This is a genomic window from Rhizobium oryzihabitans, from assembly GCF_010669145.1.
GTDB lineage: Bacteria > Pseudomonadota > Alphaproteobacteria > Rhizobiales > Rhizobiaceae > Agrobacterium > Agrobacterium oryzihabitans.
In genome coordinates this window covers 798,681-1,029,366 of record NZ_CP048635.1, presented here as the reverse complement: position 1 = coordinate 1,029,366, position 230,686 = coordinate 798,681, and the positions used below count along the sequence as shown (strand labels likewise).

General features: G+C 59.4%; 201 protein-coding genes, 3 tRNA genes, 1 other RNA gene and 13 pseudogenes (1 of these 218 running past the window's edge). 148 read left to right on the top strand and 70 right to left on the bottom strand.

The window, feature by feature from the left end; translation table 11 throughout:
- The 11 genes and pseudogenes from G3A56_RS21510 to glpK form a co-directional block, all read left to right on the top strand.
- Positions 1-2,359 (top strand): annotated as a pseudogene (locus G3A56_RS21510) (nitrate reductase) (it extends 289 nt beyond the left edge of the window).
- Entirely contained in the window at positions 2,331-3,824 is a 1,494-nt protein-coding gene (cysG, locus tag G3A56_RS21505; protein WP_164056824.1) for a siroheme synthase CysG, read from the top strand. The pseudogene G3A56_RS21510 and the gene cysG overlap by 29 nt, the downstream one beginning before the upstream one ends.
- Positions 3,825-3,951: 127 nt before the next feature.
- Positions 3,952-4,725 (top strand): DeoR/GlpR family DNA-binding transcription regulator, encoded by a 774-nt coding sequence (locus G3A56_RS21500; RefSeq protein WP_082185235.1) that lies wholly within the window; start codon positions 3,952-3,954, stop codon positions 4,723-4,725.
- Positions 4,726-4,832: 107 nt separating this feature from the next.
- Complete coding sequence (locus G3A56_RS21495) at positions 4,833-6,344, top strand: glycerol-3-phosphate dehydrogenase (protein ID WP_164056823.1); 1,512 nt, start codon at positions 4,833-4,835, stop codon at positions 6,342-6,344.
- A gap of 48 nt (positions 6,345-6,392) precedes the next feature.
- Positions 6,393-7,463 (top strand): ABC transporter ATP-binding protein, encoded by a 1,071-nt coding sequence (locus G3A56_RS21490; protein ID WP_082185237.1) that lies wholly within the window; start codon positions 6,393-6,395, stop codon positions 7,461-7,463.
- Between the two features lie 12 nt (positions 7,464-7,475).
- Positions 7,476-8,546: an ABC transporter ATP-binding protein gene (locus tag G3A56_RS21485; protein ID WP_003497952.1), complete on the top strand. Its 1,071-nt coding sequence runs from the start codon at positions 7,476-7,478 to the stop codon at positions 8,544-8,546.
- Between the two features lie 2 nt (positions 8,547-8,548).
- Entirely contained in the window at positions 8,549-9,415 is an 867-nt protein-coding gene (locus G3A56_RS21480; RefSeq protein ID WP_003497951.1) for a carbohydrate ABC transporter permease, read from the top strand.
- 3 nt (positions 9,416-9,418) lie between these two features.
- Entirely contained in the window at positions 9,419-10,342 is a 924-nt protein-coding gene (locus G3A56_RS21475; RefSeq protein ID WP_082185238.1) for a carbohydrate ABC transporter permease, read from the top strand.
- Positions 10,343-10,344: 2 nt separating this feature from the next.
- Complete coding sequence (locus tag G3A56_RS21470; protein WP_082185239.1) at positions 10,345-10,638, top strand: DUF2160 domain-containing protein; 294 nt, start codon at positions 10,345-10,347, stop codon at positions 10,636-10,638.
- A 74-nt stretch (positions 10,639-10,712) separates the two neighbouring features.
- Positions 10,713-12,434, top strand: a complete 1,722-nt coding sequence (locus G3A56_RS21465) for an ABC transporter substrate-binding protein (RefSeq protein WP_020009199.1) — start codon at positions 10,713-10,715, stop codon at positions 12,432-12,434.
- A 69-nt stretch (positions 12,435-12,503) separates the two neighbouring features.
- The gene (glpK, locus tag G3A56_RS21460) at positions 12,504-14,003 is read left to right on the top strand and encodes a glycerol kinase GlpK (RefSeq protein WP_082185240.1); all 1,500 of its coding nucleotides are present in this window, start codon (positions 12,504-12,506) and stop codon (positions 14,001-14,003) included.
- A 6-nt stretch (positions 14,004-14,009) separates the two neighbouring features.
- Here glpK and G3A56_RS21455 read toward each other — a convergent pair whose 3' ends face one another.
- Positions 14,010-14,870 carry a LysR substrate-binding domain-containing protein gene (locus tag G3A56_RS21455; RefSeq protein WP_003497931.1) on the bottom strand — a complete coding sequence of 287 codons (861 nt, stop codon included), beginning with the start codon at positions 14,868-14,870 and terminating at the stop codon, positions 14,010-14,012.
- 101 nt (positions 14,871-14,971) lie between these two features.
- On the opposite strand from G3A56_RS21455, the gene G3A56_RS21450 reads away from it, so the two are divergent.
- Positions 14,972-15,991 (top strand): bile acid:sodium symporter family protein, encoded by a 1,020-nt coding sequence (locus G3A56_RS21450; protein WP_082186020.1) that lies wholly within the window; start codon positions 14,972-14,974, stop codon positions 15,989-15,991.
- 66 nt (positions 15,992-16,057) lie between these two features.
- Here G3A56_RS21450 and hspL read toward each other — a convergent pair.
- Positions 16,058-16,539, bottom strand: a pseudogene (gene hspL / locus G3A56_RS21445) (heat shock protein HspL).
- Between the two features lie 389 nt (positions 16,540-16,928).
- Between hspL and G3A56_RS21440 the strand changes: the two are divergent.
- On the top strand, positions 16,929-17,870 hold the full coding sequence (locus tag G3A56_RS21440; protein WP_082185243.1) for an alpha/beta fold hydrolase: 942 nt from the start codon (positions 16,929-16,931) through the stop codon (positions 17,868-17,870).
- A 5-nt stretch (positions 17,871-17,875) separates the two neighbouring features.
- Here G3A56_RS21440 and hisN read toward each other — a convergent pair.
- Positions 17,876-18,651: pseudogene (gene hisN / locus G3A56_RS21435) on the bottom strand (histidinol-phosphatase).
- A 318-nt stretch (positions 18,652-18,969) separates the two neighbouring features.
- Positions 18,970-19,854 (bottom strand): N-formylglutamate amidohydrolase, encoded by an 885-nt coding sequence (locus G3A56_RS21430; RefSeq protein WP_082185245.1) that lies wholly within the window; start codon positions 19,852-19,854, stop codon positions 18,970-18,972.
- A 181-nt stretch (positions 19,855-20,035) separates the two neighbouring features.
- Here G3A56_RS21430 and cpdR point away from each other — a divergent pair, with 181 nt between their 5' ends.
- The 11 genes from cpdR (at position 20,036) to G3A56_RS21375 (ending at position 31,727) form a co-directional block, all read left to right on the top strand.
- Complete coding sequence (gene cpdR / locus G3A56_RS21425) at positions 20,036-20,398, top strand: cell cycle two-component system response regulator CpdR (RefSeq protein WP_003497910.1); 363 nt, start codon at positions 20,036-20,038, stop codon at positions 20,396-20,398.
- 81 nt (positions 20,399-20,479) lie between these two features.
- A tRNA-Val gene (locus G3A56_RS21420) sits at positions 20,480-20,554 on the top strand.
- A 315-nt stretch (positions 20,555-20,869) separates the two neighbouring features.
- Positions 20,870-21,883, top strand: a complete 1,014-nt coding sequence (locus G3A56_RS21415; protein ID WP_082185246.1) for a substrate-binding domain-containing protein — start codon at positions 20,870-20,872, stop codon at positions 21,881-21,883.
- Between the two features lie 70 nt (positions 21,884-21,953).
- Positions 21,954-23,474, top strand: a complete 1,521-nt coding sequence (locus G3A56_RS21410; RefSeq protein ID WP_082185247.1) for a sugar ABC transporter ATP-binding protein — start codon at positions 21,954-21,956, stop codon at positions 23,472-23,474.
- Positions 23,475-23,486: 12 nt separating this feature from the next.
- Positions 23,487-24,488, top strand: a complete 1,002-nt coding sequence (locus G3A56_RS21405) for an ABC transporter permease (RefSeq protein ID WP_082185248.1) — start codon at positions 23,487-23,489, stop codon at positions 24,486-24,488.
- 41 nt (positions 24,489-24,529) lie between these two features.
- Entirely contained in the window at positions 24,530-25,504 is a 975-nt protein-coding gene (locus G3A56_RS21400; protein ID WP_019564982.1) for a sugar-binding transcriptional regulator, read from the top strand.
- Positions 25,501-26,499, top strand: a complete 999-nt coding sequence (locus tag G3A56_RS21395; protein ID WP_082185249.1) for an aldo/keto reductase — start codon at positions 25,501-25,503, stop codon at positions 26,497-26,499. Before G3A56_RS21400 ends, G3A56_RS21395 begins: the two co-directional genes overlap by 4 nt.
- A 122-nt stretch (positions 26,500-26,621) precedes the next feature.
- Positions 26,622-28,346, top strand: a complete 1,725-nt coding sequence (locus tag G3A56_RS21390; RefSeq protein WP_082185250.1) for a glycerol-3-phosphate dehydrogenase/oxidase — start codon at positions 26,622-26,624, stop codon at positions 28,344-28,346.
- A 2-nt stretch (positions 28,347-28,348) separates the two neighbouring features.
- On the top strand, positions 28,349-29,191 hold the full coding sequence (locus G3A56_RS21385; RefSeq protein ID WP_082186021.1) for a class I fructose-bisphosphate aldolase: 843 nt from the start codon (positions 28,349-28,351) through the stop codon (positions 29,189-29,191).
- Positions 29,184-30,686: an FGGY-family carbohydrate kinase gene (locus tag G3A56_RS21380; protein ID WP_164056822.1), complete on the top strand. Its 1,503-nt coding sequence runs from the start codon at positions 29,184-29,186 to the stop codon at positions 30,684-30,686. The genes G3A56_RS21385 and G3A56_RS21380 overlap by 8 nt, the downstream gene beginning before the upstream one ends.
- 135 nt (positions 30,687-30,821) lie before the next feature.
- Positions 30,822-31,727: a LysR substrate-binding domain-containing protein gene (locus G3A56_RS21375; RefSeq protein ID WP_003497883.1), complete on the top strand. Its 906-nt coding sequence runs from the start codon at positions 30,822-30,824 to the stop codon at positions 31,725-31,727.
- 67 nt (positions 31,728-31,794) lie between these two features.
- Here the strand turns inward: G3A56_RS21375 and G3A56_RS21370 are convergent, their stop codons facing one another.
- Both G3A56_RS21370 and G3A56_RS21365 read right to left on the bottom strand, forming a co-directional pair.
- Complete coding sequence (locus G3A56_RS21370) at positions 31,795-32,487, bottom strand: SDR family NAD(P)-dependent oxidoreductase (protein WP_082185251.1); 693 nt, start codon at positions 32,485-32,487, stop codon at positions 31,795-31,797.
- 10 nt (positions 32,488-32,497) lie between these two features.
- Positions 32,498-33,699, bottom strand: a pseudogene (locus G3A56_RS21365) (pyridoxal phosphate-dependent aminotransferase).
- A 432-nt stretch (positions 33,700-34,131) separates the two neighbouring features.
- Between G3A56_RS21365 and G3A56_RS21360 the strand changes: the two are divergent.
- The 4 genes from G3A56_RS21360 to G3A56_RS21345 are packed head-to-tail and all read left to right on the top strand — an operon-like array spanning position 34,132 to position 38,080.
- Entirely contained in the window at positions 34,132-35,064 is a 933-nt protein-coding gene (locus G3A56_RS21360) for an ABC transporter permease (RefSeq protein ID WP_082185253.1), read from the top strand.
- A complete protein-coding gene (locus G3A56_RS21355; RefSeq protein WP_082185254.1) occupies positions 35,061-35,864 on the top strand; it encodes an ABC transporter permease in 804 nt (267 codons plus the stop codon). Before G3A56_RS21360 ends, G3A56_RS21355 begins: the two co-directional genes overlap by 4 nt.
- A 25-nt stretch (positions 35,865-35,889) precedes the next feature.
- Positions 35,890-36,966 (top strand): ABC transporter substrate-binding protein, encoded by a 1,077-nt coding sequence (locus G3A56_RS21350; RefSeq protein WP_082185255.1) that lies wholly within the window; start codon positions 35,890-35,892, stop codon positions 36,964-36,966.
- A gap of 10 nt (positions 36,967-36,976) precedes the next feature.
- Complete coding sequence (locus G3A56_RS21345; RefSeq protein ID WP_082185256.1) at positions 36,977-38,080, top strand: ABC transporter ATP-binding protein; 1,104 nt, start codon at positions 36,977-36,979, stop codon at positions 38,078-38,080.
- A gap of 152 nt (positions 38,081-38,232) precedes the next feature.
- Here G3A56_RS21345 and G3A56_RS21340 read toward each other — a convergent pair whose 3' ends face one another.
- Genes G3A56_RS21340 through accB form a run of 6 tightly spaced genes read right to left on the bottom strand, consistent with a single transcriptional unit; the run spans position 38,233 to position 43,017 of the window.
- A complete protein-coding gene (locus G3A56_RS21340; RefSeq protein WP_082185257.1) occupies positions 38,233-39,000 on the bottom strand; it encodes a 5-oxoprolinase subunit PxpA in 768 nt (255 codons plus the stop codon).
- A 25-nt stretch (positions 39,001-39,025) separates the two neighbouring features.
- Positions 39,026-40,024, bottom strand: a complete 999-nt coding sequence (locus G3A56_RS21335) for a 5-oxoprolinase subunit C family protein (protein ID WP_082185258.1) — start codon at positions 40,022-40,024, stop codon at positions 39,026-39,028.
- Positions 40,021-40,734, bottom strand: a complete 714-nt coding sequence (gene pxpB / locus G3A56_RS21330; RefSeq protein WP_082185259.1) for a 5-oxoprolinase subunit PxpB — start codon at positions 40,732-40,734, stop codon at positions 40,021-40,023. Before pxpB ends, G3A56_RS21335 begins: the two co-directional genes overlap by 4 nt.
- Positions 40,731-41,171: an acetyl-CoA carboxylase biotin carboxyl carrier protein gene (locus tag G3A56_RS21325; RefSeq protein WP_082185260.1), complete on the bottom strand. Its 441-nt coding sequence runs from the start codon at positions 41,169-41,171 to the stop codon at positions 40,731-40,733. The genes pxpB and G3A56_RS21325 overlap by 4 nt, the downstream gene beginning before the upstream one ends.
- Entirely contained in the window at positions 41,168-42,562 is a 1,395-nt protein-coding gene (gene accC / locus G3A56_RS21320; RefSeq protein ID WP_082185261.1) for an acetyl-CoA carboxylase biotin carboxylase subunit, read from the bottom strand. The genes G3A56_RS21325 and accC overlap by 4 nt, the downstream gene beginning before the upstream one ends.
- Positions 42,559-43,017 carry an acetyl-CoA carboxylase biotin carboxyl carrier protein gene (gene accB, locus G3A56_RS21315; RefSeq protein ID WP_082185262.1) on the bottom strand — a complete coding sequence of 153 codons (459 nt, stop codon included), beginning with the start codon at positions 43,015-43,017 and terminating at the stop codon, positions 42,559-42,561. The genes accC and accB overlap by 4 nt, the downstream gene beginning before the upstream one ends.
- Before the next feature lie 195 nt (positions 43,018-43,212).
- Here accB and G3A56_RS21310 point away from each other — a divergent pair, with 195 nt between their 5' ends.
- On the top strand, positions 43,213-44,139 hold the full coding sequence (locus G3A56_RS21310; protein WP_003497859.1) for a DMT family transporter: 927 nt from the start codon (positions 43,213-43,215) through the stop codon (positions 44,137-44,139).
- Here the strand turns inward: G3A56_RS21310 and G3A56_RS21305 are convergent.
- On the bottom strand, positions 44,108-45,037 hold the full coding sequence (locus G3A56_RS21305) for a DMT family transporter (RefSeq protein ID WP_082186023.1): 930 nt from the start codon (positions 45,035-45,037) through the stop codon (positions 44,108-44,110). The two genes, G3A56_RS21310 and G3A56_RS21305, sit on opposite strands and share 32 nt — an antisense overlap.
- Positions 45,038-45,255: 218 nt before the next feature.
- On the opposite strand from G3A56_RS21305, the gene G3A56_RS21300 reads away from it, so the two are divergent.
- From G3A56_RS21300 to G3A56_RS21230, 15 genes and pseudogenes are all read left to right on the top strand, one after another.
- The gene (locus G3A56_RS21300) at positions 45,256-46,143 is read left to right on the top strand and encodes a LysR family transcriptional regulator (RefSeq protein ID WP_082185263.1); all 888 of its coding nucleotides are present in this window, start codon (positions 45,256-45,258) and stop codon (positions 46,141-46,143) included.
- 94 nt (positions 46,144-46,237) lie between these two features.
- Positions 46,238-47,191 (top strand): tripartite tricarboxylate transporter substrate binding protein, encoded by a 954-nt coding sequence (locus G3A56_RS21295; RefSeq protein ID WP_082185264.1) that lies wholly within the window; start codon positions 46,238-46,240, stop codon positions 47,189-47,191.
- A 96-nt stretch (positions 47,192-47,287) separates the two neighbouring features.
- A complete protein-coding gene (locus G3A56_RS21290; protein WP_003497850.1) occupies positions 47,288-47,956 on the top strand; it encodes a 4-carboxy-4-hydroxy-2-oxoadipate aldolase/oxaloacetate decarboxylase in 669 nt (222 codons plus the stop codon).
- Positions 47,957-48,029: 73 nt separating this feature from the next.
- Positions 48,030-48,488 (top strand): tripartite tricarboxylate transporter TctB family protein, encoded by a 459-nt coding sequence (locus G3A56_RS21285; protein WP_082185265.1) that lies wholly within the window; start codon positions 48,030-48,032, stop codon positions 48,486-48,488.
- A pseudogene (locus G3A56_RS21280) lies at positions 48,485-49,995 on the top strand (tripartite tricarboxylate transporter permease). Before G3A56_RS21285 ends, G3A56_RS21280 begins: the two are co-directional and overlap by 4 nt.
- Positions 49,996-50,039: 44 nt before the next feature.
- Positions 50,040-51,025: pseudogene (gene denD, locus G3A56_RS21275) on the top strand (D-erythronate dehydrogenase).
- Complete coding sequence (locus G3A56_RS21270) at positions 51,022-51,777, top strand: SDR family oxidoreductase (protein WP_082185268.1); 756 nt, start codon at positions 51,022-51,024, stop codon at positions 51,775-51,777. The pseudogene denD and the gene G3A56_RS21270 overlap by 4 nt, the downstream one beginning before the upstream one ends.
- Positions 51,778-51,786: 9 nt before the next feature.
- A complete protein-coding gene (locus G3A56_RS21265; RefSeq protein WP_082185269.1) occupies positions 51,787-52,722 on the top strand; it encodes a 2-hydroxyacid dehydrogenase in 936 nt (311 codons plus the stop codon).
- Between the two features lie 182 nt (positions 52,723-52,904).
- Positions 52,905-53,693 carry an SDR family oxidoreductase gene (locus tag G3A56_RS21260; protein WP_082185270.1) on the top strand — a complete coding sequence of 263 codons (789 nt, stop codon included), beginning with the start codon at positions 52,905-52,907 and terminating at the stop codon, positions 53,691-53,693.
- Positions 53,690-54,397: an amino acid ABC transporter permease gene (locus tag G3A56_RS21255; RefSeq protein ID WP_003497839.1), complete on the top strand. Its 708-nt coding sequence runs from the start codon at positions 53,690-53,692 to the stop codon at positions 54,395-54,397. The genes G3A56_RS21260 and G3A56_RS21255 overlap by 4 nt, the downstream gene beginning before the upstream one ends.
- Positions 54,394-55,154, top strand: a pseudogene (locus G3A56_RS21250) (amino acid ABC transporter permease). Before G3A56_RS21255 ends, G3A56_RS21250 begins: the two are co-directional and overlap by 4 nt.
- Positions 55,151-55,918 carry an amino acid ABC transporter ATP-binding protein gene (locus G3A56_RS21245; protein WP_003497836.1) on the top strand — a complete coding sequence of 256 codons (768 nt, stop codon included), beginning with the start codon at positions 55,151-55,153 and terminating at the stop codon, positions 55,916-55,918. Before G3A56_RS21250 ends, G3A56_RS21245 begins: the two are co-directional and overlap by 4 nt.
- A gap of 33 nt (positions 55,919-55,951) precedes the next feature.
- On the top strand, positions 55,952-56,788 hold the full coding sequence (locus G3A56_RS21240; RefSeq protein ID WP_082185272.1) for an ABC transporter substrate-binding protein: 837 nt from the start codon (positions 55,952-55,954) through the stop codon (positions 56,786-56,788).
- Between the two features lie 93 nt (positions 56,789-56,881).
- A complete protein-coding gene (locus G3A56_RS21235; protein ID WP_003497832.1) occupies positions 56,882-57,556 on the top strand; it encodes a 4-carboxy-4-hydroxy-2-oxoadipate aldolase/oxaloacetate decarboxylase in 675 nt (224 codons plus the stop codon).
- Positions 57,557-57,624: 68 nt separating this feature from the next.
- On the top strand, positions 57,625-58,656 hold the full coding sequence (locus G3A56_RS21230; RefSeq protein ID WP_082185273.1) for an L-idonate 5-dehydrogenase: 1,032 nt from the start codon (positions 57,625-57,627) through the stop codon (positions 58,654-58,656).
- A 68-nt stretch (positions 58,657-58,724) separates the two neighbouring features.
- On the opposite strand, the gene ctlX is transcribed toward G3A56_RS21230, so the two are convergent.
- Both ctlX and G3A56_RS21220 read right to left on the bottom strand, forming a co-directional pair.
- The gene (gene ctlX, locus G3A56_RS21225) at positions 58,725-59,648 is read right to left on the bottom strand and encodes a citrulline utilization hydrolase CtlX (RefSeq protein WP_082186024.1); all 924 of its coding nucleotides are present in this window, start codon (positions 59,646-59,648) and stop codon (positions 58,725-58,727) included.
- An 11-nt stretch (positions 59,649-59,659) separates the two neighbouring features.
- Positions 59,660-60,709 carry an ornithine cyclodeaminase gene (locus G3A56_RS21220; protein ID WP_082185274.1) on the bottom strand — a complete coding sequence of 350 codons (1,050 nt, stop codon included), beginning with the start codon at positions 60,707-60,709 and terminating at the stop codon, positions 59,660-59,662.
- Positions 60,710-60,842: 133 nt separating this feature from the next.
- On the opposite strand from G3A56_RS21220, the gene G3A56_RS21215 reads away from it, so the two are divergent.
- Positions 60,843-61,280: an Lrp/AsnC family transcriptional regulator gene (locus tag G3A56_RS21215; RefSeq protein WP_003497825.1), complete on the top strand. Its 438-nt coding sequence runs from the start codon at positions 60,843-60,845 to the stop codon at positions 61,278-61,280.
- A 2-nt stretch (positions 61,281-61,282) separates the two neighbouring features.
- Here G3A56_RS21215 and G3A56_RS21210 read toward each other — a convergent pair whose 3' ends face one another.
- Positions 61,283-62,170: a GNAT family N-acetyltransferase gene (locus tag G3A56_RS21210; RefSeq protein ID WP_425503386.1), complete on the bottom strand. Its 888-nt coding sequence runs from the start codon at positions 62,168-62,170 to the stop codon at positions 61,283-61,285.
- Between the two features lie 289 nt (positions 62,171-62,459).
- Between G3A56_RS21210 and G3A56_RS21205 the strand changes: the two genes are divergently transcribed.
- A complete protein-coding gene (locus G3A56_RS21205; RefSeq protein WP_082185275.1) occupies positions 62,460-62,804 on the top strand; it encodes a hypothetical protein in 345 nt (114 codons plus the stop codon).
- Positions 62,805-62,873: 69 nt separating this feature from the next.
- On the opposite strand, the gene G3A56_RS21200 is transcribed toward G3A56_RS21205, so the two are convergent.
- From G3A56_RS21200 to G3A56_RS21170, 7 genes are all read right to left on the bottom strand, one after another.
- Positions 62,874-64,022: an alpha-hydroxy acid oxidase gene (locus G3A56_RS21200; RefSeq protein ID WP_082185276.1), complete on the bottom strand. Its 1,149-nt coding sequence runs from the start codon at positions 64,020-64,022 to the stop codon at positions 62,874-62,876.
- 136 nt (positions 64,023-64,158) lie between these two features.
- Positions 64,159-65,169 (bottom strand): 2-hydroxyacid dehydrogenase, encoded by a 1,011-nt coding sequence (locus tag G3A56_RS21195; protein ID WP_082185277.1) that lies wholly within the window; start codon positions 65,167-65,169, stop codon positions 64,159-64,161.
- Between the two features lie 60 nt (positions 65,170-65,229).
- Positions 65,230-66,852, bottom strand: a complete 1,623-nt coding sequence (abc-f, locus tag G3A56_RS21190; RefSeq protein WP_082185278.1) for a ribosomal protection-like ABC-F family protein — start codon at positions 66,850-66,852, stop codon at positions 65,230-65,232.
- Positions 66,853-67,012: 160 nt separating this feature from the next.
- Positions 67,013-68,248, bottom strand: coding sequence for a vWA domain-containing protein (locus G3A56_RS21185; RefSeq protein ID WP_082185279.1), 1,236 nt, complete (start codon positions 68,246-68,248; stop codon positions 67,013-67,015).
- A gap of 169 nt (positions 68,249-68,417) precedes the next feature.
- A complete protein-coding gene (locus G3A56_RS21180) occupies positions 68,418-69,296 on the bottom strand; it encodes a transglutaminase family protein (RefSeq protein ID WP_082185280.1) in 879 nt (292 codons plus the stop codon).
- Between the two features lie 4 nt (positions 69,297-69,300).
- A complete protein-coding gene (locus tag G3A56_RS21175; protein ID WP_082185281.1) occupies positions 69,301-71,706 on the bottom strand; it encodes a circularly permuted type 2 ATP-grasp protein in 2,406 nt (801 codons plus the stop codon).
- A gap of 1 nt (position 71,707) precedes the next feature.
- Positions 71,708-75,034, bottom strand: a complete 3,327-nt coding sequence (locus G3A56_RS21170) for a transglutaminase family protein (protein WP_082185282.1) — start codon at positions 75,032-75,034, stop codon at positions 71,708-71,710.
- A 72-nt stretch (positions 75,035-75,106) separates the two neighbouring features.
- Between G3A56_RS21170 and G3A56_RS21165 the strand changes: the two genes are divergently transcribed.
- Positions 75,107-75,343 (top strand): hypothetical protein, encoded by a 237-nt coding sequence (locus G3A56_RS21165; RefSeq protein WP_137067609.1) that lies wholly within the window; start codon positions 75,107-75,109, stop codon positions 75,341-75,343.
- On the top strand, positions 75,328-77,136 hold the full coding sequence (locus tag G3A56_RS21160; protein ID WP_137067608.1) for an ABC transporter ATP-binding protein/permease: 1,809 nt from the start codon (positions 75,328-75,330) through the stop codon (positions 77,134-77,136). Before G3A56_RS21165 ends, G3A56_RS21160 begins: the two co-directional genes overlap by 16 nt.
- 4 nt (positions 77,137-77,140) lie before the next feature.
- Here the strand turns inward: G3A56_RS21160 and G3A56_RS21155 are convergent, their stop codons facing one another.
- A complete protein-coding gene (locus G3A56_RS21155) occupies positions 77,141-77,335 on the bottom strand; it encodes a hypothetical protein (protein ID WP_164056821.1) in 195 nt (64 codons plus the stop codon).
- Positions 77,336-77,508: 173 nt separating this feature from the next.
- Between G3A56_RS21155 and G3A56_RS21150 the strand changes: the two genes are divergently transcribed.
- The 13 genes from G3A56_RS21150 (at position 77,509) to G3A56_RS21090 (ending at position 88,662) form a co-directional block, all read left to right on the top strand.
- Positions 77,509-77,898, top strand: coding sequence for an acyl-CoA thioesterase (locus G3A56_RS21150; RefSeq protein WP_035242922.1), 390 nt, complete (start codon positions 77,509-77,511; stop codon positions 77,896-77,898).
- Between the two features lie 174 nt (positions 77,899-78,072).
- Positions 78,073-80,316 carry a polysaccharide deacetylase family protein gene (locus tag G3A56_RS21145; RefSeq protein WP_082185284.1) on the top strand — a complete coding sequence of 748 codons (2,244 nt, stop codon included), beginning with the start codon at positions 78,073-78,075 and terminating at the stop codon, positions 80,314-80,316.
- Between the two features lie 489 nt (positions 80,317-80,805).
- A tRNA-Ser gene (locus G3A56_RS21140) sits at positions 80,806-80,895 on the top strand.
- An 86-nt stretch (positions 80,896-80,981) separates the two neighbouring features.
- Positions 80,982-82,562: a DUF6538 domain-containing protein gene (locus G3A56_RS21135; RefSeq protein WP_082185285.1), complete on the top strand. Its 1,581-nt coding sequence runs from the start codon at positions 80,982-80,984 to the stop codon at positions 82,560-82,562.
- Positions 82,563-82,970: 408 nt separating this feature from the next.
- Positions 82,971-84,677, top strand: coding sequence for a hypothetical protein (locus G3A56_RS21130; RefSeq protein WP_082185286.1), 1,707 nt, complete (start codon positions 82,971-82,973; stop codon positions 84,675-84,677).
- A 448-nt stretch (positions 84,678-85,125) separates the two neighbouring features.
- Positions 85,126-85,365 (top strand): hypothetical protein, encoded by a 240-nt coding sequence (locus G3A56_RS21125; RefSeq protein ID WP_082185287.1) that lies wholly within the window; start codon positions 85,126-85,128, stop codon positions 85,363-85,365.
- Between the two features lie 30 nt (positions 85,366-85,395).
- A complete protein-coding gene (locus tag G3A56_RS21120) occupies positions 85,396-85,560 on the top strand; it encodes a hypothetical protein (RefSeq protein WP_164056820.1) in 165 nt (54 codons plus the stop codon).
- Positions 85,557-85,862 (top strand): hypothetical protein, encoded by a 306-nt coding sequence (locus tag G3A56_RS21115; RefSeq protein ID WP_082185289.1) that lies wholly within the window; start codon positions 85,557-85,559, stop codon positions 85,860-85,862. The genes G3A56_RS21120 and G3A56_RS21115 overlap by 4 nt, the downstream gene beginning before the upstream one ends.
- A gap of 111 nt (positions 85,863-85,973) precedes the next feature.
- Positions 85,974-86,363, top strand: a complete 390-nt coding sequence (locus G3A56_RS21110; RefSeq protein WP_137067607.1) for a hypothetical protein — start codon at positions 85,974-85,976, stop codon at positions 86,361-86,363.
- Between the two features lies 1 nt (position 86,364).
- Positions 86,365-86,553, top strand: coding sequence for a hypothetical protein (locus tag G3A56_RS21105; protein WP_082185291.1), 189 nt, complete (start codon positions 86,365-86,367; stop codon positions 86,551-86,553).
- A complete protein-coding gene (locus G3A56_RS21100; RefSeq protein WP_082185292.1) occupies positions 86,550-86,888 on the top strand; it encodes a hypothetical protein in 339 nt (112 codons plus the stop codon). Before G3A56_RS21105 ends, G3A56_RS21100 begins: the two co-directional genes overlap by 4 nt.
- 13 nt (positions 86,889-86,901) lie before the next feature.
- Positions 86,902-87,123: a hypothetical protein gene (locus tag G3A56_RS21095; RefSeq protein WP_082185293.1), complete on the top strand. Its 222-nt coding sequence runs from the start codon at positions 86,902-86,904 to the stop codon at positions 87,121-87,123.
- 168 nt (positions 87,124-87,291) lie between these two features.
- Positions 87,292-88,662, top strand: coding sequence for a DNA cytosine methyltransferase (locus G3A56_RS21090; protein WP_082185294.1), 1,371 nt, complete (start codon positions 87,292-87,294; stop codon positions 88,660-88,662).
- A gap of 70 nt (positions 88,663-88,732) precedes the next feature.
- On the opposite strand, the gene G3A56_RS21085 is transcribed toward G3A56_RS21090, so the two are convergent.
- From G3A56_RS21085 to G3A56_RS21060, 6 genes are read right to left on the bottom strand one after another with little or no spacing between them, the layout of a single operon-like run.
- Positions 88,733-89,092: a cadherin repeat domain-containing protein gene (locus G3A56_RS21085; RefSeq protein WP_082185295.1), complete on the bottom strand. Its 360-nt coding sequence runs from the start codon at positions 89,090-89,092 to the stop codon at positions 88,733-88,735.
- A gap of 9 nt (positions 89,093-89,101) precedes the next feature.
- The gene (locus G3A56_RS21080; RefSeq protein WP_082185296.1) at positions 89,102-89,443 is read right to left on the bottom strand and encodes a hypothetical protein; all 342 of its coding nucleotides are present in this window, start codon (positions 89,441-89,443) and stop codon (positions 89,102-89,104) included.
- Complete coding sequence (locus tag G3A56_RS21075; RefSeq protein WP_164056819.1) at positions 89,440-89,613, bottom strand: hypothetical protein; 174 nt, start codon at positions 89,611-89,613, stop codon at positions 89,440-89,442. The genes G3A56_RS21080 and G3A56_RS21075 overlap by 4 nt, the downstream gene beginning before the upstream one ends.
- Positions 89,610-91,577 carry a DotA/TraY family protein gene (locus G3A56_RS21070; protein ID WP_164056818.1) on the bottom strand — a complete coding sequence of 656 codons (1,968 nt, stop codon included), beginning with the start codon at positions 91,575-91,577 and terminating at the stop codon, positions 89,610-89,612. Before G3A56_RS21070 ends, G3A56_RS21075 begins: the two co-directional genes overlap by 4 nt.
- On the bottom strand, positions 91,574-92,260 hold the full coding sequence (locus G3A56_RS21065; RefSeq protein ID WP_082185298.1) for a hypothetical protein: 687 nt from the start codon (positions 92,258-92,260) through the stop codon (positions 91,574-91,576). The genes G3A56_RS21070 and G3A56_RS21065 overlap by 4 nt, the downstream gene beginning before the upstream one ends.
- Positions 92,257-93,408, bottom strand: coding sequence for a plasmid recombination protein (locus tag G3A56_RS21060; RefSeq protein WP_082185299.1), 1,152 nt, complete (start codon positions 93,406-93,408; stop codon positions 92,257-92,259). The genes G3A56_RS21065 and G3A56_RS21060 overlap by 4 nt, the downstream gene beginning before the upstream one ends.
- 428 nt (positions 93,409-93,836) lie before the next feature.
- Between G3A56_RS21060 and G3A56_RS21055 the strand changes: the two genes are divergently transcribed.
- The gene (locus G3A56_RS21055) at positions 93,837-95,018 is read left to right on the top strand and encodes a DNA cytosine methyltransferase (RefSeq protein ID WP_210255081.1); all 1,182 of its coding nucleotides are present in this window, start codon (positions 93,837-93,839) and stop codon (positions 95,016-95,018) included.
- Here G3A56_RS21055 and G3A56_RS21050 read toward each other — a convergent pair.
- A complete protein-coding gene (locus G3A56_RS21050) occupies positions 95,015-95,965 on the bottom strand; it encodes a response regulator (RefSeq protein ID WP_210255080.1) in 951 nt (316 codons plus the stop codon). The genes G3A56_RS21055 and G3A56_RS21050 overlap by 4 nt on opposite strands.
- Positions 95,955-98,291: a sensor histidine kinase gene (locus G3A56_RS21045; protein ID WP_082185301.1), complete on the bottom strand. Its 2,337-nt coding sequence runs from the start codon at positions 98,289-98,291 to the stop codon at positions 95,955-95,957. The genes G3A56_RS21050 and G3A56_RS21045 overlap by 11 nt, the downstream gene beginning before the upstream one ends.
- 201 nt (positions 98,292-98,492) lie before the next feature.
- Between G3A56_RS21045 and G3A56_RS21040 the strand changes: the two genes are divergently transcribed.
- Positions 98,493-98,954 (top strand): very short patch repair endonuclease, encoded by a 462-nt coding sequence (locus G3A56_RS21040; protein WP_082185302.1) that lies wholly within the window; start codon positions 98,493-98,495, stop codon positions 98,952-98,954.
- Between the two features lie 400 nt (positions 98,955-99,354).
- Here the strand turns inward: G3A56_RS21040 and G3A56_RS21035 are convergent, their stop codons facing one another.
- Positions 99,355-100,266 (bottom strand): LysR family transcriptional regulator, encoded by a 912-nt coding sequence (locus tag G3A56_RS21035; protein ID WP_082185303.1) that lies wholly within the window; start codon positions 100,264-100,266, stop codon positions 99,355-99,357.
- Positions 100,267-100,467: 201 nt separating this feature from the next.
- Here G3A56_RS21035 and G3A56_RS21030 point away from each other — a divergent pair, with 201 nt between their 5' ends.
- The 13 genes from G3A56_RS21030 to G3A56_RS20970 all read left to right on the top strand — a co-directional run bounded on the left by G3A56_RS21030 (position 100,468) and on the right by G3A56_RS20970 (position 110,971).
- On the top strand, positions 100,468-101,655 hold the full coding sequence (locus tag G3A56_RS21030) for a CaiB/BaiF CoA transferase family protein (RefSeq protein WP_082185304.1): 1,188 nt from the start codon (positions 100,468-100,470) through the stop codon (positions 101,653-101,655).
- Positions 101,655-102,863 (top strand): CaiB/BaiF CoA transferase family protein, encoded by a 1,209-nt coding sequence (locus tag G3A56_RS21025; RefSeq protein WP_137067606.1) that lies wholly within the window; start codon positions 101,655-101,657, stop codon positions 102,861-102,863. The genes G3A56_RS21030 and G3A56_RS21025 overlap by 1 nt, the downstream gene beginning before the upstream one ends.
- A gap of 37 nt (positions 102,864-102,900) precedes the next feature.
- Positions 102,901-104,064: an acyl-CoA dehydrogenase family protein gene (locus G3A56_RS21020; protein ID WP_082185306.1), complete on the top strand. Its 1,164-nt coding sequence runs from the start codon at positions 102,901-102,903 to the stop codon at positions 104,062-104,064.
- A 12-nt stretch (positions 104,065-104,076) separates the two neighbouring features.
- Positions 104,077-104,490, top strand: a complete 414-nt coding sequence (locus G3A56_RS21015; RefSeq protein WP_003497787.1) for a MaoC/PaaZ C-terminal domain-containing protein — start codon at positions 104,077-104,079, stop codon at positions 104,488-104,490.
- A 4-nt stretch (positions 104,491-104,494) separates the two neighbouring features.
- Complete coding sequence (locus G3A56_RS21010) at positions 104,495-104,932, top strand: MaoC family dehydratase (protein WP_003497786.1); 438 nt, start codon at positions 104,495-104,497, stop codon at positions 104,930-104,932.
- Between the two features lie 8 nt (positions 104,933-104,940).
- The gene (locus tag G3A56_RS21005; protein ID WP_082185307.1) at positions 104,941-105,882 is read left to right on the top strand and encodes a dihydrodipicolinate synthase family protein; all 942 of its coding nucleotides are present in this window, start codon (positions 104,941-104,943) and stop codon (positions 105,880-105,882) included.
- Positions 105,866-106,186: a DUF4286 family protein gene (locus tag G3A56_RS21000; RefSeq protein ID WP_246231441.1), complete on the top strand. Its 321-nt coding sequence runs from the start codon at positions 105,866-105,868 to the stop codon at positions 106,184-106,186. The genes G3A56_RS21005 and G3A56_RS21000 overlap by 17 nt, the downstream gene beginning before the upstream one ends.
- A gap of 122 nt (positions 106,187-106,308) precedes the next feature.
- On the top strand, positions 106,309-107,145 hold the full coding sequence (locus tag G3A56_RS20995) for an ABC transporter substrate-binding protein (protein ID WP_082185309.1): 837 nt from the start codon (positions 106,309-106,311) through the stop codon (positions 107,143-107,145).
- A 31-nt stretch (positions 107,146-107,176) separates the two neighbouring features.
- On the top strand, positions 107,177-107,875 hold the full coding sequence (locus G3A56_RS20990) for an amino acid ABC transporter permease (RefSeq protein WP_003497781.1): 699 nt from the start codon (positions 107,177-107,179) through the stop codon (positions 107,873-107,875).
- Between the two features lie 20 nt (positions 107,876-107,895).
- Positions 107,896-108,660 carry an amino acid ABC transporter ATP-binding protein gene (locus G3A56_RS20985; RefSeq protein WP_082185310.1) on the top strand — a complete coding sequence of 255 codons (765 nt, stop codon included), beginning with the start codon at positions 107,896-107,898 and terminating at the stop codon, positions 108,658-108,660.
- A 37-nt stretch (positions 108,661-108,697) separates the two neighbouring features.
- Positions 108,698-109,444, top strand: coding sequence for an electron transfer flavoprotein subunit beta/FixA family protein (locus G3A56_RS20980; RefSeq protein ID WP_082185311.1), 747 nt, complete (start codon positions 108,698-108,700; stop codon positions 109,442-109,444).
- A 25-nt stretch (positions 109,445-109,469) separates the two neighbouring features.
- On the top strand, positions 109,470-110,399 hold the full coding sequence (locus tag G3A56_RS20975) for an electron transfer flavoprotein subunit alpha/FixB family protein (protein WP_082185312.1): 930 nt from the start codon (positions 109,470-109,472) through the stop codon (positions 110,397-110,399).
- 293 nt (positions 110,400-110,692) lie between these two features.
- Positions 110,693-110,971, top strand: coding sequence for a hypothetical protein (locus G3A56_RS20970; protein WP_164056875.1), 279 nt, complete (start codon positions 110,693-110,695; stop codon positions 110,969-110,971).
- A 198-nt stretch (positions 110,972-111,169) separates the two neighbouring features.
- Here G3A56_RS20970 and G3A56_RS20965 read toward each other — a convergent pair whose 3' ends face one another.
- Positions 111,170-111,784: a TetR/AcrR family transcriptional regulator gene (locus tag G3A56_RS20965; RefSeq protein WP_164056817.1), complete on the bottom strand. Its 615-nt coding sequence runs from the start codon at positions 111,782-111,784 to the stop codon at positions 111,170-111,172.
- Between the two features lie 311 nt (positions 111,785-112,095).
- Between G3A56_RS20965 and G3A56_RS20960 the strand changes: the two genes are divergently transcribed.
- The 4 genes from G3A56_RS20960 to G3A56_RS20945 all read left to right on the top strand — a co-directional run bounded on the left by G3A56_RS20960 (position 112,096) and on the right by G3A56_RS20945 (position 118,257).
- Positions 112,096-113,172, top strand: a complete 1,077-nt coding sequence (locus G3A56_RS20960; protein ID WP_003497765.1) for an efflux RND transporter periplasmic adaptor subunit — start codon at positions 112,096-112,098, stop codon at positions 113,170-113,172.
- Complete coding sequence (locus G3A56_RS20955; protein ID WP_082185314.1) at positions 113,172-114,257, top strand: efflux RND transporter periplasmic adaptor subunit; 1,086 nt, start codon at positions 113,172-113,174, stop codon at positions 114,255-114,257. The genes G3A56_RS20960 and G3A56_RS20955 overlap by 1 nt, the downstream gene beginning before the upstream one ends.
- The gene (locus G3A56_RS20950) at positions 114,254-117,325 is read left to right on the top strand and encodes an efflux RND transporter permease subunit (protein ID WP_082185315.1); all 3,072 of its coding nucleotides are present in this window, start codon (positions 114,254-114,256) and stop codon (positions 117,323-117,325) included. The genes G3A56_RS20955 and G3A56_RS20950 overlap by 4 nt, the downstream gene beginning before the upstream one ends.
- Positions 117,326-117,540: 215 nt before the next feature.
- Entirely contained in the window at positions 117,541-118,257 is a 717-nt protein-coding gene (locus tag G3A56_RS20945; protein ID WP_003497759.1) for a FadR/GntR family transcriptional regulator, read from the top strand.
- Here the strand turns inward: G3A56_RS20945 and G3A56_RS20940 are convergent.
- Positions 118,226-119,653, bottom strand: coding sequence for an aspartate ammonia-lyase (locus G3A56_RS20940; RefSeq protein ID WP_246231403.1), 1,428 nt, complete (start codon positions 119,651-119,653; stop codon positions 118,226-118,228). The two genes, G3A56_RS20945 and G3A56_RS20940, sit on opposite strands and share 32 nt — an antisense overlap.
- Positions 119,654-119,926: 273 nt before the next feature.
- On the opposite strand from G3A56_RS20940, the gene G3A56_RS20935 reads away from it, so the two are divergent.
- The 9 genes and pseudogenes from G3A56_RS20935 to G3A56_RS20900 all read left to right on the top strand — a co-directional run bounded on the left by G3A56_RS20935 (position 119,927) and on the right by G3A56_RS20900 (position 130,969).
- On the top strand, positions 119,927-121,390 hold the full coding sequence (locus tag G3A56_RS20935; RefSeq protein WP_082185317.1) for an amino acid permease: 1,464 nt from the start codon (positions 119,927-119,929) through the stop codon (positions 121,388-121,390).
- Positions 121,387-122,340: an asparaginase gene (locus G3A56_RS20930; RefSeq protein ID WP_082185318.1), complete on the top strand. Its 954-nt coding sequence runs from the start codon at positions 121,387-121,389 to the stop codon at positions 122,338-122,340. Before G3A56_RS20935 ends, G3A56_RS20930 begins: the two co-directional genes overlap by 4 nt.
- A 318-nt stretch (positions 122,341-122,658) precedes the next feature.
- The gene (gene kdpF, locus G3A56_RS20925; protein WP_006313429.1) at positions 122,659-122,748 is read left to right on the top strand and encodes a K(+)-transporting ATPase subunit F; all 90 of its coding nucleotides are present in this window, start codon (positions 122,659-122,661) and stop codon (positions 122,746-122,748) included.
- Positions 122,749-122,882: 134 nt separating this feature from the next.
- Positions 122,883-124,586 (top strand): potassium-transporting ATPase subunit KdpA, encoded by a 1,704-nt coding sequence (kdpA, locus tag G3A56_RS20920; RefSeq protein WP_003497744.1) that lies wholly within the window; start codon positions 122,883-122,885, stop codon positions 124,584-124,586.
- Between the two features lie 9 nt (positions 124,587-124,595).
- A complete protein-coding gene (locus tag G3A56_RS28480) occupies positions 124,596-124,760 on the top strand; it encodes a hypothetical protein (RefSeq protein WP_167373927.1) in 165 nt (54 codons plus the stop codon).
- A gap of 44 nt (positions 124,761-124,804) precedes the next feature.
- Positions 124,805-126,889 carry a potassium-transporting ATPase subunit KdpB gene (gene kdpB / locus G3A56_RS20915; RefSeq protein ID WP_082185319.1) on the top strand — a complete coding sequence of 695 codons (2,085 nt, stop codon included), beginning with the start codon at positions 124,805-124,807 and terminating at the stop codon, positions 126,887-126,889.
- 11 nt (positions 126,890-126,900) lie between these two features.
- Positions 126,901-127,467: a potassium-transporting ATPase subunit KdpC gene (gene kdpC, locus G3A56_RS20910; RefSeq protein WP_003497740.1), complete on the top strand. Its 567-nt coding sequence runs from the start codon at positions 126,901-126,903 to the stop codon at positions 127,465-127,467.
- 54 nt (positions 127,468-127,521) lie between these two features.
- On the top strand, positions 127,522-130,224 hold the full coding sequence (locus tag G3A56_RS20905) for a sensor histidine kinase (protein WP_082185320.1): 2,703 nt from the start codon (positions 127,522-127,524) through the stop codon (positions 130,222-130,224).
- 56 nt (positions 130,225-130,280) lie between these two features.
- A pseudogene (locus tag G3A56_RS20900) lies at positions 130,281-130,969 on the top strand (response regulator transcription factor).
- A 137-nt stretch (positions 130,970-131,106) separates the two neighbouring features.
- Here the strand turns inward: G3A56_RS20900 and G3A56_RS20895 are convergent.
- Positions 131,107-132,159: a threonine aldolase family protein gene (locus tag G3A56_RS20895; RefSeq protein WP_082185322.1), complete on the bottom strand. Its 1,053-nt coding sequence runs from the start codon at positions 132,157-132,159 to the stop codon at positions 131,107-131,109.
- A gap of 470 nt (positions 132,160-132,629) precedes the next feature.
- Between G3A56_RS20895 and gltB the strand changes: the two are divergent.
- The 3 genes and pseudogenes from gltB to G3A56_RS20880 form a co-directional block, all read left to right on the top strand.
- Positions 132,630-137,276, top strand: a pseudogene (gene gltB / locus G3A56_RS20890) (glutamate synthase large subunit); the annotation flags it as partial.
- 8 nt (positions 137,277-137,284) lie between these two features.
- Positions 137,285-137,443 carry a hypothetical protein gene (locus G3A56_RS20885; protein ID WP_164056741.1) on the top strand — a complete coding sequence of 53 codons (159 nt, stop codon included), beginning with the start codon at positions 137,285-137,287 and terminating at the stop codon, positions 137,441-137,443.
- 15 nt (positions 137,444-137,458) lie between these two features.
- A complete protein-coding gene (locus G3A56_RS20880) occupies positions 137,459-138,913 on the top strand; it encodes a glutamate synthase subunit beta (RefSeq protein ID WP_082185324.1) in 1,455 nt (484 codons plus the stop codon).
- 180 nt (positions 138,914-139,093) lie between these two features.
- On the opposite strand, the gene G3A56_RS20875 is transcribed toward G3A56_RS20880, so the two are convergent.
- The 4 genes from G3A56_RS20875 to G3A56_RS20860 form a co-directional block, all read right to left on the bottom strand.
- Positions 139,094-140,446 carry a sensor histidine kinase gene (locus G3A56_RS20875; protein WP_082185325.1) on the bottom strand — a complete coding sequence of 451 codons (1,353 nt, stop codon included), beginning with the start codon at positions 140,444-140,446 and terminating at the stop codon, positions 139,094-139,096.
- A complete protein-coding gene (locus G3A56_RS20870) occupies positions 140,443-141,117 on the bottom strand; it encodes a response regulator transcription factor (RefSeq protein ID WP_035242915.1) in 675 nt (224 codons plus the stop codon). Before G3A56_RS20870 ends, G3A56_RS20875 begins: the two co-directional genes overlap by 4 nt.
- Before the next feature lie 206 nt (positions 141,118-141,323).
- Complete coding sequence (locus tag G3A56_RS20865) at positions 141,324-142,559, bottom strand: SGNH/GDSL hydrolase family protein (protein WP_082186026.1); 1,236 nt, start codon at positions 142,557-142,559, stop codon at positions 141,324-141,326.
- A 64-nt stretch (positions 142,560-142,623) separates the two neighbouring features.
- Positions 142,624-143,847, bottom strand: coding sequence for a lytic murein transglycosylase (locus tag G3A56_RS20860; protein WP_082185326.1), 1,224 nt, complete (start codon positions 143,845-143,847; stop codon positions 142,624-142,626).
- Between the two features lie 195 nt (positions 143,848-144,042).
- On the opposite strand from G3A56_RS20860, the gene galU reads away from it, so the two are divergent.
- Positions 144,043-144,930 carry a UTP--glucose-1-phosphate uridylyltransferase GalU gene (gene galU / locus G3A56_RS20855; RefSeq protein ID WP_082185327.1) on the top strand — a complete coding sequence of 296 codons (888 nt, stop codon included), beginning with the start codon at positions 144,043-144,045 and terminating at the stop codon, positions 144,928-144,930.
- 74 nt (positions 144,931-145,004) lie between these two features.
- Here galU and uppP read toward each other — a convergent pair whose 3' ends face one another.
- Positions 145,005-146,489 carry a polysaccharide biosynthesis protein UppP gene (uppP, locus tag G3A56_RS20850; protein ID WP_082185328.1) on the bottom strand — a complete coding sequence of 495 codons (1,485 nt, stop codon included), beginning with the start codon at positions 146,487-146,489 and terminating at the stop codon, positions 145,005-145,007.
- A 414-nt stretch (positions 146,490-146,903) separates the two neighbouring features.
- Between uppP and G3A56_RS20845 the strand changes: the two genes are divergently transcribed.
- Both G3A56_RS20845 and G3A56_RS20840 read left to right on the top strand, forming a co-directional pair.
- Positions 146,904-147,269: a PAS domain-containing protein gene (locus tag G3A56_RS20845; RefSeq protein WP_082185329.1), complete on the top strand. Its 366-nt coding sequence runs from the start codon at positions 146,904-146,906 to the stop codon at positions 147,267-147,269.
- A gap of 73 nt (positions 147,270-147,342) precedes the next feature.
- Entirely contained in the window at positions 147,343-148,338 is a 996-nt protein-coding gene (locus G3A56_RS20840; protein WP_003497712.1) for a KpsF/GutQ family sugar-phosphate isomerase, read from the top strand.
- 3 nt (positions 148,339-148,341) lie between these two features.
- On the opposite strand, the gene G3A56_RS20835 is transcribed toward G3A56_RS20840, so the two are convergent.
- From G3A56_RS20835 to G3A56_RS20810, 6 genes are all read right to left on the bottom strand, one after another.
- Positions 148,342-148,809, bottom strand: coding sequence for an NfeD family protein (locus tag G3A56_RS20835; RefSeq protein WP_035242913.1), 468 nt, complete (start codon positions 148,807-148,809; stop codon positions 148,342-148,344).
- Between the two features lie 2 nt (positions 148,810-148,811).
- A complete protein-coding gene (locus G3A56_RS20830) occupies positions 148,812-149,861 on the bottom strand; it encodes an SPFH domain-containing protein (RefSeq protein ID WP_082185330.1) in 1,050 nt (349 codons plus the stop codon).
- A 59-nt stretch (positions 149,862-149,920) separates the two neighbouring features.
- Positions 149,921-150,955 carry a ferrochelatase gene (hemH, locus tag G3A56_RS20825; RefSeq protein WP_082185331.1) on the bottom strand — a complete coding sequence of 345 codons (1,035 nt, stop codon included), beginning with the start codon at positions 150,953-150,955 and terminating at the stop codon, positions 149,921-149,923.
- A 347-nt stretch (positions 150,956-151,302) separates the two neighbouring features.
- On the bottom strand, positions 151,303-153,240 hold the full coding sequence (locus tag G3A56_RS20820; RefSeq protein ID WP_082185332.1) for a 5'-nucleotidase C-terminal domain-containing protein: 1,938 nt from the start codon (positions 153,238-153,240) through the stop codon (positions 151,303-151,305).
- 216 nt (positions 153,241-153,456) lie between these two features.
- Entirely contained in the window at positions 153,457-153,831 is a 375-nt protein-coding gene (gene omp10, locus G3A56_RS20815; protein WP_003497694.1) for an outer membrane lipoprotein Omp10, read from the bottom strand.
- 147 nt (positions 153,832-153,978) lie between these two features.
- Entirely contained in the window at positions 153,979-155,424 is a 1,446-nt protein-coding gene (locus tag G3A56_RS20810; protein ID WP_164056816.1) for a homospermidine synthase, read from the bottom strand.
- Between the two features lie 258 nt (positions 155,425-155,682).
- Between G3A56_RS20810 and G3A56_RS20805 the strand changes: the two genes are divergently transcribed.
- Positions 155,683-156,591, top strand: coding sequence for a GGDEF domain-containing protein (locus G3A56_RS20805; RefSeq protein ID WP_082185334.1), 909 nt, complete (start codon positions 155,683-155,685; stop codon positions 156,589-156,591).
- On the opposite strand, the gene G3A56_RS20800 is transcribed toward G3A56_RS20805, so the two are convergent.
- Complete coding sequence (locus G3A56_RS20800; RefSeq protein ID WP_082185335.1) at positions 156,588-157,223, bottom strand: aminotransferase class IV family protein; 636 nt, start codon at positions 157,221-157,223, stop codon at positions 156,588-156,590. The two genes, G3A56_RS20805 and G3A56_RS20800, sit on opposite strands and share 4 nt — an antisense overlap.
- A gap of 99 nt (positions 157,224-157,322) precedes the next feature.
- The gene (locus G3A56_RS20795; protein WP_082185336.1) at positions 157,323-159,173 is read right to left on the bottom strand and encodes a M3 family oligoendopeptidase; all 1,851 of its coding nucleotides are present in this window, start codon (positions 159,171-159,173) and stop codon (positions 157,323-157,325) included.
- Between the two features lie 170 nt (positions 159,174-159,343).
- On the opposite strand from G3A56_RS20795, the gene G3A56_RS20790 reads away from it, so the two are divergent.
- Positions 159,344-160,888, top strand: a complete 1,545-nt coding sequence (locus G3A56_RS20790) for a sigma-54-dependent transcriptional regulator (protein ID WP_082185337.1) — start codon at positions 159,344-159,346, stop codon at positions 160,886-160,888.
- 176 nt (positions 160,889-161,064) lie between these two features.
- Positions 161,065-162,969 (top strand): peptidoglycan L,D-endopeptidase MepK, encoded by a 1,905-nt coding sequence (locus G3A56_RS20785; RefSeq protein WP_035226751.1) that lies wholly within the window; start codon positions 161,065-161,067, stop codon positions 162,967-162,969.
- 84 nt (positions 162,970-163,053) lie between these two features.
- On the opposite strand, the gene pyk is transcribed toward G3A56_RS20785, so the two are convergent.
- Positions 163,054-164,493, bottom strand: a complete 1,440-nt coding sequence (gene pyk, locus G3A56_RS20780; RefSeq protein WP_035222169.1) for a pyruvate kinase — start codon at positions 164,491-164,493, stop codon at positions 163,054-163,056.
- Positions 164,493-164,924, bottom strand: a complete 432-nt coding sequence (locus G3A56_RS20775; protein WP_374701181.1) for a DUF1036 domain-containing protein — start codon at positions 164,922-164,924, stop codon at positions 164,493-164,495. Before G3A56_RS20775 ends, pyk begins: the two co-directional genes overlap by 1 nt.
- Positions 164,925-165,170: 246 nt before the next feature.
- Here G3A56_RS20775 and G3A56_RS20770 point away from each other — a divergent pair, with 246 nt between their 5' ends.
- From G3A56_RS20770 to G3A56_RS20760, 3 genes are all read left to right on the top strand, one after another.
- The gene (locus G3A56_RS20770) at positions 165,171-165,959 is read left to right on the top strand and encodes an N-formylglutamate amidohydrolase (RefSeq protein ID WP_082185338.1); all 789 of its coding nucleotides are present in this window, start codon (positions 165,171-165,173) and stop codon (positions 165,957-165,959) included.
- Between the two features lie 16 nt (positions 165,960-165,975).
- Positions 165,976-166,281, top strand: a complete 306-nt coding sequence (locus G3A56_RS20765) for a DUF1244 domain-containing protein (protein WP_082185339.1) — start codon at positions 165,976-165,978, stop codon at positions 166,279-166,281.
- A gap of 148 nt (positions 166,282-166,429) precedes the next feature.
- The gene (locus G3A56_RS20760; protein WP_006314683.1) at positions 166,430-166,687 is read left to right on the top strand and encodes a DUF2312 domain-containing protein; all 258 of its coding nucleotides are present in this window, start codon (positions 166,430-166,432) and stop codon (positions 166,685-166,687) included.
- Between the two features lie 68 nt (positions 166,688-166,755).
- On the opposite strand, the gene G3A56_RS20755 is transcribed toward G3A56_RS20760, so the two are convergent.
- The 5 genes from G3A56_RS20755 to G3A56_RS20735 form a co-directional block, all read right to left on the bottom strand.
- Positions 166,756-167,370 (bottom strand): tetratricopeptide repeat protein, encoded by a 615-nt coding sequence (locus tag G3A56_RS20755; protein WP_082185340.1) that lies wholly within the window; start codon positions 167,368-167,370, stop codon positions 166,756-166,758.
- A 100-nt stretch (positions 167,371-167,470) separates the two neighbouring features.
- Complete coding sequence (ykgO, locus tag G3A56_RS20750; protein WP_003497670.1) at positions 167,471-167,596, bottom strand: type B 50S ribosomal protein L36; 126 nt, start codon at positions 167,594-167,596, stop codon at positions 167,471-167,473.
- A 139-nt stretch (positions 167,597-167,735) separates the two neighbouring features.
- Positions 167,736-168,833, bottom strand: a complete 1,098-nt coding sequence (locus G3A56_RS20745; protein ID WP_137067639.1) for a 5-(carboxyamino)imidazole ribonucleotide synthase — start codon at positions 168,831-168,833, stop codon at positions 167,736-167,738.
- A 26-nt stretch (positions 168,834-168,859) separates the two neighbouring features.
- Positions 168,860-169,327 carry a 5-(carboxyamino)imidazole ribonucleotide mutase gene (gene purE, locus G3A56_RS20740; RefSeq protein WP_035243258.1) on the bottom strand — a complete coding sequence of 156 codons (468 nt, stop codon included), beginning with the start codon at positions 169,325-169,327 and terminating at the stop codon, positions 168,860-168,862.
- A 47-nt stretch (positions 169,328-169,374) separates the two neighbouring features.
- Positions 169,375-169,578, bottom strand: coding sequence for a YdcH family protein (locus G3A56_RS20735; protein WP_003497661.1), 204 nt, complete (start codon positions 169,576-169,578; stop codon positions 169,375-169,377).
- A gap of 235 nt (positions 169,579-169,813) precedes the next feature.
- Between G3A56_RS20735 and G3A56_RS20730 the strand changes: the two genes are divergently transcribed.
- Entirely contained in the window at positions 169,814-169,990 is a 177-nt protein-coding gene (locus G3A56_RS20730; protein ID WP_035222179.1) for a YdcH family protein, read from the top strand.
- Between the two features lie 98 nt (positions 169,991-170,088).
- Here the strand turns inward: G3A56_RS20730 and G3A56_RS20725 are convergent, their stop codons facing one another.
- Positions 170,089-170,853, bottom strand: coding sequence for a sulfite exporter TauE/SafE family protein (locus tag G3A56_RS20725; protein WP_003497657.1), 765 nt, complete (start codon positions 170,851-170,853; stop codon positions 170,089-170,091).
- 104 nt (positions 170,854-170,957) lie between these two features.
- On the opposite strand from G3A56_RS20725, the gene G3A56_RS20720 reads away from it, so the two are divergent.
- The 6 genes from G3A56_RS20720 (at position 170,958) to G3A56_RS20695 (ending at position 177,676) form a co-directional block, all read left to right on the top strand.
- The gene (locus G3A56_RS20720) at positions 170,958-171,611 is read left to right on the top strand and encodes a thiamine phosphate synthase (RefSeq protein WP_035222740.1); all 654 of its coding nucleotides are present in this window, start codon (positions 170,958-170,960) and stop codon (positions 171,609-171,611) included.
- Positions 171,612-171,619: 8 nt separating this feature from the next.
- Positions 171,620-172,720 carry a tetratricopeptide repeat protein gene (locus G3A56_RS20715; RefSeq protein ID WP_164056815.1) on the top strand — a complete coding sequence of 367 codons (1,101 nt, stop codon included), beginning with the start codon at positions 171,620-171,622 and terminating at the stop codon, positions 172,718-172,720.
- A gap of 164 nt (positions 172,721-172,884) precedes the next feature.
- Positions 172,885-173,685 (top strand): inositol monophosphatase family protein, encoded by an 801-nt coding sequence (locus G3A56_RS20710; RefSeq protein ID WP_082186028.1) that lies wholly within the window; start codon positions 172,885-172,887, stop codon positions 173,683-173,685.
- A 201-nt stretch (positions 173,686-173,886) separates the two neighbouring features.
- A complete protein-coding gene (locus tag G3A56_RS20705) occupies positions 173,887-174,906 on the top strand; it encodes a flagellar motor protein MotA (protein WP_082186029.1) in 1,020 nt (339 codons plus the stop codon).
- Between the two features lie 2 nt (positions 174,907-174,908).
- Positions 174,909-175,940 carry a peptidoglycan -binding protein gene (locus G3A56_RS20700; protein WP_082185342.1) on the top strand — a complete coding sequence of 344 codons (1,032 nt, stop codon included), beginning with the start codon at positions 174,909-174,911 and terminating at the stop codon, positions 175,938-175,940.
- An 89-nt stretch (positions 175,941-176,029) separates the two neighbouring features.
- Positions 176,030-177,676, top strand: coding sequence for an FAD-binding dehydrogenase (locus tag G3A56_RS20695; RefSeq protein WP_082185343.1), 1,647 nt, complete (start codon positions 176,030-176,032; stop codon positions 177,674-177,676).
- On the opposite strand, the gene G3A56_RS20690 is transcribed toward G3A56_RS20695, so the two are convergent.
- Positions 177,677-179,476 (bottom strand): ABC transporter transmembrane domain-containing protein, encoded by a 1,800-nt coding sequence (locus tag G3A56_RS20690; protein WP_082185344.1) that lies wholly within the window; start codon positions 179,474-179,476, stop codon positions 177,677-177,679.
- A 261-nt stretch (positions 179,477-179,737) separates the two neighbouring features.
- On the opposite strand from G3A56_RS20690, the gene rpmE reads away from it, so the two are divergent.
- Positions 179,738-179,959, top strand: a complete 222-nt coding sequence (rpmE, locus tag G3A56_RS20685; protein ID WP_003497640.1) for a 50S ribosomal protein L31 — start codon at positions 179,738-179,740, stop codon at positions 179,957-179,959.
- A 153-nt stretch (positions 179,960-180,112) separates the two neighbouring features.
- Here rpmE and rcdA read toward each other — a convergent pair whose 3' ends face one another.
- The 3 genes from rcdA to G3A56_RS20670 form a co-directional block, all read right to left on the bottom strand.
- Positions 180,113-180,628 (bottom strand): protease adaptor protein RcdA, encoded by a 516-nt coding sequence (gene rcdA, locus G3A56_RS20680; RefSeq protein ID WP_035242899.1) that lies wholly within the window; start codon positions 180,626-180,628, stop codon positions 180,113-180,115.
- Positions 180,629-181,031: 403 nt separating this feature from the next.
- A complete protein-coding gene (locus tag G3A56_RS20675; RefSeq protein ID WP_082185345.1) occupies positions 181,032-181,223 on the bottom strand; it encodes a DUF1192 domain-containing protein in 192 nt (63 codons plus the stop codon).
- The gene (locus G3A56_RS20670; protein ID WP_035242897.1) at positions 181,220-182,509 is read right to left on the bottom strand and encodes an MFS transporter; all 1,290 of its coding nucleotides are present in this window, start codon (positions 182,507-182,509) and stop codon (positions 181,220-181,222) included. Before G3A56_RS20670 ends, G3A56_RS20675 begins: the two co-directional genes overlap by 4 nt.
- Positions 182,510-182,645: 136 nt before the next feature.
- On the opposite strand from G3A56_RS20670, the gene G3A56_RS28475 reads away from it, so the two are divergent.
- Positions 182,646-182,801: a hypothetical protein gene (locus G3A56_RS28475; RefSeq protein ID WP_003497629.1), complete on the top strand. Its 156-nt coding sequence runs from the start codon at positions 182,646-182,648 to the stop codon at positions 182,799-182,801.
- A 57-nt stretch (positions 182,802-182,858) separates the two neighbouring features.
- Here the strand turns inward: G3A56_RS28475 and G3A56_RS20665 are convergent, their stop codons facing one another.
- From G3A56_RS20665 to G3A56_RS20655, 3 genes are all read right to left on the bottom strand, one after another.
- Positions 182,859-183,884 carry a class I fructose-bisphosphate aldolase gene (locus G3A56_RS20665; RefSeq protein ID WP_003497628.1) on the bottom strand — a complete coding sequence of 342 codons (1,026 nt, stop codon included), beginning with the start codon at positions 183,882-183,884 and terminating at the stop codon, positions 182,859-182,861.
- Between the two features lie 191 nt (positions 183,885-184,075).
- On the bottom strand, positions 184,076-185,278 hold the full coding sequence (locus tag G3A56_RS20660) for a phosphoglycerate kinase (protein WP_082185346.1): 1,203 nt from the start codon (positions 185,276-185,278) through the stop codon (positions 184,076-184,078).
- A 67-nt stretch (positions 185,279-185,345) separates the two neighbouring features.
- Complete coding sequence (locus tag G3A56_RS20655) at positions 185,346-187,211, bottom strand: potassium/proton antiporter (RefSeq protein WP_082186030.1); 1,866 nt, start codon at positions 187,209-187,211, stop codon at positions 185,346-185,348.
- 388 nt (positions 187,212-187,599) lie between these two features.
- Here G3A56_RS20655 and G3A56_RS20650 point away from each other — a divergent pair, with 388 nt between their 5' ends.
- Positions 187,600-187,869, top strand: coding sequence for a hypothetical protein (locus G3A56_RS20650; RefSeq protein WP_035242896.1), 270 nt, complete (start codon positions 187,600-187,602; stop codon positions 187,867-187,869).
- Between the two features lie 172 nt (positions 187,870-188,041).
- On the opposite strand, the gene gap is transcribed toward G3A56_RS20650, so the two are convergent.
- Complete coding sequence (gene gap / locus G3A56_RS20645; protein WP_003511409.1) at positions 188,042-189,052, bottom strand: type I glyceraldehyde-3-phosphate dehydrogenase; 1,011 nt, start codon at positions 189,050-189,052, stop codon at positions 188,042-188,044.
- Between the two features lie 63 nt (positions 189,053-189,115).
- On the bottom strand, positions 189,116-191,098 hold the full coding sequence (gene tkt, locus G3A56_RS20640; protein WP_035242894.1) for a transketolase: 1,983 nt from the start codon (positions 191,096-191,098) through the stop codon (positions 189,116-189,118).
- Between the two features lie 324 nt (positions 191,099-191,422).
- Between tkt and G3A56_RS20635 the strand changes: the two genes are divergently transcribed.
- From G3A56_RS20635 to G3A56_RS20605, 7 genes are all read left to right on the top strand, one after another.
- Positions 191,423-191,695 carry a DUF4164 domain-containing protein gene (locus G3A56_RS20635; RefSeq protein WP_035222205.1) on the top strand — a complete coding sequence of 91 codons (273 nt, stop codon included), beginning with the start codon at positions 191,423-191,425 and terminating at the stop codon, positions 191,693-191,695.
- Between the two features lie 10 nt (positions 191,696-191,705).
- Entirely contained in the window at positions 191,706-192,083 is a 378-nt protein-coding gene (locus G3A56_RS20630; protein ID WP_035222208.1) for a cell division protein ZapA, read from the top strand.
- 79 nt (positions 192,084-192,162) lie between these two features.
- Positions 192,163-192,321, top strand: a non-coding RNA gene (gene ssrS, locus G3A56_RS20625) — 6S RNA.
- 228 nt (positions 192,322-192,549) lie between these two features.
- Positions 192,550-193,812: a hemolysin family protein gene (locus tag G3A56_RS20620; RefSeq protein ID WP_164056874.1), complete on the top strand. Its 1,263-nt coding sequence runs from the start codon at positions 192,550-192,552 to the stop codon at positions 193,810-193,812.
- The gene (locus tag G3A56_RS20615) at positions 193,812-194,426 is read left to right on the top strand and encodes a 5-formyltetrahydrofolate cyclo-ligase (protein ID WP_082185348.1); all 615 of its coding nucleotides are present in this window, start codon (positions 193,812-193,814) and stop codon (positions 194,424-194,426) included. The genes G3A56_RS20620 and G3A56_RS20615 overlap by 1 nt, the downstream gene beginning before the upstream one ends.
- Before the next feature lie 72 nt (positions 194,427-194,498).
- Positions 194,499-195,323, top strand: a complete 825-nt coding sequence (locus G3A56_RS20610) for a TIGR00282 family metallophosphoesterase (RefSeq protein WP_082185349.1) — start codon at positions 194,499-194,501, stop codon at positions 195,321-195,323.
- Positions 195,324-195,446: 123 nt separating this feature from the next.
- Positions 195,447-196,304 carry an MBL fold metallo-hydrolase gene (locus G3A56_RS20605; RefSeq protein WP_137067605.1) on the top strand — a complete coding sequence of 286 codons (858 nt, stop codon included), beginning with the start codon at positions 195,447-195,449 and terminating at the stop codon, positions 196,302-196,304.
- A 32-nt stretch (positions 196,305-196,336) separates the two neighbouring features.
- On the opposite strand, the gene G3A56_RS20600 is transcribed toward G3A56_RS20605, so the two are convergent.
- Complete coding sequence (locus G3A56_RS20600) at positions 196,337-196,840, bottom strand: pyridoxamine 5'-phosphate oxidase family protein (RefSeq protein ID WP_082185350.1); 504 nt, start codon at positions 196,838-196,840, stop codon at positions 196,337-196,339.
- A 198-nt stretch (positions 196,841-197,038) separates the two neighbouring features.
- Between G3A56_RS20600 and G3A56_RS20595 the strand changes: the two genes are divergently transcribed.
- Positions 197,039-197,785 carry a YebC/PmpR family DNA-binding transcriptional regulator gene (locus G3A56_RS20595; protein ID WP_003497595.1) on the top strand — a complete coding sequence of 249 codons (747 nt, stop codon included), beginning with the start codon at positions 197,039-197,041 and terminating at the stop codon, positions 197,783-197,785.
- Between the two features lie 57 nt (positions 197,786-197,842).
- Here G3A56_RS20595 and G3A56_RS20590 read toward each other — a convergent pair.
- Both G3A56_RS20590 and G3A56_RS20585 read right to left on the bottom strand, forming a co-directional pair.
- Positions 197,843-198,843, bottom strand: a pseudogene (locus G3A56_RS20590) (LLM class flavin-dependent oxidoreductase).
- 131 nt (positions 198,844-198,974) lie between these two features.
- Positions 198,975-201,284 carry a methyl-accepting chemotaxis protein gene (locus tag G3A56_RS20585; protein WP_082185352.1) on the bottom strand — a complete coding sequence of 770 codons (2,310 nt, stop codon included), beginning with the start codon at positions 201,282-201,284 and terminating at the stop codon, positions 198,975-198,977.
- A 248-nt stretch (positions 201,285-201,532) separates the two neighbouring features.
- Here G3A56_RS20585 and ruvC point away from each other — a divergent pair, with 248 nt between their 5' ends.
- From ruvC to G3A56_RS20455, 26 genes and pseudogenes are all read left to right on the top strand, one after another.
- The gene (ruvC, locus tag G3A56_RS20580) at positions 201,533-202,045 is read left to right on the top strand and encodes a crossover junction endodeoxyribonuclease RuvC (RefSeq protein WP_082185353.1); all 513 of its coding nucleotides are present in this window, start codon (positions 201,533-201,535) and stop codon (positions 202,043-202,045) included.
- 31 nt (positions 202,046-202,076) lie between these two features.
- Positions 202,077-202,694 (top strand): Holliday junction branch migration protein RuvA, encoded by a 618-nt coding sequence (gene ruvA / locus G3A56_RS20575; protein WP_003506224.1) that lies wholly within the window; start codon positions 202,077-202,079, stop codon positions 202,692-202,694.
- Between the two features lie 54 nt (positions 202,695-202,748).
- The gene (locus G3A56_RS20570) at positions 202,749-203,027 is read left to right on the top strand and encodes an AbrB/MazE/SpoVT family DNA-binding domain-containing protein (RefSeq protein ID WP_003497583.1); all 279 of its coding nucleotides are present in this window, start codon (positions 202,749-202,751) and stop codon (positions 203,025-203,027) included.
- Entirely contained in the window at positions 203,024-203,431 is a 408-nt protein-coding gene (locus G3A56_RS20565) for a type II toxin-antitoxin system VapC family toxin (RefSeq protein ID WP_003497581.1), read from the top strand. Before G3A56_RS20570 ends, G3A56_RS20565 begins: the two co-directional genes overlap by 4 nt.
- A complete protein-coding gene (ruvB, locus tag G3A56_RS20560) occupies positions 203,428-204,468 on the top strand; it encodes a Holliday junction branch migration DNA helicase RuvB (protein ID WP_082185354.1) in 1,041 nt (346 codons plus the stop codon). Before G3A56_RS20565 ends, ruvB begins: the two co-directional genes overlap by 4 nt.
- A pseudogene (locus G3A56_RS20555) lies at positions 204,469-205,379 on the top strand (metallophosphoesterase).
- Positions 205,380-205,443: 64 nt separating this feature from the next.
- The gene (locus G3A56_RS20550) at positions 205,444-206,025 is read left to right on the top strand and encodes a DinB family protein (RefSeq protein WP_082185356.1); all 582 of its coding nucleotides are present in this window, start codon (positions 205,444-205,446) and stop codon (positions 206,023-206,025) included.
- Entirely contained in the window at positions 206,022-206,549 is a 528-nt protein-coding gene (locus G3A56_RS20545; protein ID WP_035242886.1) for an NUDIX hydrolase, read from the top strand. The genes G3A56_RS20550 and G3A56_RS20545 overlap by 4 nt, the downstream gene beginning before the upstream one ends.
- On the top strand, positions 206,546-207,082 hold the full coding sequence (locus tag G3A56_RS20540; RefSeq protein WP_082185357.1) for an NUDIX hydrolase: 537 nt from the start codon (positions 206,546-206,548) through the stop codon (positions 207,080-207,082). Before G3A56_RS20545 ends, G3A56_RS20540 begins: the two co-directional genes overlap by 4 nt.
- Positions 207,079-207,519 carry a tol-pal system-associated acyl-CoA thioesterase gene (gene ybgC, locus G3A56_RS20535; RefSeq protein WP_082185358.1) on the top strand — a complete coding sequence of 147 codons (441 nt, stop codon included), beginning with the start codon at positions 207,079-207,081 and terminating at the stop codon, positions 207,517-207,519. Before G3A56_RS20540 ends, ybgC begins: the two co-directional genes overlap by 4 nt.
- Before the next feature lie 261 nt (positions 207,520-207,780).
- Positions 207,781-208,500 carry a protein TolQ gene (gene tolQ / locus G3A56_RS20530; RefSeq protein ID WP_003497570.1) on the top strand — a complete coding sequence of 240 codons (720 nt, stop codon included), beginning with the start codon at positions 207,781-207,783 and terminating at the stop codon, positions 208,498-208,500.
- Positions 208,501-208,559: 59 nt separating this feature from the next.
- A complete protein-coding gene (gene tolR / locus G3A56_RS20525; protein ID WP_003506238.1) occupies positions 208,560-209,021 on the top strand; it encodes a protein TolR in 462 nt (153 codons plus the stop codon).
- A 9-nt stretch (positions 209,022-209,030) separates the two neighbouring features.
- Positions 209,031-210,199, top strand: a pseudogene (locus G3A56_RS20520) (hypothetical protein).
- 20 nt (positions 210,200-210,219) lie between these two features.
- The gene (gene tolB / locus G3A56_RS20515) at positions 210,220-211,527 is read left to right on the top strand and encodes a Tol-Pal system beta propeller repeat protein TolB (protein WP_035222753.1); all 1,308 of its coding nucleotides are present in this window, start codon (positions 210,220-210,222) and stop codon (positions 211,525-211,527) included.
- A 208-nt stretch (positions 211,528-211,735) separates the two neighbouring features.
- Positions 211,736-212,269 carry a peptidoglycan-associated lipoprotein Pal gene (pal, locus tag G3A56_RS20510; RefSeq protein WP_003506243.1) on the top strand — a complete coding sequence of 178 codons (534 nt, stop codon included), beginning with the start codon at positions 211,736-211,738 and terminating at the stop codon, positions 212,267-212,269.
- Between the two features lie 158 nt (positions 212,270-212,427).
- Positions 212,428-213,440, top strand: a pseudogene (gene ybgF, locus G3A56_RS20505) (tol-pal system protein YbgF).
- Positions 213,441-213,470: 30 nt separating this feature from the next.
- Positions 213,471-214,802, top strand: coding sequence for a tRNA lysidine(34) synthetase TilS (gene tilS / locus G3A56_RS20500; RefSeq protein ID WP_082185360.1), 1,332 nt, complete (start codon positions 213,471-213,473; stop codon positions 214,800-214,802).
- Between the two features lie 154 nt (positions 214,803-214,956).
- On the top strand, positions 214,957-216,921 hold the full coding sequence (gene ftsH, locus G3A56_RS20495; RefSeq protein ID WP_082185361.1) for an ATP-dependent zinc metalloprotease FtsH: 1,965 nt from the start codon (positions 214,957-214,959) through the stop codon (positions 216,919-216,921).
- Between the two features lie 192 nt (positions 216,922-217,113).
- Positions 217,114-218,466 (top strand): phosphoglucosamine mutase, encoded by a 1,353-nt coding sequence (gene glmM, locus G3A56_RS20490; RefSeq protein ID WP_082185362.1) that lies wholly within the window; start codon positions 217,114-217,116, stop codon positions 218,464-218,466.
- 180 nt (positions 218,467-218,646) lie between these two features.
- On the top strand, positions 218,647-219,495 hold the full coding sequence (locus G3A56_RS20485) for an outer membrane protein (RefSeq protein ID WP_082185363.1): 849 nt from the start codon (positions 218,647-218,649) through the stop codon (positions 219,493-219,495).
- Positions 219,496-219,703: 208 nt separating this feature from the next.
- Positions 219,704-220,882 carry a phosphoserine transaminase gene (locus G3A56_RS20480; protein ID WP_082185364.1) on the top strand — a complete coding sequence of 393 codons (1,179 nt, stop codon included), beginning with the start codon at positions 219,704-219,706 and terminating at the stop codon, positions 220,880-220,882.
- An 83-nt stretch (positions 220,883-220,965) separates the two neighbouring features.
- A complete protein-coding gene (serA, locus tag G3A56_RS20475; protein ID WP_035222256.1) occupies positions 220,966-222,561 on the top strand; it encodes a phosphoglycerate dehydrogenase in 1,596 nt (531 codons plus the stop codon).
- 224 nt (positions 222,562-222,785) lie between these two features.
- Positions 222,786-223,862, top strand: coding sequence for a Tim44 domain-containing protein (locus G3A56_RS20470; RefSeq protein ID WP_137067604.1), 1,077 nt, complete (start codon positions 222,786-222,788; stop codon positions 223,860-223,862).
- 512 nt (positions 223,863-224,374) lie between these two features.
- On the top strand, positions 224,375-225,565 hold the full coding sequence (locus G3A56_RS20465; RefSeq protein WP_003497552.1) for an OpgC family protein: 1,191 nt from the start codon (positions 224,375-224,377) through the stop codon (positions 225,563-225,565).
- 207 nt (positions 225,566-225,772) lie between these two features.
- On the top strand, positions 225,773-226,969 hold the full coding sequence (gene mnmA, locus G3A56_RS20460) for a tRNA 2-thiouridine(34) synthase MnmA (protein WP_082185365.1): 1,197 nt from the start codon (positions 225,773-225,775) through the stop codon (positions 226,967-226,969).
- Positions 226,970-227,104: 135 nt separating this feature from the next.
- Positions 227,105-227,181: transfer RNA gene (locus G3A56_RS20455), tRNA-Met, on the top strand.
- 215 nt (positions 227,182-227,396) lie between these two features.
- Here G3A56_RS20455 and G3A56_RS20450 read toward each other — a convergent pair.
- The gene (locus G3A56_RS20450) at positions 227,397-227,696 is read right to left on the bottom strand and encodes a hypothetical protein (RefSeq protein WP_082185417.1); all 300 of its coding nucleotides are present in this window, start codon (positions 227,694-227,696) and stop codon (positions 227,397-227,399) included.
- Positions 227,697-228,255: 559 nt separating this feature from the next.
- Between G3A56_RS20450 and G3A56_RS20445 the strand changes: the two genes are divergently transcribed.
- The 3 genes from G3A56_RS20445 to G3A56_RS20435 all read left to right on the top strand — a co-directional run bounded on the left by G3A56_RS20445 (position 228,256) and on the right by G3A56_RS20435 (position 230,670).
- A complete protein-coding gene (locus tag G3A56_RS20445) occupies positions 228,256-229,530 on the top strand; it encodes an integrase family protein (RefSeq protein ID WP_097143145.1) in 1,275 nt (424 codons plus the stop codon).
- A gap of 128 nt (positions 229,531-229,658) precedes the next feature.
- Positions 229,659-230,105 (top strand): MerR family transcriptional regulator, encoded by a 447-nt coding sequence (locus G3A56_RS20440; RefSeq protein WP_097143146.1) that lies wholly within the window; start codon positions 229,659-229,661, stop codon positions 230,103-230,105.
- Complete coding sequence (locus tag G3A56_RS20435; protein ID WP_097143147.1) at positions 230,095-230,670, top strand: PIN domain-containing protein; 576 nt, start codon at positions 230,095-230,097, stop codon at positions 230,668-230,670. Before G3A56_RS20440 ends, G3A56_RS20435 begins: the two co-directional genes overlap by 11 nt.
- Positions 230,671-230,686: the final 16 nt, after the last annotated feature.

Here is a 230,686-nt window from a genome sequence, read left to right as displayed (position 1 = left end):
TTTACGTCTCCGGCCAATTGCTGACGGAGGATTATTATCTCGCCAACAAGCTGATGAAGGGTTTCATCGGTTCGGCCAATATCGATACCAATTCAAGGCTCTGCATGTCGTCTTCCGTCGCCGGCCATCGCCGTGCCTTCGGGGCCGATACGGTGCCGGGCACCTATGAGGACATGGAGCTTGCCGATCTGGTGATCCTCACCGGTTCCAATCTCGCCTGGTGCCATCCGGTGCTTTACCAAAGGCTTGCGGCGGCAAAGGTCGCGCGGCCGGAAATGAAAGTCGTCGTTATCGATCCGCGCCGGACGATGAGCGCCGATATTGCCGACATGCACCTCGCCATTCGCCCGGATGGGGATGTGGCGCTGTTTACCGGCCTGCTGGCGCATCTTTCCGATAGTCCCGCAATCGATCGCGGTTATGTGGGAAACCATACGGTCGGTTTTGATGCTGCGATGAGGGCAGCAACCGGGCACAGCCTGCCGGAGATCGCCGAGGCGACCGGCCTGACAGTCGCCGAACTGATTTCATTCTACGAATTGTTCGAACGCACTGAAAAGACCGTCACCTGTTACAGTCAGGGCGTCAACCAGTCGCAGAGCGGCACGGACAAGGTCAACGCCATCATCAATTGCCACCTTGCCACCGGCCGCATCGGCAGGCCGGGCATGGGGCCGTTTTCGCTGACCGGCCAGCCGAATGCCATGGGTGGACGCGAAGTCGGTGGACTGGCCAACATGCTGGCCGCCCATATGGCCATTGAAAGCGCCGAAGACCGTGATCGTGTGCAGCGTTTCTGGGCTTCACCCGCCATTGCGCAAAAGCCCGGCCTGAAAGCGGTTGATATGTTCAGGGCCGTGGCCGAAGGCCGCATCAAGGCGCTGTGGATCATGGCTACCAACCCGGTCGTTTCCATGCCGGATGCCGGTGCAGTCGAGGCGGCCATCAAGGCCTGTGCCTTTGTCGTGGTATCCGATGTCATGGCCGGTACAGACACGGCCCGTCATGCCCATGTGCTGTTGCCATCGCTCGGCTGGGGGAGAAAGACGGTACGGTTACCAACTCCGAACGGCGCATTTCCCGCCAGCGCGGCTTTCTCGATGCACCCGGCGAAGCAAAGGCCGACTGGTGGCAATTGGCGGAAGTGGGGAGGCGCATGGGTTTCGACGCCGCTTTCACTTACCGGCAACCATCCGAGATTTTTGTCGAACATGCGACTCTCTCCGGCTTCGAGAATGCCGGAAGCCGCGATTTCGATATCAGCGGGATCGACCGGCTCTCCTACGAAACGATGCCGCCCTTTCAATGGCCGAAAGCCCGGCCCGGCGAGATTGCCGTTACCCGCTTTTTCGCGGATGGCCGTTTTTATCATGCCGATGGCAAGGCGCGGTTCATCGCCACCGCTTTGCCGCAGACCGGCAGAACATCGCCGGACTATCCGCTGACGCTGAATACCGGCCGCATTCGCGATCAATGGCACACCATGACCCGCACGGGCAAAAGCGCCCGGCTTACCGCCCATATCGCCGAACCCTTCGCCGAACTTCACCCCCACGATGCGAAGGCATTGGGAATTGAAAGCGCCGATCTGGTGGAGCTGGAAAGCCCGCATGGCAAGGTTCTGCTGCGTGCGCTGGTCAGCGAAAGGCAGGCGCGCGGCTCGGTCTTTGCGCCGATGCACTGGAACGATCAGTTCGCCTCGCGGGCGCGGATCGATATGGTTGTGGCTCCGGTAACGGACCCGCATTCCGGCCAGCCCGCCTCGAAAAACATGGGCGTGAAGGCGACACGGTTCGAGGCCAAGGCCTATGGTTTCGCCATCTCCCGCACGCGGCCCGTTGCGCCGGATTGTGCGTACTGGGCCATCGCCAAGGCGGATGGCGGCTATCGCATGGAGCTTGCTTTCGAAGAAGAACCGCAGGACTGGACGCGCTGGGCGCGGCAGGTCTTCGGCATAGATGTCCGGATCGAGCCGCTGGGTTACAGCGACCGGCAGACCGGCGATTTGCGCCTTGCCTTCTTCGACGGCGAAACGCTGCTGGTGGCGCTGTTCGTCGCCAGAGAGCCGGTGGCCGTTGCCCGCAACTGGGCGATTTCACAACTGAACGAACGCCATGAGGATTTGCACATGCGTTTTGCGCTGGTCGCCGGTCGTCCGGGAGCCGGTCGGGCCGATCCGGGCGCGACTGTCTGCTCCTGCTTCAATGTCGGGGTGAACCAGATCACGGCCGCCATCCGCGATGGCTGCCACAGCGTCGAAGCCATCGGCAAGGCGCTGAATGCCGGGACCAATTGTGGCTCCTGCCGCGCTGAAATCAGGGGGATCATCGATGGATGCCTTAAAACCGCAGCGGAATGAACCGGCCCGCATGGAGAAGCTCGCCAAGTTGCCAGTCTTCTGGGGGCTCGAGGGCAAGCGCGTGGTGTTAGCGGGTGGATCGGACGGTGCCGTGTGGAAGGCGGAACTGCTGCTGGCCTGCGGGGCGGAACTTCATCTCTATTGCGAGGAAAGCGAGCTTGCGGAAAGCTTTGCGGCGCTCTTCGCAAAAAGCACGATGCTGACATGGCATGACCGTTTGTGGGGTGCGGATATTTTCAAAGGTGCGGAACTGGCGCTGGCGGATTGCGAAACCGATGCGGAAGCCGGAAGATTTTACGATGCCGCGCGTGCGGCCGGCGTTCCGGTCAACGTCATCGACAAGCCGGAATTCTGCCAGTTCCAGTTCGGCTCCATCGTCAATCGCTCGCCGGTGGTGGTGTCGATTTCCACGGATGGTGCCGCACCCATTCTGGCGCAGGCCATCCGCCGGCGCATCGAAACCCTGTTGCCGCTTTCGCTGAAGGATTGGAGTGCACTTGCCCAGACGATCCGCGAGCGCGTCAACCTGCGGCTCGTTCCCGGTTCGGCGCGGCGGTCTTTCTGGGAAAAATTCGTTGATCGGGCGTTTACCGAAAGGCTGGATGAGGGAAGTGAAGAACGGCTGCTCACGGATATCGGAACACAGGCCGGGCGAGGGGGATCGGGTCGCGGCCTTGTGACGCTTGTTGGTGCTGGACCGGGCGATGCAGAACTGTTGACACTGAAAGCGGTGCGCGCCCTGCAGGCGGCTGATGTCATCCTGTTCGATGATCTCGTCTCGGCTGAGGTGCTGGAGCTGGCGCGGCGTGAGGCCAAGCGCATGCTTGTCGGCAAGCGCGGCGGCCGGGAAAGCTGCAGGCAGGAGGATATCAACGAGATGATGATCCGTCTCGCCAAGGCTGGAAAACGGGTAGTGCGGCTGAAATCCGGCGATCCGATGATTTTCGGGCGCGCCGGCGAGGAGATCGCCGCGCTGGAAGCCGAAAATATCCCGGTCGAAGTCGTGCCAGGCATCACGGCTGCAAGCGCCATGGCTTCGCGCCTCGGTGTCTCACTGACGCATCGTGACCACGCGCAGTCGGTCCGATTCGTCACCGGACATTCCCGACAGGGAAAGCTGCCGGACAATATCGACTGGAAATCGCTTTCAGATCCCTCGATAACCACTGTCTTTTATATGGGCGGGCGAACCGCGGCCGAGATCCAGTCTTCCTTGCTTGCGCACGGCATGCCTGCCTCAACGCCCGTTGCCGTCATGATTTCTGTTAGCCGTTCAAACGAACAGCGCTGGTGTGGTTCGCTTGCGCAACTGGCTGCGGCAATTACGAGGCTGGGCGTGAACGAACCGGTGCTGATCGGCATCGGCGATGCGTTTGGTGCCGTGTCCTCAATGTTTTCCGGTGCCGGCACGCAGGAGCCGGTATCTGCGCCAATTCAAAAGCCGGCTAACAAGCTTGCCGGGTAATGCGGGTGCGCCGTTTGCGTATGTCCACAAGTCGGTCGCTATCGCCCCCTATAAAACCGTCCCTTGACATTGGTTTTTCGTTCGCTCTTCAATGAAACGAAAAAATTGAAAGAGGAGGGAGGGTGAAATGCTGCTTACACCGCGTCAGGATGAAATCGTTGCACTGGCAAAAGCGAACGGGCGGGTGCTGGTCGATGAATTGGCCGCGCGGTTTTCGGTGACCCCCCAGACAATCCGCAAGGACCTCAACGATCTGTGCGACACGCGCGTGCTGACGCGCATCCATGGCGGCGCACTTTTCCCAAGCGGCAACGAAAACGTCAAATACGAGGCGCGCCGCGCTATCGCCTCTTCTGAAAAGCAGGCGATCGGGGCCGCTGCCGCTGCCCTCATCCCCAACAACTCTTCCCTTTTCATCAATATCGGCACCACGACAGAGGCGGTGGGTGAAGCGCTGGCGGACCATCACGAGCTGATGGTCATTACCAATAACATTAATGTTGCCAACAGGTTGCGGGTTTTCCCGGGCATTGAAGTGGTGATCGCCGGCGGCGTCGTGCGGGGTTCCGATGGTGGTATCGTCGGCGAGGCGGCGGTGGATTTCATCCGCCAGTTCAAGGTCGATTTCGCCGTTATCGGCGTGTCGGCCATTGATGAGGACGGCGCCCTGCTGGATTTCGACTTTCGCGAGGTCAAGGTCGCGCAGGCGATCATCTCCAACGCCCGCCACGTCATTCTGGTGTCGGATTCGCTGAAATTCGAGCGCACGGCACCGGTGCGCATCGGCCATCTGTCGCAGGTGCACACCTTCATCACCGATCATTGTCCGGTCGATTCGATCCGATCCATCTGTGCCGATCACGATGTTCGGCTGATCGAAACAGAGGCGCGTGAGCCCTGATCTGCCACCACCGGAATTTCGTTTGACATTCGTTTTATCTTCGAATTAGATGGCCATGCTTTCAATATATCGATGGGGAGAGCGTCGATGAAAGCGCGGGAGGGTCCATGTTTGACGAGGCAATCCACGATATTTTCGTGATCGGCGGCGGCATCAATGGCTGCGGCATTGCGCGTGACGCCGTCGGCAGGGGCTATTCCGTCGCACTTGCGGAAATGAACGATTTTGCCTCCGGCACCTCGTCCGCCGCCACCAAGCTCATCCATGGCGGTTTGCGTTATCTCGAACATTACGAGTTTCGTCTGGTTCGCGAAGCGCTGATGGAACGGGAAGTGCTCTGGGCCATGGCGCCGCACATCATCTGGCCGATGCGTTTCGTGCTGCCGTTCCAGAAGGGCGGCGTGCGCCCGGCTTGGCTCGTGCGTCTCGGGCTTTTTCTTTACGACAATCTCGGCGGCCGCAAGCTTCTGCCTGCCACCCGCTCACTCGATCTGCGCCGTGATCCAGCCGGAAAACCGCTAAAACCGGTTTTTGCCAAGGCTTTCGAATATTCCGACGGCTGGGTGGACGATGCCCGGCTGGTGGTGCTGAACGCCCGGGACGCGGCCGATCGCGGCGCCCTGATCCTCAACCGCACGCAGGTCGTTTCGGCGCGGCGCGAAGGCGCCTTCTGGCGGGTCGAAACAAAAAGTGCGGCCGGAGAAACCGCGACCTATCGGGCGCGCATGCTGGTGAATGCCGCCGGCCCTTGGGTGGACAAGGTTCTGGCGTCGACGTTCGGCAAGAACAATGTCCACAATGTTCGCCTCGTGCAGGGCAGCCATATCATCGTGCGCAGGAAGTTTTCCGATCCGCGCGCCTATTTTTTCCAGAATCCGGACGGCCGCATCATCTTCGCCATCCCTTATGAACAGGACTTTACGCTGATCGGTACGACGGATCGCGACTATACCGCCGACCCCCGTGCTGTTAAGATCAGCGATGAGGAGATCAGCTATCTTTGCAGCGCGGCGAGCGAATATTTCGCTGAGCCGGTCACGCCGGCCGATATCGTCTGGACCTATTCCGGCGTGCGGCCGCTGTTTGATGACGGCGCATCGAAAGCGCAGGAAGCGACCCGCGATTATGTGCTGAAAACCGAAGGGGCTGAAGGCGAAGCGCCGCTCCTCAATATCTTCGGCGGCAAGCTCACCACCTATCGGCGGCTTGCCGAACATGCTCTTGAAAAAATCGGCGAGGCGCTGGGTGAAAAGGGCTCGCCATGGACGGCAGGTTCGCATTTGCCAGGCGGGAACTTCGGTGCCGAGGCCTATGCCAAAGAGGTTACGGCACTGCGGTCGCGTTATCCTTTCCTTGATGAGCGTCACGCCCAGCGGCTTGTCCGCTGCTACGGGACGGACGCGGCAGCGATGATCGGCAATGCAAGCGAGAAGGCGGCACTGGGCCGGCATTTCGGCGGTACGCTTTATGAGACCGAGGTGCGCTGGCTGATGGCGCGGGAGTGGGCGCTGACGGCGGAGGACATTCTGTGGCGTCGCACCAAGCAGGGGCTCTTTTTAACCCCGAAGACGTGCGCGGGCTGGAGGATTATATCGAAGACATTGCAGGTGAACGCTTGAAGGCAATCTGACGATCCGGACGAAAAGCGGAGGAGGCTTTGGATCACCATGCTTGAATTGCGAAACGTCTCGAAGATGGCCGGCGGTGAATATCACATTCACCCGACCGATCTGACGTTGCAGCGCGGAAGCCTGAACGTCCTGCTTGGACCGACACTTTCGGGCAAGACGACGCTCATGCGGCTGATGGCCGGGCTGGACAAGCCAAGCGGCGGTGCGATCTTTTTCAACGGCGAGGATGTGACGGGCTGGCCGGTGCAGAAACGTAACGTCGCCATGGTCTATCAGCAGTTCATCAATTATCCGGCGCTCAGCGTTTACGAAAACATCGCCTCGCCGATGCGTGTCGCCGGCAAGGATCAGGCGACAATCGACAGGGAGGTCAGAAAAGCCGCCGAGCTTTTAAAGCTGACGCCTTATCTTGATCGCACACCGCTCAATCTTTCGGGTGGCCAGCAACAGCGCACGGCGCTTGCCCGCGCCATCGTCAAGAATGCCAATCTGGTGCTGCTCGACGAGCCGCTGGCCAATCTTGACTACAAGCTGCGCGAGGAATTGCGTGAGGAATTGCCGCGCATCTTTGCGGAATCCGGCGCGATCTTCGTTTATGCCACCACCGAACCCTCCGAGGCGCTGCTGCTTGGTGGCAATACGGCGACGCTCAACGAAGGGCGGGTGACGCAATTCAACCGCACGATCGAGGTTTACCGGCAGCCGGTTGATATCGTGACTGCCAAAATCTTCGCCGATCCGCCGCTCAACACCATCGAGGTCATCAAGACCGGTGATGCCTTCACCCGGGTGGACCGGGCCGTCGTCATGGTTCCGCAGCATCTTGCCACCTTGCCGGACGGGCCGTTGACCATCGCCTTCCAGCCGCATCATCTCTTCCCGCATCGCAAAGGGCAGGCAGCGCAGTCCCTCCGGGCGCGGACACTGATTTCGGAGATTGCCGGGTCGGAAAGTTTCGTCCACGTCGAATTTTCAGGCCAGCGCTGGGTCATGCTGGCGCAGGGCATTCACGACATCGAGCCGGATACGGAGATCGAGCTTTTTCTCGATACGCGGCACCTGATGGCTTTCGATGAAAACGGCCACGCCATCGGCGAAGCGGCTTGAGGGAGATCGATCATGGCACGCATCACGCTCGATCATATTCGCCATGCTTACAATGCCAAGGCGCAGGCGGCAGGCGACTACGCCCTGAAGGAAGTGCATCACGAATGGGAGGATGGCGGCGCCTATGCGCTGCTCGGTCCCTCCGGCTGCGGCAAGACCACCTTGCTCAACATCATTTCCGGGCTGCTGCGCCCCTCAGAGGGCCGCATCGCCTTTGACGGAACTGACGTCACCGATCTTGCGACCGAAGACCGCAACATTGCCCAGGTTTTCCAGTTCCCGGTCGTTTACGACACGATGACGGTTTACGACAATCTGGCCTTTCCGCTGCGCAACCGGCAGGTGCCGGAAGCCGAGGTCGACCGCCGCGTGCAGGAAATCCTGGAGATGACCGATCTTTCCGGCATGGCCAAACGCCGCGCGCGGGGACTGACGGCGGACCAGAAGCAGAAGATTTCGCTGGCGCGGGGACTGGTGCGATCCGACGTCAACGCCATTCTTTTCGATGAGCCGCTGACGGTGATCGATCCGCACATGAAATGGGTGCTGCGCTCACAGCTGAAACGCCTGCACCGCCAGTCCGGTTTCACCATGGTCTATGTCACCCACGATCAGACCGAAGCGCTGACCTTCGCCGACAAGGTGGTGGTCATGTATGACGGGCAGATCGTTCAGATCGGCACGCCTGCGGAACTCTTCGAGCGGCCGGGACACACTTTCGTTGGTTATTTCATCGGCTCTCCGGGCATGAACGTGCTGCCCGCCAGCATCGATGGCGCAACGGCAATGGTCGGTGGCCTTGGCGTGCCGCTTGCCGGTGTGCCGAAGCTTGACGGGAAGCAGCGGATCGAGATCGGTATCCGCCCGGAATTTGTGCGGCTGGAGCGGGGCGGCATGCCCATCACCGTCGACAAGGTGGAGGACATCGGCCGGCAAAAGATCGTTCGCGCCCGGTTTGCGGGCCAGAAGCTTGCGATCGTCGTGCCGGAAGAGGACGAAATTCCGGCGGAGGCGGGTGTTCGCTTCGATCCGGCCGCCATCGGTGTCTTTGCCGATTCCTGGCGCGTGAAGATGGGAGCCTGACCATGGAAAAGAGCTGGAACAACAGGGCATGGTTCTTGGTGCTGCCGGTGCTGGTGCTGGTTGCCTTTTCCGCCGTCATTCCCCTGATGACCGTCGTGAACTATTCGGTACAGGACACCTTTGGCAACAACCAGTTCTTCTGGGCGGGAACGCAATGGTTCGAGGAAATCCTAAGTTCTGATCGCTTCTGGAACGCTCTGGGGCGCAATCTGGTGTTTTCCGGCATCATATTGGCGATCGAAATTCCGCTCGGCATATTCATCGCACTCAAGATGCCGAAATCCGGCATCGGCGTTCCGGTCTGCCTCGTCACGATGGCGCTGCCGCTGCTGGTGCCTTGGAATGTTGTCGGCACGATCTGGCAGGTGTTCGGCCGCAGCGATATCGGACTGCTCGGTTATTACGCCAATCAGCTTGGGCTTGACTATAACTACGTCAACGATCCGGTCGACGCGTGGATTACGGTCATCATCATGGATGTGTGGCACTGGACAAGCCTTGTCGTGCTGTTGTGCTACGCCAGCCTCGTCTCCATTCCGGACGCCTATTATCAGGCGGCAAGGATCGATGGCGCGTCACGGTTTGCGGTGTTCCGGTACATCCAGCTGCCGAAGATGAAGCGGGTGCTGCTGATCGCCTTCCTGCTGCGCTTCATGGACAGCTTCATGATCTATACCGAGCCTTTCGTGGTTACCGGCGGCGGCCCCGGTAATTCCACAACCTTCCTGTCCATAGATCTCGTGAAGGTCGCGCTCGGCCAGTTTGACCTCGGGCCTGCGGCAGCCATGTCGCTGATCTACTTCCTCATCATCCTGCTGCTGTCCTGGGTGTTCTACACCGTAATGACCAGCCACGACGCGGAGACTTGAGACATGAGCGCCTCTGATGTCACCACAAGCGTGGAACGCAACGGCATCGGCAATCCGTCGGCGAGAGCGTCAGCGGCGGCCCTAGCCAGCCTTGCCGCGAATTCGCGCTCGCGCCGCCGCCATGGGCCATCGCGCTTTTCCTGGCTGGTGCCGACGATCTACATTATCCTTCTACTCGTTCCGATCTACTGGCTCATCAATATGAGCTTCAAGACGAATTCGGAAATCGTCTCATCCATGACGCTTTATCCGCACCAGCCAACGTTGCAGAACTACAGGACGATCTTCACGGATTCATCCTGGTATTCGGGTTACATCAATTCGATTACCTACGTCGTGATGAACATGGTGATTTCGGTCGCGGCAGCGCTTCCAGCGGCTTACGCCTTCTCCCGTTACCGTTTTCTGGGCGACAAGCACCTGTTCTTCTGGCTGCTGACCAACCGTATGGCACCGCCCGCCGTCTTCGCGCTTCCCTTCTTCCAGCTCTATTCGGCTTTCGGCCTGATCGACACGCATATTGCCGTGGCGCTGGCGCATTGCCTGTTCAACGTGCCGCTGGCGGTGTGGATTCTCGAAGGCTTCATGTCGGGCGTGCCCAAGGAGATCGACGAGACAGCCTATATTGACGGTTACTCCTTCCCGAAATTCTTCGTGAAGATCTTCATGCCGCTTATCGCCTCCGGTATCGGTGTCGCCTGCTTCTTCAGTTTCATGTTCTCATGGGTCGAGCTTCTGATCGCCCGCACGCTGACGACGACCGACGCCAAGCCGATTGCCGCGACCATGACGCGCACCGTTTCCGCCGCCGGCATGGACTGGGGGCTGCTTGCCGCCGCCGGGGTGCTGACGCTCATTCCGGGCGCGTTGGTGATCTGGTTCGTGCGCAATTACATCGCCAAGGGCTTTGCGCTGGGGAGGGTTTGACCATGACGAAGATGCCCGATTTTACCTGGATGGCCTGGACCTGGCAGACGGCGGCGTTTTTCGGCGCCATTGCCGTGCTGCTCGTCGGCATGTGGTTCTGGGAATATTTCTCACCCGGCGGCAACCCCCGCTTCGGCCTGCTGCGTTTCGAGACCACGCGCGGCGATCGGCTGTTCATTTCGTTGCTCGGCAGCGCCTTCATTCATCTCGCATGGCTCGGGCTGGTCGGCCCGAACCTGTGGTGGGCTCTCGCTCTATCCTTGGTCTACGCCGTCGGCGTTTTCCGTTTTGTCTAGAGCAGGAAAACGGTGCGGCGGAGGAAACCGCACCCGCAGACTTCATGCAATCGCAAACCCTTGGGAGGACTGACATGCGACGGCATCTGATGACGACGACGGCGGCCATGCTGCTGGCAATGACGGGTTCCGCTTTCGCCGGAATGGAGGAAGCAAAGCAGTTTCTGGACAAGGAAATCGGCGATATGTCGTCGCTTTCGCGTGCAGATCAGGAAAAGGAACTGCAATGGTTTATCGATGCCGCGAAACCTTTCGCCGGCATGGACATCAAGGTGGTTTCCGAATCCCTGACCACGCATGAATATGAATCCAAGGTTCTGGCGCCGGCCTTTACCGCCATTACCGGCATCAAGGTCACGCATGACATCATCCAGGAAGGTGACGTCGTCGAAAAAATCCAGACCCAGATGCAGACCGGCCAGAACCTTTATGACGGCTGGGTGAATGACAGCGACCTTATCGGCACGCATTGGCGTTACCAGCAGGTGCGCAACCTGACCGACTTCATGGCCAATGAGGGCAAGGACGTCACCAATCCCGGCCTCGACCTCAAGGATTTCATCGGCAGCGCCTTTACGACGGCGCCGGACAAGAAGCTCTACCAGCTTCCCGACCAGCAGTTCGCCAACCTTTACTGGTTCCGTTACGACTGGTTCAACGACGACAAGAACAAGGCCGATTTCAAGGCCAAGTACGGTTATGACCTCGGTGTTCCCGTCAACTGGTCGGCCTATGAGGATATCGCCGAATTCTTCACCGGCCGCGATGTCGGCGGCAAGAAGGTCTTCGGCCATATGGACTACGGCAAGAAGGACCCGTCACTCGGCTGGCGCTTCACCGATGCCTGGCTTTCCATGGCCGGCAACGGCGACAAGGGCCTGCCGAACGGTCTGCCTGTCGATGAGTGGGGCATCAAGGTTAACGACAAGTCGCAGCCGGTCGGCTCCTGCGTGGCGCGCGGTGGTGATACCAACGGTCCGGCCTCGGTCTATTCCATCGAGAAATATCTCGAATGGCTGAAGAAATATGCGCCGCCGGAAGCGCAGGGCATGACCTTCTCCGAATCCGGTCCGGTGCCGGCGCAGGGCAATATCGCCCAGCAGATCTTCTGGTACACGGCCTTTACCGCCGACATGGCCAAGCCCGGCCTGCCTGTCGTGAACGAGGACGGTTCGCCGAAATGGCGCGTCGCACCTTCGCCGCATGGGGTCTACTGGAAGGACGGCATGAAGCTCGGTTATCAGGACGTGGGCTCCTGGACGCTGATGAAATCCACCCCCGACGACCGTGCAAAGGCCGCATGGCTTTATGCGCAGTTCGTGACTTCGAAAACCGTTGACGTGAAGAAGAGCCATGTGGGTCTCACCTTCATCCGTGACTCTACCATTCATCACCAGAGCTTCACGGATCGGGCTTCCAAGCTGGGTGGTCTCATTGAGTTCTATCGTTCGCCGGCGCGCGTGCAATGGTCGCCGACCGGCACCAACGTTCCTGATTATCCGAAATTGGCACAGCTCTGGTGGCAGGCGATCGGCGATGCGTCGTCGGGTGCAAAAACCGCTCAGGCTGCGATGGACTCGCTCTGCGCCGAGCAGGAAAAAGTCATGGCCCGTATCGAGCGCGCCGGTGTGCAGGGCGATATCGGCCCGAAACTGGCGGAAGAACATGATATCGACTACTGGAACAAGGACGCCGTTTCGAAGGGCAATCTGGCGCCGCAGCTGAAGATCGCTAACGAAAAGGAAAAACCGGTCACCGTCAATTACGACGAACTGGTCAAAAGCTGGCAGAAGTAATGTCTGCGTGAAATCTTAAACCGGGGCGGCTCTGCCGCCCCGTCATTGCGTTTGAAAGGGAGTGACATAATGGGCGGTTATATTCTGGCGATCGATCAGGGGACGACATCGACAAGGTCGATGGTCTTTGATCGCGACATGCGGGTCATCGGTGTCGGACAGCGAGAATTTCCGCAGCATTTCCCGGCCTCCGGCTGGGTCGAACACGATGCCGAGGATATCTGGAGAAGCGTGCTCGAAACGATCCGGCTAGCGCTTGCCGATGCCGGTATCGCCGCTTCCGATATCGAGGCGATCGGCATCACCAACCAGCGCGAAACGACCGTGCTTTGGGATCGCAACACGGGCGAGGCGGTACACCGGGCGGTCGTCTGGCAGGATCGCCGTGCCGCTCCGATTTGCGAGGATCTGAAACGAAGGGGGCTGGAGCCGCTCTTTTCGAAAAAGACCGGTCTGCTGCTCGACCCCTACTTTTCCGGCACGAAGCTGAAATGGCTTCTCGACAGCGTCAGCGGCCTTCGCGAGAAAGCCGTGAAGGGTGAAATCTGCTTCGGCACAGTAGACAGTTTCCTGATCTATCGCCTCACCGGCGGTCGCCGCCATGTGACTGACGCGACCAATGCTTCGCGGACCCTGATCTACAATATCGAAGACAATGCCTGGGATGACGAGTTGCTGTCGATCCTTGACATTCCCCGCGCCATGCTGCCGGAGGTGCTGGATTGCGCCGCCGATTTCGGTGTAACCGACAAGTCGCTTCTGGGCGCGGAAATCCCGATACTCGGTGTGGCGGGCGACCAGCAGGCGGCCGTGATCGGTAATGCCTGCTTCGAACCGGGCATGATGAAATCGACCTACGGCACCGGCTGCTTTGCGCTTCTTAACACCGGCACCGACCGGGTGACTTCCACGAACCGGCTGCTGACGACGATTGCCTACCGTCTCGACGGTGTGACGACCTATGCGCTTGAAGGCTCGATCTTCATTGCGGGTGCGGCGGTGCAATGGCTGCGTGACGAGCTGGGCTTCATTTCGGTTGCCTCCGAAGTCAGCGCGCTCGCCGAAAAAGCCGATCCCAAGCAGCGGGTCTATCTGGTGCCGGCTTTCACCGGCCTCGGCGCTCCCTATTGGGATGCGGAGGCGCGGGGCGCAATTTTCGGCCTGACGCGCGGCACCGGACCTGCGGAATTTGCCCGCGCGGCGCTGGAAAGCGTTGCCTATCAGACTTTTGATCTGCTGGACGCCATGCGCAAGGACTGGGCGGGCGACAATGGCAAGACGGTGCTGAGGGTCGATGGCGGTATGGTCGCCTCCGACTGGACCATGCAGCGGCTGGCCGACGTTCTCGCCGCGCCGGTGGACCGGCCGGTGTTTCTGGAAACGACCATTCTGGGTGCGGCATGGCTCGCAGCTTCGCGCGCCGGCATCTGGCCAGATCGTGAAGCCTTCGCCGCCCATTGGAAACGCGACCGCCGTTTCAATCCCGATATGGATGAGACGGAGCGGAAAAACGCCATCGTCGGCTGGCGGGATAGCGTCGGCCGCTGCCTGTCGCGGCGGGAAGACTGACAGAATTTAAACGAAACTGCCCGGTGCGATGCTCTTGCTGGAAACCAGATCGGAAAGGGCGCGCACCAGTTTCGTGTCCGTGCCCTTGCTGGGCTGTAGCACGAATTCCACGTCTTCGAGCGCCGGCAGCACGTCCGCCGCAATCTCCTTGAGACCGGCGGGCGCCATGCTGCGCGGTTGCACCAGAATGCCCATGCCCGCCCTTGCGGCAGCGGTCAATCCACTGAGACTGCCGCAGGTGCAGACGATGCGCCACGCAAGACCGGCCCGGTCCAACGCCTCCTGCGCCGCCTTTCTCGTAATGCTCGGGGGCGGAAAGGCGATCAGCGGCAGGGCGTCTGGCTGGCTCAGCATCCGCTCCGGGTCACGCGCCAGCCAGACCAGCGGTTCGCGGTAAAGGAAGTGACCGAGCTTGTCGCCAAGGCGACGCTTGGCGAGCACGACATCCAATTCGCCATTATCCTGCATCTGGTAAAGCACGCCGCTCAGCGACACTGTCAGTTCCAGATCCACGAGGGGATAAAGGCGGATGAATTCTTCCAGAATGGCCGTCAGCCGGCTGGCGACGAAATCCTCCGATACGCCGAGCCTTAAGCGCCCGCGCAGGCGGTTTTCGCTGAACAGCGATGAGACCTTGCTGTCGATCTCCAGCATATTGCGGGCGTAACCGAGGAGCGCCTCGCCTTCGCCCGTCAGCTTTACCTGATGGGTGCTGCGCGCAATCAGCCGGCGGCCAAGTGCCGCCTCCAGCCGTTGAATATGCTGGCTGACGGTGGACTGGCCGATACCCAGCCGCTCTGCAGCCAGCGTGAAACTGCCGGTTTGCTGAAGCATGACGAAGCTGGCAAGATGTTGAAGGTTCAGCATTTATCTCAAATCGCGATAACTGTTAATCTTTGCATCCGAATTCATGATGAGCGATAGTAGCGCGCGTTTCAAGCAAAACCGATATGCCGGAAAGACTTCCCATGACCCGCTTCCTGCCCGACCGCTTCACCATGATGCTGGTTGCCACCGTGATTTTGGCCTCGTTTCTACCCATCAGCGGAGAGCCTGCGGACTATTTCGGACTTGCGACGAAGCTGGCGATCGCATTGCTGTTCTTTCTGCACGGCGCCCGGCTTTCGCGGGATGTGGTGATTGCCGGTATCCTGCACTGGCGCCTGCATCTGGCAATCCTTCTCGTCACCTTCGGCCTTTTCCCGCTGCTGGGTGTGGCGATCGGCTTCATTCCCGAGAGTATTCTGCCGGCGCCGCTCTATATGGGCGTCCTGTTTCTCTGCGTCCTGCCGTCAACGGTGCAATCGTCGATCGCCTTCACATCCATGGCAGGCGGAAACGTGCCTGCCGCAATCTGTTCGGCCTCTGCATCGAATATTTTCGGCATGTTCCTGACGCCGCTGCTGGTCGGTCTGCTGTTTGCTGTCGGCGGTCATGGCGGCGGATTCTCGCTGGATGCTTTCCTGCAGATCTTCCTGCAGCTGCTTCTTCCCTTCATTGCCGGCCAGGTGCTGCAGCCGTGGATCGGCGACTGGATCAGGGCGCGCAAGAAATTGCTGTCTCCGGTTGATCGCGGCTCCATCCTGATGGTCGTTTATCTCGCCTTCTCCGATGCCGTGATCGAAGGCATCTGGCAGACGTTTTCACTGCGCGACATCGGCGTGGTCATCGCCATCAATATCGTGCTTCTGGCGCTTGTTCTGTGCGTGACGATGTTCGGCAGCCGGGCGCTCGGTTTCGACAAGGCGGATGAAATCACCATCACCTTCTGCGGATCAAAGAAGAGCCTTGCCAGCGGCGTGCCCATGGCGGGCGCCATCTTTGCGGGCCAGAGCATCGGCGCAATCGTCCTGCCGATCATGCTTTTCCACCAGATCCAGCTGATGGTCTGCGCGGTGCTGGCCCAGCGTTACGCTCGCAAGGCCCATGAAAAAGCGGCCATATCGGAGGCGGCGGCTACAGAAGGCGTGGTCGTCTCCACTCGCTGAAGGGCAAATCTTCACCAAATAAAAACGGCCCCATGACGGGGCCGTTCGTTTGATATCCGGATCGGCTTAGTTGACCTGGGCCGGCGTGATCTGTGCTTCGATCGTCTTTGGCGCATCGGCGCTGTCGGACGAGATCGCGATACGGCGCGGTTTCATGGCTTCCGGGATGTTGCGGACGAGATCAATGTGAAGCAGGCCATTCTTCAGGGAAGCGGTCTGGACTTCGACGTGATCGGCCAGCTGGAAGCGGCGCTCGAAAGCGCGTGTGGCAATGCCGCGATACAGGAACTCGCCCTCGGACGACTTCTCATCTGCGGCCTTCTCGGCCTTCACCGTCAGCGTATTGGCACGGGATTCGATGCTGAGTTCGGTTTCATCGAAGCCGGCAACGGCCATGGTGATGCGATAGGCGTTTTCACCTGTCCGCTCGATATTATACGGCGGATAGGACTGGGCCTGTTCGGGCTGGCCGAGGCCGTCGAGCATCGAGAAGAGACGGTCGAAACCGACGGTGGAGCGATAGAGGGGGAAAAATCGACGTGACGCATGGTGTCCTCCTTATGAAGCGACTGTTTGCGGTTGAGCCCGGCGTCCCGTTCTGGCAACGGCCGGACATATGGCGCGGTCCCGTTCTGGCGACCGCATGAATGAGATGGGAATGGCTTGCCGCCGCGTCAAGGGGGTGCATCAAGGGCGAAAAGGCGAATGGCAAGATGAACCATGGCTGAACGTCGGGTTCCGGCATCGTTCAGTTTGGGAGCCATAAAACTTCGGTCATCGGAGACATTCTCCGTGGACAGAAGCAATAACGTCCCTTCTTCTTCTGTCTTACTGGCCGGAACCGCGACTGCTTTAACCGACGGTTCCGGCAATTTTTTCTTTGACCTTCGCTCGCGGTGGACCTATCCCGAAAAGGCATGACAGCCGGAAAAGACCGATGATCGAAGCCACATTGCGCGAGAGCGAAGACAACCCGGTTCCCGGCAACCATACCGTCGGTTATTTTACCGGCCATGGCGGCAAACAGCTTCGATATGCGATCTTCCGCGCCAGCCGGCACATTGCGCGCGGAACCGTCGTTCTGCTGCATGGCCGGAACGAATGTATCGAGAAATATTTCGAAACGGTCGGCGATCTGACGGCCATGGGTTTCTGGGTCGCGACCTTCGACACACGCGGGCAGGGCGGCTCCGAAAGGCTGTTGAAGAAGCCGGGTGCGGGGCATGTGCGGCGGTTTTCCGACTATCAGCGGGACATAAGCCTTTTCCTCGAGCAGGTGGTGCTGCCGGATACGCGGTTGCCGTTTTTCATGATCGCGCATTCCACCGGTGCGCTCGCAGCGCTTGCCTCTGCGCCCGGGCTTTCGAACCGCATTGACCGGCTGGTTCTCTGTTCACCCTTTATCGAGCTGGACAGCCAGCAATCCATTCCTTCGCCCGTTATCCGCCTGGTCGCAACGTCCTTAAGCCTTTTGGGTCTTGGAAAGATTCAGCTGGGCAGGGATCAGCGTGAACGGGATTTCGACGGCAACCCGCTGACCTCTGACGCCAGACGTTTTGCGAGAAACCTTGCACTGCACCGTCAATTTCCGGAACTGTTCATCGGCGCGCCGACGGCGCGATGGGTCTATGAGGCGCTGAAGGCCATGGGGCGGGTGACCCCTCAGGAGCATCTGACGAACATAGCCATTCCAACTCTTATTCTCGCGCCGATGCTGGATACGATCACGCCTTATAAGGCGCAGGAAGAGCTATCGCGCAATTTCCGCGCAGCGCAGCTTCTTCCCATAACCGGTGCGCGCCACGAATTGCTGCATGAGCGCGACGTTTTCCGCAAACAGGCGCTGGCCGCCATCGACGCTTTTTTCGCGCCAGAATGATGTGCCTATAGCTTCGAGAGAATGGCGAGTGCCTGTTCGTGCACGGCTTTCGAGCCAGCGGCCAGAATGCGCCCGCCATTTTCCGGACGCCCGCCATCCCAGGTGGTCATGATGCCGCCAGCCTGCTCAACCACGGGAATGAGCGCACCGACATCATAGGGCTTCAGGCCGGATTCGATCACCAGATCGACATGACCGGCGGCGAGCAGGCAATAGGCGTAACAATCCACCCCGTAACGGAAGAGGCGGACCTGTTCCTCCACCTTTTCATAAAAAGGCTTTTCTTCTGCGGTGAAGATATGGGGGTCGTGGTGAACAGCACCGCATCCGAGAGCGAAGCACAGTCACGCGTGCGGATCTTGCGTTCGCCGTCAGGCCCGAAATACCAGGCCGCTTCGCCATCGGCAAAATAACGCTCCCGGGTGAAGGGCTGCTCCATGATGCCCATTGTGGCGCGGCCGGCCGACTGGAACCCGATCAGGGTACCCCAGACGGGCACGCCGGAAATGAAGGCGCGGGTGCCGTCAATCGGATCGATAACCCAGATATGCTCGCGGTCGAGGCCGACATTGCCGTGTTCTTCGCCCAGAATGCCATGCTGCGGGAAACGCGCCTCGATAAGGGCGCGAATGGCGCTTTCGGCCGCCTGATCACCTTCCGTCACGGGATCATAACCACCATCCTGCTTGTTGGTGACGGCAATGCCCATACGGAAGCGGGGAAGCGTTTCAGCGCTGGCTGCATCGGCAAGTTTGAAGAAGAAATCCCGGTCGGGCAGCATGCGAAACCTCATTACCTGAACGATTGAGCCTGAACTGTGTGGCAAGATGCATAGACCGGAATCACATCCGCCGTCCACTCGTACGGATGCCGGAACGACGGTTTCCATATTTTCGGCATAAGCCTAAAAAATATGCATAAAATAAAATGATTGACAATTGTGCATCTAGTGCTTAGCGTCAGGTCACAGTCTTTGACTGTAAATACCCTCCTTGGGTGTTTCCTCCCTAGACTTGACCGCGCCAAGGCGCGGTTTTTTTTGGCCGGCACGCGGCCAGGATGTCTTGAACAGAGATCTGAAATATCGGGGAATTCGGCGTTATTCGGCGGCGAGCGAGGTCTCGATCGCGTAATCCGAAACGAAGGCGCCGAGCTGGCGCATGAAGATTTCAAGCGATGCCTGGATGGCCGGGAAATCGGCTTTTTTCGAAAGCGTCTTTTCATCGACGTAAAGCGCGCGGTTGACCTCGATCTGCAGCGCGTGGAGAGAGCGGATCGGCCGCCCGTAATGTTCGGTGATGAAACCGCCGGCATAGGGCTTGTTGCAGACCGCGATGAAACCCAGTTCCTCGAGAAAATGCAGGGCAGCGCGGGAAACTTCCTGGGAAGCGCTGGTGCCGTAACGGTCGCCGATAATCACGTCCGGCCGCAGGTTCGAGCCGGCGACCCGGATATTGCCCGGCATCGAATGGCAATCGATCAGGACCGCCATGCCGAAATTGGCGTGGGTGCGGGAGAGAAGCCTGCGCAGGCAGGCGTGGTAGGGTTTGTAGATCGTCTCGATGCGCGACAGCGCTTCATCGACCGGCAAACGGTGGGCATAGATGTCCATGTTCTCGGCGACGATGCGCGGCACCGTTCCGAGGCCTCCGGCCACCCGCATGGAGCCTATATTGGCATAGGGCGGCAGGGTGCCTTCGAACATGCGCGGATCAAGCTCGTAGGGTTCGCGATTGACGTCGAGATAGGCGCGGGGAAAATTCGCCTTCAACAGCGGCGCGCCGATTTCGGGCGCTGCGGCGAACAGCTCGTCGACGAAGTGGTCTTCCGAGCGCCGGATCTCGTGCGAATCGAGCCGCGCCGATTCCAGAAAGGAGATCGGGTAACAGCGACCGCTATGGGGTGAATTATAGACAAATGGCAGGGTTTGAACGGCAGGTTCCGTTACTTCAAACAGCTCGTACTCACCCGTTACCCAGTCCATTCAGACCCATTTACCATGTCGCAAACAATCAGGATGATCATGTTGCCAGTTACAGTGCGGCAAGTCCATACTATCGCCCATATAGCGCTATACCGATTCTCGTCTTCACATGATATTTACCGTGAAAATCCTATAATCGGGCTAGGGTATCTCAAACATTGAGCAGTTACGGTCACTTATGATGAATCAGAAAATTCTTCTCGCTGAAGACGACAACGACATGCGCCGCTTTCTCGTCAAGGCGCTGGAAAAAGCCGGTTACAAGGTTTCTTCCTTCGACAACGGCGCCAGCGCCTATGACCGGCTTCGCGAAGAGCCTTTCTCGCTGTTGCTAACCGATATCGTCATGCCCGAAATGGACGGTATCGAACTGGCCCGTCGTGCGACCGAACTCGATCCCGACCTGAAAGTGATGTTCATCACCGGCTTTGCGGCCGTCGCGCTGAACGCCGATTCGAAGGCACCGAAGGACGCCAAGGTGCTTTCCAAGCCTTTCCATCTGCGCGATCTGGTGGATGAGGTGAACAAACTCCTTGTGGCGTAAGGGGTCTCAAAAAACCTTCATAAAACCGAAAAAAAGCAGTTGACGCATGAACCGGTTTTGTGGTCTATCCGCCGCCACGGAGGGCGTGTAGCTCAGCGGGAGAGCACTACGTTGACATCGTAGGGGTCACAGGTTCAATCCCTGTCACGCCCACCATCCGAATTTTTGAAAAGGGTTTCTGAGCAATCAGAGACCCTTTTCTCGTTTCCGGCCGGCTTTTGGCCAAGGTTACTTTCTTTCCCTTTCGAACCTTCAGGTAGGCTCATTCGACGTGCGGAAATCTGCGAGCGACAGCTTGTCAAACTGACGCGTCCTAGAATTTCTCATGCGGACCGCAATAAATTTCACTACCAAAAATAAAATTCAAGCGCATTGACGTGCGTTCGGTTTCCAGATATCTCAAGTCACATGCAATAAATTACATCGAATAAAATTTATTGCGGACTAAGTCATTGTCCTTGGGAGGGGAATATGTTGGCTTTTCTGAAATCGACCGTTGCCGCGGGTGTTTTTGCCGTGGCCATTTCCGCTATTGCCGGTTCTCCGGCCACTGCCGCGGGCAAATTCGCCTGCGAACCGGGCGAGACCTATGTGATGAATGTCATGGTTTCCAGCCACCCCTATTGGGTGCCGGTCTTCGAGGGTTTCAAGCAGGCCGCCAAGGCGCTCGGCTGTGAAGCGGTTTTCACCGGCACGCCGGAATATGACATCACCAAGCAGATCGCGTCCTTCGAGCAGGAGCTGGTGAAGAAGCCGAAGGGCATATTGCTGCATCCGATGCAGGCCGATCCGTTCATCGAGCCCATCAACAAGGCGATCGGCTCCGGTGTTTCGGTGACGACTTTTGCGGCGGATTCGCCGAAGTCGAAACGCACCGCCTATATTACTTCGGACAATGTCGCCGAGGCGAAATTCGCGGCCGACGAGATCGTCAAGAAGCTCGGCGCAAAAGGTGAATATGCTGTCCTTGAAAATCCGGGACAGAGCAATCACGATCTGCGCGTCACCGCACTCATCGACTATATGGGACGCACCTATCCGGAGATGAAGCTGGTCGGCCGTCAGGCGACCAATCAGGATTCGAACCTCGCCTATCAGGCAGTCGGCGCCATGTTGCAGGCCAACCCCAATCTGGGCGCCCTGTGGATACCCGAGGCCGGCTCTGCCGAAGGCGCGACGGCTGCGGTTCTCGAGGCAAAGAAGAAGGTCCTGATCCTGCATGCGGATATCACCCCGGCGACGCTGGAGCATATCAAGCAGGGCAATATCTACATGTCCGTCAATCCCAATCAGGGCGTTCAGGGTTTCATGGGTTTCATGAACACCTTCCTGGGTGCCCATTCGGACCTGATCGACCCTTTCAACGACTACAAGGTGTCCGGTTTCAACCCGATGCAGGTTCCTTCGATGGACAATGGTTTCGCCGTGATCACCAAGGCGAACGCCGCTTCCTTTGATCTCAACGACTATATGAAGGGGCGCTAAGGCGCCGCCCTGAAACCGGCGAGGTTTGCGCCTCGCCGGTAAAAGGGAAGCCATGTTCGGGAGGGGCGTTATGGGCGAGGTCATCCTCAGCATGACGAATATTCACAAGGCGTTCGGCCCCGTGCGGGCGTTGCGCAGTGCCGCACTTGAGTTGCGGCGTGGCGAAATCCACGCGCTGGCGGGTGAAAACGGCGCCGGCAAGTCGACGCTGATGCATATTATCGATGGCATTCTGCAGCCCGATGGCGGTGAAATCCTGCTGGACGGCAAAGCGGTGCGGATATCTTCGCCCAATGCGGCGAACCGGCTCGGTATCGGCTTCGTCCATCAGGAGATCGCGCTCTGCCCGGAGATTTCGGTCGCCGAGAACATGTTCATGTCGGAGACGGGCCAAAGCCGCTCCTGGTTCATGAATTATCGCGACCTCGGCAAGCGGGCGGCAACCATCCTCAAGGAAATTGGCGATATCGATCCCGCCAGCCGTGCCGGAGATCTGTCGATTTCCCAGCAGCAGATCGTCGAGATCGCCAAGGCGCTGACGCTCGATTGCCGTATCCTGATCCTGGACGAGCCGACGGCGGCCCTGACCGAGACCGAGGCAAATACGCTTTTCAGGATCATGCACCGGCTGGCGGAGCGCGGGATTGCGATCATCTATATCTCGCACCGGATGGCGGAGATTTTTGAGCATTGCGACCGCATCACGGTCATGCGCGACGGTTGCCACATCAAGACGGCGAATATTGCGGAGATTTCCCCGGAGGAAGTCGTCAACAGCATGGTGGGGCGCGTTCTCGACAAGCTCTACCCGCCGAAACTATCGGAAAACGAAAAATCGGACGAGGTCATTCTTTCGGTTCGGGGGCTGAACGAAGGAAAGCGCGTTTTCGATGTCGATTTCGATCTGCGCCGCGGCGAAATCCTTGGACTTGCCGGCCTGATCGGCGCCGGCCGAAGCGAGATCGCGCGGGCGGTCTGCCGGCTGGAGGGGAAACCCAGAGGCGAGGTCGCGCTGCGCGGCCGGCCGCTGCGGCTGAAAGATTATCGCGACAGCATTCGCGAGGGGCTGGTCTATCTGTCGGAGGATCGCAAGGGCGACGGGCTGTTCCTCAACATGTCCATTGCTGCGAATGTTTCCGCGCTCGATGTCGGCCGGATATCGAACGGCATGGGCTTCATCGAACGGCGCAAGGAAATGAAGCGCGCCGACGAGCTCGGACGCAGGTTGAAATTGCGCGCGAACAGTGTCGGTGACGCCGTCTCTACCCTGAGCGGCGGCAACCAGCAGAAGGTGGCGCTGGCGAAGATGCTGTCGGTGGAACCGCAGGTCGTCTTTCTCGATGAACCGACACGCGGGGTGGATGTGGGTGCGAAAGCCGAAATCCACCGCCAGATCCGGGAGTTGGCGCGCGAAGGTGTCGGCGTGGTCGTTATATCCTCGGAGCTGCCGGAACTTATCGGCGTCAGTGATCGTGTGCTGGTCGTGCGCGAGGGGCGCATCACCGGCGAGGTTGCTGGTGAGGACATGACGGAAGAAAAGATCATGCAGCTTGCATCGATCAATATTGCAGAGAGCCCGGCAGGGGCCTGAGGGAGCGGGAAAATGGCAACATCGGAAACACCTTCGGGCATTGCAGAAGTGGCGGTTCGCCGTACCGGCTGGTGGGAACCGGCCCTCAAAGCGCGGGAAACCGGGCTGATCGTCATCATCCTCGCGCTTTTTGCGGTGATGTCCTTCATATCCCCGTATTTCCTGACAGTGGACAATCTGCGGGCCATGGCGATGGTTTTCGCCATCGAAAGCATTGTCGTGGTGGGCATGACGATCCTGCTGATCTCGGGCGGCATCGATCTTTCCGTCGGCTCCGTCACGGCCCTTGCCATGGTGGCGGCTGGCTGGCTTTTCCTCAACGGTGTCGATCCCTGGGTAGCGGCCGGGCTGGCGATCTGCCTGACGACATTGGTCGGCATGGCCATGGGATTTCTGACGACGGTCATCGGCCTGCATCATTTCATCGTGTCGCTTGGCGTCATGGTGATTGCGCGCGGCGTTTGCCTGCTGGCAACGGGCGGCCGGCCGCTCGGTCTCTACACGCTGCCGCCGGAATTCAAGTTCATCGGCCAGGGCGCACTAGGCGGCGTTCCGCTGGTGCTGATCATCTTCGCGGTGGTTGTCGTTTTCTCCGATCTGCTGCTGCGGCGCACGACCGCATTCCGCAAGGTGTTCTATACCGGCAGCAATCCGAAGGCCGCGGCCTATTCCGGCATCCGCGTCGGCCGGGTGATGTTTGCCACCACCACGCTTTGTTCGATGCTGTGCGGTGTCGCAGGCGTCATCTACATGGCCCGCTTCGGATCAGCCCAGCCGAGCTTCGGCGTCGGCATGGAGCTTAACGTGATTGCGGCGGCGGTCATCGGCGGCGCCAGCCTTTCGGGTGGCTCGGGCACCATTCTTGGTGCAATCCTCGGGGCGATCCTTCTGTCGGTCGTCTCCAGCTCGCTTGCCTTGCTCAACGTGTCTGTCTACTGGCAGGACATCATCAGGGGAAGCATATTGCTGACGGCGGTTCTGTTCGACCACTATCTGGTCAGGCGTCGCCGCTGAGCGCCCATTGGGCGGCCATGGGTAACTGGAGAGAGACGATCATGCTGGACACCAAGGACGACTTCGATCAACAGCGGCAGATGTACTCCGTCCTGGTGCTGCATTTCATCGAGGGTGTGAAGCAGTCGGAGATCGCCGAGCGGCTCAATCTTTCCCATACCAAGGTGAACCGGATGATTGCGGCGGGCCGCAAGGCGGGCATGGTGAAAATCACCATCGCCAGTCCCTATCAGAGACTGGTGGATCTCGAAAACGAGATCACCCGCCGTTTCGGCCTCAGGCAGTCGGTGGTGACGCCAACGGTTTCCGACAATCCCGAGACTGCGCTGCAGATGGTCGGGCGGGTTGCCGCCAACCATTTGCTGGAAACCATCCGCGACGGCGACGTGATTGCGATTACCGGCGGCAAGGCGGTAAGTGCGGTTGTCGACAATCTGGAGGCGGAGCGCCGCTTCGATGTGCGGGTGGTGCCGCTGACCGGCGGTGTACAGGGCAAGCACTATACGGATGTCAATCATCTGGCCACGCAACTGGCGGAAAAGCTTGGCGGCAGCGCCTCGCTCATTCATGCGCCGCTGTTTGCCGAGGATGAGGAACAGCGCGATCTCCTGATGAATGTCGCATCGATCCGCGAAGTGTTCGACTTGGCGCGGCAGGCGCAGGTGGCGCTGGTTGGCATCGGTTCGGTGGAGGCGCCCGGCTCCGGTTATTACGATCTTCTGCCGGATGTGGCCCGTGGCGGGCAGGCGCTGGTGGATGCCGGCATTGCCGGGGAATTCCTTGCCCATCTCACCATGGCGGACGGGCAGCTGGCGCGCATCGATCTCAACTCGCGCGTGGTGGCGCTGGACCCTGGGCAGCTTGCCCGGTGCCCGAACATCATCGGCGTGGCGGCCGGGGCCATCAAGGCCGGACCGGTGGCGGCCACGCTTGCCGGCCGTTATCTGACCTCGCTCGTCGTGGACGAGGCGATCGCCGGCTATTTACTGGATCAGGAAGAAGGGGAAACCTCGTGACGGACAATTCAATATTGACCCGGACGATTGGCGGCAGCGGTATCAGCGCATCAGCCGTGGGACTGGGCACATGGGCCATCGGCGGCTGGATGTGGGGCGGCACCGACGAGCGGCAGTCCATCGCCGCCATCCAGGCCTCCATCGACGCCGGCATTTCCCTGATCGATACCGCACCGGCCTATGGCATGGGGCTTGCGGAAACCATTGTCGGCAAGGCGATTGCCGGCAGGCGCGACAAGGTGGTGCTGGTCACCAAATGCGGCCTCGTCTGGCATGTGAACGAGGGCGCCTATTTCTTCCATCAGGACGGCAAGCCCGTTCACCGTTATCTCGGTGCCGCTTCGATCCGGTACGAGGTCGAAGAGAGCCTGAAGCGGCTCGGAACTGACTATATCGACCATTACGTCACCCACTGGCAGGATGCGACAACGCCGATTGCCGAGACGGTGGAAACGCTTGTGCGCCTGAAGGACGAAGGCAAGATCCGCTCGATTGGCGCCAGCAACGTCTCGCCCGAGGATCTTGCGGCCTATATCGCCACCGGCGCGCTGGATGCCATTCAGGAAGAATATTCCATGGTGCGGCGAGACATCGAGACGACGCTGCTGCCGCTTTGCCGAAAGAATGCGGTCTCGGTCCTCAGCTATTCGTCGCTGGCGCTGGGGCTTCTGTCCGGCAAGGTCGGGCCTGAGCGGGTTTTTGCGCAAGACGATCAGCGCAACGGCAACCCGCGCTTCAGCCAGGCAAATCGCGAGAAGATCGCGCGGCTGATGCACGCGCTGGAACCCGTGGCCGAGGCGCATGGAGCGTCGATTGCGCAGGTGGTGATTGCCTGGACGATCGCCCAGCCTGGCATAACGTTCTCATTGTGTGGTGCGCGCGATCCGGCTCAGGCGGTTGAAAACGCCGCTGCGGCACGCCTGCCACTGACGGATGGTGAACTGGCTCTCATCAGCGCCGGGGTCGCGGAGCATCTCGTGGGGCTCGATGCCTGAAACATGTAGCTGAGGCGGGGTTTCCGGCGAATACAGCATAATTTTCGCCACCCTTTTCTCTCGTCGCTTTAAACGGTCAACAACATTGGGACGCTGGTCATCAGCCAGCGAACGGTATTTCTATGCCCAGTTTTCGCGAGGACGCTCTGCGCCGCATCCGGCTTGACGGTGATTTCGATGCCGTCGTCATCGGCGGCGGCATCAACGGAATTGCCGCCTATCGCGATCTTTCCCTGCAGGGGCTGCGGGTGCTTCTGGTCGAGCGCAATGATTTTTCCTCCGGTTGCAGCGCCGCCCCTTCGCGTATGATCCATGGTGGCCTTCGTTACCTGGAAAATGGCGAATTCGGCCTCGTTGCGGAATCGCTGCGGGAACGTGATGCGCTTCTGACGCTGGCCCCACATATGGTTCATCCGCTGCCGACGACGATACCCATTTTCTCGACTTTCAGCGGGCTGTTCAATGCGGCCGCAACCTTTGTCGGGTCCGGCGGGAAGCCAGCCAGCCGGGGGGCGCTCGCCATCAAGGCGGGCCTCATGCTCTATGACTTCGTTACCCGCAAAAACCGCATCCTTCCCCGTCATGAGTTTCGCAGCGCGGGCAAGACACTCGAGCGCTGGCCGGGCCTGACGCCTGACATCAGATATTCGGCAACCTATTATGATGCCTGGATCAGCCAGCCCGAACGGCTTGCGCTTGAACTTCTGATCGACACCCGCACCGATGCGCCGCAAAGCATTGCGCTCAACTATGCCGAAATGGTCCGTTCTGGTGAGGAGTATCGTCTTCGGATCGAGGGTACGGATGAAACCATGTCCATCCGGCCACGGATCATCGTCAATGCGACGGGCGCCTGGATCGACGAGACGATTGGCACGCTGACTGCCGCCCCGACTGCGGAAAAAACAAAACCGACCGTCTCCGGCACCAAGGGATCGCATCTGATCCTCGCCAATGAGGCGCTTCTCAAGGCCCTGAACAGCCATATGATTTTTTTCGAAAATGCCGACAACCGCGTCTGTATCCTTTTTCCCTATCTTGGCCGGGTTCTCGCAGGTTCGACGGATATCAAGGTGGATCGCCCCGCACGGGTGCGATGCGAACCGGAGGAACGCGACTATATTCTCGACGCGATCCGTCAGGTCTTTCCGCAAATTACCATCGACCATTCCGACATCGTCTTCAGTTTCAGCGGCATACGCCCGCTGCCGCGCAGTGATGCAGCGTTTACCGGAAGAATATCCCGCAGCCATTTCATCCACCGCGTTGAGGGCGATCCGCCGCAGCTCTGCATGATCGGTGGCAAGTGGACGACGTTCAGAGCCTTTGGCGAACAGGTGACCGATGAGGTTCTGGCTTTTCTCGGGCGCAAGCGGCTGGCCGGCACCATGAACCGTCCAATCGGCGGCGGCAGAAATTTCCCCACCGGTGCCGGACGCCTGCCGGCGCTGCTGTCGGAGGAATTCTCGATCGACCGGGAGCGGGCCGAGCATCTGGCCTCGGCCTATGGTTCACGCGCGCTAGAATTGATGGGCTTTTGCCGGGGCCGCCCGGATGACATCCCGCTTTGTGAAAATCTGCCGATCACGGCCGCAGAGGTGGTCTGGCTGATCCGTTCCGAACATGTCCTGCACCTGACCGATCTCGTCCTGCGGCGCACGACACTCGCCATTACCGGCGTCATCGATGCCGATCTGATCGATGCGATCCTGAACGTTGCAGCGCGCGAGCTGGGCTGGTCGCAACGGCGTACGGAAGAGGAACGGCAGCGGCTGATTGACGAACTGGAGACCTTTTACGGGGTCACGACAGCAATGCTTAAACACAGATGCAAGGAGAATGCATGATGATGCGGATTTCGAAAAAGGCGCGCATGAACCGGCTGTTCCGCAATGGCGGATGCCTGGACGTTGCCATCGATCATGGGGTTTGCAACGAACCGAGTTTCCTCGTCGGGCTGGAGGATATGGCGCAAACCGTCGACAGGCTGGTGGAAGCGGCTCCCGACGCCATCCAGATGGCCTACGGGCAGGCGGACCTGCTGCAGCAAAGGCCGGAGCGCGACAAGCCGGCGCTTGTCATGCGCATCGACATGGGCAACCCCTATAATTCCACGCGCCACAGAACCATGTGGTCACAACTCCAGAACTACCACGATCCGATCATCGGTGCGCTGGAAATGGATGCCGCCTGCGTCGTCGTGAACCTGTTCATGCTGCCGGACGAGCCGGAACTGTTTCGCCAATGTGTCGAGAACATCAGCCGGGTGCGCGCCGATTGCCATCGTTTCGGCATGCCGCTGATGATTGAGCCGCTGGTGATGCTGCCGAATGATGTGCGCGGCGGTTATCAGGTGGATGGCGACGCGGAAAAGATCGTCACGCTGGTGCGTCTTGCCTCGGAAATGGGAGCCGATATCATCAAGGCCGATCCCACCAGCAATCCGCAGGATTTTCACAAGGTGATCGAGGCCGCGCGTTGCCCGGTACTGGTGCGGGGCGGGGGGCGTGAGGACTTGCGCAATGTGCTGGCGAAATCGGCGGCTCTGGTGGCCGAAGGTGCGAACGGGATGGTGTATGGGCGCAACATCTATCAGCATGACAACCCGAAGGCCGTCGTTGCGGCCTTGATGGCGATCATCCATCAGGGTGCGAGTGGCGAGGAAGCATGGGACATCTATAATCGTGGCTGACAAAAATCACATATTGGGTCTGGATGTCGGCAACACGGTGATCAAGGCCGTGTTGTTCGACACAGCCGGCCGACAGGTCGCGCAACACGCCATCGACGGCCATTCGACATTTCCGCAGCCCGGTTACGTCGAGCGTGATCTTGAAGAATTATGGCGCAACGGATGCGAAGCGATCCGCCAGATTCTGGCAAAATCGTCTGTCGATCCCGCAAGCATTCTTGCGATTGGCTGCGCCGGTCACGGTAACGGTCTCTACCTGCTGGACAAGGATCAGCAGCCCCTGATCGGCATCCAGTCGCTTGACAGCCGTGCCGCCGATGTGGCGGCCGAGCTTGATCGGAAAAGCGGAGCGCAGTTGCAGGCGCGCTGCCTGCAACGACCATGGCCAGCACAAACGCCGAGCCTGCTGGCCTGGGTAAAACGGCATGCGCCCGATATGTATGCCCAGACCGGAACGGTGCTGTTCTGCAAGGATTTCGTCAATTTTCGCCTGACGGGTTGCCTTGCGAATGATATTTCCGATCTCAGCGGTGCGGGACTGCTTGCCTTCCCCGAAGCAAAGCTCGACCGGGAACTCCTGTCGCTCTATGGGCTTGATGATGCCGTTGCCTTTTTTCCACGCCTCGTGGAATCGGCGGATATTGTCGGCCATGTGACAGCTGAGGCATCGGGTCTAACGGGGCTTTCCATAGGCACCCCCGTTATTGGCGGTTTCTTCGATGTCGTCTCCAGCGCCATGGGGTCGGGCGTCATCAATGCCGGGGAGGCTTCCATCATCGCCGGCACCTGGAGCATCAATCAGGTTTTCGCGGATAAACCGGTCATCAGTCCCGATGTCTTCATGGTCACGACCTTTGGCCGCAACCGTTACGTCAATATTGAATCCAGCGCCACCTCCGCCGCCAATCTCGAATGGTACGTGCATCGTGTTCGCGCCGACCATGGCGACCATGCCTTCGAGCGCTGCAACGAATTGGTCGGTTCCGTCACGCAACGCGCTGATGATCCGTTCTTTCACCCCTTCATCTTCGGCTCGCGGCTGGGTGCGGAATTCCGTGGTGGTTTTTACGGCCTCGCGGGCTGGCATGGCGAAGGCCATATGTTGAGGGCGTTGTTCGAGGGTGTGTGTTTCGAACACCGTCGCCATATCGGCGTGCTGCGTGAAGCGGGCCTGCCTGTCGAGGGCGCCGTGATGTCCGGCGGCGGTTCCCGCAGCCAGCACTGGCCGCAGATCATGGCGGATGTTCTGGAAATTCCCCTGCGTGTCGCGGAGGCGCGTGAGACCGGCGCGCTCGGCGCGGCAATCGGTGCGGCGGTGGCGATCGGTCTCTATCCGGACTACGAAGAAGCAGTCGCGGCCATGACGCGGGTAGCGAATTCCTATGAGCCGAATGCGGGCCAGATCATGCACTACCGGCGGCGCTATGGGCTTTACGCCCAACTCACCGACCAGTTGCGCGGTTTCTGGAACGCCCTGCGTCTACAGGAGGGATAGTCGTTTTCACCTAGGGCCGCCCTGGCGCACCCCGGCGCGCCACTTGGAGAGGTCTGGGCGGGAAATGGAAGATGGACTTTGTCGGCAAATTGAGCATCTTATTCCTGCAAGCAGTAATGGGATAATCAGCAGCAGATGGATATCAGGCGCCTGAAATCGTTTATCACGATTGTCGACATGGGTAGCATAACAAGAGCGGCCGATGTGCTGCATATTGCCCAACCGGCGCTCAGCCAGCAGCTGGCAAGCATTGAGGAGCATTTCCGCCAGAAACTGTTGACCCGAAGCCAGCAGGGCGTCGTCATGACCGATGCCGGCAAGGTCGTCTACAGGCATGCGCAGGTTATTCTGCGGCAGATGGAACAGGCGCAGGCGGAGGCGCTGGAAGCGGGCGCGGTCCTGTCCGGCAAGGTTTCGGTGGGGCTTGCGCCGTTCAGCAGTGCCGCCACACTGGCACTGGGCCTTATGGAGGAAACCAAGCGGCTTCATCCCGGCATTCTGCTGCACATCACGGAAAGCGTCAGCCAGCCCTATAGTCAGATGATCATGAATGGCCGTCTGGAAATGGGGTTGATCCACGGTGTCGGGCCGATCCGAGGCGTCAAGTTCACGCCCCTGTTTCGCGAGGAATTCGTGCTCGTCGTCCATAACAGCTTCGGGGTGGAACCGGGCGATGCACCGATCACGGTTGCAGAACTGGCATTTTTGCCCTTCCTTCTGCCGCCGACCTATAATTTCGTGCGCCGCGCCATCAACCTTGCCTTCACCCGCAGCCGCAAGGATCTGATCGTGATGGCGGAGCTGGAATCGGTCAGGACCATTGCGCGCGGTGTGGATGCCGGGCTTGGCGCGACGATTACGCCCAAGGCTATCGCTAACCGCATCGTGGCGGAATCCAACCAGCAGATCGTCGTCAGGCAGATTGCAAGCCCGATGATCGAGGAAACCCTGTCCTTCTGCGTATCGGACAACACGCCGCTCTCGGAGCCTGCGCTCGCGGTGAAGGAGATATTGCTGCAGCTGGCGGAGACCCTGAAATAAAAGGCCCCAAGGCAATTCTTAAACCACGCGCCGGACCAGTTTTTCGGTCCCGCGCGTGGAAAACGCTCTAAAGCATCGATTCCCTGCGGCAGTTCACCAGCAGTTCGGCCACCGAAAGGTTGTTCGGCAGGCGGAGGAGGGTTTCCACCATTTCGGCGAGATCTTCCGGCTGGGTCATGTCCTCGCGGGTGACCTCCGTTTCGCCGGCTGTCATATCCGTTGCGATATAACCGGGGCAAAGTGCTGTCGCCCGCACGCCGCTGTCCCACAGTTCCTGCCGGATGCCGTGGGTGAGGGCGACGACGGCAAATTTCGTCATCGCATAACCGACATTGGAACCTACGCGGCGTCCAGCCAGCGAGGCGACATTGATGACCCTGCCCTGTCCGGTTTTTACGAGATGGGGAATGGCGGCGCGGGTGACCCTCAGCGGCCCCTTGACGTTGATGCGCCACATCTGGTCGAGGCTGTCCTCGCCCGCATCCATGACCCGGACTTTGGGATTTATGCCCGCGCAATTCACCAGACCGTCGATCCGGCCGTATCTTTCCGCGACGGCCTCGACCCAGGCCTCCGCCGACCCTGCCTCTTCCGCATCGTATCGGTCGGCCGAAAGCCGGCCCTTCACGTCAACGGCGTCCGGATTTCGCGCTCCCGCCGCGACGGTGAAACCGGCTTCGTGAAGCCTTTTGGCGATCGCAAGGCCAAGGCCCCGCGATGCACCGGAAACCATGATGACACGGCCACTTCCTCCCAACATGCTGTTCTCCCTATTTCATCCCATTGCAGAATTCAGCGATGCGGGTGCATCCCTCGGCCAGATTCTCCATGCTGGTGGCATAGGAAAGCCGGAAGAAGGGGCTCATGCCATAGGCCGCGCCCTGCACTGTCGCAACGTGATGTTCGGCAAGCAGCGCCATGACGAAATCGGTATCATTCTCGATCTTCGTGCCAGCCTTCGTCGTCTTGCCGATCAGCTCCCCGATATTCGGGAAGATGTAGAAGGCGCCTTCCGGCTTGTGGCAGCGAATGCCGTCAATTTCCGCAAATCTTTCGAGCACGAAGTCACGGCGCGTCTTGTAGATGTCGGCGCGCTCTTTCAGGAGATCCTGGGGGCCATCGAGAACCGCAACGGCCGCCGCCTGCACGATTGTCGCCACACCCCCGCTGTTCTGGGTGTTGACGTTGCTGATGGCCTTGATGAGATCCTTCGGGCCGCCACAGAAACCGAGGCGCCAGCCGGTCATCGCATAGGCCTTGGATGCGCCGTTGACGGTCAGAACCTGGTCGTAGAGCCGCGGTTCGACTTCTGCGATGGTGCAGAATTCGAAGTCGTCATAGATCAGATGCTCATACATGTCGTCGGTCATGATCCAGACATGCGGATGCCGCAGCATGACTTCGGCAATGGCCTTCATTTCCGCGCGGGAGCAGGCGGCACCGGTCGGGTTGTTGGGGAAGTTGAAAAGCAGCCATTTGGTTTTCGGGGTAATGGCGGCTTCAAGATCTTCGGCCCGCAGGCGAAAGCCGTTATTCTGCGGGCAGACCACCGGCACCGGCACGGCGCCCGCAAACTTGACGATATCGGCGTAGCTGATCCATGACGGCGCGGGGATCACGACTTCATCGCCCGGGTCGCAGGTGGCCATGATGGCGTTGAAGATGATCTGCTTGCCGCCGCCTGCCACCAGGATCTGGCTCGGATCATAGTCCAGATTGTTATCACGCTTGAACTTCCGCTGGATCGCGGCCCGAAGCGCTAGCGTTCCGTCTGCGGGGGGTATTTCGTATCGCCGGCAAGGGCTGCCGCATGCGCAGCCTCGACAGCGTGGGCCGGTGTGGGGAAATCCGGCTCGCCGGAAGACAGGCTGATGACCTTGATACCCTGGGCCGCAAGATCGCGGGCTTTCTGGGTCATGGCGAGCGAGGCCGAAACGGTGACGTTGTTAAGGCGTTGAGCGATGGTGGGCATGGATCATTTCCGATTGTAACGGTGAAGGGCAGGCATCTTCGCGGTGCCGGTGCTGACAAAGAGGTTACGGGAAATTCCAGCCGTTTCCCCAATACGACTTCGATGTGAGGTCATACGGGATTTTGATGCATCCGTTTCAAACGGCTGCCCGGTCCATACTCGTATGCGATGACCTCAGAGCAATAAACTATTATGCAGCCCGTCGGCTTAGCCCCTAAGCTTCAGGCAACAACAAGGGAACGACGTGTCGGGCAATATTACCCAGAGAGGTAACCGGCGCGAAAATGCACAAACATGCGACAGGGGCCGGCAAAAAGACCGGATACCTCGACAGGGAGCACACCCAGCAAATTCTAGTCATAGGGCCGGGACGACGACGTCGTTCGGCTCAACGCGATGCCTCGTGCCGTATTCAACGCGACGGGAGTATAGATGTCGGATATTGCGATCATGGAACCACATGCCCTGCCACGCCGTGGAGTTTCCGGCTGGAAAGCCATCGAGCGCCGGCTGTTTTCACCCGGCATACTCATATTGCCGCTTTTGATCTTTCTGCTGTTCTTTTTCTTTCTTCCGGCCATTCGCCTGATGACGTTCAGCGTCATGACGCAGAATTCGCAAGGGTTGATCGGCACACCCTTCACGCTTGCGCACTATATTCGCTTCTTCGAGGTCGATCTTTACCAGAAGGTGCTCTGGGCGACGATCCGCATCAGTCTCATCACCTCGGTCATCGCGGCGATACTGGCCTATCCGGTCGCAACGGTGCTGGTGCGCGGCAATATTACCACGACCCGCATCATCACCCTGATCGTCATCGCACCGCTCGCCGTCAGCGTCGTGGTCCGCGCCTATGGCTGGCAGCTTATCCTCGGCAACGGCCCAACAGGCCTCCTGAATTACGTTCTGATGAATCTCGGGATCATAGGCAGTCCGCTGACGCTGCTGTTTTCGGATGCCGCCGTCATCATCGGTTCCCTGCATATCTTCTTTCCGATGATGGTGTTGCCGCTGTCTTCCGCTCTTGGAAAGATCGATCCCAATCTGCAGCAGGCCGCCCGCACGCTGGGGGCGCCCGCTTGGAAGGTGTTCCTTCGGATCACATTTCCCCTTAGCCTTCCCGGCCTGCTGGCAGGCTTCACGCTGGTGTTCTCGCTCGCCTCCGCATCCTACGTCATTCCCGCTTTGATCGGCGGCCCTGGCTCGCAAATGCTTGGAAACATGGTCGAACAGCAGGTTCTCGCGGTCTATGACTGGCCGTTCGGCGCGACCATCGCAACCATCCTCGTCTTCATCGTTATTCTGATCAACGCCGTTTCGATGAGACTGCTCGGCGGGCGTCGTATCAAGGCAAGCGCGTCATGAACAACAAGCTGACAGGCACTCCCGCCATCGTACTTTACGCGATTACCGCCGCCATGATGGTCTTCATCCTGGCTCCGATCATCCTCGTCGTCGCCATCTCGTTCTCCGACAGTTACTTCGTCACCTTTCCGCCGCAGGGCTTCACGTTCCGCTGGTATGCAATGGTGATGCAGAACGAGGAGTTTACCGCTGGCCTGACGTTCAGCGCGGCACTGGCGGTGGCGACGACCATTCTTTCGCTAGCGCTCGGCGTTCCGGCTGCCTTCGCGCTCTCCCGCGGAAAGTTCATCGGCCGTTCGCTGATGAAGGGGCTGCTGCTTTCGCCGCTGATCTTCCCCGTGCTGGTGACCGGCCTTGCGCTGCTGCAGCTCTTCTCCGGCTTCGGCTGGATGGATACCAAGCTTAAGCTTCTGATCGCCCACACCGTGGTGACGTCGCCCTATGTGATCCGCACGGTTCTGACCAGCCTCCAGCTCGTCAATACGAGCCTTGAGGAGGCGGCGCGCACGCTTGGCGCCACCCGCTGGAAAACCTTTACGCGGGTGATCTTTCCGCAGATCGCGCCCGGCGTCGCCTCCGGCTCGATCTTCTGCTTCATGGTTTCTTTCGACAATTATCCCGTTTCGATGTGGCTGGCCGATTCCGCGAACCTGCCCGTGCCCATCGTTCTCTATCGCCAGATCGGCACGGTCTTCGATCCTTCGGTCGCGACCATGTCCACCATCATCATCGCTCTGGCGGTTACCGTCGTGCTCGTCCTCGACAGGCTGGTGGGTCTGCGCCGGGCAATGGCTATGTAAATCAACAACAAGAGGGGTACCGGAAATGACAGACAAGACCATTATCATGAAACGGCGCAGTTTTCTGACAGTCAGCGCTGCTACGCTCGCCACACCCTATTTTTATACCGCGGCTTCCGCTCAGGACCGCACCATGTATGTCGGCGTCTATAATTCGGCGCAGGGCGGGCTGATCAAGAAGGAAGTGATCCCGGCTTTCGAAAAGGAATACAAGTGCCGGGTATTGACCACCGAAGGCGCAACGCTTGCCAACATCGCGACGCTGCGCGCCACCCGCGAAAATCCGCAATATAGCGTGATGTCGATGGACGATGTCGGCGTTCCCCAGGCCAAGGAGGAGGGCCTGATCGAGCAATTGCCGGCAGATGAAATCCCCAACCTCAAGAACGTCTATTCCCGTTATCTTTTCGAAGACAATTTCGGTGTTGGTTTTGCAATTTCGATCGCCGGCCTGTTCTACAATCCGACGACGGGCAAGCCGTTCGAGAGCTACGAACAGATGTTCGACAAGAAATATGCCCGCCGCATGCTTTTGAATACGCCGAAGAACACCCAGAGCGTTCTGATGCTGATGGTGGCGGCCGCACTTGCGACCGGCAAGCCGCTGAAAGAAGCGCAATACGATACGGATGCCGGCTGGGCGAAACTTGCCGATCTGAAGCCGAACGTCCTTTCCATCTATGACGCGGAAGCGCAGACGATGATGGTTGCGCAGGGCCAGGCGGATTTCGGCGGCATCGAATATTCCAAGGCCGTCTATCCGCACACCAAAAAGGGCGTGCCGCTGGACATGACCTTCCCGAAGGAAGGCGCATTCACCGGCATCAACTCCATCGCGCTCGTCAAGGGCGGGCCGCATCGGGATCTTGCGCTTGCCTATATCAACCGCATCCTCGATCCGGGCGTGCAGAAGATGCTGTCTGAAGCCACGCTCAGCGCCCCTTCGGTCAAGGGCATCGAGTTCAGCGAAGAGACGGCGAAGTTCCTTGCCTATCCGGAAGCGAAGATGGAATCGCTCAACCTCTTCACGCCGGACTGGAAATACATCATTCCGCGCCGCGCCCAATGGCTCGAAAAATACAACCAGACCTTTAACGGCTGAGGGAACGCAGATGAAATCCGTAGAAGTCCGCCTGGAAAGACTGACCAAGCATTACAGCGGTCAGGTCGTTGCCGTCGATGATGTTTCGCTTACCGTCAAGGCAGGGGAAATCCTGGCGCTTCTCGGTCCGAGCGGATGCGGGAAAACGACGTGCCTTCGCATGATTGCGGGGCTTGTCGATCCCACTTCTGGTGAAATCGTGGTTGGTGGCAAGCCGACCACGCGCACCCCGGTTCATCGCCGCAATGTCGGCATGCTGTTTCAAAACTATGCCCTGTTTCCCCATATGACCGTTGCCGAAAACGTCGCTTTCGGCCTCGAGATGCGGGGCGTTTCCAAGGCTGATCGGCAAGGGCGCGTGAAGCAGGCGCTCGATCTCGTTCAGCTGCACGCCTTCGGCGACCGGCTACCGGCGCAGCTTTCCGGCGGCCAGCAGCAGCGTGTGGCGCTGGCGCGTGCGCTGGTGATCGAACCTTCGATGCTGCTTCTGGACGAGCCGCTTGGCGCACTCGACAAGGGCCTTCGGGAAAGCATGCAGGTTGAAATCCGCAGCCTGCAGCAGCGGCTTGGCCTCACCACCATCATGGTGACGCATGATCAGGACGAGGCCCTGACCATGGCGGACCAGATCGCCGTGATGCGGGACGGCAATCTCGAGCAGATCGCACCGGCAGGCGAAATCTACCAGAAGCCGCTGACGCGCTTCGTCGCCGGTTTCATCGGCGCCTCGAACTTCTTAGAGGCGAGCGTGGCGGAGCGCAATGGTCGCTCCGCAAGGCTGGTCACCGGTTCCGGCGTGCGGCTCGATGTCGAGGATATGGGCGCGGTTCAGGGCGACAAGGTCGTCGTAACCGTTCGCCCCGAAGCGATTTCGGTCTCACCGCTTGCGGTGGACGCAGGTGAAAACGCCAGCAATTCCACCATGGCGCGGGTGGAGCAGGTCGTTTATCGCGGTTTCATGCTGCATTATTATCTGCGTCTGGACAATGGCGAGCCGATGATCGCCTACCGGCAGACCCAAACGGAAGGGTTCACCAATGCCGTCAGCGCTGCCGGCGATCGGGTGAAGCTGAGCTGGACGAACGACAGCAATCACGTGATCCAGCTGAATTGATGCTTCTGCGGCCGGGTCGCTCAGGCGGCCCGGCTGGCGGCGGATCGAAATCCGGGCCGTATTCCATAGCCGGCAAAATTACGGCACCGCGCTCCAGACATGGAATGCGGTGCCTTGCTTTTTGTGCTTCAGGATATGAGGCGTATGCCGCTTCAGGCGACCACTTCGCGAGCCGGAACGACGCTGCCGCCGCAGGCTTCCACTTCGCTACGCACCGTGCGCGCAAGCTCGAGCGAACCGGGCGTATCGCTGTGAACGAGGATCGATCTGGCGCGAACGGGGATGATTTCACCTTCGATCGTCGTGACCGTGCCTTTTTCCAGAAACTGACGCACCCGCGCGCGCACTTTTCCCTCTTCCTTGATGACGGAATTTGGCAGCTTGCGCGGCACGAGCTGACCCTTCACATCATAGGCCCGGTCGGCGAGAAAGAGGTTGAGCACTTTCAGCCCGCAATCCAACGCGGCCTTTTCGATCAGCATGTCCGGCATCGAAAAAACGATGAGATTGGGATCGACCGCCCTGATTTTTTTCATGATCCGCTCGGCAAGGGCCGCGTCGCGGTTGATCATGTTGCCCATGGCGGCATGGAAGCTGATATGGGAGAGCGCGACATCCTGCGCCCTCGCAATCGCCGAAAGCGCGCCGAGCTGGTAGAGAACCTGCTGTTCCATTTCTTCCGCATCGACGGGAATTTCGCGGCGGCCGAAGCCGAGACGGTCGGCGAGGCCCGGATGGGCGCCGACGCCGACGCCGTTCTGTTTGGCGAGACGCACCATGCGCGCCATCATTTCCGGATCGCCCGCATGGAATCCGCAGGCGATATTTGCCGAAGAGACGACTTCCATAAGTTTCTCGTCGTCGCAGACCTTATAGACGCCGAAACCTTCGCCCATATCGGAATTAACATCGATCTTCATGGTTCCCTCTCCTTGTTTTTCAGAATTATCGTCTTGTGAACGTGCCGAGTGCGGCGGTGACCAGCGGCAGGGTCTTGCGGATATCCGCGAAATAGGCGTCGATCGCCTGTTCGACTTCCAGCGCCTCACGTACCGTCGCCTGTACGAAGCGGATGCGACTGCCGATGCGCGCCTGTCCGAGCCGCCACAGATCGCTGTCGATGATGCCAGCCATCTTGGGATAACCGCCGGCCGTATTGGCGTCGCTCATCTGGATGATCGGCTCGCCGCCCGGCGGCACCTGAACCACACCCGGAATGACGCCATAGGAACGTAATTCGACGGGAGCCGAAAGCATAAGTGGCGTGCCGGCAAGCCGGTAGCCGGTGCGGTCGCTCTGCGAGGTGATTTTCCAGGCTTCGGACCAGAAACGTTCCGCACCTTCGCCGAAAAGATCGTGTTCGGCGGCGGGAATGGCGCGCAGCAGCAATTCACCATTGTCGGACACCGGAAACATATCCGGCATCGCATCGGCAAGCGGCATGACGCCAAGGCCGTTTGCGGGCAGTGGCGAGGCCTCGGATGGCAGAAGCGCAAGCCTGTCGCCGGTGGCGAGATGGCGTCCTTCGTGGCCACCGAAGGAGCCGCGAAGCGAAGTGCTGCGCGATCCCATCACCACGGGAACATCGATGCCGCCCTGAAGGCAAAGATAGGCACGGGCATTCTTCAGCGGCGTCGAAAGCTCAAGTATTTGACCTTTTTCAGCCCGAGTGCACCAGTAGGGCGGCAGATCCGCGCCATCAAGCCGAGCCGCGCAATCCGCGCCGGTGACCGCGAAGGTCAGGGCCTCTTCGAATTCGATGCGGAAAGGGAAGGTCTGGATTTCAATCGCGGCGGCATCTTCGCCGTTGCCGACGAGGATATTGCCGACCCTGAGCGCGATGGGGTCCATCGCGCCCGTGGCGGTGATGCCGATATTGCGGTAGCCCGCGCGGCCGAGATCCTGGACGGTGTTCAGCGGACCGCAGGCAAGAATATGGATCATAGTTCGATCCTTTCAGGAAGGAAACGAACCCTGTCGCCGGGCGAAAGCACCGCCGGCTGCTCGGCCGTGGCGTCGAACATGGTGATTTCGGTGAAACCCAGCGAATTCCAGCCATTCGGCCCGGTCAGAACCGAGATGCCGGATTGCATGCCGCCGATGGTCACCATGCCCTTCAACATGCGAAGCGACGGAACTTTCTTGCGTGGCATGAAAATGCGCGGATCAAGACCGCCGAGATAACCGAAGCCAGGCGCGCTGCCGACGGCAAAAACCGTATAGGTCTGCTCGAAATGCAGGCGCACGACTTCCCTGTCCGGCAGGCCCGAATAATCGCAGATCGCGGCAAGGTCGATGGCGTGCTCACCGCCATAGGTCGTCGGCACCTCGAGGGTCTTGCCCAGAAGATCAAGTTCGCTGGTGCGTTGCCAGATGTCGAGAAGCTCGTCCTGCAAACGCCCGGCATCCTCCGGCGTGCGACGTAGCACGATCAGGAGGTTGGTCATGCCGGGTATGAGTTCGAGCACCTCGGGGCGGTCCTTCAGCGCGCGCGTCAGCGCCCAGATGCGCCGCTGCGCGGGCAAATCCAGTTCGCCGGGTGCTTCGATCAGAAAGGTCTTGTTGCCGATCATCGAGATTTTCGGCAGGCCCAGATGGGCGGGGGAAAGGTGGGGCGTTTTCAGCGAGGTATTGCTCATCGACGTCACCATCATGCTTCGGTCTTGAGAAGGGGAGAGCCATATCCGACAAGCGCGCCGGCCTCTGCCACCACTTCGGTGACGGTGCCGGCCTTGTCGGCGATTACCGGAACGATCACCGGTCCAACTGTCACGAATGCAACGATTTCTCCCTTCACAACCGATTTTCCTGTCTGAACCGGACGGTCGGGGCGTTGCGGATGCGCTGGCGTGAAGATGCCGGCAATCGGCGCGCGGGCAAGGATTTCCCCCGTCTTTGCCGACGCCCTGGCAGTCTCAGCGGGCCGTGGTGCGGCAGGAGCCTGGCCCCCTGTCATGGCGACGATCTTCAGTGACCCATCCGGCGTCTCTATTTCGATGGCGGATACGTTGTTGCGCTCAAGGTGAGCGGCAAGATCGGCAATGATGCCCGGCTCGCTGTAGCGGGATATCGAAACAGACTGTCGCTTCATTTTGAACTCCGCGCTGCAAGCCAATGTTCGAGGTAATGGATATCAGTGCCGCCTTCGGAGAAGGCCGGGTCTTGCAATATTTCCCGATGCAGCGGCAGGTTGGTGGAGACGCCTTCGATGCGTATTTCGCCAAGCGCGCGCTGCATGCGCATGATCGCCTGTTCGCGCGTCGGCGCATGGACAATGAGCTTGGCGATCAGGGAATCGTAATGCGCCGAAACGCGATAACCCGCCGTCACATGCGTATCGACCCGCACGCCGGGTCCGCCCGGCAGGTGAAGCTGGGTGATCAGACCGGGGCAGGGAACGAAGTTGTAGGGGTCCTCGGCATTGATGCGGCACTCGATCGAATGTCCCTCGCAGACGATGTCTTCCTGCGAGATTTCAAGTGGATGGCCGAGAGCGACGAGAAGTTGCTGGCGTACCAGATCCACACCCGAGGTCATTTCCGTGACCGGATGTTCGACCTGCAGGCGGGTATTCATCTCGATGAAATAAAATTCGCCGTTCTCGTAAAGAAACTCGAAGGTGCCGACGCCGCGATAACCGATCTGGCGGCAGGCTTCGACGCAGCGATTGCCGACGAAAGCCGCGACATCGGGCGGGATGCCGATGGCCGGACCTTCTTCGACGACCTTCTGGTGTCGCCGCTGCATGGAGCAATCGCGCAGACCCACCCATACGCCGCCGCCCTGGCCAGCGCAGAGAACCTGAATTTCGACATGGCGGGGATGTTCGAGAAATTTCTCGATATAGAGTTCCGGCGTTCCAAATGCGCGGCTTGCCTCTTCCCGCGTGACGAGGACGGCGTCCTGAAGAGCAGAGGCCTCGTGCACGACACGCATGCCGCGCCCGCCGCCGCCGCCGGCTGCCTTGACGATGACGGGATAGCCGATTTCGGCAGCGATTTTCGAAACCTCCGCCATGTCATCCGGCAGGGCGGAATCGGGACCGGGAACGCAGGGCACGCCGGCCTCCATCATCGCCCGCTTGGCCGCGATCTTGTCACCCATGGTGCGGATGGCGTCGGCGCGTGGACCGATGAAAACCGCACCCGCTTCCTCCACCGCTTGCGAAAACGATGCCCTTTCGGACAGAAAACCATAACCGGGGTGAACCGCACCGGCACCCGTCAGGTTCATGGCAAGCAGGATTGCCGGCACATTCAGATAGCTCTGGCCGGGAGAGGCCGGGCCGATGCAGATGGCGGTATCGGCCGCTTTCAGGTAATCCGCATCCTTGTCGGCTTCCGAATAGACCATGATGGTTTTCAGGCCGAGTTCACGGCAGGCGCGCTGCACGCGGAGTGCGATTTCGCCGCGGTTGGCGATAAGGACGCTGTCGAATGCTCTTTGTTCGGCTGCTGCCTTTGGAAGTGACGCATCCATCATTCGAACTCCAGCACCGGCTGTCCGAGTTCCACATCTTCGCCGTCATTGGCCAGAAACCGGGCGATCTTGCCGCCTCGTTCCGCCCTGACCGTGCTGAAGACTTTCATGGCCTCGATGATGAAGAGTTCCTGTCCTTCCGCAACCTCATCGCCGGCTTCGACGAAAGGCGGCGTGCCGGGGCTTGGGGCGCGATGGAAAAGACCGAATGAGGGTGCCGTGACGATGCCGGATGGTCCCGCAGCCGCTGCGGCGGATGCCGGTGCCTGTTCTTCGGCGCGCGGCGTCTCGGGTGCCGCTTCCGTCATCGGAGAAGCCTTGGGCTGCGGCGATGGCGGTGAAACGGCGCTGTTGTCGCGAATGATCCGGACCGTGGTTCCCTCCTGGCTCACGGTCAATTCGGACACTCGCGAAGAGCCGACAAACTCGATCAGTTTCTTGATCTTTTCCAGATCCATATTGGTTTCCAACGTCTTTTTCGTCCCCAAGGCGGCAGGCAAACGGATCGGAGTCCGCACCCCATTTCATCAGCAATAGCTACCATGTGGGCAGCATTGATGGGGTCAGACGAAGTTTCTATGGACACGGGTTTGAGGTTTGATATCCCGGCCCCGCGTGGTGAAACGGTTCAAAGACGTCCAGAGGAACGAACCATGGATTCCCGCAAAGGCATTCTCCTTAAAATCTCCGCTGCCCTCGCTCTGGTGCTGATGGGCGCCTGTATCAGCGGTCTCAAGGGCGAGATACCGATCGGGCAGGTCGTTTTCTTCAGATCGGCGGTGGCCATGCTGCCGCTTTGTCTGTGGATGGCCGTTCAGGGCGGATTTCGCCAACAGGTCGCCACCAGTCACATTGGCGGGCATCTGGTGAGGAGTTTTTCCGGAACCGGCGGCATGGTTTTCAGCTATCTGGCGCTTTCTTACATTCCGCTCGCCGATGCGACTGCCATCAGCTATGCCACGCCGCTCTTCACCGTCATTCTGGCGGTCTTTCTTTTGAAGGAGGTCGTCAGGATTTATCGCTGGACGGCGGTGGTTTTCGGGTTGTGCGGCATTGTGCTTATCCTGTCGCCCCATTTTTCCTTCGATGTTTCCGATATCTCTTCCGGCACGAGCGTTGCCATGCTCGGCGGTCTTTTCGGTCTGGCCGCCGCTTTTTTCTCCGCCATATCGATGATCCAGATAAGGCATCTGACGCAAAGCGAAAATACCGGCGCGATCATCTTCTATTTCACGCTCCTCACGACGGTCATCGGCTTTGCAAGCATCGGCATGGGCTGGAAAATGCCGACTGTCTGGCAATGGACCCTGCTGATCGGAACCGGTCTCATCGGCGGTATCGCGCAGATACTGGTGACGCTCAGCCTGCGTTATGCGGAGGCTTCGCTGCTGGCGCCCTTCGATTATACCACGATGATCTGGGCGCTGTTGATCGGTTACACCTTCATGGATCAGGTGCCCGCGCTGACGACCCTTCTCGGAGCCTCGATCGTGGTTGCCGCCGGCCTGTTCACGCTGTGGCGCGAAAGGCGGCTGCACAAAAAGCGCGTCACCGAACAGCTGACGCTGTCGGCTCCCTAACAGCCTGTTTCGCCAGTCGGTTTTCACGCCACATGGCGAACAGCCCGGCGGCGATGACGGTGAGTGCACCCACAATCGTCGCGCCCGTCGGCACCTCGGCCATGAAGAGATAACCGAGGGCGATTGCCCATATCATTGTGGTGTAGTCGAAGGGCGCCAGCAGCGAGGCCTGGGCGTGGCGCAGGCTGAGCGTCATGGTGATCTGGCCGATGCCGCCGGCAAGCCCGCCGCCGGCGAGCAGCAGGAACTGGTGAAAATCCGGCATCTTCCAGCCAAATCCGATCGTGGCGAAGCCGGCGACGACACCCGCTAGCGTATAGATGAGCACGATGCGTGATGGCTTTTCGATACTGTTCAGGTGGCGGACGGCGATGGAGGAAAAGGCGGCGCAAAGTGCGCCGGTCAGCGCCAGCGCCGTTCCGATCATGGCGATGCTGTCGATCTGGGCGGGGCCTGAGGCGGCATCTAGGACGAGGTTCGGCGACAGGGTGATGAAGACGCCGATGAAGCCGGTCAGCACTGCGGACCAGCGGTATATCCGCACTTTTTCGCGCAGCAGCAGCGCCGCCAGCATGATGGTGAAAAGCGGGGTCGTGTAGCTCAGCACCGTCACATTCACCAGCGGCAGATACGCAAGCGCCAGAAAGCCGAAGAACATGCCGCCGAGCCCGGCCGAGCTGCCCGCAAGCAGTCTGCCGATATTTTTCGCGGCCGGAATGGTTATTCGCTCGGAGGAGGCAAGAAACCAGAAACAGAGGGGAATGAGGGCAAAAAAGCCCCGGCAGAAGACGACTTCGCCAACCGGGATCGCTCCGTCCAGCCCCTTCACGCAGGCGGACATGACAGTGAATGCCAGCATGGCCGCCAGCTTGAACAAAATACCTTTTTTAGGATCCATCGCGCTCCCCATCGCAGCCATGACCGTGTCATGGTGGAAGGGCGGAGAAAAGCCATAGCCGGCTACCATAAGAATCTTGTCTTACCCCATCGCCGCTCTACCAAGCGCCCGGAAAGGTGGCGGGAGAGCCGAACCGCCCGACAAAGGTCTTTTTGCCCTAGGCCCGGGCGGCGGTTTGATGTCATGATCGCGTTTTGAACCTGGGAGGTGAAGCGGGCATGTTGGATTTGCGCAGGTTGCGATATCTGGTCGCGATTGTCGATTGCGGCTCGATGTCGGCGGCGGCGCGGCAATTGGGGATTGCACAACCCGCGCTCAGCCATCACATCACGGAACTGGAGCGGCTGGTGGGGTTTCCGGTGCTTCACCGGCTGGCGCGCGGTGTGAAGGCGACGGAGAAGGGCGAAATCCTTCTTGTCCATGCGCGGGAGATTACGGAGAAAGTCCGGCAGGCAGAGGCGGAAATGCGGGCCATGGCCTATCTGGATGAGCGGGTGATACGGCTGAGCCTCATCCCCTCCTGGGCCACCGCCTTTGCGCCGAACATCATCAGCGAGGTTGCCGGGTCAATGCCCAAGGTGTCGCTGCGGCTGATAGAGGCACGCAATGACGAGTCGCTGCGCCTCATTCGCCTCGGCAAGGTGGATATGGCCGTCGCACTGGTCGGCGCGGAGGAGAAGGCCGACGATCTCATCGTCAAGGAGAGCCTGTTTGCGGTGTCCTCAAGACCCATAGGCCGCTCCATGCCGCTTGAGGCAGCGGCAAGGCTTAACCTGATCCTGCCGCCGAAGGACAACCCGCTTCGCGTATCGATAGATGAGGCTGCCGCCCGCGCCGGTATTAACCTGAATGTGACGATGGAAATCGATGGGCAGGATACGATCAAACGCGCCGTGAATGCCGGTATTGGTGCGACGATCCTGTCGTGGAATTCCGTGCAGCAGGAGCAGGAGGCCGGTCAGCTTCAGGCCGCCCATATCACGGATCCCGTCATCTATCGCTCCATTCATCTCCTGAAGAGCAGGGAGGTGGATGAGCGGACGTTCAGGCTGTTCCGGGACCTGTTGCGGGCGGTGGCAAGGCGCGAGCCGTCCCTTAACCCATAAACGATTTGTATGGGTAAGTTGAAAACTCGGTATTTGTGTTATTGATGGCTTCTTTCTAGCCTCCCGGATGAAAGCGTATCGGGGAGGAAAAGATATGCGTTTGAAAACATCTCTGTTGAGCGTGCTGGCGGCTGCGGGAATCCTGGCTGCGGGAGGGGCGGCTGCGGAATATCCGGAGCGGCCGGTGACGCTCGTCATCGGTTATCCAGCCGGTGGCGGCACCGATATCCAGTCGCGGGCGCTCGTGCCCTATCTCGAAAAATACCTCGGCACATCTGTCGTGGTGGAAAACCGCGAAGGCGCGGGTGGCCTCATCGGGGCGACCTATATCGCCAATGCCAAGCCCGACGGCTACACGATCGGGGCACTGAATTTCCCGTCCATGTATTCACCGATCGTGCAGGGCAATGCCAGTTACAAGGCGGATGCCTTCACGCCGCTCGCCAACCAGATCGGCGGCGATCTGGCGCTGACGGTCAACAAGGTGTCGCCGATCAAGACCGCCCAGGAATTTGTGGATGCGGCCAAGGCAAATCCGGTCGTCGTCGGCGTAACGGGCATCGGACATCCGAGCCAGATCACGGCGCTGCTGTTTGAGGATGCGGCGGGCGTCAAGCTCAATTTCGTTCCCTTCAACGGCGGTGGTCCCGCAAGGCTTGCCATGCTCGGCAATCACGTCACGCTCGGTTTCATGAACCTCAACGAGGTCTTCGCCGACAATCGCTCCGGTGCCCTTCGCGTGCTTGCGACTTCCGGTGCCGAGCGTTCGCCGCTTTCTCCTGATGTGCCGACATTCAAGGAGGCCGGCTACAATGTTCAGTTCAGCCTGCTTGCGGGTTTCGGCGCACCGAAAGGCCTGCCCGCGGATGTCGAGGCCAAGCTGGTCGATGCCTTCCAGAAGGCGCTGAAGGACCCCGACTATCTTGCCGACGCCAAGAAGCGTGAACTGACCATGCTGCCGCTGACCCAGGTCGAATTCGCAGACGCGCTCAAGCAGGGCAACGCCAATCTGGCCGAGCTTTGGAAAAGCAAGCTCTGGACAAAATAAGCGGCCGGGATCGGCAGCTTTCCCACTCTCAATCGAAATGACGTTTGGGCCGGCCTGTGGCCCAGGCATGACCGAATAGTGAAAGGAACCCGGCCAATGGCCCATGTGATCCGCAATTTCCAGCGCCCCTCCAAGTCCGATATCGAAGCGATCAGCAAATTCAGCCCCGCCACCATTCATGAGGCGCAGGGCAAGCTTGGTGCGCTCGATTATCGCATCAAGCCGATCAAGCCCGGCCTGAAAATCTGCGGGCCGGCCATTACTGCGAAATGCCATATTGGCGACAATCTGATGATTTTCGAAGCCATCAACCTTGCAAAGCCCGGCGACGTGCTGGTCATCGATGGCGGCGATAATCCCAATCAGGGCGGCTTCGGCGATGTGCTGGCCGCTGCCTGCATCGGCAAGGGCATCGTCGGCTTTGTCGTCAGCGCCGCCGTGCGTGATGGCAAAGGGCTGCGCGAGATCGGTTTCCCGGTGTTTTCCCTCGGTCTTTGCATGAAGGGAACCTCGAAGGATACGCTCGGCACCATCAACCATCCGGTTGTGGTCGGCGGTGAACTGATCAGCCCCGGCGATATCGTCTGCGGCGATGACGACGGCGTCGTCGTCGTTCGTGAAAAGGATATCGCAAAGCTCGTCAAATCGTGCCGGGAGCGCGACGACCACGAGAACCACATGATGGAACTGCACCGCCAAGGCAAGATGGATATCGAGGATCGTTATGAAATGATGCGGTCAAAGGGATGCGTCTGGGCGGATTGATCCGACTGGCTGACGTTTGAATACGCCGTGTCGCAAGGCACGGCGTATTCCTCAATGAGGGGAGGAGAAAATCATGGCCGAACATAAGACCGGCTCGAAACTGACGGCGAATATTCTGTCCGGAGCCTTTTTCCTGGTCGTTGCCGCCGGGCTCTATTACGGCGCGCGGCCGCTGAGCATGGGCACCAATTTCCAGCCCGGACCCGGCTATATGCCGACGGTCATCGCGGTATTGATGTTCGCGCTCGGCATGGCGCTGATTTTGCAGGATCTGCTGGGCAAGACCCGGTCCGAGGTGTGGGAGGCGCCGAAACTTCGCCCGTTCCTGGCTGTCGCCGGAATTGTCGGCTTTGCGCTGCTTATCGAGCCATTGGGCTTCGTTGCCGCCGCCTTCGTGCTGATCGTGCTCGCCTGCATCGCTTACGGAAGAATTCGCCCGGTTGAGGTCCTTCTGCTTTCCGCGGTGCTCATCATTGCCTGCATCCTCATTTTTGTTGTGGGCCTCGGACAGAGGATTGCCCTGCTGCCATGACCGATCTTCTTGCCAATATCGTTCTCGGTTTCGGTGTCGCTGTCACGCCGGTCAACCTTTTCTACTGCCTGCTGGGCGTTACGCTCGGCACGATGATCGGCATCCTGCCGGGCATCGGTCCCTCCGCGACCGTCGCACTGCTTTTGCCCATCACCTACACGATGCCGGACACGGCAGCGCTGATCATGCTCGCGGGCATTTTCTACGGCGCGCAATATGGCGGCTCGACGACGGCGATCCTCGTCAATCTGCCGGGCGAATCCTCGTCCGTCGTCACCTGCATCGATGGATATGCCATGGCCCGGCAGGGCAGGGCGGGCGTGGCGCTGGCCACGGCGGCGCTTGGATCATTCTTTGCCGGTACGGTGGCGACCGTTCTGATCGTCGTCGTCGCAAAGCCGCTTTCCGCGGTCGCGCTCGCCTTTGGACCGGCCGATTATTTCAGTCTGGTGATCTTCGGCCTTCTGTTTGCCGTCTTCCTGTCCAGCGGATCGCCGGTCAAGGCGGTCGGCATGGTTGCCTTCGGTATCGGTTTAAGTCTGGTCGGCATCGACCCGACATCGGGTGAGCAGCGTTTCACCTTCGGCATGGCCGAACTGTTCGACGGTATCGATTTCGTCGTCCTTGCCATCGGTCTCCTCGGCGTGAGTGAAATCCTCTTCAACCTGCAGCAAGGCGTGGAGCGGGATTCGGGGCGGTAAAGACCGGATCGCTGATGCCGACGAGAGAGGATTTCAGGCAGGCCTTTCCGGCCGTCCTGCGCGGCACGGCGCTCGGCTCTTTCCTTGGCGTTTTGCCCGGCGGCGGCGCCATCATGAGTTCTTTCGCGAGTTACGCATTGGAACGCAAGATCGCCAAGGATCCGTCCCGTTTCGGCAAGGGCGCGATCGAAGGGCTGGCAGGGCCGGAAAGCGCCAATAATGCCGGTGCTCAAACCTCCTTCATCCCGCTTTTAACCCTTGGCATTCCCGCCAACGGCCTGATGGCGCTGATGGTCGGTGCGATGATGATCCAGGGCATCACGCCGGGACCCGAAGTCATGCAGTCGCGGCCCGATCTTTTCTGGGGTCTGATCGCCAGCATGTGGGTCGGCAATCTTCTGCTCCTTGTGCTGAACCTGCCGCTGATCGGCATCTGGGTTCGCCTTCTCGGTATTCCCTACCGCTTCCTGTGCCCGGCCATTCTGATGTTCTGCGCAATCGGCGCCTTTGGCCTGTCCTACAGCGTCGTCGATGTTCTGTTCTGTGCGGTGTTCGGCATTGTCGGCTTCTTTCTGCGCAAGATCGGCTGCGAGCCGGCACCGCTGGTGCTTGGCTTCGTGCTCGGTCCGCTTCTGGAGCAGAATATGCGCCTTGGACTGCTGATCTCGCAGGGTAGCTTCTCGACATTCGTCACCCATCCGATCAGCGCCACCTTGCTCGCTTTGTCCGCCATCGTCGTGATCATGATGGCGATGCCGGCGATCATGCGTCGCCGCGAGGTCGTTTTTCAGGGCGACGATGACTGAAAACTCAATCGAGCCGGCCCCGCCGGTCAATCAAAGGTGAAATCATGCATATCCTGATAATCGGCGCGGCCGGAATGATCGGCCGAAAATTGACGCAGCACCTTGCTTCGGATGGCGCGCTTGGCGGTGTGAAGATCACCGAAATGACGCTGACGGATGTTTTCGAGCCGGCAGTGCCGAAGGGGTTCGGCGGCAAGGTGACGATCGAGCGCAGCGATCTGTCGAATACCGGCGTGGCCGAAAAGCTGGTCGCAAAACGGCCGGATGTGATCTTCAACCTCGCCGCCGTGGTTTCGGGCGAGGCGGAGGCCGATTTCGAGAAAGGCTATCGCATCAATCTCGATGGCGGGCGTTCACTGTTCGAAGCTATCAGGCTCAAACACCAGAAGGATGGATACCGGCCCCGGGTGGTCTTCTGCTCGTCGCTGGCCGTCTTCGGATCGCCTTTCCCCAAGGTGATCGGCGACGAATTCCTGACGGCGCCGCTGACAAGTTACGGCACGCAGAAGGCGATCGTCGAACTGCTGCTTTCGGACTATAGCCGCCGCGGTTTCTTCGATGGCGTCAGCATCCGCCTGCCAACCATCTGCATTCGTCCCGGTAAGCCGAATGCGGCCGCTTCCGGTTTCTTCTCCAATATTCTGCGCGAACCGCTGGTCGGGCAGGAAGCGGTGCTGCCCGTTGCCGATACCGTGCGGCACTGGTTCGCCAGCCCGCGTTCTGCCGTCTCCTTCCTGCTGCGCGCGGCAACCATCGATCTTTCGGGCTTGGCGTTCGCCGCAATCTCATCATGCCGGGGCTTTCGGCCACGGTTGCAGACGAGATCGAGGCGCTGCGCGTCTTTGCCGGGGAAAAGGCGGTTTCTCTTATCAAGCGTGTTCCCGACGAGCGGATCATCCGGATCGTCGACGGCTGGGCTGAGGATTACGATCCGCAACTGGCACTTTCGCTCGGCTTTCGCGCGGAAACATCCTTCGCCGATATCATTCAGGCGCATGTCGAAGACGAGCTGGAAGGAGAAACGGCATGAGTAAAGGAAAGATCGCGCTCGTCACGGGCGGAGGAACAGGCGTCGGCAAGGCGATTGCCGCAGCTCTGCTGGAGGATGGTTACAGCGTTGCGATAACAGGGCGGCGGCGGGAGGTTCTCGAAGCCGCCTCTGCCGAATGGAGCGACTACAGCGACCGCCTTCTGGTCGTGGCGGCCGATATTTCCGTTCCCGCCGACGTGGAACGGCTCTTTACGGAAGTCAACGAGCGTTTTGGCCGTCTGGACCTTCTGGTCAACAATGCCGGCATGTCGGCGCCGGCGGTCCATATCGAGGATGTACCATTCGAAACCTGGAACGCCGTGGTGGGGGTCAATCTCACCGGCGCCTTTCTCTGCACCCAGGCGGCGTTTCGACAGATGAAGGCGCAGGTTCCGCAGGGCGGGCGCATCATCAACAACGGTTCGATTTCCGCCACCACCCCGCGGCCGCGTTCAGCGCCTTACACGGCGACCAAACACGCGATCACCGGACTTACCAAGTCCGCCGCGCTCGATGGACGGGCGTTCAACATCGCCTGCGGTCAGATCGATATCGGCAATGCCAGCACGGAAATGACGCGCGCCATGGCAACAGGTGTGCTGCAGGCCGATGGCAGCACCGCTGTCGAGCCGACCATTGATGCGAGCATCGTTGCAAAGGCTGTGCTGCACATGGCGTCGCTGCCGCTTGAAGCAAACGTGCTGACCATGACCGTGATGGCGAGCGGCATGCCATTCGTCGGCCGCGGGTGAGGAGCGCGCATGAAGCCTGATCTTCTGCAAACCTACCCTCTTCAGCCGCAGATCGAGGCCGAGCTGCAAAAACGCTTCCGGGTCCACCGCTGGCATGAAATATCCGACAAGCAGGCGTTTCTGCAGGCAGAGGCGGCTTCGATAAAGGCTGTGGTCACCGGCGGCCATATCGGCGTCGACCCCGAGCTTGCCGCCTGTCTCCCCGCTCTCGAAATCGTCGCCATCAACGGTGTCGGTTTCGACAAGGTCGATCTTGATCAGGCCCGGGCGCGCGGTTTCAGGGTAACCAACACGCCGGATGTGCTGACGGAAGACGTGGCCGATTTGGCCATCGGCCTCTCCATCATGCTGCTGCGCCAGCTTGTGCGCGCCGATCACCATGTCCGCTCCGGAGAGTGGAAAAAAGGGGAGCTGCCGCTCGGCAACAAGGCGTCGCGGCGGCGCTACGGCATTTATGGCCTTGGCCGCATAGGCCGCGCCATCGCCACACGGCTGGAAGCCTTCAATGCGGAAATCTCCTATTTCAGCCGGCAAAAACGGGACGTGGCCTATGACTATCATCCGACGCCGGTTTTGCTCGCCAGTGCCTGCGATGTCCTGATCGTTGCGGCGGCGGCAACGCCAGAGACGAAACACGCGATCAACCGCGAGGTGCTGGAAGCTCTTGGCCCCGACGGGGTTCTCGTCAATATCGCCAGAGGCTCCCTCGTGGATGAAAAGGCGCTGGTGGATATTCTGTCATCCGGGGGGCTGAAGGGCGCGGCACTCGATGTGTTTGAGAACGAACCCCATGTTCCCGAGGAACTGATCGGTATGCGCAATGTCGTGTTGGCTCCCCATATCGGTGCCGCGACCCATGAGACGCGGCTTCAAATGGGTGCTTTGGTTCTTGCCAATCTGGATGCGCATTTTGCGGGGAATGACTTGCCGACGCCGGTTGTCTAGAAGGTTCTCCTAGACCGTGGGGTTCGCGCGCGAGGCGCGTATCTCCAGAGGCTGGGCTGTCGCATCGGCGAAAGCGATGTTGTCTCACTCATCCATACAAGTTGCTTATTACTCCAAAAAAAATCGGTCTTAGGCAAGCGGTGAAAGCTTCACTAATGTTTGGTCAACGATAGGGGACAAACATGCCATTCTCAGACTACAAGACCGCACTCGTTACCGGCGCATCTTCCGGAATTGGCGCAGCCGTTGTTGAGCGGCTTTGCCGCGAGGGGCTGGAAGTCCATGCGGTTGCCAGAAGCGCTGACGCTCTCAACCAGCTGGCGAAGCGCACGGGCTGCTTCGTCCATACCATAGATGTGACGGATCGGCCGGCGCTTGCAAAACTCACCAGCGAAGTCGCATTCGATGTCCTCGTGAACAATGCCGGCGTCGACCGCCCGAAAAAGTTTCTGGAAGCGGATGAGGGCGATATCGATCTTCTGATCGACGTCAACCTCCGCGCCGTCCTTCATCTGTGCCGCATGGTGGTGCCTGGCATGGTGGCGCGCGATCGCGGCCATGTCATTAACATCTCATCCATCGCCGGCAATTATAATTTCGGCGGCAACTCGACCTATCACGCCAGCAAGGCGGGCGTGGCGATGTTGTCCAACCAGTTGCGTCTCGATGCTTTCGGCAGGCGCGTGCGGGTGACGGAAATCTGCCCCGGCCGTGTTGCAACCGACATCTTCAATCATGTTCATGGCGACGATCCGAGCATTCGCGAGCGTTTCATCGATGGTTTCGAACTGCCGCAGGCGTCCGATATCGCCGATGCGATCGCATTCGCCATCGCCGCACCCGTTTCCATGAATATCGGCCATATGGAAATTACCCCGACGCTGCAGGTCATGGGCGGGCTGCAGACAGCCAAGCCCCAGACTGTGGGATATCCGGCAGCGACGGGCGGCTCTGGAGGTAAAGTCGCGTGAGCGGTTTCGACCTCTGGGCAATTCTGAGCAATGCGGACTACGTCTCGATGCTTTTGCATGGCATCCAGATGACGTTCATCATCTATGCCGGCTCCTGGCTACTCGCCATGTCACTGGCGGTCGTTCTGCTTGCCATTCGCCTGTCACCCTTCCGGTTCGGCGATCCGCTTGTGGCGGCCTATGTTTCCTATCACCGCAACGTTCCGACACTCGTGCAGCTCATGCTCTGGTATTTCGGTATCTTCACGCTGCTGCCAAGCGGACTGGGGAACTGGCTGTCGAGCCACAACGCGGAATCGATCTTCGCCATCATCGGCCTTGGCCTCTGTCAGGCGGCCTATTTCAGCGAGGATCTGCGCTCGGGCGTGCGTTCCATCAATCCCGGCCAGATGGAAGCGGCACGCGCGCTTGGTCACAGCTATGTCTCGGCGATGCGTTTCGTCATCATGCCGCAGGGCGTTCGCAATGCACTGCCACCGCTGATCAATCACAGCACCTCGCTGTTCAAGAACAGCAGTCTCGGCGTTCTGATTGGTGCGCCCGAGCTTACCCATGCCGTCAAGGAAGTCGAAAATCTGAGTTTCCGGACGTTTGAGGTCTATCTGGTCGCCACCGTGCTTTACCTGTTCTTCTCGCTGCTGATCATGGGTCTCGGAGCCTATATCTCCATGCGTGCCGACCCTCTGCGGAGGGCCCGGGCATGATCCACGACATGATCGCAATCATCCAGGACTACTGGCTGCTCCTCTTGATCGGCCAATATCCCAACGGGCCGCTCGGCGGCCTTGCCAACACGCTCATCCTTTCGGCGCTCAGCATCGCGCTTGCCTTTCCCGTCAGCATTCTGATGGCGCTTGCGCGGCTGTCCAAATGGCGGCTGCTGCGCTGGCCGGTCACTGCCGTGGTTTATTTTACGCGTGGCGTGCCGCTGCTGATGCTCATTCTCTGGAGCTACTTTCTCGTTCCGCTCTGGACCGGGGCCGATGTGCCGAGCTTCGTCACCATGCTGGCAACGCTCGTCGTCTATCAGGGCGCCTTCATGAGTGAGGTCGTCCGCGCCGGCATCGTATCGCTGGGGCGGGGCAGATGGATGCGGCGCGTGCACTGGGGCACGGATATTTCAGCGCGATGCGCTATATCATCCTGCCGCAGGCGCTTTATAATATGATCCCGAGCCTGATCTCGACCTTCGTGTCCACCATCAAGGACACGACCCTCGGCTACGTCATCAATGTGCCGGACCTGACATTTGCGGCAAACCAGGTGAACAACCAGCTCCTGACCCAGCCCTTCCAGGTCTTCCTCATTCTGGCGCTTGTTTATTACATCATCTGCTGGTCGCTGACCCATGTCGCCAATCGTCTCGAGCGGCGTATCGCCCGCCGGCGGGCCGGTCCGCGCGGCAAGCTCGCCGCCGACACGGCACCGGCCCCCGCCAATATTGTTACGGAGCAGCTATGACCGCGTCAGTTTCCGCCACTCAGGACGCCTACACCATCACGCTTTCGCAGGTCTGCAAAAGCTATGGCGATTATCAGGTGCTCAAGGATGTCAACGAAAACGTCACCCGTGGCGAAGTCGTGGTCATCTGCGGGCCATCGGGTTCCGGCAAGTCCACCCTCATCCGCACGATCAACCGGCTGGAAGAGATCAGTAGTGGTTCGATCATGCTGGATGGCAAGAACATCCATGCCCAGATGCGCGCCAGGGAACTGAACGCGCTGCGCAGCCGGGTGGGTTTCGTCTTCCAGAGTTTCAACCTCTTCCCGCACCTTTCGGTGGTGGAGAATGTCTCGATGTCGCCGATCCGGGTGAAGGGTGTTTCCCCGGCGGTCGCACATGAAAAGGCGTTGAAGCTTCTCGATCGTGTCGGACTTGCCGACAAGGCCAGCTCCTATCCCGCCCAGCTTTCCGGCGGCCAGCAGCAGCGCGTTGCCATTGCGCGAGCGCTTGCCATGGAGCCGCCGGTCATGCTGTTCGATGAACCGACCTCCGCTCTCGACCCGGAAATGGTCGGAGAGGTGCTCGCCGTCATGAAGAGCCTTGCTGCCGAAGGCATGACCATGCTCTGCGTGACACATGAAATGGGCTTTGCCCGTGAAGTGGCCGACCGCATCTGGTTCATCGATGCCGGCCGCATCCTCGAAACGGCGAAACCCGAAGAGTTTTTCAAAAATCCGCAACATCCCCGTGCCCAGCGGTTCCTCGCCGATCTGAGACACTAGGACCTATCCTCTATAATAACAGGGAGAACTGAAATGAACTGGAAGTCCATCACTCTTACCGCCGCATTGGCGACCTCCGCCGCGGTCCTGCCGGCCAAGGCCGACCAGCTCGACACGATCATTGCGAACAAGACGCTACGCTGCGCGACATTCGCAGACGTGCCGCCCTTTGCCTCGCCGGATCCGAAGACGCGCGAAATGGCCGGCTTCGACGTCGATCTGTGCGGCGCCATCGCCAAGGAACTCGGCGTCAAGGCCGAGATCAAGCCCGTTTCCGTTGAAGCGCGCGTTCCCGAAGTCAAGCTTGGCCGCGTCGATCTCTCGGTTGCCAATCTCGCCTACACCCAGAGCCGCGCTGAACAGATCCAGTTCAGCGACCCCTACTATCTGGCAAAGGAAATGCTGATTGTTCCGGTTGACGACCCCGGCACCAAGAAGTCCGACTTCGTCGGCCAGCGTATCGCGTCCAGCAAGGGTTCCACTTCGGAAATGTCCGTCAAGCTCAACAAGTCCGAGCCGCTGACATTCCAGGATACGGCGTCCGCTTACCTCGCCGTCCAGCAGGGCAAGGCGCGCGGCATCGTTGGCAACACCATGACGATGACCAAGTTCGTCAACGAATCCAAGACCAAGGGCAAGCAGATGCGGATGATCGAAGAGCCGATGCTCTTCCAGCCCATCGGCATCGGCATGGCCAAAGACAATCCGGCGCTGACCGCAAAGATCAACGAAATCCTTCGCAAGCTCGATGCGGATGGCGAAATCAACCGTATCTGGGACAAGTGGCTTGGCCCGAACACCGAATACAAGATGACACGCACCGACAAGGTCGTGCCTCTTTCCGAACTGAAGTTCGATCCGATCCCCTGAGCCCCGGCTCAGCTTCGGCCATCATACCAGCAATTCAAACCATCATCGGTCGGCGAGACGTTCTCGCCGACAGTTTCAACGTGGGAGGTTTTCATGATCCACATTAAAGATATCGCGCAGCGTCCGGACCAGGCGGATGTCGACGCTCTTGCCAAATTCTCTCCCGCCACGATCCATGAGGCGCAGGGACGTCGCGGCGCTTTGTCCTCGCGGCTGAAGCCCGTCGATTATCGCATGAAGCTGTGCGGCCCGGCTTTCACGGTCAAATGCGCGCCGCGCGACAACATCATGCTGCAGCTTGCCATCAACTACGCCAAGCCGGGCGACATCATCGTCGTTTCCGCCGGTGAATATGAAGAAGCCGGTTCGTTCGGCGACGTTCTCGCCAACGCCTGCCTCGCAAAAGGCATCGGCGGCCTGGTGACCGACACCGGCGTGCGCGACACGCTGCAGCTGCGGGATCTCGGCTTCCCCGTCTTCTCGCTCAGTGTCTGCATCAAGGGCACTGTCAAGGAAACCATTGCCGCGGTTAATGATCAGGTCATCGTTGGCGGCGAAATCATCAATCCGGGCGATATCATCGTCGGTGACGCCGACGGGCTGGTTGTCGTGAGACGCGAGGAAGCACAGGAAGCCGCAAAGCTTTCGCAGGCCCGCGAAGATGCCGAGGCCGGTTACATCGAAGCCTACAAGCAGGGCAAGTCGGTGATCGAGGTCAGCAAGCTCGAGGCGGTGCTGAAAGCCAAGGGCCTCGTGGTCGATATCTGAGACAGATCCAAAGACAATAGGCTTCGGCGGCAATTGCCGCCAAGCCCGCCTTTATGGGAGGAGCGAATATGAAAGCGGTTGTCATCCATGGAGCCAAGGACCTGCGGATCGAGGAACGGCAGGCGGAACAGCCCGGCCCGGGACAGGTCGATGTGGCGATCGAGGCAGGTGGCATCTGCGGCTCCGACCTGCATTATTACAATCACGGCGGCTTCGGCACGGTGCGGGTGCGCGAACCGATGATCCTCGGCCATGAGGTGGCCGGCACCATCAAGGCTCTGGGGGAGGGCGTTTCTCATCTGGCCGTCGGCGACCGCGTCGCCGTCTCGCCGAGCCGGCCCTGCAACCATTGCGAATTCTGCCTGAAGGGCCAGCAGAACCAGTGCCTGAACATGCGTTTTTATGGTTCCGCCATGCCCATGCCGCATATTCAGGGCGCGTTCCGCCAGCGCCTCATCGCCGAGGCATACCAGTGCCACAAGGTGCGCGATGGCATCTCCATCCATGAAGCGGCCATGGCCGAGCCATTCGCGGTCACATTGCACGGTGTCCACCGCGCCGGCGCATTGACCGACAAGCGGGTCCTGGTCACCGGATGCGGGCCGATCGGCGCGCTGGCTATCATCGCGGCCCGTGCCCATGGCGCCCGGGAAATCGTTGCGACCGACGTCATGGATGCGGTACTGCAAAAGGCGCTCGCCGTTGGTGCCGACCGGGTCATCAATGTCGCCAGCGACCCCGACGTGCTTTCCGCCTATTCGGCAAACAAGGGCTATTTCGACGTCCAGTTCGAAGCTTCTGGAAACGAAAGGGCTGTGCGTTCGGGTCTCGAAGCGCTGAAACCGCGCTCTACCGTGGTTCAACTCGGTCTCGGCGGCGATGTTTCCATTCCGCAGAATATGGTGGTCGCCAAGGAAATCGAAATGAAAGGCACTTTCCGTTTCCACGAGGAATTCGGACTTGCCGTCGATTTCATCAACCAGCGCCGGGTCGACCTGAAGCCGCTGCTGACCGGAACCTTCCCGTTGGAAGAGGCGGTCGCGGCTTTTGAGGCCGCCGGCGACAGAAGCAAATCGATGAAGGTCCAGCTGGCCTTCTGATCGAAGCTGGGCAACATGGCGGTATAAAAATGCAAGCGCAGAGATTCCTGCGCTTGCATTCCGATTTCTTACCGTGGTGTCAGATGAATACCGGCAAGCGTGCAGCGCACCGAACCGCCGGCCTTTTCAATGGTGGGTATATCCAGCGCCACTGGAACCGCGCTTTCGCGGATTGCGGCTACCTGCTCCGCCGTCAGCGAGGCGTATGCCGTGGTTGAGAGCGCAAGGATGCGGCCATCGCGGCCCTGCAACTCGAGCGCATTGCCGGCGAAGCTGCGGATCTGAGCGTTGCTGAGGCCGATGACCCGCCGCCCCGAACGTTCAAGCCGGGTAACGATTTCCGTGCGACGGTTCTCGTCGGCGATCATGTCGAGACCGATCATCGCGTAATCCGTGCCGATGCACATGAGGACATTGGTGTGATAGACCGGCACGCCCGCCTCGTCACGGGCATCGAATACCATCGGTTCGAAGTTGAAATGGGTCGAGAATCGTTCGAGCGCAATCGGATCGGTGCGGTCGGAGCGCACGGCGTAAGCGACACGGTCGATGTGATCGAGCACCATGGCGCCTGTGCCTTCAAGAAAAAGGCCGTCGGGCTCAAGGCCGGAATAATCGATGATGTCCTGAACGCGGTAGCGGCTCTTCAGCATCTCGATGACATCCTGGCGGCGCTCAAGCCTGCGGCTTTCCGCCTTCATCGGATAGATGGCGACATGGCCGCCCGCATGGGTGGAAAACCAGTTGTTGGGAAAGACCGAGTCGGGCGTCCGCGTGCTTTCGTCCTCGAAGAGGTGCACTGCTACGCCATGGCTTTCCAGCATTTGAGCGGCGCGGGTGATTTCACGATGGGCAATCGCGCTGAGGTCTTCGCCGCTGGCCGGTGTCGCCTGAAAGCGGTTGTCGGCTGCGGTCTCGGTATTAACCGTGAAATGGTGCGGCCGCACCATGACGACTGCGGCCGGAGCCTGAATGGAATAGGTTTTTTTCATCGTTTTCATCCTCAGCTCCGGGCGCGTTGCAGCATGCCGAAGAGGTCGCGTGGGTCATCGGGATCGGCGATGATGTCGATCTCCTGATAGAAGCTGGAGCCCTCAAGTTTTCCGCGCACGTAACGTAGCGCGGAGAAATCCTCGATGGCGAAACCGACGCTGTCGAACAGGGTGATCTGGCGCGCGTCTCGCCGGCCTTCGGCTTCGCCAAGGATCACTTTCCAAAGCTCGGTCACCGGATAATCCGGGTCCATCTGCTGGATTTCGCCCTCGATGCGCGTCTGCGGCGGGTATTCGACGAAGGTATCGGCGCGCAGCAGAATATCCCTGTGCAGTTCCGTCTTGCCGGGGCAATCGCCACCGATGGCGTTAATGTGTACACCAGCGCCGACCATATTGTCGGTCAGGATCGTCGCATATTGCTTGTCTGCGGTGCAGGTGGTGATGATGCCGGCGCCCTCGATCGCGGTCTGGGCCGATTTGCACGGGGCTACGGTCAGGCCGCTCCCACTCAGGTTCGCGGCCGTCTTTTCAGTGGCGCGGGGATCGATATCGTAAAGGCGTACTTCCTCGATGCCGATCACCGCCTTCATTGCCAGCGCCTGGAATTCCGCCTGCGCTCCGTTGCCGATCATCGCCATGACCCGGGTGCCCTTCGGCGCCAGATGCCGGGCGGCCATTGCCGAGGTGGCGGCGGTGCGCAGCGCCGTCAGCAGGGTCATCTCCGTCAAAAGTACCGGATAACCGTTGGAGACGGATGCAAGCAGGCCAAAGGCGGTGACTGTCTGAAGCCCATCGGCCATGTTTTTCGGATGGCCGTTTACATATTTGAAGCCGTAGATTTCGCCGTCGGACGTCGGCATCAGCTCAATGACGCCTTCTCGCGAATGGGAGGCGACGCGCGAGGTCTTGTCGAAGCACTGCCAACGGCGAAAATCAGCCTCTATGGCATCGGTAAGCTCGACGAGCATCTGCTCGATGCCGATATGATGCACGAGGCGCATCATGTTCTCGACACTGACGAAAGGGATCAGGGCTTTTGCGGACGGGGACAGGGGCATCTGGGCAACTCCTCACTTGCTGGAGCGAAGATATCCACTGTGCCTGTTCAACCGAAATCGCAGAAGCTTGTTGTTTCTGAAACTATTTTGAACAATATGTTCAGTCCAGTTGTCAATTCTGTCAGATATTCAGATGAGCATCGCAAAATACATACCTGATGAGCTCGACCGGCAAATCATTGCCCATCTGCGGGTCGACGGCCGCGCTTCGCTGGCCAAGCTCTCGGATGTGCTGGGTGTGGCGCGCGGAACGGTTCAAAACAGGCTGGACCGCTTGACGGAAACCGGCACGCTGCTTGGTTTCACCGTGCGGGTGCGCGAGGATTATGATGACCGGGCGGTGCATGCGGTCATGATGATAGAGGTGATGGGTAAATCCACCACGCAGGTCATCCGCAAGCTGCGTGGCATCGCAGAGATTTCCTCGCTGCACACCACCAACGGCAATTGGGACCTTGTGGCAAACATCCGCGCCGGAAGCCTCTCGGATTTCGATCGCGTGCTGCGAGAGGTCCGCATGATAGACGGCGTCTCAAATAGCGAAACCAGCCTTTTGCTCAGCAGCGTTTGAGCTCAGCCGCGCGGGGCGGGCATGCCGTTGAGTTGCCTGACAAAACGCTGCTCCAGAACCTCGCTTCCCCATTGGCTGCCCGGATGTTCTTCGACACATGCGAAACCATGGGCCTCGTAAAGATGCCGTGCGGCCAAAAGGCCGTTGAACGTCCATAGATGGGTCTCATCGAAGGCATTTTCATCCGCAAAGGCGAGTGCGGTTGCCAGCAGCCTGCGCCCGACACCGCCGCCGCGCACGCCGTCATCGACGATGAACCAGCGCAGATGCGCCACACCCGGCCCCAGATCCTCGCCATCGATTGCGACGGAGCCGATGATCTCCTGTCCCCGCATTGCGACCCAGATTGCATTTTTCGGGTTTTCCAGACGGTTGCAAAAGGAGGCGAGGCCTTCAGCCACAATGGATTCGAAGCGTTGGCCGAAGCCCGATGTCCGGGCATAATAAAGCGCGTGCATCTGGGTGATGCGGGCAATGAGGCCTGGTCTATAGCCTTCGACGATATCGATGGTGGGAGCCGCGTTGTCGCTCCGGCCTCCCAGCGCATCGGCGTAAAGGCGAAGTCCTTCGAGGATCGTATGGCCGTCCGCCGGCGTGAGCCGCGTCAGCGCGCTCGACACCTGCCTGTTTGCAAAGCTGTGAATGGCGCCGGCCCGTTCCTGCCCTTGTCCAGAGAGATGCAGCCGCTTGATACGACTATCTTCATCGTCCGTCTCTTCCCGGACGTCGCCGGACAGAACGAGTTTGCGAAGCATGCGGCTGACGCTGGATTTCTCAAGCCGAAGCAGCTTGCCGAGATCACGCGCCGTGATGCCCGGGCATGCGTCGATTTCGATCAGGGCATGCACCGCAGAGGGCGGCAAGTCGGTGCCAGCGAAGTCTCCGCCCATAAAACCGAGCTCGCGGACAAGCCGACGCGAGGTGGAGCGGATGTCGTTTATGGTGAGGGATTGTTGAGGCACGTTAAATCCATTATGGTTGCATGATGCAACGATAATCATGATTTGCGTGGCCTGCCAAGATGAAAGCCATTCAAAATGCTGGATTTCCCTGCGAAAGCGGGCAATCTTCAATCCAGCAATTCGCAAGTGGGGTGTTGAAGCCGCTGCCGTCGGTGGAAACCCCTTCACCCGGTTTCTTGCAGGTTCGCATAATTGATTATCCGGCTATGGAGAAGCCATGCCCGATACGCCGCGATTTTTCCGCTATGCCGTTTTAGCTGCGATGTTTCCCGTCGCCGCCCTTGGGCTATTGGGAACACCGAACGAATATCGCGCCATCGGCATCGATGCCGTTGATTGCGACGGGCCAATCTCCGTTCTGATAGCCGCCGTGCCGGCGCTCGCGGCCTATGCCACTGTCGGATGGTTGTTTGTTTCCGGCACCAAGCGCCATCGTTCATTGATGGCGGGTGGTGTCTGTGGGCTGATCTGTCTGGCGCTTGTCTGGAGTATCGGGGCTGCGCTTCTGGAGCATCGGCGAAACACGATTGAAATGGCATGTGATGCCAGTGGCCGGCTGTGATTGTCTTCCGGCTCGCCGATAGAGACGCGGGATTTCGGTTGAAAGCTCCGTTCAGTTTTTCCAGTCGCCTTAGTCGCGAAAACGAAGGTTCCGGCGTGTCAGCTGGTCGACGGTGGTGCAGCCCATAAGCTTCATATCGCGCTCGATTTCGATGCGCATTAGTTCGAGAGCCCGCTCCACACCGGGCTGTCCGGCGGCAGCGAGCGGAAAAAGGTAATAGCGGCCGAGCCCAACGGCTTTCGCGCCCAGTGACAGTGCTTTGAGCACATGGGTTCCGCGCTGCACGCCGCCATCCATCATGACATCGATCCGGTCACCGACCGCGTCGACAATCTCGGCGAGCTGGTCGAAGGCGCTGCGGGAGCCATCGAGCTGGCGGCCGCCATGATTGGAGAGCACGATGCCGCTGCAGCCGATCTCGACCGCGCGTCTTGCGTCATCGACGGACATGATCCCCTTCAGGCAGAAGGGCCCGCCCCATTCGCGCACCATCTGCGCCACATCGTCCCAGTTCATGGAAGGGTCGAGCATCTCGGTGAAATAGCGGCTGATGGAAAGCGCGCCACCATCCATTTTGATGTGGCCGTCAAGCTGCGGCAGGCTGAAGCGCTCATGCGTGAGGTAATTGATCCCCCATGCCGGTTTCATGGCGAATTGCGCGATGCCGGAAAGATTGAGCTTGAAGGGAATGGCAAAGCCGGTGCGCTTGTCCCGCTCGCGGTTTCCACCCGTGATGCTGTCTACCGTCAGCATCATCGTCTGCACGCCGGCAGTCTTGGCGCGCGCCATCATATCGCGGTTGAGGCCGCGATCCTTGTGGAAATAGAACTGATAGACCTGCGGCCCGCCGCTGATGCGGCGTGCTTCCTCGAGGCTGGTGGTGCCGAGCGAGGAGACGCCGAACATGGTGCCGTATTTTCCCGCCGCTGCCGCCACCGCCCGCTCTCCCTGGTGGTGGAAGAGGCGCTGCAGCGCCGTTGGTGAACAATAGACCGGCATTGCCAGCTTCTGCCCCATGACGGTGACAGACATGTCCACATCCGCCACCCCCCGCAACACGTCGGGAACGAGATCGCAATTCTCGAAAGCGGCCGTGTTTCGTCGATACGTCACCTCGTCATCGGCAGCGCCATCAATGTAGTTGAAGATCGGTCCGGGAAGACGCTGTTTCGCCATGCGGCGAAAATCGTGGAAATTATAGCAGTCCTTGAGTTGCATCTGTTATCCGACCGGTCCGGTGTGAAAACGTATCAAAAGATCGCCCGAAACCTATACCGGAGATCTGGGACGGGCAATTGCATTGCGGACGATTTCAGTACCCTATCGAAAGGCTTTTTGCCGGCCGCAGCGGAGATCAGGCAGGGCCTGCCAGCTGCCGGGTGGAAACGACGTGCAGGGCTTTGCCGGTGTCGAAAAAGCTCTGCACATTGCCGATCGTGGTGTCTGCGATGTTCTTGAGCGCTTCGTGCGTGAAGAACCCCTGATGGCCGGTGACCAGAACATTCGGGAAAGTCAGCAATCGCGCAAAGACGTCGTCGCGCAGCACATCGTTGGAAAGATCTTCGAAAAAGAGATCCGCCTCCTCCTCGTAGACATCGATTCCGAGACTGCCGATCGTGCCGTCCTTCAGGCCCGCAATCGCGGCGCGTGTATCGATGATAGCCCCGCGGCTGGTATTGACGAGCATGACGCCCTTCTTCAGGAGCGGCAATGTATCCCGGCGGATCAGATGACGGGTCTCAGGCGTGAGCGGGCACATCAGCGCGAGAACGTCCGATGTACGGAACAATTCCTCCCGGGTGACATAGACCATGCCAAGGGCTTCGCAATCTGGATTTGGGTAAGGATCATGGCCGATGATACGGCAGCCGAAGCCGGCAGCAATGCGTGCGAAAATCGCGCCGATCTTTCCGGTACCAACGATGCCCACCGTCTTGCCGTGAAGATCGAAACCGAGCAGGCCATCCAGGGCGAAGTTGCCTTCGCGCACCCTGTTATAGGCGCGGTGAATCTTGCGGTTGAGCGCCAGGATGAGCGCCATCGTGTGTTCGGCGACTGCATAGGGCGAATAGGCAGGTACGCGCGCAATGGTCAGGCCCAGCTTTTCGGCAGCCGCGATATCGACCTGATTGAAGCCGGCGCAGCGCAGCGCAACGAGCCGCACGCCCATCTCCACCAGTTTTTCCAGCACGGGCCGCGACAGATCATCGTTGACGAAGGCACAGATCGCGACAGCGCCCTTGGCCAGTGCCACCGTTTCAAGAGACAGCCGTGCTTCGCAATATTGCATCCGCATGCCGGACCCTGCGGCCGCGTCAAGGAACTGCCTGTCATAGGGTTTGGCGCTATAGACGACGATCCGCATCTGCTTCTCCGGTATCGAGTACGAAAGTTGCCGTAGCGGGCCTATGCGTCCGGCTTCCGGTTAGCTGCGCAGGCCCGGCGCTTCCTGTCCGGTGCTTTCCACATATTCCGTGTATCCGCCGCCATATTGGTGGATTCCGTCCGGTGTCAGTTCCAGCACCCGGTTTGAAAGCGCGGCCAGGAAATGGCGATCGTGGGAAACGAACAGCATCGTGCCTTCATATTGCGACAGGGCCTTGATCAGCATTTCCTTGGTGTCGAGGTCGAGATGGTTCGTCGGCTCGTCCAGCACGAGGAAATTCGGCGGGTCGAACAGCATGGCGGCCATGACGAGACGGGCTTTTTCACCGCCGGAGAGAACGCGGCAGCGTTTTTCCACATCGTCGCCGGAAAAGCCGAAACAGCCGGAAAGCGCGCGCAGCGGCGCCTGGCCCGCTTTCGGAAAGCGCTCCTCCAGCCATTCCAGAATGGTGCTGTCACCATCCAGAACATCCATGGCATGCTGGGCGAAATAACCGAGCTTGACGCTGGCGCCGAGCGTGACATTGCCGGAATCTGGCTCGGTTGTGCCGGTCACCAGTTTCAGCAATGTCGATTTTCCGGCACCGTTGACGCCCATGATGCACCAGCGTTCCTTGCGCCGTACCATGAAGTCCAGTTCGCCGTAGATCGTGCGGCTGCCATAGGCCTTATTCACTTTCTTCAGCGCGACGACATCCTCGCCCGATCTGGGCGCAGGTGCGAATTCGAAAGCGACCGTCTGACGCCGGCGTGGGGGTTCGACGCGGTCGATCTTGTCGAGTTTCTTCACGCGGCTCTGCACCTGCGCGGCGTGCGAGGCGCGCGCCTTGAAGCGCTCGATGAATTTGATTTCCTTGGCAAGCATGGCCTGCTGGCGTTCGAACTGCGCCTGCTGCTGTTTTTCGTTCTGCGCCCGTTGCTGTTCGTAAAAGCCGTAATCGCCGGAATAGGTGGTGAGGCTGCCGCCGTCGATCTCGATGATCTTGGTCACGATGCGGTTCATGAATTCGCGGTCGTGCGAGGTCATCAAAAGCGCGCCGTCGTAGTTCTTCAGAAAATCCTCGAGCCAGATCAGGCTTTCGAGATCGAGATGGTTCGAGGGTTCGTCGAGCAGCATCACGTCCGGTCGCATCAGAAGAATGCGGGCGAGCGCCACGCGCATTTTCCAGCCGCCGGAAAGTTTGCCGACATCGCCGTCCATCATCTCCTGGCTGAAGCTCAGACCGTCCAGAACCTCGCGGGCACGGCCTTCGAGCGCATATCCGTCCAGCTCCTCATACCGCGCCTGCACTTCGCCGTAACGTTCGATGATGGCGTCCATCTCGTCCATCCGGTCGGGATCGGACATGGCGGCTTCCAGTTGCCTGAGCTCGGCCGCCACTTCGCTGACCGGGCCGGCGCCTTCCATGACTTCGGCCACGGCTGAGCGGCCGGACATTTCGCCGACATCCTGATTGAAGTAGCCGATCGTCATGCCCTTTTCGGCGACGACCTGTCCCTCATCGGGCTGTTCCTCTCCGGTGATCATCCGGAACAGCGTGGTCTTGCCAGCGCCGTTCGGGCCGACAAGGCCAATCTTCTCGCCGCGATTGAGTGCGGCGGAGGCCTCGATGTAAAGAATGCGGTGACTGTTTGACTTGCTGATATTTTCGATGCGGATCATGACGGGGGCCTGTGAATGGGAGCGCCCTCCTATGCCACGGGCCGCCGCCGCTGTCACCTGCCGCCCACGACTTGCCAGCCATGCAGCCGGGTAGCATCGCCCGGAAGCATTGCTTCTCGCGAGCGACGCCGTCTTCAGGTCGCGCTCGCTGAACTTTTCGTCAATTTGTCAGCGTGGCTACGCTGCCGGCGGCTTTGCGAGCGATTTCACCGAAGGCGGTGACGATCTGCTGCATGTTTTCGGGCGCGTAATAATTGTCGAGGTTGGATGCGCAATATTGCAGGAGCGATTTGCCCTTGTCAGGCGCCATGAAGGCCACGCTGAAAATTTTGATGCCATCTTTCTTGGCCGTTTCGCAGGTATTGCGCACCTTCTGATCTATGGCGGAATCCCAATTTGCGCTGTACCCCGTCATTTCGCCGTCCGTCATGAGAACGATGTAGCGCTCGAAGGATTCGTTTTTCTTAGTCTTATGCGCGGTTGTTTCAGCTGTATTGGATTTTTTAAGAGCGTTGTAAGCGGCGTTCAGGCCGCTCGTCGCGTCAGTGCCACCTGATGGAAATTCCGGGATCTGTTTATCGACATAATTCAAAACGCCGCTCGTGCCCCAGCCGATGGGCTGAGCCGCATAGGCCTCATGAGTATAAACCGAGGCACCTGTTCGAACGAGTTCTGAACCACCGCTGGTATATGTTGGATCTGCCTTGTTTAAGGTTGTCACGAGAAAGCCAACGGCGGTTTTTAGTGATGTCGCCTTGTTGACGTAGCATGGGCTGGACGTGACTTGGGATTCACTCTTGCCCCAGTTGCTGGCAGTGTAGTTCGGGCATGATTTTTTCGCGGTATTGATAGTATCCGTCTTGAAAGACATTGATCCCGAGCGGTCGAGCACCAGATACATGGAAATTGGCGCACCCTTGTTGACGGTGCTTTTTGCGGTACCGGTCGCCGCGATGTCGAGTGTCTTCGCGCCTATGAACCCGAGCAGCGGATTGAGCTTCACCTTATAGTTGATAGTGGTCTGTATGGTGAAGGTCTTGCCGCGCGCATCTTCCGTCGTACCGATGCTGACCGGAGAATTCTTCTCAAGTTCTTTTTTCTCTTCTTCGGTCAGGTCCTTTTCCAGTTGGGTGGTGATGAATGCCCTAGCGATTTCCTTGATTTTTTCGTCGGTCAGTTCGCCTTCTTTCAAACGAGCCTCGGTCGCGGCCGCAAGAGCGGCAGAATCCGCCGTATTCTGCAAGTTTGCTTTTATCTGCATCACGTTCGCCAGCTCTATTCCAGCGCCGGCAAAGCCAAGCAACACCGGTAGCAATATTGCCGTCATGATGCCGAAATTACCGTTGGTGTCGGCAAGGAAACGGCGCTTCAGTTTTTGATAGGCGGAGACGGTCATGATGAGGCTCACGGATTAGAATATACGACTGAGCGCAGGAAACCCGCAAACGATGTAAAATCCGCTAACGTGATGGGTTCAATTTTATGCGGCGCTCAAACTGGCGCAGTTTTTGAAGTATTTTTAAGAATTAATTCCAGCAAAGTTCGAAACAATACACCTTGCATCATTACTGGACGGGGATGACGTCGACAGCCTGTTTTATCTGCTGGTTGCCATAGCTCTTCAATACCCCGATCACCGGTGCGACGTCGGAATAGTCCCGGCCATAACCGACAACGATGTGGTCGCTTCCGGCGACGATATCATTGGTGGGGTCGAGTTCCAGATAGCCTGCCGCCTCGCCGCACCAGACGCGAACCCAGGCATGCATTGCATCGGCCCCTTCCAGACGTTCCTTGCCCGGCGGGGGAATGGTGCGCAGGAAGCCGCTGACATAACCGGCGGGAATGCCGAGGCTGCGCAGCGCCATGATCATGATATGCGAGAAATCCTGACACACGCCGCGTTTCAGCTTGAAGGCTTCCGATGGCGTCGTATCCACGGTCGTTGCCTCGCCATCATAGGTAAAGTCCTTGTGGATGCGTTTGCACATGGCGAGCGCGATTTCGCGAATAGTCATTCGCGGTTTCAGCAGCTCCCGCGCATAGGCTGCGATTGCCGAATCCATCCCTATTCTCGGGCTGGCGCCAATAAAGTGGTGGGGCGACTGGAAATCGAGCGACCAGACATCGGCAAGGTCCTGTGGCAGCCGTGAAAGTTCGGGTGAAAAATCGGCCGTCAGCGCCGGCGCTTCCACCATCACGCGCGCCTGCATGCGGATATCCAGCTTTTCATGCGGCGCGCGCAGATACACGGAGGTCGCCGATTGATGGAAGAAGTCCTCGAAGGTGGCGCGCTCTTCCGGCACGGGCAAAACATCGAGGGAACCGGCAACGAGCCGCTGCCGACCCGGGATCGACAGGGGCAGGATGCGGATAATGTGGCGCGCGCCGTGGGCCGGGGTGTCGTAGGTGTAACCCATATGCAGGGAGAGATCGTAAAGCATCGGGTTATCCGAGATAGGTCTGGGCAAGAACATCGGACAGATGCTCCATGTCCGTTTCGAGCTGGCGATAGATCGCGCCATTCATGTTTTCCGGCGTCATGACCGCAAGGCCGGAATGCAGCCGCATCGCCTCGCGGTAAAAAGGCGACATCTGGCCGTTTACAAAGGCGTTCGGAAGCTGTTCCACCTCGGTGCGGATTTCGTTCAGCTGAAACAGGATGGACCGTGGGTTGAGCGGATCGAGCGCCAGAAGATCGGTGACCGTCAGGCCCGCCGTGCTGACATTGTAGCGGCGGCGATGGGTCATGACGCTGTCGCCGATTTCCAGCAGCATGTCATAGGATCCATCAGGCGCATCGGGGCCTGTCATATGGCCGAGAAGCCGTGTCATATGCAGGCCACGCTCGAGATAACGGCCGATCGACAGGAAACGCCAGCCGGTGAAGCGATACATGTTTTCGTGCACCAGACCGGCAAAGCCCGCAAGCTTGCGCAACAGGATCGTCATGGCATGGGTCGCGTCGTCGCCAGGCGACACCTTTGCGTGGAACCGGCGGGCGGTCTTGGCAAGGTCGTTCAGCGCCAGCCATCCGTCCGGTGAAAAGCGGTCGCGGATATTACTGGCGGAATAAACCGCGCTGTTGATGTTGTTCAGCAGGCTTTCCGGCACGGCATCGTTCATCTCCACGTCGAGCGCTTCCAGATAGCGCGTCACATGGGCAAGCAGGGGCTGGCGCGGATCGGCCGATTCGGCATAACGCCCGTGCCAGGCACGCAGGATGCGCAGCGCGCCTTCCGAGCGTTCGATATAGCGGCCGAGCCAGAAGAGGTTGTCGGCGGCCCTGCTTGGCAGGCTGCCCGGCATGTTGCGGGTGAAGCTTTCTTCCGCCGGCAAAAGCGTGGTGCGTTCCACCGGCTTGTCGCTGACGATCCAGACATCCGCCGCACTGCCGCCCGATTGCATGGCGATGGCGGATACGTCGTTGCTGCTGCCGATCCGCGCAAAACCGCCCGGCATGATCTGCCAGCCATCCTGGGTGCGGGCGGCAAAAACGCGAAGGCTCATCGGGCGTGGCACGAGCTTGTTGTCGACATAGGCCGGCGTGGTGGAGAGTGTAACCACCTCCTGGCCGACCAGCCTGTGGCCGTCGGATGCGAGCCAGTCGCTGATCGATTCCTTTGCCGTTTCACGCAGGGACGAGCCGAGCACCGATTGGCCGTTGTCATCGAAGAAGGGAAGCCGGGAATAGGCAGGGCCGATGACCATGCCTTCGATATTGCCTGCAACGTGGCGCCGTTCGGATTCCTGCCCGCACCACCAGGTCGCGATCGACGGCAGTTTCAGGTCTTCGCCAAGCAGGTGGCGGCAGACGCGCGGCATGAAGGAAAGCAAGGCCCGCGTTTCGAGAATACCGCTGCCAAGCGCATTGACGATGGTGAGCGCCTCGTTGCGCAGCGCCTGCACCATGCCGGGCGTGCCGATATGGGACTGCTGGTTGAGTTCCAGCGGATCGGAGTAGGAAGCGTCGAGACGCCGCCAGAGCACGCCGATCGGTTTCAGCCCTGCCACGGTTCTGACCATGACCCGGCCGTTGACCACGGTCAGATCCTCACCCTCCAGCAGCATGAAGCCGAGATAACGGGCTATATAGGCGTGTTCGAAATAGGTTTCGTTGGCGGGTCCGGGCGTCAGCACCGCGATACGGTCATCGGGGTGTTTTCTGTGCGACTGCAACGTGTCGCGAAAAGCGCCAAAAAACGAGGCGAGCCGGTGAACATGGGTTTCCGCATAGATGTCGGACAGGGCGCGCGTGGTCGCCACCCGGTTTTCGAGCGCGAAACCTGCGCCCGAAGGCGCCTGCGTCCTGTCGGCCAGCACCCACCAGTTTCCATCAGGTCCGCGCCCGATTTCGAAGGAGCAGAAATGCAGATAGTGGCCGCTTGCCGGTTTTACGCCGACCATCGGCCGCAGATATTCCGGATTGGAGGCGATCAGTGCCGGCGGCACGTAACCTTCCTTCACCAGCCGGTTTTCGCCGTAAAAATCGGCGACCATGGCTTCGAGAAGATTGGCGCGCTGTTTAAGCCCTTCGGAAAGAACCGTCCATTCCCTGTCGTCGATCAGCACCGGAATATGGGAGATCGGCCAGTTTCTTTCGCTGCTGCCCTTGCCGTAGTCGCGGTAGAACACGCCCGCATCGCGCAGATAGCGGTCGGTGCGGGCAAAGCGTTCATGCAGTTCGCGCTCAGACATGCGCGAGAGCGCACCGAGCAGGTTCTTCCAGACCGGCCTGACCTTGCCGTTGGTGTCGAGCATTTCATCGGCCACACCCGGCAAGGTGGAGTAGTCAAGCCCGCGCGGTGGCGCGCTCGTTTCCGTCTTGCGTTCCGTTGCCGGGGCTTTGGACAATTTAAACTCCGTATGGCCGGCGCAGATCGAGCGTCAGCGGAAATTCTGGCGACACGGTTTCCGCATGAAGCGGATATTGCCCTGCCGTATGTCCCCATGGTTCGAAACGGGCAAGGCGTCGTGCCTCGGCCTCGTTGCCGTTGACGGGAAACGTCTCGTAATTGCGCCCGCCCGGATGAGCAACATGGTAGATGCATCCGCCGATCGATCGCCTCGACCATGTATCATAAATGTCAAAGGTCAAGGGTGAATTGACGGGCAGCACGGGATGCAGGCCCGAGGCGGGCTGCCATGCCTTGAAGCGGACACCGGCAACCGCAACGCTGTGGTTCTCCGTTGCGACGAGCGGAACCGCACGTCCGTTGCAGGCCACGGTAAAGCGGGACGGGTTGGATGTTTCGAGGCGCACCTGCAGGCGCTCCACGGAGCTGTCGACAAAACGCACGGTTCCGCCGATGGCGCCCTGTTCACCCATCACGTGCCAGGGTTCCAGAGCCTGGCGCAATTCCAGTTTCGCGCCCTCATACTCCACCTCGCCGAAGAAGGGGAAACGGAATTCCTGCTGTGCTGTGAACCATTCGGGCTTCAGGTCGAAGCCGTTTTCCCTGAGGTCGGCGAGTACATCCAGAAAATCCGCCCAGATGTAATGCGGCAGCATGAAGCGATCGGCGAGCGCCGTGCCCCAGCGCACGAATTTGCCGCCGGCGGGATTTTGCCAGAAGCGGGCGATGAGAGCGCGCACCAGCAATTGCTGGGCGAGCGACATGCGGGCATTCGGCGGCATTTCGAAGCCACGGAATTCCACAAGGCCGAGGCGGCCGGTCGGTCCGTCCGGCGAAAACAGCTTGTCGATGCAGATTTCGGCCCTGTGGGTATTACCCGTCACATCCGTCAGGAGGTTGCGGAACAGGCGGTCGACCAGCCAGGGCAGCGGCGGCACGCCCTCGCCGGGGGCAGGAACCTGCGAAAGCGCGATTTCCAGCTCGTAGAGACTGTCGTGACGGGCTTCGTCGATGCGTGGCGCCTGACTTGTCGGGCCGATGAACAGGCCGGAGAACAGATAGGAAAGGGACGGATGCCGCTGCCAGTGCAAAACGAGGCTTTTCAGAAGATCGGGCCGGCGCAGGAAGGGGCTGTCATTGGGGTTGGCGCCGCCCACCACCACATGGTTGCCGCCACCGGTGCCGGTATGGCGGCCATCGATCATGAACTTGTCTGCGCCGAGACGCGTCTGGCGCGCTTCATCATAGACTGCGGTCGTGATGTCGACGCAATCCTTCCAGCTGGAGGCGGGGTGGATATTGACCTCGATGACGCCGGGATCGGGCGCGACGCGAATGACATTGATGCGCTCATCATGCGGGGGCGCATAACCTTCGATGTGAACGGGCAATCCGAGATCGGCCGCCGCCGCTTCCGCCGCCGCGATCAGTTCGAGATAGTCCTCGATACGTTCGACAGGCGGCATGAAGACGCAGAGCCGGCCGTCGCGTGGTTCCACCGACATAGCGGTGCGCACCGCGCCGCCGATTTCTCCGAGCGTCTGTTCGATGCGCTCCTGGCTGGAGGCTTCATCGGCATGGAAGGAGGCTTCCGGCAAGGCGCGCCCGGAAGGTTTGAATATGTCGGGAAGCGGCCCTCGCGGGATCGAGGGATCAGCCTCGTGGATATAGGGATAGGCGGATGGCGGCACGTGGGGCAGGGTGCCGAGCGGCAGGCGGTAACCCACGGGGCTGTCGCCCGGAACGAGGAAAATCTTGCCGCGCCGTGTCTTCCATTTCTCGCTGACCCAGCGCTTGCCGTCCGCCTTGGCGTTCCACGCCTGCACTGGAAGAATATAACCCGTTGGCGTCGTCAGGCCGCGTTCGAACACGCGGGCAATACGGTTTCGCTCTTCAGGGTCCTTCAGTTTGGAATTGGACGGATCGACATTGTCGGGAAGGCTGCCTTCCTTGATGATCCATTCGGCCGGGTCCTCGTAAGCCGGCAGCACCAGCTCCGGCTCAATGCCGAGATGGGTGGCGATGCCGCTGAGGAGCTTCTGCGCATCCTCGGCCTCGACGCCGGCATCCGCGCCTTCTTCGGCGATCAGCGCCGGGTCCTGCCAGATCGGCATTCCATCCTTTCGCCAATAGAGAGAAAAGGTCCAGCGCGGCAGGCTTTCGCCCGGATACCATTTTCCCTGTCCGTAATGCAGAAAACCGCCGGGGGCGAAACGTTCACGCAGGCGGCGGATCAAGGCGTCCGCCTTTTCGCGTTTCGTCGGCCCCACCGCCCCGGTGTTCCATTCCTCGGATTCGAAGTCGTCGATGGAAACGAAGGTCGGCTCGCCGCCCATGGTCAGCCTGACGTCGTGGGCGTTCAGAACCTGATCGACCTTTTCGCCGAGCGCGTTGAGGCTCTCCCAGCTTTCGTCTGAAAAGGGCTTGGTGATGCGCGGGGTTTCGGCAACGCGCCGGACCTGCATGTCGAAAGCGAATTCCGTGTTCGCCTCGCCGAAATAACCGCCGGAAATCGGCGCGGCATTGCGATAATGCGGTGTGGCCGCCAAGGGAATATGGCTTTCGCCTGTGAGAAGCCCGGACGTGGGATCAAGGCCAATCCAGCCGGCGCCCGGCATATAGACCTCGGCCCAGGCGTGCAGATCGGTGAAATCCACTTCGGTGCCGGATGGACCGTCCAGTGCCTTGAGATCGGGGGTGAGCTGAATGAGGTATCCCGACACGAAACGCGCAGCAAGGCCGAGATGCCTCAATATCTGGACGAACAGCCAGCTGGTGTCGCGGCATGAACCCTTGCCGGAGGCCAGCGTTTCTTCCGGGGTCTGAACACCCGGCTCCATGCGGATGACGTAACCGATTTCCTGTTGCAGACGGGCGTTGAGACCAACGACCATATCCACCGTCGGCTGTCCGGGTGTGTGGTCCACGGTGGCCATGAAGGCGGAAAGCAGAGGGCCGGTCGGTTCCGGTTTCATGTAGATCGAGAGATCGTCCCGCAGTTCCTGCGGATAGTCGAACGGCCACTTGGTCGCCTCTTCCTCGACAAAGAAATCGAACGGGTTGTAAACCGTCATATCGGCGACAAGATCGACCTCGATCTTGAACTCCGTTGTCGGCTCGGGAAAAACGAACCGGGCGAGGTAGTTGCCGTATGGGTCCTGCTGCAGGTTCACAAAGTGGTTGGAGGGCGAAACCTTGAGCGAGTGGCTGATGACGCGGGTTCTGGAATGGGAGGCGGGCTTCAATCTTATGATCTGTGGTCCAAGGCGAACCGGATTGTCATATTTATAATGCGTCAGATGATAGATGCTCGCTTTGATCGCCATTAATCTGCCTTGCCCGGTTTTTCCGGTTTATGCGGTTTGTCCGCCCCTCTGAAATTATTCGGATTTTGTGCAATGCAGGAAAAGAAAGCAAGGATCATTTCCGGGGGCCATCGCATTGTTGGTAAAGGCCGCGATGTTTGCCTGCGCAGAGAATTGCCCGGGCTTTTCAACCGCCGCCACAGTGATTTCGACGGGATTGTAGACAAGGTCGAACGGCGTGTTATTGCTTGGCATCGCAAGGCGCAGGGTCGCGGCCCGCTTTCTTTGCCGACTGACGTTTCGGAATGGAATGAATGGCAACCACGGTGACCGACGATCAGCGCAAGAGCGCGGCCAACCTTTCGGGCTTCGACCTCGATTTTCCTGCGCAGCTGCGCATGATGGGTCGTGCCTTCTGGACGTCGCCGGTGCGCACCCGGTTGATAATGCTGTCGATCGCACTTCTGGCGGTGATATTGCTCACTGCCTATGGGCAGATCAGGCTTAACGAATGGAACGCACCGTTTTACAACGCGCTGGAACGGCGCGATCTCGACGCCTTCCTCCACCAGCTGGAAGTCTTCGCCATCATTGCCGGGCTGCTGCTGCTTCTCAACGTTATCCAGACCTGGCTCAACCAGATGACGGCGCTGAACATGCGCGAGGGTCTTGCCAAGGATATGGTGGATCAGTGGCTGAAGCCCGGGCGCGCCGCGCGTCTTGCCGGTTTCGGTACGATCGCGATCAACCCGGACCAGCGTCTCCATGATGATGTCCGCAACCTTGCGGAAAGCAGCACGGCGCTTTCCATCGGCCTTGTAAACGCAACGATCCTGCTCATCAGCTTTATCGGCGTTCTCTGGTCACTCTCGGCGGGTTTCTCCATCACCATCAATGGCGATCCGGTCGCAATTCCCGGATATATGGTTTGGGCGGCAATCCTTTACGCGGGTTCGGCATCGCTGCTCAGCAACCTCGTCGGTTACCGTCTGGTCGGGCTGAATGCGGAACGGTATTCAAAAGAGGCTGAACTGCGCTTTTCACTGATGCGCGCCAGCGAAAACCTGGCGGCGATTGCACTTGCGCGCGGTGAAAAAAACGAGCGGCGGCGGATCGGCGTCGATATCGACGCCGTACTCGGTGTGATCCGCGGATTGGCCATGGCGCTGACCCATTTGACCTGGGTGTCTTCCGGTTACGGCTGGCTGGCGGTTGTCGCGCCCATTCTGATCGCTGCACCGGTCTATTTTTCCGGCAACCTCACCTTCGGCGGGCTGATGATGGCGGTGGGGGCTTTCAACCAGGTCAATACTGCACTTCGCTGGTATATCGACAATTTCGGGCCGATCGCCAGCTGGAAGGCGACGCTGCAGCGCGTTTCGGTGTTTCGTAACGCCCTGATCCAGATGGACAGCGTCGAGCAGCATGGGCTGGCGATCGACCTGCAACGAAGCGCTGACAATGAAAAGATCCGGCTGCAGTCGGTGATTATCTGCCGCGATGCGGGCGGGCAGGATCTGGAGCGGAGCTTCCGGCTGCGCGAGGCCGACATTGCAATCGGGCCCGGTGATCGTCTCATGATCAATGGCGAGCAGGGCGTGAACCGGCGGCTGCTCTTTGCTGCGATGGCGGGCCTGTGGCCATGGGGGCAGGGCAGAATAGAAATGCCCGAACAATCCGATACGCTTTTCATCGCCCAGCACGGCTATCTGCCAACGGGCACGCTGCGCGAAATTCTCGCCTATCCGCGCGCGCCCCAGCGATTTGCGGAGGAAGAGTATCTCGCGGCGCTCACCGCATGCGGGCTTGGCGACATGGCCTCCCGTCTCGATGAAAACATCCGCTGGGACAAGAGGCTGGATTCGGATGAGCAGGCGAGCATCAGGATCGCCAATGCCCTGTTGCTAAAACCGAAATTCATCGTCATCGACGACCTGCTGGAAGGGCTGGAAAAACAGACGCAGGATACGCTGGCCGAGGTTCTGCACGCTATTGAAGGCATGGCGATTGTCTATATCGGAAGGTCCGAGACATTTCTGTCAGTTCTTTCGCCGGCTGTGGCCCATCTGGATCATACGCCTGCCAAGGAAAATCCAGCGAAGCCGGATAGTGCTTCGCATTAATGGATCAGAGCCGCAGGTGCCATTTTTCCGAATCGAGCCGCTGCTGTTTGGCAAGGCTTATGGTGCCATCCGGCCCGTCCTGCGAGCGCAGGGCAAGTGTCCCGGTCGCAAGGCTGATGGCGACGACGCCGGCGACCGCCAGGATGATGCGGTCGTAGCGCTGCTGTATCGTGTTATTTCCACTCCAGTCATAGGCCATTCGCACGCCCTCGCGTTTTTTGGAATCGTGCCCCATCATGGTTAACCGAAGCTTACGATGGCTCTGTGATTCCTTGCTGTTTTGGAAGGGCTGCCGCGAAAAATCGGCTATTGGCTGAGGGCGCGCGGTTGTTTAAGTCCGGCGGCGGGAGGTTTGTGAAAGGATTTTGAGAGATGGACCAGCAACCGCCCGCAGATATGGAACTCACGCTCAGAACGCTTGCCATGCCGGCGGACGCCAATCCGGCCGGGGATATATTCGGCGGCTGGGTGATGTCGCAGATGGACCTTGCCGCTTTCGTGCGCGCCAATGATGTGGCGGGCGGGCGCACCGTCACCGTGGCGGTTCATGAAATCGTCTTCAAGAAACCGGTCAAGATCGGCGATACCTTGTGCGTCTACACCAGGATCGAAAAGGTCGGCCGCACCTCCGTCACGCTGAAGATCGAGGCCTGGACCCGCAGGCACTATCAGGACTCCCGGGATAAGGTCACGGAGGCCGTCTTCATCATGGTTGCGGTGGATGACAATGGCGAGCCGCGCGCCGTGCGTAAAGAGGCCTGAGGCGGGATCCGCAGTCACATTCAAAGCAGATACCGAAGCGTTCGTAATAAGCTGAAAGAGCAGAAAGCGCTTCGGATACCGCAATCCGATACCCGTCCGTTAGATACTTTAGAAATATCCAATTTATTTAACAATTTTTGCGATCAAGGTATGGAGTAGGACGGGGATCAGACTTTGACCATTCCAGGTGTTGTTATTGTTGGGGGCGCTCACGGCACGCTTGCCCTTGCCCGCAGCCTTGGCGCCCTGAACGTGTCCGTGCACTATCTCACACATGATTCACCTTTGCCGGGCTGGTCGCGTTTCGTGCGGGAAACGATCCGCTGGTCCGGTCCGCGCGATGCCGGGGCGATATCGTTCCTGCGTGAAATGGCCACGAAGCATCATCTGAAGGGTTGCCTTCTGGTGCCCTCGGGAGATGGCGAGGTGCAGCTTGTTTCGGAACATCGCGAAGAGCTTTCCGCTCTTTACAGGATCGTTCTGCCCGATTGGGCATCCCTTCAATGGTTGTGTGAGAAGCCGCTGCTCTACAGACGTGCTGCGGAACTCGGTGTCAGTTTTCCCCGAACCTATGCGCTGACATCCGCCGATGATGCCGATGCGCTCGACGTCACATTCCCCGTTATCCTGAAGCCGAATATGGGCGGCGGCGACACCGTGATTTCGCGGGCGAAGGTTATCCGCGCCGATGACCGGCAGGCGCTGAAAGCCGCTTTTGCCGAGGCGAGTGCCGAGATCGGTGCGGGCAATGTCGTGGTGCAGGAACTCATTCCCGGCGGGGGAGAAAGCCAGTTTTCCTATGCGGCGCTGTGGCGGGAAGGTGAGCCGGTTGCCGAATTCACCGCCCGGCGCACGCGCCAATATCCCGTCGATTTCGGTTATACCAGTACCTGCGTCGAGGTTGTCGATAATGTTGAAGCGATCGATGCGGCCCGGAAAATATTGAAACCGGCCTGTCATAGCGGGCTTGTCGAGGTGGAGTTCAAGCGGGATGGCAGGGATGGGTCGCTTAAACTCCTTGATGTCAATCCGCGCCCGTGGTCGTGGTTTGGCCTCTGTTCGGCTGCCGGCGTCGATCTTGGCGCCATGCTGTGGAAGGTGGCCAATGATGTGCCGACCGACAGAGCACCGCTCGCGCGGAATGGCGTGTCGTGGTCCTATCTTGTCCGTGATGCCGTTGCGGCGTTCATGTTGAACCGGCGCGGCCAGGCGGGCATCGGCGAGTATTTGGCCTCTTTGCGCAAAATCCGGAGCTGGGCCGCTTTTGCGCCCAACGATCCCTTGCCAGGCCTGATCGATCTGCCGCTCACGGTCGGGAGAGTCATCAAAAAACGGGTTTTGCCCGGTCTGAATTCACGACAATCGACAGGAATGCTGCTGCAATCGGTCAAACGCTCCCTGAAATACGGGGCGATAAGGGCGGGGCTGGAGGTGAGCTCTCTCCCGGCGGTTCGTTCGGCCTTTCCATCCTTTGCCGGACGCGGCGTTATCTTCACGCTACACCATGTGCGCCCGGACATGGGGGGGCCGGCATTTGCGCCGAATGCGCATTTGTCCATCACGCCGCAGTTTCTGGAAGAGGCGATAGAGGCCGCACTCGAATGTGGTCTCGTTCCCGTTCATCTGCATGATCTGCCAAGCCTGCTTGCTGATGATTCCGACAAGCGGTCGTTCTGCGCCTTCACGCTTGACGACGGTTATCGTAACAATGCCGAATATGCGGCCCCGATTTTCCGCAGATACGGCGTTCCCTACACGATTTTCATCACAACGGGTTTTGTCGAGAGGACACGCAGCGTGTGGTGGGAAACCGCTGCCGCGCTGACGCAGAAAGCTGCGTCCTTCGAGTTCGATTTCGGGTCCGGGCCGGAATACGTGAAATCCGCCAGTCTTTCCCAAAAAGCGGAGGCATTCACGCGCCTTGAAGCCTTCGTCCAGACCCTGGCGGAAGACGAGGCGGTGGAGAGGATCGATCGCGCCGCGAGGCAACACGGTATCGATCCCATCGCGATCGTGGACGAACTCGTCATGGATGCGCGGGAACTCAAGGTGCTGTCGGCAGATCCGCTCGCTCATCTCGGTGCCCATACCATGACGCATGTGAACATGCGCAGGATCGATGCGGCGCGTCTGGCTTACGAGATCGAGGAATCGACGCGCCGAGTAGAGACCTATGTTGGCCATCCGCCCCGGTCCTTTTCCTATCCCTATGGCTGGTCGAAAGCCGCCGGAGAGCGTGAGGCGAAGGCGGTGTTTGACGCGGGGTTTCCCGTTGCGGTTACCACGCAGGCTGGTGTTCTCGGACCTCACAGTCTCGAAAAGCCGACACTGCTGCCCCGCGTATCGCTGAACGGGCATTTTCAGAAAAAGCGATTTGTCAAAGCGCTGATCTCTGGCCTGCCGTTCCGGTTCGTGTAGCGACGAAAGCTGCTCGCCGTCTTCTCGCCGTGGCGCCGCCATCTGATGGATGCGGCTTGAGGCTGCGCATCTGTTTATTTCGTGTATCATTGCCGCCACATGCAACACGCTGATGATCGCCCCCGGCACGATGCTCTTTCCGCCGTCACCGTGCTCTGCCTGATCGCCAGTCTTTCCTCCAATTCAGCCAGACACCGGCCGCGGCGCTAGCCGGCGGCCCACCCTTCTGCCGGATCGGGAGCAGGGTGACCGGATCGTGGAAATCTTACGGCGTTACTAACGGCTGTGAAGCTGATGGTTCGAACATGACGCGCACGGCTGAAGCTTGAGGCTTGTCACGTCAAAAATATCCGCGAAAACGGCCGTATGCCAAAGCTTTTCCCCGGCCTCGCCCATGACGAATAATTTGTGACACAAACAAGAAATTTCCCTTGTCAGTCCCGCCATTGATGTTTAAGAGGAGCGCGCAACGCAAGCGTTCGCGCATGCGGAGAGGTGGCAGAGTGGTCGAATGCACCGCACTCGAAATGCGGCATACCTGCAAGGGTATCGTGGGTTCGAATCCCACCCTCTCCGCCATAAATCACAGAAGCTATTGGAAACGCTCAAGACATTGAGTTTTAAGGGATTTGTAACCGTCGCTTTGGTACACAAAGGCGGTCCACATGGTCCTGAAAATGTCACGTCCCACAAAGCACCCCACCACAGGTATCTATCAATTCCGAAAGCGCGTTCCTGAGCATCTGATTCCTCTTGTAGGAAAAAGAGAGGAAAAGGTCAGCCTCGGCACACGCGATCCCCAAGAAGCCAAGATTGTGCATGCCCGGATACTCGCGGAAACCGAAGCACGATGGCGGCAGCTATCTGCCGGCCAAATTTCCCTTTCCCAGAAGCAAGCGGTCGCCATGTCCGGGGAAATCTATCAAGCGATGATTGCCGAAAATGAGGATGATCCAGGAACACCTCACCTTCGAGAGGCATCGCTGATTGCTGATCATCTGCATCTTCGCCCGGAGAAAGTGAAGGTCTTCCAATTGACCAAGGATGACGCGCTTTTCGAGCGAGTCATGGAAACATACAAGGTTCGCCGCAATGACCGAGCGATCAATGACTATCTTAATCGTCACGGCTATCGTGTCGACGACCTGAGCATGACACTCCTCCGCAACGCCGTCGCCCATGCCGTCATGCAAGCAAAGGAACATCTGCTGAAGCTCTCAAACGGAGACTACCGTCCCGATCCTGATGCCGATCGTTTTCCCCAACTTGAACTCGCGCCAAAGAAGGCTCCAAAGGAAAACGGTCATGAGGATTCTGGAAAATACGGCCTGCTCCAGGTTTTCGAGGATTTCTTCGCCGAAAAACAACAGGCTGCGGCCACCTATAAGAAGTGGAAGGGGATTATCGCAAAAGTGGCGCTCGAGGTGCCAGATATTCGCGATTTGACCGCCGACTGGGTAGTTGACTGGAAAGACAGCCTCCTCAAAAAAGGCCTGAGCGCCGTTTCCATTAGAGACGGTCATTTGGCATGCCTTCGCGCAACATGCACATGGGCAAAAGGAAACAGGCGTATACAGGTCAACCCGCTTGATGGAATAACGGTCGCGGTACCCCATAAGACGACAACGCGCCAGAAGTGGTTTACAATCGATGAAGCAATGACGATCTTGAAAGGATCGCTTGCTATGCCACCCGCAAGGTGCTCATCCGAGATGAAGGCAGCGTACCGTTGGGTTCCTTGGTTATGTGCTTACACAGGAGCACGAGTGGGCGAGATCGCGCAGCTACGCAAAGAAGATATCCAAGTTCATGACGGGCACTCCCTGATCTGGATCACGCCAGAGGCTGGATCGACAAAGAACCGGAATCCACGATTTGTCGCCATCCACTCGCACCTCGTTGACCAGGGATTCTTGGACTTTGTTAAGGCGAGACGGAAAGGCCCGTTGTTTTACGACCCTTCTCGACATCGTGGCGGCACCGAAGGTAATCCGCAGTACAACAAGGTCGGTGAGCGGCTGGCCGATTGGGTCAGGAAACTCGGCGTGGATGACGATAGGATAAGGCCAAACCACGCGTGGCGTCATTTTTTCAAGACTGAAGCCCGAGGCGTTTACATGGATGTTGGAGCACGTGACTACATGCAAGGCCATATCCCCGCGACCGAAGGGGAAGCATACGGCGGTTTCAAACCTCACGTATTGGCGCACGAAATAGCGAAGTTCCCGAGATTTGAGATTAAATAACCTGCATCGCCCGAGCGCTTGCGCGACGGCGATGAGACCCAGTCGCCCCGTGAGGGGCGTGAGGCCCTTCCCCAGGGGAGGGCCGCAGCCGACGAATGTCGGGGTGGGGGCATGGAAAGCATCACGTAATTGTACATGACGGCAGCCCCAAATAGTTTCGGATACGGAACATATTTTCGGCGCTTGACCTGTGCGCCGCCGCGCATGACCATAAAAAAACACCACATCAACGGGCTGGAACCCTCAGCGGTGTTTTTTCAAGGACAATTCCATGATTGCCAACGGCGCGATTGTTGTAAAGACCCCCATTTTTGAAGGTTGAGCCCGAGGCTGGGACATATCCCAGCCGGCACCGAGGACTGTCACAACCTACCGTGTCAACAAATTTGGCCCGACCGCTCGAACGGCATGTGTGGGTTCGAGACCCGCTATACAGAGGCACAGCGCCAGGCCAGTCGTGGAACTGGCCACCGGACTGCCATCACCACAAACGAGTTCGCCATTCGTAACGCCGGTCAGAAAGACCTTGTCCGGAAGCGTATCACCGAGGGTTACGAACTTCCTTTCGGCAAGAACGTAGGTGGACGCTATCGGGAGCCATTCCACGAGGACGGTCTGCGTTCAGAGGACAATCTCGTTCTGAAGTATTTCGTATCGCTCGTACCCCGCCGGGGTCGTGCGCGTGCGTCCTGGGACAAGGCCACCCTCGACGTCCAATGCCGCGAGAAGGTCCTGACACTCGACTATCCCTACATCGAGCTCAACAAGGATTTTGTGGCCGCGCTTCGCGTGGATTGCGACGGCGTTTTCCCAACCGCCGACGCGTGTATCTTCGAGCTCCTGGAACACGTTCGGGATGGCCGGATTCCCTGTCTTCCGCACATCGTCGTCGGGGACCGACTAGACGATGGCCGTTTCATCAGACCACACTTCATCTGGTTGCTCCCCTACGGAGCCGCGGTTTGGAATTCGAAGGACGAACGATGCCGCAAGGAACCGATCCGCCTATTTGACGCCGTTTGCCGTGGCCTGGCGGCAGCGCTGCTCGACATCGGCGCGGACCCCGCCGCACCGACGATGACGATGCGGATGAAATGCCCGACGTCCCCGATCTGGCACACGATCACCCCGAACGCCGACGTCTGGCCGACGCTCTCCGAATATGCCGACTACGTCGACACAGGTGTAAGTCGGCCAGTGCTCGCTCGTCGCGCCGCGGCCATTCAATCCGGCCTCGGGCTGAACGCGTCGAATACTATCTTTGACACCCTCCGGACGGAAGGGCAGCGCCTTCTTGCCGAATGGCACTTTGCCGCCGATAGCCGTATGCGCGGCACTCGTGAGGCCCTTGCCGATCATCTCCATCAGGCGCTCGCCATGTTCGCGGAGAAAACCGGGCTTTCCGAAACGCAGGTCGGCTATGTCACTGGCAAGGTCGCCGACTACCTCGCGGCCCATTTCGATCCGGCAAAGCTGGACAACCCACGCGTAAATCGCGGTCGCCTGCTGGACGTCGTGGACGGGATGACATCCGTGGCGGCCCGTCAGGCAGCAGGAGGCCGGCACGCCGCGAAGTCGAACGCGGATCGCACCCTTTCCAAGCTCGCCGAAGCCTACCGGTCGCTTTCCACCATGGGCGGCGACGTCACGAAATCAGCACTGGCGGAGGCCGCCAAGGTTTCCCGGCGCACCGTCATCAATCGTTGGAATGATCTGATCTCGGCGATCGAGCAAGGGTGTGAAAAACAGTGTATAGATAAAAAGGCTCCCGCAGGCCCGTGCGATCGTTCAAACACCCTGACGTCTGACACAGTCGCAAGCTATACGGCCTTACCCGACAACAGCGACGAGGACACCGAGGCTCTAGCCAGTCACGAAGTCTGGATCGCCTTGCAGGACGGCCGCGTTCCACGTCTGGAGATACTGAATGTGGTTTCGGCGTCAGTCGGTCCCGCGCCACCCGTTCCGGGTCGCTATGCTGGCGCTCCTGCGGCAGACGTCGATTCCGAAACCACATGCGCGAATTACCGCGTCATCCCCTGTGCCGGGGACCGCGATGCTTGCCGCTCCGATATGCTCTTCTCCATCTCAGATGCGGTTCCCGCATTAGGATAGCCCACGGGTCCATTTTGAAGTCAAACGCACTGTACGAGGCTCTATACGCGCCCGTACAGCACGTTTGGCCGTTCAGATGGGTCAAGGACACCCCCTGAATCCATTTCCCCACCCTCACCGCCGAGCCTGCCAGCATGCTCGCTATGTCAACGGCGCTGCCGTCCTCCGCGGTGCTGCGGCCCACCGGGTGACTGCTGCTGTGCGTGCCGGCCGTCCTGGAGGCATCGGGACGGGGAACGTTAAGACTTCCGCCCTGCGGGCGGGTTCGACCTCGCCTCCGGCAGGATCGAACAGGGAACAGGCCCTTCATTCCGGAACCCTTAAAATTCGACCGATCCCGTTAACCTCGCCTCCGGCACAACTCAACTATGCCGCGTTATTCCCTGGGCTCGATTCTCACGAAATGTTATAAATAGGCCAATGAAAACAGCCGCTTTCGAGGTTCAAAATGGCCGTAAGGACCACACTCATTCCGGGTCTGACCTTCAATCTCATGATCGAGGAGGTTAACGAGCGGGCACCGTGCGGGGGGCTCCTCTGCTACGTGGCATCCATCTACAGGGTCGAGAAAGCGACGTCCGTGCGCCGCCTTGTCGGGAAGTCCCGTCTGCCCGGAGCTGCCGACGACATGAAACAGGAAATCCAGCGCGATGGTATCCAGGCGTTTCGACGCTTTTCGCGCACTTGAAACCCACATTTCCACATGAAGGAACACGACATGCCTGTTTTACGAGTCCTCTGCCTGCCGATCGCCATGGCAGCCTTTGCGATCCTGCACACCTCCGCCATCAAAGCACCGGAAGTGATCGAGGCGGGCAGCCTCGCTCTTTGGATCGTGTTACCATTGCTGATCGTTGGCAAGCTCATCAGGAGGTACGTATGACGACAATCGCGATAGACTGGTACTACGCCGAACACGAATTCGCGGTTCATGACGCCGCCGAAGTCAATCACCCTTCATATCCGCACCCGCTGTGCGCCTGGATGGAAGAACTCCAGAAGTGCCCCGATGCCCGATGGGTTTATTCCATCGACATTCCAGACATTCAGTCACGGGATGAGAACGGATTTCCGAAACGCCTCCGCTCCCTTGCCAACGGCATCGTCCACACGCGGGAAGAAGCCGTCGCGGCTGTCGAGGAAGCTATCCGCCGCATCGTCAGCGGCCCTGTCCTGGTGTCGTAAAAAACTTCACCGTCGGCGCATTTTCCATCTTGCACAGCGATTCGAATGGACGAACACTGTGTATGTGGGCAGTCACAAACGCACCTTCCCACATCAAATAAGCTCCTGAAAATGGAAGTAGAAACAGAGAAAAACGCGCCTTCGCGCGGCGGCGAAGCTTTGCCCGAAGGTCAATGGAAAGGGAATGGAATGAACATCAGCAAAATCATCGACGGTCTCCGCTACAACACGGCGACAGCGGAGGAAATCTGCTCGTTCGAGAACGATTCCGACAGGGGAGATTTTCGTTACGAGGTCACGTCTCTGTACCGAACGCCTCGCGGACGTTTCTTCCTCGCCGGGCACGGAGGAGCGATGACCCGGTGGGCCCAGCCTGTCCAGGGCGGGCGGTCAGGTGGCGAGGGGCTGCATGCCATTGACACGTCGGAGGCGCGCGATTTCGCCGAACAGCACGCCGACGAGGACACAATTGCCCGATTCTTTGTGATCGAGGATGCGTGACATGGTTCAGGCATCCTTCACCCAACAAGGCCGCCCATCGCGACGAGACCGCGCGGACAGGCTGACGGTGGACCTTCCTTCCGGAACCCTGACAGCGCTCAAGGTTCACGCCGCGCAACATGAAATGACGATCCGGGAGGTTGTCACCACCCTCGTTCAAAAGGCCATCCAACAAGGACAACGTGCATGAACACGAAATTCAAATTCGACGACTTCGGCTTCGGCGGCAAACTGGCGATTGTCGATCCGTCGGGCAACTATGAATGGGTCGAGCCCATCGTCGTGGACGTCCCAAGCGAAGGGTGCGTCCGGTTCGATCTCGTTGGGAGCGATGGTGAAGGCGATGATCACGCCCGTCACGTGCTGCGCCAGCATCTTGGAAGCTATGCGATAGAGTTTGATTGCGACTTCCGCGACATGGAAGAAGTCATCCGGGCGTGGGAGGCAGCCGAGGCGGCACGGGGTCGCTTTCTGGTGGCGGTGCTCGGGCCGGCCCATGAAGAATCCCTTAAAACAGAAGCCTGATGGGGAGAATAATATGAAGGCGAAAATCTCCGACTTTCCAATCGCCAGGTTCCCCATGAACCACGATACGTACTGTCGTCTCCGCAACGAGATCGGTTCTATCGCAGCCCGCTTTTCCGATTTCGGAACACGTGACGGGGCGGCGGTCGCAAAACGGATGGAGAAAGTACACGCCGCCCTTGGCGATGCATGGGAACTGATCCGCGAGATCGAACAACGTGAAGACACACATTGAAATGCGGAAATCATCCGCCACACCATCATGTAGAAATACGTGATGGTTGTTTAGTTTTCATATCTGAAAATTTACACCTTCGCTAAACCTTTAACGGTTTTTTCGGACTTCCATTAACGCGCCACCGCTACACAGCGGGTGAAACGGGCGTCGTGAAAGGAAGATCGAATGAAGGTTGTTGAACTTTTCTGTGGCGCGGGCGGTATGTCGCTTGGTCTCAAGCGCGCTGGCTTTGATGTCGTCGCTGCTTATGACAGCATGCCGGACGCGGTCGAGACCTACCGCACGAACATTGGCGACCACGTTCATCAGCGTGACCTGTCCGATCTTCTCAGCATTATCCCGGATATCGTGGACCTGAAACCCGACCTCATCGCGGGTGGCCCTCCATGTCAGGACTTCTCCGTGGCCGGCAAGCGTGCCGAGGGCAAGAACGCCAGACTGACCCTGGCATACGCGATCACCGTTGCGTCGGTGCGCCCTGAATGGTTCATCATGGAAAACGTCGTTCAGGCAGCGCGCTCCCGCTCGTGGGCCGAGGCGCGCACGATGTTGAAGAAAGCTTGCTACGGTATCTCAGAGTGCCGGGTCGATTTCTCCTACTACAATACGCCAGAGGCGCGACGTCGTCTGATCGTCGTGGGACGTCTCGGCGAACGCGATGGGTTCATTGAGGGCGCGATCGCGGATGCCGCCACCGACGTACCGAAATCCGTGCGGCGGGAATTCACCAAAGCGATGGGAGAAATGCCAACGGCAGAGAACCAGTGGCGACCGGAATACAATCTCGATATCGTCGTGAAAGGACACATCTACACGCGGCCGCTTCGCGCCGGCCGTGCCGTCCGCAGCGTTGATGAGCCCTATGCGACGATTACCAGAACATCGGGCGAGCCGCCCTCGGCAGCGCTGAAGGCCAAGTATGAGGCGCACCCGAATGACAGCGCTCCGCTGGAGGACGCAGCTGTTGGCCACCAGAAATTCCTGTCCCGTATCCAAGGGTTTCCAGAGGGTTGGAAATGGTGCTCGAAGAACAAACGCCGCATTATGGTGATGATCGCCAACGCCGTCCCGCCCACGGCCGCCGAAATCATCGGAAAAGTCATCCTCGACCGTCAGACGGGAAAGATTTCCCCGAAGACCGAGGAACGCTTCATGCAGTGGCTTGTTCGTGGCAACCAGCGCTCACGCGCAACCGCCCGCAACATCAAGTCGAGCCTTGGGCGTGCTCGCTATATGCTCTTTGGCCGCACCTTCGAGAATGAGGCCTTGGAGATCGCGGCCTTGGAAAGCGCGTCCGGTTTCGAAGCCCTGTCCAATGGCACCAAGTCCGAGCTTCGTCAGGCATTGCGCCACTACCGTGCCTTTGAGAATGCCCGCAACGGCAATAACCCGGAACCCGTGCAAGACGGAGAAGAGCGCCGTCGTCCGCGCCCGATCGATCTTCAGGAGTTGATGCGGGGCGTCGCTCCAAGCATGTACCATTCCGAGCAAGGTGATGCACCCGATGATGTCACGGACTTTCACATGATGCGTTGAACGTTTGATGAGTTATGATCCACAAGGCAAAAGGGGTGGCTGAAGCGCCACCCCTTTTGCATTCGCTTACTCATCGCGCATCGACGTGGAAGGATAGAATGCCCGTAGCAGACTGTCCCGTTCCGGCGTCAGTGACTTCGACGGCGAGCTCATGTCCGCCAGAAGCTGGAACACCTGAAAACTCGCGTGTTTTCGGATCATAGCTCATCCATTCCGGCGTCAAAGTCGGCACAACCTCCACGGACCCCGTCGTTCTGCTGACGACCACGCCCACGGTCAACGGCTGGCCAGCCTTCAGGCGCTCGGTCGGCGACGTGTCGGGACTTGTGAACTCCACGCGCAGTGCGTCGGCAGGCGGCTGCAAGAGTGATCCGGCGTTAGCCGATAAGGTCGCCAAGGCGAGGAAAATGGTGGTCAGGATCGTTTTCATGGGTCCTCCTCAGTAGACGATAACTTTGTGCCAGGTCGTGCGGGCCGGCTCAACGTAATCAGACCCCCGCGACAGACAGGCTTCTGTTTTGATGGCGACGTCATATGTTCCTCCGCCTGGGTTGCCATAGAGGTTCCCGCCATTTGGACCACCGCGTCGAAACGCGAAGCCTGCCGGGTAATCCACGGACCAACGGTCCGCGCAATCCGGGTGCATGTAGACAGACATGGCAATGTCGACCTGCGGGACACCGTAAGCCGCCCGTGCCGAGGCGGGAAACCGGAAGGTTTCGGCACTGGCGTTTCCCGTGGAAATTGCCGCAAGGATAACGGCGATTGTTACGTCCCTCATCGCACCATTCCTCTGCGAGACAGGACATCAAGCGCCACAACTAGGAGCGCCGGCACGGCGCAAAATACGGTCAGCGTGATGACCATGGCCGACAGGTGCGGCAGTCCCGACAAGCCGCAGGCCAGTGCCAAACCAAATCCAGCAGCCGTCCAGATCATGAGTTTCTTCATTTCGGTTTTCCTCCCTTTTTCGAAAGCCCTGGAAGAATAGTCTTGGGCATCATCCCGCGTCCGGCAACCGCTATCATTCCGCCGAACGCACCGGAGACGAGCCCGGATTCGCCGTAAGACGTGCTTTGACCGAACCAGGCCAGAACGCGGTCAGGAAGTGCCCATATCTGCCCGTATGTTTTCAAGACGACGTACCAGATCATGTACGTCTGCCCGAAGGTCATCACGATGTAACCGGGAAGGCCAACAATATGCCCTCCCGACTGCGCCAGAAATGCTGTTGCCCAGAGACGGTCCAGCATTCCGAGGACGGGATTGAACACCCCATAGGCAGCAAATACCGCGAGCATGGCCAGCGCCGGCCGCAAGAAGATATTGACGAGGAAGAGCAAGCCGAGCTTGACGCTGTCTCCTGCGAAATCATCGTTGCCGTCCATCTTGAGCCAGCGGAGGCACCAGATCGTCAGGGCAACCATTGCATCCATCACGGAAACGAGCAGAGCAACACCGGACACGAGCATGAAGACGTGCGGCATAATGGGGATTACGTAGGCCCTGAGCGCACCCATGATCCACACAGGAATGATGGCGAACCTCGACCAGTCGAGGAAGTAGTCAATTGCCGCCGCTCCGAAGAACTCAGCGACCTTGTTCCCTGCAACACCCGCGATCACACCACCCGCGGCGATGGCGGCGGAGACACCCGCCATCATCGCATGACCCGAAGAAACCAGAATGCCCATTTCATCATGAGGTCGCCCGTCGTCAGCAGGCGTCGCGGCCCATTCGATGATCGAGCGCGATATCGGCGCGATGATTTTCGTGGCGGGGTCAGCAGTCTCGTCGCCGGCTGCCGCGAAATCGTTGGCGCTCAATGCCTGCCGTTCCGCTTCACCCGACACCTGCAAGCGAAGCGCGTCGAACGCTTTCTGGATCGCTTCACTGAAGTCTCCGTCGATACGGGGCGGTGTGTCCTCGGGCCGTTCATTCGTCATCGCCGTCGTGATTTCCGAAACCTGCGCCAGAGTACTCCAGTACATGCCCGTGGTCAGGAATCCCTGTTCACGCGCATCCCTTACAAGAGCGTCACGGGATGCGGTAGCGACGGTCTTGGCCTCTTCTTTTGCGGCTGCCGTCATCGCACGGTCATAGGCGGCTCCCATTGAGCGGATGCGCTGGACGAGATCGGGCGACAGGACATTGGACGTCACCGCCTTCGCCGCAGCGCCCGCGGACGATAGCCCAGAGGTCTCGGCAGCGAGACGCGCATATCTGCCGGACTCCGCCCGGAAGGCATTTACGAACGCCTTTATGGCCTCCCGCCTCGCAGTCGAGAACGTCGTGCGATCGTCAAGCGCACTGACGGAAAACTGTCCACATGTCGGACCGTAAGCCCAAGTGATCCGCTTCTCGTATCCCAGAATGCCGAGACCGGATACTTTCCCGTCAGGATCGGGCAGTCGCGCATTCCAACCCCAAAGATTACCCGCCTGGTTGTAGACCGCCGCACATACTTCGTGCCGCAGCACCATCATCGCGATGCTTGATCCGTTCGAGGACGCGGGCGTGATGGTGACGCCCTCTTTCACCACGGTCGTGATGCCCGTATTCGACAGGGCATTGCCAAGATTGATGCCGGGACGGGCAACAAAATCTCGAAGGATGTAATGAACGGAGGAAAAGCCAGTCTGCGGCGTTGGGACGAGCAGGCCGAGGCCAATGACAACGCGCAACGGAGTCCATATCGTATGCCACCGTTCGCCGAGCGCCTGTCCGGTGCGGGCCGAGGCGACGATGCCCTGTGTAGATTGGTAAGCGACGAAGAGTCCGCCGAGGAAAAACAGAACCGACGTGAAGACCTGGAGGACGCGACCATACATCGTCGTCGCCTCGCTCGGCAGCACGGCGTTGACAATTTGCCATGCGATATCGGTGGACGGCGGTTCAGCCAGCAGATCAATCATTTGAAACCTCCCGACATCTCTGGACCCGATATGCGGTTCGTCTCGTCTGGATCGTCAGGCGTGACCTCATCCCTCGCGTCGGCATCCGAGGCGGGCTTGTCGAGGCCGAGTGCCTTCTTTTCGGCTTCGGTCAGGATAAACGCGACAATCGGCAGCTTCAGCCGTGCCGAGGGTTTCGGTTTCGCCACCGTTCCTGCCGATCCGGTTTTCCCCGCGCTGCCTTTCTCGTCTCCACCGTTCCCCGAGGCCGAGCCTGCATCCGCCGACCCGGGCATGACTTCGAAATCGGCCACGCTCTTGGGTTTTGATGGCTTGTCGAGGATCGACTGGCCTATAGCAGCCAACTCGGGGAGCGCGTGCCAGATTGCCGCCAGCCATGGCCGACGACATGGCTGCATGTCGCTATCTCGAAGAGTATCAGCATGCACCTGAACACGATCCCGAAGCGTCCGCCATCCGACGCTATCGCCCGACGACGCCAGCTTTTCGAGGTACGCCAGAAGGGCTGGAGATTCTGCCTCCAGAAACGTCTGTTGATGGTAGGTCGGGCGATGCCGTGTGTTCTGGCACTGCCGCACGATGTTGACGGCAACACCATGCGCCCAATCAAGGTGTGGCATGCCGATATCCCGAAGGACCGCACGAGCATTCGTCCACGAGATTTCTTCGCCTGTCGTCATCATGGTGCTGGTACTCCCGGTGTCGGTTCAGGTTCCTCCAGTGCCGCTGCGAGTGCGGTGGACAATGTCCGGATTTCCTGCTGCGCGGCCACAAGCCGTTCCCGCTGTTGACGGAAAGCGTGACGCTGCTCGGCAGCCTGCTTCTCGGCATTGCGCTGGGAGTTTTTTGCTTTTGCGGCCTCCGCTTGCGCTTTTTCCATCGCTGCTTTTGCTTTGGCGAGATCGCGTACGAAGTCGTTGCGGATTTGGGCGCGGATTCGGGATTCCTGAATACCGTCTACGACGGCGCGAACAGCACCGCCGATCCCCGCCAGGCGGTCGGCGGATGCTTTGGCCTGTGCCACTTCAGCCTTGACGGCGGTCGCCTCCGCCTTCGTGCGATCAATGTAGGCTTGACCTTGCCGCTTCACGGCCTCCGCTCGGTCAACGGCGTTCTGAAGCGCCCGTGCCTGGGCTTGCTCAGCTTTCCACTCTTCCCGTGTAAGACGGCGACGGGCTGGACCGAGGCGCGTCAGGCCGCAAGGCACGGCGACGGTTTCGTGGTAGGAATCCTGCCAGTCGCGCATGGCCGACTTGTAGGCGACGTCCGCTCTTTTATTGAGCGCCTTCCCATCCTCGCCGTCACGCCTTCCGGCCGCCTTCACCGCTTTCTTGGCGACGCCGCCGGGATGGTACAATCCAGCCCGAAGCTCAGGATCATGGGTCGGCAGCACGTAGGCGTGGATATGCCATTGCTGTTCGTCCGTATGACGGATGACGGATTTGAGCGCGAGCCCATATTGTTCCTTGAGCCATGCAACCGTGCGCCGCTCCCAATCCCGCACTTCCTTCGCCTTTTTCGGGTCGGCGCGGACGTCCTCGACGGTGTATGGATGCGATGCAACGACTGTATGCAAGGTTTTCTGCGTCGAGGCGATTTTACGGAGTTTCCCCCGTGCACCGGGTGTCATCGCCGCCGCGACTGCCTCATCGTGCATTTGGCGAACCTCATTGACACTGAGGCCGTAAATCACCGTCGGAGGTTTGGGATCAGCGACGTGGACCGAGGCGATCGGCTTCCGGGACGCCTCGTCAAAAATGAAATCGGTGGAGCGGCCCTTGTCGTCGGGCTTGCGGCTCCAGGACTCGAGATGGATGAATTGATAGGCCATTGAGGGCGCTCAGGGGATGCCTGAAGCGTGCCCATAAATGCCGCCGGCGGAAAGGAAAAAATGACTGTAGTGACCGACTACAGTCATTCGCAGGGCTCATGACATCGGCTCTCCGAGGGCCGCGGGGCGATATCGCCGCCGCTGGCTTCGAGGAAACCGCATGTTCTCTTTTTGACGTTGCCTCCGTTGGACGCTTGGGCAGTTGCTCCGCCGCAGGAGCTCTACAAGCCCGTCCAGACCGCTGTGGCAAGTGCGAACGAACGTACGATCTGCCACTTAACCACTTGTAAACCTCAACTATCTAGGCTCAAGGCTATAATGCGACTGCGTCATCCCATAGAGATTTGACAATGAATGAGGACATCGTGGATGGCTTATCTGATGCTATCGCCCTGGACAATCCTTGAACGCCATGCGATGCCAGTCACATGAAGCCAACAACTATCGACCTTTTCGCCGGATGCGGCGGCCTTTCGCTTGGGTTGGGTAAGGCCGGTTTCAAGACCCTGCTTGGCGTCGAGGCCCATCCTGATGCATTTGCGACCTACAAGCATAATCTACTGGACAGGCGCTCCGCCACCCATAGCTGGCCTAGATGGTTGGAAAAACGGGCCTGGTATGCACAGGACCTTCTGGTACAACATCAAGCAGAACTGCTTGCCCTTCGCGGAAAGGTTGACCTGATCGCTGGCGGACCCCCATGCCAGGGTTTCAGCATGAACGGCCTGCGTCGTCCGGACGATCCCCGAAGTCGCATGGTTGACGTTTACCTGCAGTATGTCGACACTGTACGGCCACGTCTCGTCTTGCTGGAGAACGTCGTTGGCTTCCAGTCGATGAACCATAGAACTGGCGGGACCTACCGCGACTATGTGGTTCGGGTTCTGGATGATCTCGGGTATGACACATGGTACGATGTATTGCGCGCTGCGGATTGGGGTGTACCACAGCGACGACCGCGGTTCGTGCTGGTTGCGGCCATCAAAGGTGCGTTGCGTGGGATTGATCCAATTCAGCGAATGCGCGTGGGCCGAAAGGCGTTCCTCAAGGCAAGGGGCCTTGGTCCTGGGGAAACGGGTGCGAAGGCTGCGATCTCGGACCTTGAAGAAATTGACGGATTACACCTGGATGCCGAGTGGGGCCATCGCGGGTTCAAAACCCTGCAGCGCGCGGCTTCAGCAACTAGCACATTTCAGCAACTGATGAGGATTGGCAGTCCTGCCCAGCCGACCGACATGCGACTACCGCGCCATACTGAAGCTGCGACTAAGCGGATGAAGGACATTCTCGATAACTGCGAGCGTGGCGTGTGTTTGCGGCCGGATGACAGGATGCGCCTCGGTATCAAGAAGCGGTCAACTACGCCGCTCGATCCGAACGCACCGTCTCCGACGATTGGAACGCTGCCTGACGACTTCATCCACTATTCCGAGCCAAGGGCAATGACTGTCCGCGAACACGCGCGCCTGCAGTCATTCCCGGATTGGTTTTCATTTCAAGGTCCCTATACGACGGGGGGGCACGACGAAAGGATGCATGTCCACGCTTCACTCAGGTCGGCAACGCTGTACCACCCCTTTTGGCTGAAGCGCTTGGCGAAATGCTGCTAGGCTTGCTTCGGCTCCGTGAAATGGACGAGATCACTCATTTCACGAAGAGCGTCGATGTGGGCTGCGAAAACCCTTCTGATTTCCGGGAAGTCACCGACACCAATCTCGTTGCTTCCCTGTAGTACCCAGCCCGTGTCACTCTTGATCTCAATGACGTGGCCGAGGATATTTCGCTTCTTGAGAACCTTTTGATCGTACTGGGCACTAAGCCGCCGCAATTCGCGTAGCCGTTCGACTTGCTCATCGCTGAGACCAAACGGCTTTGGGTCGGATGCAACCACTTGAGTAAGTCGCCGAAAATGCTTGAAGAGTTTCGTGCTGTCTACTGCGAATGTGCCGAAACGCGTGTCAAGGTCGGCCTCAACAGCCGCTTCGTACTTTTCCTTCATCGACATAACAAATGTTAGGACATCCTCGTCGAGTTCTGACACTTTCGCGGCGCAGTTGGGATCGCGCACGGCCATGCACTGTATGGCCTTCTTCATAAGATCGTCGCATTCCGCGACCACACGCATTGCCAGTCCTCGCATTCCCGAGAGCCTGTCCAGCGATCTTGCCGTTTGGTCAATGAGTCCGCCGGTCCGTTCAATGAAGCGACCCCTGGCGCTGCAATAGACACCTTCGACCTTTTTTTCGGCGATCATCTGGCGCAGGCTGTCTTCGGGCACGCTACCTGAATAAAAGAGTATCGTGGTAGATGGGAACAATCTCCGGACCGTAGGAGCGAGATCGTCTCCGTTTTCGTCCTTCAGGCGATAGTCAAGGAGGATAATATCAAATCGGTGGTAAAGACCATGTTCCCTGGATAGTTCTTCGATCCCGGTCCCGTTCGGAATTACTTCGATTCTTGCAATAAAACCTGCGTCAAGGACGCGCCGCCGCAGATTTTCTTCTTCTTCACGGCTAAAAGAATCCTCAATCCAAAGGATTCCAAAGTCAAGGTTCATGTTTATCCCCGAAAATAGTAATATCGAAATCTGCGCGGCTGCCATCACCAACAAGTTCGATTGTGCCACCCATCTTCTGGATGATCTGGCGGACGCTGTATAAGCCTAGCCCTGTCCCAGTGGCTGACCCGGTGTAGCCACGTTCAAATATCTTAGCTGGATCGACTCTTCGTTGATCAATGCCTAAACCATCATCCGAAACTCTGATGACGACGCCATTCTGTCCCTTTTTCGCAGCTTTGAATTCGACCCTGCTGGCCTTCGCTTTCCGGGAATTGTCTTGAAGGTTATCCACAATGACCGCGACGTCGACAGGTGAAAACTCGCGGTGAAGTGACAAGCCCGACGCGTCGAAGGCCGCATGCGGCATCCCCGGAATTCCCGACAGCCTCACCTCGAAGTATTCCTTGAGGAAGGTCATTAGATCGCCGCGCACTTCATCAGTCTCCAAATCCACTCGGATATTTGGAGCGAAGGAAAGCACGGTTCGCAGCCTATCGCCTGAAAGACTCGCTTCTGCTAGGGATACCGTAACTCGACGAGCAGATTGGCGGATCGAGGCGAAAATGTCCTCCACATCTCCCGCATCTTCCAACTCAAGCTCCTCGGGGAGCGTAGCATGAGATAGTACGTTCCTAATCTCGTGCGCAGCGTTTGAGATGGCTGAGCGAATATGACCGGAATGAATGATGGCTTGGTGCATCAGCAGCTCGACACGCTCGACATCAACATCCTTACTCCGTCCGAGAAACGCGGCCTGTTGTTCCAGTCGCTCGATTATGGCGTCAGCTCGCTGCCTTTCCTCAACGGCGCGCTGCGCAATCTCTCTCGCCTCCTCTCTCGAAGCACGAAGTTCCTCGATCCGCCTACGCGCGTCTTCCACCTGCCGTAGGAGCGAAGTATCTCCCCGGCTCTCTGCGACCTCCGACATGGCCTTGAGCGCCGCGTCCGTGACCTGATCAGGATCGTCGGAAACCCTGACCAACTCCTTGTCGTAGTATAGGATTTCAACATCTTTGGTTCGAGCCAGTGTGCCTATCACGGACAAAACCCGTTCCCGCGCCCTATCTGTCTCAAGACCTTCAGCTGTATCGCGTTCCTGATCGCGTGCGTCTGCCCAGTTCACGCCGACAACATATCTTTCGAGCCGAAAGATCATGTACCTCCGGATTGCCTCGAATAGGGCTCGACTTCGGGCGTCCTCGACGAGTCCGGCGTCACGACTCGATACTTCGCGGAACATCTTTGGAGGAGCTGTCACGTCAACCCGACCGATTATATCGCGAGTTCCAAAGTAGCGAGACTGCCCTTGTTGCTTCCTTCGGTTTAGTCCAAAGGTATCGTCAAATTCCTCCCCTATGGGAAAAATTCGGAACCGATTGAGGAAGAGAAATATGCTTCCAAACTCAATTGGTCGCACCCCCATGCGGACGGTAAACGTATGTTTTGCCGACCTATTAAGGAAGTAGATGTGCCCTTCAATGCGGCAATCACTCAGTTCGCTTAATGGCGACGGTTCACGTACGGCGTAAATCTTCCGTCCACGGTCAAAGAGGGTGCTCGTGATCTTGTCGCCCTCGATCACGACCTCAATTCGACTTGTTTTTTCCTGCAGTAGCCCAGCGACGTCATTGCCAACCGGTCCGTCTACACCCTCTATCTGCTCAGTAGAGCCATCTAGCAGCCACGTTTGGACTTTCACATGGGTAGTGGTCCCAAACGGATCGATCAGCTTTGCTAGGTCCTTGCGTAGTCGCCGAATTCGCTCTGCATCCCATTCCTGGCGCGTGCTCTTAATTACGAGGACAGTACCATTCGCGACGGGCGCTTTGGCATTTGCACCGGAAGGGAAAGCGCTAACAGTATCAAGAGTCACCTGGACGTCTTGGAATTCGTCGGTGCTGCTTGCTTCGAATTTCGTCCAATCAATTTCTAATCTTGATATGGATTTACTGCCTTCCACTCGGCTGTACAGCTCCAATTGTTGGCCGAGGGTATCACACGCGAATCTGCCGATACCTTTGCTACCAGCAAATTGGCCAGCTGGCCTGATCTTGTCCCGGTAAGTATCGGGGTCAACAAGAGCCTTTTCCGAGTAGGCAACGAACAACCATTTATCGCGAATATCTTTTCGGGACATTCCAATGCCGTTATCAACGATTGTAATTGTTCGCTCGCTGGGATCGAACTCAATGTCGACTGTCTTGGCTTTTGCATCAAAGGAATTCTTAACAAGTTCGAATATTGCGACAAACTCGTTGGTCACGAGGTCGCGACCAATAATGTCTTTTAGATACGAGCTGATTCGAAAAGTCTCTGTCCCCATGCCTTCTTTTACTCCAAATAAGCTGCTGCAATAGGGGGCCGAGCCACCTCTACACGGAAAAATTGGCGGAGCCGTATCGTCGGCATTCAGTGGTTGCTCATGTTTTCGTGACCGCTGTCTATATCAACGATTTACTAAAGATGGAATCAAACGTGCCGCTCCTGCCCTCAGGAAAAGGCACGAAGCAGCGGGAGCGGTGTTTTGGTCGATTTCCTTACCCCAAGCGAACGCTCCAAGCGCATGGCCCGCATCCGTTCAAAAGATACCAAACCTGAAATCTCGCTTCGCAAGGCACTACATCAGCTAGGATTGAGATATCGGCTTGGTGGCGCGGGCTTGCCCGGTCGGCCCGACCTCGTCTTTCCTCGTCATAAGACAGTGGTTTTTTTACACGGCTGCTTCTGGCATCGTCATCTGGGGTGCAAGGTGGCATCAAACCCGAAGACAAATCCTGACTTCTGGAATGCCAAGTTCGAAAGAAATATCGACCGTGATCGAAGGGTTATCTCAGAACTGGAAGCTTTGGGCTGGAGGGTCATCGTGGTTTGGGAATGCCAGGTATCCGCACGATCACGCCTTACTCCCACTGCCCTACAGCTGGCGAGACAGATCACTTGCCCCACTTCCACGAGCCTTGACCTTGTGCCTGACCGCAGGGTATGACGTGGGCCACAGCATTGGTACACACAGCATCAGGTCGACGTTTCGAAACTCCTTATTTTCTAGGCATTTTGGGCTTGCGGGAAGGAGTCCCACCCTCTCCGCCATATACCGCTTTTCCACGTAAAAGCCGCACCGGATACGTTGCATATTTGACGAGGCGGGGTATTGAGCGTCGGTATCTCTCTCGGCCATGACGCGTTTCGCGTCGAAAAGCCGGTTGTTCGACTCGACTTCAGCAGAACCCGCAAGCCGTCCGTTCACAAAGTGCGGCCGGACACCTTGAGGGTTGGGTAGACGCAGGCATCCGCCGGCTGGGAACGTCGGCATCGATCTTATGTCCGAGCACTTCCAGGTCGCGCTAGGCGACCGCCCCAACAAGATCACGCAGTTGCCAGAGCGTTCATGGAGCCGGTCGGTCCGATGCCCCTAGTCGCCGTTTCACTTCCTCGCGGGCATGCTTGATGATTCCCTTCGTCAGGCTTTGCGGAAGCCGTTGTGACGAAACGATGGCAGACATCGTTACCTGCAGCCGCGGTTGCAGTCGAATGCTTTTCAAGTCGCTGTAGCGCCGGGACGAGGCTGTCAGTTCGTCCATGATCGTCACCCCGAGGCCCTCCTCCACGAAGTGACCAGCCACGTTCATGAACCGGACGTCGATACTTGGGGTGTAAGGCGCATCGCTTCGCCGGAAGGCTTCTTCAACGAGATTGCTGATGCGACTGCTTGTGCGTGCATTGATCAACGGATAGCCGACCAGGTCGGCGGGCGTGACGAAGTCGAGGGCGTTGAGCGGACTGTGCGTGTGGCAGGCGCAAACCATGTCCAGCATGGCAAGCGGCAGATATTCCAGCGTGCGGCGTGGATGCGGCTCCATGGCAAAGCCGATGTCGGCGATGCCGGTTTCCACATATTCCAGCAGGTTGTCGAGCCGTTGTGTTTCCAGCGAAACCTCGACCCCGGCATGGTCTTGCAGGAAATGCGCGACCACCTGCGGCAGGAGGGATTCCGAAAGTTCCGACGTCGCGACAATGCGCATACGGCCCTTGCGGCCGTTTTTCAGGTGTACGGCAGTCTGGTTGACCTTCTCCTGCATCAGGAACAGAGGTTCGGCCTCCGAGAGCAGAATCTGTGCCTCCTGGGTCGGAATTAGGCGCTTGTTGACGCGCTCGAACAGCAGGAAGCCGAGCGAGGCCTCGGTGTTCTTGATCGCGTTCGATACGGCCGGCTGCGACATGCCGAGATCTTGCGCCGCAGCAATTGTGGAGCGGGTACGTATCACGGCACGCAGGATTTCAAGCTGACGAAGGTTCAAGGGGTGCCTCTGAAGACGAGTTGGTTTTGCGCTTGGAAATCAGTCCAGTTCATATCTATCAGTTATGAACTACCTTTATCAAATAATTGATACGCATATTGCGGTCTTCAAAATTACTTCTATTCTTGCTCATAAGAAAAGCAGATTTCGTGTGTGCATTAGATTTGTGCAGATGCGAAACATATCCCGAGAGCGGCAATAATGACCCTGTTGAACGGCGTGAAAATCCTCAGTTTCAACCATTTCCTGGCGGGACCGCTGGCCGCCCAGACACTTGCCGATCTCGGTGCGGATGTCATTGCGGTTGAGCCTATCGAGGGTGCTTTCCAGCGGAACTGGGCGGTCGCCAACCGCTTCGTCGGCGGCGACAGTGTCAACCACCTCGCGACCGGCCGCAACAAACGCAGCATCGCTGTCAATCTGAAGCACCCGGACGGCGTCGCGGCCGTGAAGAAGCTGGTCGAGGGGGCAGATGTCGTGATGGAGAATTTCCGTCCCGGCACGATGGAAAAACTCGGCCTCGGTTACGAGGTCCTGAAAGCGATCAATCCCGGGCTGATCTATGCGGTGGCGACCGGTTTCGGAGGCGATGGCCCTTATCGCAACCGCCCCGGTCAGGACCTTCTCCTGCAGGCAATGTCCGGTCTTGCCGCGCGCACCGGGAGCGCCGACGGCGCACCGACCGCGGTCGGTGCGGTCATCATCGATCAGCATGCTGCATCCCTCTATGCCATGGCAGTGCTCGCAGCGCTTTTTGCCAAAGCGAACACGGGCGAAGGGCGGCTGGTCGAGGTCAATCTGTTTCAGGCAGCGATTGACCTGCAGGTCGAGCCGCTGACGGCCTGGCTGAACGGTGCGTCCTCGCCCACTCCCCGCGGCCCGGCCGGTATCGCCTCCTGGTTCAGCCCTGGCCCTTACGGCATCCATGCGACGATGGATGGTTATCTGGCGATTTCGATGGCCGCGCCGAAGGCGCTGGCGTCGGCACTTAATATCCCGGCCCTTAACGATTTCACCGAAGAGGATAGTTTCGCACGCCGCGAGGAAATCACCCGGCTGGTCGCGGAGCGGCTGGCGGAGAGGGCAACCGCCGACTGGCTCCCGCCTCTGGAGGCGGGCCAGATATGGCATGCGCCTGTCCAGGATTACGAAGACCTCCGGAACGATCCGCAACTCGCCCATATGGGTGCGTTCAAGACGGTCGAGGGTGCTTACGGTGAGCCGGTGACCATGGTCATGCACCCGGCGCGCTACGATGGAAAGGCGCCCGATGTGCGGCTTGTGCCGCAGCAACTCGGCGCGCAGACGCGCGACATTCTTGCAGAAGCCGGCTATGCGGACGGCGAGATCGCCGCCCTCGTCGCCAACGGCGCTTTCGGAGCACGCTGATGGCAGGCTCCCTCGACATCCGCATGAAGGTCATCAGCTTCTGTCACTACCTGCAAGGGCCGGCATGCAGCCAGTACCTTGCGGATATGGGGGCGGATGTCATCAAGATCGAACCACTCAAGGGAGCCTTCGAGCGCCATTGGTCCGGCGGCAATTCCTGGGTCACGGATGTCAGTGCCTTCTCGCTGGCCGTCAATCGTAACAAGCGCTCCATTTCCATCGACCTCAAATCAGAGGAGGGACTGACCCTTGTGCGTTCACTGATCGCCGAGGCCGATGTCGTGGTGGAGAATTACCGTCCCGGCGTGCTCGACCGGCTCGGGCTCGGCTACGAGGCCGTGTGCGCGATCAATCCGGCGATCATCTATGCCTCCGCCTCGGGCCTCGGCGCGACCGGCCCGGCCTCCGGCCGCCCCGGACAGGATTTGCTGATGCAGGCGCGCTCCGGCCTCATCGCCGCTACCGGCGGCGGTGAGGAGGGACCCGCCGTGGTCGGCGCCGCCATCGTTGATCAGCATGGTGGATCGCTGCTGGCGATGGGCATTCTCGCCGCTTATGTCCGCCGGCTGCAAACGAGTAAGGGGACGCGTGTGGAATCCAGTCTTTTCTCGGCGGCGATCGATCTCCAGGTGGAGGCCCTGACCAAATATTATGCGGCACCCGGCCGGGAAGCACTTCTCGAACGTGGACGCAATGTCGGTAGCTGGTATCACGACGCGCCCTACGGGCTCTATCGCTTGTCCGATACCCACATCGTGCTGTCGATGAACGATGCGGTGAAATTGGCGGAGGCGCTAGACAGTGAAGACCTGCGCGCGCTCAGCGCGGTCGACCGATATGCCGAACGCGACCGCTACGCGACTGTCATGGCCGGCGTGTTGGTGAGCCGCAGCTTTGCAGAGCTGAGTGCCCGGTTTGATGCCCACGGCATCTGGTTCGAGCGGGTCCAGACCTATGAGGACCTGAGAGCTGATCCACAGGCCAACCATATGGGCGTGTTCAGCGAAATCGACGTCAACGGCAAGTCCGCAACGTTGATCAGCCATCCGCTGCGCTACGATGGCGAAGTGCCGGCGCTTGCGCGCATGCCACTTTATCCGGGCAGCGACAGCCGTGAGATCATGACGGAAATGGGTTTGTCCGCCGATAGGCAGGCGGACCTCGTCGAAAAGGGTGTGGTCGGGCTGCCGCAGGCAGGCCGGCGATGATCTGAGACAACGCCTTCGGGCCGATTGGAAGACAGAGATGATAGATTTTTCACTGCCGGATGACAGCCGGCTGCTGGTTGAGACTGTCCGCAAGTTCGTTGAAGCGGAGGTTCAACCGCTGGAGGAGGCGACGGAACGTGACGCCCGCATTCCGCCGGAAGAGCTGAAGCGCGTCAGGGCAAAGGCGCAGGAACTGGGCCTCTATGCCATGAACATGCCGGAATCAGTCGGCGGCGGCGGCCTTTCCTGCGTCGATCACTGCCTCGTCGAAGAGGAGTTCGGCAAGACCGCCGACGCGCTCATTCGCCGAGTTTTCGGACAGGTTTATCCCATGTTGCTCGCCTGCAAGGACGAGCAGAGGGAAAAGTATCTGCTGCCGACGGTGCGAGGCGAGAAGATTTGCGCCATGGCCATAACCGAGCCGGGCGCCGGTTCCGATGCTGCCTCGATCACCACGACGGCCGAACGCGACGGTGACGAATGGGTGCTGAAGGGCACCAAGCACTTCATCAGCGATGGCGATATCGCAGACTATGTTATCGTCATGGCCCTGACGGACAGAGAAAAACGCGCCCGCGGCGGCATCACGCTGTTCCTCGTCGACAAGGGCACGCCGGGCTTCAGCGTCGCCCGCACCCAGCCGATGATGGGCCATCGCGGTTACGGTCATGCGGAACTTGTCTTCGACAATTGCCGTATCCCGGCCTCCGCCGTGCTCGGCGAGATCGGTGCGGGTTTCAAGCTGATCATGCAGAGCGTGCTGGAAATCCGCCTTGCCCATATTGGTGCCCGCGCCGTCGGCATGGCCAGCCGCGCGCTGGAACTGATGCGGCGCTACGCGGGTGAGCGCCGACAATTCGGCCAGGCCATCGGCGACTTCCAGATGGTGCAGAAACTCATTGCCGATAGCGCCATCGAGATCTTCGCTGTCAAGATGATGGTTCTCAATGCTGCCTGGGAGATCGACCAGGGTCTGGAGCCGCGCGACAAGGTCTCGATGATCAAGGTCGCTGCCTCCGAAATGCAGGGCCGCGTCGTCGACCGCGCGATCCAGGTGTTCGGCGGCATGGGCTTCACCAAGGAGATGCCGCTGGAGCGCATGTATCGCGATGCGCGCGTCACACGCATCTATGACGGCACCTCGGAAATCCACCGGATGCTGATTGCCCGCAGCACCATCAAGAACGGCCTCAATCTCTAAGGAAGACATTTCATGAGCACGCAAACTCCCCTTACGGTCGGCGCGACCTTCTCCTTCCGCAAGACGATGACGGTCGCCGAACAGGCGATGTTCACCGGCATCAGCGGCAATCTCGGCCCGCTTTACGTGGATGCCTACGCCGCCGCCAGGGCCGGTGCGTCCGGCATGGTTGCCTTCGAGTTGGCCGTCGGCGCGCTCACCACCACCTGCCTTGCGCGTCTAGGCGGGCCTGAGCGGCGCATCGCCGATCTTGCGCTCTCTTTTTCTGCCCCGGTCATGGTGGGCGAATCCGTTGAGGCCAGTGCCGAGGTGACCGCCCTTGAAGGCGAGGCGACCACCTGCCGTATCGCCTGCACCAATACCGGCACAGGTGAACAGGTCGCGACCGGCACGGCGCGCCTCGTGCCTTTCGCCAGCAAGGGGTGATGCGATGTACGATCCAAAATCCTTCGATGACCTCAGCGTGGGAGAGAAGGTCACCCTCTCCAAGACGATCACCGAGGCCGACGGCGCCCTCTATATCGCGGCCACGGGGGATTTCGGCCCCGTGCATGTGGACGAGGTCTATGCCGGTGCGACCCGTTTCGGCAAGCGGCTTGCGCCGGGCATCATGGTGGCGGGGCTTTGCACGAGTGTCCTCACCAGCGAGCTCGTTGGCACGATCGGCGTGTCCATCGAGGACCGCTTCTGGTTCACCGGACCGGTCTTCTATGGCGATACCATCACTTTCGATGTCTGGATCGCCGAGAAGCGCGAGGAAAACCGAACCATCATCTGGCAGGCGAGTGCGCGCAACACAGACGGCCTTGAAGTGCTGAAGGCGGAAGCCACGCTCAAATTCCCGCGCAAGAAGCCGGCTGCGGCATGAGGAACGCTATGAAAAAGCTTGATCTCGGCGGCATTACCGTCGCCACCGTGCTTCCCTACAAGGAGGATTTCTCCATCGACTGGGATGACTATGCGAAGGTGCTCGACTATTGCGTCGGCCCGGACGGTATCACTGCGGCACTGGTCAACGGCCATGCGGGCGAAGGCGGGCTTCTCACCATCGAGGAGCGCCGCCAGGTCATCGAACGCACCCGCGCGCATATCGGAAACAAGCCGCTGCTCGCCGGCGTGATCGCCACTTCGACGACGGAGGCGATCGCGGAAGCGCGGCAGGCGCGGGAAGCCGGCGCCGACTGCGCCGTGCTGTTTCCACCGGGGCCACTCGGTGGCGGCGCATCGGCGTCCCCGCGCGCACCCGTGGCCTACGTGAAGGCAATCGTCGAAGCGATCGATATTCCGGTGTCGCTGTTCCAGTACCCCGTGACATCAGGCTTCGGTTACTCGACCGAGACGCTTTGCGAACTGGCCGCGATTGACGGCGTGATCGCAATCAAGGAAGGCAGCGACACCATGTTTGCCTATGACGAAAACTGGCGCGCCATCAAGAAATCGGCGCCCAGCGTCGCGATCCTGGCCTCGAACTACAATTGGATGCTGCCGCAGATGGCGGCCGGTGCTGATGGCATCCTGTCCGGTCTTGGCAGCCTTGCGCCGCATCTTTTTGCAGAACTGTGGGCCGCGACGGTGGCGGCCGACCTTAGGGCGATGCGAGCTGTTAACGACCGGCTCTATCCGATCGTCCGCGCGATCTACGGGCCGTCTCCGCTGATCGACATGCACACGCGCATAAAAACCGGCCTGAAGTCGCTGGGCGTGATCCGCAACGATGCACCCCGATCGCCGATGATGCCGACGCTGCCCGGGATCGCGGCCGATATCGCCCGGGCGATGGATGCGGCCCGGTGTGCCGGCGATGTCCGGGTCGATTGAGGAGGCGGAGATGGACGACGAACCTTTCATTCATATCGTGCGGGTCGACATCGATCCCGAGCATGAGGAAGCCTTCAACGCCTGGTATCTTGACCGGCATTTCCCCGACCTCCTTGCTTGTCCCGGCTGGCTTTCGGCCAGGCGCTTCATTTCCCTCGGCGAGGGCCCCAAATACGCGGCCATGTACGAGGTGGCTGGGCAATGGGCCTTTGAAACACCTGAATTCCAGAAGGTAAAAGGCTTCGGCCCGTTCGAACTTCACGTCCGCAATTTCACCCGCATCCAGCTCCGCTCGATTGGCTGAGATATGCGCCCATATTGCTGACGCGCTATGATACTGACGTCCGACGATTAGCCGGTCCGGCGGACGTCCAAATAAAAAAAGACCACGAGAAATCCGGTCAACAAAACTTCAGAGGTAAGAACATGTTTTCACGATTCCTGAAGGCGACCGCCGTAGCGGCGCTTCTCCTGTCACCTGCCGTCGCCAGCGCCCAATGTATCCCGGCCATCAGCGACGACAATCTCGTCGAGAAAGGCAAACTGCTTCTCTCCATCAACCCGACCAACCCACCACAGCAATTCGTCGACAAGGACGGCAATCTGCGGGGGCTGAACGTCGAGCTGGCCGCCGAGCTTGGCAAGCGGATCTGCATGCCGATCGAGCTCGTGCGCATGGATTTTCCGGGAATGATCCCGGCCATGAATGCCGGCCGTATTGATGGGCTGAACACCGGCATGTTCTGGAACGAGGAGCGGTCCAAGCTCATGTACACTGTTCCCTACGGCCGCCAGTCCGTCTCCGTCGTCGTTGCACCCAATAGCGGCACGACCTATTCCAAGCCGGAAGAGTTGCTGGGTAAGGTATCGGCGGTTGAGGTCAGTTCCTACCAGATGAACTGGTTGAAGAAGTTCAGCGAGGAGCGGGTCGCCGCCGGCGGTAAGGCGGTGGACATCCGCACCTTCCCGACAGCCACCAATGTCGTCAGCGCCCTGCTGGCCGGACAGGTCGACAATGCCTTCCTCGTCGACAGCGTCGCCCGCGACCTTGTCGGCAAAGGCAAGGTCAAGGAGGCCCTGACTGGGCTCGGTGCAGCGCGCACCACGCTTGCCTTCCGTAACAAGGCGGTCGCCGATGCCATCGTCAAGGGGCTGAACGAGATGCGTGCTGATGGTACCTATCAGGCGCTCTTCGACAAGTTCGGCCTGACCGCGCTCCCGCCCGAGCAGCCGCTTGAGATCGCCGGCCCGGGTCCAGCCTGAACCTCGATGCATCCAGACAAGGAGCCAAGCCGTGAGCTACTTCGATCCCGCCGCGTTCGTGGACTACCTCTTCAACCGATTTCTGCTTGGCGGTGTTCTCGTCACGATCGGGCTGACCGTCGCTGGCGTGCTTGGCGGCCTTGTCCTCGGCATGGTCATCGCGCTGATGCGCATGTCCGCCAGCCGCTCTCTTTCCATTCCCGCGAAGATCTATATCTGGTTCTTTCGCGGAACTCCGCTGCTGATCCAGCTCGTCGTCATTTATACCGGCCTTCCGCAACTGGGCCTGAAGTTCGGCGTCATCGGTTCGGCGCTGATCGGGCTCATCCTGCATGAGGCGGCTTATCTCGCTGAGATCATCCGCAGCGGCTTCATGGCGGTGCCGCAGGGGCAGCGTGAGGCTGCCTGGGCGCTCAGCATTCCGAAGGCGACGATCTTCTGGCGTGTGACCCTGCCGCAGGCCTTTCGCCTGATGATCCCGCCTTTCGGAAACTCCGTGAACTCGCTGCTGAAGGCGACGTCGCTGACCTCGGTTATCTCCGTAGAAGAGATCATGCGGCGAAGCGACATGCTGATGCAGGAGCACTTCCAGATCCTGGAGGTTTTTGCCGCGGCGACCGTCTATTACCTCATTCTGGTGTCGGTCTGGGATCTCGTCCAGCAGCGATTGGAACGTCATTTCGGACGTTCTGTCGCCCGCGAGACGAAACCCGCCACCGTGCAGCATTGAACCTTCGAGCAGGATAAAAGATGAGCACCAACGACACCAACATCCGCACCGAGCCCTCCGCCGTCCGCATCGAGGCCGTCTACAAACGGTTCGGCGATTTCACGGCGCTGACGGACATCGACCTCACCGTCGCGAAGGGCGAGAAGATCGTGATCTGCGGCCCTTCCGGTTCCGGCAAATCGACCTTGATCCGCTGCATCAACCACGTCGAAAAGCACGATGACGGGCGAATTGCCGTCAACGGCATCGAACTGAAACGCGATGCGAGGTCCGTCGACATGGTTCGGCGGGAAACCGGGATGGTTTTCCAGAGCTTCAACCTGTTTCCGCATATGACCGTGCTTGAGAATTGCCTCCTGGCCCCCATGTCGGCGCTTGGCCTGTCGCGCAGGGAGGCGACGGACAGTGCCATGCATTTTCTGGAAAAGGTCCGCATCCCCGAACAGGCCAGCAAGTTTCCTGCTCAGCTCTCCGGTGGCCAGCAGCAGCGTGTGGCGATTGCGCGGGCGCTCTGCATGAAACCGAAGGTCATGCTGTTCGATGAGCCGACCTCGGCGCTCGATCCGGAAATGGTCAAGGAGGTTCTCGAGACGATGAAGGGACTGGCGACCGACGGCATGACGATGCTGTGCGTCACCCACGAGATGGGCTTTGCCCGTGAGGTGGCCGACCGCATCATCTTCATGGACAAGGGGCGAATCATCGAGCAGGGCGTGCCCGAAGCCTTCTTCTCCGCGCCGCAGACGGAGCGCGCCCGCTATTTCCTCGACCAGATCATTCACTGATCCATTCGTTTTCTAAATCCATTCCGAGAGGCATCCCGTGAAGATCCTTGTCCCCGTCAAACGAGTTGTTGATTACAACGTCAAGATCCGCGTGAAGGCGGATGGTTCTGGCGTTGAGCTTGCCAATGTGAAGATGTCGATGAACCCGTTCGACGAAATCTCGGTGGAAGAGGCGCTTCGCCTGAAGGAAGCCGGCAAGGCTGAAGAGGTTGTGGTCGTGTCGATCGGCCCGGCCAAGGCGGAAGAGACGCTGCGCACGGCGCTTGCCATGGGCGCCGATCGCGCCATCCTGATCGAGACCGACGAGACGGTCGAGCCGCTGGCCGTCGCCAAGCTTTTGAAGGGTGTGGCGGAGGCCGAACAGCCCGGCCTCGTCATCGTCGGCAAGCAGGCGATCGACGACGATTCGAACCAGACCGGCCAGATGCTGGCAGCGCTGCTGGGCTGGGGCCAGGGCACCTTCGCCTCCAAGGTCGAGCCGTCCGACGGCAAGGTTGCGGTGACGCGTGAAGTCGATGGCGGTTTGCAGACGGTGGAGCTGAAGCTTCCCGCCGTCGTCACCACCGATCTTCGTCTGAACGAGCCGCGTTATGCCTCTTTGCCGAACATCATGAAGGCGAAGAAGAAGCCGCTCGACAAGAAGTCGCCGGCCGATTTCGGCGTCGATGTTTCGCCGCGCCTGAAGGTGTTGAAGACCGAGGAGCCGGCAGGCCGCAAGGCGGGCATCAAGGTCGGCTCGGTTGCCGAACTGGTCGAAAAGCTCAAAGCCGACGGCGTCCTCTAAGGTTTCGGAAAAGGGAGATATTCTCATGGCCATTCTTCTTCTGGCAGAACACGACAACGCAACCCTTTCCGACCTGACGGGCAAGACGCTGACAGCGGCAACCCAGATCGGCGGCGACGTCCACATTCTGGTTGCCGGTTCCGGTGCCAAGGGTGCCGCCGACGCGGCCGCGAAACTCTCCGGCGTTTCCAAGGTGCTGCTGGCCGATGACGCGTCCTATGCCAATGCGCTCGCCGAGCCGCTGGCGGCGCTGATCGTTTCGCTCAGCCCCTCCTACGACGTCATCATCGCGCCGGCGACCGCGTCGGCCAAGAACGTTGCCCCGCGTGTGGCGGCCCTTCTCGATGTGGCGCAGGTCTCGGAAATCATCGAGGTCGTCAGCCCTGATACCTTCAAGCGCCCGATCTATGCCGGCAACGCCATCCAGACGGTACAGGCGACCGATGCGAAGAAGGTGATCACCGTGCGCCCGACCGCCTTTGCGGCGGCGGCTGAAGGCGGCTCGGCTCCGGTCGAAACCATTGGCGCTGCCGAGAACCCCGGCCTGTCCAGCTTCGTGTCCGACGCGCTCGCCTCTTCCGACCGTCCGGAACTGACATCGGCCAAGATCATCATCTCGGGCGGTCGCGCGCTCGGTTCGTCGGAAAAGTTCAAGGAAGTCATCCTTCCGGTCGCCGACAAGCTCGGTGCAGCCGTTGGCGCATCGCGCGCGGCGGTCGATGCGGGTTATGCGCCGAACGACTGGCAGGTTGGCCAGACCGGCAAGGTGGTCGCGCCGCAGCTTTACATCGCCGCCGGCATCTCCGGCGCCATCCAGCATCTGGCCGGCATGAAGGACTCAAAGGTCATCGTCGCCATCAACAAGGACGAGGAAGCGCCGATCTTCCAGGTCGCCGATTACGGCCTCGTCGCAGATCTGTTCGTGGCGCTGCCGGAACTCGAAAAGGCGCTGTGACGAGAGGTATGGCACCGTTGGCCGCGTTCTCCGAATGCGAAAGCATGGAATCCGATGTTGTGTTCATCAGCAAGTCGTCGCTAACTTTTCCCGTGATTTGCTGAACTTTCGATCTTAGATGAAAGCGCGAAAATTGGCGCGGACCACACTCCCGGCATAGCTTCGCTCACTTGCTCTCTCCCGGCTTCCCGGTGCAGGCGCAGGTTCATATCCACCATTGCCTCTCGCGGCAGAGGCGCTATCATGGTTGTGCAGTGGATGGATAGCTTTGGGAGGAGCGATACATGAGACGGATGTGGCCAGACGAATTTGCCTTTCTGCTGGACGGTGCGGAAGAGGTTGATCTGCGTATTCCACCGGTGGCGCACGACGATAATTCGCCAGGAGAAGCAATCTCCAGAAAGGCCTTGAAAGCCCGTATCACCCAGCAGGATTTTGAGAAGATCTGGCATCTGGCTGAGGCCCGGTATCGGCTGAACGGCAGGTTTTCGGGCAAGGCGATCACGCTGATCGCCAACAATCCTCTTGTGCATTTTCTCCTGGATGATGTTCGCGAGCCTGTCGAAGCCTGAAGTCCGCAGAGGCGACTCTCGACAGTGATTGATCGAGTGGCTTCGAAAGCCATGGGTCGTGGCAATGCGAAATTTGCGGTGCCGGGGCGAGTCGTGGCACTGCTTCGGAACCCTATGGCGACAATTCAGCAACTCCAAGGATGCTGGCAAACACAGGTGCGCCGGCGTGGTGTCTGCATTGGCGTCGGCTGATATTGGCTATGCCAGCAGCCCGCGCATGATCAGTTCGAGATGGACCTTCAAAACGGCCTGCCGGTCCAGAATGCGCCGGTCGTCGAAAATCAGCCGGAACACCAATGTTCCGACCATTGGCGACATCACGACCTTGGCGAGTTCCGGGGAATTGGCCCTGAACCGCTTTTTTGCCACGCCATCCTCAAGGATCCCATTGATGCGCGCGAATATCGGTGCGATGAACACGTCATGGTGCTGGTCGATGAGATCAGGGAATTTTGCGCCTTCGGCCACGATGAGGCGGAACAGTTCCCGCATCCTTCTATTGTCGACAAGGGTGTCGAACAGGAATTCGAGCAGCAGCCGAAGCTCTTCGGCGGGATCGTCGGACTTGCGTTCATAGGCTTTGAACGCCGCCTGAAAAGGCGCGGAGGCGTGTCGGATCATCGCCTCGAAAAGTGCCTCCTTGGTCTCGAAATAGACGTAGACCGTGCCTTTCGTGACCCCCACCCGCTCGGCGATGTCCTCAACCCGCGTCGCGGTAAATCCCCTTTTGGTGAATTCCTCAAATGCGGCGTCGAGAATTTGCAGCGGACGTTGTATCTTCTGCTCAGCACGTGTCAGTTTTGCTTTGGCCATAGCCCCGGATCCCTACGTATTCTTTTAAGCGCGTGCCCTTTTGTCCGCCGTAATCGGCGGAAATGACAGGTGGTCTGCCTATAACACCGGCGCAAAAACCGGAATCGATTTTTGCAGTATCCGGTGCCTGGTTCAGTATGCCGGAACATCCCCGATGCGTCCGATGGGACGCATCGGGCAGACTTACGAAATGATCATTCGGGAACCCCGGCTTCGATATCGGAAAAGTTCCCAGACCGGTGACACAAGAATTTCATTGACTATTCAGTCAGTCAAATATTATAGGATGCGGCGAAGATCAAGAGGTCACCATGAAAACCATTCTTATGGCAGTGGCGTTTGGCAGCATTTTCGCCCTGTCGTCCTGCAGCAGTGAAGAGCCTCCGGCCGAAAAGCCGCTGCGTCTCGTCGATGTGGTCACGGCCACGAAAAAACCCGTCGATCGCGGCAGTGTCATCACCGGCGAGGTGAGGGCGCGTGTTCAGACGGACCTGTCCTTCCGGGTGAGCGGCAAGATCACCGAGCGGCTGGTGGATGTGGGCGCGCGGGTAAAGACCGGACAATTGCTCGCCCGCATCGATCCCGAAGAGCAGAAAGCGGATATCGACGTTGCTCTCGCCAACCTGCAATCCGCCGAAGCCCAGATGACGCAGGCGCAGCTGGCATTCGACCGCCAGCAAAGTCTTTTCAAGACGCAGGTGACCTCACGCTCGGCAGTTGACAAGGCGCAGGAAACCCTGCTCACCACGCAAGGGGCAGTAAGATCGGCGCAGGCGCAGCTGGACACGGCGCGCGACGCGCTGTCCTACACCGAACTCAGGGCCGATGCGGATGGCGTGATCACGGCGCGCAACGTCGAAGTCGGCCAGGTGGCGCAGGCCGCCCAGCTTGTCTTCACGCTTGCACATGACGGGCCGCGCGATGCGGTTTTTGATGTCTACGAGTCCCTGTTCCTTGAGCGCGACATCGACAACCTCGTCAATGTCAGCCTCCTGTCGGATCCCGCCCGCAGCGTCGATGCGCCGGTGCGGGAGGTTTCCCCGACGATTGATCCGGACAATGGAACGATCAGGGTCAAGGTCGGCCTGAATGGTGATCTGACCATGCCGCTCGGCGCACCGGTCTCGGGTCATTTCCGCTTCAAGCAGGTCGATGCAATCGAGCTTCCCTGGTCGGCAATGGCGTCGCAGAACGGTCTTCCAGCCGTCTGGGTGGTTGATCCGCAATCCTCGGAAATCGCGATGCGCCGGATCGAGGTCGCCGATTACGAGACGGGTCAATTCGTCGTCGCGGAAGGGCTTCTTCCCGGTGATCTCGTCGTGACCGGCGGGACCAAATTTCTCCGCACCGGTGAAAAGGTCGCCTATGAAAAGGGGCAGGCACAATAATGTTCAGGATAAACAGAAGCTTGTTTTTGCTGCTTCCAGCGCTCGCGCTCTCGGCCTGCCGGGAAAAGCAGGAGGCGCCAGCCGAGGCACCGCGCCCGGTGCTCTCCGTCGTGGTTGAGGAGAAGCCGGCCGATGCGCTGCGCCTCACCGGCACGGTGGAATCGCGCATTCAGACCGATCTCGGCTTTCGTGTTCTTGGCAGGATCATCGCTCGTAACGTCGATGTCGCCGATCTCGTCAAGAAAGGCGACGTGGTGGCGTCGATTGACCCGCTCGCGCTCGAACTTTCAGTGAAAAGCGCGCAATCCGATCTTTCCAATGCCGAAGCGCAGCTTGCGAATGCGGTAACGACCGAACAACGCCAGCGCGTGCTGGCCGAGGCGCGCAGCGGCACGGAAGCGGCACTGGAAGAGGCCGAACAGGCGACGCGAACCGCCAATGCCGCCGTCGCCAAGGCCCGCGCAAATCTGGACAAGGCCGAAGAACAGCTGGGTTATGCGCAGCTTCATGCGGAATTCGATGGCGTGGTGACGGCAACCTCAGGCGAAATCGGCCAGGTCGTCTCGGCCGGCCAGACTGTCGTGACCATCGCCCGCCCGGAAGTGCGCGATGTGGTGGTCGATGTTCCGCAATTTGCGGCCCAGCGACTGGAAATCGGATCGGCCTTCGCGATTGCGTTGCAGCTCGACCCTAAAATACACACAACCGGCGTGGTGCGCGAGATTGCCCCGGAAGCCGAAACGGCGACGCGGACGCGCCGCACGAAAATCAGCCTGCAGGATGCGCCGCCGGCGTTCCGGCTCGGATCGGTCGTCACGGCCTCGGCGCTTGCCGCCTCCGAGCCGCAGATCATGCTTCCCTCTTCTGCCCTGCTGAAAACCGATGGTGGATGGGGTGTCTGGATCGTCAACGCCGATACCGCCACGGTAACGTTGCGCCCTGTCACATTGGAGGGCGAGCCGGCCGAGGGCGGCAGCGTGCGCATCACCGGTGGCGTCAAGCCCGGCGAACGCGTCGCGAGCGCCGGCGTGCACAAGCTTAGGGATGGACAGGCCATCAGGATCGATCAGGAGGTCCATCAGTGAAGAAATTCAATCTCTCCGACTGGGCGCTCGAACACCGTTCGCTCGTCTGGTACTTCATGCTGGTCTTCGTTCTTGCCGGCGTTTTCTCCTATCTCAACCTTGGACGTGAGGAAGACCCGAATTTCACCATCAAGACGATGGTGATCAGCGCCCAATGGCCCGGCGCCTCCGCCGAAGAGGTTGCCCGGCAGGTGACAGACAGGATCGAGAAGAAGCTCGAGGAACTCGACAATCTCGACCATCTGCGCAGCCAGACGGTGGCTGGCCGTACCACGATCTTCGTGGAGCTTGTCCCTGAAACCAAGGCGCGCAACGTTGAGCCCACCTGGGTGCGGGTACGCAACATGATCGCCGACATCAAGGGCGATTTTCCCTCGGGCGTCGTCGGCCCCTTCTTCAACGATCGTTTCGGCGACGTCTATGGCAATATCTATGCCTTCACCAGCGATGGTCTGAGCCAGCGGCAATTGCGCGATCTGGTGGAGGACGCCCGCGCGAAGGTTCTGACCGTCGAGAATATCGGCAAGGTCGATGTTATCGGCGCGCAGGACGAGGCGATCTATCTGGAGTTTTCCACGCGGCAGATCGCAGCGCTTGGCATCGACCAGCAATCGATCATCAAGACGCTGCAATCCCAGAATGCCGTCACCCAGTCCGGTTTCGTCAATGCCGGGCCGGAGCGTGTGGCGCTGCGCGTCAGCGGCCAGTTCACCTCGGAAGACAGCCTTCGCGCCATCAACCTGCGCGTCAACAACCGGTTTTTCCCGTTGACGGAAGTGGCGACGATCCGGCGCGGTTATGTCGATCCGCCGTCCTCGCTGTTCCGTTTTAACGGCCAGCCGGCCATCGGCCTTGCGATTGGCATGAAAACCGGTGCGAACCTCCTGCATTTCGGCGAGGCGCTGGATGCGCAGATGAAGCGCATCGTGGCGGATCTGCCAATCGGTGTCGATGTGCATCGCGTGTCCGATCAGCCCGCCGTGGTCGATGAGGCGGTCTCCGGTTTCACCTCGGCGCTCTTCGAGGCGATCGCGATCGTTCTCGTCATCAGCTTCATCAGCCTTGGTCTCAGGGCCGGCATGGTGGTTGCCGTCTCCATTCCGCTCGTGCTGGCAATTACCTTCGTCTACATGGAATACACCGGCATCTCGCTGCAACGCATCTCGCTTGGCGCCCTCATCATCGCACTCGGGCTTCTCGTCGATGATGCCATGATCGCGGTCGAGATGATGGTGGCGCGGCTTGAGGTCGGTGACGACCTCAGGAAAGCGGCGACCTATGTTTATACCTCCACCGCCTTCCCGATGCTGACGGGCACATTGGTCACCGTTGCCGGCTTTATCCCCGTCGGCCTCAACAACAGCGCGGCGGGCGAATTCACCTTTACCCTCTTCGTGGTGATCGCCGTTTCGCTGATCGTGTCGTGGATCGTCGCGGTCCTGTTCACACCTCTTCTCGGTGTGACGATCCTGCCGAAGACGATGAAATCGCATCATGAGAAGAAGGGCCGTTTTGCCTCGGCCTTTTCCTGGCTTCTCGGCCGGGCGCTGCGCTGGCGCTGGGTGACGATCATCCTCACCATCGCCCTCTTCGGTCTCTCCGTCGGCGGCATGAGCCTTGTGCAGCAGCAGTTCTTTCCCTCATCCGACCGTGTGGAGCTGATCGTCGACTGGAACCTGCCGCAGAACAGCTCGATTGCCGAAACCAACCGGCAGATGGCGCAGTTCGAGCAGGAGATGCTGGTCAAGAATCCTGATGTCGACCATTGGACAACCTATGTCGGTGAAGGCGCGCCGCGTTTCATCCTGTCCTTCGACGTGCAGACGCCGGATGTCACTTTCGGCCAGACGGTCATCGTCACCAAGGGGCTGGATGTGCGCGACAAGGTCCGTGCCGAGTTGCAGGACTATCTGAACAAGACCTTTATCGGGACCGACGCCTTCGTGAAGTTGCTCGATATCGGCCCGCCGGTTGGAAAACCGGTGCAATATCGCCTGAGCGGTCCTGATATCCAGCATGTCCGCGAACTCGGGCAGCAACTGTCGGGCATCGTCGGCGAACACCGGCTGCTGTCCAACATGGTCATGGACTGGAACGAGCCGACGCGCGTGGTCAAGGTGGATGTGTTGCAGGACAAGGCCCGTCAGCTCGGCGTCTCGTCGGAAGATATCGCCAATGCCATGAACAGCATTGTCGAGGGTTCCACCGTCACGCAGGTCAGGGACGACATCTACCTTGTCAATGTGGTGGCGCGGGCGCAGCTGGCGGAACGCGGCTCCATCGAGACATTGCAGAACCTGCAATTGCCTGCCACGAACGGCAAGGCCGTGCCGCTCTCGGCCATCGCCAATTTCCGCTACGAGCTGGAGCAGCCGACCATCTGGCGTCGTGACAGGATCCCGACGATCACGGTCAAGGCTGCCATTATCGGTCCAACGCAGCCGGCAACGATCGTGGAGCAGCTGAAACCGAAGATCGAGGCGTTCCAGAAAACGCTTCCCGTCGGCTACACGCTGGAGACGGGCGGCTCGGTGGAATCCAGCGCGGATTCACAGGCGCCGATCGTCGCTGTTGTGCCCATGATGCTGTTTGCAATGGCGACCATCCTGATGATCCAGCTGCAAAGCTTCAGCCGGCTGTTCCTGGTCTTCGCCGTGGCCCCCACGGCCTTGATCGGGGTCGTTGTGGCGCTACTCTTCTCCAATGCGCCGATGGGCTTCGTCGCCATTCTCGGCGTGCTGGCGCTGATCGGCATCCTCATCCGCAACTCGGTTATTCTTGTCGTGCAGATCGAGCATCTGAGAAGCGAAGGGGTCTCGGCCTGGCGTGCCGTGATTGAGGCGACCGAGCACCGCATGCGGCCGATCATGCTGACGGCGGCGGCAGCGACACTTGCCCTCATCCCCATATCGCGGGAGATTTTCTGGGGTCCGATGGCCTATGCGATGATGGGCGGCATTGTGGTCGGCACGGCGCTGACGCTGCTCTTCCTCCCTGCGCTTTACGTCGCGTGGTTCCGTATTCCGCGTGAGGACGACCAGTTGGAGGCAGACGAAGTCAAGGCGTGATACGGGCGACGGATACCACACCCTTGCGGTCGCGAGGGTGTGGTGGTGGGGAGCAGTGCCTTCACCTTAAATTCCCGTAAATATGCCTGCCATCGTTGTTCCTTCTGTGCCGATAGTGTTAGGAAGATCGACTTGGCTTTGGGATCAGCGCCGTTCCTCAAACGGCGGCTTCTCCCATGGGTAAGGACAGATCACGGGTGCCGGAGGGTTGAAAGATGGGCGGGTTGTCGGATTGGCTTGCGGATGCACAGCCGATCAATCGTAAGAATGCCGCAGAAGCGGTGTTTGAGGATATCCGTTCCGCCATCACCTCAGGCCAGCTTGCGGTCGGAACCCGGCTACCGTCCGAAGCCCATCTCGCGACAAGATATGGCGTCAGCCGGCCGATCGTGCGCGAGGCGCTGCGATCTCTCCAGACGCTTGGGCTGACGCAGACCCGCACCGGAAGCGGTACCTATGTCATGACGGGAACGCCGCCGTCCGAACTGAATTACGGAGCCTATTCCGCCCGCGACCTGATCGAGGCTCGTCCTTTCATCGAGGTGCCCGCCGCCGGTTGGGCGGCGCTGCGACGCACGGAGGCCCAGCTCGAAGTCTTGCTGGAACTATGCGACCGGATGGAAGCTGAAGAGAGGCCGCACCCCTGGGTGCTGCTGGACGGGCAATTCCACTGCGCCATCGCGGAAGCCTCGGCCAATGGTCTTTTTGCCAAGGTAGTGGCGGATGCCCGCGAGGCCGTATCCCAGCAGTCCGAGATGGTGAACCTGATGGCAGGCCGCCGCGTCGCCTCGAATTACGAGCACCGCCGGATCGTCGAGGCAATCCGGCGGGGTTCCGCGCCTGAGGCGCGGGAGGCGATGGAGCTTCACCTGGGGCAGGTGAAGCAGGTGGTGACGACCATCATTGGAGAAGATCGGGTTCGCCAGCCGTAAGTGCCGGCAGGTTGGCGAGGTGCCGGGGGCTCAGTGCCCGCTGCAGTTCCTCAGCCGTCAGATGGCCGCGTTCCAGAACCACCTGCGGCACGGTGCGGCCGCTGGCGAGCGCCTCTTTCGCCACTTCCGTAGCCGCATAATAACCGATCAACGGATTGAGCGCGGTCGCGAGGCCGATCGATTCCTCCACGCGCTGCGCCATGATGGCGGGATTGGCCACGATGCCGTCGACGCAACGCTCCGCCAGTGTCCGGCAGGCGGCGCTCAGCTGGCTGATGCTCTGGGAAAGGGCGCGCACGATGATCGGCTCGAAAGCATTGAGCTGAAGCTGCCCGGCCTCGGCGGCCATTGTGATGGTGATGTCGTTGCCGATCACCGCATAGGCCACCTGATTGACCACTTCGGGAATGACCGGATTGATCTTGCCCGGCATGATGCTGGAGCCTGCCTGCACGGAGGGCAGGGTAATTTCGCCGATGCCGGCGCGCGGGCCGGAAGAGAGCAGGCGAAGGTCGTTGCAGGTTTTCGACAGCTTGACGGCGACGCGTTTCAGCACGCCGGAGAGATGCACGAAGGCACCGGGGTCCTGCGTCGCCTCGATCAGATCAGCCGCCGTCACCAGCGGTCGTCCGGTCAGCTGCGCCAGATGCTGGCAGGCAAGCGCCGCATAACCGCGCGGTGCATTCAGCCCGGTGCCGATGGCGGTGGCGCCGAGATTGATCTCATGCAATAGCGCGGCGGACTCGATCAGACGCGCCTGATCTTCTCCGAGCATCACCACGAAGGTGCGGAATTCCTGGCCGAGCGTCATCGGCACGGCGTCCTGCAGCTGCGTACGCCCGATCTTGATGAAGCCGGAAAATTCCTGTGCCTTGCGGTCGAAGGCGTCTTTCAGCACGCCCATGGAGGCCGCCAGGTCATCGATCGCCTCGATCAGCCCCACATTAATCGCGGTCGGATAGGCGTCGTTGGTCGATTGGCTGAGATTGACGTGGTCGTTGGGGTGAAGGCGGGCATAATCGCCCTTCTGGTGGCCAAGTAGTTCCAGCGCGCGGTTGGCGATGACCTCGTTGGCATTCATGTTGGTGGAAGTGCCGGCTCCACCCTGAATTTCATCCACCACGAATTGCTCATGCAGCGCCCCGGCGCGGATTTCGCGGCAGGCAGCGGCGATGGCTTCCATCCGTTCCCCATCAAGCAGGCCGAGTTCGTGATTTGCGCGTGCGGCGGCTTCCTTCACATAGGCCAACCCCCTGATGAGATAGGGGTTGTGGCCGATCGTCACGCCGGTGATCTTGAAGTTCTCCACCGCGCGTGCCGTGTGCACACCCCAATAAACATCTGCCGGAATTTCCTTCGTCCCGAGCAAATCATGCTCCCTGCGCGTCACGCTCACTTTTTCCTCCAATGGCTCAAAGCGTTATCTGTATCTGTAAAGCTGTCTTACAGATTTTTCGACCTTAATCCTTGGTCTTGAGAAGGTCAATAATGATTGCATCCCCTTGACGAGCGGCATTCTGTCCGATTATGAGGGTCGAAAATCTGTCATGCAGCTTTACAGCGTGCGTGGGCATGCTAGCCATATCTCCAGCGAGGGCTGTGCCAGTTCCATTTTGATTTCCGGCGTATCGCCGACTGAAAAGCAAATTCATCGGGAGGAGAAATATCAATGCAATCCGTGAAAAAGGTACCCGCCGAACGAGAGGTTTTTGCCGAGGAAGACCTCGGCTATCACAAGGCTCTCAAGCCGCGCCAGATCCAGATGATCGCCATCGGCGGCGCCATCGGGACCGGCCTCTTCCTCGGCGCTGGCGGGCGATTGGCGCAGGCAGGCCCCGCACTGGTGTTTGTTTATGCGCTCTGCGGCTTCTTCGCGTTTCTCGTGCTGCGCGCGCTTGGCGAACTTATCATGCACCGCCCGAGTTCCGGTTCCTTCGTCTCCTATGCCCGCGAGTTCTACGGCGAGAAAATGGCCTTTGCCGCCGGCTGGATGTACTGGCTGAACTGGGCAATGACGTCAGTGGCGGATGTGACCGCCGTTGCCCTCTACATGAATTTCTTCAAGCAATATGTTCCGTGGCTCGCCGGTATCGACCAGTGGGTCTTCGCAATGACGGCACTTCTGGTCGTGCTGGCGATGAACATGCTGTCGGTGAAGGTCTTCGGTGAGCTTGAATTCTGGTTCAGCCTGATCAAGGTTTTGGCGCTCGCCATTTTCCTGGTCGTCGGCATTTATTTCGTTATCTTCGGCACGCCCATCGAAGGCCATGTCACCGGCTTCAGCATCATTACCGATAATGGCGGCTTCTTCCCGAACGGCATTCTTCCGGCCTTCGTTATCATTCAGGGCGTGGTGTTCGCTTATGCCTCGATCGAGCTGATCGGCACGGCTGCTGGCGAAACTGAAGACCCGCGCAAGGTCATGCCCCGTGCCATCCGCGCCGTGGTCCTGCGTCTCGTGGTGTTTTATGTCGGCTCGGTGCTGCTGTTCACGCTGCTTCTGCCCTATACCGCCTATAAGGCGGGTGAGAGTCCCTTCGTCACCTTCTTCGGTTCCATTGGCGTCCAGGGTGCGGATGTGATCATGAACCTCGTGGTTCTGACCGCCGTGCTGTCATCGCTTAATGCCGGCCTTTATTCCACCGGGCGTATTCTGCACTCCATGGCGGTTTCCGGCTCGGCGCCGGCAGCGCTTGCGAAGATGAACAAGGCCGGCGTGCCCTATGGCGGCATCGCGGTGACCGCTGTCGTCACCGTTCTCGGTGTCGCGCTGAATGCCGTCGTGCCTGCTGCAGCCTTCGAGATCGCGCTCAACCTCTCGGCGCTCGGCATCATCTGCGCCTGGGCCGTCATCGTGCTCTGCCAGTTGAAGCTCTGGCAGCTTTCCCGGCGCGGCGAGCTGGTGCGTCCGGATTTCCGCATGTTCGGCGCGCCTTATACGGGCATCCTCACGCTCATCTTCCTGTTCGGCGTGCTGGTGCTGATGGCATTTGACTATCCCATCGGCTCGTGGACCATCGCGTCGCTGCTGGTCATCATCCCGGCACTGGTCATCGGCTGGTATCTGCTGCGCGACCGTATCCACCGTCTGGCCGGCGAACGCGCGGGCGCAAGCGCGGGAGCATCGCATTGAGCGGGCAGGGTGAAGCGCCGCTGGTGGCGGTCATCGCCACCGGTGGCACCATTGCCAGCAGGCGCGGCATCGATGGCGTAAGCACCCCCAGCCTTTCGGGTGAAGACCTGCTTGCACTGGTTCCGCAGATCAGTGCACGCCTGAAGCCGGTCGATCTGATGGCGAAGGATTCGTCCAGCCTGACATTGGCCGACATGCAGCGCATCAGCGACGCGGTGGGTGTGGAACTCGGCGATCCCACCGTCGCGGGCGTCGTCGTTCTGCATGGGACCGACGCGATGGAAGAATCTTCGCTGCTCGTGCACCTGCAGCACGCCATCACCAAGCCGGTTGTCTTCACCGGCGCGCAGTTTACCGCCGACCATCCGGATGCGGACGGCCCATCCAATCTGGCCAGGGCCATAGAAATCGCGCTCGATCAGACGAATGCCGAGCGCGGCGTGCTCCTGTCCTTCGGTGGCAGATGTCTGCCGGCATGGGGGCTTTACAAGCTGAGCGCGGATTCAGCGGATGCGTTCCGCTCCGCACGGCCGGTGGCCCCTGCCGCAACACTGAACCTTGCCGCTCCCGTCGCCGGTCTGCGGGTCGATATCGTTGCCATTTATCCCGGCTGCGATGTCGCCCATATCGAGGCGAGCCTGCAGGCAGGTGCTGATGGCATCGTGCTTGCCGCACTTGGTTCCGGCAACGCCAATCCCGGCATCGCAGTTGCCGTGAAGCGCTGTGCGGAGCGCCGCGTTCCCGTCGTCGTCTCCAGCCGTGTGCCGGAAGGGCTGCTGGTGGCAAGTTACGGCGGCGGCGGCGGCGGGCATGACCTTGTCGCGGCGGGCGCCGTGCATTCGTCCACCCTTCGGCCTGGGCAAGCCCGTATTCTGCTGGCGGCGTTGCTGGCTAATAAAAGCCCCGCGGAAACCATTGTTTCCGCCTTCGGTGAGTCGCTTTCTCACTAGGAAGCGGCTGAGATGCCCGCCTCAGCGGGCATTGAAATTCCTATAGGATTCCTATTTTATTCCATCCGCCGCCGTCTCGAACCTTTATGCGGTTCGGGTGCATTCTTCTGTGCGGGAAGGGATGGTGTTCCCTTCTCAAGCCAGAAAGAATGAAAAGCGACGTCCCACATGACGGCGCTTTTCTTCCTGTCCGGCTCCTCGGTTAAAAAGGGAGTCCCATCAATGATGGACGTTATTCTAATTGGCGCGGCCACGGCGTTTTTCGCACTCTGCTTTGCCTATACCCGCGCCTGCGACCGGCTTTAGGCGGAGGCTGCGATGATATTCGACTATGTTTTGAGCGGTGCCGTCACCGTCTTTGTCGCCGCCTATCTCACCTATGCTCTCATTCGCCCCGAACGCTTCTGATCGGGAAGCGGCCGTTCGAGCGGCGGAGAGAAAACGGAATCGGATCCGCCGCTCTCTCTTTCTGTCCGAGCATCGGATTTTCCGAAAACCGCATGACACTTTTCGGTCCGATGCTTTATTGAAAGTTCAATACCATGACCCTCAATGGATGGTTTCAGATCCTGCTTTTCTGCGGGATCGTTGTCGCGCTGGTGAAGCCTCTCGGCTTCTATATGGCGCGTGTCTTTAGTGGCGAACGCACCCTGCTTTCGCCGGTTCTCGCACCCGTCGAGCGCGGCCTTTATGCCCTTGCCGGGACGAGTGAGCGCGAAGAACAGCACTGGACGACCTATGCGTTTTCCATGCTCCTCTTCAACCTTTTCGGTTTTATCCTGCTTTATGTCCTGATGCGTTTTCAGGCCGCTCTGCCATATAATCCGGAAGGAATGGCGGCAGTCGGACCGGAACTCTCCTTCAACACGGCAGTCAGCTTCGTCACCAATACCAACTGGCAGAACTATGGCGGGGAAAGCACCATGTCCTATCTGACCCAGATGGCTGGCCTCACCGTACAGAACTTTGTATCCGCCGCGACGGGCATGGCGATTGCCATCGGGCTTATCCGCGCCTTCGCACGCGCTTCCGGCAAGGCCATCGGCAATTTCTGGGTGGATATGGTCCGTGCGACGCTCTATGTGCTTCTGCCCGTCTGCATCGTGCTCACCCTCGTTTACGTCTGGCTCGGCGTGCCGCAGACACTGGGTGGTTACGTCTTCGCGCAGACCCTGGAAGGGGCGCGGCAGACGATTGCGGTCGGCCCCGTGGCGTCGCAGTTGGCGATCAAGATGCTCGGCACCAATGGCGGTGGTTTCTTTAACGCCAATTCCGCGCATCCGTTCGAGAACCCGGACGCCATTTCCAACATGATCCAGATGGTGTCGATCTTCGCAATCGGCGCGGCCTTTACCAACGTTTTTGGCCGTATGGTCGGCAACGCCCGTCAGGGCTGGGCGATCCTCGCCGCCATGGGCGTTCTGTTCATCGCCGGCGTCGCGGTTACCTATTGGGCGGAAGCGGCCGGAAATCCGCTGATGCACAGCTTTGGTCTCGCTGGCGGCAACATGGAAGGCAAGGAAGCCCGCTTCGGCGTGGCACTCTCGTCGCTCTTTGCGGTCATCACCACGGCGGCGTCCTGCGGCGCGGTCAACGCCATGCATGGCAGCTTCACGGCGCTCGGCGGCCTCATTCCGCTCATCAACATGCAGCTTGGCGAAGTGATCGTCGGCGGTGTCGGTGCGGGTTTTTACGGAATTCTCCTGTTCATCATCATCGCCATCTTCGTGGCGGGCCTGATGGTGGGGCGCACGCCGGAATATCTCGGCAAGAAGATCGAGGCCAAGGAAATGAAGATGGCGGTTCTGGCCATTCTCTGCCTGCCGCTCGCCATGCTGGTCTTCACCGCCACCGCCACCATCCTGCCCTCGGCGGTTGCGTCGATCGGCACGGCGGGGCCGCACGGGTTTTCCGAAATCCTCTATGCCTATACATCGGCGGCCGCCAACAACGGCTCGGCCTTTGGCGGGCTCACGGGCAATACGACCTGGTACAACATCACGCTTGGTCTTGGCATGCTGATGGGGCGTTTTCTGGTGATCATTCCCGCACTGGCGATTGCCGGTTCGCTGATCGCCAAGAAGACCGTCCCAGCATCGGCCGGCACCTTCCCAACCGATGGTCCGCTGTTCGTCGGTCTGCTCGTCGGCACGATCCTGATCGTCGGCGGCCTCACCTTCCTGCCAGCTTTGGCGCTCGGTCCGGTCGTGGAACATCTCGTTATGGCCGCCGGTCAGGTTTTTTGAGGTGGTGCCATGACCAGAGATAACTCCCGACGTAACCGCACCCTCCCTGTCCGCTCGGGCGCTCCTGTGAGCAGGAGCGCCGGTCCCGGCGGCTGGTGCGCATCCAATCTCATTCTTGCGATGATGGCGGTCCTGTTCGCCGCCGTCGTCGCTCTCGAAATTCTCACGGCCTGACCGACCCTCATCGGTCGCCCTGTTTCAAACGCTGGAGCCTCTTCATGAGCCAGTCCAAACAAGCGAGCATCCTCGATTCTCGCATTCTCGTGCCGGCCATTGCCTACGCATTCAAAAAACTCAACCCGCGCACGCTTGCGCGCAATCCGGTCATGTTCGTCGTGGCGACGGTATCGGTGCTCACCACCGTTCTGTTCATTCGCGATCTCATCATCGGCAACGCCAATCTCGGCTTTTCCTTCCAGATCAATCTCTGGCTCTGGTTCACCGTGCTGTTTGCCAATTTCGCCGAGGCCGTCGCTGAAGGGCGCGGCAAGGCGCAGGCGGATTCGCTGCGCCGCACCCGCACCGAAACCCAGGCGAAACTGCTGACCGGTGAGGATCGCAGCCAGTATAAAATGGTGGCGGGTACCAGCCTGAAGGTAAACGATATCGTCCTCGTCGAGGCAGGCGATATCATACCCTCGGACGGTGAAGTCGTCGAAGGCGTCGCCTCCGTCAACGAGGCGGCGATAACAGGCGAATCCGCCCCCGTCATCCGCGAATCCGGCGGCGATCGGTCCGCCGTTACCGGCGGCACGCAGGTGCTTTCAGACTGGATCAGGGTTCGCATCACCGCCGCTGCCGGTTCCACCTTCCTCGACCGGATGATTTCGCTCGTTGAAGGTGCCGAGCGCCAGAAAACGCCGAACGAAATCGCGCTCAACATTCTGCTTGCGGGCATGACGCTGATCTTCGTTCTGGCCACGGCGACAATCCCGAGCTTTGCCGCCTATGCCGGTGGTTCGATCCCGATCATCGTGCTGGTGGCGCTGTTCGTGACGCTTATCCCGACCACCATCGGCGCCCTCCTGTCGGCCATCGGCATTGCCGGCATGGACAGGCTGGTGCGCTTCAATGTGCTTGCCATGTCGGGCCGCGCTGTCGAAGCTGCCGGTGACGTCGACACGCTGCTGCTCGACAAGACCGGCACGATTACGCTCGGCAACCGGCAGGCCACCGAATTCCGCCCCGTCACCGGCGTTACCGAACAGGATTTGGCCGATGCGGCGCAGCTTGCGTCGCTGGCCGACGAAACGCCGGAAGGCCGTTCCATTGTCGTTCTCGCCAAGGAAAAATACAGCATCCGCGCTCGCGACATGCAGAGGCTGCACGCTACATTCGTGCCCTTCACTGCCCAGACCCGCATGAGCGGCGTCGATTTCGAAGGTTCTTCCATTCGCAAGGGTGCGGTCGATGCCGTTCTTTCCTATGTCGACGGTGGTGCTCCGCAACAGGGCAATACGGCGCTCGCCGTTAAAACCGAAACCGATGCCACCCGCGACATCCGCACCATTGCGGAAGAGATCGCCAAGACCGGCGGCACACCGCTTGCCGTGGTGCGCGACGGAAAGCTGCTTGGCGTCGTGCAGCTGAAGGATATCGTCAAGGGCGGCATTCGCGAGCGTTTCGCGGAGCTTCGCCGCATGGGCATCCGAACGGTGATGATTACCGGTGACAACCCGATGACGGCCGCTGCGATTGCGGCAGAAGCCGGGGTCGATGATTTCCTCGCCCAGGCGACGCCGGAAAACAAGCTGGACCTCATCCGCGAGGAACAGGCCAAGGGCAAGCTTGTCGCCATGTGCGGTGACGGCACGAACGACGCTCCGGCACTGGCGCAGGCCGATGTTGGCGTCGCCATGAACACCGGCACGGTCGCGGCGCGCGAGGCCGGCAACATGGTCGATCTCGACAGCGACCCGACCAAGCTCATCGAGATCGTGGAAATCGGCAAGCAATTGTTGATGACGCGCGGCGCGCTGACCACGTTCTCCATCGCCAACGACATCGCCAAATATTTCGCCATCATCCCGGCCATGTTCCTGGCATTTTATCCGCAACTTGGCGTGCTGAATGTCATGGGCCTTTCGACGCCGCAAAGCGCGATCCTGTCGGCCATCATCTTCAACGCGCTCATCATCATAGCGCTCATCCCACTCTCGCTGAAGGGCGTCAAATACCGCCCGATCGGCGCCGGCGCGCTGCTGTCGCGCAATCTGGTCATCTATGGCCTGGGCGGCATCATCGTGCCCTTCATCGGCATCAAGGCCATCGACCTCGCCATTACGGCGCTTGGTCTCGCCTGAGGAGTATAGAAATGTTGAAACAGCTACGTCCCGCACTGGTGCTGATCCTTGCTACCACCGCCATCACCGGCCTTGCCTATCCTCTTGGAATGACGGGCCTTGCGCAGGCAATTTTCCCCTTTCAGGCAAATGGCAGCCTGATCGAAAAGAATGGCACTGTCGTCGGATCACGATTGATCGGGCAGGCCTTCGCCGGCGAGAAATATTTCCATGGCAGGCCATCGGCCGCCGGCGATGGCTACAATGCCGCGTCGTCTTCCGGCTCCAACCTCGGTCCGACGAGCGCGAAACTCATTGACCGGGTAAAGCAGGACTATGAGACGGCAAAGGCCCAAAACCCGAGCGCTGACGTTCCCGCCGATCTGGTCACGGCGTCAGGCAGCGGTCTTGATCCGCATGTGTCGCCTGAGGCCGCTTATTTCCAGGTTCCGCGCGTCGCCAAGGCGAGGGGCATGGATGAGGCCTCGCTTCGCGCCATCGTCGAACGCCATGTCGAAGGGCCGGAACTCGGTTTCATGGGCGAACCAGTCGTAAATGTGCTGGCTCTCAACATGGCTCTTGACGCAGCCGGCTCATGACCTGAAATGGCGATGGCTTCTTTGGAGCCATCGCCTCGACCACTGGTGGGTTAAATGCCTGACGATATCAGCAATATGCCGAGCAGACCGTCGCCGGATGCGCTGCTGGAAAACGCCCGGCGCGAGGCGCGGGGCCGGCTGAAGATTTTTCTGGGCGCGGCGCCCGGTGTCGGCAAGACCTATGAAATGCTGATGTCGGGCCGGGCAAAACTGGCGGATGGCGTCGATACGGTCATTGGTGTCGTGGAAACGCATGGCCGCAAGGAAACCGAAACGCTGGTGCAGGGTTTCGAGATCATTGCGCGCAGGAAGATCGATTATCGCGGCCAGGTACTGGATGAGATGGACCTCGACGCCATTCTCGCCCGTCGGCCGGCTCTTGTTTTGGTCGATGAACTGGCACACACCAACGCCACCGGCAGCCGCCACCCTAAGCGCTATATGGATGTTCAGGAAATCCTGGCACAGGGCATCGACGTCTACACGACGCTGAACATCCAGCATGTGGAAAGCCTGAATGATGTCGTGGCGCAGATCACCCGCATCCGCGTGCGCGAAACGGTGCCGGACAGCATCATCGACCGGGCAGACGATGTTGAAATCATCGATATCACCCCCGACGATCTGATAAAGCGCCTGCAGGATGGCAAGGTCTATCTGCCCCGCACCGCACGGCGCGCCATCGAGAATTATTTTTCACGCGGCAATCTGACGGCCCTGCGGGAGCTTGCGCTGCGGCGCACAGCCCAGCGGGTCGACGAGCAATTGCTCAACCACATGCAGTCGCACGCCATTTCGGGCCCCTGGGCTGCGGGAGACAGGGTGCTGGTCTGTCTCGATCATGGCGGCAACGGACCGGGTCTGGTGCGTTATGCCCGCCGGCAGGCGGATCGGCTGCGCGCACCCTGGACGGCATTGCATCTGGACACGCCCCGATCGCAGCAATTGTCGGAGGCGGAGAAGGATCGGCTGGCGGGCACCATGCGTCTCGCCCAGCAGCTCGGCGGGGAGACCGTGACCCTGCCGGCGCTCGATCTCACGCGCGAAATAATATCCTATGCCAATGCCAATAATTTCACCCACATCATCATCGGCCGTCCCAGAAAATCCTGGTGGCAGAGAATTCTGCAGCGCTCGCTGACGCATGATCTGATCGACCATGCCGGCGATATCAGCGTGCATGTCATCTCCGGCGACAAGAGCGAGGAAAAACCAGCGCAGAGCGTAAAGCCGCTGTTGGTGCAATCACGTTTCTCGGTGCTGCCGTATCTCAAGAGCACCCTGTTTGTCGGGCTGGCGATCCTGGTCGGTATCGTGCTTGACCAGACACTCGACGTTCAAAACCTGGCATTGGTGTTCCTGATGGCGGTTCTGGCCGCTGCCGTGCGCGGCGGGTTGGCGCCGGCGCTTTATGCCTCCGTGCTCGGTGCCGTCGCCTTCAACTTCTTCTTTCTGGAGCCGCGTTACACGCTGACGGTGAGCGCACCCGATAGCGTCGTCGCCCTGCTGTTTTATTTTGGCGTGGCGCTTATCGGCTCCAACCTGACGGTCGCCGTGCAACGGCAGGCGGCGTCCGCGCGTGCAAGGGCGCGAACCACCGAGGACCTTTATCTGTTTTCCAAAAAGCTGGCAGGCACCGGCACGCTGGACGACGTGTTGTGGGCAACCGCTTTCCAGATGGCGTCAATGCTGAACGTCCGGGTCGTTCTGCTGCTGCCGGAAAACAATACGATTGCGGTCAAGGCCGGTTATCCTCCCGACGATACGCTGATGGATGCGGATATAGCGGCAGCCCAATGGGCCTGGGAACACAACAAGGCTGCGGGAAGGGGCGCGGATACGCTGCCCGGCGCCAAACGGCTTTATCTGCCGTTGCGCACCGGCAGCGGCGCCGTCGGCGTCGTGGGGCTGGACGACGACCGGCTCGGCCCGCTTCTTACGCCCGAACAGCAGCGCATGTTCGATGCGCTGTCAGATCAGGCAGCACTCGCCATAGAGCGCATTCAGCTGGTCTCGGATGTTGACCGTGCAAGGCTTGCGGCGGAGACCGACCGGCTGCGCACCGCGCTTTTGACCTCCATCTCCCACGACCTGAAAACGCCGCTCGCCGCCATTCTGGGTTCGGCCGGAACGCTGAAGGATTTTGCCGACGACATTCCCCCCGATGCGCGCACCGAACTGCTTTCGACGATTGTTGAGGAATCCGAAAGGCTGAACCGCTTCATCTCCAACCTGCTCGATATGACGAGGATCGGTTCGGGCGCAATGGAGCCGAATTACGGGCTGCATTTCGTTGGTGACATGGTCGGAACGGCATTGTCGCGGGCGGCAAAAATCGTCGTCAGGCACGAGATCGTTCTGGATATTCCCTCTGACCTGCCGATGCTGAAGGTCGATCCGGTGCTTTTCGAACAGGTTCTGTTCAATCTCATCGACAATGCGGCAAAATATGCGCCCGAACACACGGCAATCGACATTCGTGGGTGGCGGCAGGGCAGACATGTTTTCCTCGCCGTTGCCGATGAGGGGCCGGGCATTCCCCCTGATGATACGGAGCGTGTGTTCGACAGTTTTTACCGGGTGCGCAAGGCCGACCACGTGCAGGCCGGAACAGGGCTCGGGCTTTCCATCTGCAAGGGGTTCATCGAGGCCATGGGCGGGTCGATCCGGGCGGAAAACAGGCAGGGTCGATCAGGCGCGCAATTCACGATAGGTTTGCCGGTTCCCACCGAGCCGCCTGTGCTAGATCATGACTAGGGCGCGATTTCAGGAATCATTCGCGTGCCGTGCCATGCCGCCAAAGGAGATCGGAAATGACCAATTCCGCCGTCCGCATTCTGATCGTCGATGATGAGCCGCCGATCCGCAAGCTTTTGCGAGTAGGCCTCTCGACGCAGGACTATGCGGTCAGCGAGGCGATGAATGCCCGCGTCGCGATGGAGCTGGTGAATGAGGACAAGCCCGATCTTGTGGTTCTCGATCTTGGCCTGCCGGATATGTCGGGGCATGACCTTCTGGCAAAATGGCGGGGGAAGGGCTTTCCCTGCCCGTCATCATCCTTTCCAGCCGAACGGACGAAGCGGGTATCGTCAGGGCACTGGAACTGGGAGCGGATGATTACATCACCAAGCCTTTCGGTATGAACGAGCTCGTCGCCCGCATCCGCGTCGCCCTGCGCCATCGCCTGCAGACCCAAGGGGAGAAACCGGTCTTTCAGACTGGTGATCTCTCGGTTGACCTCGTCAGGCGTATCGTGAGGGTGGAGGACCGGGAGGTGAAACTTTCGCCCAAGGAATATGATATTCTGCGGGTTCTGGTGCAGCATGCGGGCAAGGTTCTGACGCACCGTTTCCTGCTGGAACACGTGTGGGACGAACTCACTGACGTGCAATATTTGCGGGTCTATGTGCGGCAGCTTCGCCAGAAAATCGAAAAAATCCCGGACCAGCCGCGCTACATTCTGACGGAGACCGGTGTCGGTTACCGGTTGCAGGAAGTTTGAGTACGTCGTTAAGGCGAAGCGCCCACACTGCCGCCTCTCCTCCGTCATCCTCGGGTTAAGCCCGAGGATGACATCCAATTTGTGAAGAGCGATACCATCACTCTTCGGGCACCGTTATGAAACGACACCCTGAAATATCAGACGGAAGCGCAGATCGACAGGAATTCGTCCACGTCGCTTTCGGTCGTCGCAAAGCTGGTGACCATGCGGATCAGCACTTCGTCCTTTCCGACCTTTTCCGGCATGTCGCGCGGCACCAGCCAGTCATAGAACTTCGCGCCCTTTTCCGTTGCCGCTTCGGCGGCGGCCTTTGGCAGAATGGCGAAAACCTCGTTTGCGGTGGTCGGCCATGCCAAGCGCGCGCTGTTGAGCGAGGCAAAGCCGGCGCGCAGCCGGTTGGCCATGGCATTGGCGTGGCTTGCAAGACCCAGCCAGAGGTCGTCCTGCAGATAGGCCTCGAACTGCGCGGCGATGAAGCGGGACTTCGAAAAGAGCTGGGCGGTGCGCTTGCGCAGGAAGGCGAAGTCTTTGGCAAGGGCCGGATCGAAAAACACGATTGCTTCCGCGCACCAGCAGCCGTTTTTCGTGCCGCCGAAAGACAGGACGTCGACGCCGCGTTTCCAGGTCATTTCGGCAGGCGTGGTGCCGAGTGCGGCCAGCGCATTGGCAAAACGCGCGCCGTCCATGTGCAACGGCAGGCCGTTCTCCTTGGCGATCTTGGCGATCGCGTCAATTTCATCGAGGGTATAGACCGTGCCGGCCTCGGTTGCCTGCGTCATGGTGATGGCTGCGGCGCGCCCGTGGTGAACAGCATCCTGCGGATAACGTGAAATACGCTCGATCAGGTTTTCCGGCAGCATTTTGCCGTTTGGCCCTTCAACGGCGACCATGCGCATGCCGGAGAAGAAATCCGGCGCGCCGCACTCGTCCTCGATGACGTGGGCTTCGGAGTGACAGAAGGTCAGGCCGCCGGGGCGGGCGATGCTTGCCAGCGAAAGCGAATTGGCCGCCGTGCCCGTCGCGACGAAGAACACAGCCACTTCGCGCTCGAATATCTCGTTGAAGCGTTTTTCTATGGAAAGGTCGAGGGCGCTGCTGCCGTAAGCTGAGGCAAACCGGGTGGATTCCCGGGAAAGCCGTTCGTTGATGGCAGGGTGGGCGCCGGCCCAATTGTCTGAAGCAAAAAACATCTCTGAAGGCTTTCCGATGGCTGAGGTTCTGGTTTGGCAATGCGTGGCCGATGACCGGCAAAAGTTCTAGGACCTAACTTGGCGATTGGCAAATCCGGCAATGAAAGCAATGGGTCGAGCCGCTTTGCGACAGAAAGTTTCGCGCAATAGGTCAGTATCGAAACTTCGCTGCAAATCGGTAGTGCGACTAATTGGATTCGCACCCTTGCTAAATCCGCCAGTTTCTGCCAAAATTCTTCCGAATTGAGACAGCTTTGCTGTCCTAAATTTGATCGAACCGGGTTGAGTGCGGATTTTTCGGGAAACGGAAATTCGTGTCGAGCCGGATCTTCGCATGAAACCATGCAAGTAATTTTGCAGGAGGGACAAAAATGACGAACAAGCCGCAGGCCGAGATCGCCGCCGCCACCTTGACCACAGACTGTCCCACCGCGGCTGCGGCCGCACCCGTTTCTGCGAAAGGGCGTTTCGCAGGCGGCTTGCCTGAAAAGCAGGGTCTTTACGATCCGGCCAATGAACATGATGCCTGTGGTGTCGGTTTCGTTGCCCATATGAAGGGTCAGAAGTCGCACCAGATCGTCAAGGACGGCCTGTTCATTCTCGAAAACCTGACGCATCGTGGTGCTGTCGGCGCCGATCCGCTGATGGGTGATGGCGCGGGCATTCTCGTGCAGATCCCCGACCGCTTCTTCCGCGAGGAAATGGCGGCGCAGGGCGTAACGCTGCCGAAGGCCGGCGAATATGCCGTTGGCCATATCTTCATGCCGCGCGATCCGTCCCGTATCGATCACTACAAGAAGGTGATCGTTGATGTTATCGGCGAGGAGGAGCAGCAGTTTCTCGGCTTCCGCGATGTGCCGGTTGACAATGCCTCGCTCTCCAAGGCTCCGGATATCGCCGGAACCGAGCCGCACCATGTTCAGGTTTTCATCGGCGCCGGGCGTGACGCTGCCACCAATGCCGATTTCGAGCGCAAGCTGTTCCTCATCCGCAAGGTGCTGTCCAACCGCATCTACGACGAGGGCGGCGGCAAGGAGACGCAGGATTTTTATCCCGTATCGCTGTCCTCCTCGACCATCGTCTACAAGGGCATGTTCCTCGCCTATCAGGTCGGCGCCTATTACAAGGATCTGGCGGATCCGCGTTTCGAATCCGCGGTTGCACTGGTGCACCAGCGTTTCTCGACGAACACCTTCCCGTCCTGGAAGCTCGCACATCCCTACCGCATGGTCGCCCATAACGGCGAAATCAACACGCTGCGCGGCAACGTCAACTGGATGGCGGCGCGTCAGGCGTCGGTTTCGTCGGCGCTGTTCGGCGACGATATCTCCAAGCTTTGGCCGATCTCTTACGAAGGCCAGTCGGACACCGCCTGCTTCGACAACGCGCTCGAATTCCTCGTGCGTGGCGGTTACTCAATGGCCCATGCCGTGATGATGCTCATCCCGGAAGCTTGGGCCGGCAACCAGTCCATGTCGGCCGAACGCAAGGCATTCTACGAATATCACGCAGCGCTGATGGAGCCGTGGGACGGCCCGGCCGCCGTCGCCTTTACCGATGGCAAGCAGATCGGTGCGACGCTCGACCGCAACGGCCTGCGCCCGGCACGCTATCTCGTCACCGATGATGACCGCATCATCATGGCGTCTGAAGCCGGCACGCTGCCGGTGCCGGAAGAGCGCATCGTCAAGAAGTGGCGTTTGCAGCCCGGCAAGATGCTGCTGATCGACATGGAAAAGGGCTCGATCATTTCCGACGAGGAAGTGAAGCACGAACTTGCCGCCAAGCACCCCTACCGCACCTGGCTCGACCGCACGCAGCTCATCCTCGAGGAGCTGAAGCCGGTCGAACCGCGGGCGCTTCGCCGCGACGTGTCGCTGCTCGACCGCCAGCAGGCCTTCGGTTACACCAGCGAAGATACGAAGCTCCTGATGTCGCCCATGGCGACCACCGGTCAGGAAGCCATTGGCTCCATGGGCACCGATACGCCGATTTCAGCCATGTCGGAAAAGTCGAAGCTGCTCTACACCTATTTCAAGCAGAACTTCGCGCAGGTCACCAACCCGCCGATCGACCCTATCCGCGAAGAACTGGTGATGAGCCTCGTCTCCTTCATCGGTCCGCGCCCGAACATTCTCGACCATGAAGGTGCGGCCCGCGCCAAGCGTCTGGAAGTGCGCCAGCCGATCCTGACCAATGGCGATCTGGAAAAGATCCGCTCCATCGGCCACACGGAAGACCGTTTCGACACCAAGACGCTCGACTTCACCTATGATGTGGAGCGCGGCGCCGAAGGCATGCCAGATATGCTCGACCGCCTGTGCGAGCGTGCAGAATCGGCCGTTCGCGGCGGTTACAACATCATCGTTCTCTCCGACCGTCAGCTTGGCCCGGACCGCATTGCGATCCCCGCCCTCCTGGCGACGGCCGCCGTGCATCATCACCTGATCCGCAAGGGCCTGCGCACGTCGGTCGGTCTCGTCGTTGAAACCGGTGAGCCGCGCGAAATTCACCATTTCTGTCTGCTCGCCGGTTACGGTGCGGAGGCGATCAACCCCTATCTCGCCTTCGACACGCTGCTCGACATGCACAAGCACGGCGCTTTCCCGAAGGAAGTCTCCGACGACGAAGTCGTCTATCGCTACATCAAGGCAGTCGGCAAGGGCATCCTCAAGGTCATGTCCAAGATGGGCATTTCCACCTACCAGTCCTATTGCGGCGCGCAGATTTTCGACGCCATCGGCCTGTCGTCGGAATTCGTCGAGAAGTATTTCTTCGGCACCGCCACCTCCATCGAGGGTGTGGGTCTGACCGAGATCGCCGAAGAAACGGTGACACGCCATACGGCCGCCTTCGGCAAGGACCCGATCCTTGCCAACACGCTCGATATTGGCGGCGAATATGCCTATCGCATGCGCGGCGAAAGCCACGCCTGGACGCCGGATGCGGTTGCCTCGCTGCAGCACGCTGTGCGCGGCAACAGCCAGGAGCGTTACCGCGAATTCGCCGGCATGGTGAATGAGACGGCGCTGCGCATGAACACCATCCGTGGCCTGTTCAAGGTCAAGTCGGCGGAAGCGCTCGGCCGCAAGCCTGTTTCCATCGATGAGGTTGAACCGGCGGTCGATATCGTCAAGCGTTTCTCGACCGGTGCGATGTCCTTCGGCTCCATCAGCCGCGAGGCGCATACGACGCTTGCGATTGCCATGAACCGCATCGGCGGCAAGTCCAACACTGGCGAAGGCGGCGAAGAATCCGACCGCTACATGCCGCTTTTGAACGGCAAGCCGAACCCGGAACGCTCGGCCATCAAGCAGATCGCATCCGGCCGCTTCGGTGTGACGACGGAATATCTCGTCAATGCCGACATGCTGCAGATCAAGGTGGCGCAGGGTGCCAAGCCCGGCGAAGGCGGACAATTGCCCGGCCACAAGGTGGATGCGACGGTTGCCAAGACCCGGCATTCGACGCCGGGCGTCGGCCTCATTTCGCCGCCGCCGCATCATGATATCTACTCTATCGAAGATCTGGCGCAGCTGATCTACGACCTGAAGAACGTGAACCCTGAAGCGGATGTTTCGGTAAAGCTGGTGTCGGAAGTGGGCGTCGGCACGGTTGCGGCCGGTGTCGCCAAGGCGCGCGCCGACCACATCACCATTGCCGGTTTTGATGGCGGCACGGGTGCTTCGCCGCTGACGTCGCTGAAGCATGCCGGTTCCCCATGGGAAATCGGCCTTGCCGAAACCCAGCAGACGCTGGTGCTGAACGGCCTTCGTTCGCGCATCGCGCTGCAGGTGGATGGCGGCCTGAAGACCGGCCGCGACGTCATCATCGGCGCGCTGCTCGGTGCGGATGAATTCGGCTTTGCCACCGCGCCGCTGATTGCGGCCGGCTGCATCATGATGCGCAAGTGCCATCTCAACACCTGCCCGGTCGGCGTCGCCACGCAGGATCCGGTTCTGCGCAAGCGCTTCAAGGGTACGCCGGAGCACGTCATCAACTACTTCTTCTTCGTGGCCGAAGAAGTGCGCGAAATTCTCGCCTCGCTTGGCGTTACCAAGCTGGACGAGATCATCGGCGCTTCCGAGCTGCTCGAAAAAGATGAGATGCTGGCGCACTGGAAGGCCAAGGGTCTGGATTTCAGCCGCATCTTCCACAAGGTCGAGGCTCCGAAAGAGGCAACCTTCTGGACCGAGCGCCAGAAGCATCCGATCGACGATATTCTGGATCGCAAGCTGATCGAGAAGTCGCTGCCTTCGCTGGAAAACCGCGAGCCTGTCGTTTTCGAAGTGCCGATCAAGAACGTCGACCGTTCCGCCGGCGCGATGCTCTCAGGCGCGCTTGCCAAGCGCTGGGGCCACAAGGGTCTGAAGGATGACACGATCCACGTGACGCTGCGCGGCACGGCGGGCCAGTCCTTCGGTGCGTTCCTGGCCCGTGGCATTACCTTCGATCTGGTGGGCGACGGCAACGACTATGTCGGCAAGGGTCTGTCGGGTGGCCGCATCATCGTGCGCCCGCCGGAAAACACCCGCATCGTCGCGGAAAACTCGATCATCGTCGGCAACACCGTTCTTTACGGCGCAATCACCGGCGAGTGCTATTTCCGCGGTGTCGCGGGTGAGCGCTTTGCGGTGCGCAACTCCGGTGCCGTTGCCGTTGTCGAAGGCGTCGGCGACCATGGCTGCGAATATATGACGGGTGGTATCGTGGTCGTTCTCGGCGAAACGGGCCGTAACTTCGCGGCCGGCATGTCGGGCGGCGTGGCCTATGTTCTCGATGAGACGGGCGATTTCGCCACACGCTGCAACATGGCCATGGTCGAGCTGGAGCCGGTTCCGGAAGAGGACGACATGCTGGAGAAGCTGCATCATCACGGCGGCGACCTCATGCACAAGGGACGTGTGGACGTTTCCGAGGACATGACGCGCCACGATGAGGAGCGCCTCTACCAGCTGATCTCCAACCACTTCCATTACACGAACTCGTCGCGTGCCAAGGATATACTCGACCGCTGGAGCGAGTTCCGTCCGAAGTTCCGCAAGGTCATGCCGGTCGAATACCGTCGTGCGCTTGAGGAAATGGAGCGCATGCGCATGGGCGTGGCGGCGGAATAATCCGCCGCGTGAGGATACTACACCAACTGGTCTCGCTGATGATCGCGGTTGCCGTTCCCACGGTGATCCACTGGACAAGCGGCGAGACCGGATTTGAGTTCATCGTACTGGGGGCGGCTTTTGGTTTCGCCACCTGGTACTGGGGGCCGACAGGCGCTCCGCTTTGATGTGAGGACATAAACGTGGGCAAGGTTACAGGTTTTCTGGAGATCGACCGGCAGGTGGGTAAGTATCAGCCCGCATCGGACCGCATCCGCCATTTCCGCGAATTCACCATTCCGATGTCGGATGCCGAGGTGCAGAAGCAGTCGGCACGCTGCATGGATTGCGGCATTCCCTATTGTCACGGCCCGACGGGCTGTCCCGTGCACAACCAGATCCCCGACTGGAACGATCTGGTCTATAACAACAACTGGGAAGAGGCGATCCGCAACCTCCACTCCACCAACAACTTCCCGGAATTCACCGGCCGCGTCTGTCCCGCGCCTTGTGAGGAGGCGTGCACGCTGAACCTCGAGGATGCACCGGTCGCTATCAAGACCGTCGAGCAGGCCATCGCCGACAAGGCCTATGAATTGGGCTTTATCGTGCCGAAGCCGGCGACGATCCACACCGGGAAAAAAGTTGCCGTCATCGGTTCCGGGCCCTCGGGCATGGCAGCCGCACAGCAGCTTGGCCGTGCCGGTCACGAGGTTCATGTCTACGAGCGTGAATCCAAGCCAGGCGGGTTGCTGCGTTACGGCATTCCGGATTTCAAGATGGAGAAGAACTTCATCGATCGCCGTGTCGAGCAGATCAAGGGCGAAGGCGTCACCTTCCATTGCGGCGTCAATGTCGGCGTGGATGTGACGGTCGAGGCGCTTCTGGCCGACCACGATGCCGTGCTTTATTGCGGCGGCTCGGAAACCCCGCGCCCGGCCGGTATCGGCGGCGCTGATTTCAACGGCGTTTACGACGCCATGCCTTACCTCGTACAGCAGAACCGCCGCGTTGGCCGCGAAAACATCGACAGCATCGGCTGGCCTGCCGATCCCATCCTCGCCGGCGGCAAGCATGTTGTCGTTGTTGGTGGCGGTGATACGGCGTCTGACTGCGTCGGTACGGCCTTCCGCCAGGGTGCGGTGAAAGTCACGCAGCTCGACATCCGCCCGATGCCGCCGGAAAAGGAAGACAAACTCGCGGTCTGGCCTTTCTGGGCAACCAAGATGCGCACGTCGTCCTCGCAGGCCGAAGGCGCCATTCGCGAGTTCCAGGTCGCCACGCTCGAATTCGTTGGCGAAGACGGCGTTCTGACCGGTGTGAAGTGCTGTCAGGTGGATGACCGTCGCAAGCCCATCGCCGGCACGGAATTCATCATCAAGGCCGATCTCGCCTTCATCGCCATCGGCTTCTCCGGCCCCTTCACCGATAGCGTGCTGAAGGAAATGAATGGAAAGCTGACGCTCAACACCGATCGCCGCGGCTCCACCAATGTGGTCGCCAATGAGACGGACTACAGGACCTCGGTCGACAAGCTGTGGGCGGCGGGCGACGTTCGCCGCGGCCAGTCGCTGGTGGTCTGGGCCATCCGCGAAGGCCGCCAGGCGGCACGCGCAATCGACGAGGCGCTGATGGGTGCAACCGTCCTGCCGCGCTGAGCCGGTTGATGCGGCGCAAGCCGTCGTAACGAAAACAGAAAGGCCTGTTGTGTTTCACAACAGGCCTTTTGTTTGACTGGAGAACCGGAACGCGATGGAGGTCTCGCATTCAGGGGGACGGACAATATATCGCGCCTGAGAATTGCAATAATATTACGTGCTTCAAAAGACAGGACTGGTTCAGCAGTAGGGGAGGCTGATGCGAAAGGAGGCCCCGCCAGCGGGAGAATCACTGATGGTGATCTCTCCGCCATGGTAGCGGACGATTTCCTGCACGAGGTTGAGACCGAGCCCGGTGCCGCGATCCTTGGGCCTCAACCGGTGGAATGCGTCGAACACGGCTTCCCGGTCCTCTTCGGGAATTCCGTTGCCTTCGTCGGATATGTCGATCACGCGGTTGGCCCCTACTTTTATGGTGATCGTTCCGCGATTGCCGCCATGTTCGATGGCATTTTGCACGATGTTCATCAGGGCGCGTTGCAGCGAGGCGTCATCGGCAAGGGCGAGGATAGGCTCTTCTTCCGGCTCGAACGAAAGCTCGTAGCCTTGAGAGATTGCAAGCGGCGCCATATCTGCCACGACCGACCTGCAAAGGCCAACGAGATCAAGCGGGATAAGGGGCGCCTTTTGCCCGCCAAGTCGCTGCAGATCGAGCAATTGTTCGGCAAGCACGGCGATACGGCTGGCATCTGCCAATATCCTGCTCCGGTCCGGCCCGTCCAGCAGCGTTTCGACACGGGTCTGGAGAATGGCGACCGGGGTTCGCAATTCATGGGCGGCATCGAGGATGAAACGCTTGTGTCGCTCATAACCATCGTCCAGCCGTTGCAACGCGCCGTTGACGGCATGAACGAGCGGCTGCACCTCCCGTGGAATATCGGCATCCGGTAACCGATATCCACGCTTGTCGATATCGATGGTTTCCGCCGTGTGCGCAATGGTGGAAAGGGCGAGAAATTCCCTGCGAATGATCCAGGGAATGGTCACGATCGTGACGATGGACATGAGAATGAGGATCGGCAGGATCAATATGTTGGAGAACAGCAGAACCGGGAATGTCATGCTGAACGGACCGCCTTTGCCGATCATCACGAACTCGCCCGCCGGTCCGGAAACACGGCGGACGACGGCGATGCGCACGACGGCAAGATAGGAATAGGACAAGGCCGCGTCGCGCACATCGGAAACCCTGATATCGCTGAGCTGCTGATCCATGTTGAATGCTTCGGGCACTGGCCCGCCCTGCACGACATCGCCCTTTTCGCCGACCGCGACGAACCAGAAATCGGGCATGTTGCTGCGCATCTCGATGAAATCTTGCGTCTCCTCGAGCACCAGTCGACCGTCCTTGTCCCGCACGATTGCATTGGCGGTAATCTGGGCTGCCTGCGGGCTGAGCAGGGCGCTGCCTGCACCGCCGCTCGACAGATAAGCGACGATCGCAGCACTGACGATGAAAAGGCTGCCGATCTGGAACAGCAGCAATTGAATTGTCAGGCGACGCTTGAGCGATTTCCTCCCGGCCAGCTTCATGCGGCTGCCCTCAGAAGATAACCAACGCCGCGAATGCCGTGGACTTCGAGGCCCGCATCCGCCGCCTGCAATTTGCGGCGCAGGCGCGAAATGTGGGAATCAAGCGCATTGGACTGGATCTCGTCGTCGAAATTATAAACGGCCTCTTCGAGCACCGATCGCAGCACCGTCCTGCCCTGCCGGCGCAGCAGGGCTTCGAGAATGAGCAGCTCGCGTCTCGTCAGGGGAATGAACTCCCCCTTGATGCGCACCTCCCGGGTTTCGAAGCAAAATTCCAGCTTGCCCAGTTTCGCCGTCATCGTCACGGTGCCGGCCGGTCTGCGCATCAGGGCGCGGATGCGGGCCAGAAGCTCCTCGACGGCGAAGGGTTTGCCGAGATAATCGTCGGCTCCAAGGTTCAGGCCGTTCACCCGGTCCGCAAGCGTTCCCTGCGCCGTCAACACGATGACGGGCGGGGTGACGGGCAGCAGGCGCAGATCTTCTATGAGTTCGATGCCGTCGCCATCCGGCAATTGCCGGTCTAGCACGACGAGATCGTGAACGCCGTCCATGATCGCATGACGTGCAAGATCGAGCGTCCCGACATTATCGACGATGATATCGAACCGATGCAGGGCGGCGGACAGGGCTGCTGCCATTTCGCGTTCATCTTCAACAAGCAGCAGGCGCATGAATTGTTCTCGGCAATGTCTGGGCGCGCTTTCCGTGCAAGGTGTCGCGCATGAAATGAAAATGACGGTTTCGTGGATGTGTCGAAGAAAGATCGCCATGCGAAAATGCGGTTACAGGCCGCATTCCTGCAGAGCTTCACTTATCCTGCCATTTTCGGATTGCCTAAACATTACGCCCTGACGGGCTCTTGCCGGTCTGATAGCGCCTATTGCCTGGCCTGTGCCGCATCCGGGGCGATGCGATAGTCATCGATACGGCCCGCCGGCGCATCGGCCATCTCGCCACGCTTGGTCAGCCGTTCGCGCGGCGATTCCACCACCGATACGCGTGTCGGCCCGGCTGTCGCTGGGGTGTCGCCAAGCAGCCTGTCGCCGCCATCGAGATTGGGATCGGTGAGGCTGATCGGTTGCGTGCGTACCTGTCCCGCGTCGATGCCGAGTGCCGGCAGCGAGGTGAGCGCGGGCAGATTGCTGCCATCCAGTTTCACGAGGTCCGGCCCGGCGCTGTCGAGGTGCCTGCGCACGAATTTCTCGACGTAAAAGGCAAGCTTGCGTTTGCCGGCGCTTGTCATGCCAACGCCATCGGCCTCGCGCAGGCGCGCCTGCTGACCGTTCATGTCGTAACCGGTAATGACGAATTTTCCCGCCTCATCGACGAAACCGTCCCACACATCCACGAATTCGCCGCCGTATTTCTCGACATGGCTGCGATAAAGCCGGTTGAAGCCGACCAGATCGGCCGTGAGCGACGGCGACTGGAAAGCGGGCAGTCCAACCCACAGCAGCGGTACCTTCTTGCGACCGGCAATGGTCAGAAGCTCATCGATCCGCCGCTCATATTCCTTGAACCAGACATCGGTGCCGAATTTTTCCCTGATATCGCCGATCTGCATCTGCTGGCGATCGTTCGATCCCATCATGATGACGATCGTGGCCGGGTTGGTTTCGTTTATGAACTGCGGCAGGTTGGCGAACCAGTCGTAATAATCGGTGCGAACGAGGCCGGAAGAGCCGTTTGCCCGCACATCCACGGCAATTGCCGGCGAACTGGCAAAGGCGTTGACCAGTTCTTCGCCCATGCCTCCGGCCAGAAAATCGCCGACCACCAGCACGCGCCTTGCATTTTCAAGCTTGGCGGCCGGCTCCGGTTTTATGGTTCGCATCTGAACCACCGAAGGCGTTTTTCTTGCGGGCTGCGGACGAGTGACCGCTCTTTCGCGCGGGGCCGATGGGAAATCCCGGCGGTTGCGCGGCTGGTATTCGCGGCCCGGCGCATCCTCTCGTCCCACGGGCCTGCCGAACAGCATTTCGAACAGAGTTCGCCGCTGTTCCTGGGCAAAGCTTTCGGACGGCACGAGCGGGGCGCAGATGGCCGCACAAAGAATGATGACGCAGAAGCGCCAGCCTGTCTTTCCGCGTTTCGCAGCAGGTGTCCTACTCATGACATCGACCTTTCCGGATGGCTCGGCGGCGGTAACGACCGTCGCCGAATTTGCCGGCACACTATTAGTTGCGCAGGGCTCTCAGCAATCGCTGCGACGGCTGGCCGTCATTCTCCATGCCCATGCGCGACTGGATGGCGCTGATGGCAGCCTTTGAACCGGAGCCGAAATTGCCGTCGATCTCGCCATCGTAATAACCCAGTTCCTTCATGCGGGTCTGGAGTTCGAACTTTTCACGAATATCGAGCGTGCCATCCGGGCGTGGCCATTTCTGCTGCATGCCGCCATAACCGGCTATCTCGTCGGCAAGCAGGCCAACTGCCAGCGCATAGCTGTCCGATGCGTTGTATTTCTTGATGGTGAAGAAGTTTTTCATCATCAGGAACCCGGGGCCGTTTGCGCCGCCCTGCAATTTCAGCATGGCGCGGTCGGAGCCGCGGGTGAAATTCTTGCCGTTCGGGCGGGCAAAACCAAGCTTTGCCCATTCGGCAATCGTCTTCGTCTGGCCTTCGTAACGCGCGCCGCCCCGCGGCACTGCGGTCTCGTAACCCCATGTCCGGCCGGGCTCCCAGCCATTCCGGGAAAGAAGATTGGCAGCCGTTGCCAGAGCGTCGGGAACCGAGTGCCAGATATCGCGCTTGCCGTTGCCATCAGCATCCACCGCATAAAGCAGATAGCTGGTCGGAATGAACTGGGTGTGACCCATCGCGCCCGCCCAGGAGCCCGTCAGCTGCTTGGGCGTCACATCGCCCGCCTGCAGGATTTTGAGCGCGGCGATCAATTGCGTGCGCGCAAATTTGGCGCGCTTGGGGTCGGAATAGGCAAGTGTGGCCAGCGCCTGCGGAATATTGTGCAGTCGCTCCGGCTTTTCGAGAACGGCGCCGTAATTGGATTCCATCGACCAGATGGCAAGGATGATATGTTTATCGACGTTGAAGTTGCGCTCGATCCAGTTGAGGGTCGTCGCATGCTTCATCTTCATCTCGCGGCCGATCCGCACCGTATAGGGGTTCACGCGGGAATCGAGATAATCCCAGATCTGGGTGGTGAATTCCGGCTGAAAAGTCGCCTTGCGCAGCGCATCCGGATCCGGCTCGCTGACGCCGGCAAAGGCCTTTTGATATGTGGCCTTGCTAATGCCTTCTTTGGCGGCTGTTGCGTAGAACTGGTTGATCCACTGTCTGAACCCCGCATCTGCGTGAGCAGAAACGGGCACCAGCGAGATTGCCAAACCTGCAACCATCATGCAGCCGAATTTGCGGACACCTGAAAGGATCATCTTTATCATCGTCAGTCTTTCGTTCTCTCGAATGTCATTTCGATTGCGAAAACGCATCGGGCGTCGTCATGGATAACAAAAGAACGTCAACAAATTCTTTACCATTAATAGATGGTAGCGTCACCCTTTACAAAACGTTGTTATTTTTGAAATAACAACAGCGTGCGGGGATTGTGATCAAGTTTTATCTCTCAGGAGGGATATGTGGTAGAACAGAAGAAAATTCGGAAGGCCGTATTTCCGGTCGCAGGTCTCGGCACGCGTTTCCTGCCCGCAACCAAGGCGGTTCCGAAAGAGATGCTCACCGTCGTCGACAAGCCTGTCATTCAATACGTCGTCGACGAGGCGGCGGAAGCGGGCATCGAGCATTTTGTATTCGTCACCGGCCGAGGCAAGGCCGTGATCGAAGATTATTTTGATATTCAATTTGAACTCGAACAGATGCTGCGCGAGCGCAACAAGAATGCCGAGCTGACATTGCTGGCCGGCCTTCTGCCCAAGGCGGGCACGGCAAGCTTCACGCGCCAGCAGGTGCCGCTCGGCCTTGGCCATGCGGTATGGTGCGCACGGGACATCGTCGGTGACGAGCCTTTCGCCGTGCTTTTGCCTGACATGATCATGCATTCGCAGAAGAGCTGCCTGAAGGGCATGGTCGAACTTTACGACCAGACCGCCGGCAACGTCATCGCGGTGCAGGAGTGCGCCCCTGATCAGACGCATAAATACGGGATTGTCGGCGTGGGCGATGCCGTGGGCGAAGGTTTCAAGATCACCGAAATGGTCGAGAAGCCGGCCAAGGGAACGGCGCCGTCGAATTTCTACATCAACGGCCGTTATATCCTTCAGCCCGAGATTTTCGACATTCTCGAAAATCAGGAACGGGGTGCCGGCAACGAAATCCAGCTGACGGACGGCATGTTGACGCTTGCCCAGTCGCAGGAGTTTGCCGGCTATCATTTCCGCGGCCAGACCTTCGATTGCGGCGCCAAGGATGGTTTCATCCTCGCCAACGTTGCCTTCGCCCTGGAGCGTGGTGATATCCGTCCTGCGATCGAGGAGCCGATCAAGGCCCTGATCGAAGGTCTGAAGTAATTCAGCCCAGATATGCCATCAAAATATGTCATGGGAATCCCGGCCTTGCGCCGGGATTTCTGTTTTGAAGCGGTTTATCGCTTCAGGACAAGTCCGGCGCCGAAACGCAGTTCGCTGCTGTCATAAACCGGCGTCCACTGGTAGCTGACGTCCGCCGTCAGGTCGAGATAGCGGTTCAGGCCCCAGGTCAGGCCGGCGCCTGCGGTATATTCCACCGCATTCTCGATGTCAGAGGAGGGGAATGTCCGGTGGACGACCTGCCCCGTCAATCGTGCAACCAGATTGCTGCGCAATTCGTGGGTCAGGCCGGCATCGAGCCGATAGGAAATCCAGCCGCCCTGCGGGCCGCCGGCGAAGTCCTCTATCATCGTGCGCAGCCCGAGATTGACGTTGGTGCCGCGCTGGGGTGACCAGTTCAGTTCGCCGTCCAGCGTCAGCGCGCCGATGGCGGCAAGGCGGTCGTCGTCATATTGTTTGCGCAGGTAACCGATGGCGGCCTCACCGCGCGTCTTTTCGCCGAGATCGACCTCGGTTCCGATCTTCGCGCCATAGGAATTCGAGGAGCGGGCGTAACCGGAATTATCGAGACGCCGGTCATACTTCGTCGTCCCGGCGTTCAGTTCGAGGAAGGGGATCAAGGCCGGCGACAATTCGTAGCCGATGCGCCCGCGCAGGTTCGCGGCTTTCTGGTCGCGGTCGCTGAGGCTAATCGGCTGGCCGTTCAGGCCCTTCGCATCCGTATAGACCGTTCGCGACAGATCGAGCGCCGCAAGCCCGCGCAGCTTGCCGAAATCCCGTTCGATCGATGCGCCGGCGGTGAAGCGGTGTTCGCCACCCTGCACCGATGCGCCGGTCAAAGCGTTGGGATCTGTCGTATCTTCGCGGCTGAATTCGTAACCGGCCGTGAGATTGGCCGTTGTTTCTTCACCAAGATCGAGGCGCAGATCGGCCTCGAGCCTTGCCCTCGGCTCCTCACCATCCTTGTCGCTGCCGAAGTTCCTCTCCCAGGCGCCATCACCCGTCACCGTCAGCGCGTGGCGGGACCAGTCGCTGGTCAGCGTACCCCGTATGCCCGTTGTCAGGTAGTTGCGCCGGGAAGGGCCGCCGGTATTGGTCTGTTTTTCCGTATTGATCGTCTGGCTGATCGAAGGCCGCAGCAGGAATGTGCCGAGCCTAATGCCGGGGGTCTGTCCCGGCTGGCTCGCTATTTGCGGGTTTTCGCCACCGTCTACCGTCGGCTCATAGGGATTTTCGGCCTCGGCATAGGGCTGTCCCGCTTCGTCCTGCTGTTCGAAGATCGCATCGCCGGGATTGTTCGAGGGGCGCCACAGTTGCGGCGCGGGTGCAGGTACGCTGGTTTGCGCCGTATTCGCCTCAGTCTCTGCTGTCGGCGTGCCGGGAGGCGTTCCGTCGCGGGAGGGAACTGCATTGGGCAGGGGTGTCGTGACCGCAGTCTGTGCGAAAGCGTTTCCGGACGTGCAAAGAAGCGTGCAGGCAAGCAGCATGGTTGCTGCTTTCCGCGACGTCGGCAGACGTGTGGCGGCGCCCTTCACATTCATTCCTCTTCACCCGGCGAATTTGGCCGATGCCGGATCGAAAGTTCGCCAAGCACTTCTCCAGGCCATTGAGCGACAGGCCGGAGAAATGATGTGGACAAACCGGCGATCAGGCAGGCGACGCAAGTTTTAACATCGCTTTAACAATAGGTTTTTTATGGTTAACAGTTGATAAAGATTGCCGAGATTTCAGCGTTGCGGTGGCAGCGGGATATCAGCGGCCGTTTTGGTCCGCGGCGGCAGGTCAATTTCCTGAGGCCGGACTGTTCGGAGACCTACGCCTTAATGAAAAATACTTCTAATATGATAAGATTTAAACGTTTCAATCTGGCACGGAATTGTCCTATAATTCGTGGTGCTGGCCATAAGCGCTCAGCAAATCCTGTTGATTTTTATTTTTTGTGACAGTTTCTTTTCATGAATCCCGTTTTGAACATCAATCAGGTTGGTTTTTATTGCTGGGATATTACCAACGACCGATTTTATCTCGACGAAATCTGCGCTGAACTCTTCGGAATTCCGCTGAGGCAGGCGATGCAGGGCATCAGCATTTTCCAGATGCTTGAAAAAGTGGATCTTGATCATCGAAATCGCGTCATCGAGACCGCGTTGACCACGCTGAAGGCCGCAAGCTTCTACAGCCAGGAATATGCGGTGCGCCGTGGTGACGGAACGGTCTCGTGGGTAAGGACGGTCGGGCGATATCTGGTCGATGAGGAAAACATCCCTTTCAAGCGGCTTGGCACGATTGAGGAAATTTCTCCGCCCGACTTGCGGCATTGACTTGCGCCACTAAAAAGCAGCGCTCGCCGGCTGGAGAGTGGACATATTCCGGGTGAAAGAGTAACAGTCGGCCATGATTACGCGCGCCGTCAAACTGGTCGAAGACAATGCCATCGAATCCGCCGTGCGGACGATTTCGATGGAGCGGGCTGGCCTTGCCGCTCTTGAGGACGCTCTCAGGAACGGTCTTTCCGAGCCTTTCTGCAAGGCGATCGAGACCATCGGCCAGTCAAATGGCCGTCTTATCATAACAGGGGTCGGCAAAAGCGGACATATAGGCGCGAAGCTCGCGGCCACATTCGCCTCGACGGGCACGCCTGCCTTTTTTGTGCATGCGGCGGAGGCCAATCACGGCGACCTGGGGATGATCGGCGGTGATGACGTGGTTTTAGCTATCTCCAAAGGCGGGGAAAGTGCGGAGCTGCGCAGCATCATCAACTATTCGCGCCGTTTCTCCATTCCGCTGATCGCGCTTACCTGTTCGGAAAACTCGTCGCTGGCGAAAGCTTCCGACATCGTGCTTCTCGTTCCCAATGAACAGGAAGCCTGCCCGCTCGGTCTCGCGCCCACAACCTCCACATTGATGCAGCTGGCACTCGGCGATGCCCTTGCCGTGGCACTTCTGGAGGCACGCAATTTCACCGCCGGCGATTTCAGGGTGTTTCATCCCGGTGGCAAACTGGGCGCAAGCCTCACGCTGGTCAGCGATATCATGCATACGGGTGATCGCGTGCCGCTGGTCACCAAGGGTACGGCCATGCCGGAAGCGGTCGGCGTTCTCTCCCGCAAGCATTTCGGCTGCGTTGGCATTCTCGACGAGGATGGCCGCCTGTGCGGCATCGTCACCGAGGGCGATCTGGCTCGCAACCTGTCGCGCAACCTCGCCGAATTGACGGTTGACGACATCATGACCCGCAATCCAAAAACGGTCAAAAAATCGGTGCTGGCGACCAGCGCTCTGGCGACGCTTGAAAAATTCCACATTGGCGCACTGATCGTCATCGATGACGACAACCGGCCGATCGGACTGGTGCATTTCCACGATCTTCTGCGGATTGGCGTCGCCTGACCGTCAGGATCGGTCGAGCGGTTCTATCGTGAGGGTTCGACCACGCGCGGCCGCGATCCTGACACGTGTTCCGGCAGGCATATCCTCGCCGTTGACGGACCACCATGTGTCATCCAGCCTTATCCGGCCTCGCCCTTCGACGATCGGCTCCTGCAACGTCGCGGTGCGGCCGACAAGGCTTGCCTCTCGCTGATTGAGAAAGGGTTCGTCGCTGGTTTCCCGGTTTCTGCCGAAATACCGCCGGCCAAGCAGGGCAAAGATTATGGAGAGGGCGGCAAAGAGCACAAATTGTAATTGCCATGCCCAGAATGCCGCGTCCCACAAAAACAGCGAGACCGCGCCGATGACCAGCGCGGCAAGGCCGATCCAGATCAGGAACACCCCCGGAGCAACGAGTTCGGCGGCCAGCAGAATGAAGCCGACGATCCACCAGCTCCATGGTCCAAATTCCGAGGCGAGCCGTTGCAGCATCATCACTTCTCCGATGAAGAGCCGAAGGGATTGCCGGGCACCGTGACATTGATGGTCTGGCCGGAAGACCGCGTCGGTGGCACCGAGCGGGAAGATGTGGGGGCGGCGGGTGCGGTTGGCGCATCGCCCCTGTCGCCGAAGACCTCTTTTGCAATCGTGCCGATACCGCCGAGCGAACCGATCAGCGCCGAAGCCTCCATCGGCATCAGCACGATCTTGGAATTCTTGGCGGTGCCGATCTCGGCGAGCGCCTCGGTATATTTCTGGGCGACGAAATAGTTGATGGCATGGACATTGCCGGCGGCAATGGCGTCCGACACCATTCGGGTGGCGTTGGCTTCGGCCTCGGCCAGACGTTCGCGGGCTTCGGCATCGCGGAACGCCGCCTCGCGTTGACCTTCCGCCTCAAGAATGGCCGATTGCTTTGCACCTTCGGCGCGCAGAATCTGGGCGTTGCGGGCGCCTTCTGCCTCCAGCACCTGCGCGCGTTTTTCACGCTCCGCCTTCATCTGCCGTGCCATGGAATCGACGAGGTCCTTCGGCGGCGCAATGTCCTTGATCTCGATGCGCGTGACCTTGATGCCCCATGGTCCCACGGCCTCATCCACCACGCGCAGAAGGCGATCATTGATCGCATCGCGGTTCGACAGCAATTCGTCGAGATCCATCGAGCCCATCACCGAGCGGATGTTCGTCATGGTGAGGTTTTCAATCGCCATTTCCAGGTTGGAAATCTGGTAGGCGGCCTGGGCGGCATTGAGGACCTGATAGAAGGTGACGGCATCGGCGGAGACACTGGCATTATCGCGTGTGATAACTTCCTGTGTCGGTATATGGAGCACCTGCTCCATGACATTCATTTTCGAACCGATGCTTTCGATGAAGGGCACGATGAGGTTCAGGCCGGGCTCGAGCGTGCGGGTGTAGCGCCCGAACCGTTCAACCGTGTAACGATGTCCCTGCGGCACGGTCTTGATACCGGCAAACAGCACCAGAATAACCAGCGCCACCGCTGCCAGAACAACAATATCGAAGCCGCCCAATTCAATCATCACATTTCCTCCAGGGTAAGAACCGTCAGGGGTTTTACCCCAGTAGCGTTATGGCAAGATTACACCCAGCCTTGCAACTCTCGCCGTACAACCTTTTCGAGAACATCCATACCCTCGGCGCTGTCGTTAAGACAGGGGATATGGGTAAATTTCTCGCCGCCATTATGCAGGAAAATCTCGCCGGCTTCACCGGCAATTTCTTCAAGCGTCTCAAGACAATCCGATACGAAGCCGGGATTCATGACGGCGATGCGCTTGATGCCTTCTGAAGCCAGCTTTTCGACGGTTTTGTCGGTATAGGGCTGCAACCATTCCTCCGGCCCGAAACGCGACTGGAAGGTGATCATGAAATTCTTGTCCGTCCGTCCCAGCGCTTCGCGCAGCAGGCGGGCGGTCTTCTGGCAATGACAATAATAGGGATCACCCTTTTTGAAATAGGATTGCGGAATGCCGTGGAAGGAGGTGATCAGCATCTCCGGCTCCCAGTCCAGCGTCACCAGATGGTTTTTGACGGAGGCGGCGAGCGCGTCGATATAGGCCGGATCGTCATGATAGGGCGGCACGGTGCGCAGTGCAGGTTGCCAGCGCAGCTTCATCAGGTGTTCGAAAGCCTTGTCGTTGACGGTTGCCGTGGTCGATGCGGCATATTGCGGGTAGAGCGGAAAAAGCAGGATTTTTTCGCAGCCCTGTTCCTTCAGTGCGTCGATTTTCGAGGCGATGCAAGGCTGCCCGTAGCGCATCGCCCAGTCAACGACGACATTGGGCAGATCCGTCAGCGCCTTTGCCATCAACTCACCCTGGCTGCGGGTATAGGTGCGCAGATAGCTTTCGTCGCGTTCCTGGTTCCAGATTTCCTCATAGGCCTTGCCGACCTTTTGCGGACGCTTGTTGAGGACGATGCCGTAAAGGATCGGATACCAGTAAAGGCGGGACCATTCGATGACGCGCTTGTCGCTTAAGAATTCCGCCAGATAACGGCGCATCGGCCAATAATCCGTACCATCCGGCGTGCCGAGATTGACGAGCAGAACGCCGACCTTGCCAAATCTTATGCCGGGATGGTCTACGGGGAGTGCGGATAGTTCTGTCGCCATGAATGACACCCTGAAACTCGGACTGGTTGCGTGAGAAGCGGTTTCGTTTGAAGGCGAAAACGCTCCATCGTCTGTTTTATGCATGCCGGACGTAAACCGTGAGGGGTTTTGCCGGAAATGCCGGAGCTATACGCCCGCGCCGTCAATTTGTTCACGTGTTCTAGACGAAATTTTTCAGGATTAAACCACCAGCTGGGGTGTTTTCCGGGCAGGGGGGTCGGCAGGATGTCTTTCGATAAAATGCAATCCGTAATGTTTTGTTTTTAAATGGAAAATGAGAAGCCGGCCCCGATGTCCGGGGGCCGGCTCCTTGTCTGCGGCAAATTGCCCTGTCTATTGCTTCCTGCTTATTGCGCCGGAAGCTCCAGTTCCTCACCGATCTCGATGTGGTTCGGATGCTTCAGTGTGTTCGCCTTGGCAATTCTGGTCCAGAGAGCGCCGTCGCCATATTTTTCGGCAGCGATCTTCCAGAGCGAGTCACCCTTTTCAACGACATATTTGCTGACGGCAGCAGCGGCTGCCGCAGGCGCAGTAGCGGCCGGTGCGGTGGCAGCAGGCGCTGCGGGCGCCGGAGCCGGTGTTGCTGCCGGAGCCTGTGTGCCTGCTGCCGGTGCCGGTGCGGTTGCTGCGGGTGCAGGTGCTGCGGGCTTTGCCGGAGCCACGTAACCGGCAGGTGTCACTTCGCTGATGCGGCCGTCTGTATAGGGCTTATAGGGGCTGTTTGCGGTGATATAAGCGGCGACAGCCTCTTCGAGGTTGGGGCCGAAATCATAGGCGTTGATTGCCTTCGTCGCAAAGACCTTGAAGCCATCACCGCCGGTGCGAACATAGTTGTTGGCCGCGACGATATAGGTCTTGGCCGGGTCGAGCGGCACAAAGGTCTCGCCGTCTTTGACCTCAACTGAAACGATGCGGCTGCCGGCAGGCTTCGAGCGGTCGAAAGAATATTTCAGGCCGGAAACCTGCATGAAACGGCCAGCACCATCATCGATCTGGCTAACGCCGTTTTCGAGGGCGGCGCGAATATCCTCGCCCTTCAGCTGGAAGGTCGCGACGGTGTTCTGGAACGGCAGAACCGTCAGGACCTCGCCCATCGAGACATCGCCGGCATCAATGGAAGCGCGCAGGCCGCCGCTATTTGCGAAAGCGATGGTAATGCCCTGATCCTTCACACGGGCCAGTGTGGCGTCCGCCACCAGATTGCCCATGGAGCATTCCTTGACGCGGCAAATCTTGCGGTCGCCCTCGATCGGGCCTTCCGAAGTGCCGACGACCTTGGATTTCAGCGCCTCGATCGGTGCTTTCAGCTCGTCGATACGCTTCAGCGTCGCTTCATCGGGTTTGAAGGAGGAATCGATCAGGATCGGGTCGCCCTTGCTTTCCTTTACCACACCGCTGTCATCGAAGACGACGCGCAGGTCACCGAGATATTTGCTGTATTGCCCTGCCTGAACCACCGGAACCTTGTAGCCGCCAGGATTGTCGACGAGCGTCGGATAGGGGCCTTCGGCCTTCTGGTCGGTGTTGGAAAGCAGTGTATGCGAGTGGCCGCCGACCACGACGTCCACATCCGGGATTTTCGCGATGAATTCGAGGTCGCGCGGATATCCGACATGGGTAAGGGCGATGATCTTGTTGACGCCGTCCTGCTTCAGCTTCTGCACCTGTTCGCTGATTTTCGCGACATCTTCGGCAATGGTGATATTGGGACCGGGCGTTGCCAGTTCCGCCGTGTCGTTGGCGACCGCACCGACGATGCCGATTTTCTGGCCGCCGACTTCAAGGACGATGGAAGGCTTGACGCGATCGCCGATCTTCGAGGCGGCGCTGGCGACCACGTTTGCGGTCACCACCGGAAACTGGACCTTGTCGAGGAAGCCGGCAAGCCCGTCTTCGCTATCATCGAACTCATGGTTGCCGACGGTCATGGCGTCGAACTTCATGGCGTTCAGCATTTCTGCTTCAACGGTGCCCTTGTAGGTGGTGTAGAATAGTGACCCCTGAAAATTATCGCCGGCATTAAGCAGAAGAACATTTTTCCCTTCAGCCTTGAGCGCGTCGCGGGTCTGGTTGATTGCCGTCAAGAGGCGCGCAGCACCGCCGAAGCATTCATTCTTGCCTTCTTCTTCCGCCGAGCAGGTCGAGTCGGACTTGTTGATCGATTCGATACGGGAGTGAAAATCGTTGATGTGAAGAATGTTGAGCTCGTAATCGGCCAGAGCCGCTCCAGCCGAAAGCGTTATTACCGAAACGCTCAGCATGCCCAGTCCCAAAATTTTCTTCATGGTCCCTCTCTCCTGTTCAAAGCGGAAGCCACGGCCGGTCGATCATCATCCGGTCGTGCTTATTTTCTAGTCCGAAAATATGTCAGTCTTTCAAAGCGCGATGTTTCCATTTAGCGGCAGTTGTCGCAAGAGAAATTATGACAGTCACGCAATAAAGAAAAACGCACGCCTGAAGCGTGCGTTTCACAATGCTATCCATTTGAAAATATAAGATTATCAGCCTTGACGCGTCAGCGAGAACTGGCTGTTTGTGTCTGTCGTGCAATTCAATTGTGACGGGGAGACAAGGGCGCAGTTGACGCGCGATTGCGTATTGCGAACCAGCGACGTCATGTTGATTTCGTAGAGCGTCGGCGAAATGGTGACATAGGTGCCGGACGCCAGAAGCGTATTGGTGTCGGTCGAACGTGTAGAGAAAGCGCCGTTCTGGAATGTCGATACGATGCCGTTACGGTCGATCCAGCGGCCATCGACGGCCGGCCCGCGGGCAAGCGAGGGGGCCATCGAGGTCTGCTGGGAGGGACCCGGCGCGACGCATGAAGACACCGCGATGGCGGCTGAAAGCAAAGCAGCGCTTGTCTTGAAGTTCATGAGCCTGTTCTCCTGCGATTCGATGAAACCCTTGTGCTTCGACCATGCCGTGAAGCGTTCTTTATTTCAAGGCAACGTTGTTTGCTCTCCCGGGTTCCTGACGTCCCGCATGAAAGCGCCGGCGTGACAAATATGAGACTCCGTCCCTCAGCGCACCAGAATATTGCGGAACTGCCAGGGATCGGACTTGTCGATATTGTCGGGAAACAGGCCGGGGCGACTGTCGAGCGGCGTCCAGTCCGTGTAATGTCCCTCGACCGGGCCAAGATAGGGGCGCTGCACCTCAAGGCATCGGCGGTAATCCATTTCATCCGCCTCGACGATGCCGGCCTGCGGATTTTCAATTGCCCAGACCATTCCGGCCAGCACCGCCGAACTGACCTGCAGCCCGGTCGCATTCTGGTTGGGCGCGAGTGAGCGCGCCTCCTGCAGGGTCAGCCGCGAGCCGTACCAATAGGCGTTTTTGTCATGGCCATAGAGAAGAACACCCAGCTCGTCGGCGCCGTCGACGAGTTCGTCCTCGCCGAGCACATGCTGGATCGGCTGGGCCGTGCCGCCATTGCCGAAGAGTTCGTGCAGGGAAAGAATGGCGTCGTTGCAAGGGTGGTAGGCATAATGACAGGTGGGGCGATAGATCACGCCGCCATCGTCATTGCGGACGGTGAAATAGTCGGAAATCGAGATCGCTTCATTGTGGGTGACCAGAAATCCATATTGCGGGCCCTGGCCCGGACACCATGTCCGCACCCGGGTATTGGCGCCGGGTTGATCGAGATAGATCGCCGCCTTGCTGCCCTTTTTCTGCTTTTTCGCGTTTTTCGGCATCCAGTTTTCATGCGTCCCCCAGCCGAGTTCGGCCGGCTGAAAACCTTCGGCGATAAAACCCTCGACGGACCAGGTGTTCCAGAACGCCCCGAATGGCTTGGGCTCCTTTGCCCGCTGCGTGTCGCGCTCGGCCACATGCACGCCCTTGACGCCGAGCTGTTTCATGAGCTTTGCCCATGCTTCCCGGTCATGCGGCTGCGGCTCTTCGATATTAAGGCCCGTATCTCTGGCGAGATTGATCAGCGCCTGCTTCACGAACCAGGACACCATGCCCGGATTGGCGCCACAGGTGGAAACCGCCGTTGTGCCGCCCGGTTTGCGCGCCTTTTCCTTCAGCATGGTCTCGCGCAGCGAATAATTGGTTCTGGAGGCATTGTCGGCGTCGGCGTCGAAATAAAAGCCCGGCCATGGCTCCACCACGGTGTCGATATAGAGCATGCCGTGTTTGCGGCAGAGCCTCATCAGATCAACGGATGCGGCATCGACGGAAAGATTGACGCAAAAGCCCTGGCCCTGGACACCTTTGAGGAGCGGCTTGAGAACCTCCTTATAGTTTTCCTTGGTCAGATGTTTGCGGATGTGATGAATGTTTCTCTCAGCCAGAAACGCCGCGATATCCTCGCGCGGATCGATGACGACGAGACGGGTCCTGTCGAAATTGAAATGACGTTCGATCAACGGAAGAGTACCGCGCCCGATGGAGCCGAAGCCGATCATGATGATGGGGCCGTCAATATCGCCGTAAATCGGATGGTTTGCGTCCGTCATTCGTCAATTTTCCTTTTTCAGCCAATAAGTAAGCTAGATCATAAAAGCGTGCCACAATAAAGGGCAGGTGGATGACGGACATATGACGGTGACGACGACGGGATGGACCGGCGCACCCTTTCCACCACATTCTACCTCTTCGCATTTTAGATAGTGCGTTTATAATTATGTTCTTCTTTTCGTGTATATGTCCAAAGGCTTGGGGCTTTGGCCGGATGACGACGGGGGAAATTTTCGCCATCACAGGAGAGTTGCCTGTTGGATAGTCTTATCGAGCGTGTTGCAGCGCTTCAGAGTGCCACCCCCGTTCTGATCGCTCTCTATGATTCCGGGGACCGGTTGCGGCACGCCAACCCGTCGTTTCGGGAAAGCTTTCAGCTTGCTGCCGGAGATTTCCCGACCTGGGCGGATATCATGCGGCTGAACCATCGCCTGCGCACCGGCGTCGTCATAAGAAACAGCGATTTCGAGGGATGGCTCATGTCGGCGCAGTCCCGGCGCGGCAAGCTGCCTTATCGTGCCTTCGAGATGGACATGTATGACGGCCGCTGGTTCTGGATGACGGAGACGGTGCAGCAGGATGGCTGGATGCTCTGTGTCGCAAGCGACGTCACCGAATTGCGCCAGGGCTACAGAGCCCTGCGACAGGACCGCGATCTGGCGGTGCGCGCCTCGCAGACTGACGAATTGACGGGAACGGCCAACCGTCGTTTCGTTTTCGCGAAACTGGCCCTGCAGGTGGAACGGGTCGGCAGAGGTCTTGAAGCGCCCTTTTGCCTTTGCACGCTCGATATCGATTTTTTCAAGCAGATCAATGATCGTTTCGGCCACAAATGCGGCGATGCGGTTCTGCGCGATTTTGTCGGCATCGCCCATTCCGTCGTGCGCCGGGTGGACTGTTTCGGCAGGATCGGCGGTGAGGAATTCATGCTCATCCTGCCGCGCAGCTCCGTTGCCGAAAGCGGGGAGATTGTCGAACGACTGCTGCAAAGGGTGCGTCTTTCCAGACCCCTGCCCGATTTCCCGGATTTTTCCTACAGTTGCTCGGCCGGCATGACCGCCTATCGCATGGCGGAAAGCGCTGACGAGGTTTTCATGCGTGCCGACAAGGCCCTTTATGCGGCCAAGGAGAAAGGCCGGGACCGGCTTCTGGCGGTGACGGTTTAGACCAGTTCCGCCGCAATCAAGCCATGCAGCGAATTACCCACGAACAACCGCCCCCCGGCAATATCTTCCGGCTTCAGGGCCTGCCCGCGCGCCTTGCGTTCACGGATAAGATCGGCGCGCAGGACGCCCGGAAGAATGCCACTGTCGAGTGGGGGCGTCAGCAATTGCCCATCAGGCATTTCGACGAAGATGCTGGTCGAGGATCCCTCGCACAACTCGCCGCGCTCGTTGAGAAGCAGAACCTCATCCGCATCTGCGGCTGAGAATTCGGCGCGGGCAGCATCATAGGGCTCCCGGCGCGACGACTTGTGGCGATAGAAGGTATCGGCGGAATCAAGGGTGGTTTGGGTGGCAATGCGGACGCGCCAGACGGTATCCTCCTGCAACGGCCGAAAGGCGGCCGTTTCAATATCCAGCTCACCCTTGTAGTTCATGACAAGCTTTACGCAGAGCGGGTTTTCGCCGCCCACCGTCTTTTCCAGGGTCTGGACCGCATTGAGGGGTGCGCGAAAACCCAACGCATCGGCGGAGCGCAACAGCCGGCGCATATGCTGGTCAATGCGCTGAAAGCCCGATTGCGGCTCCCAGCGCAGCGTTTCCCTCAAGGTCAGATCGGCGGGTTTGCGTTTCATTGCCTTTGCTCGTCGCCTGCAGTCTTCATTGGTGTCCATACCGGCGATATCAACCGGCAAAGCTTGTCCGAAATAGGATAGCCTTGCCGGCTGGCGAGGTTAAGCCTGTTTGTTATCCAGCGCTTCCAGCTCGTCGATCAGCCCCTCGATCATCGAAAGGCCCTTGTCCCAGAAGGAAGGATCGGTCGCATCAAGACCGAAGGGCTTCAAAAGCTCGGAATGGTGCTTGGTGCCGCCCGCTTTCAAAAGTTCGAAATATTTATCCTGAAAGCCGGTCTCGGCTTTCTGGTAGACCGCATACAGCGAGTTCACCAGGCAATCACCGAAGGCATAGGCATAAACATAGAAGGGTGAATGGATGAAATGGGGGATATAGGTCCACCATGTCTCATAACCCTCGGAAATCCGGATCGCCGGGCCGAGGCTTTCGGCCTGAACGGAAAGCCACAATTCACCGATCTGTTCGGAGGTCAACTCGCCCTGTTTACGGGCGGTGTGCAGCTTGCGTTCGAATTCATAAAACGCGATCTGGCGCACGACCGTATTGATCATGTCCTCGACCTTGCGGGCGAGCATGGCCTTGCGCTCTCTCACATCCTTGGTGTCGTCGAGCAGCTTGCGGAAGGTCAGCATTTCACCAAAGACGGAGGCCGTTTCGGCAAGTGTCAGCGGTGTGGCGCACATCAGCGCGCCCTGACCGCCGGCCAGCACCTGATGCACGCCATGACCAAGCTCGTGGGCGAGCGTCATCACATCACGCGGTTTGCCGAGATAGTTGACCAGAACGTAAGGGTGGGCCGATGGCACGGTGGGGTGTGCGAATGCACCTGGCGCCTTGCCGGGGCGGGCGGGGGCGTCGATCCATTCCTCATCGAAGAAACGGCGGGCGATATCGGCCATCTCAGGGGCGAAATCGCCATAGGCGGAAAGCACCGTATCCTTCGCCTCATCCCATGGAATAATCGTATTGGACGTATCGGGAAGCGGCGCGTTGCGGTCCCAGTAGTTCATCTGCTCCATGCCGAGCCATTTCGCCTTCATGGCGTAATAGCGATGCGAAAGGCGCGGATAGGCGTTTTTGACGGCGGCAGCCAGCGCATCAACGACCTCGCGCTCGACGCGGTTCGCCAGATGGCGGCTGTCGGCAATGTCTTCGAATTTGCGCCAGCGGTCGGAAATATCCTTGTCCTTGGCGAGCGTGTTGGTGATGAGGGTGAAGACCCGCAGATTCTCCTTGAAGGTGGCGCTCAGCGCTTCCGCCGCCTTCCTGCGGGTTTCCGGATCCGGCTCCTGGAGCATGTTGAGCGTCACTTCCAGCGGAAGGCTTGCGCCGTCAATATCAAAACGCAGATCGGCCATCGTCTCGTCGAACAGACGGTTGAAGGCGCTCGCGCTGGTCATCGATTTTTCAAGGAACAGCTGTTCTAGCTGATCGTCAAGCTGGTGCGGCTTGTCCTTGCGCAAATCCACCAGCCAGGGCCTGTAGTGGCCGGCCAGGGCATCGTTTGCCATGCAGGCGTCCATCACGGCGTCGTCGATGCGGTTGAGTTCTAGCGTAAAGAACAGGAGATGGGCGGAAATATCCGTCAGTTTCGCCTGGGCATCGCCGTAAAGCTTGCCGTTTGCCGGGTTCGACGTATCGGAAAAATAAGTGAGTCCGGCAAAGGAGCCGATGCGGCCGATAAGATCGTCCAGCGCTTCGTACTCCTTGAGGGCAGCGCCAATGCCGTTGGCGCCTGTCGCCTTTGTGGCGGTCTCAAGCTTGCCCTTCCATTTATCCTCGAAAGCCGTCGCCATCGCCGCCGCCTTCTCGATATCACCCTTATATTCCGGCGAATCGCCAGACGGATAGAGATCCGAAAGCTTCCAGCCGGGTAGGTCGCCAAGCACGGGACCGGAGGTTTCCGCAAGGGAAAAGACGGGTTGCGGAATGGAGCGATTAAGGGTCATCGGACGTATCCTTCTGGTTATGCTTTTCGAAGCATATGGGGCCTTTGTTTCCCGTAGCAATGGATAAAATGCAAGCAAATCTCAAAACTGGATGTTCAAGTCTCCTGTGCCAGAGTGCGGCATAAGGGACCGCATGACGCAGGTCCATAAACCGGAAACCGGAGCCAAAAATGACCGCGCATGTTCTCGTGATAGACGATGATCCTGTCCAGCGCCGCCTGCTCAAAAACGCGGTGGAACGTTATGGGCATCTCGCCTTGCTTGCCGAAAACGGCAAAGCGGGGCTGGAGCTGCTCAAGCAATATAGCGGCGAGATCAATGTTGTTGTCCTCGACCTTATGATGCCGGAAATGGACGGCCTGACCTTTTTGAAAGCCGTGGGTGAACTTGGTACCGATGTTCCCGTCATTGTCCAGACGGGACAGGGCGGCATCGACACTGTCGTGCACGCCATGCGCGCCGGCGCCTTCGATTTCGTCGTCAAGCCGGTCTCGCCGGAAAGGATCGGCGCCGCCATCTCCAATGCTCTCAAACTCGACAGGAGAGAGGCAAAGGCCCGCACGGGCAGGCGCGGACGGAGCAATGCAGTGAATTTTACCGATATCGTTTCCGCAAGCCCCGCAATGCTAAGGGTCATCGAGCTCGCACAACGCGCCGCCCAGTCCAGCATTCCCGTGGTGTTGGAAGGTGAATCCGGTGTTGGCAAGGAAATGGTCGCGCGCGCCATCCAGTCGGCCGGTGACCGGTCGAACAAGCCATTCATCACCGTCAATTGTGGTGCTATCCCGCACAATCTGGTCGAAAGCATTCTCTTCGGCCACGAGAAGGGCGCTTTCACGGGTGCCACGGAAAAACATGTCGGCAAATTCATGGAGGCGGATGGCGGAACGCTGTTCCTTGATGAAATCGGCGATCTGCCGCTGGACGTTCAGGTCAAGCTGCTGCGAGCGGTTCAGCAGGGCGAAATCGAGACCGTCGGCTCCGCGCGGGTCCAGAAGGTCAACGTCCGGCTGATTTCCGCCACCAACAAGAACCTTATCGAAGAGGTGAAGGAAGGCCGTTTCCGCGAGGATCTCTATTATCGCCTCAACGTCTTCCCGATCACCATTCCGGCGCTGCGCCGCCGCAAGGAGGATATTCCCCATCTGGCGCGGGTTTTCGCCGAGCGTTTTTCGGCGGAGCAGAAATTGCCCAATCCGGTTGGCCTTGACGCCAGCGCCCTGGCGCTGCTGACGGCTTATGATTGGCCGGGCAATATCCGCCAGCTTGAAAACGCCGTTTTCCGCGCTGTCGTGCTGTCGCAGGGCGAGGAACTGGCGGATTCCGATTTTCCGCAGATCGCGCTGCAACTGCCGGAATTTGCAACGGGGGATGATGCGGGAGATTCCATCCGGTCGCCGTCTGGATCGTCGCTGAAACTCGCGGCCTATTCACCGCCGCCGCCATTGGCCGAAACTAACGCCGTTCTTGAGGATACGGCGGATATTTCGACGACCATCTACCGCGGAGGCAACCTGATCTCCAGCATGGACGATTCGGGCAATATCCGAAAACTCGCGGAGATCGAGGAAGAGCTTATCCGCTTCGCCCTTCGTTTCTATCGCGGGCAGATGAGCCAGGTCGCACGGAAACTCGGCATAGGGCGATCGACGCTTTATCGAAAACTGAAGGATTATGGCATCGATCCCGATGATCCGCTTCGAGATGCCGCCTGATGCCGCAAATGGCATATTCCCCGGCAGATCGTGAGATTCGTTAACTTCTGAGCAAGGATATCCGCTTACCGTCTATAAACCTCTTGTTAGTGGCTGATTCACTATGTAGAGGAAGGTTGCATGTGTGTGGCAATTTTGCCATCGTGTCACCGTATTTGACGTTCATTTGAGGCAATGTGACAGAAATTGTCTTCCAGGCGGGGATCGAATTGCCATATCTGCATCGGAATAACGCGCTGTCGACCAAGATCGCGCGCGGCTTGATCAAGGATATATGCACGAAGCTGTCGGCACGCGCTGTCACCTTTGCCTGCCTGATGCTCGCCGCCATGCCTTTCGTAGGTGCCTCGGCGACGGAAGCCTTCGCCGAGACGCGCAGCCTTAAACTGTATTATATCCATACACGCGAGAAGGCGGTCATCACCTTCAAGCGCAATGGCAAATACGACCAGAAGGGTCTGCAGGAGCTGAACCGGTTCCTGCGTGACTGGCGCCGCAACCAGCCGACACGGATGGATCCGCGCCTGTTCGATCTCGTCTGGGAAGTTTATCGCCGCAGCGGCGCGACCGATTACATCAACGTCGTTTCGGCCTTCCGCTCGCCGGAGACCAATGGTCTCCTGCGCACCCGCACCAAGGGTGTCGCGGAAAAAAGCCAGCATATGCTCGGCAAGGCCATGGATTTTTACATACCCGGCGTGAAGCTGGCGCGTCTGCGCGAAATCGGCATGCAGATGCAGATCGGCGGCGTTGGTTTCTATCCGAGTTCCGGTTCCCCCTTCGTGCACATGGATGTCGGCGGCGTTCGTGCCTGGCCGCGCATGAGCCGCCAGGAACTCGTCCGCATCTTCCCGAACGGCAATACGCTGCATCTTCCCTCCGACGGCAAGCCGCTTCCCGGTTACGAGCAGGCTCTGGCGGATTACAAGAAGCGCGTTAGCTCATCCTCTATCCAGGTTGCTTCCAGCGCCGGTTCCGGTCCTGCTTCTTCCGGCGGCGGCAAGCGCAAGACGCTGTTGCAGACACTCTTTGGCGGTGGAGGCGATGAGGACGAAGATCCGGATAGCATCGCAGCGCCGGAGCCCGCAGAACGCCCGGCTGTCGCACGGCCGGCTGCTCCGCAGCCCGCAGCGCCCGAGCCGGAACAGGCCATTGCCGTTGCTTCCGCACAATCTCTTCCTGGCGTGAACGATGCGCCGCTGCCAACGGCTCGTCCCGCCTTCGGCAATCAGCCGGCCAATACCGGCCTTGCGACTGCACTTTATTCTCCTGCCCGCAATGCTGCGCAGGATGCACTGCAGGCTGCGACAACGCCGACACCGGCGTCCGCTCCAGCTGAGCGTCAGCAATTTGCCGATCTGGCCGAGGTATCCGTACCCGTGCCGACACTTCTCGGGCCGCGTGGCATGAGAGGCGATGCCGAGGGATCGATCCTGACGGCTTCGGCAGATGGCGCAACCCCGGCTGCGACCGGTGAACTTGCCTCCGTTCCGGTTCCCGCCAATCGCCCGGCAGTCGCAGAAGCTCTGCTGGCAGCGGCCAATGCTGACCCCGAAGGCGAAGACGATCTCGCCGACGCACAGCAGGATACGCTTTCGCCGACAGTGGTGGCGGCTCTTGAACAGAGCGGTCAGGCTGCCCGTTCTCAGGTTCAATCGGCTGCCGTTCCGACAGCTGCTGCGTTCCCGGCCGCTGTCAACCACAAGGTTACGGTAGCGCCGGCCGAAACGGCCAAGGCAGAACCGAAGCAGGGCTTCGGCGATGCTTTCGACCTCAAGCCCGCCATCAATGGTGGCCTCACTGCCGGCTTGCCGACCAAGGGCTCGCGCCCGAGCAAGCAGGATGCGGCTGTTTCCCATCAGGCGATGGTTGGTGGTGGCCGTCTGACGCAGGATCTGATCTCGGATTGGGCGCTCAACCAGAACAAGGGTACGACCGGGCGTTCGGTGAAGGCGCCGCGCGTTATCGCCAACCGCATGCTCAGCCACGACATGTCGGCCTCTGCCACCTCGGCAAGCTTCAGGCCGGGCGCTGCGGCAATCGAGTCCAGCCGCTTCAGCACGCCGGTGAAAATGCACTGAGCTCAAGCTGTTGTAATGCGGCCGAAAGGCCAACAAAAAACCCGCCGGTAACGGCGGGTTTTTTTATGACGGTTTGTTCCGACTTCAGACGCCGCTCTGGCCGTCCGAACCGATATAGGCGATGCGCACCATATTGGTTGCGCCGGGGGTTCCGAGTGGTACGCCGGCGGAGATGATGATGCGCTCGCCCGGCTTGCCGAAACCTTCGGAAACGACGATGCGACAAGCGCGGTTCACCATGTCGTCCAGATCGCTGGCATCGCCGGTGACGACGCAGTGCAGGCCCCATACGACAGACAGGCGGCGTGCGGTCTGGATGATCGGCGAAAGCGCAATGATCGGAACCTGCGGCCGTTCACGCGCGGCGCGCAGGCCCGTCGTGCCGGAGGACGTATAGGTGACGATCGCCGCAAGCTTCAGCGTTTCGGCAATCTGGCGGGCGGCAAGCGAAATCGCGTCGGCGCCGGTTGCTTCCGGCTGCGGGCGCTGCGCGTAGATGATGTTGGAATAATAGGGATCCTGTTCCACCGTGCTGGCGATGGATGCCATGGTCGACACGGCTTCGACCGGATAATCACCGGAAGCCGATTCAGCCGAAAGCATGATGGCATCGGCGCCTTCGAACACGGCAGTCGCGACGTCCGACACCTCGGCGCGGGTCGGAACCGGTGCGGTAATCATGGATTCCAGCATCTGGGTGGCGACAACGACGGGCTTGCCGGCCCGACGGCAGGCACGCGTCAGTTGCTTCTGGATGCCCGGAACTGCTTCCAGCGGCATTTCGACACCGAGATCGCCGCGTGCGACCATCAATGCGTCGGAAAGTTCGATGATTTCCTCGATCCGCTCGATCGCCTGCGGCTTCTCGATCTTGGACATCAGGCCAACGCGGCCGCGCGAAATCTTGCGGACTTCGGCCAGGTCTTCCGGACGCTGGACGAAGGAAAGTGCAACCCAGTCCACTTCATTGGTCGCCAGAACGGCATCGAGATCGACGCGATCCTTATCGGTCAGCACGCCGACGCCAAGCAGGGTATCGGGCAGGCTGATGCCCTTGCGGTCGGAAATCCGGGTGCCGGAAACGACCGTGGTGACGATGCTCTTGCCGTCGCATTTTTCAGCGCGCAGATGCAGCTTGCCGTCGTCGATCAGCAGGCGGTGGCCAGGCTTGACGGCTTCGAGAATTTCAGGGTGCGGCAGGAAAACGCGGCTGTTGTCGCCGGGGGCGTCATTATTGTCGAGCGTGAAGGTCTGGCCCGGAACGAGATCGACCTTGGTTTCGGCGAATTTTCCGACGCGCAGCTTGGGACCCTGCAGGTCGGCCAGAATGCCGATGGGACGGCCGTTGCGGCTCTCGACCGAACGGATACGCTGAATGAGCGTCCGCATCACGTCGTGGCTCGCATGGCTCATGTTGATGCGGAAGAGATCGGCGCCGGCCAGATGCAGCTTCTCGATCATCGCCTCTTCGGAAGAGGCGGGGCCGAGAGTTGCAAGAATTTTGACTTTGCGGTTACGCTTCATCAGTTTTGATTTCCCTGTGTGCCTGGCGTATCGGAAAGCTGGACCATCCAGCTACCCTGTCTGCCCGTGTCATATTCCTTGAAACCCATTCTCTGGAAGCTGCGGGCATAACAATCGTCTACGCCGTCGATCTTGAACTCGTTTTCCGCCACGCACATGTTGACGTCACCGGTCCAGCGGCCGCCATGGGCGGCATCCTCGGCATAAAGATAATAATAACGCGACTGCAGCTCACCCTCTATCAGCGTTGCGCAGGTAGAGGAGGGAACCTGCCACCAGCCTTCACTGACCCAGCCGTTTTGTGCCCGGTAGCCGATTGCGACCCCCACGAGGTTTTGCGTGCTGTTGCAGACGCGGAAATCCGCATGGGCGGTCTCCACGAACACAAACGGGGTCAGAAACAATGCCGCTGCGGAAAAAAGACGGGTGATATGCCGAAAAAGGCGAGGAAGAGCGAGAGATGACTGAGTCACGGCTTCCATCCGGATTCCATGGTTATAATGAACACACTTCTTGGCGTGGCCGCCAGAGAAAGTCAACGCGAGTTTAATCGATTATATTGTTCGTGGGATCATGAGTGCGATAAGGTAGATGGCTGTTCTTTCGCCGAAACTTGCGCCCGGCCTCAAGCCATGCCATCAAGCTTTTCTCCTCAATCCTGCCCCAGAAAATCATCGATGAACGACTTCATACCCTATGAAATCATAGAAGGCGATTATGACAAAGGCATGGTTCTTCTGGCGGACCATGCCATGAACCTCCTGCCGGCACACTACGGCAAACTTGGCCTTCCGCAAACCGCTTTTCATCGCCATATCGCATTTGATATCGGCATAGAAGGATTGACGCGGTCGCTCGCCGCCCGCCTTGGCGTGCCAGCGGTCCTCGGGCGCTTTTCGCGGCTCCTGATCGATCCGAATCGCGGCGAAGACGATCCCACTCTCATCATGAAGATTTCTGACGGCGCCATCATCCCCGGCAATCACCCGATTTCTGATGAGGAATGGCAGAAGCGCATCGAGATTTTTCACCGGCCTTATCACGATGCCGTTGATCGCGTGCTCAACGGTGTCGCGCAGTCGTCCGGGGAGGCGCCTCTCGTTCTGTCGCTGCATTCCTACACGCCGTTCTGGAAGGAAACGCCGCGGCCCTGGCATGCGGCTGTTTTGTGGGACACGGATAATCGTGTGGTCGATCCGCTTCTGGCGCATCTGCGCGCGACCGGCGACATTCTCGTCGGCGACAACGAACCCTATGACGGAGCGCTGAAGGGTGACACAATGTACCGCCATTGCATGATGAAGGGCATGCCGCATGCGCTTCTTGAGGTTCGGCAGGATCTGATCGCGGATGAGGAGGGGATTGCCGACTGGTCGGACCGGCTCGCTCCCATTTTTGCCGCAATGAACGACGATCCCGTCCTGCATGAATACCAGCTGTTCGCCTCCCGCACCGGCCCCTATTGAGCCTGGAGTTGCCCCCATGACGATACAGAACGACAAACAGCAGATCGAGTTCGAGGCCGCCGCCTTCCGCCGTTTGGTGCAGCATCTTCGCGAGCGCCATGATGTGCAGAACATCGACATGATGAATCTCGCCGGCTTCTGCCGCAACTGTCTTTCCAACTGGTATCGGGAAGCGGCTGAAGAGGCGGGTGTTCCGCTCAGCAAGGATCAATCCCGGGAAATCGTTTATGGGATGCCCTATGAGGACTGGAAGGCAAAATATCAGGCGGAAGCGAGCGACGCCCAGAAAGCTGCCTTTGAGCAGAGCCGACCCAAGGAATAACCCCTGATCGACGGAAACGACTTGACGTGAGGCCCGGCAATGGGCAGTTCACAGGCCTGAATTTGTGCCGCCCGGGTGGTGGCGACCGGCAGGAGCTTCCAACCGGATCGAATGACAAGGCTCAGATGAGCCGCCAATGAAGGATGATATGATGGACGAAACCAGCACCACCGAAACCGTCGCCGCCGCCGAACTGCGTCAATTCATCGAGCGCGTCGAGCGTCTCGAAGAAGAAAAGGCCGCCATCCAGGGAGACATCAAGGATGTCATGGGTGAGGCGAAGGGTCGTGGTTACGATACCAAGGCGATCCGCACCATCATCCGCCTGCGCAAGAAGGACGCTAACGAGCGTATTGAAGAAGAAACCATCCTGCAGACCTATATGGCTGCGCTTGGCATGGAATGACCGGCTGATGCTGAGTTAGTAAAAAATCGCCGCTTTTGCGGCGATTTTTATTTGTGCTTTTTGCAATCTCAGCCGCGTGTGCCGGCCAGCTTTTCGGAAAGATCGATGGCCTGTTTGCGGGCGTCCTTGTCTGCAGGGTAGAGAGCCAGATAGCGTTCCCAGGCCTTCAGAGCCAACTCGTCGCGGCCTGAGGCTTCGAGGATGTTGGCGAGGCTTGCCAGTGCGGGAAAATAGCGTGGCTCCTTTTCCAGCGTCAGGTTGATATCCGCCATGGCCTTGCGGGTGTCGCCATCGGCGAAATGCACCATGGCGCGGCGATAGGGCGCCTGCACATAGTCGGGATCGAGCAGGATGATCTGGTCGAGAAAATCGTAAGCGGCGGCATTGCGCTTCTCGTCTGAAGCTTCGCCTGCCCATTGCATCAGAAGATTGATCGTCGCACTGCCGGAATCACTCCATTCGGAAGCAATCTGGTTGGCGATGCTGCGCGCCTTGACGGCGTTTCGCTCTTTTTTCAGGGATGCGAAAAGCGTGTCGACGGTCTTGGCGGGCGCGGGCTCTGCAACTGCGGGCGCTTGCCCGTCTGCGGCATGACTGATGGCAGCCATTCCCGGAAACACGGGGGCCGAAAACAGGAAACCCTGAGCGACGATGATAGCCATGCAAAAACGATTTGGGCGCATGGGTCAAAGCTTAACCCGACTGCGCCCAATATCAAATGCAAAGTTCTACTCTGTCAACAAAGTGATCCGCGATCTGATCGCGAACCGCAGTCGCAGTCAATCAGCCCTGACGAGCCTTGAAGCGCGGGTTCTGCTTGTTGATGATGTAGACGCGGCCCTTGCGGCGAACCAGGCGGTTATCGCGATGACGGGCCTTAAGCGCTTTAAGCGAATTCTTGATTTTCATTTTACTGGTCCGCAGTTTTGCACGGCTTTTACCGTGCTTATTCAAACAATCAAAAGCGCGCAACGGGGCGCGCTCTTTTCGGTTGGCAGGCAAATACCCGTTTGACCCCTGCCTGTCAACACTTGCCGGTGTCTTTGCCTTAAAAGACTGAGGGTTTTCCTGTGTGCAAAAGCTCGGTCACATGGCCCATCTTGCGTCCGGGCCGCGCTTGCGTCTTGCCGTAGAGATGCACGAGACAGTCTTTTTTCGACAGCCACGCTGGCACATCGTTGATGTCGTCGCCGATGAGGTTGGTCATGACGCAATCCGAATGGCGGGCCGTGCTGCCGGGCGCAAGACCCGAGACCGCACGCATATGCTGTTCGAATTGCGAGATCACGCAGGCGGCTTCCGTCCAGTGCCCGGTATTGTGAACACGTGGCGCCATTTCATTGGCGACAAGCGAACCATCAGGCAGGACGAAGAACTCGATGCCGATCACGCCGACATAATCGAGCGCCGCCAGAAGCTTTTCCGCCGACTGTACGGCAACATCCTTCGCCCCGTCGGAAAGCGCTGCCGGCACGGTCGAAGTATGCAGAATGCCGTTCAGGTGAACGTTCTCGGCGGGATCGTAGCAGGTGACCGTGCCGTCCCTGAACCGGGCGGCGATGATCGAAATCTCCCGCTCGAAGGCAACGAAGCTTTCGAGGATGAGCGGCACGCCGCCAAGCGCCTCAAAAGCGCCCGTGGTGTCCTCGCCACCCCGGAACAGGCGCTGGCCCTTGCCGTCATAGCCCATGCGGCGCGTCTTCAGCACGCCCTTGCCACCAAAGGCGGCCAGTGCTGCCTCCAGATCTTCCTGGCTGTCCACAGCGCGAAAATCGGCGGTCGGAATGCCGCAACCGTTGAGGAAGCGTTTCTCCGTCAGCCGGTCCTGCGAGGCGCTGAGCGCCTGCGGCGGCGGATAGACAGGAACGGAGGCGGCGAGCGTCTCGGCTGCCGCAACGGGCACGTTCTCGAATTCGTAGGTCACGACATCGCAAAGACCGGCGAGTTCGGCAAGCGCGGTTTCATCGTCATAATCCGCGACGATCTGGCTGTTGCAGACCTGTGCGGCCGGACAATCGGCCTGGGGCTCCAGCACGATGGTGCGGTGGTTGAGGCGGGCTGCGGCCATTGCCAGCATGCGGCCGAGCTGTCCGCCGCCGATAATGCCGATGGTGAGGTTGCCCTTGGTCAGATTATTGGTGCCCATCGTCGCGTCAGCTGTCCCGGATGCCGTCACTGTGCGTTGTCCATGGGATATTCGGCCACGGCCGCCGACTGGCGCGCGCGCCACGCATCGAGCCGGTCAGCCAGATCCTCGTCGCCGAGCGCGAGAACCGCTGCCGCCAGAAGTGCCGCGTTGATCGCACCGGCCTTGCCGATGGCAAGCGTTCCGACGGGAATGCCGGCGGGCATCTGGACGATGGAATAAAGGCTGTCCTGTCCGGACATCGTCTTGGACTGCACCGGAACACCGAAGACCGGAAGCGGGGTCATGGCCGCGGTCATACCCGGCAGATGTGCAGCGCCGCCCGCACCGGCGATGATGACCTTGAAGCCCTCATCCTTTGCGCCATTGGCGAAATCATAAAGTCGATCAGGCGTGCGGTGGGCGGAAATGATGCGGGCTTCATATTCCACATCCAGCGCATCCAGCGTATCGGCGGCGTTCTTCATAGTTTCCCAGTCGGACTGGCTGCCCATGATGATGGCGACGGGGGGCGTTTCTGCTGTCACGTAATTTCTCCGGCTCAGGCGATGATATCGGGAATGACCTGGTCTTCGAGCTGGGTCATCTTGTCCTTGACGGCCAGCTTCTTCTTTTTCATGCGCTGTATCCTCAGCGCATCGCAACTGGTCTGGATCATCGCGTTGATCGCCGCGTCATAGTCTTCATGCTCCTGGCGCAGCCGCGCCAGCGTGAGCCTGATGTCCGCCTGGTCCTGATCGGGCATCTTGTCATCCCCATTTTATGCCAGCCGGATAGCCTCCGGCGCGTATGTCGTCTGTTCCGAGCCTCTATCATCAAATCGCGGTAACGGGAAGTTATCCGTTGCGACCAAATTGCCCACTTATTGCCTTCATTTCGCCTTCGACAATACGATTAATCCATGTCACATTGTCGTCGCAAACCTGAAACTCCAGCGATGGAGAGCTGGAGGTAGGCTTAAAAATGGAAGGACGTGCCGCATGACCATTCAGGCTCATATTGCATCGCTCGAAAAGAAACACGGTGCTCTGGAGGAAGAGCTCGAAAGTATTCTTGCTTCCCCGTCTTCGGACGACACAGAGATCGCTGACCTCAAACGTCGAAAACTGCGCCTGAAGGATGAACTGCAGAGGCTTAAAGCCTCCACAAGGCATTAAATGATGCCATGCCGCAGCCTTCGATGAAGGACTGACGGTTCCTTTTCGGCCCTGGCGGCGCCTGCGGTGTTGCCAGGGCTTTTTAGTGGCTGTGAAACCTAGAGGGGCAGTCCGTCCCAGAGCAGTTTCAGGGCTGCGATCAACGCCATGGCATACATCAGCGGGTAAAACACGGATGGTTTCAGATATTTCACCACCCTTGCACCGGCGAGCGTCGCCAGCATCGCGACCGGCAAGAGGCTGGCCGAGGTCTTGAGGTTGGTGGCGTCCAGCGCGCCCAGCGCAAAATAGGGGATGAGCTTGATCGCGTTCATGATGGCGAAGAAACGCACGCTCATGCCGGTATAGGTCTTGGGATCGAGCTTCAGCGGCAGAACATAGATCTGGAAGGGCGGGCCGCCCGCATGGGCGACGAAACTCGCATAACCCGACAGGCTGGACCAGAGCGTCGCTGCGGCCGGTCGTTGCGGTCTAGCCGGGATTTGCTGCCCGTTGCGGCTTTTGAAGCTCTCGTGGAAATAGCGCAGCACAAAGAGGATGGTCACAGAGGCGACGACGAGCCGCATGGCATCCGCGGATATGAGGCTTGAGGTGGCCCAGCCAAGTGCAATGCCGGCGATTGCGCCGGGCAGCATGATGAGGAGCGTCTGCCGATGGTTGTGGTGTCGCCAGGCCCAAAGCGCCACGAGATCCATCACGATCAGGATCGGCAGGAAGATCGCCGCCGCCTGTACCGGCGGGATTGCAAGCGCCATCAGCGGCACGCCCATCAGCGCCAGCGCGCCGCCCAAACCACCCTTGGAAAGGCCGACAAGCACGACTGCGGGGATGGCGACGAGGAAAAAATGAAAATCGGTCAGCATGGATGGATGGTTGATCCTTTCGCCGGTCCGGTTTATCGGATTTATCATATCAAAACGAGTGCAGATCGCGCCGGAAGTGTCTTCTGCCTGAAATGGACGAACCAATGACCATAGTTGAAGACCGTTGCCGCCTTGTTCTGATCGTCCCGCAGTCGGACGATGCGCAAAAGCAGGCGACAGATGTGGAAGAAGCACTGCGGGGCGGCGATGTGGCCTCGGTCATCATTCCGCAATACGGTCTGGATGACGCCTCTTTCCAGAAGCGTGCCGAACTGATCGTGCCTCTCGTCCAGAAGGCGGGTGCGGCTGCGCTCATCGCGGGCGACAGCCGTGTTGCGGGCCGGGTGAAGGCGGATGGCCTGCATGTGGCGGGCAATGCCGAGGCGCTTGCCGAAGCCGTTGAAAATTTCACGCCCAAGATGATCGTCGGCGGCGGCAATGCGGATGACCGTCACAAGGCTCTGGAACAGGGCGAGTCCAATCCGGACTACGTCTTTTTCGGCAAGCTCGAAGGCGACATCAAGCCGGAAGCGCACCCCAAAAATCTGGCGCTTGGCGAGTGGTGGGCTTCGATGATCGAAATCCCGGCCATCGTCATGGGCGGCACGGATCCATCCTCGGTGGTTGCCGTTGCTGAAACCGGCGTGGAATTTGTGGCGATGCGCAGCGGCGTTTTCGACAATGCTGCCGGCGCCGCACAGGCCGTTTCTGAAATCAACGCATTGCTTGACGAAAAAGCGCCACGGTTTGGCGGTTGATACAGGCGATGTTCATGCGCTCGGTTCCCTTCTGCCTTTCCGTTTCGCTGATGACGCTGATTTTTGGCGCGTCGGCGGGCGTTGCTTTTGCCCAGTCCGGACCGCAGAGCGAAAGCAACGCGCTTTCCCGGCAGATGGAGGATGAGGCGCAGCCTTCCCGTCAGGGCAGGGTGCAATCCGAAGAACAGAAGGATTTGCAACCGTCGCAGGGCGTCAACGTCTATCAGCGCATGGGTGCCGAACTGCCTGCTCTGCCGCCTGAAAAGGAGTTCAAGGGCAGGGTGGACGAGGCCTATGGCCATTTCCAGCGCGGTGAATATGTGCAGGCGCTCGACAAGGCATTGAACCGTGCGCAGAACGGCGATGCGGCCGCCCAGACATTGGTGGCGGAAATGATGTCGCGCGGGCTCGGCATTGCCCGTGACGAAAAGACAGCGGCTTTCTGGTACCAGCAGGCGGCGCAGGGTGGCGATGCGGTCGCCATGTTCAAATTCGCCCTGATCCTGATGGAAGGTAAATTCGTCACCCGCGACAAGGTGAAGGCCGACGATTACATGCGCCGGGCCGCGGAAGCCGGCAATGCCTCGGCCCAGTTCAACTGGGGGCAGATACTGGTTTCGGAAAATCCTGGTGCCAAGGGATTGCTGATGGCCATGCCGTTTTATGAAAAATCCGCCGAACAGGGCATTGCCGATGCGCAATATGCGGTGTCGCAGATTTATTGGTCGCTCAAGGATGTGCCGGCTGAAAAGAAGGCCAAGGCCCGGGATTGGCTGACGCGGGCTGCAAAAGCCGGTTACGATACCGCGCAGGTCGATCTCGGTATCTGGCTCGTCAATGGGTTTGGCGGCGAGCGAAATCTGGATGAGGGCTTCCGCTGGCTTTATGGCGCCGCACAGCGCGGCAATGTCGTGGCCCAGAACAAGGTGGCGCACCTCTATATTCAGGCACTGGGCACCCGACCCGACCCGGTGGAAGCGGCCAAATGGTATGTGCTTTCCCGGCGTGCAGGGCTCAAGGATCCGGCTCTCGAGGATTTTTATCTCGGCATCACCGACGAGCAGCAGAAAAAGGCGATCGAGGCCGCAAATCGGTTCCGCCCGGTGTGATGCAGGGCGGTTCAACCGTCGCCAGCTTCGGCCCGCAGGCTTTTTGCCTTGAATTTCCGCGCGTTTTGTGGTCTTGAACCGCAAACTTTCAATTCAAGAAAATAATGACGTGCCTGCCCGGCAAGCTTTCGGGCGGCTCGCAAGCTTTCCAGGAAACAAACTCGATGGCCCGTTCAGCCCTTCTCAATGTCATGGTTCAGGCCGCCATCAAGGCGGGTAAGTCTTTGTCGCGTGACTTCGGTGAAGTGCAGAACCTTCAGGTTTCGGTCAAGGGACCGAGCGATTTCGTATCGCAGGCAGACCTCAAGGCCGAAAAGATCGTGCGCGAAGAGCTGATGAAAGCCCGCCCGACCTATGACTTCCTGGGTGAGGAAGGCGGCGAGGAAAAAGGCAGTGACGGCGCGCATCGCTGGATCGTCGATCCGCTTGATGGCACGACCAACTTCCTGCACGGCATTCCGCATTTCGCCGTTTCCATCGCGCTGGAGCGCAACGGCGAAATCGTCGCCGGTGTGATCTTCAATCCGGCCACCGACGAACTCTACACCGCCGAGCGTGGCGGTGGCGCCTTCCTCAACGATCGCCGCATTCGCGTCGCTGCGCGTAAAGCGCTGACCGATTGCGTCATCGGCTGCGGCGTGCCGCATCTCGGCCGTGGCAATCACGGCAAGTTCCTCGTCGAGCTTCGTCACGTCATGGGTGAAGCGGCCGGCATTCGCCGCATGGGTGCGGCAGCGCTCGACCTTGCCTATGTTGCTGCGGGCCGTCTCGACGGTTTCTGGGAGGCGGATCTTTCGCCCTGGGACATGGCGGCCGGTCTGGTGCTGATTCGCGAGGCCGGTGGCTTCGCCTCTGATATCAAGGGCGGCACGGACATCTTCGGCAGCGGTACTGTTGCGGCTGGAAATGAATATATCCACAAGTCGCTTGTGGAAGTCGCCAACCGCCCGATACCGGGCCGCTGATCGATTTCGGCAGAAAACCTGCCGTTTAGTGCAAGTTTTTAAGCGCCCGGCGAACCCTTGCCGGGCGTTTTTGTTTTTCTGAGCGCTGGTCCTATCCGTCTTTGCAAAATGCGTATGACGAAAGACCGGCTTTTCGCTTCAAATCGTCGCAATTTTCAAATAGCTTCCGCTGGATACCTGACCGAAGGGAATGCGAACGTTATGGCGGATTCGGAGTTACTTGATCTCGGCGTCGAGAAACCGGTGACCACGCGGCAATACAGCCACAAGCTGTCCAGCCCGACACCGTTTCTCTGGACGATGGTTCTGTTTCTGATCCTCGTGGGCTTTCTGGCGGCCATTCTTTACCGGCAGGCGCACACCGCCTTCATGACGAACCCGGGCCTCAACGGTTTCATTCTCGGCGTTCTCGCCATCGGCATCATTCTGGTGTTCACGCAGACCATGAGCCTGCGCTCGGAAGTCCGCTGGTTCAATGCCTTCCGCGCCGCCGGCAGCGTTGAGAAGGTTGGCCGTGCGCCAAAACTGCTTGCCCCCATGAGCACGCTGATCGGCAAGCGCGGCGAGGTCCGGCTTTCCGCCGTTACGCAGCGGACGATCCTCGATTCCATCGCGACTCGCCTTGATGAGACGCGTGATACCTCGCGTTATCTCGTTGGCCTTCTGGTGTTCCTTGGCCTGCTCGGCACCTTCTGGGGTCTCATCGGCACCATCGGCGCCATCAGCAACGTCATCCAGTCGCTTGATCCAAGTGCTGGTGATAGCAACGATATTCTCGGCTCCCTCAAGGCCGGCCTGACTGCGCCGCTGGCGGGCATGGGAACGGCGTTTTCCTCGTCGCTGCTTGGTCTTTCGGGCTCGCTGATCCTCGGATTTCTCGATCTTCAGGCCGGCCGCGCCCAGAACCGTTTTTATACCCAGCTCGAAAACTGGCTGTCTTCCGTTACGGATACCTCGGTGGAAATGCCGAGGGAGTTCAAAGCTGAGCCCGGCGCGGTTGTCAGCACCGAGCGTTCGCTTGCAGCCATGACCAGCCTTGCCGAGGGCATTCAGGGCCTGGTCAAGAATATGCGCAGCGAGCAGCAGATGTTGCGCGACTGGATCGAGGCGCAGCAGGAGGAATCACGATCGCTTCGCCGCACGCTCGACCGGCTGTCGACGCGTATCGATGGTGAGACGAAATCTTCCGGACGCACCCGGCACGATAACGGGAGCGAGTAGCCATGGCGCTTGCGCGCAACCGCCGCCGCGACAGGGGTGTGGATTATTGGCCGGGTTTCGTCGATGCGCTCTCGACGCTGCTCATGGCCATCATGTTTCTGCTCACGGTTTTCGTGCTGGCGCAATTCGTGCTGTCGCGAGAAATCACCGGCAAGGACGAGGTGCTGACGCGCCTCAACAGCCAGATAGCGGAACTGACCGAACTTCTGGCCATGGAAAAGGGCAACAAGCAGGATATCGAGGACGCATTGGCGAGCCTGCAATCCACGCTTGCCGCATCCGAAAGCGAGCGTTCGCGCCTGCAGTCGCTTCTCGATGCGGGATCGGGCAACAGCGCAAGCGCCAATGCCCGTATTGGCAGCCTGACCGGCGAACTGGATGATCAGAAGCAGGCCAATTCCCGCGCCTCCGCACAGATAGAATTGCTCAACCAGCAGATTGCAGCGCTCAGGGCGCAGATTGCTTCCGTGGAAGCCGCGCTGCAGGCGTCGGAGTCCAAGGACGCCTCGTCTCAGGTCAAGATCGCCGATCTCGGCCGCCGTCTCAATGTGGCGCTGGCGCAGAGAGTACAGGAACTGAACCGCTACCGGTCTGATTTCTTCGGACGCCTGCGTGAAATTCTTTCGGACCGCGAAAATATCCGCATCGTCGGCGACCGGTTCGTCTTCCAGTCCGAAGTGCTGTTTCCCTCCGGGGGCAACGAGCTCAATCCGCAAGGGCAGGCGGAGATGGAGAAGCTGGCTGTCGCTTTGATCGATCTTGCCAAGGAAATCCCGGCGGAGATCAACTGGGTTCTGCGCGTTGACGGCCATACCGACAATGTCCAGCTTTCCGGCTCCGGACGTTACCGCGACAATTGGGAACTTTCCTCTGCCCGCGCCACCTCGGTGGTGAAATTCCTGATCTCCAAGGGCGTTCCGTCAAACCGGCTGGTCGCGGCCGGTTTCGGCGAATATCAGCCGATTGCAGAAGGCGACACGCCGGAAGCGCGTCAGCAGAACCGCCGTATCGAGCTCAAACTCACCGAGCGCTGAAACAGCGGGCCGCATTAGGGCGGTTGCCTTGGGCGGCAAGTGAATTTACGTTCGCGTAAAAGTAATTCCGTCATATCTGGGAGGGGCTGATGGAACGATATGATGTGATTGTCGTCGGTGCGGGGCTTGCCGGACTGGTTGCGGCAACGGAGGCTGTCGAGCGCGGCCTCAGCGTTTGCGTGGTGGATCAGGAAGGAGAACAAAACCTTGGCGGGCAGGCCTTCTGGTCGCTTGGTGGTCTGTTTTTCATCGACAGTCCCGAGCAGCGCCTGATGCGGGTGCGCGATAGTCTTGATCTTGCCCGGCAGGACTGGTTCGGCTCGGCAGGTTTCGATCGTTCCGAGGACCATTGGCCGCAACGGTGGGCGGAGGCCTATCTCAATTTCGCCGCCGGTGAGAAACGCGAATGGCTGCATCGGTTTGGCATGCGCTGGTTTCCGGTGGTTGGCTGGGCCGAGCGTGGCGGCGCCCTTGCCCATGGCCACGGCAATTCCGTGCCGCGTTTCCACGTCACATGGGGCACGGGTCCCGGCGTGCTGGCGCCTTTCGCTGAAAAGGCGAAAACCATGGCTGCAAGCGGCCGGCTAACCCTCCGGTTTCGTCATCGCGTCGATCGGCTGGATATCACCGACGGCCGGGTGACTGGCATTTCCGGCGCTGTTCTTGCGACAGACCCGGTGCAACGCGGGCAACAGAGTAGCCGGGACGTAACGGGGGATTTCACAATTGCAGCCCCGGCCGTCATCGTCAGTTCCGGCGGCATTGGCGGCAATCAGGAGCTGGTGCGGCGTAACTGGCCGATAGAGCGGCTGGGTGAGCCCCCCGCGAACATGGTCTGCGGCGTACCCGCTCATGTGGATGGTCGCATGCTTGCCATTACGGAAATGGTGGGTGGAACAGTCATCAATCGCGACCGGATGTGGCACTATACCGAAGGTGTGAAAAACCACGATCCGATCTGGCCAGACCACGGCATCCGCATACTGCCCGGCCCTTCCTCCTTCTGGTGCGATGCCGATGGAAACCGGCTTTCAGCGCCGGCGATGCCGGGCTTCGATACGCTCGGCACGCTTAAAATGCTGGGCGAGCGCGGCAGCGGCCATAGCTGGTTCATCTTGACCAAGGCGATCATCAAGAAGGAGTTTGCGCTTTCAGGTTCGGAACAAAACCCTGATCTGACGGGCAAGAATATGCGGCTGCTGCTCAAACGGCTGGGCAAGGAACCGCCCGGGCCGGTGAAGGCCTTCATGGAGCGTGGTGAGGATTTCGCCGTCCGCGATACGTTGGAAGAGCTTGTCCCGGCAATGAACGCGATCAGCGGCGATGACCGATTGGATATTGGCCATCTTCGCCACCAGATAGAGGCGCGCGACCGTGAGATCGAGAACGGTTTCTGCAAGGATGCGCAGGTAACGGCAATCCATGGCGCGCGGCGTTATCTCGGCGACAGGCTGATGCGCACCGCAAAACCGCATCGGCTGCTCGATCCGGCGATGGGTCCCTTAATCGCCGTGCGTCTGCATGTATTGACGCGAAAAACGCTGGGCGGCCTGCATACGGACCTTGAGGCGCGGGTGCTGGATGCCGCCGGTGCGCCGGTGCCGGGCCTTTATGCTGCCGGCGAGGTGGCCGGTTTCGGCGGTGGCGGCATGCACGGCTATAATGCGCTTGAGGGCACATTCCTCGGCGGCTGCCTGTTTTCCGGCCGTGTTGCGGGGCGCAAAGTGCTGGCGTGATTACGCCTGGGCGCGCAATTCGTCCGGCCCCGTCTGGAATTGCAGCCGGGCAAGTTTGGCGTAGAGGCCGTTCTGGCGAATGAGGCTCTGGTGCGTGCCTTCCTCGATGATGCGGCCTTCATCCATCACCAGAATGCGGTCCGCCTTCAGCACGGTGGCAAGGCGATGGGCAATGACGATTGTGGTGCGGGTCTTCATCAACTCATCCAGAGCTTTTTGCACCAGCATTTCGCTTTCCGCATCAAGCGCGGATGTCGCTTCGTCGAGTAGCAGGATCGGCGCATTGCGCAGGATGGCGCGGGCAATCGCGATGCGCTGACGCTGGCCGCCGGAAAGCGTAACGCCCCGTTCACCCACCTGCGTGTCATAACCATCGGTCAGTCGCGTGATGAAGCTGTCCGCCTGTGCGGCGGTGGCTGCGGCGCGGACTTCTTCGCGTGTCGCATCCGGCCGGCCGAAGGCGATGTTGTCGTGGATGGATGAGGCGAATATCGCCACGTCCTGCGGGACGATTGACAGGTGGGCGCGCAGGTCTGCCAGGCTGACGTCGCGGATATCGCTGCCATCGACGGTGATACGGCCCTGCTGCGGGTCGTAAAACCGCATCAGCAGCGAAAATACCGTGCTTTTGCCAGCGCCTGAAGGGCCGACAATTGCAACGGTTTCGCCGGCGCTGACCTTGAAGGAGAGGCCGGAGATGATCGGCCGTCCCGTCGCGAGGGGGTAGATGAAATCGACATTCTCAAATGCCGCCTCGCCGCGCGGCGGCTGTATCAGGGCAATGGGCGCCGTCGGCTCGATGACGGGTGAGCGCTCGTCCAGCAGTTCGGAAAGCCGTTCGGCCGCGCCGCCCGCCTGCGCCAGTTCACCCCAGACTTCCGAAAGCTGGCCAAGGCCGCTTGCGGCGATAACCGAATAAAGCACGAATTGGCCGAGCGTGCCGGCGGTCATGCCGCCGGACAGGACGCTCTGTGCGCCATACCAGAGAATGCCGACGACGCTGCCGAAGACCAGTGCAATGGCAACGGCGGTGAGGATGGAGCGTGCACCGATCGCCGCGCGCGCACCCTGATAGGCGGCTTCCACGGAGGCGCCATAACGCGCATTTGCGAGGGTCTCGGCATTGAAGGATTGCACGGTGCGGCTCGCCGCAATCGTCTCGGAGGCATAGGCGGCGGAATTCGCCAATGTGTCCTGTGTGGTGCGCGAGCGGGCACGGACAGAACGGCCGAAGGCAATCAGCGGAAAAACAATGAAGGGAATGGCAAGCAGCGCAAGGCCGGAAAGGCCGGGGCTGGTATAGATCATCATGGCGACAGCGCCGCAACACATGATGATGTTGCGCAGCGCCACGGAGGCGGATGAACCGAAGGCGGAGCGGATCTGCACCGTGTCGGCCGTCAGCCGCGAGGTCAGTTCACCGGATCGATTGGTATCGAAAAACTGCTGCGACAGCGTGGTGAGATGGGCAAAGACATCGCGGCGCAGATCGGCAACGACCCTTTCGCCAATTGTCATGACGTAATAATAGCGCATGGCGCTGGCAAGCGCGAGGAGGACGGCAATCGCCAGCAGCATGGCGAAATAGCTGTTGATCATGCCGCCATCCGGCGTCTGGAAACCGTGGTCGATGATGCGGCGAACGGCAAGCGGCAAGGCAAGTGTCGTGGCGGAGGAGAGGACAAGTGCGAAAATGGCAGCCGCCATCAGGCCGCGATAACGCCTGAGATAGGGGAAAAGGCCAAGAAGCGGCTTCAGGCTTCTCTGTTTCGCCGCTTTCTGCGCTTCAATATCTGCCACGTCCTTTATGCTCCTCGTTCCGCGCCGTTTTTCGGTCTTTTGGGGCCAGATTTCCGGCCCGCGGTAAAATTCCTGCCCCTGCGGCCATCTCCTTTCACAAGGGGATAGCAGGCTCTTGTTATCTGGGCGACCTTCATGTATAGGCTCCGCATCGAATTGGGAAGCCATGGCCCATCTGGTCTATGGCTTCATTTATTGAAATGGCTCAGTTGACGCAATTGCGGCAAATGGACCGCACGTCACTTAACCAGGAAGATTGTCATGAAGGCTGATATCCATCCCGATTATCACACGATCAAGGTGGTCATGACCGATGGCACCGAATACGAAACCCGCTCCACCTGGGGTTCGGAAGGCGCCGTCATGAACCTTGAAATCGACCCCAAGTCCCATCCGGCATGGACGGGCGGCAACCAGCAGCTTATGGACCGTGGTGGTCGCGTTTCCAAGTTCAACAAGCGTTTCGGCGGCCTCGGCCTCTGATCCACTTGCGGACGGATCGTTTAAAAAAGCCCGGTTTTTACCGGGCTTTTTTGTTGCCTTTTCCAATGATGATGGGTGGGCACGTATAGCCCAAAACAAAAAAGCAGGCTTGCCAGCCTGCTTTTCAAATTGTCCGGATAAGATCGTCTTTTCTCAGTTGATGGAGAAAGCCGTGCGCAGGAGGTTCAGTTGTGCCTGCACGCTGTTTTCGTTGTCCGGCACCTTGGTGGCTTCGGACGGGCGATAGATTTCGCGGTCGAGAAGGGCGATGCGGTTCTGGAGGCGCAGCGACCGTTCGATGAGGTCGCGGAAGGATTCCGGCAGATCGTTCCAGCCGGGCGCGTTACGGTCGACATTGAAGCTGTCGAGACGCACCTTGTTCTTCTCGCTCAGAACCTGATCGCGCGTCATCTCGCCATTGTTGACGGCGCGCTGCAGAAGCAGCCAGGAGGCCATCTGCATCAGGCGGGTGGTGAGGCGCATCGATTCCGCTGCATAAAGAACGGAAGCCATGCGCGGCAGAACCTTGGAAGCAGCGCGACCAGCGCCATCAAGGTAGCTAGCCGTTTCCTCAACCAAGGTCATGCCTTCGGTATAGAGGGTTTTGAACTGGTTGGAAGCAGCCGCGCGACCCGCAAAGCTTATGGTATTTAAAACCTGTTCCGACATTTTCTTTAAATCCCTGCTCACGCACCACACTGTCAGGCAACGACGACCGGGATATTTTGTTCCGGCCTTTAGTGTTTTCAGGATGGTATCTTTACCTGAAATGCGCAAGGCAATTATTAAAGAAGGGTTAATACCCACAGTTTTACGAAATCCGGATGCCGGCAAAAAAAGAGCCGCGAAAGCGGCTCTCAAGGTAAAACAGGGAGAAAAATCAGACCAATTCGCCGAATGGAGAAGATGCCTGAGGTCCAGAAGAACTGGACATGTATAGTAATCTCTCAGAAAGCTTAATTTTTGGTTAATGGTAAACGAAAGACTGCGCCAGAATATTTACACCCGCGCACCATTCCGGCCGCAGCTTGCGGTTTGTCGGCTTCTTCCCGGGCGTTTCTGCGGGCCTTCGTCAGGAGCGGAAGAGGTTCTCCGCCGCCAGCCGGCCCGCCGATTTCCTTGTCCGCTCCTCTTCCAGCCGGGTGATTTCCGTTTGCAGGAGGTCGATACGGTTGCTGAGTTCGTCCACGGAAAGAAGGCTGAGATCGCCGCCGATCTCATGCGCCAGCGGTTTTTGCGGACGGTCATCGTCAAAGAGGCTCATATGCCTGCTCCTTTTTCAACATAGTCGCCATCGTCCTCTGGATATTGCGGCGCGCGCGGATCAAGTGCAATGCTTTCCGGCGTGACGAGCGGCGAGGGCGTCGTCGGCATCATGGTCGAGAAATTGTCCTTTTCGTCGGTCGAAAGGGCGGCGCGCTGACGGCTTCTGATGATGGCATAGGCCGTTATCAGCACGTGGGCGACGGCCGTCACGAAGAATAGCGCATATGGGCCGGAATAGGTCATGACCGCGCCGCCGAGTGTCGGGCCGATGATGGTGCCGATGCCGTAAAGCAGCAGCAGCCCGCCCGACACCTTGACGAAGTCTTCCGATGCCGCGTAATCGTTGGCATGGGCCACGGCGATGGGATAAAGCGCGTTGGCGGCGGCGCCGTAAATGGCGATCATGGGGATAAGGACGTAGACATTGTGCGGCTGCACGGCCGCAACGGCCAGACCCGCGACTGCGCCAAGACCTGCCAGTCCGGCAAGCACATAACGGCGGTCTATGCGGTCCGAAAGGCGGCCGGCCGGAAATTGCGCGAGCGCGCCGACGAAGATCGTGACGGACACCATGATGGCGATCATGGTCGGATCAAGACCCGCCCGTGCGCCGAAAACGGCGCCGAGCGTGCCGTAAGCACCGTTGGCGATGCCGATCATCAGGATACCGACGAAGGAAACCGGCGAGTTGCGGTATAGAGCCGGTAAATCCAGCTTGACCTTCTGCAAGGGCTGCGGACTGTCGGCCTTCGAAAGCGTGGCTGGCAGAATCGCGATGCAATAGATGATGCCGCAGATCATGAACAGCGAGTTGTTGCTGATGTCGCCCATCGGCACGATCATCTGCCCCGCCACGACGCCAAGCAGGGTGATGGCTATATAAAGCGAGAAGATCATGCCGCGGCTCTCATTGGTCGCGCGTTCGTTCAGCCAGCTTTCGATGATCATGGACGTGCCGGCCGTGCAGAAGCCGGTGAGCGCGCGCATGGTGATCCACCAGACGTCGTCAATGATAAGACCCGTCATCAGCACGGTCAGGCAGACCAGCGCAACGAAGGAGGCGAATGCCCGCACATGCCCCGCCCGGCGCACGATGGCGGGTGCCACAAAGCAGCCGATGACGAAGCCGGCCGCCCAGGAGGTGCCGAGAAAGCCCAGAATTTCATTGGAATAGCCTTCGGCCGAACCGCGCACCGGCAGCACAAGGCCCTGGAGGCCGTTACCGAGAAAAAGAAACAGAGTGCTGGATAAAAGAGCGAATACGGGTAGAAGATTTCTGCTCATGAAGACACTCTCATGCGTTCGGACGGACGGTCGGACAGGCCATAGAACGGGATTACCCGAATGAGTTGCACTCTTCTGGTGAACGCTAAAAATGTCCAGCCTGTGACGATGCAGAAATAAAGAAAAGGCTCAACAAATGACAAAGGCGATCGGCCTTTTTTTACTGCTGGCCATGGTGGTCCAGATCATTCGGCCGCTCGGCCTGCCGGGCCTTAAAAAAAGGGGCGATTGCTGGAAGATAGCGGTTGCCGCCTTTGTCATCTGGTCGGCCACGCTTCTCCTGCGCCCGTAAAGAAAAAAGCCGCCCATGGGGCGGCTTTGATTTTTCGGCGTGCCTGTCGGCCTGGCCTTAAGCGGCCTTTTCGAGTTCCAGCTTCCAGTTGCCCTTGGCAGCAAGGCTGTTCATGGCGGCGCGGTGTGTGAAGGCGCGCTGGCCGGCTGCGACATTCTCCTGCTTGCCGCCCCATGTCTTGAGGGCCGTATCCTGAAGCGCGCGGCCGTAGGAGTAGGTCAGCGACCAGGGCAGGTCGTAACCGGCATTCATGGCGGAGAGATGTGCCGTCGCCTCTTCGGAGGACTGGCCGCCGGAAAGGAAGGCGATGCCCGGAACGGCAGAGGGCACGGTCGCCTTGAGAACCTTCACGGTCTTTTCCGCCACTTCCTCGACGGAGGCCTTGCGGGCCTTTTTGCCGTCGATGATCATGTTCGGCTTGAGGATCATGCCTTCAAGGTTGACGCGGGCATCGAACAGATCCGCAAACACGGTCTGGAGAACCCATTGCGTAACTTCCGCACAGCGATCGATGTCATGCGTGCCCGGCTCGCCGTCCATCAGCACTTCCGGCTCCACGATCGGCACGATATCCGCCTGCTGGCAGAGAGCGGCGTAACGGGCGAGCGACTGGGAGTTTGCCTTGATCGAACCCCAGCTCGGGCGCTGATCACCGATGGTGATGACGCCGCGCCACTTGGCGAAACGGGCGCCGGCCTCATGGTACTTGCGCAGGCGCTCGTAAAGACCGTCGAGACCTTCGGTGATGAATTCATGCGGGTGGAAGGCCATCGGCTTTGCGCCGATATCCACCTTGATGCCCGGCAGGCTGCCGGCCGCCTTGATGATATCAACAAAAGGTGTGCCGTCGGCTGCCTTCTGGAACAGGGTTTCTTCGTAAAGGATGACGCCGGAGATGTATTTCTTCATGGCGTCGTCGGAGCGGAACAGCATTTCGCGATAGTCGCGGCGGGCGGTCTCGGTGGACTCCAGATTGATGCTGTCGAAACGCTTCTTGATCGTTCCTGTGGATTCGTCGGCTGCGAGCAGGCCTTTACCGTCGGCAACCATTTTGATGGCAATGTCTTCGAGACGTTCGGTCATTTGCTATTCTCCCAAGGCACAATAAATTCCCGATAACAGAAGTTCCAGGGCAGGGAAATGGCAGGCTAACTCATTGAAACGATTGAAATGATTTCAATCGTTTGAAACTTTTCCTCCTGTGCGTACTTACCAAAAAACAAGGCCGGGCAAGCATTGCTTGTCCGGCCTCGTGTCAGGCAAGTAGGATAAGTTTACTTGGCAGCGGTCAGGATGGCAACGCCCGGCAATTCCTTGCCTTCCATCCATTCGAGGAAGGCGCCGCCTGCCGTCGAGATATAGGTGAAATCGTCGGAGACGCCGGCGTGGTTCAGTGCCGCGACCGTGTCGCCACCACCGGCGACAGAGACGAGCTTGCCCGCTTTCGTGCATTCGGCGGCATGTTTTGCCGCAGCCACTGTTGCCGCATCGAAGGGTTCGATTTCGAAGGCGCCGAGTGGCCCGTTCCAGACCAGCGTTTCCGCGCGGGAAATCCAGGCCTTGATGCTTTCGACCGATTTCGGGCCGACATCGAGAACCATGGCATCAGCGGGAATGGCGTTGATATCGACGGTTTCGTTCGCCGCACCGGCCTTGAATTCGCGGGCGACCACGCCGTCTTCCGGCAGAACGATGGCGCAGCCGGATGTGGCCGCTTCGATCATGATCTGTTTTGCGGTTTCGGCCAGATCGTGTTCGCAGAGGGATTTGCCGACTTGTGCGCCGCGTGCGGCAAGGAAGGTGTTAGCCATGCCGCCGCCGATGACGAGGGCATCGACCTTCTTGACGAGGTTCATCAGGAGATCGATCTTGCTCGAAACCTTCGCGCCGCCGACGATGGCGACCACAGGACGGACCGGCTGGCCGAGGCCCTTTTCCAGCGCCTCAAGCTCGGCCTGCATGGTGCGGCCGGCATAGGCGGGCAGGTGACGCGCCAGACCTTCTGTCGAGGCGTGGGCGCGGTGGGCTGCGGAGAAGGCGTCATTCACATAGATATCGCCGTTGGCTGCCAGAGCCTCGACAAATGCCGGATCGTTCTTTTCCTCGCCCTTGTGGAAGCGGGTATTTTCCAGAAGAAGGATATCGCCATCATTCATTTTCGCGACTGCGTCCGCTGCCGGCGCGCCGATGCAATCGGCTGCGAAAGACACAGGGTGATCCAAAACTTCCTCAACGGTAGCTACGATCTGGGAAAGCGACATGTCGGCGACGGGTTCACCCTTCGGGCGGCCGAAATGGGCAAGCAGGATGACTTTCGCGCCTTTTCCGGAGAGTTCGAGAATGGTCGGCGCAACCCGTTCAATACGGGTCGCGTCCGTCACCTTGCCATCCGCAACCGGCACGTTGAGATCAACGCGGACGAGAACGCGCTTTCCGGCAATGTCGTTAAGGTCGTCGATGGTCTTGAAAGCGGGCATAGGTCGATCCTGATTTGTTGCGAGTTCGGGACGGACCATACTATGCCTGATTGCCGACGCAAGCCGGTCACGCCTCATTTTCTCTCACCTCGGACGGAGGCGCGGAAATGCCCTCGTTGCCATCGCCGGAGCGTGACTGACGCCGCTGCGCCAGATACCGCCGCACGCGGCTGAGAATCTCCGAAAGGCTTATAAAGATCGGCAGGCTCGTGGCCGGCTCGACCGGTTCAAGCGAAATGCCGATACCGGTGATCGCCTCATGTTCGTCCAGCGCCCGAACGATCAGAACGATGGAACCGAGGCGCACCCGGTCGGCATAATCCGCCTTTCCGGAGAGCCGCGCCTCGATGAGTTCCGCAATGTTCATCGCCTGTTCGGCGGGCGAAATGAGGCCCGGGCCGTAGGCGGCATCAAGGTCCTTGGCAGGGCGTGCGGGTGAGATCGCGAAAATGCCGAAGAAATCCGCATCGTCATCGGCGACGGGCAGGGCGCTGGCGAACAGCCGGTCGATCAGGCGGGAATAACCGGGTGCGATGAAAAGATAGACGAGATCGTTTTCACGCAGCCGCCCGGCATATTGGTAGCGGATCGATTTGCCGTCGCGCACGACCAGAGAGGGCATCGCCCAGCGCGGAATGCGCTCGCCCTGCATGATGGCGCTGCCTTTGGCGACGCGATAGGAAATCAACTCGTGATTGGCGGTGCCGGGAAGGTCCACTTCCAGCTTGTCGACATCGCCCATGCGCGGCGGCACGATCAACCCCAGCCTTGTGGCCACCGGCTTGATCGTCCAGCCCTGGAGCAGAAGCGACACCAGCACGATGATGAAGGCGGCGTTGAAATAGATCTGCGCATCGTTGAGCCCGCCGAGAATGGGCATGATGGCAAGAAGGATCGATACTGCGCCGCGCAGACCGACCCAGGCCACGAAGGATGTTTCCTGCTGGGTATAGTTGAAGGGCATCAGGCTGAGCCACACCGCAAGCGGACGGGCGACGAAGATCAGGAACAGCGCCAGCAGGACGGCCGGGATGGCGATCGCCGGAAATTGCGACGGTGTGGCGAGGAGGCCGAGCATCAGGAACATGATGATCTGGGCAAGCCAGGTCAGCCCCTCATGGAAACGGCGGATGGTTTCCTTGGCGAAAATCCGGCGGTTGCCGGCAACGATGCCCGCCACATAGACCGCCAGAAAACCGCTGCCGCCAATGGTGCCGGTGAAGGAGAAGACGAGCAGCGCCAGCGCCAGCACGAAGATCGGCGCAAGCCCGCGGTCGGCGGCGAAGCGGTTGACGACAGTCGCGATCATGACGCCGCCAAGCAGGCCGAAAATCACGCCAAGGCCCATCTGCTCGATGAAAAGCAGCAGAAAGCCGCTGTCGATGCCGGCAAGCCCCTGGCCCTTGGCAATAATTTCGACCAGGGCGATGGTGAGGAAGATCGCCATCGGATCATTGGTGCCGGATTCGACTTCCAGCGTCGAGCGCACCTGATCGCGGATATGAATGCCGCCGATGCGCAGCAGGAAGAAAACGGCGGCCGCATCCGTGGAGGCGACGATGGCGCCAAGCAACAGGCCCTCCAGCCAGGAGAGCCCGAGCAGCAGGGCGGCCGCACCGGCGAAAAAGACGGATGTGAGAATGACGCCGACTGTCGCGAGAGCGACGGCGGGTGCTGCCGAAAGCCGGAAGGATTGTATCGACGTGCCGAAACCGGAATCGAAAAGAATGACGGCAAGCACGAGCGAGCCGAGCATATAGGCCAGCGGATTGTTGGTGAATTCGATGCCGAGGCCATCCACACCAGCCGCAAGGCCGATCATCAGGAAGAGTAACAGGAGAGGTGCGCCGAAGCGGAAGGCGATAAGGCTCGAAAAGGCTGCGACGAGAACCAGAACAGTTGCGACCAGCAACAGAAGATAAAATGATTCCACGTTCACCGCCTCATTCAAACCGCGTTGACCGCTGCAATGAATGCTCTGCGCGTGTGCAGTCAATGCGCCACGGGTTGCGGTCTGTCAGCGCTGTTTCGGCTGGCGTTGAAAGGCGACGCAAGGCGGGGTGTATCGAATGATACGGCAGGGCCGAAGTGCATTGCGCACGACCGTTATCCCTGTTTCCCTTGTCCGTTTCAAAGTGGACCAGACGAAGGCAGGAAATGGGAATTTTTTCGGCGCGCGGGCGAAAACGTTCAATGCACGCAGCGCTGTGGATGCTGCGCGGAAACAATTTGCCTGCCGGTGTCTCGACGTAACATAGAGACAATGCAGCTGCGTTAGTTCTCTCGTCCGAATTGCTTTTCATCATTACCGGAGCGATCGGATGAAACGGAAATCTATTACTGCATTTATAATGGTATTGGCGGCAGGCTCGATTGTTTCGGGCTGCTCCAGCACGGAACAGACGGCTGCAAACATGGGTGCGCAACGCGAGCGCTGCCGGTCGTTTGGTTACCCGGAAGGTTCGCGGGATTTTGCCGACTGCATGATGAAGCTTTCCATGCAGCAAAGCGAATTAAGACAACAGACGTTCGATACGATCTGGAGCAATGCCGGCTCACGGGACCCGATCATTATCAATAACAGAAAGTGAGGGGTTCATGCCGGACGGCTGGCCCTCTCGCCTCCGGTGATTGTTTCGGTCCGAAGCGCCCCGCATTGCTTCTGGATCGATGCCGGCGGGATCCCCCATTCCCGCCGGCATTTTTCAGGCAAACAAAAACCGGCAGGATCGCTCCTGCCGGTTTCTTTGTGGAAGTGGTGTCTTAGATGGTCTTCGCGAATGCGACGGCCGTGTCCGACATACGGTTGGAGAAGCCCCACTCGTTGTCGTACCAGGACAGGACGCGCACGAACTTGCCTTCCATGACCTTCGTCTGGTCGATCGCGAAGATCGAGGAATGGCTGTCATGGTTGAAGTCGCGGGAGACGAGCGGCTCTTCGGTGTAGCCGAGAATGCCCTTCAGCTTGCCGTTGGAAGCGGACTTGATCGCTTCATTGACTTCCTCAACCGTCGTGTCGCGCTTGGCGATGAACTTGAAGTCGACAACCGAAACGTTCGGGGTCGGAACGCGGATCGACGTGCCGTCCAGCTTGCCCTTGAGGTGCGGCAGAACGAGGCCAACGGCCTTGGCTGCACCCGTCGAGGTTGGGATCATGGACAGGGCTGCGGCGCGGGCGCGGTACAGATCCTTGTGCATGGTGTCCAGCGTCGGCTGGTCGCCCGTGTAGGAGTGGATCGTGGTCATGAAACCATGATCGATGCCAACGACGTCATCGAGAACCTTCACGACCGGCACGAGGCAGTTGGTGGTGCAGGATGCGTTGGAAATGACCAGATGGTCCTTCGTCAGCTGGTCGTCATTGACGCCGAAGACGACCGTGAGGTCAGCGCCGTCAGCCGGAGCAGACACGATGACGCGCTTTGCGCCGGCCGTCAGATGTGCAGCAGCCTTGTCGCGGGCGGTGAAGATGCCCGTGCATTCGAGCGCGATGTCGACGCCGAGTTCCTTGTGCGGCAGCGTTGCCGGATCGCGAACGGCCGTCACCTTGATCGGCTTGCCGCCGCCAACGATGATCGTGTCGCCTTCGACCTTGACGTCAGCCGGGAACTTGCCGTGGATGGAATCGTAACGCAGCAGGTGGGCGTTGGTTTCAACCGGGCCGAGGTCGTTGATGGCAACGACTTCGATATCGGTGCGGCCGGATTCAACGATGGCGCGCAGAACATTGCGGCCGATGCGGCCGAAGCCGTTAATGGCAACTTTTACAGTCATTTACAGTCTCCCGATCAAGATATGTGCTTGGTCTTTGCGGAAATGTGAGGGCTTGGGAAGCCCTCACGCAAGTTTTGCCTCGACTGCGGCGACAACGGCTTCCGCCGTGATGCCGAAGTGCTTGAAGAGATCCTTCGCTGGTGCGGATGCACCGAAGGAATGCATGCCGACGAATGCGCCGTCCGAGCCGATGAAATAATCCCAGCCCTGGCGGATGGCGGCTTCAACCGCGATCTTGACCGGAGCCTTGCCGATGATGGCGTTGCGGTAGGTTTCCGGCTGTTCCTTGAAGAGTTCGAAGCAGGGAACGGAAACGACGCGGGCGGAAACGCCCTTGTCCTTCAGTGTCGCTGCGGCCTTGAGGGCGACTTCGACTTCCGAACCGGATGCGAAGATCGAAACCTTGGCATCGCTTGCCGATACGAGTTCGTAAGCGCCGTAAGCGGAAAGGTTCTTCTCTTCATATTCCTTGCGCGAGGGCGCAAGGTTCTGACGGGTGAGCGCCAGCGCAGACGGGCGATGCTTCTGCTCAAGCGCCAGCTGCCAGCATTCCGCCGTTTCGGTTTCATCCGCCGGGCGGAAGAGGAGAAGGTTCGGAATGGCGCGCAGCGCCGCGATCTGCTCCACCGGCTGGTGGGTCGGGCCGTCTTCGCCAACGCCGATGGAATCATGCGTCAGGACGTGGACGACGCGGATACCCATGAGTGCGGCAAGGCGGATCGACGGACGGCAATAGTCCGAGAAGATCAGGAAGCCGCCGGCATAGGGGATGAGGCCGCCATGGAGCGCAATGCCGTTCATCGCCGCTGCCATGCCGTGCTCGCGGATGCCGTAATGCAGGTAACGGCCGGAGAAATCCGTCGGCGTGATGGACTTCATCTGGCTGGTCTTGGTGTTGTTGGACGGCGTCAGGTCGGCCGAACCGCCGATCATTTCCGGCAGGATGCCGTTGATGACTTCAAGCGCGTCTTCCGAGGCCTTGCGGGTGGCGACGGTCGGATTGTTCTCAATGATTTTCTTCTTGAAGGCATCGATGGAGCTGTCGAAGTTGCCGGGCAGGTCACCGGCAAAGCGGCGCTTGAACTCGGCCTTCTTGCCGGCTTCGGTCGCTTCGAGGCGGGCTTCCCAGTCCTGGCGGGTCTTGGTGGAGCGCAGGCCGGCGAGGCGCCATGCATCCAGCACGTCTTCCGGAATGACGAAAGCTTCGGCTTCCCAGTTGAGGCTCTTGCGCGCAGCGGCGATTTCTTCGGCACCGAGCGGGTTGCCGTGAACCTTGTGGGTGCCCTGCTTGTTGGGCGCGCCGAAGCCGATCACGGTCTTGCAGGCGATGAAGGTCGGTCGGTCGGATTTCTGCGCGGCTTCGATGGCGGCTGCAATCGCATCCGGATCGTGGCCGTCGACGCGGATGGTGTTCCAGTGAACGGCCTGGAAGCGGGCGATCTGGTCGGTGCTGTCGGAAAGGCCGACTTCACCGTCGATGGTGATGTTGTTGTCATCCCAGAACAGAACGAGCTTGTTGAGCTTCAGGTGGCCGGCAAGCGCGATGGCTTCGTGGCTGATGCCTTCCATGAGGCAGCCGTCGCCGCACAGCACATAGGTGAAGTGGCTCTGCAGGTCGGAGCCGAATTCCTCTTCCAGCTTGCGCTCGGCAATTGCCATGCCGACGGCGTTCGCGATGCCCTGGCCGAGCGGGCCGGTCGTCGTTTCGATGCCGGTCGCATGGCCATATTCGGGATGTCCGGCGGTCTTGGAACCGAACTGACGGAAACGCTTGATCTCGTCGATCGTCATATCCTCGTAGCCCGTCAAATAGAGCAGCGAGTAAAGAAGCATCGAACCATGACCCGCCGACAGCACGAAGCGGTCGCGATCCGCCCACAGCGGAGCCTTGGGATCGAATTTCAGGTAACGGGTGAAGAGAACGGTGGCGACATCAGCGGCGCCCATCGGCAGACCGGGATGGCCGGAATTGGCCTTCTCCACTGCATCCATGGCAAGAAAGCGGATCGCATTTGCCATCCGGTTGTGTTTGTCGCGAGAAATCATGGCTTTTCCGTCTGTTTCCGGGTGAAAGGAGATAGTTTTACGCAACTATCCAAAAAGCGGGTTGATCCATAGCAGGTGAGGCAGGCAAGTCAATAAATCCACGGGCGTTTGCGGTTCTGTCGAAGATAAAAATCGTTTAGAAAATCGGGTGTCCGGACAAAATCTGCGCGATATGTGCCGAGGCTTCCTCGTTCATCCACAGAGCAAAACGCCTCAATGCACTGGTTTGATTGACTGGATGATAAATCGGGTAATAACCTCGTGATTGTTGAAAAGGCCTGAAACCGGACGATTCGGCCGGTTGCTTGCAAGTTGGAAAAAACGATGTCGGCTGAGAAGACCGTACAATCTGCGCTGACGGAGCTGAGTGCTGCCATCACAAATCTCGAAAATGCCATCGATATGCGTATCGAACGGCAAAGGGAGACGGGCGAGATCGATAACGAGGTCAAGCGGGTCCATGTCGACCGCGCAAGGCTCGCGCATGAGCTTGATCAGGCCGAATTTCGCGCCAACCGTCTTGAGGAAGTCAACCGCGAGGTTTCCCGCCGTCTGGTGACGGCGATGGAGACGATCCGCGCGGTGCTGGATCGATAGGAGCGGTTTCATGGCGCAAGTTACTGTTATGATCGACGGCAAGGCCTATCGCATGGCGTGCGAAGCGGGACAGGAAGACCACCTGACCGATCTTGCCACCCGCTTCGACCGTTACGTCGGACATCTCAAGAGCCAGTTCGGCGAAATCGGCGATCTCAGGCTCACCGTCATGGCGGGCATCATGGTGATGGACGAGCTTTCCGAGATCAATCGCAAGCTCGAGAAACTCGAGGGCGAAGTCACCTCCCTTTCCCGCAACCGCGACGGCATGGCCGAGCACAGGGCGAAATCGGACGAGATGGTGGCGCTCGCCATCGGCGATCTGGCCGACCGCCTGAACGGCATTACGGAAAAATTGCTGGCGCGGCCGAAGCCTGCGGCGCATTGATCGCCCGAGAAGCTTTGCGCCGGCAAAATTTCGCTGCCGGCCCTCTGGTGGTTTGGTTCGATACGTCTTATATCTGTAGCGCGTTCTGCGCTTCCCGACAGGAACCACAATCCCTGGGGCCATACTCGATCCAAAGGGAGCTGTCCCTGGCCAGTCCCGTGGGGCTGGACACACGGTGCCCACCTACTTTTGTAGGCACCCAGGATCGTAAATCTCCATCGGTCGCCGTGGATCGCGCTTGAAGTTCCGGGTTAACCCCGGCTCTTCCCTGACCCTGATATAGTCGACAGTTATTTTCATTGCTGCCGGGCTCGGCTTTTTTATCCCGCCATCATTGCATTGGCGGAACAATTCCCTATTATCCGGATTGGTATGTCTGTCATGCCCTTTTACAGAAAGGGCGCTGCGGCCAAAACCGCGACGTGCCGTTCAACAGCCCAAAGAGCTAAACTTGTTTACTGAAATTATGATCGTGGTTCTGCTCACCGTATTGAACGGTGTGCTTGCCATGTCCGAGCTTGCCGTTGTCTCCTCCAGACCGGCGAGGCTCAAGGTGCTTGCCTCCCAGGGCAGCAAGGGCGCCACAATGGCGCTCAGCCTTTCCGAAAATCCCGGACGCTTCCTTTCCACGGTGCAGATCGGCATCACGCTGGTAGGCGTCCTTTCCGGTGCTTTTTCCGGCGCCACGCTCGGCGCCCGTTTCACTGCCTGGCTTCTGGAACAGGGCATTCCCGACCGCGCCGCCGATGCGCTTGGCGTCGGTTCGGTGGTTGTCGCCATCACCTATCTGTCGCTGATCGTCGGCGAGCTTGTGCCCAAGCAGATCGCGTTGCGCGATCCGGAAAAGGTGGCCGCCCGCGTCGCGCCCACCATGATGCTGCTTTCGAGGGTTGGTGCGCCTCTGGTGTGGCTGCTCGACAAATCCGGCAAGACCGTTCTTGCCCTTCTCGGCCATAGCGGCGAGTCCAATGCATCGGTAACCGACGATGAAATTCGCACGGTTCTGGCAGAGGCCCACAGCGCCGGCGTGATCGAGACCGAGGAATCGGCGATGATCACCAGCGTCATGCGCCTTGCCGACCGTAATGCGCGCGGCCTGATGACGCCGCGCCGCGATGTGGAAGTGGTCGATATCGAAGACACCGCGGAAGAAATCCGCGTTCAGCTTCGCGAGACACAGCGTTCGCGTCTGCCCGTGCGCAACGGCGCGTCCGATGAAATTCTCGGCGTGCTTTTCGCCAAGGACGCTTTCGATGCGCTGGCATCAGGAAAGGAACTGAATGTCCGCGAGCTTCTGCGCGAGGTTCCCGTGGTCTCGGATCTGACGAGCGCCGTGGATGTCATCCAGTCGCTGCGCCGTTCCACGGTGCATATGGTGCTGGTATACGACGAATACGGTCACTTCGAAGGTATCGTCAGTTCCGGCGACGTTCTGGAGGCCATCACCGGTGCCTTCCAGGAAGACAATGACGAGGAGCCTGCCATGGTCGAGCGCGAGGACGGTTCGTTCCTCGTTGCCGGCTGGATGCCGGCCGATGAGTTTGCCTATCGCATGGGTTTCCAGATCGACGAGGATGCGGAGTTCGAAACCGTTGCCGGTCTGGTTCTGGACGAGTTCCGTCGCCTGCCGGAACTGGGTGAACACATCACCCGCAACGGCTGGCGTTTCGAGGTTATCGATCTCGACGGACACCGTATCGACAAGGTGCTTGTGAGCCGGGCCGCCTGATGTCCGGCGACATTGCCGAAAAAGCAAGACTGCGCTGCGAAAGGCTCGCCGCGCGCGATGCGCTGACACAAGCCGAGCGGCAGCAGAAAAGCCGGGCGATGACGGAACGTGGCGCATCCGTCATTCCGCTCACGCCGGGCGCGGTTGTTTCCGGTTTCATGCCGATCCGCTCGGAGGCCGATATCCGGCCGCTGATGGAAGCGCTGCGGACACGGGGCGCGCGTCTCGTTCTCCCCGTTGTGCTGGACCGTGAAACCATCATCTTTCGTGCCTTCGAGGTGGATGCGCCGCTGGTGAGGACCGGCTTCGGTACGACCGGACCGGGGGAGGATGCGCAGGTTCTCGATCCGGATATTCTGCTGGTTCCTCTTTCCGTCTTCGACGGGCACGGTCAGCGTATCGGCTATGGCGCGGGTCACTATGACCGCGCGATTGCAAGATTGCACGGCAAGGGTCGGGTTCCCATTCTCATCGGCGTCGCATTCGATTGTCAGGAAGTGCCGTTGGTGCCGGCGGAGCCGCATGATGTGCCGCTTCATGCCGTTCTGACGGAGAGCGGTCTACGCTGGTTTTCCGCGCAGCCGTTGCTGCCAACTGGGAAAAAGGCGCTTTAGCACTTTTTAAAAAACGGATTACCCGTTAGAGGGGACGAAATCTAGGAACATGCGCAAGATCGGGGCGGGTGAATGAGGCTTCTTTTTCTCGGAGATATGGTTGGCAAGACCGGACGCACGGCTGTCTGGGACAGGTTGCCGGGGCTGATTTCCGATCTGAAGCTTGATTTTGTTGTCGTCAACGGTGAAAATGCCGCCGGCGGTTTCGGCATTACCGAGGATATCTACCTCGAGACCATCAATGCCGGTGCCGACGTGGTGACGACAGGCAACCACGTCTGGGATCAGAAGGAGGCGGTCTCTTTCTGCGAGCGCCACGATCAGTTCCTGCGGCCCGCCAATTATCCCGATGGTACGCCGGGCAAGGGCTCGGGCATCTTTTATGCCCGCAACGGCGCACGCGTGCTCGTTGCCAACATCATGGGCCGGGTATTCATGCATCCGGAGCTCGACGATCCCTTCAAGTCGGCGGAAAACATTCTCGCCGCCTGCCCGCTGAAAGAGCAGGCCGACGCCATCATCTTCGATTTCCACGCGGAAGCGACCAGCGAAAAACAGTGTTTCGGCCATTTCGTCGATGGGCGCGCAAGCTTCGTTGTCGGCACTCATACCCATGTTCCGACCGCCGACGCGCAGATATTGAACGGCGGAACCGCCTATATGTCGGATGCCGGCATGTGCGGCGATTATGACAGTTCGCTTGGCATGGAGAAGGAAGAGCCGATCAACCGCTTCATTTCCAAAATGCCGAAGGGTCGTTTCGAGGCGGCCAGCGGGCCCGCGACGATCTGTGGCGTCGGCGTCGAGATTTCAGACCGCACCGGCCTTGCGGAAAAGATCGCACCGCTGCGCATTGGCCCGAGACTTGCCGAAACCCTTCCATCCTTCTGGGCGTAAGCTTTTCGCTTGTCCGTGAGACGTTCACAATGACGAGATTGTGAGCGTTTCCCCCGTTCTTGAAACTGGACGCCCGGCAAAACCTGTCTCATCCTCTCAACCTTCGCAAGTTCAGGGAGTGGCATGATGCTGCGTGTGCTTATGCTTGCAATAACGGGTCTGCTCACCTGTGCGGGAGCGGCCTTTGCCCAAACGGAAAGCCGTCCTCCGGTCAGCCAGTGCCAGGCGATCGCCCGCAACATTCCCGGCGTCATGTTCGCCAGCTTCGAACCGCCCCTCAATCGGCCAAGTGTCCAGCTGGCGCAGGCGACGGCGAGGGAAGAGGTGAAGATCAGCTTCATCGGCCATTCCACCTATCTCATCGAAAGCCCCGGCGGCGTGACGATCGCCACCGATTATAATGGCGTCTATCGCCCGCCCGTCACGCCGACGGTGGTGACGATGAACCGGGCGCACTCAACGCATTTCACGCTTAGTCCGGACCCGGCCATTCAATATGTGCTGCACGGCTGGAGCGATACGCCGGGGGAAAAGGCCGAACACAAGGTTCTGGTGGGCGATGTCTATATCCGCAATGTCGCGACTGACATCCGCAACCGCTGGGGTGATTACGAGTCGTTTCAGGAAAACGGCAATTCCATTTTCATCTTCGAGGTCGCAGGGCTGTGTATCGGTCATCTGGGTCATCTGCATCATGAGCTGACGGATACGCATTATGCCGAAATTGGCCGTCTGGATGTACTGATGGTGCCTGTCGATGGCGGGCTGACGATGGGCGCCGACAGCATGAGCCGCGTGGTCAAGCGCCTGCGTTCCGCGCTGATCCTGCCGATGCACCGCACCGGTGCGCCGCTGGAGCAGTTTCTGACCATGTTTGGTGAAAGTTTCCGGATTGCCTATGCGAGCGATCCGATCATCCGGGTCTCAATGAGAAATCTTCCCCGCCAGCCGGAGATACTGGTGCCAAAAGGCATGCAATAGAGGGGCCGGCGAGGAAGTCGGGGAGCCCGTTATCAGGCGAAGGCGAGGTGCTGGCGCACGCCGACATCCGGTGTCTTGTCGTCGGACATATTGGCCTTGGCGATTTCCCAGCCGAATTTAAGCGTGCTGTCGGTCGAGGCCCAGATTTCCGCGTCGTCGACGTGAAGCGCCAGCATCGTCAATTGCGGATCGGACTTTCCGTGTTCGTACCAGGCGGCGGTAACGGAGTTCCAGTATTCCTCGATCTTTGCCTTGTCGTCACGCGCTTCAAGTACACCCGAAAGGCAGGCGTGATAATCATGGTCCTTGCCGACGAGGCAGAAGTGCGCCCGCGAACCCGGCTTCAGCGTTTTGACCAGATCGGTGTCTTTCTTGGAGAAAAACCAGATCGTGTTTGTCTTGGGGTCGGCGTGCGGTGCCATTGGCTGCATGTGATTATGCAGACCCTCGAGGCCAAGCATGCCGGCATGGACCGAATTGACCTCGTCCCACAGCTGGCGGGCAGGGGTTTCTCTTGCTTCAGTCAGGCTGACCATGTGTTTCCTCCTTCGGGTTTGCTGCGGCGACCGGGAGGATAAAATGCCCGGCTCTTCCGCGTTCATTGTCAAAACGAAAAGCGGATAAATCAGTTCCTTATATTCTTGCGGGCAAGAGAAAGCGCTTGCGGGCTTGAACGAAGGGCCCATCGCACTTATAAGGCCCGCAATCTCCAAATTAAGACAATCAGGTTTTCCATGGCTGGTCATTCACAGTTCAAGAACATCATGCACCGCAAGGGCAAGCAGGACTCCGTACGGTCCAAAATGTTTTCCAAGCTTGCGCGTGAAATCACCGTTGCGGCAAAGGCGGGCATGCCCGACCCGAACATGAACGCGCGCCTGCGTCTGGCGATCCAGAACGCCAAGGCCCAGTCCATGCCGAAGGACAATATCGAGCGCGCGATCAAGAAAGCTTCCGGTGCTGACAGTGAAAACTACGATGAGGTCCGTTACGAGGGTTACGGCCCGGGTGGCGTCGCCGTCGTCGTCGAGGCCCTGACCGACAACCGTAACCGCACCGCCTCCAACGTACGCTCCATCTTCACCAAGGCTGGTGGCGCACTCGGCGAAACCGGCTCCGTCTCCTTCTCCTTCGACCGCGTTGGCGAAATCACCTACAAGGCGGAAGTGGGCGATGCCGACAAGGTCATGGAAGCGGCCATCGAAGCGGGCGCTGACGATGTCGAATCCTCCGAAGACGGCCACACCATCATCTGTGGTTTCGAAGCGATGAACGAGGTTTCCAAGGCGCTGGAAGGCGTACTTGGCGAGGCCGAAAGCGTCAAGGCCATCTGGAAGCCACAGAACACGGTGCCGGTGGATGAAGAAAAGGCGCAGTCGCTAATGAAGCTCATCGACAATCTCGAAGACGATGACGATGTGCAGAGCGTCTATTCCAACTTCGAGGTTTCCGAAGAAATTCTCGCCAAGCTTTCCGCCTGAAGTTTCCGATCTTTTAAAAAAGCCCCGGCAGCGTCGTCGCTCCGGGGCTTTTTTCATTCAGGCGGCTTTCCTTATGGAGGTCCGCACATCGGCGAAAATTTCCACGGAACGCAGTCGCTTTTCAATGTCGTGGATCGGCATGGAGACGATCAGTTCGTCCGCCTGGGTTTCGGCGAGGAAACCGTCGAGATGGCGCTCTATCGTCTCAGGCGATCCGACGGCGGCGAAACGCAAGGTGTGCTCCACCGAGAAACGCTCCATTTCGTTCCAGTAGCCGTCCATGCTGTGCACCGGCTTCGGGAACGGGGTGCGTACGTTGCGGCGCAGATTGACGAATTGCTGCTGCGACGAGGTGAACAGGTGTTGCGCCTCTTCGTCCGTTTCGGCGCCAACGCCCATCACACCCACCATCACATAGGGCCTGTCGAGCACCTCGGAGGGCTGGAAGCGCTCACGATAGATATGGATAGCTTCCATCAGCATATCGGGGGCAAAATGCGAGGCGAAGGAATAGGGCAGGCCGAGCGCTGCCGCCAGATGCGCGCTGTAGGTGCTGGAGCCGAGCAGCCACAGCGGCACGTTCGAATTCATGCCGGGCACGGCTAGGATCGCCTGATCCTGCTGCGGGGGCCGAGGTAACGCTGGAGTTCGATAATATCCTGCGGGAAGTTTTCCGCACCCGCATCGAGGTTGCGGCGCAGTGCCCTTGCCGTGCGCATGTCGGTTCCGGGCGCGCGGCCAAGACCGAGATCGACACGACCGGGCAGCAGCGCCGCAAGCGTGCCGAACTGTTCGGCAATGACAAGCGGGGAATGGTTGGGCAGCATGATGCCGCCCGAGCCGACCCGGATATGTTTCGTGGCTGCGCCCACATGGGCGATGACGAGCGAGGTTGCGGCACTGGCAATACCCGGCATGCCATGATGTTCCGCCAGCCAGATGCGGTTATAGCCATGGTCTTCAGCCTTGATCGCCATGCGGCGGGAATTTTCAAGCGCCTCGCTGACGCTCTCGCCTTCGCCAATGGGCGAAAGGTCGAGAATGGAAAAGGGGATCATCCGACGCTCCTGCAGAAATATAATCTTTGTTGCGGATGTAAGGCGCGTGTCCCGATTTACCAGTGAAGTCGCATAGAATTGATGGATGGTTCAAAAAAATTGGGGCCTCCGAAGAGGCCCCTTTCGTTGTTTCAGCCCGCCCGCCGGAATTGCCGGGTTTCACGATACCCTCTCGCATCCTGGTCAGGGGCCAGCACGAATTGTCCGAGTCTGCCATCCATCTCGCCCGCTTCGGAGGCGAGATTGTGGATGGCTGCCGTCGTTTCCTCCACCATGGCGGCGTTTTGCTGGGTCATGGTGTCGAGGCTGGTGACGGTGCTGTTGATTTCCGCAAGCGTATGCGCCTCCTCGCGGGTGGATTCCATGATCTCCTCGATGCGGGAACTGATGGTCTGCACGTGTTTGCCGATGCCGGTCAGCGAAGTGCCCGCCTTTTCGACCAGCACCACGCCGGCGGAAACCTCGTCGGTCGAGCGCTTCAGCAGGCTGGTGATTTCCTTCGCGGCCGCGGCAGAGCGTTGCGCCAGTTCGCGCACCTCCTGCGCCACGACGGCAAAGCCCCTGCCGGCGTCGCCCGCACGGGCGGCCTCGACACCCGCATTCAAAGCGAGAAGGTTGGTCTGGAAGGCGATTTCGTCGATGACGCCGATGATCTGGTTGATCTGGCGCGACGAGGTCTGGATCGCCTCCATGGCGGCGATGGTCTGTTCCATCACGCGGCTCGAGGCCGTGGCTTCCGTGCTGGCATCGCGAGCGATCCTTGTCGCCTGTTCGGCGCGGTCGATCTGGTCGCGGACTGCTTCGGTGATTGCCTTGATAGCGCTTGCCGTCTCGGTGATGGAGGCGGCCTGCCGTTCGGTGCGTTCCGCCAGCTGGTCGGCGCCCACCCGCATTTCTTCCGAGCCACCGCGAACGGCGGCGGAGTTGCCGCCGATGGCCTGCATCGTTTCGCTGAGCCGGGCGAGCGCCGTATTGAAATTATGGCGCAGGCTTTCGAGATCCTCCGGGAAGACCGTGTCTATGCGATAGGCGAGATTGCCGTTCGCCAGCCGGTCCAGCCCCTCATCCAGAGACCGCACGACCATTTGCAGCGTGCCGGCCTCGGCTTCGCGCTCGGCAAGATGCGCGCGTCGCGCCGTTTCGGCTTCCTCCCGCGTGCGCGATGCGGTCTCCTCCATCTCCCGCTGAAGGATGAGCTTTTCGCGGAAACTGCCGAGTGCCTGCGCCATGCGGCCAATCTCGTCGTTGCGGTCCTGATTGCCGATCTCGGCATCCAGCCTGCCAGCCGCCACTTCACCGGTCAACCCGGCAAGCTTTTCCAGCGGCGCGAACAGCCGCCGCGCGAAAAAGGCTGTCGCCACGCACATGGCGGCCAGAACGCCAAGGCCGATCACGGCAAGTGTGCCGGCAATCGAGATGGAACCTGCATTCAACTCGCTGCGCAACATGCTTTCGACGGCGAGATATTGTTCTCCGGCAAACGAGAAGGAGCGGGCATAGGCATTGGCCTCGCCATCCGGGCGGTCGATCTTGGCAATCGTCATGCCGGCCGCATTCGATGCCTGCCCATGGAAGCCGTAGATTGCCGGATCGAGGCTGACGAGCCTGTCGCCTTCGACGCCGAGCACTTTGCCATCGGCAGAGATGATTGCGGATTGCTCTGAACTACCGGCGGCGACGCCTTTCGCGAGTATCTGGCTGAAGATCTCCTGCTTGACCCGGAACAGGACGATCCCCTTGAACGCGCCGAATTTGACAACCGGAATGCCATAATAAATGCCGGCCTCGTTTGTTGCTGCGTCGATCCGCAGACCGGAGAAACTCGTCTGCGCCACGTCGTTCACGGCTTTTTCGGCGTTGGCAGCCCCGCGGGTAAATGCAGCGCCAAGGCCACTTTCCGCCCAGGCGCCGCCCGTGACGGTTTCCCCGAAGGCCGGTCCTTTCAGATAGGAGTAATAGACCGTGCCGGCGGGATCGATAAAGAGAACATCGCTGAAGGGCGTTCCCTGCAGATAACCGCCGATATCCGTCTGGGTTTTCTCGTGGGTGGAATAATAAAAGCCGCTCGGGTTTTCGGGCTTGATCAGCTTTTCCCTGTCGGTGAAGGGGTTCTCCTTGACGAAGACGCGCTGCAGTTCCGCCTTGGCGTCGCCGGAGCTTTTCTGCACTGTGCCCCAGCCGCTGCGCATAGAGACCACGGCCATTTGCAGGGATTCGATCTTGGCGATGGAATCCGCCTGTGTCTTCAGCTGTTCAAGGCGCTCCTGAAGCATGTCGCCGCGGAAGACGAGAATGCTTTCCATGGATTTCGACGCCTGCTCTTCGAGAACGCCGCTGCTGCTTTGATAGCCAAGAAGTGTCAGAGCCCCGGTTGAGATCGCCATCAGTGCAAGGAAAATCACCAGCACTTTGGTGGATATGGAATGAAAACGGTTCAGCATGGCCGTTGCAGCCCCCAATGCCGGATCAGTTCCCACGCCACGCATGAGTGGCGCCACCGGATGGCTGATATGGCTTGAATATTATGCTGCGGATCATCATGTCCGCAGCTCCCCTTTTTTGATTTTGTGCGGGAACAATGCGGTACGCGGTTTAAGCAGAGGTAAATGCTGCACCGCAAATTTGATGAATGTTGTCGTTTTGTTCACTTATCGCTGGCAGGGTCGCAGCCGGAAAGATAAGGTAACTCATGCAAAAGACGATTCGAATCATCGGTATCGACCCCGGATTGCGGCGCACCGGTTGGGGTGTCATCGAAACCCTCGGCAACAACCTTCGATTTGTCGCCTCCGGCACGGTGACATCGGATGGCGATATGGATCTCGCCTCCCGCCTGTGCCAGCTGCATGACGGGCTGGCCGATATCGTGCACAGCCATCAGCCCGACGAGGCAGCGGTGGAGCAGACCTTCGTCAACAAGGATGCGGTCGCCACGCTGAAACTCGGCCAGGCCCGCGGCATCGCCATGCTGGTTCCGGCGCGGGCAGGATTGCCTGTTTTCGAATATGCGCCGAATGCGGTCAAGAAAGCCGTCATCGGCGTCGGGCACGGCGAAAAGCAGCAAATTCACATGATGCTGAAAATCCTGATGCCGAAGGCCGAATTCAAGGGTAACGATGCGGCGGACGCGCTCGCAATCGCCATCTGCCACGCCCATAATCGCGGTGGCGACAGAATGGCGCGGCTTTTGGCGGCCGGTTAATATATAAAGTCTCATTGCAGCGGGCGGCATCATGATCGGAAAACTGAAAGGCAGCATCGAGGAAATCGGCGCGGATTACGTGCTGGTGGATGTGCATGGCGTTTGTTATGTCGCCTATTGTTCGGCCCGCACGCTGTCGAAAATCGGCTCCGTCGGTGAGGCGGTGGTGCTGTTCATCGAAACCTATGTGCGTGAGGACCAGCTGAAGCTCTTCGGTTTTCTCTCGGCGCTGGAGCGGGAATGGTTCAACCTGCTGCAGAGCGTGCAGGGTGTGGGTTCGAAAGTGGCCTTGGCCGTTCTTTCCACGCTGTCGCCCTCCGAACTGGCCAATGCCATTGCGCTACAGGACAAGGTGATGATCTCACGCGCGCCCGGCGTCGGGCCAAAGGTGGCGGTGCGCCTCGTGACCGAGCTTCGCAACAAGGCGCCCGCCTTTGCGGGAGAGGCCTCCGCCTCGATCGGCCTCAAGCAGGAGCTTGGCGAAGGCGTCGCATCCGCGCCGGTGGCGGATGCCGTTTCCGCACTCACCAATCTCGGCTATTCACGCGACCAGGCCGCCAATGCGGTTGCCGCCGCGCTGAAGAATGGCGGGGAGGGTGGCGACAGCGCCAAGCTCATCCGTCTCGGCCTGAAGGAGCTTTCACGTTGATGCGCTTAATGCTAGATTCCTTACGATAGGTGAAAAGTAAGAAAGGACAGCAGCATGGGCTTTCAGGTGACAATCACCTCCAAAGGGCAAATGACAGTTCCTAAAAACGTGCGCGAACAATTGAAAATCAAGCCTGGCGACAAATGTTACGCCTGGGTTCGTAACGGGGAGATGATCGTTATCCCTCGCAATAAATCTCTTGCCGATCTGGCCGGAATTCTCGGTAAACCTCCGAATGGCAAAAAGCTTACCGTCGAGCAGATGAATGATGCGATTGGTGAGGGAGCCGTTGCGCGGTACAAGCGTTCCACGGGTAAGACGGAAGAGGAATGACCAGCCGTTTCGGAATAGACACGAATATTCTGCTGCGTATCGTGGTAGATGACGATGTTGAACAAAAAGAAACGGTGAAGCGTCTTCTTGCACGGCTTGAGGATGGTGAAACCCTGCTTGTAAACCTTGCTGTGATTTTGGAGACGGCGTGGGTTCTTGGTCAGTTTTACGGTTATCCCAAAAGCGCTGTTCTGGAGTTTTTCCAGCTTATGCTCGAGCGGCGGGAACTGGAAATTCCGGACTATGAGGCGATTGGCAATGCCATCGACATATGCCGGAATACAAATGCGGATTTTTCCGACGCGATTGTATCGGAAAGCAACAGGGTCAATGGCTGCGTGGCGACATATACGTTTGACAAAAAAGCTGCTCGCAAGCTGCCCGGAATGGAACTTCTGACATGAGCGATGCGGCAAGGCTGATCACCCCCGAAAAGCGCGGTGAAGATGTCGACACCACCATGCGTCCGCAGTCGCTGGACGATTTCACCGGCCAGGCGGAGGCGCGCGCCAATCTCAAGGTGTTTATCGAGGCGGCCAAGAACCGTGGCGAGGCGCTCGACCATGTGCTGTTCGTGGGGCCGCCCGGTCTCGGCAAGACCACGCTGGCCCAGATCATGGCAAAGGAGCTCGGCGTCAACTTCAAGTCCACCTCCGGACCGGTCATCGCCAAGGCGGGCGATCTCGCGGCACTCCTAACCAATCTCGAAGAGCGCGACGTCCTCTTCATCGATGAAATCCACCGTCTCAACCCGGCGGTGGAGGAAATTCTCTACCCGGCGATGGAGGATTTCCAGCTCGATCTCATCATCGGTGAGGGGCCGGCGGCCCGCTCGGTGAAGATCGATCTCTCCAAATTCACCCTTGTCGCCGCGACGACCCGTCTTGGCCTGTTGACGACGCCGCTGCGCGACCGTTTCGGAATTCCCGTCCGGCTGGCCTTCTACACTGTCGATGAGCTGGAGCTCATCGTTAGACGCGGTGCGCGGCTGATGGGGCTTAACATGACCGACGAGGGCGCGCGCGAGGTGGCACGGCGCGCACGCGGCACGCCGCGTATTGCGGGGCGGCTTTTGCGCCGTGTGCGCGATTTCGCCGAGGTGGCGCGGGCGGAAGCCGTCACGCGCGAGATCGCCGATGAGGCTTTGACGCGACTGCTGGTCGACAAAATGGGTCTCGACCAGCTGGACATGCGCTATTTGACCATGATCGCGGTCAACTTCGGCGGTGGTCCGGTCGGGATAGAAACCATCGCCGCCGGCCTGTCGGAGCCGCGTGACGCGATCGAGGACATTATCGAACCCTATATGATCCAGCAGGGTTTCATCCAGCGCACGCCACGCGGCCGTATTCTGACCGGCACGGCCTGGAAGCACCTGGGCATGCAGCCGCCGAAGGATCTCGAGGCGGCGCAGTTCCGGCTGACGCTGGAGGAAGATTGATTGATTTCTCGCCGCGCCTTTCTGAAGGTCCTTGGGGAGGGTTTGTTGGCGCCATGGCGCTCGGTTCTTATGCTTTCGGCTTTGAACCGCTTGTACGGCTTAACGTGACCCGTTATGCGCTGACGCCGCCCGGCTGGCCGCCGGGTCTCAAATTGCGGTTGGTGGTGCTTGCCGATATTCACGCCTGCGAGCCGTGGATGTCTGCCGCCCGAATTGCCACGATTTGCAATCATGCCAACAGTCTCGACGGCGACGTAATGCTGCTGCTCGGTGACTATACCGCTGGTATGAATCTCGTGACGAGTTATGTCCATTCAAAAGATTGGTCGAAAGCTCTTGCGGTATTGAAAGCACCCCTCGGTGTTCACGCGATCATGGGTAATCATGACTGGTGGGAAGACCGGTCCGCACAGAAGGCCGGTGGCGGTGAAACGTTCGGCCACAAGGCGCTTGCCGATGTCGGCATTGCCGTCTACGCCAATCGTGTCTTGCGGCTGGAGAAGAATGGCCAAGGCTTCTGGATTGCCGGACTGGAGGACCAGCTTGCATTGTTGCCGGGGAAAAAATGGGATCGCCGAAGTGTGCGCGGACTGGACGATCTCGACGGCACGCTCGCGCAGGTGACGGACGAAGCGCCAGTGATCCTTATGGCGCATGAACCGGATGTCTTTCCCAAGGTGCCTCCCCGCGTGGCCTTGACGTTGTCCGGGCATACCCATGGCGGACAAATACGGCTTTTTGGACGTTCGCCCGTGGTACCGTCGCGCTATGGCAATCGTTATGCCTACGGGCATGTGGTAGAGGACGATCGCAACCTGATTATCTCGGGTGGCCTTGGTTGCTCCATTGCGCCCGTCCGCTTTGGCGTTCCGCCGGAAATCGTGGTCGTTGATCTTGGAGCATCGGCCTGAGGAAGACGGCGCGAAAGTTCACCGATTGAACGACGCCGGCCTTCGGCGTCTATGGAGGATCACGATGTCTTACGATCCGCTACGGGTCTTTCGCAAACTCGCACGCAACAACCGGCTCGCCAATTTCCGGCTGCATCATGCCTGTCTCCAGCTTTCGCAGGAGGAATTCGTCGCCTCTCGGGTCAGCTTTTTTCCCACCATTCGGGCGACGCTGAACCACATCTATACCGTCGATCGTTTTTATATCGATGCCGTCAAGGGCGGAACGCTCGGGCTTGCCGCCTTTGCGAAAGAGGAGCCTTTGGAGACCATGGCGGAGTTGCGGCGCGCCCAGGCGGAACTTGACGAGGTGCTGATCGCATTTGTCGACGGGCTAGAGGAAGACGGCCTTGCCGCAACCGTCAATATCCATCGCGGCACGCGCATCCAGCAGGATCGCTGCGACGATATTCTCACCCATCTCTTCCAGCACCAGACGCATCATCGCGGGCAGGCGCATGCCATGTTGTCCGGCGCCACGATCAAGCCGCCGCAACTGGATGAATTCATCGTGGGTGATGACGCAAATGCAAGAAAAGAAGAGATGGATGCGCTAGGGTGGACGGAAACCGATTTGATGTTTCCAGCCCGCAGGTCCAGACAATGACGCACGATAGCAAGACGCAGGACACCCGCATCCGCATGAAGTTCAAGCCGAAGCGCATTTTCCAGATGCGCGTTGCGGGGCTGGCGTTTCGTGATGGCCACGTGCTGGTGCACCGGGCATCGCATGAGAAATTCTGGACATTTCCTGGTGGTCGCGCCGAAATGGGCGAACGCTCCGAAGAAACGCTGGCCCGCGAGATGGTGGAAGAGCTTGGCGTTGAGGCCAGGGTCGGGCGGCTTTTATGGGCGGTCGAGAATTTTTTCCATTACGAGGGCAAGGACTGGCACGAACTCGGTTTCTATTACCTGATGGATTTGCCGGAGACATTCGCCTTTCATCCGACGGACATCATCCACCGCGTTCAGGATGGTGACAACGAACTGGAGTTCCGCTGGGTCGCCGCGACCCGGCAGGCATTGACGGAACTCGATATTCCGCCCTATTTCATCGCCGACGAAATAGAGCACCTGCCGCAGACCACAAGACATCTCGTCTGGTATGATGGCGACCTGGACGATAAATGACTTCTGCCCCTGACCGTCACATGATCCGGCTTGACCGGAAACCGCAGCTTTTCAGCATGCGTGTGGCCGCGCTGATTTTTCAGAACGATCATGTTCTCGTCCAGCGCGGCACGCAGGACATCTATTGGGCCTTGCCGGGTGGACGAGCGGAAATCGGCGAAAGCTCGCAGCAAACCATCATCCGCGAGATCGGCGAGGAGCTTGACCGGGATTGCACCGTCGAGCGTCTTCTCTGGTCGGCCGAGAATTTTTTCGCCTATGACGGATATGCCGCCCATGAGCTGGCGTTTTATTATCTGGTTTCGCTTCGCCAGCCTTTCCCCTTCCATGAAAGCGATATCGTGCATCGGGTGCTGGATGGCGTCGAGGTGGAGTTCCGCTGGCTGCCTGCGCAACCCTCCGCCCTGCTGGAGCATGATCTAAGGCCCCGTTTCATTGCGGAGCGCGTAGCGACGCTGCCTCAGCGCCACGAGCATCTTATCGTCCATGAAGGTCGTTCAGGTGCGGCCGAACTTTCCAAGGAGACAGTATGAGCGAGCTTTTGGTTTCGCTTTCAGGCGAACTCATCGAACATGGGCACCGCCTGACGCAACGCGTGTATTATGAGGACACGGATTTTTCCGGCCTGGTTTATCACGCAAGGTATCTGCATTTTCTTGAGCGCGGGCGCACCGATTACCTGCGTTGCCTCGGCTGCGAACAAAGCGCGCTTCTGACCGCCGACGAGGAGGGTCTTGTCTTCGTCGTTCATCGCATGGAGATCGATTTCAAGACCCCGGCGCGGATGGATGATGTGTTGACGATCACCACCGTGACCGAAAAGGCCGGCGGTGCGAAAATGGTGCTTAATCAGGAAATCCGGCGCGGTGAAACGCTGCTGGTTGCCGCCAAGGTCATCATCGCCGTCATCAATGCCAGTGGCCGGCCAAGGCGCCTTCCGGAGACGGTTGCGGAAAAATTCCTGAAGTAATTGACGGCCCGGTCCAGTAAATCCGTCAAGCGTGGCGCGGTTGTAACACTCCTTTAACCATAATGGTGTCTTACTTTAGCAACTGGCATTTGTGCGGCGCACGCCTTCCTTTCACCAAATTTATTGGCAAGTAAGGCTTACTGGCAAGTATCGGGGTATGGCAAAGGGGTTATCGGCTGTTGCCGCATGACTTCGAGCGTTAACACGCGTTTGAATCGCCCGGTCCCGTACCGGGCGTTTGGATTCGGGGATTGGATATTTATGGAACAGGCAGGTTTGGCAGCGGCGACGCACGATGTAAGTCTCTGGGCACTGTTTATGCAGGCGGGCCTCATCGTGAAGCTCGTGATGATCGGACTTATCGCCGCCTCGGTCTGGACGTGGGCGATCGTCTTTGACAAATATGTGAGCTTCGGCAAGGCAAAGCGCCAGTTCGACCAGTTCGAACAGGTCTTCTGGTCGGGCCAGTCGCTCGAGGAGCTTTATCGCACGCTGGCGGAACGCCAGAATGGCGGTCTGGCAGCAATTTTCGTTTCCGCCATGCGGGAATGGAAGAAATCTTTCGAACGCGGCGCGCGTTCGCCCATCGGTCTGCAGATGCGTATCGACCGGGCGATGGATGTGACGATCGCGCGTGAAGGCGAACAATACGAGGCTCGTCTCGGATCGCTCGCCACCATCGGTTCGGCCGGTCCCTTTATCGGTCTTTTCGGTACGGTTGTCGGTATCATGACCTCGTTCCAGGCGATTGCCGGTTCGAAGTCCACCAACCTCGCGGTCGTGGCTCCGGGTATCGCCGAAGCGCTTCTGGCAACGGCTATCGGCCTTGTTGCGGCTATTCCGGCGGTTATTGCCTACAACAAGTTCACGGCCGACGCGCACAAGCTTTCCGCTCGTATGGAAGGTTTCGCCGACGAGTTCTCCGCGATCCTGTCGCGCCAGATCGATGAAAAACTTCAGACACGGCAGGCCGCCCAGTAAGCGGCCCCAAATTACATGCCGTGCAGTAATTTGCCGCAAGGCAAAATGGAGTAAATGATATGGGTATGTCAGCAGGTGGCAGCGGCGGTGGTTCCGGTGGACGCCGGGGTGGGCGCGGCGGACGGCGCAAAGGCGGTGCGATCAGCGAGATCAACGTGACGCCGCTGGTCGACGTCATGCTCGTGCTGCTCATCATCTTCATGGTGGCAGCTCCTATGATGACGGTCGGCGTGCCGATCGATCTGCCGCAGACATCCGCCAATGCTCTGAATTCGGACACGCAGCCGATCACGATCTCCGTCAATGCCAATGGCCAGATCCATTTGCAGGAAACGGAAATCCAGGCGGCTGAGGTTGCCGACAAGCTGCAGGCAATTGCCACGACTGGTTATAACGAACGTATCTTCGTGCGCGCGGATTCCGTTGCCGCATACGGCGTCGTTGCTGATGTGATGGCGCGTATCCAGGCGGCGGGCTTCAAGAATATCGGCCTTGTGACCCAGCAGAAACAGGACAATTGACGTAGAACGATGAAGGGCAGCATCACCACATCCGCGATCGTGCATGCGTCGCTTCTGGCTTTCGCCCTCGTTTCCCTGGGCTCGCCGGAACCGCTCGACGTGTCGCAGGCCGAGGCCTTGCCGGTGGAACTGGTGCCCATTGAGGAACTGAGCCAGATTCAGCAGGGCGATAAGAACGCTCCGAAAGCGGAGAAGTCGGCACCTGTTCCGACCACGCGTCCGGATATCGTCGAGAACGCCCAGAATGTCGGCAACAACACGGCCGATCTTGACGCGCCGCCGACGCCGACCACCAAGCCCAACGACAATATCAGCGCCGCCGCCCGCCAAAGCAGGAAAAACCGCAACCGGTCGTCGACACCAAGGCGAACGAGGTGAAGGAAATCGTCAAGGAAGAGACCTCGGCTCCCAAACCGCAGGAAATGGCTGCCTTGCCGCAAACCAAGCCTGAAATTGCGCCGCAGCCGAAGACGGAGCCGCCGCCGCAGGAAACCAAGGCGGAAGAACCGCCGCCGGCCGCGCAGGAGCCGGCCGAAATCCCCGTGCCGCAGAACGTGCCGCGCCCGAACTCCCGCCCCGAACCGCCGAAGCCGGAAGAGCCGAAGCAGGCTGAAACCAAGCCTGCCGAGCAGAAGCCCGCTGAAAAACCGGCGGAGACCAAGCCCGATCAGGCAAAGTCCACCGACAAGCCTTCCGACAAGAAGCCGGGCGAGAAGAAGCAGGAGACGGCGAAATCCGCTTCGTCCAAGGAAAGCGATTTCAACGCCGACGATGTTGCCGCCCTGTTGAACAAGCAGGCGCCCTCCGGTGGCGGCGCGAAGCGGTCGACGCAAACCGCTTCGCTTGGCGGCAAGAAAACGACGGGCGGTTCGACGCTCAGCCAGACGGAAATGGATGCGCTGCGTGGCGCGATCCAGAAGAACTGGCAGATCATTCCCGGCATGGCGGATGCCTCGGACGTTCGCGTTCGGGTCACCATGAAGCTCGACCGTGATGGAACCATCATCGGCCGTCCCGAGATCGAGGCAACGGGTGGTTCCGAAGGAACGCGCCGTGCTCTTTCCGGCGGAGCCTATCGCGCCATCATGCGTTCCGCTCCGTTCACCAACCTTCCTGCCGACAAATATGACGCATGGAACGAAGTCGTTGTGAACTTCGATCCCAGTGAATTGCTATGAATGCTGAAAGGCCTGGCAACATGAAAATATTTTCGCCGATCCGGCTGGTGCTCGCTGTCGCGGCCCTCATGTCGGTTTTCTCCGCACCGGCTTTTGCGCGGGTGGAAATCAACATCAACAAGGGTAACGTCGAGCCCTTGCCCATCGCCATCACCGACTTCATGTCGGGTGACGGCATCGGTGCACAGGTCTCGGCCGTCATCGCCGCCGATCTGCAGCGCTCCGGTCTTTTCGCGCCGGTCAACAAGAGCGCCTTCATCGAAAAGATTACCAGCCCGGATCAGCAGCCGCGTTTTGAAGACTGGAAGGTCATCAACGCCCAGGCGCTTGTGACCGGCCGCGTGACACGCGAAAGCGATGGCCGCCTGCGCGCCGAGTTCCGCCTGTGGGATACTTTCGCAGGCCAGCAGATGACCGGCCAGCAGTTCTTCACCCAGCCGGAAAACTGGCGTCGTGTCGCCCATATCATCGCGGATGCCATCTATGAGCGCATCACCGGTGAAAAGGGTTACTTCGACACACGCGTTGTCTTCGTCTCCGAAAGCGGCCCGAAGACGGCCCGCAAGCGCCAGCTGTCGATCATGGACCAGGACGGTTTCAACGTCCGTAACCTCACCAATTCCAATGACATCGTTCTGACGCCGCGTTTCTCGCCGAACCGTCAGGAAGTGACCTATATGTCCTTTGAGGGCCAGCAGCCGCGCGTTTACCTGCTGCAGCTGGAAACGGGACAGCGCGAAGTGGTCGGCAACTTCCCCGGCATGACCTTCTCGCCGCGCTTCTCGCCGGATGGCCAGAAGGTGATCATGAGCCTCCAGCAGGACGGCAACGCCAATATCTACACCATGGACCTGCGCTCGCGCACCACGACGCGGCTGACGAACACGTCCGCGATCGATACGGCGCCATCATTCTCCCCGGATGGGCAGCGTGTCGCCTTTGAAAGCGACCGCGGCGGCCGTCAGCAGATCTACGTAATGAATGCCGATGGCTCCGGCCAGCAGCGCCTCTCCTTCGGCGATGGGTCCTATTCCACGCCGGTATGGTCGCCGCGCGGCGATCTGATCGCCTTCACCAAACAGTCCGGCGGCAAGTTCTCGATCGGCGTGATGAAGACCGACGGTTCGGGCGAGCGCATTCTGACCAGTGGCTTCCACAATGAAGGCCCGACCTGGGCGCCGAACGGCCGCGTGCTGATGTTCTTCCGTCAGAACGCCGGTGCCGGCGGTCCGCAGCTCTATTCGATCGACCTGACGGGCTATAACGAACAGCTCATCAAGACGCCGACCTTTGCTTCGGACCCGGCATGGTCGCCGCTTCTGGACTGATATGACTGTCATGACGGCGCCGGAATATCCGGCGCCGTCATGTTTTATGCATGCCATGCGGGAATGCGCCTCTTTCTTGCCGCAAACTGTTGTGAGGGAGCAAAAAAGTGGGACATTTCCTTTCTGTTAACCATAAGCGTTTGCCGGCTATTAACCGCGATCAGTTAGTGTCTGGCAACGTTATTGAAATTCCAAGGAGAGACCGGCGATGAGCCGTACACACATTTCGGCACTCAGCCCGATGCAGAAACTGGCCCGTAACCCGGCTGTCATCGCCATGACGCTCGCGCTTGCTCTCGCAGGCTGCGCGAACAAGAAGAACATGCCGAACAGCGCCGGTGAACTCGGCCTTGGTGGCGCGGGTTCCGCAACGCCGGGCTCCCAGCAGGACTTCACGGTCAATGTCGGCGACCGCATCTTCTTCGACACGGACTCGACTTCGATCCGCGCCGATGCGCAGCAGACCCTGCAGCGCCAGGCACAGTGGCTCGCCCGTTACCCGAACTACGCCATCACGGTCGAAGGCCATGCCGACGAACGCGGTACGCGCGAATACAACCTTGCACTCGGCGCCCGTCGTGCTGCTGCAACCCGCGACTTCCTGGCTTCCCAGGGCGTTCCGGCCAACCGCATGAAGACGATCTCCTACGGCAAGGAAAAGCCGGTCGCTGTTTGCGACGACATCTCCTGCTGGTCGCAGAACCGCCGCGCCGTGACGGTTCTCGGTGGCGCGGGCATGTGATTGCCTGACGTTATTGTGATCTCGAATGGGAGGCGGTCTTCGGGCCGCCTTTCGTTTTTTTCATAGTTTGGCCGAAGTTAAGTTGCTTTTTTGGTTGATATGGAAAAAATCCGGCTTGCGCCATTCCGGTGCAAATCAGTTAAGGCAGGACGAATGAGATGAAGAAACTTGTCGTGGCGGGAATGCTGGGGCTTGCAGCCTGCACCGGCCTGAGCGGCACAGCCGTTTCGGGTCCGCTGTTCGGTGCGGGGGGTAGCTTCGGCACGATCAACTCTCAGCAGCCCCGGTCGTCCGGGTTCAGGCCAATGAAGCCTACAGGGTTCAGCAGCTTGAAGAACAGATCCGGCAGCTCAACGGCCGTATCGAGGAAATGAGCTTCCAGCTTCTGCAGATGCAGGAAACGATCCGCAAGGCGCAGGAAGACAATGAATTCCGCTTCCAGGAACTGGAAAGCGGCAATGCCGGCGGCAAGGCCGCAAGTCCTGCAACGCCGAAAAAGAAGGCGGAGGCCAGTCCGGTAAGTCCGGCCACACCACCGACCGACGACGTTGCAACGATTATCGAAACGCCACCCGAGGGTGGCGCTTCCGTTTCGCCGTCTGCCCCGTCAAATGCGCCGAGCAGCGCGCCGGGAGAGACGACGCTTGGCTCCATCGAGCTTGATTCCAAGGGAATGCCTATCGGCGGCACGCTGAATCAGGGCGCCAATAATTCCTCCGGCAGCCTTCCGGGCGTCACCACCGGCAACGGTTCGCGCAAGACCGATCCGGTCAATACGGCGGCGCTGACCAGCGAGAGCGATATCTATCAGGCTGCTTACGGCCATGTTCTTTCCGGCGACTACAAGCTGGCGGAGCAGGGGTTCCAGCAATATCTCCAGGGTTATCCCAAAGGCACGAAGGCTGCGGATGCCAGCTTCTGGCTGGGCGAGGCGCTATATTCGCAGGGCAAGTTCAACGAGGCTGCAAAAACCTTCCTGAACGGTCATCAGACCTACGGCAAATCTCCCAAGGCGCCGGAAATGTTGATGAAGCTCGGCATGTCGCTTGCCGCTCTGGACAATACCGAGACCGCCTGCGCAACGCTGCGCGAGGTGCCGAAGCGTTATCCCAGTGCTTCGAAGACCGTGCTGAACAAGGTTGCCAGCGAACAGAAGCGGCTGAGCTGCTGATTTTTCCCCTGCCATGGCGGCGGTTTTTCCATGCCGGTTGATGCCCGCATTCTGAACGGAAAGACAGTTGCGCCGCTTGCGGCGGCAAGGTCGTTCGTCGAAAAAATTCGCAAACCCGCCCATATCCTCGTTGCAATCTCCGGCGGCAGCGATTCCACCGGCCTGTTGCTGGCATTGCATGAGGCAGCGGCTGATAAAGGTCGTGACGAGGTGCGGGTGTCCGCCGTCACGATTGACCATGGGCTGAGAGCAGAATCGGCCGACGAAGCAGAGAAGGTCTCGTTGCTCTGCGCCGACCTCGACATTGCCCACGCGACGCGTCGTTGGGATGGTATCAAACCGGTCTCCGGTATTTCGGAAGCTTCCCGCCTTGCCCGATATCGCCTGATTGCCGAGGTGGCCCGTAAGATCGATGCCGATTTTATCGCGACGGGGCATACAATCGGCGACCAGCGGGAAACTGTCGCGATGCGAGCGGCCCGCAGCGGCGGCGAAGACAATCCCGGCCTTTCCGGCATGGCGGATGCCGTCTTATATGATGGACATCATTGGGTGGTGCGGCCGTTCCTGACCTGTGAAAGACAGGCGATCCGTGAGTTCGTATCGTCCCGCTCGCGTGGCTGGTTTGACGATCCGAGTAATGAGAATACTCGATATGAGCGTGTCCGCGTGCGGCAGTCGCTCCCTGATGCTCCGGTGCAGATTGATACGGAGGCCGCAGCAAAAAGGCAGGCGCTTTCCGAAAAAACGGCCATTTTCCTGAGTGAACACTTGGAAGTCTTTCATGCCGTGCTGGCCAGGTTTCCCGACAGCGCCATTCGCTGCGATCTTCCAGAGTTTAGGCACGGGCTGGCGACGATCATCGCCACGCTAGGCGGGCGGGCCTATCTCCCGGCCGCAAACAGCATGGCGCGGGTGTTGCAGTTCCTCAAAACGGGTGAGAACGGGCGGGCAACGATCGGTCGCGTCCTTCTGGACCGCCGGCGGGACGGGCTTTATCTTTTCCGGGAGCATCGAAACCTGCCGGAGCTTCGCGTGGAGGCCGGTGACGAGGCTTTTTGGGACGATCGCTTCCTTTTAAAAAACGGATCGGCTTTCCCCGCCCATGTCATGGCCGCTGGTTGCGTTGACGCTGCGGCAGCACTTTTTCCGTCTGTACCGGTGGGAGTGGCGAAACAGGCCATGGCCATCCTGCCGCAAATCACCGCACCGGCGGCTGGTTCGATCTCCGTGGAAGGCGCCGTCACCATCGTGCCGAGGCTTGCGCCCTTCGATCTTTTCCTGCCGCGCTTCGACCTTGAGTTGGCGGATGCGGTGGCCAATTTGTTCGGTCGCCCGGCATATCCACAGCCCCCGGTTTAAATCCGGCCTCTTTTTCGTGAATTGCCTTGGAATACTTTTTACACCAAAACGCATCAGATAACGCCCTTCGCCTTGGCAACGGCAGATGTCGTCCTTATGTTAGGGGCACGTAAGAGCGGGCAGCAAACATGCCCGTGTGAGTTCGGGGAGTTCGATGAACCCAAATTTCAGAAATTTCGCCTTGTGGGCCGTGATCGCCCTGTTGCTGATCGCGTTGTTCAGCATGTTCCAGACTTCGCCGACACAAACGGGTTCGCGGGAAATTCCGTATTCCCAGTTTATTCGCGATGTGGATTCCGGGCGAGTTCGCGACGTGACCGTGACGGGTAACCGGGTTCTTGGAACCTATACCGAAAACGGCACGGCCTTTCAGACCTATTCCCCCGTTATCGACGACAGCCTGATGGAGCGCTTGCAGAGCAAGAACGTCACCATTGTGGCTCGTCCCGAGAGCGACGGCTCCTCCGGTTTTCTGAGCTATCTCGGCACGCTTCTGCCGATGTTCCTCATTCTCGGCGTCTGGCTGTTCTTCATGCGGCAGATGCAGGGCGGCTCGCGTGGCGCGATGGGCTTTGGCAAGTCCAAGGCCAAGCTCCTGACGGAAGCGCACGGCCGTGTGACGTTTGACGACGTTGCAGGCGTGGACGAAGCCAAGCAGGACCTTGAGGAAATTGTTGAATTCCTGCGCGATCCGCAGAAATTCCAGCGTCTCGGCGGCAAGATCCCACGCGGTGTGCTGCTTGTCGGCCCTCCCGGTACGGGTAAGACGCTTCTGGCGCGTTCCGTTGCCGGTGAAGCGAACGTTCCGTTCTTCACCATTTCCGGTTCGGACTTCGTGGAAATGTTCGTCGGCGTTGGTGCAAGCCGCGTGCGTGACATGTTCGAACAGGCCAAGAAGAACGCACCCTGCATCATCTTCATCGACGAAATCGACGCCGTCGGTCGCCATCGTGGCGCTGGTCTCGGCGGCGGTAACGACGAGCGCGAACAGACGCTGAACCAGCTGCTGGTCGAGATGGACGGCTTTGAAGCGAATGAGGGCATCATCCTCATCGCCGCCACCAACCGTCCTGATGTTCTTGACCCCGCACTTCTGCGTCCAGGTCGTTTCGACCGTCAGGTCGTTGTACCGAACCCGGATATCGTCGGCCGCGAGCGCATCCTCAAGGTGCATGTTCGCAACGTGCCGCTGGCGCCGAATGTCGATCTCAAGGTTCTGGCCCGTGGCACGCCCGGTTTTTCGGGTGCGGATCTGATGAACCTCGTCAACGAAGCCGCCCTGATGGCCGCCCGCCGTAACAAGCGTGTGGTCACCATGCAGGAATTCGAGGACGCCAAGGACAAGATCATGATGGGTGCGGAGCGTCGCTCCTCTGCCATGACCGAAGCCGAGAAGAAGCTGACCGCTTACCATGAAGCCGGCCATGCGATTACCGCGCTGAAGGTTGCGGTGGCTGATCCGTTGCACAAGGCGACGATCATCCCGCGCGGCCGTGCACTCGGCATGGTCATGCAGTTGCCGGAAGGCGACCGCTACTCCATGAGCTACAAGTGGATGGTGTCGCGTCTCGTCATCATGATGGGCGGCCGCGTTGCCGAGGAACTGACCTTCGGCAAGGAAAACATCACCTCCGGCGCGTCCTCGGATATCGAGCAGGCCACCAAGCTTGCCCGTGCCATGGTGACGCAATGGGGCTTCTCCGACGCTCTCGGCCAGGTTTCATACGGTGAAAATCAGCAGGAAGTGTTCCTTGGCCATTCCGTCTCGCAGTCCAAGAACGTCTCCGAGGCGACGGCCCAGACGATCGACACCGAAGTTCGCCGCCTGATCGACGAAGCCTATACCGAGGCACGGCGCATCCTGACGGATAACCACGATGGCTTCGTTGCCATTGCCGAGGGTCTTCTCGAATACGAAACCCTGACGGGTGACGAGATCAGGGCACTGCTGAAGGGCGAGAAGCCCGCGCGTGACCTGGGTGACGATTCTCCCGGCAGCCGTGGTTCGGCGGTGCCGAAAGCCGGCACCAAGAAAGACGGCCCGAGTGAAGTCAAGGGTGACGGCGAAGCCAAGGGTGACGGTGAGGCCGAAGGCGGCATGGAGCCGCAGCCGCATTGATCGCTTTCCAAAGATGATTGATTGTAAAAGGCCATCCGGTTTTCCGGGTGGCCTTTTCAGTTTGGTAACAAGATATAAGCCATTTTTGCGGTAATTTACGTGCTGTTTATCGTGGTTTGTGGCATCTAGCCAAAAAGCGCTTCCGGCTGTTTTCACCTTTTGCCGGAATGCTGGAAAAGATTTGGAGTTCAAATGGCACGCCGTTATTTCGGAACCGATGGTATCCGCGGACAATCGAACGTCTTCCCCATGACGCCGGATCTGGCGATGCGTGTGGGTATTGCGGTCGGAACGATCTTCCGCCGAGGCCATCATCGCCATCGGGTCGTCATCGGCAAGGATACGCGGCTTTCCGGTTATATGCTGGAAAACGCGCTGGTCGCCGGTTTTACCGCCGCCGGTCTCGACGTCTTCCTGCTTGGCCCCATTCCGACGCCGGCGGTTGCGATGCTGACCCGGTCGTTGCGTGCCGATATCGGAGTGATGATCTCGGCCTCGCACAACCCGTTTTCCGACAATGGCATCAAGCTGTTCGGCCCTGACGGATACAAGCTTTCCGATGAGCTGGAACTGGAGATCGAAGATCTTCTCGACAAGGATATTTACGCGCAGCTTGCCAAGCCGAGTGAGATCGGCCGCGCCAAGCGCGTGGATGGCGATATCTACCGCTATATCGAATTCGTCAAACGCACCCTGCCGCGTGATGTGACGCTGAGCGGGCTGCGGATCGCCATCGACTGCGCCAACGGCGCCGCTTACAAGGTGGCCCCGGCGGCACTCTGGGAACTCGGCGCAGAGGTCGTCACCATCGGTAATGAGCCGAACGGCATCAACATTAATCTCGAATGCGGCTCCACCCATCCCGAAGCCCTGCAGAAGAAGGTGCATGAAGTGCGGGCCGATATTGGCATCGCGCTCGATGGTGATGCGGACCGTGTGATCATTGTCGATGAACGTGGCGAGATCGTTGATGGCGACCAGTTGATGGCGGTGATTGCCGATAGCTGGGCCGACGACAAGACGCTGCGCGGCGGCGGCATCGTCGCCACTATTATGTCCAACCTCGGTCTGGAGCGCTTCCTCGGTGACAAGGGCCTCACCCTTGCGCGTACCAAGGTGGGTGACCGTTATGTGGTTGAGCACATGCGCAACCACAATTTCAACATTGGCGGCGAGCAGTCGGGTCATATCGTGCTCTCGGATTACGGCACGACGGGTGATGGCCTCGTGGCCGCCTTGCAGGTTCTTGCCCGCGTCAAGCGCTCGGGGCGCACCGTCAGCGAAGTTTGCCGCAAGTTCGAGCCTGTGCCGCAACTTTTGAAGAATGTGCGTATTTCGGGCGGCAAGCCGCTGGAAAATCCCGTCGTGCAGCAGGCGATTGCGGATGCGGAAAGCGCATTGGCCAATAATGGCCGCCTCGTCATTCGCCCTTCGGGCACGGAGCCGCTGATCCGCGTCATGGCTGAAGGCGACGATAGCGCGCAGGTGGAGCAGATCGTCAACGATCTCGTTGGCGTTATCTCGAACGCTCGTTCTGCCGCATAATTCAGTTTCCAGTAGTAACAAAAATCCGGCCTTCGCGCCGGCTCTTTCTTTGAGTGTTTGCTAATAAATATAGTGAATGATCGTGGTTAATCGGGACTTAACCATTTTACGCCAATCTCCGTGACTGAACCGTTCACTGGCAGCTGCCGCAACGCACGTGCCTCTTCTGGAGTGGAAGTCATGAAAAACGCCCTGGCTGGATTTCTGGCCGTTCTGCTGACCGGCACAAGCGCCGTCGGCGCCGATCTTTACCAAGCCGAACCCGCACCGGCCTATGTCGAGGCACCCGAAGTTCAGATCACGCAGTCGAGCGGCTGGTATCTGCGCGGCGACGTCGGTTATTCCTTCAACAAGCTGCGTGGCGCCCACTATTATCAGGGTGGACCGGGTGGTTATCTGCAGGATTTTGATACGGCGACGATCAAGGACAGCTATATCATTGGCGCAGGTGTCGGTTATCAGTTCAACAACTATTTCCGCAGCGACGTGACCTTCGACTATATGGGCAAGTCCGATTTCCGCGGCTCCACGAGCGGCGGTTGCGGTGTTTCGCCCTCGGGTGGATGCGTCTCGACCGATCTGAGTTCGCTCCGGGCCTATACACTGATGGCCAATGCCTATGTCGATCTTGGCACCTATGGCCGTGTCACGCCTTATGTCGGTGGTGGTATCGGCGGCTCCTATGTCAAGTGGGACAAGCTGCGCAATACCTCGTGCAGCACCAATGGCCTCGGCTGCGACCCGACCACGGAACACGGCGGCAAGGGCAAGTGGCGCTTCGCCTACGCCCTGATGGCCGGTGCCTCCATCGATATTACCTGTAATTTGAAGGCTGATGTCGGCTACCGTTTCCGCCACATCAACAAGGGCGACATGTTCGGTTACGAGAACAATGGTGGTCCGGGCCGAGACAAGGGCCTCTATTCGCATGAAGTGCGCGTTGGTGGCCGTTATGTCTTCAACGGTTGCGACACCGCGCAATACATGCCGCCTGCCGATATTCCGCTGCAGCCTGCCGTTTATAAATAAACGTCACGCCTGACTGATAGCTTCAAGCCGTCCGCATCCTCCTCGGGTGCGGGCGGTTTTTGTTTTAGCGGCATTACACATGACGCATATGGACCAAAATTCTCATGCGCAGCGACATATTCCGCTTGACTGCGACCGGCGACAGGAATAGCAACGGCGTCAGGACACTCCACCCTAACGTGGAGCGCCTATCTGGAAGGATAGTCAAATGACAGATATCGTGAAGCCGGACGTCCGTCCGGACAATACGCATTTTTCCTCTGGTCCCTGCTCGAAGCGTCCCGGTTGGTCGCTAGATGCTCTTTCCGATGCGCCGCTCGGTCGCTCGCATCGCGCCAAGGTTGGCAAAGCCAAGCTGAAGCAGGCCATTGATCTCACTCGCGAAGTTCTCAATGTTCCCGCCGATTATCGTATCGGTATCGTTCCCGCGTCCGACACCGGTGCCGTTGAAATGGCGCTCTGGTCGCTGCTCGGTGAACGCGGCGTTGATATGCTCGCCTGGGAAAGCTTCGGCGCTGGCTGGGTCACCGATGTCGTCAAGCAGTTGAAGCTGAAGGACGTTCGCAAGTTCGAGGCCGATTACGGCCTGCTGCCGAACCTTGCCGAAGTCGATTTCGACCGTGACGTGGTTTTCACCTGGAACGGCACCACCTCCGGCGTTCGCGTCCCCAATGCCGATTTCATCCCGGCTGACCGCAAGGGCCTGACCATCTGCGACGCCACTTCGGCGGCCTTCGCACAGGACATGGACTTTACCAAACTCGACGTCGTCACCTTCTCCTGGCAGAAGGTTCTGGGCGGTGAGGGTGGCCATGGCGTCATCATCCTTTCGCCCCGTGCTGTCGAGCGTCTGCTGAGCTACGCGCCGGCATGGCCGCTGCCGAAAATCTTCCGCATGGTTTCCAGCGGCAAGCTGATCGAAGGCATCTTCACCGGCGAAACCATCAATACGCCGTCCATGCTCTGCGTAGAGGATTACATCGACGCGCTGCTGTGGGCGAAGAACCTCGGTGGCCTCAAGGCACTGATCGGCCGTGCCGATGCCAATGCCAAGGTCATCTACGACTTCATCGAAAAGAATGACTGGATCGCCAACCTGGCCGTCAAGCCGGAAACCCGCTCCAACACCTCCGTCTGCCTGAAGATCGTCGATCCCGAGGTGCAGGCGCTGGATCCAGCCGCGCAGGCTGATTTCGCCAAGGGCGTCGTCGCCCTGCTCGAAAAGGAAAATGTCGCCCTCGATATCGGCGCTTACCGTGACGCACCGTCCGGTCTGCGTATCTGGGCCGGCGCCACCATCGAGACGGCGGATATGGAAGCCGTCATGCCCTGGCTCGCCTGGGCCTACCAGACGCAGAAGGCAGCACTTTCCAAGGCTGCCGCCTGATTTTGATACCGGCCCTGCGCTGATGCAGGGCCGCACATTCCCCGCTTTCAAAACTGCACCGTTTTTCAAGGAGCCCGTGAACCATGGCACCTCGCGTACTCGTATCCGACGAACTGTCGGAAACCGCCGTCCAGATTTTCCGTGATCGTGGCGTCGAAGTCGATTTCCAGCCGAAACTCGGCAAGGACAAGGACAAGCTTGCCGAAATCATCGGCAATTACGATGGTCTCGCCATCCGCTCCGCCACAAAGGCAACCGAAAAGCTGATCGAGGCGGCAACCAACCTCAAGGTCATCGGCCGCGCCGGCATCGGCGTCGACAATGTCGATATTCCGGCTGCATCGCGCCGCGGTATCATTGTCATGAACACGCCTTTCGGCAACTCCATCACGACAGCGGAACATGCGATTGCGCTGATGTTTGCCGTTGCGCGCCAGCTTCCGGCAGCCGACAGCTCCACGCAGGCCGGCAAGTGGGAAAAGTCGAAATTCATGGGTGTCGAAATCACCGGCAAGACGCTCGGCGTCATCGGTGCCGGCAATATCGGCTCCATCGTCTGCTCGCGTGCACTCGGCCTCAAGATGCATGTTCTGGCCTATGACCCCTTCCTGTCGCCCGAGCGTGCGCAGGAAATGGGCGTCACCAAGGTTGAGCTGGACGAGTTGCTAGCCCAGGCCGATTTCATCACCCTGCATGTGCCGATGACCGACAAGACGCGCGGCATTCTCAATGCAGAGAACCTTGCGAAGACCAAGAAGGGCGTGCGTATCGTCAACTGCGCCCGTGGCGGTCTGGTGGATGAAGCGGCCCTTGCCGACGCTATCAAGTCCGGCCATGTCGCCGGCGCCGGTTTTGACGTGTTCGAAGTCGAGCCCGCCACCGAAAGCCCGCTTTTCGGCCTGCCGAACGTCGTCTGCACGCCGCATCTTGGCGCATCGACCACGGAAGCGCAGGAAAACGTCGCCCTTCAGGTTGCCGAGCAGATGTCGGATTATCTCGTCAAGGGTGCCGTCTCCAACGCCATCAATATGCCGTCGATCACGGCCGAGGAAGCGCCGCGCCTGAAGCCGTTCATTCGTCTCGCGGATGTTCTCGGTTCCTTCGTCGGCCAGGTGCAGGAAAGCGCCACCAAGGAAATCGAAATCCTTTATGATGGCGCAACCGCCAACATGAATACCAAGGCGCTGACCAGCGCGTTGCTGGCCGGCCTGATCCGCAGCCAGGTTGCGGATGTGAACATGGTTTCCGCACCTGTGATGATCAAGGAAAAGGGCATCATCCTCTCCGAGGTCAAGCGCGATAAGACCGGCGTTTACGACGGTTACATCAAGCTGACGGTCAAGACGGAAAACCAGATCCGCTCGGTTGCCGGCACGGTGTTCTCGGATGGCAAGCCGCGCTTCATCCAGATCAAGAACATCAACATGGATGCGGATGTCGGATCGCACATGATCTACATCACCAACACCGACGTTCCCGGCATGATCGGCTTCATGGGCACCACGCTCGGCGAGGCTGGCGTCAACATCGCCAACTTCCAGCTTGGCCGCGAAAAGGAAGGCGGCGACGCCATCGCACTTCTTTATGTCGATGGCCCGGTTTCCGAAACCGTGCTGGACAAGCTGCGCGCCAACCCGGCGATCCGCCAGGTCAAGCCGCTGACTTTCAACGTCGACTGATCTTATCGTTCCTCCCAAGGGGACAATAAGGCCCGGTGCAGGGGAGACCCTGTGCCGGGTTTTTGTTTTTCCAGTTGTCGATTTTACCGCAATTTGCGCCGTACTCGCGCTTCGGTTGTATATCACGAAAAATTTAAGCCGTGTGGTCTAAAAATGATGATCATGAGTTGCTATATCGCCTGCTGACATGCCGCTCATGGGAGGGCGGCCAACAGGAGATAGTGATGTTTGCTGCCTTTCGGCGCTTCAAGGGTTTGTTCGCAGTCGCCGCGCTTGGTATCGCGGTGTCTTTCGTAGCGGTCGACATGGCGGAAGCACGCCGTGCAAGCGGCGGTTTCGGCAGCCGTGGCACGAGGACGTTTTCCACGCCGCCGGCAACCAATACGGCCCCCGGACAGACCGCGCCGATCAACCGCAGCATGACGCCCAATACCAATCAGGCAGCACCGAGCGCCGCTCAGCCGGCCCGCCCCGGCGCGCAGGCGCCACAGCAAAATCGTGGCCTGTTTGGCGGCATGATGGGTGGTCTGATGGGCGGCCTGTTGATGGGTGGTCTGTTCGGCATGCTGATGGGCGGCGGTTTTGGCGGCATGGCCGGTTTCTTCGGCATGCTGCTGCAGGTACTGCTTATCGGTGGTCTGGTCATGCTCGCCATGCGTTTCTTCGCATCGCGCCGTCAGGGCCAGCCCGCTTATGGTGCAGCCGGTGGCTCTCAGCGAACGGATCATTCCGGTTCTTCCTTTAATGGCGGCTCACAGGCAGGTCCTTCCGCGTCTTCGTTCAAGATTCCGAAGATCGGCGCGCTTGCCGGTGCTGCGGGCGGGGCTGCCGCGGCCACTGCCGCAACGGCGAAGCCGGTGGCGCACGAGAACGCCATTTCCGAAGGTGACGAGATCGGCATCACCCAGGGAGATCTCGAAACCTTCCAGAAAATGCTGGAAGACGTTCAGTCGGCTTATGGGGCCGAAGACTACGGCACGTTGCGCAAGCTGACGACGCCGGAAGCCATGTCCTACCTCGCCGAGGAATTGAGTGACAACGCCACGAGCGGCGTGAAAAACGAAGTGCGTGACATAACGCTGCTGCAGGGCGATGTCGCCGAAGCCTGGCACGAAGAGGGCCAGGATTACGCGACGGTTGCGATGCGCTACTCCGCGATCGACATTATGCGCGACCGCACCTCGGGCAAGGTTATCGAAGGTGACGACCAGCATCCTGCCGAAGCGGTTGAGATGTGGACCTTCGTCCGCCGTGGCGGCAACGACAACTGGCAGGTCGCCGCAATTCAGGCCGCTGCCTGAGGCGAAACATAGCCTTCTGTGAATAAATGGCCCGGAGGTTTTTACGAACCTCCGGGCTTTTGCGTGTCGTGATCTACGATGACGCGACGCTATCTTTCGCCGTGCCTTCTTTTTGATTCCGCCGGTACTTCAGCGACGCCGGCGAAAGGGCAAAGCTTTTCAAAAAAACGACTGATAAATCTAACGGGTGATATCTACATTGCCTTTTTGATCGCGATATCCGCTTCCCCCTGCCATGCAAGGGTTTGCGCCCTCTCCGTCGAGGTGTGGCGCCGGCGCATAGCTCATTTGCTCCACGGAATCGCCCTTTTTCATTCATCCGCCATTCAGTCCCCACATCCTAACCAGAACGCCTACACGTCAATGTTACTTTTCGCGCCGGTTCTAAACCGCTTTGGAAAGGGAACCTCAGGCGCAAATCAGCGTTGACAATCCAATTCCCGGCCCGCCTCCCGCAAGCCGGGCTGGGTGGCTGGGTAACGCAGGCCCTGTGAGAACGGAGAGCTATCGAGATGAAACGCTTTGACCTGATCGACGGGATGCGTGGTTACTTCCTCGTCTTCATGCTGATCAACCATCTGGTGTTTGCCGGCGGCTTCTGGCTGGTGGAAATCAATCACCGCCAGTTTGCCTTCGTGGAAGATGCGCAGGGTTTCGTCTTTTTGTCCGGTCTGCTGATCGGCATGGTCTATGCCCGCAAGATGATGAAATACGGTTATGACGCCGGCAAACAGATGATCTGGAACCGCGCGATGGAGCTCTATCGCTATGCGATGGGTCTCGTCATCGCCGTGTTGTTCTTCCGCATGGTTATCCCGCATGCGCCCTATATCTGGTACAACTGGCTGGGGATGACCTCGTTTGACGATCCGCTGCGTCTGGCGGCGATTGCGACATTCCTCTTCCAGCCGACCTTCATGGATATTCTGCCGCAGTACATCGTCTACATGCTGTTTGCACCGATCCTCGTTAAGCTGTGCCTTGACGGTAAATGGGCCTATGTCATGGCTGGCTCGCTGCTGGTCTGGATGGCCGGCCAGCTCGGTCTCCAGCAGATCGTGACGACGCCGCTCAACGAACTCGTCAAGGGTGCGGACGAGCAGGGCATCCGTGTCAGCTTCAACCTGCTGGGCTGGCAGCTGGTGTTCTATTCTGCGCTCGTGCTGGGCGCGATGACGGCGCAGAACCGCATTCCGTGGAAGGCGATCTTCTCGCCGCAGCAAACATGGCTTCCGAAGGCGGCACTTCTCATCTGCCTGTTTTTCATGCCGCTGCGCATCGCAACCGCCTGGGGCCTGATGCCGGAATTCGTGATGGGCAAGTTTTCCACCATGGAAATCCGCGCCGATTTCGGACCGGTCTACCTCATCAACTTCCTTGCTGTCGGCGTCGGTTTGACCTGGCTGGTGATCGCCGGTCCGAAGCATCACCGCCCGATCGTGCGCTCGATTGCCGAGGGTGTGATCTGGGTGCTGTCGCTGAAGTTCCTGCAGCTCCTCGGCCGCCATTCGCTTCAGGTCTATGTCTGGCACGTGGCCATTGTCTATGGCGTCTATTATCTGGACGGCCGTACGGCCGAACTGTCGCAGGTCAGCAAGACACTGATCGCCTTCACTGCAATCGGCTTGCTGGCTCTGCCGGCCCTGTGGCGGGAGCGCGACAAGTGGATTGGCAGCAGTGGCCAGAAGACGGCCGGCGCTTAACAGCCTGTCACAACCTCAATCTGATGGCTATACGGGGCGGTTTTCCGCCCCGTACTTGCGTGCGCGGCCATTCCTTTCTATATGCAGCCCTTAAATCCGCATGATGGCGAGGCAGAACAGTCCGGTTTTCCGGCTGATGCTCACGCGGCGGATGACCGACAGGCGGCGGGGCCTTTACCCCCGTTATGACTGACGATGGGAAAAAACGTGAATACGCTCGATTTTGACAAGAGGCCGGAAGACACCCGGATCGTTGTCGCCATGTCCGGTGGCGTCGATTCCTCGGTTGTGGCCGGTATCCTTAAGCGCGAGGGCTACGATGTCCTCGGCATAACCCTCCAGCTTTATGATCACGGTGCGGCCGTGCACCGCGCCGGCTCCTGTTGCGCCGGGCAGGACATTGACGATGCGCGCAGGGTCTGCGAAACGCTCGGCATTCCCCACTATGTGCTGGATTATGAAGCGCGGTTCCGTGAAACTGTCATCAATCCCTTCGCCGAAGCCTATGCGATGGGTGAAACGCCGATCCCCTGCGTCGCCTGCAACCAGACGGTAAAATTCGCCGATCTGCTCGCGACGGCAAAGGAACTCGGTGCCGATGCGCTGGCGACCGGCCATTATATCCGCTCGCGTCCCAACCCCGTTGCCGGTCAGCCCGGCCGCCGCGCGCTTTATCGCCCGATCGACAGCGACCGTGACCAGAGCTGGTTCCTGTTTGCGACGACGCAGGAGCAGATCGACTATCTGCGCTTTCCGCTCGGCGGCCTCTCCAAGGCCGAGACGCGCGCTTTGGCAGAAGATATGGGTCTGGTCGTGGCCAAGAAGGCCGACAGTCAGGACATCTGTTTCGTGCCGCAGGGCAAATATACCGATATCATCAACAAGCTGAAGCCGAATGCGGCATTGGCGGGCGATATCGTCCATCTGGACGGCCGCGTGCTCGGCCGTCATGACGGCATCGTGCATTACACCATCGGCCAGCGCCGGGGCATCGGTGTTGCAACCGGAGAGCCGCTCTATGTGGTGCATCTCGATGCACGTGGGCGCCGGGTTATCGTCGGGCCGCGCGAAGCGCTGGAAACCCGCCGTGTCTACCTGCGCGACATGAACTGGCTTGGCGATGGCGAGCTTGCAGCGGATGCCGGGCAGGGCTTTGCCTGTTTCGCCAAGGTGCGCTCCACCCGCCCGCCAACCGAAGCGATCCTGCATGCCGACGAAAACGGTATCTATGTGGATCTGATGACCGGTGAGGCCGGTGTCGCTCCCGGTCAGGCCTGCGTGCTCTATTCCGCACCCGGCGCGGATGCCCGCGTTTACGGTGGCGGCTTCATCGAACGTTCGGAACGCTCGGTGGACGCCGAGGCTTCGCTGAAGGCGCTTTTGGAAAAGCCGGTTGCCGCCTGAAACAATTCGGTTTTCACCGCCGTGTGGAAAGCGAATTTTTTGCGCGTCATGCGCTTGACACTTTGGGGAGCGGCACCTTATAAGCCGCTCATCCTGATGGAGCGGACGGTCACATGACTGTCACGGTTCCACTGTGGCGGGGTAGCTCAGGTGGTTAGAGCAGCGGAATCATAATCCGCGTGTCGGGGGTTCAAGTCCCTCTCCCGCTACCATTTTTCATCTAAAATCAAATATTCGCTGGCGTGTTCCGAGCGCTTCTTGTCGTCTGCCAAAAGGCCGCAAGTGGTCTCGCGCTTTGTGTCGGCCGCTAATGGTCGCCAAAAAAAGGGAAACCCGCCCGCTGTCAAATGCAGCCGACGGGTCTCAACCTTTACCCCCTCCCACAAGGGCGGGTGAACAAAAGCACATCAAATGAATTATGGCAAGATCATGGCGACCATATTGTTGCGGTGGATGGCCCGGTGCGCCAGTTTAGTGGCGGATGGCAGAGTGTGACCACCTCCTTATGCCGCTCATAGGGCGATTGGTAGGACACGACATTCTCACTGCAGCGCATTTCAGCCTGATTCGAATAGACGTTTTGCGCGACGCGTTGGTGATAATGCGTCTTGTGCCGCGGAGCCTGATCCTGGCCATAGACGATCATGTCGGCGGCAAAAGATGCGGCTGGCGCTAGGAAGACGGTGAGTGCGGCAAAGAGGGCGGTGCTTTTGAGATTTGCGGACATGGGTTGTTTCCCCGGCGTTGATCAACGCAGGAGAACGCCTTTCACGGGAAGCTGTTCCGCGGCGTCATTCATTTTTCGCCGGCGACACTTGCCCCAAAAAAATGCCCGCTCGCGGCGGGCAATTCAGAGGGGAACTGAGGTTAGGAGCCTCGCGTCAGAAACGCTCGTTCCTGTCATAGGTTCCCAGCGCGCCGGTAATTTTATGGCGTACTCGCTGATTGAACATCGTGAAGGCGGTGAGCGCAGAATAATATGTCGAGACTTCGGCTGCCTGAGGCAACGCGGTTTCACTGCAAAATCTGTCTTTGGGAAGTTTGGAGCGGGCGAAGGGATTTGAACCCTCGACCCCAACCTTGGCAAGATTGACGAGACCCTACGCTACACTATCCGAATTCTCTCTATCATACTAAAATAATTATATAATTTCATTTTTGCATCGCCGTCTGTATCCGTCAAATACGCTTCCATTTCTCTTTTTCCGCTGACAACTTGCTGACAAAGGCCAAGCAGTTATGCTATTGTCAGCAAAATCGTCAACCGCAGTCAGAGAGGAAGCAACATGGCCAAACTCACCAAGCGGGCACTCGAAGCCATGACCCCGCCCGAGAAGGGCAAGCAGGCATTCTTGTGGGACGGCGAACTCCGGGGTTTCGGAGTCCGCATGCTCCCCTCCGGTCTCCAGACGTTCGTGCTGAATTATCGAAACGCGGCCAACAAGGAACGGCGCATTAATCTCGGCCGTTTCGGAGTGATGACCGTTGAGCAGGCTCGCGAAAAGGCCAAGGTCAAGCTCGGCATGATCGCGGACGGAGACGATCCTGCCGATGCCGACAAGGACCCGCATCACCAGCAGACAGTCTCTGCCTTGTGTGACTGGTATCTCGCCGAGGCCGAGGCTGGCCGCATCCTCGGCCGCCGCAATCGGCCGATCAAGAAATCGACGCTCGCCATGGACAAGAGCCGCATCGAAACGCACATCAAGCCGCTCCTCGGCAGTCGCCTCGCGCATACGCTGAAGGTGGCCGATATCGAGGGGATGCAGTCGGATATCGTGGCCGGCAAGACGGCGAAGCCGCGAGGCGGAGGTCGAGGCGGCGTCACGACCGGCGGCCCCGGCGTTGCCTCCCGCGCCGTCGGAACGCTCCAGAGTATCCTTGGTCACGCCGCCCGCCTCGACAAAATCGAAAGCCATCCGAGCCGCGGCGCGCGAAAGCTCGCGGGCAAGAAGAAACAGCGGCGGTTGAGCGTGGCCGAGATCAAGAAACTCGGCGCCGCGATGCGGCACGCGGAACGCAACGGCGAAAGCCCTGTGGCCCTCGCCATCGTCCGCTTCCTGGCGCTCACAGGCTTCCGCATCTCAGAGGGACAAGGCGTGCAACGCCATTGGCTCAACGCCGGGGTCGGCTACGTGGCTTTCCCCGACACCAAGAGCGATGCGCAGATCCGTGCGATCGGCCCTTCCGCCGCGAAGATCGCTGCCAGCCAGCCGGCTCGCGGCAATAATCCGTATGTCTTCCCGTCCGATATTACCGACGGCCATTTCACGTCGGCCAAGGCCTGCCTCTTCAGGCTCTGCGCCAGCGTCGGTATTGAGGGTGTCACGCCGCACACGCTGCGCCACACCTTCGGCAGCGTCGCCGGCGATCTCGGCTTCTCCGAGCTGACGATCAGGGCACTGCTTGGCCATGCTGCTCAAAGCGTGACACAGGGCTATGTCCATATCGATGAGGCCCTGAAGCTCGCCGTCACCCGCACCTGCGAGGAAATCGCCTCCCTCCTGGATGAAGAGGACAAAGCCGTGTTTCCCGAACAGGTAGAAAGGCAGGCGGCGTGATGGCGCAGAGCACGGACCCGCACCTTGCCGGCGACGGCTCCCGTCGCCGGTCCCGCAAGGTGTGTTCGATTTCAGTTATTGCAGTTGATGACGTATATCCCTATATTGGCAGGCAAGGAGAACATGCCATGGCCAGCCAAGTCGTCCAGTTTGCCGGCCTTTCGGACCGGGATCGCAAGAATGTAACGCACCTGCCGAAACTCGGCGAGGGCGATCATGTCGAACTGCATGTCCGCCGCCGGGACGGTGCGGAGCAGACGGTTTCACTGCCGCCGGCCGCCGCCAATGCCATAGAAACCCTGCTTTCGCGGCTGCTCAGCGGCGAACGGGTGGCGGTCATTGCCGAGAATCAGGAACTGAGCCCGACCGAAGCCTCGACCATTCTCGGCATCTCTCGTCCGCTTGTCGTCCATCGCATGGACATCGGCGACCTGCCGTTCCGCTACGTCGGAAAGCATCGCCGCGCCTCGCTCAAGGACGTGCTGGCGCTGAAGGCGCAGCTCGACGTCCAGCGCAAGGCCATGCAGGATCTGGCGGCTGACGCCGAGGACCTCCATCTGCGCTATGGCATTTAGTCTCTCCGTCGCAGTCTGCGATGCCTGCATCCTCTATCCGTTCCATTTGAGAAATATCATCGTCCAGGCCAGCGTCGATCGCCTGTTCCATGCGCGCTGGACCGACACGATCCATGACGAATGGATGCGCAACCTCGTGGCCAAAACGCCGGGCCTCTCGATCGACCGGCTGGAAGCCACCAAGCGCCTCATGGACGTCGCCCTGCCGAGCGCGATGGTCGCCGGATACGAAAGGCATGTTCAGGCCGTCAGTCTCCCCGACCCGGATGATCGTCATGTCGCAGCGGCCGCCATCGAGGCCGGTGCATCGACAATCATCACCTGGAACCTGCGCGATTTTCCGGTCGGCGAGCTGCGCAAGCATGGCCTCATGCGTCAGTCGCCGGATGTTTTCCTTGCCGCTCTCTACGAGCACGTTCCGGAGCAGCTTGTCAGCTCGCTGGCGAATGCGCGGAGCAATCTCAGCCGGTCGCGTGTTTCGGCCACAGACTTCATCGGCATCCTGCGCGACCAGAAGCTCATCAGGCTGGCGGCGCAGATCGAGAAACACGTCGGCGATCTCTAGGGCGGTTTTCTCCGTT

Excerpts from the sequence above, each read along its gene's own strand:
- cysG (WP_164056824.1), top strand. The coding sequence starts at position 2,331 with ATGGATGCCTTAAAACCGCAGCGGAATGAACCGGCCCGCATGGAGAAG.
- G3A56_RS21500 (WP_082185235.1), top strand. The coding sequence starts at position 3,952 with ATGCTGCTTACACCGCGTCAGGATGAAATCGTTGCACTGGCAAAAGCG.
- G3A56_RS21495 (WP_164056823.1), top strand. The coding sequence starts at position 4,833 with ATGTTTGACGAGGCAATCCACGATATTTTCGTGATCGGCGGCGGCATC.
- G3A56_RS21490 (WP_082185237.1), top strand. The coding sequence starts at position 6,393 with ATGCTTGAATTGCGAAACGTCTCGAAGATGGCCGGCGGTGAATATCAC.
- G3A56_RS21485 (WP_003497952.1), top strand. The coding sequence starts at position 7,476 with ATGGCACGCATCACGCTCGATCATATTCGCCATGCTTACAATGCCAAG.
- G3A56_RS21480 (WP_003497951.1), top strand. The coding sequence starts at position 8,549 with ATGGAAAAGAGCTGGAACAACAGGGCATGGTTCTTGGTGCTGCCGGTG.
- G3A56_RS21475 (WP_082185238.1), top strand. The coding sequence starts at position 9,419 with ATGAGCGCCTCTGATGTCACCACAAGCGTGGAACGCAACGGCATCGGC.
- G3A56_RS21470 (WP_082185239.1), top strand. The coding sequence starts at position 10,345 with ATGACGAAGATGCCCGATTTTACCTGGATGGCCTGGACCTGGCAGACG.
- G3A56_RS21465 (WP_020009199.1), top strand. The coding sequence starts at position 10,713 with ATGCGACGGCATCTGATGACGACGACGGCGGCCATGCTGCTGGCAATG.
- glpK (WP_082185240.1), top strand. The coding sequence starts at position 12,504 with ATGGGCGGTTATATTCTGGCGATCGATCAGGGGACGACATCGACAAGG.
- G3A56_RS21455 (WP_003497931.1), bottom strand. The coding sequence starts at position 14,870 with ATGCTGAACCTTCAACATCTTGCCAGCTTCGTCATGCTTCAGCAAACC.
- G3A56_RS21450 (WP_082186020.1), top strand. The coding sequence starts at position 14,972 with ATGACCCGCTTCCTGCCCGACCGCTTCACCATGATGCTGGTTGCCACC.
- G3A56_RS21440 (WP_082185243.1), top strand. The coding sequence starts at position 16,929 with ATGATCGAAGCCACATTGCGCGAGAGCGAAGACAACCCGGTTCCCGGC.
- G3A56_RS21430 (WP_082185245.1), bottom strand. The coding sequence starts at position 19,854 with ATGGACTGGGTAACGGGTGAGTACGAGCTGTTTGAAGTAACGGAACCT.
- cpdR (WP_003497910.1), top strand. The coding sequence starts at position 20,036 with ATGAATCAGAAAATTCTTCTCGCTGAAGACGACAACGACATGCGCCGC.
- G3A56_RS21415 (WP_082185246.1), top strand. The coding sequence starts at position 20,870 with ATGTTGGCTTTTCTGAAATCGACCGTTGCCGCGGGTGTTTTTGCCGTG.
- G3A56_RS21410 (WP_082185247.1), top strand. The coding sequence starts at position 21,954 with ATGGGCGAGGTCATCCTCAGCATGACGAATATTCACAAGGCGTTCGGC.
- G3A56_RS21405 (WP_082185248.1), top strand. The coding sequence starts at position 23,487 with ATGGCAACATCGGAAACACCTTCGGGCATTGCAGAAGTGGCGGTTCGC.
- G3A56_RS21400 (WP_019564982.1), top strand. The coding sequence starts at position 24,530 with ATGCTGGACACCAAGGACGACTTCGATCAACAGCGGCAGATGTACTCC.
- G3A56_RS21390 (WP_082185250.1), top strand. The coding sequence starts at position 26,622 with ATGCCCAGTTTTCGCGAGGACGCTCTGCGCCGCATCCGGCTTGACGGT.
- G3A56_RS21385 (WP_082186021.1), top strand. The coding sequence starts at position 28,349 with ATGCGGATTTCGAAAAAGGCGCGCATGAACCGGCTGTTCCGCAATGGC.
- G3A56_RS21375 (WP_003497883.1), top strand. The coding sequence starts at position 30,822 with ATGGATATCAGGCGCCTGAAATCGTTTATCACGATTGTCGACATGGGT.
- G3A56_RS21370 (WP_082185251.1), bottom strand. The coding sequence starts at position 32,487 with ATGTTGGGAGGAAGTGGCCGTGTCATCATGGTTTCCGGTGCATCGCGG.
- G3A56_RS21360 (WP_082185253.1), top strand. The coding sequence starts at position 34,132 with ATGTCGGATATTGCGATCATGGAACCACATGCCCTGCCACGCCGTGGA.
- G3A56_RS21355 (WP_082185254.1), top strand. The coding sequence starts at position 35,061 with ATGAACAACAAGCTGACAGGCACTCCCGCCATCGTACTTTACGCGATT.
- G3A56_RS21350 (WP_082185255.1), top strand. The coding sequence starts at position 35,890 with ATGACAGACAAGACCATTATCATGAAACGGCGCAGTTTTCTGACAGTC.
- G3A56_RS21345 (WP_082185256.1), top strand. The coding sequence starts at position 36,977 with ATGAAATCCGTAGAAGTCCGCCTGGAAAGACTGACCAAGCATTACAGC.
- G3A56_RS21340 (WP_082185257.1), bottom strand. The coding sequence starts at position 39,000 with ATGAAGATCGATGTTAATTCCGATATGGGCGAAGGTTTCGGCGTCTAT.
- G3A56_RS21335 (WP_082185258.1), bottom strand. The coding sequence starts at position 40,024 with ATGATCCATATTCTTGCCTGCGGTCCGCTGAACACCGTCCAGGATCTC.
- pxpB (WP_082185259.1), bottom strand. The coding sequence starts at position 40,734 with ATGATGGTGACGTCGATGAGCAATACCTCGCTGAAAACGCCCCACCTT.
- G3A56_RS21325 (WP_082185260.1), bottom strand. The coding sequence starts at position 41,171 with ATGAAGCGACAGTCTGTTTCGATATCCCGCTACAGCGAGCCGGGCATC.
- accC (WP_082185261.1), bottom strand. The coding sequence starts at position 42,562 with ATGATGGATGCGTCACTTCCAAAGGCAGCAGCCGAACAAAGAGCATTC.
- accB (WP_082185262.1), bottom strand. The coding sequence starts at position 43,017 with ATGGATCTGGAAAAGATCAAGAAACTGATCGAGTTTGTCGGCTCTTCG.
- G3A56_RS21310 (WP_003497859.1), top strand. The coding sequence starts at position 43,213 with ATGGATTCCCGCAAAGGCATTCTCCTTAAAATCTCCGCTGCCCTCGCT.
- G3A56_RS21305 (WP_082186023.1), bottom strand. The coding sequence starts at position 45,037 with ATGGATCCTAAAAAAGGTATTTTGTTCAAGCTGGCGGCCATGCTGGCA.
- G3A56_RS21300 (WP_082185263.1), top strand. The coding sequence starts at position 45,256 with ATGTTGGATTTGCGCAGGTTGCGATATCTGGTCGCGATTGTCGATTGC.
- G3A56_RS21295 (WP_082185264.1), top strand. The coding sequence starts at position 46,238 with ATGCGTTTGAAAACATCTCTGTTGAGCGTGCTGGCGGCTGCGGGAATC.
- G3A56_RS21290 (WP_003497850.1), top strand. The coding sequence starts at position 47,288 with ATGGCCCATGTGATCCGCAATTTCCAGCGCCCCTCCAAGTCCGATATC.
- G3A56_RS21285 (WP_082185265.1), top strand. The coding sequence starts at position 48,030 with ATGGCCGAACATAAGACCGGCTCGAAACTGACGGCGAATATTCTGTCC.
- G3A56_RS21270 (WP_082185268.1), top strand. The coding sequence starts at position 51,022 with ATGAGTAAAGGAAAGATCGCGCTCGTCACGGGCGGAGGAACAGGCGTC.
- G3A56_RS21265 (WP_082185269.1), top strand. The coding sequence starts at position 51,787 with ATGAAGCCTGATCTTCTGCAAACCTACCCTCTTCAGCCGCAGATCGAG.
- G3A56_RS21260 (WP_082185270.1), top strand. The coding sequence starts at position 52,905 with ATGCCATTCTCAGACTACAAGACCGCACTCGTTACCGGCGCATCTTCC.
- G3A56_RS21245 (WP_003497836.1), top strand. The coding sequence starts at position 55,151 with ATGACCGCGTCAGTTTCCGCCACTCAGGACGCCTACACCATCACGCTT.
- G3A56_RS21240 (WP_082185272.1), top strand. The coding sequence starts at position 55,952 with ATGAACTGGAAGTCCATCACTCTTACCGCCGCATTGGCGACCTCCGCC.
- G3A56_RS21235 (WP_003497832.1), top strand. The coding sequence starts at position 56,882 with ATGATCCACATTAAAGATATCGCGCAGCGTCCGGACCAGGCGGATGTC.
- G3A56_RS21230 (WP_082185273.1), top strand. The coding sequence starts at position 57,625 with ATGAAAGCGGTTGTCATCCATGGAGCCAAGGACCTGCGGATCGAGGAA.
- ctlX (WP_082186024.1), bottom strand. The coding sequence starts at position 59,648 with ATGAAAAAAACCTATTCCATTCAGGCTCCGGCCGCAGTCGTCATGGTG.
- G3A56_RS21220 (WP_082185274.1), bottom strand. The coding sequence starts at position 60,709 with ATGCCCCTGTCCCCGTCCGCAAAAGCCCTGATCCCTTTCGTCAGTGTC.
- G3A56_RS21215 (WP_003497825.1), top strand. The coding sequence starts at position 60,843 with ATGAGCATCGCAAAATACATACCTGATGAGCTCGACCGGCAAATCATT.
- G3A56_RS21210 (WP_425503386.1), bottom strand. The coding sequence starts at position 62,170 with ATGGGCGGAGACTTCGCTGGCACCGACTTGCCGCCCTCTGCGGTGCAT.
- G3A56_RS21205 (WP_082185275.1), top strand. The coding sequence starts at position 62,460 with ATGCCCGATACGCCGCGATTTTTCCGCTATGCCGTTTTAGCTGCGATG.
- G3A56_RS21200 (WP_082185276.1), bottom strand. The coding sequence starts at position 64,022 with ATGCAACTCAAGGACTGCTATAATTTCCACGATTTTCGCCGCATGGCG.
- G3A56_RS21195 (WP_082185277.1), bottom strand. The coding sequence starts at position 65,169 with ATGCGGATCGTCGTCTATAGCGCCAAACCCTATGACAGGCAGTTCCTT.
- abc-f (WP_082185278.1), bottom strand. The coding sequence starts at position 66,852 with ATGATCCGCATCGAAAATATCAGCAAGTCAAACAGTCACCGCATTCTT.
- G3A56_RS21185 (WP_082185279.1), bottom strand. The coding sequence starts at position 68,248 with ATGACCGTCTCCGCCTATCAAAAACTGAAGCGCCGTTTCCTTGCCGAC.
- G3A56_RS21180 (WP_082185280.1), bottom strand. The coding sequence starts at position 69,296 with ATGCTTTACGATCTCTCCCTGCATATGGGTTACACCTACGACACCCCG.
- G3A56_RS21170 (WP_082185282.1), bottom strand. The coding sequence starts at position 75,034 with ATGGCGATCAAAGCGAGCATCTATCATCTGACGCATTATAAATATGAC.
- G3A56_RS21165 (WP_137067609.1), top strand. The coding sequence starts at position 75,107 with ATGCAGGAAAAGAAAGCAAGGATCATTTCCGGGGGCCATCGCATTGTT.
- G3A56_RS21160 (WP_137067608.1), top strand. The coding sequence starts at position 75,328 with ATGGCAACCACGGTGACCGACGATCAGCGCAAGAGCGCGGCCAACCTT.
- G3A56_RS21155 (WP_164056821.1), bottom strand. The coding sequence starts at position 77,335 with ATGGCCTATGACTGGAGTGGAAATAACACGATACAGCAGCGCTACGAC.
- G3A56_RS21150 (WP_035242922.1), top strand. The coding sequence starts at position 77,509 with ATGGACCAGCAACCGCCCGCAGATATGGAACTCACGCTCAGAACGCTT.
- G3A56_RS21135 (WP_082185285.1), top strand. The coding sequence starts at position 80,982 with ATGGTCCTGAAAATGTCACGTCCCACAAAGCACCCCACCACAGGTATC.
- G3A56_RS21130 (WP_082185286.1), top strand. The coding sequence starts at position 82,971 with ATGTGTGGGTTCGAGACCCGCTATACAGAGGCACAGCGCCAGGCCAGT.
- G3A56_RS21125 (WP_082185287.1), top strand. The coding sequence starts at position 85,126 with ATGGCCGTAAGGACCACACTCATTCCGGGTCTGACCTTCAATCTCATG.
- G3A56_RS21120 (WP_164056820.1), top strand. The coding sequence starts at position 85,396 with ATGCCTGTTTTACGAGTCCTCTGCCTGCCGATCGCCATGGCAGCCTTT.
- G3A56_RS21115 (WP_082185289.1), top strand. The coding sequence starts at position 85,557 with ATGACGACAATCGCGATAGACTGGTACTACGCCGAACACGAATTCGCG.
- G3A56_RS21110 (WP_137067607.1), top strand. The coding sequence starts at position 85,974 with ATGGAAGTAGAAACAGAGAAAAACGCGCCTTCGCGCGGCGGCGAAGCT.
- G3A56_RS21105 (WP_082185291.1), top strand. The coding sequence starts at position 86,365 with ATGGTTCAGGCATCCTTCACCCAACAAGGCCGCCCATCGCGACGAGAC.
- G3A56_RS21100 (WP_082185292.1), top strand. The coding sequence starts at position 86,550 with ATGAACACGAAATTCAAATTCGACGACTTCGGCTTCGGCGGCAAACTG.
- G3A56_RS21095 (WP_082185293.1), top strand. The coding sequence starts at position 86,902 with ATGAAGGCGAAAATCTCCGACTTTCCAATCGCCAGGTTCCCCATGAAC.
- G3A56_RS21090 (WP_082185294.1), top strand. The coding sequence starts at position 87,292 with ATGAAGGTTGTTGAACTTTTCTGTGGCGCGGGCGGTATGTCGCTTGGT.
- G3A56_RS21085 (WP_082185295.1), bottom strand. The coding sequence starts at position 89,092 with ATGAAAACGATCCTGACCACCATTTTCCTCGCCTTGGCGACCTTATCG.
- G3A56_RS21080 (WP_082185296.1), bottom strand. The coding sequence starts at position 89,443 with ATGAGGGACGTAACAATCGCCGTTATCCTTGCGGCAATTTCCACGGGA.
- G3A56_RS21075 (WP_164056819.1), bottom strand. The coding sequence starts at position 89,613 with ATGAAGAAACTCATGATCTGGACGGCTGCTGGATTTGGTTTGGCACTG.
- G3A56_RS21070 (WP_164056818.1), bottom strand. The coding sequence starts at position 91,577 with ATGATTGATCTGCTGGCTGAACCGCCGTCCACCGATATCGCATGGCAA.
- G3A56_RS21065 (WP_082185298.1), bottom strand. The coding sequence starts at position 92,260 with ATGATGACGACAGGCGAAGAAATCTCGTGGACGAATGCTCGTGCGGTC.
- G3A56_RS21060 (WP_082185299.1), bottom strand. The coding sequence starts at position 93,408 with ATGGCCTATCAATTCATCCATCTCGAGTCCTGGAGCCGCAAGCCCGAC.
- G3A56_RS21055 (WP_210255081.1), top strand. The coding sequence starts at position 93,837 with ATGAAGCCAACAACTATCGACCTTTTCGCCGGATGCGGCGGCCTTTCG.
- G3A56_RS21050 (WP_210255080.1), bottom strand. The coding sequence starts at position 95,965 with ATGAACCTTGACTTTGGAATCCTTTGGATTGAGGATTCTTTTAGCCGT.
- G3A56_RS21045 (WP_082185301.1), bottom strand. The coding sequence starts at position 98,291 with ATGGGGACAGAGACTTTTCGAATCAGCTCGTATCTAAAAGACATTATT.
- G3A56_RS21030 (WP_082185304.1), top strand. The coding sequence starts at position 100,468 with ATGACCCTGTTGAACGGCGTGAAAATCCTCAGTTTCAACCATTTCCTG.
- G3A56_RS21025 (WP_137067606.1), top strand. The coding sequence starts at position 101,655 with ATGGCAGGCTCCCTCGACATCCGCATGAAGGTCATCAGCTTCTGTCAC.
- G3A56_RS21020 (WP_082185306.1), top strand. The coding sequence starts at position 102,901 with ATGATAGATTTTTCACTGCCGGATGACAGCCGGCTGCTGGTTGAGACT.
- G3A56_RS21015 (WP_003497787.1), top strand. The coding sequence starts at position 104,077 with ATGAGCACGCAAACTCCCCTTACGGTCGGCGCGACCTTCTCCTTCCGC.
- G3A56_RS21010 (WP_003497786.1), top strand. The coding sequence starts at position 104,495 with ATGTACGATCCAAAATCCTTCGATGACCTCAGCGTGGGAGAGAAGGTC.
- G3A56_RS21005 (WP_082185307.1), top strand. The coding sequence starts at position 104,941 with ATGAAAAAGCTTGATCTCGGCGGCATTACCGTCGCCACCGTGCTTCCC.
- G3A56_RS21000 (WP_246231441.1), top strand. The coding sequence starts at position 105,866 with ATGTCCGGGTCGATTGAGGAGGCGGAGATGGACGACGAACCTTTCATT.
- G3A56_RS20995 (WP_082185309.1), top strand. The coding sequence starts at position 106,309 with ATGTTTTCACGATTCCTGAAGGCGACCGCCGTAGCGGCGCTTCTCCTG.
- G3A56_RS20985 (WP_082185310.1), top strand. The coding sequence starts at position 107,896 with ATGAGCACCAACGACACCAACATCCGCACCGAGCCCTCCGCCGTCCGC.
- G3A56_RS20975 (WP_082185312.1), top strand. The coding sequence starts at position 109,470 with ATGGCCATTCTTCTTCTGGCAGAACACGACAACGCAACCCTTTCCGAC.
- G3A56_RS20970 (WP_164056875.1), top strand. The coding sequence starts at position 110,693 with ATGTGGCCAGACGAATTTGCCTTTCTGCTGGACGGTGCGGAAGAGGTT.
- G3A56_RS20965 (WP_164056817.1), bottom strand. The coding sequence starts at position 111,784 with ATGGCCAAAGCAAAACTGACACGTGCTGAGCAGAAGATACAACGTCCG.
- G3A56_RS20960 (WP_003497765.1), top strand. The coding sequence starts at position 112,096 with ATGAAAACCATTCTTATGGCAGTGGCGTTTGGCAGCATTTTCGCCCTG.
- G3A56_RS20955 (WP_082185314.1), top strand. The coding sequence starts at position 113,172 with ATGTTCAGGATAAACAGAAGCTTGTTTTTGCTGCTTCCAGCGCTCGCG.
- G3A56_RS20945 (WP_003497759.1), top strand. The coding sequence starts at position 117,541 with ATGGGCGGGTTGTCGGATTGGCTTGCGGATGCACAGCCGATCAATCGT.
- G3A56_RS20935 (WP_082185317.1), top strand. The coding sequence starts at position 119,927 with ATGCAATCCGTGAAAAAGGTACCCGCCGAACGAGAGGTTTTTGCCGAG.
- kdpF (WP_006313429.1), top strand. The coding sequence starts at position 122,659 with ATGATATTCGACTATGTTTTGAGCGGTGCCGTCACCGTCTTTGTCGCC.
- kdpA (WP_003497744.1), top strand. The coding sequence starts at position 122,883 with ATGACCCTCAATGGATGGTTTCAGATCCTGCTTTTCTGCGGGATCGTT.
- G3A56_RS28480 (WP_167373927.1), top strand. The coding sequence starts at position 124,596 with ATGACCAGAGATAACTCCCGACGTAACCGCACCCTCCCTGTCCGCTCG.
- kdpB (WP_082185319.1), top strand. The coding sequence starts at position 124,805 with ATGAGCCAGTCCAAACAAGCGAGCATCCTCGATTCTCGCATTCTCGTG.
- kdpC (WP_003497740.1), top strand. The coding sequence starts at position 126,901 with ATGTTGAAACAGCTACGTCCCGCACTGGTGCTGATCCTTGCTACCACC.
- G3A56_RS20905 (WP_082185320.1), top strand. The coding sequence starts at position 127,522 with ATGCCTGACGATATCAGCAATATGCCGAGCAGACCGTCGCCGGATGCG.
- G3A56_RS20895 (WP_082185322.1), bottom strand. The coding sequence starts at position 132,159 with ATGTTTTTTGCTTCAGACAATTGGGCCGGCGCCCACCCTGCCATCAAC.
- G3A56_RS20875 (WP_082185325.1), bottom strand. The coding sequence starts at position 140,446 with ATGAAGCTGGCCGGGAGGAAATCGCTCAAGCGTCGCCTGACAATTCAA.
- G3A56_RS20870 (WP_035242915.1), bottom strand. The coding sequence starts at position 141,117 with ATGCGCCTGCTGCTTGTTGAAGATGAACGCGAAATGGCAGCAGCCCTG.
- G3A56_RS20865 (WP_082186026.1), bottom strand. The coding sequence starts at position 142,559 with ATGAGTAGGACACCTGCTGCGAAACGCGGAAAGACAGGCTGGCGCTTC.
- G3A56_RS20860 (WP_082185326.1), bottom strand. The coding sequence starts at position 143,847 with ATGATAAAGATGATCCTTTCAGGTGTCCGCAAATTCGGCTGCATGATG.
- uppP (WP_082185328.1), bottom strand. The coding sequence starts at position 146,489 with ATGAATGTGAAGGGCGCCGCCACACGTCTGCCGACGTCGCGGAAAGCA.
- G3A56_RS20845 (WP_082185329.1), top strand. The coding sequence starts at position 146,904 with ATGAATCCCGTTTTGAACATCAATCAGGTTGGTTTTTATTGCTGGGAT.
- G3A56_RS20840 (WP_003497712.1), top strand. The coding sequence starts at position 147,343 with ATGATTACGCGCGCCGTCAAACTGGTCGAAGACAATGCCATCGAATCC.
- G3A56_RS20835 (WP_035242913.1), bottom strand. The coding sequence starts at position 148,809 with ATGCTGCAACGGCTCGCCTCGGAATTTGGACCATGGAGCTGGTGGATC.
- G3A56_RS20830 (WP_082185330.1), bottom strand. The coding sequence starts at position 149,861 with ATGATTGAATTGGGCGGCTTCGATATTGTTGTTCTGGCAGCGGTGGCG.
- hemH (WP_082185331.1), bottom strand. The coding sequence starts at position 150,955 with ATGGCGACAGAACTATCCGCACTCCCCGTAGACCATCCCGGCATAAGA.
- G3A56_RS20820 (WP_082185332.1), bottom strand. The coding sequence starts at position 153,240 with ATGAAGAAAATTTTGGGACTGGGCATGCTGAGCGTTTCGGTAATAACG.
- omp10 (WP_003497694.1), bottom strand. The coding sequence starts at position 153,831 with ATGAACTTCAAGACAAGCGCTGCTTTGCTTTCAGCCGCCATCGCGGTG.
- G3A56_RS20810 (WP_164056816.1), bottom strand. The coding sequence starts at position 155,424 with ATGACGGACGCAAACCATCCGATTTACGGCGATATTGACGGCCCCATC.
- G3A56_RS20800 (WP_082185335.1), bottom strand. The coding sequence starts at position 157,223 with ATGAAACGCAAACCCGCCGATCTGACCTTGAGGGAAACGCTGCGCTGG.
- G3A56_RS20795 (WP_082185336.1), bottom strand. The coding sequence starts at position 159,173 with ATGACCCTTAATCGCTCCATTCCGCAACCCGTCTTTTCCCTTGCGGAA.
- G3A56_RS20790 (WP_082185337.1), top strand. The coding sequence starts at position 159,344 with ATGACCGCGCATGTTCTCGTGATAGACGATGATCCTGTCCAGCGCCGC.
- pyk (WP_035222169.1), bottom strand. The coding sequence starts at position 164,493 with ATGAAGCGTAACCGCAAAGTCAAAATTCTTGCAACTCTCGGCCCCGCC.
- G3A56_RS20770 (WP_082185338.1), top strand. The coding sequence starts at position 165,171 with ATGAACGACTTCATACCCTATGAAATCATAGAAGGCGATTATGACAAA.
- G3A56_RS20765 (WP_082185339.1), top strand. The coding sequence starts at position 165,976 with ATGACGATACAGAACGACAAACAGCAGATCGAGTTCGAGGCCGCCGCC.
- G3A56_RS20760 (WP_006314683.1), top strand. The coding sequence starts at position 166,430 with ATGATGGACGAAACCAGCACCACCGAAACCGTCGCCGCCGCCGAACTG.
- G3A56_RS20755 (WP_082185340.1), bottom strand. The coding sequence starts at position 167,370 with ATGCGCCCAAATCGTTTTTGCATGGCTATCATCGTCGCTCAGGGTTTC.
- ykgO (WP_003497670.1), bottom strand. The coding sequence starts at position 167,596 with ATGAAAATCAAGAATTCGCTTAAAGCGCTTAAGGCCCGTCATCGCGAT.
- G3A56_RS20745 (WP_137067639.1), bottom strand. The coding sequence starts at position 168,833 with ATGGGCACCAATAATCTGACCAAGGGCAACCTCACCATCGGCATTATC.
- purE (WP_035243258.1), bottom strand. The coding sequence starts at position 169,327 with ATGGGCAGCCAGTCCGACTGGGAAACTATGAAGAACGCCGCCGATACG.
- G3A56_RS20735 (WP_003497661.1), bottom strand. The coding sequence starts at position 169,578 with ATGCCCGATCAGGACCAGGCGGACATCAGGCTCACGCTGGCGCGGCTG.
- G3A56_RS20730 (WP_035222179.1), top strand. The coding sequence starts at position 169,814 with ATGACCATTCAGGCTCATATTGCATCGCTCGAAAAGAAACACGGTGCT.
- G3A56_RS20725 (WP_003497657.1), bottom strand. The coding sequence starts at position 170,853 with ATGCTGACCGATTTTCATTTTTTCCTCGTCGCCATCCCCGCAGTCGTG.
- G3A56_RS20720 (WP_035222740.1), top strand. The coding sequence starts at position 170,958 with ATGACCATAGTTGAAGACCGTTGCCGCCTTGTTCTGATCGTCCCGCAG.
- G3A56_RS20715 (WP_164056815.1), top strand. The coding sequence starts at position 171,620 with ATGTTCATGCGCTCGGTTCCCTTCTGCCTTTCCGTTTCGCTGATGACG.
- G3A56_RS20710 (WP_082186028.1), top strand. The coding sequence starts at position 172,885 with ATGGCCCGTTCAGCCCTTCTCAATGTCATGGTTCAGGCCGCCATCAAG.
- G3A56_RS20705 (WP_082186029.1), top strand. The coding sequence starts at position 173,887 with ATGGCGGATTCGGAGTTACTTGATCTCGGCGTCGAGAAACCGGTGACC.
- G3A56_RS20700 (WP_082185342.1), top strand. The coding sequence starts at position 174,909 with ATGGCGCTTGCGCGCAACCGCCGCCGCGACAGGGGTGTGGATTATTGG.
- G3A56_RS20695 (WP_082185343.1), top strand. The coding sequence starts at position 176,030 with ATGGAACGATATGATGTGATTGTCGTCGGTGCGGGGCTTGCCGGACTG.
- rpmE (WP_003497640.1), top strand. The coding sequence starts at position 179,738 with ATGAAGGCTGATATCCATCCCGATTATCACACGATCAAGGTGGTCATG.
- rcdA (WP_035242899.1), bottom strand. The coding sequence starts at position 180,628 with ATGTCGGAACAGGTTTTAAATACCATAAGCTTTGCGGGTCGCGCGGCT.
- G3A56_RS20675 (WP_082185345.1), bottom strand. The coding sequence starts at position 181,223 with ATGAGCCTCTTTGACGATGACCGTCCGCAAAAACCGCTGGCGCATGAG.
- G3A56_RS20670 (WP_035242897.1), bottom strand. The coding sequence starts at position 182,509 with ATGAGCAGAAATCTTCTACCCGTATTCGCTCTTTTATCCAGCACTCTG.
- G3A56_RS28475 (WP_003497629.1), top strand. The coding sequence starts at position 182,646 with ATGACAAAGGCGATCGGCCTTTTTTTACTGCTGGCCATGGTGGTCCAG.
- G3A56_RS20665 (WP_003497628.1), bottom strand. The coding sequence starts at position 183,884 with ATGACCGAACGTCTCGAAGACATTGCCATCAAAATGGTTGCCGACGGT.
- G3A56_RS20660 (WP_082185346.1), bottom strand. The coding sequence starts at position 185,278 with ATGCCCGCTTTCAAGACCATCGACGACCTTAACGACATTGCCGGAAAG.
- G3A56_RS20650 (WP_035242896.1), top strand. The coding sequence starts at position 187,600 with ATGAAACGGAAATCTATTACTGCATTTATAATGGTATTGGCGGCAGGC.
- gap (WP_003511409.1), bottom strand. The coding sequence starts at position 189,052 with ATGACTGTAAAAGTTGCCATTAACGGCTTCGGCCGCATCGGCCGCAAT.
- tkt (WP_035242894.1), bottom strand. The coding sequence starts at position 191,098 with ATGATTTCTCGCGACAAACACAACCGGATGGCAAATGCGATCCGCTTT.
- G3A56_RS20635 (WP_035222205.1), top strand. The coding sequence starts at position 191,423 with ATGTCGGCTGAGAAGACCGTACAATCTGCGCTGACGGAGCTGAGTGCT.
- G3A56_RS20630 (WP_035222208.1), top strand. The coding sequence starts at position 191,706 with ATGGCGCAAGTTACTGTTATGATCGACGGCAAGGCCTATCGCATGGCG.
- G3A56_RS20620 (WP_164056874.1), top strand. The coding sequence starts at position 192,550 with ATGATCGTGGTTCTGCTCACCGTATTGAACGGTGTGCTTGCCATGTCC.
- G3A56_RS20615 (WP_082185348.1), top strand. The coding sequence starts at position 193,812 with ATGTCCGGCGACATTGCCGAAAAAGCAAGACTGCGCTGCGAAAGGCTC.
- G3A56_RS20610 (WP_082185349.1), top strand. The coding sequence starts at position 194,499 with ATGAGGCTTCTTTTTCTCGGAGATATGGTTGGCAAGACCGGACGCACG.
- G3A56_RS20605 (WP_137067605.1), top strand. The coding sequence starts at position 195,447 with ATGATGCTGCGTGTGCTTATGCTTGCAATAACGGGTCTGCTCACCTGT.
- G3A56_RS20600 (WP_082185350.1), bottom strand. The coding sequence starts at position 196,840 with ATGGTCAGCCTGACTGAAGCAAGAGAAACCCCTGCCCGCCAGCTGTGG.
- G3A56_RS20595 (WP_003497595.1), top strand. The coding sequence starts at position 197,039 with ATGGCTGGTCATTCACAGTTCAAGAACATCATGCACCGCAAGGGCAAG.
- G3A56_RS20585 (WP_082185352.1), bottom strand. The coding sequence starts at position 201,284 with ATGCTGAACCGTTTTCATTCCATATCCACCAAAGTGCTGGTGATTTTC.
- ruvC (WP_082185353.1), top strand. The coding sequence starts at position 201,533 with ATGCAAAAGACGATTCGAATCATCGGTATCGACCCCGGATTGCGGCGC.
- ruvA (WP_003506224.1), top strand. The coding sequence starts at position 202,077 with ATGATCGGAAAACTGAAAGGCAGCATCGAGGAAATCGGCGCGGATTAC.
- G3A56_RS20570 (WP_003497583.1), top strand. The coding sequence starts at position 202,749 with ATGGGCTTTCAGGTGACAATCACCTCCAAAGGGCAAATGACAGTTCCT.
- G3A56_RS20565 (WP_003497581.1), top strand. The coding sequence starts at position 203,024 with ATGACCAGCCGTTTCGGAATAGACACGAATATTCTGCTGCGTATCGTG.
- ruvB (WP_082185354.1), top strand. The coding sequence starts at position 203,428 with ATGAGCGATGCGGCAAGGCTGATCACCCCCGAAAAGCGCGGTGAAGAT.
- G3A56_RS20550 (WP_082185356.1), top strand. The coding sequence starts at position 205,444 with ATGTCTTACGATCCGCTACGGGTCTTTCGCAAACTCGCACGCAACAAC.
- G3A56_RS20545 (WP_035242886.1), top strand. The coding sequence starts at position 206,022 with ATGACGCACGATAGCAAGACGCAGGACACCCGCATCCGCATGAAGTTC.
- G3A56_RS20540 (WP_082185357.1), top strand. The coding sequence starts at position 206,546 with ATGACTTCTGCCCCTGACCGTCACATGATCCGGCTTGACCGGAAACCG.
- ybgC (WP_082185358.1), top strand. The coding sequence starts at position 207,079 with ATGAGCGAGCTTTTGGTTTCGCTTTCAGGCGAACTCATCGAACATGGG.
- tolQ (WP_003497570.1), top strand. The coding sequence starts at position 207,781 with ATGGAACAGGCAGGTTTGGCAGCGGCGACGCACGATGTAAGTCTCTGG.
- tolR (WP_003506238.1), top strand. The coding sequence starts at position 208,560 with ATGGGTATGTCAGCAGGTGGCAGCGGCGGTGGTTCCGGTGGACGCCGG.
- tolB (WP_035222753.1), top strand. The coding sequence starts at position 210,220 with ATGAAAATATTTTCGCCGATCCGGCTGGTGCTCGCTGTCGCGGCCCTC.
- pal (WP_003506243.1), top strand. The coding sequence starts at position 211,736 with ATGAGCCGTACACACATTTCGGCACTCAGCCCGATGCAGAAACTGGCC.
- tilS (WP_082185360.1), top strand. The coding sequence starts at position 213,471 with ATGCCGGTTGATGCCCGCATTCTGAACGGAAAGACAGTTGCGCCGCTT.
- ftsH (WP_082185361.1), top strand. The coding sequence starts at position 214,957 with ATGAACCCAAATTTCAGAAATTTCGCCTTGTGGGCCGTGATCGCCCTG.
- glmM (WP_082185362.1), top strand. The coding sequence starts at position 217,114 with ATGGCACGCCGTTATTTCGGAACCGATGGTATCCGCGGACAATCGAAC.
- G3A56_RS20485 (WP_082185363.1), top strand. The coding sequence starts at position 218,647 with ATGAAAAACGCCCTGGCTGGATTTCTGGCCGTTCTGCTGACCGGCACA.
- G3A56_RS20480 (WP_082185364.1), top strand. The coding sequence starts at position 219,704 with ATGACAGATATCGTGAAGCCGGACGTCCGTCCGGACAATACGCATTTT.
- serA (WP_035222256.1), top strand. The coding sequence starts at position 220,966 with ATGGCACCTCGCGTACTCGTATCCGACGAACTGTCGGAAACCGCCGTC.
- G3A56_RS20470 (WP_137067604.1), top strand. The coding sequence starts at position 222,786 with ATGTTTGCTGCCTTTCGGCGCTTCAAGGGTTTGTTCGCAGTCGCCGCG.
- G3A56_RS20465 (WP_003497552.1), top strand. The coding sequence starts at position 224,375 with ATGAAACGCTTTGACCTGATCGACGGGATGCGTGGTTACTTCCTCGTC.
- G3A56_RS20450 (WP_082185417.1), bottom strand. The coding sequence starts at position 227,696 with ATGTCCGCAAATCTCAAAAGCACCGCCCTCTTTGCCGCACTCACCGTC.
- G3A56_RS20445 (WP_097143145.1), top strand. The coding sequence starts at position 228,256 with ATGGCCAAACTCACCAAGCGGGCACTCGAAGCCATGACCCCGCCCGAG.
- G3A56_RS20440 (WP_097143146.1), top strand. The coding sequence starts at position 229,659 with ATGGCCAGCCAAGTCGTCCAGTTTGCCGGCCTTTCGGACCGGGATCGC.
- G3A56_RS20435 (WP_097143147.1), top strand. The coding sequence starts at position 230,095 with ATGGCATTTAGTCTCTCCGTCGCAGTCTGCGATGCCTGCATCCTCTAT.